Genomic DNA, 228,396 nt, shown 5'->3' on the forward strand with positions numbered 1-228,396 from the left:
GTCGAGGCCGAATGCGCGCGCGGCCGCGTCGCAGAGGCAACGCTCGATTCGGCGCGCCGCGCCTTGGCGACCGCACGGACGGTGGGCGCGATGGAATATGGATGGCTGTCAACGGCGGTCGAGGCGGCGCCGTCGACCTGCACCGGGCTCGACGCCCACGCGCTCGGCGACCTCGTCGATGCGCTTGCGGCCAATCCCGTGGGCCGCTCCATCGCTGGTCGTCGACAAGATGTGGCGCAATTGCGCGGCTTGCTCGCTTTGCGAAATGGCAAATCGGGCGAAGCGACAGCGTGGTTTCAACGCTCACTCGACCAGGAACCGCGGCCCGCAGTCGCGCTCAATCAGGCAGCCACGCTCGCTCAGGGCGGCGATCCTTGCGTCGCCGAGGAATATCTCGCGCATGCATCGTCGCTGTTCGACCGCCGGCCCCCGATGCGCCCCCACATGCGGGCGATACACGACTGGTGGTTATGGCGCACCGGCTACTGGACTTTCGAAGCGGCGCATCTGCGACGCCAACTGCAGAGTGATGGCGCGTATGCCTCCTGTCCGACACGCTGATCTGTCGCGCGCGCTAATCCTTCGCACTGGAGCCGCGATCCTCTTGGCGGCGGTAACCCTGGCCGTGTATTGGCCAGGCTTGAGCGGCGGTTTCCTGTTCGACGACTACCCGAACTTGGTCGACGACAACGACTGGCGGATGAGTTCGCTCGCGATGGGCCAAGTCTTGCGTGCACTCGGGGAAGGGATCGCAAGCGGTTTTGGACGCGGTCTCGCAATGTTGTCGTTCGGACTCAACTACCTTGCATCCGGCCTCGACCCGTGGCCGATGAAGCTCACCAACGTCCTGATGCACCTTGTGGCGGGCTTGCTGGCACTTGCGCTCACACGACGGCTGTTCTCGCGCTTGTCGCCGCGTGCGCCTGGCGGCCTGGGCGCGAGCGTTGTCGGCGCCGCTTGGCTTATCCACCCGTTGCAGGCATCGACAGTTCTTTACGTGGTGCAGCGGATGGAAGTCGGCGCGGGCGTCGGCGTCTTCGGTGCCCTGCTCTGCTACGTGATCGCGCGTGAGCGTCAGCTCGACGGTCGACGCGCATGGACATGGCTTTCCTCAGCGCTCGGCTTCACCGCCCTCGGGGTCGGCTTCAAGGAAACCGCCGCACTCACCCCCGCATTCGTGCTGCTTCTCGAGCTATTCGTCTTCGGCTTCGCGATGCCCGCCGAGCACCAGAAAACTCGCCTGCGAGCGGTCTATGTGGCCGGCGTGTGCGTCGCGATCGTCCTGTACGCGACCATCATCCTGCCGCGCTACCTGCAGGCCAGTGCGTACGCGGGCCGTCCATTCGATCTCGCCGAACGATTGCTGACGCAACCACGCGTTCTGATCACGTACCTCGGCCAGATCCTGCTGCCGCTCCCGTCGACGATGCCGTTCTATTACGACGGGCTGACGGTATCAACCGCTTGGCTGCGCCCACTTACCACCCTGTTTTCGACGCTGGCGATCTTCGCCCTGCTCGGGGCCTGCGGCTGGCTGCGCCAGCGCCGACCGTTGTTCGCGCTCGGCATTGCATGGTTCTTTATGGCACACGTCCTGACCAGCAACGTCGTGCCACTGGAGCTGGCGTTCGAGCATCGAAATTATGTTGCGCTGCTCGGTGTGCTCTGGGCAGTCGCCGACATGCTTTCGGAGGCCACGCGTCGCCTGTCGCAGGGTGCTCGTCGCACGCTCGCGGTCATTCCCATCGTCGCGCTGGCAGCGCTGTGCGTGATGCAGACGATGACCTGGGGCAATCCCGTGCGTCTGGACGTCGAGCTTGAAAGCCGTGCGCCGGCATCACCACGCGCCGCCTATGCACTCGCCAGCCGTTTTTACTGGCTTTCCGGCGGAGACGCGTCGTCGCCCGCATGGTCGATGGCGATCGCGGAGTTTCGTCACGCCGCGGCGCTGCCGGACAGCTCCATCCTCGGCGACCAGGCCGTCATTGTGGCGATGGCTCGAGCACACCGTCCCGTCACCCGCGCGGATTGGGACGCGCTGCGCCATAAGCTGACGTATCAGGTCACCCGTCCCGAGGATGTCGGCGCGCTCTATTCGCTCGTGCAATGCGGCGTCGACATGCAATGTGGGATCGATCGGAAGGAGCTCGGCACCACGCTCGATATCGCACTCCGTCGCAACCCTGACGACCCGGACCTGCGGATCATCATGTCCAATTACCTGCTCAACATCGCGCACGAGGCAGCAGAGGCGCTCGCGCAGGCCCGGATGGCAGTGCGGCTCGCGCCGAGCCAGCCGAGGTACCGGGTTGCGCTTGCGGAAATCCTGTTGGCATCCGACTTGCATAACACCCGGGAAATCCAAGCGCTCATTGCCGGACTGCGTGCCGAAAACCGGCATGGGGAGCTCGACCCTGCGCTCGCGGAAATCTCGAGACTCGAGACGCAACTGCAGTCGAGAGCCGAACCCGCCGCGCATCACGAATAGTTGGAAGGGCAAATGTCCAAGCAATCGGGATTCACGCTGATCGAGCTGATGATCGTCGTCGCGATCATCGCGATCCTGGCGGCCGTCGCGCTTCCGGCCTACCGGGACTATGTGACCCGCGCGCAAGTGGCCGAAGGCTACAGCTTGGCGACTGGGGCGAAAACTGCGATCGCGACGTACTACGCCTCATACGGCGCCTACCCCAACGACAATTCCGATGCGGGCATGGCGACCTCGGGCTCGATCAAGGGCAAATACGTGGCTTCGGTCGCCGTAGACGCGACCGGCAACATCACGATTACGTACGGTGGCGCCAGTAACTCCGTCATCAGTGGCCAGTCGATGATCATGGCGGCAGCGAACAACGGGGGCAGTCTTAACTGGACGTGCTCGGGCCTGCCGCGTAAATACCTGCCGTCCAACTGCTGACCGGCTGCGGGCTGCACCCGTTCGCGCTACGCTGCCCACTTCGAACGTGGCCAGCCGATGAAGAAAGCTCTCATCACAGGTGTTACCGGTCAGGACGGCGCCTATCTCGCCGAGCTTCTGCTGGCGAAAGGTTACGAGGTACACGGCATCAAGCGCCGGGCGTCCTCGTTCAATACCGCGCGCATCGACCACCTCTATCAGGATCCGCACGAGAGCGATCGTCGCTTCGCTCTGCACTACGGCGACTTGACGGACGCGACTAACCTCATTCGCATTCTGCAGCAGGTCCAACCGGACGAGGTCTACAACCTCGGAGCCCAAAGCCACGTTCAAGTGTCCTTCGACACACCCGAATACACCGCCAATGCGGATGGCTTGGGAACGCTGAGGCTCCTCGAAGCAATTCGCATCCTCGGCCTGGAATCGAAGACTCGCTTCTACCAGGCGTCGACCTCCGAGCTCTACGGGTTGGTCGCCGAAACGCCGCAGCGGGAAAGCACGCCGTTCCACCCGCGCTCGCCGTACGGCGTCGCCAAACTTTACGCGTTCTGGATCACCGTCAACTACCGTGAGGCGTACGGCATGTACGCCTGCAATGGCATCCTGTTCAACCATGAGTCCCCGCTGCGTGGCGAGACGTTTGTCACTCGCAAAATCACCCGCGGCTTGGCGCGAATTCGGCTTGGGCTCGACAGCTGCCTTTACCTCGGTAACTTGGACGCACGTCGCGATTGGGGCCATGCTCGCGACTATGTCGAGGCCCAGTGGCTAATGTTGCAGCAACCTTCTGCTGACGACTTCGTGATTGCAACCGGCGAACAGCACAGCGTCCGTGATTTCGTCGACGCGACTGCAGAAATGTTGGAACTCAAGCTCGAGTGGGCAGGCAAGGGCGCCGATGAACGCGCCATACTCGTCCACGCTCCCGAAAATTGCGGAGCACCAATCGGTCGCCAAGTCGTCGCGGTAGATCCGCGGTACTACCGGCCTACTGAGGTCGACACGCTACTCGGCGATGCCTCGAAAGCCCGCGACCAACTCGGCTGGAGGCCCCGCACACCATTCACCGAGCTAGTACGTGAAATGGCCATGGTGGACCTGGAGATCGCGCGTCGCGACGCCTTGATCGAGAAGGCGGGATATTCCGTTGTAGCGTCCCGAGAATGACTATCGACTTGGACGCGCCAATCTACGTAGCGGGGCATCACGGACTCGTAGGCAGCGCCCTTGTAAGGCGCTTGCGGGCGCTCGGCGCCCGGAGCCTCGTGCTTCGTGATCGGGGCGAGCTGGATCTCACCGATCAAGCCGCCGTCGACGCGTTCTTCGCTGTTGCACGGCCCTCGCTCGTTCTCCTTGCAGCGGCCCGCGTAGGCGGAATCCATGCCAATGCATCGCAACCTGCGAGTTTTGTCCGGGATAACCTGGCCATTCAGACGAACGTGATTCACTCCGCCTGGAAACATGGTGCCCACAAGCTCGTTTTCCTCGGCTCGTCCTGCATCTACTCCCGCGGCTCGCACCGCAACCTCTGCAAGAGGATAGTCTGCTGACAGGCCCCCTCGAACCAACGAACGAGGCCTATGCGATCGCGAAGATCGCCGGGCTGACAATGTGCCGGGCCTATCAACAGGAATACGGTTTCAACGCGATCGTAGCTATGCCGACCAATCTGTATGGCCCTGGCGACAACTACCACGCCGAAAACTCCCATGTGGTCGCCGCGCTAGTGCGTCGGATAGTCGAGGCGGAACGCGTGAACGCGGACGAGGTCGTTGTTTGGGGGACCGGGTCACCGCTGAGGGAGTTGTTGCACGTCGACGACCTTGCCGATGCGGTTCTATTTCTGGCCGACCGTTACAAGGGTACCGAGCTGATCAATGTTGGTTCCGGAGACGAGATTTCGATTGCAGATCTGGCTCGGCTGATTGCTGACCTCTCTGGATACAAAGGCGCGCTGCGCTTCGATACCACCCGCCCCGACGGCACGCCACGGAAGCGACTTGATACCCATCGCCTCGAAGCTCTCGGCTGGAAGCGGAAGATCACACTCGAGCAAGGTCTCAGAGAGACGATTGGGGCTTATCGCGCGAGCGTGCAGACAAGTCATGTGGACTGACCAACTTCGTTACGCGTATCGCGACTTTCGCGATCTCGTGCAGGGCCTGCGTGCGCACGAGAGAACCCGAGAGCTCATCGGTGCTGCACTCGCACGAAGCATTGCCGGTGATCAGCACATCGCTAGATTGTCGGACGCCGAGTTCCGCGTGTTCTCGCAGTTCGGTGACGACGGCATCATTCAATGGCTCGTCGCACAACTGCCCCAGCTGGAACGAACGTTCGTTGAGTTTGGCGTCGAGGACTACAGCGAATCGAACACGCGGTTCCTCCTGATCAATAACGGCTGGCATGGTCTAGTTATGGATCGGTCCACCCGGGACATGGCGCGTCTGCGCAGCCGCTCTTGGTTTTGGCGGTGCCGTCTAGACACGCGGGCTGCACTGATCACCCGGGACAATATTGACGCACTGATCGCGACGTGGCTTGGTCACCGCGCCTTAGGGCTTCTGCACATCGATATCGACGGAAATGATTATTGGGTGTGGCAGGCGATCGAATGCACGAAGCCAGGCATCGTCATCATGGAGTACAACGCGGTGTTTGGTCCGGAGCGGGCGGTAACCATCCCCTACGACGACGGATTTTCACGACTGGCTGCCCACCATTCCGGACAGTATTTTGGTACGTCGATCCGCGCACTTGAGAGTCTTGCGCTTCAAAAGGGATATACGCCGATTGGCACCAACAGCGCAGGAAACAACGTGTACTTCGTGCGCGACGACCTGATGGTCGACGCGATCACGCGTGTCCGCAGTGAGTTCTGCATGGACCCCTGCTTCCGCGACAGCCGTAATGCAAACGGTCGTCTGACGTACGCAACGCTCGCGGAAGCACAATCTTCGATTCGTGGACTGCCGGTGGTCAACGTAATTACCGGCTCTGTCGAGCCTTTCTGATTGGACACGGGGCGCAAGCCGTTTGTCTTGTTCGGGGCGCGAGGTCGAAACATCGCGCGAACAGGAGGATGGTCGCTAGTTGCCCGCGCTGCCGCGGCAGTCAACCTGTTGGCCGCCGTGCCGTTCGTGCTCGCAGCACTTGGACCCGCTCTGTTCGGAACGTGGGCCACCCTGGTCTCGTTCGTCGCACTGGCTGGTTTCCTTGATTTTGGTCTCGGAAACGGTGCCATGAACCTCGTCGCCTCCGCGCATGGTCGCAACTCGGCGGATGATGTAGCGGCGATTACAAGGGTGGCCACCCGCGCCGTTGCAGGCATTGCCGCGCTATTACTAGTTCCTGGGATGGCGCTGGTAGTACTCGCGCCGTGGTCTCATTGGCTCGGGGCACCGTCAATCGCTTCCTCTGACGTAAAACTTTCTGTTGCAGTCGTATTGGGGAGCGTCCTAGCGAGCGCGCCTCTCAACGTCGCCGGTCGCGTTCAGCTCGGACGCGGTCGCGGCGAGTCAACGTTCAAATGGCAGGCTTTTGGTCAGGCGTTGTCGCTAGTCCTCTTAGTCGTTCTGTCTAAGCTCCATGCCGGACTGCCCGCTCTCGTGAGCGCCAGCGTGTGTGGGCCGCTGCTCGGCTCGGCGATCAACACCCGTCGTCTTCAACGGGAAACCATCCTTCCACATCACTACGACGCCACTAGCGACGCTGCGCGGCGCCGAGCTATCTGGCATGAAGGCTTGGCGTTCTTCGCGCTGCAGCTATGCGCGGCATTGGCGTTCTCGATAGATCTTTCGCTCGTTTCGGCATACGCAGGCCCTGAGCGCGCTGGGACGTATGCGCTGGCTCAGCGATTGTTCTCGGTGATTCCGCTCGGTCTAGCCTTGATCCTCGCGCCTCTTTGGCCGACATATCGACAGGCGCTGGCGTCCGGGCACCGCGACTGGGTTGCGCGAACGCTCCGCAGATCGCTCGCAGCCGCTGCCGTCATATCGGGAGTCGCAGCCCTGACGCTGTTCGAGGGATTCGATCGCCTCGTCGCTGCGTGGGTGCACCGACCGATCGAGGCGGCGGCCAGTCTCGTTGCAGGCTTCGCCGCGTGGTGCGTTCTGGAATCTGTCGGAGCAACTTGGAGCGCCTTTCTCAACGCCGCCAGCGTACTGCGCTACCAGGTCGCAACGTCGGTTGCGTTCGCTACGTTGTGTTTCGCGGCGAAGGTTGCCCTTCTCTCGCGCGGCGAAGTCGCGTGGCTACCGTGGGCGACGGTGACAACCTATCTAGTCATCAACGTGCCAGCTGCCCTGATTTTCGGACGCCGCATCGTAGCTGCCGTATTTGCACGGACGTACTGATCGACGAGCCGCCGCTTCATCGACCAACCGAATCACCATTGCCTCGAAGTCGATGCTGGGCGCCCAGCCCGTCTCTGCGCGTAACCGGGCAGCGTCTCCGCAAAATGCCTGGGGGGGACGCTTCAACAGATGCGGCCTCTGGACGACCCGAGGCTCCCACGTAATGCCAAGTCGACGTGCCGCGATCGCGACGAAATCCCTCACGCTGTGCAAGTCCCCGGTCGCGATGACAAAGTCGTCGGGGGGAGCATTCAGTATCAACTGCATGGCACCCGTGTAATCGGGCGCATATCCCCAATCGACTTGTGCATCTAGGCTCCCGAGTACCAAGGTCTGCGCGAGTCCGTCGCGTATGTCGAGCAGCCCTTCAACGACTCGACGTGATAGGAAGTGACGCGCCCGGAACGAAGACTCGTGGTTGAAGAGTATTCCGCAGGACGCATGGACACCATGCGTGCGGCGGAAATAGCCGGCTAATGCCGTTCCGGCTGCCTTCGTAACGCCATAGATGCATTGGGGCCGCCACGGCGACGATTCAGTGCGTATTTCCGCCTCGCCATCACCGAAGATTCGCGACGAACTCGCATAGAAAACCCGGCTTTTAGGAGAGTTGTAACGGACCGCGTTTAGTACCTCTTCGAAGCGGTGAACATGCACCTCCCAGCTCAACGTCGAAATGCCGACGGGATCGATGTCCTGCTCAGCGCTGTGATGGTATGCAGCGAGGTAATAGATCTGGTCGGGGCGAAGCGACGACACGACCTCCGCTGGACTGGCCGTACAGGAGACATCGGTGCTGTCGTGCAGGTCTACGCCAGAGCGCGACACGCCAACTAGTGAGAACCCGCGCTCAGCGAGTTGCTGCCAGAGAATACGTCCGTCCTGCCCGCGGTGGCCGATGATCAGCGCACGCATTCAATCGCCTACGATCTCTATTTCGGGCATGGGAAAAATCAGCTTCCCGCCCGCGGCCAAATAGTCACGCTCGCGTTGCACGATCCCGGGCTTGAAATGCCACGGAAGCACGAGGAAATAGTCAGGGCGCATGGCGCGCGCCTCCGCCTCCGACACGATCGGGATAAGGGTGCCTGGCGTGTAAGCGCCGAATTTCTGAGAATTTACCTCGGCGACCGCCGGAATTACGTCCGGGCCGAACCCGCAGAACTGCAACAGCACATTGCCCTTGGTCGAGGCTCCGTACCCTAAGACGCGCTTGCCGTCGGCTACCAGCGCGTGAATCAACCGCTGGAGGTCGGCCCGATGCTTGAACACGCGCTCTTCGAATTGACGGTAAGGCTTAGGCGTATCCAGACCCCACGCCTGCTCCTGCTGCAGCATCCACTCGACTATGGTTCGGTCGACGGCGCGCGACGAGCCGATCCGGCAGGCCGTGACAGCGACACTTCCGCCGTTAACCGAATTCATCTGTACGTCGATTACACGGAGCCCGTTGCGCGCTAGCAGCTCATCGATTACGCGTAGCGAGTAATACTCGAGGTGCTCGTGGCAGACGGTGTCATAGGCGTTCGTGCGCAACATCGACGGCATGTAGCTCTGCTCGAAGTGCCAGATGCCATCGGGCGTGAGACAAGCGGCAATGTCCCGCACAAACGCGTTGGGATCTTCCAAATCGTAGAACATCGCGATCGACGTAATGATGCTCGCGCGATGTCCGCGAGAAGCATCCAGAAAGGATGAAGCGGAAAAGAAGTCGACGACGATTTCGACCGTGTCGGGATAAAACTCTCGGAACTTCTCCGCGGTCGGGTCCATGCCGACACGCTTCAGGCCATAGGTTTGGTACGAGCCCAGCAGCGTTCCATCGTTGCTGCCGATATCCAACACCCAATCACCTTCCGACGGCGCGTATCGCCGCTCAAGACCACGAACCTTCCCGGCTAGGTGGGCGACCATCGATGCATTGAGCCCAGATCGATAGCCGTAGTTCTCCCCGTACATCTCGGCGAGACTGTACGAATGCCGCAACTGCAGGAGCCCGCTGTCGGGGCACCACACGAGCTCCAGCGGGCCCCGCGTCACAGGCTGTGCCGTGCTTCGCGGGAATACGCCTGTCAAGGCTTGGGTGCCGAGATCGAGCACCGACACCAAGTGATTACTTCCGCTGATGCGGCAGCGCTCGATGGTGGTGAAACCAGAGCGCGCGTCGAGAGTGTCAGCCAAGGATTTTGCCCATCCTGTTGCGATAGAAGAACCGGCTCGCCTTCATATCGAGCAGGTGTATGTTGGCATCGCGATACGGCAATCTGCAGTAGATGAGTCCGACCAAGTTAGCGACCATGCCGGGGACGCAGGCGACGAGCAGTGCTTTGGCACGGTCGACGGACGAGTGCGCGCGTGGTTTGATCCAACGACGATACTCTTCAATATCGTAAGTGCCCTTTGCGCGGTAGAACAGAAGGCTCTTGATGCTCCGCCACGGGCGCTCGCGGTAGACACTTCGGCGTATTGCTGGTGCCACTGCATCCAATGAAGCGACGAGCTCGGTCCAGCGAATCATGCGGATCTCGAACTCCTTAGGACGCCACTGCGTGTTGCCGAAACGCACTGCGACCAAGGGCCTGTGCAGCGCGATCGCTCCGTGCGGCAGCGGTGCCTGGAAGATGACGCCGACATGGATGAAATATGAGCCGAAATAACGGGCCCGGTCACGCTCCAGCCATAGCGCCCGACGGATCACCACCGCCCCGATGTACCCCAGGTAGCCCGACACCTCAACAAAAAGACGATCGAGTTCGTCCGGGCCATAAAGCCGGTCGGCATCGAACCTCAAACGATCGGCATCGATCGTTTCAACAAGACGAAGGTCTCGCATTTCGGCATTGACGATAACGAGGTCGCGGCCCGTACTTATGGCAGCGAGCACCGCGTCAATGGCACCGGGCAGGACCACGTCATCGTCCGACATCAGCCAGCAGTACTCGCCCGATGCCTCACAGGCCGCCGCGTCGTAGTCCCGGTCGATTCCGCCGTTCGTCGCCCGAGGCAGATATCGCAGCCGAGGCACCTCGGCGCAGAGTGCGCTCATCACCTGCGGCGTAGCATCGGTGGACGCGCCGTCTAGCACCAAGATCTCCACGTCCGGTCGCATTTGGCTCGCGATGCTCCGGATGGTGTCGCCGATCATGTCGGCGCGGTTGCGCGTCGCGATACACACGGAGAGGCGAATGCCATTCATGGAGAAAGGTCCATCGAACCGTGCGGGATGCAGGGAACCAGCAGACTGTAACCTGAGCGCGTGCGGGATACTGCCGCCTCTACATCTGCCCCGAGGCTCACGTTGCGGCTCCTCTTTGTCAGCAAACGCGCTCCGCAAGGCCGGGATTTAGCGGCACGGCCCTACGGCCGATTCCACCATCTGCCCCGCGAACTCGCCAAGCGTGGACATGACGTCCGCATCGTCCTTTGCGGTCATCGCCGCGAGCCCCCGGCCGACCAATCCGTGGACGGCATGCACGTCCGCACCGTCGACGCTCGGTCGCTCGGGCCCGTCGGGCTTGCGCGCGCGCTAACCCACGAAGCGCGGGCAGTAAGGCCGGACTGGGTGATCGGCTGCTCGGATGCTTGGTACGGTGTGCTCGCACGCCGCATGGCACGCGCCGGCGAAGCGCGGCTCGCAATCGACGCGTACGACAATTACGAGGCGTACATGCCTTGGAACGTGCCGCTGCATCTGGTCTGGCGCAAATCGCTTGCTGCGGCCGATCTGGTAACGGCAGCGGGGCCGCAACTCGCCGATCTGCTGGGCCGGTCACGGCCCGGCAAGCGGGTCGAAATCCTGCCTATGGCCGCCGACCCGGAATTTCGCCCCGCGTCGCGAGCGACTTGCAGAATGGGGTTGGGCCTGCCGATGGACCGTCCATTGATTGGATACGTCGGCAGCTGGACGCGCAGCCGCGGCTCTTACCTGATCCTCGACGCGCTCGACGAGGTGCGGCGCCGACGTGGAGACGTACGCTTGGCCGTAAGCGGCCGGCCGCCCGCGTACGTCGCTTCACACGAAGGAGTGACGGCAACGGGCTATCTCGCCGACGCTCAGCTGCCGGCCCTCTTCGCTGCACTCGACGTCGCGTGCGTGGTTACAGCCAATACGCGCTTTGGGCGTTATAGCTACCCGGCGAAGCTCTGCGAGGCCATGGCGTGCGGCGTTCCTGTTGCGGCGACGTCGACCCACGCGGTGAGCTGGATGCTGGGCGACGCGCCACAGCACCTGTCGCCTGTTGGCGACGCGACTGGGCTCGCGGACCGGATCTGCTCGCTGCTGGACCGTCCCGTTGTCAGGTATCCACCACCGCCAAATTGGCACGAAGTCGCAGTCTTATTCGAGGCATTTTTGAGCGGCGCGTGAGGATCCGATGGCGCCGTGCGCCCAAGCAGCCATTTCAGTATCGAATCGTGCCCAGCCGTAAACCTGCGCTGCAAGCCGGCAATCGTCACGGACACGCTGATCGGTTCGTCGAGACAGCCAGTCGCTGGCGACATCCACGAACGCGCCGTAATCGCTCGCATCGACCAAGTCGCCCGTGATCCCGGGGCGTATCGCATCGGGCACGCCGCCGACAGCGAAGGCGACCGTCGGCGTACCGCGCGCCGCCGCTTCGACGGCGACCATGCCGAAGCCTTCTACGTCACCCGGCATATCGAGCACGGGAAACACATGGAGGTCGGCTGCCTCCAAGGCGTCAGCGACGTCCTCGTCGGGCCTCGCGCCGAGCCAAGTGATCGCGTCCTGCATGCCGGCAGCCTTCGCTGCCATTGCGATAGGCGCAAACCCTTGTCCACCGCGCTGAAGTAACGCGCTGCTGGGCTCGTCGCCGATGACGAGCAGGCGCAACGATGGCCACCGTCGCACCAACCTTGGCAGAGCATGTCGGACCCAGGATTCCAGCCCCTTGCGCGCGGTGAGGCGCCCTACAGACACGAGCAGAGGGGCATCAGCCGCAATGTCGAGTCGGGCACGGAATGCCAACGCCCGCTCCGGTCGTGGCGGAGGAAGCTCGGTGCCCGGATGAATCACGGTAATCCGTTGCACGAGTACCCCAGCCGTGATCGCCAGCGCGCGCGTGTGCCCGCTGTTGACGATGACGCGATCGCAACGACGGATAGCAGGCAACCAGATGGCGCGATAAATCGCGCTTGGCGCCACGATATCGAGACCATGCAGGTAGACCGCTGTTGCCGCGCCCGATATCCGACCCGCCATGAGAACAGCGGGCGCCATCAAACCGCTCCCGCCGACGATCAGCTCAGGGCGCGCGTGACGCGCATACCACGCGCCTTTTAGCGCTGCCGCTACAACGGTCGCCGCCGGGTGCCCGACTGGAAACTCGGCGACGACCGCCTCCCCTGCGAAACGCCTGCAACCTCGGGGACCCGCGAGCGATGCCGACCCAAGCTTCGATAACGCGAGCAAGACGTGCTCATTCAGCCGCTCCATGCCGCCCACGAGCGGCGGGAAGTTCCTTGTTACCAGGAGACTTCGCACGTGTCAGCCGTCTCGACGATATGTGAGCGACGTGATCTGCTCGGACACGAGACCAATCAGGAATACGATTACCGAGGCGCTCAACAGCAACGCGCTCATGTTGGTGAAACGGTGCTCGGTAGCGAACGTATACGCGTAATACGTGGCACCAAGCCCGCCAAAGCCCAAAGCCACCGGCGCGAATAGTTTCAGCGGCGAATAGAGCGTTGCGATCTTGAAGATGATCAGCAGAAAGCGGATGCCATCGCGCAGCGGTCGAATGTGACTGCGCCCGATGCGTTGCGCCACGGGGACCGGCACGTACGCGACCGGATAACCGCTTCGAAAGAACGCCATCGTGGACGTCGTCGGATACGAGAACCCGTTCGGAAGCAGGTGCAGGAATTCGCGGAATCGGGAAGCGCGAACGACGCGAAAGCCGGACGTCAGGTCGGCGACGACGTGGCCTGTCATCCAGCTCGCGAGGCGGTTGTAGAACGCGTTCGCGGCGCCACGACTTCGATTCGCCTGCCCACTCGAGTCGCGCGCGCCGACCACCATGTCGTAGCCCTCATCGAGCTTTCGAAGCAGCGCATCGATGTGCGCCGGGTCGTGCTGCCCGTCCGCGTCCATGAAGACGATGATGTCGCCCGTGGCCGCACGTGCGCCTCGCTTGATCGCGGCACCGTTGCCCATCGAATACGGCGCGGATACCACGCGCGCACCGTGCTCATGAGCGACGACCGCCGTAGCGTCCGTCGAGCCGTCGTTCGACACGATGACCTCGGCGTCCGGAAACGCGGCGCGCAACGCCGACAGGGTCCTGGCAAGCCCAGCCTCCTCGTTCTTGGCGGGCAGTACGATCGAGAAAGACATCAGCATCCTGTTGTCGGTGACTGCGGCGAGCCGAGCGGTATCGGCCCGGTGCTGACATCGCTAGGCGCGATGCAGGCGGCGGATCAGTGTCGGCATCATCGGCTGTAAGACGCGTCTGATGACCGCGGGACACAAGCTTATGCAGGCGGCCCCCACGCCGCGCAATTCACTCAGGTCGAGCATAGCTTGCAGTGCTTCGGCTTCGATGGACTCCGAAGCCAGACCCGCCTGCCGCAGCAACGCGTCGAGTTCCGAAGGTCCAAGCGGATTGCAGTCGTAATGGGTGCCCTTGATTGCACGGAGATAGGGCGTTCGCAAGCGCTCAGGCCACCAGCTCAAAAACGGCACCCCGAAATGCGGCTCGACGAGTGCCCATCGACTGGGTACAGCGAGATAGCCCACGCCCCCGGGCTTGAGCACGCGAGCGAGTTCGCGCAGATGTACGAGTTGTTGGGCGCGACCGCCAACATGCTCGACGACATGGTTGCTCAGGACGACGTCAAAACTGGCGTCCGGAAACGGCAGCTCGACTCCCTGCACTTGGAGAAACATGTAGTCGCCCTGCACCTGGCGTTGGTCGATGACGTCTACCGCGACGACGTCGTACGCCCGCTTCCTCGCGAAATGCGCTGCGATACCGCCGCCGCCGCATCCGACTTCGAGCAGCCGCACCGGTGGGCCGCCGTCTTCCAAGCCGAGCAGTCGCTCGATTTTCCGCGCCTTCACAGATCGGGACGCGAGGTCGAGGATGGCGTGGGGACGGCGCTTGTCCTCCACTACTGGTCTGGATGCTCCGCTGTCCAAGTTCCCCGACCTGCCCGTTGCTGAAGCCGTCCGGACGATAGTCGAAAATGGCGGCGCCATCCGCAATGCGTGGCCCGGATTTTGCGTTAGAGTCCCTGCAGGGGCTGCAAAAAGGGTCAACATGAATACCGTCGCTACCGCCAACCTGGTGGGGATCACGGGCATTGCCCGTCGCCTGGTGCTCGACGGAGCGCTGGATGAGAGCGTGGCGCGCGAAGCCATGGCTGCCGCCACGGCCGAGAAGAAGCCGCTCGCCGTCTACCTGTCCGACCGCCGACTGGTATCGGCCGCGAGCATGGCCGCTGCCAATTCGGTCGAGTTCGGCGTACCGCTGCTGGATGCCAACGCGTTCGATCCAGGGCAGTCGGCGGTCAAGCTGGTCAACGACGAACTCCTGCGAAAGCATGGCGTGCTTCCGCTGTTCAAGCGCGGCAACCGGCTGTTCGTTGGCATCACCGATCCCACGAATTCGCACGCCCTGGACGAGATCAAGTTCCAGACCAACCTCGCCGTCGAAGCGATCCTGGTCGACGCGGACACCATTGCGCGCTGCCTCGAACGCTGGTCCGAAAACAACGACAACCTCGGCGACGGCGGCGGCGATGACGAAGGTCTCGAGAACCTAGAGGTCGGCAAGGACGACGAGCTGACCGGTGGCGATTCCGGTGTCGACGCCAAGGGCGATGACACGCCGGTCGTGCGCTTCGTCAACAAGGTGCTGGTGGACGCGATCCGCCGCGGCGCCTCGGATATTCACTTCGAGCCCTACGAGACGGACTTCCGCGTACGCCTGCGCATCGACGGCATTCTCAAGCAGGTCGCGAAAGCGCCCCAGAAGCTGAGCACCCGCATCGCAGCGCGCCTGAAGGTCATGGCGCAGCTGGACATCGCCGAAAAGCGCGTGCCCCAGGACGGTCGCATCAAGCTCAACCTGTCCAAGACCAAGCAGATCGACTTCCGCGCCAGCACCCTTCCAACGCTGTTCGGCGAGAAAGTGGTGCTGCGTATCCTCGACGGCAGCGCGGCCAAGCTCGGCATCGACAAGCTCGGCTACGAGGACGATCAGAAGGAACTGTTCCTCAACGCCATTGCCAAGCCTTACGGGATGGTGCTGGTCACCGGTCCGACCGGCTCGGGTAAGACGGTGTCGCTCTACACGGCGCTCAACATCCTCAACGACGACACCCGCAACATCTCGACGGTTGAGGATCCGGTCGAAATCCGCGTCCCGGGCATCAACCAGGTCCAGCAGAACCAGAAGCGCGGCATGACCTTTGCCGCCGCCCTGCGCAGCTTCCTGCGACAGGACCCGGACGTGATCATGGTCGGCGAAATCCGTGACCTCGAGACCGCCGAGATCGCCGTCAAGGCGGCGCAGACTGGCCACATGGTCCTGTCGACGCTGCACACGAACGACGCCCCGCAGACCGTCTCGCGCCTGATGAACATGGGTATCGCGCCGTACAACATCATCTCGTCCGTCTCGCTGGTCATCGCCCAGCGCCTCGCCCGCCGCCTGCACGACTGCAAGCGACCGGTGCAGCTTCCCGAGCACGCGCTGATCGCCGAGGGCTTCACGGCCGAGGAAATCGCGACGGGGTTCACGGTGTACGAAGCCGTCGGTTGCCCGGATTGCACCGAGGGGTACAAGGGGCGCACGGGTATCTACCAGGTCATGCCGATGACCGAGGAGATCCAGGCGATCATCCTCGAAGGCGGCAACGCCATGCAGATCGCCGAGGCGGCGCAACGCTCGGGAATCCGGGACCTGCGCCAGTCCGCCCTGATGAAACTGCGCAAGGGCGTCACGAGCCTCGCCGAAATCAACCGCGTCACCAAGGACTAAGCCATGGCCGCGAGCCGATCGACAGTCAAAACCACCGCCCGCCCCGGGGACAGCCTGCAGACCTTCACCTGGGTCGGCAAGGACAAGCGCGGCGTCGTCATGAAGGGCGAGCAGTCGGCCAAGAACATCAACCTGGTCAAGGCCGAACTGCGCCGCCAGGGGATTACGCCGCAGACGGTCAAGCCGAAGGCCAAGCCGCTGTTCGGTGCTGCCGGTAGCGCGATCAAACCACGCGATATCGCCATTTTCAGTCGGCAGATCGCAACGATGATGAAGTCAGGCGTGCCGATCGTGGGTGCGCTGGAGATCATCGGCAACGGCAACAAGAACCCGCGCATGCGCACGCTGGTCGAGACGGTCCGCAATGACATCCAGGGCGGCATGTCGTTTACCGAGGCGTTGACGCGCCATCCTGTCCAGTTCGACGAGCTTTATCGCAATCTCGTGCGTGCCGGTGAAGCTGCCGGCGTGCTCGAGACCGTGCTCGACACGATCGCGACGTACAAAGAAAACCTAGAAGCACTCAAGGGCAAGATCAAGAAGGCGTTGTTCTATCCGGCGATGGTCGTGGCCGTGGCCCTGATCGTCAGCTCGATCCTGCTGGTCTTCGTGGTGCCGCAGTTCCAGGAAGTGTTTAAGGGCTTCGGCGCGGACCTTCCAGCATTCACCATGATGATCATCCACCTCAGCGACTTCATGGTCTCCTGGTGGTGGCTGATGCTGCTTTTCCTTATCGGTGCGGGCGCTGCGTTCATTGCTGCGAAAAAGCGCTCAGTCGCATTTCAGCACTTCCTTGACCGTGTGATTCTGAAGGTGCCGGTAATCGGCCAGATCATGCACAACTCGGCGATCGCACGGTTCTCGCGAACGCTAGGCGTGACGTTCAAGGCGGGCGTACCGCTCGTCGAGGCACTCGACACCGTCGCCGGCGCGACCGGCAACGCGGTGTATACCGATGCCGTCTATCGCATCCGTGACGACGTCGCAGTCGGTTATCCGGTGAACATGGCGATGAAGCAGGTGAACCTGTTCCCGCACATGGTCATCCAGATGACGGCAATCGGTGAAGAAGCCGGTGCCCTCGACACGATGCTTTTCAAGGTCGCGGAGTTCTACGAGCAGGAGGTCAACAATGCGGTCGACGCGCTGTCCAGCCTGCTCGAACCGCTGATCATGGTCTTCCTCGGCGTCATCGTCGGCGGCATGGTCGTCGCGATGTACCTGCCGATCTTCAAGCTGGCCTCGGTCGTCTGACGCTGGATGGCGTTCCTCGACCAGAACCCGCAGATCGGTTATCCGCTTGCAGCAGGCTTCGGCCTGCTGGTGGGCAGCTTCCTCAACGTGGTGATCCTCCGGCTGCCGACGCGGCTGGAGTGGTCGTGGAAGCGTGACTCGCGCGAGGTGCTCGGGCTCGACGAGGTCTATGACCCGCCGCCGCCCGGCATCGTCGTCGAACGCTCGCACTGCCCGAATTGCAAACACGCGCTGAGCTGGTACGAGAACATCCCGCTCTTCAGCTGGCTCGCGCTGCGTGGCCGCTGCCGTCACTGCAAGGCGCCGATCTCCGTGCAGTATCCGGCGGTCGAACTGCTGACGATGCTGTTGTTCCTCGCTTGCGTCGCCCGATTCGGCTTCGGCTGGCAGGGCTTCGGCGCGATGCTGTTCACAGGCTTTCTGATTTCGATGTCGGGCATAGACCTGCGCACGCAGCTGCTGCCAGATTCGCTGACGCTGCCGTTGATGTGGCTGGGTTTGATAGCGGCGTCCGACAATCTCTATATGCCCGCGAAGCCGGCGCTGGTCGGCGCCGCGGTCGGGTACGCGAGCCTGTGGTCAGTGTGGTGGCTGTTCAAGCAGCTCACCGGCAAGGAAGGCATGGGGCATGGCGACTTCAAGCTGCTCGCCGCTATCGGCGCATGGACCGGCCTGCGCGGAATCCTGCCGACCATCCTGATCTCATCGCTGGTCGGCGCGATCATCGGTTCGATCTGGCTGGCCGCGAAAGGCCGCGACCGCGCGACGCCGATCCCATTCGGCCCTTACCTCGCGATCGCGGGCTGGATCGTGTTTTTCTGGGGCGGAACGCTGATCGACAGCTACATGCGGTTCGCCCACCTGCAATAACCGGCGCCGCGGCTAGCCCGTGGCCGACAACCGCCGATAGAGCGTGTGCAACGCATCCACCAACGGATGCAGTGCACCGCGATCGCCTGTATTGACGATGACGTCGTCCGCGATGGCAAGGCGCCGTTCGCGGGTCGCTTGCGCGTTGATCATCCGATCTGCCAGATCGCTATCGATTCCATCGCGTGCAACGAGGCGTTCGCGCTGCACGTCGACCGGCACGTCGACGACGAGGATTCGGGCGAGATACGGATAGGCATCGCGACCGCCGCCTTCGGCAAGTAACGGAATGGCAGCCATGACGTAGGGCGATGTCGCTTCATGGCACCGGGACTCGATCGTCTGCCGCACCAGCGGGTGGACTATGGCTTCCAGCGCCGCGCGCTCGGCGGGCGCGTCGAATACATGCCGTCGCAGTGCCGCGCGATCGAGCTGGCCGTCGCGCTGCAGTACATCCGAGCCGAAATGCGCGACGACCGCCGCGAGCCCCGGCGTTCCCCGCGCGACGACTTCCCGTGCGATCACGTCCGCGTCGACCACGGTGACGCCGCGTGCTTCGAACTGGCGCGCGACTTCCGATTTTCCCGACGCGATGCCGCCGGTCAGACCGATGACGTAGGGCTGCATGGAGACCTCCGCCGCCAGCCTAGCCGAGCGGACCGTCGAAGAAGAGCCCGCGGATCCCGGCGACGCCTTGCGCACCGTGTTCGCGTGCCTGGTCGACATGCGCGGGGCCGAGGCCGCCGATCGCATACAGCGGCAGCGAGACGGACTCGCGCAGTGCCGCGAAGCCCGACCAGCCGATCGGCGCGCGGTCCGGATGCGAGGGCGTCGGCGCGACGTGGCCGAGCACGGCGAAGTCGCAACCGAGCCGCTGTGCGGCTGCGAGTTCCTCGGCCGTGTGGCACGAGGCAGCGACAGACACGTGAGGGGGCAGTGGGCGTTCGTCGAATGCGGCGAGTTGTGCGGCACGTAGATGCACGCCGATGCCGAGTTCGCGTGCGAGATCGACGTCCCCATTGACCAGCACGTCGGCGCCGGCCGCACGACAACGCGTCATCGCATCGACCACCGCAGTTCGCCACGTCGCAGACGCAGCACCAGGCGACCTCAGCTGCACGCGACGAATCCCGCCATCCAAGGCGCGCTGCAAGCTGGAGAGCCAGACGTCGATATTGTCGGCCACCATTGCTGGCGTCACCGCATACAACGCCGGCTGCAGCAGCGCAGCCAACACCGGTCGGTCAGCAGGCGGCATGTCGTAACGCGACAGTTTGTCGAGCGGCACCCACGCCAGGGCCTGGCCTTCGAGGCCGCGCGCGGCGCCCGTCCATGCATCGACGATTCGGACGTCGAGCACCAGCGCCTTGTCCGGGTATTGCTGCGGTACGCGGATCAGCGGCGCGCCGACGCGCACATCGATGCCGAGTTCTTCGTGCAACTCACGAACGAGTGCCTGCTCGGGCGTCTCGCCGGGCTCGCGCTTGCCGCCGGGAAATTCCCACAGGCCGGCAAGGTCACGGCCCTCGGTACGGCGCGCGAGCAGCACGCGGCCGCGTACGTCGCGGATGACACCCGCGACGACATGGATCGATCGCTTCGCGTCAGCCATGAGCCGGAAGCGACGCCGGCGCGACGATCAGGCCGCGCCGGTGCTGGCTAAGTCGCGAGCGACGTCCGGTCAGGCGAGCTGCCCGTGGCAGTGCTTGTACTTCTTGCCGCTGCCGCAGGGGCACGCATCGTTGCGACCGATCGCCGCGGCAGCGGTACCGGCGCCTGCGGCGAGCACGTCGGCGGCCTCGTTCTCCGTGCCGTAGCCGCCGACGTCCGCATGCTGGAACTGCATCTGGCGCGACTGCGCTTCAAGCTGCGCGCGTGCGGCCGCCTCTTCCTGCGCGATCTCTTCCTCGGTGCGGATGCGCACGCGGGCGAGCATCGTCACGACTTCGGTCTTGACCTTCTCGAGCATCTCGGAGAACAGCTCGAACGCTTCGCGCTTGTACTCCTGCTTCGGCTGCTTCTGCGCATAGCCGCGCAGATGGATGCCCTGGCGCAGGTAGTCCATGCGCGCGAGGTGCTCCTTCCAGTTCTGGTCGAGCACGTTGAGCATGATGTGCTTCTCGAGCATGCGCGCGGTTTCGCTGCCCAGCGACTGCTCGCGATCGACGAAGTGCTTCGTCACCACCTCATCGACATGGCGCAGCACGCCTTGCGCGTCGAGTTCGGGTTCCGACTTCACCAGGCCGTCGAGATCGAGCTGCACGCCGAAGTCCTCGGAGATCGTCGCTCCCAGACCCTTGAGGTCCCACTGCTCGTCGATCGAGTTCGGCGGCACGAAACGCTCGACGATCTCGGCGACCACGTCGCCACGGATCGCCGCGATGTTCTCGCCGACGTCCTCGGCTTCGAGCAGTTCGTCGCGCTGGCCGTAGATGACCTTGCGCTGGTCGTTGTTGACGTCGTCGAACTCGAGCAGGTTCTTGCGGATGTCGAAGTTGTGCGCTTCGACCTTTCGCTGCGCGCGTTCGCGATCTGCTTGGTCACCAGCGGTGACTCGATGATGTCGTCTTCCTTCAGGCCCATGCGCGCCATGACGCGCTGCACCCAGTCGGCCGCGAAGATGCGCATCAGGTTGTCTTCGAGCGACAGGTAGAAGCGCGACGAACCCGGGTCGCCCTGGCGTCCGGAACGGCCGCGTAGCTGGTTGTCGATGCGGCGCGACTCGTGGCGTTCGGTGCCGACGATGTGCAGGCCGCCGGCCGCCTTGACCGCCTCGTGGCGCGCAAGCCATTCGGACTTCAGGCGCTGCTTGGTGACTTCGTCGAGTTCCTGGCCGTTCGCTTCGAGCTGCGCGAGTTCGGATTCAAGCGAACCACCGAGCACGATGTCGGTACCGCGGCCGGCCATGTTCGTGGCGATAGTAATCGCGGCCGGACGACCCGCCTGCGCGACGATCTGCGCTTCGCGCTCGTGCTGCTTGGCGTTGAGCACTTCATGCGGAATGCCGAGTTCGCGCAGCTGGTCGCTGAGCATCTCCGACACTTCGATCGACGTGGTGCCGACCAGCACCGGCTGCTTCTTCTCGTACGCCGCCTTGATCTCGTTGACCACCGCGCGGTACTTGCCAGCGCGGTTGAGGAACACCGCATCCGGATAATCCTTGCGGATCATGTCGCGGTTGGTCGGGATCACCACGACTTCAAGGCCGTAGATGGTCTGGAATTCGTAGGCTTCGGTATCGGCCGTACCGGTCATGCCGGCGAGCTTGCCGTACATGCGGAACAGGTTCTGGAAGGTGATGGATGCGAGCGTCTGGTTCTCGCGCTGCACCGGTACGCCTTCCTTCGCTTCGACGGCCTGATGCAAGCCATCGGACCAGCGACGGCCCGGCAGCGTGCGGCCGGTGAACTCGTCGACGATGACGACCTCACCATCGCGCACGATGTAATCGACGTCGCGCTGGTAGATGGCATGCGCGCGCATCGCGGCGTTGAGGTGGTGCACGACGCTGAGGTGACGCGGGTCGTACAGCTCTTCGTCCTCGCCGAGGATGCCGGCGCCGCGAAGCAGCTGCTCGGCGTGTTCCTGGCCGGCTTCGGACAGGTGCACCTGCTTGCCCTTCTCGTCGACCCAGAAGTCGCCCTCGCCCTCTTCCGTCGCCTGCTTCACAAGCTGCGGAACGAGGCGGTTGACCTTGATATACAGCTCCGGCGATTCGTCGGCCGGGCCGGAGATGATGAGCGGCGTGCGCGCCTCGTCGATCAGGATCGAGTCGACCTCGTCGACGATCGCGAAGTTGAGGCCGCGCTGCACGCGATCGTCCTTCGACAGCGCCATGTTGTCGCGCAGGTAGTCGAAGCCGATCTCGTTGTTGGTCGCGTAGGTGATGTCGGCGGCGTACGCGGCGTGCTTGTCCGAATGCGGCATGCCCGGATACACGACGCTCGTCGTCAGGCCGAGCCAGCCGTAGAGCTTGCCCATGGTCGCGGCGTCGCGTCGGGCCAGGTAGTCGTTGACGGTGACGACGTGGACGCCCTTGCCTTCCAGCGCGTTGAGATACACCGGCAGCGTCGCCGTCAGCGTCTTGCCTTCGCCGGTGCGCATCTCGGCGATCTTGCCCAGGTGCAGCACCATGCCGCCGATGAGCTGCACGTCGAAGTGGCGCATGCCCATGACGCGCACGGACGCCTCGCGGCAGACCGCGAACGCTTCGGGCAGGAGCTTTTCGATGGATTCGCCGTTGCGGATGCGCTCCTGGAACTCCGGCGTCTTCGCCTTCAGCTCCTCGTCGCTGAGCTTCTGCATCTGCGGTTCGAGGGCGTTGATCTTGTCGACGGAGCGCTGCAACTGGCGAAGGAGGCGTTCGTTGCGGCTGCCGAAGACACGGGTGAGCAGGCTGTTGAGCATGACGGACCGGTTGGAAAAGGGGCTGGGCGACGCGCTGATAGGTCGTCGCCAATAAAAAAGGGCGCTGGGCGCCCTTTTACGGCATCGCGGATTGTAGCTGGAGGCGGTCCGCGGCGTTTACAAGCCGGCCGACTGCCAGTCAGCCGCGGCGCATGTCCTGCTGCAGGAACGGGCGCGGATCGACCACGCGACCGTCGCGCCAGACTTCAAGATGGACGTGCGCGCCGGTCGAGCGACCGGTCGAACCGGCCTTGGCGATCTCGTCGCCCGCGCGGACGAGCTCGCCGGTGCGGCGCTCGAGCTGCGAGTTGTGGGCGTAGCGCGTGACGTAGCCGTTGCCGTGGTCGATCTCGACGACGTTGCCGTAGCCCGAGCGTTCGCCGACGAAGCTGACCACGCCGTCCGCGACCGCGAGCACCGCGTCGCCGGTATTCGCCGAGAAATCGATGCCCTTGTGGAATTCGCCGCCACCGACGATGGGATCGGCGCGCTCGCCGAAGCCCGAGGTGATGTAGCTGTCGCGAACCGGTGCGTGCGACGGCACCGCGGCCAGCGAGAGCTTGCGGTCGGTCAGCAAGCTGTCGAGCACGGTGAGCTGATCGCCCGAGCTGCGCAGCTGGCGCGACAGCAGTTCCAGGCTCTGGCCGAGTTCGGCGCGCGGCATGTCGCTGACCGGGCCGGCGCCGCCGACGCCGACCGGGCGGTCGAAGTCGAACTCGCCGTCCTTCAGGCCGCCCATGCGGGTCAGGCGTTCGCCCAGGGCGTTCAGGCGGTTGGCCTGCGCCTGAAGCTCGCCGACGCGTGCGGCGAGCGCGTTGAGGTCGTGCTGGGCCTGGCCCGGCGCGAGCCGCGCCTGTGCGGCCTGCAATTCGTGGCGGGAGATCGCCGAGCCGGCAACGCCGCCGGCGACCAGCAGCGCAAGGCCGCCGACCATGAACATCGAGAGTGCGAGGGCGGGACGTCGCGCCGCATGCTCGCCGAGGAACGCGAGCGCATCGCTGATGAGATCGCGGGGATTTAGGATGGCCGAAACGCTCATAGGTCCGATGTCAGATTCCAAGCCCAGGTTGCGCAAGACCGCCACCGGCCCCGCCCGCGCACCGCTCGATGCAGTGCTGGACGGTCCGGGCGGCGACCCCGTGCGCCGAGCCCTGTGGCTCGACGACCTGGACGGTCGATTACGCCCATGCCTGCCGCAGGGGCTGGCCGCGCATGCGCGGCTCGCGAATTTCGATCGCGGCAGGCTCGTGTTTGTCGTCGATGCTCCGGTCTGGCAGGCCAAGCTGCGGCTTGCGATCCCGGAACTCCTTCATGCGGCCCGGTCCATCGGGCTTGCTGCGAGCGACGTAGTGATCAGGACATCGCCGGGGACGTCCACTGACCGCCAGACGGTCAGGGCACCTCGTCCCATGTCGGCCGCGACGCAGCAGGCGCTGCAGGCGGCGCTGGCATCGCTGAGGGACGTCGAATAGTCCCGTACGCGTGATGCCCCTCCCCGTACGGCGCGGTATGCCGACGGCGAGGTGGCGGCATGCTACCCGCGCCTTTTCACTCGGGTGTTAACGACCCGGTAAGCGAGGCGATGGATTCGTTAAGAGCGGGTTATTCGTCACCGCGAGTTCACCGGCGTGACGACGAACGGTCGTCAGCGACAGGTGCAAACCGGCCGTCGCGCGGCGGAAATGCCGCAGCGCACGATGCAAGTGATTGATTTTGAACGGCCGGGGCCGCTCGCTCAGGCGAGGCCGAGTGCCGGGATGCCGGGTGCGCCGAAAACCACAGGCGTCCGCGCCGAGCCGGTGAAGGTCACTTCTTCCCATGCGCCCTGCTCGGCAAGCAGCGCGCGCACTAGCTTGTTGTTGAGCGCGTGGCCGGACTTGTAACCCTCGTACGCGCCGATGATCGCGTGGCCCGCGAGGTACAGGTCGCCGACCGCATCGAGGATCTTGTGACGCACGAATTCGTCGGCGTAGCGCAGGCCGTCGTCGTTGAGCACGCGGAACTCGTCGAGAACGATGGCGTTGTCCATCGAGCCGCCGAGGCCGAGGTTGCGCTCGCGCATGTACTCGAGGTCGCGCATGAAGCCGAACGTGCGGGCGCGACTGACTTCGCGGATGTAGGCGTCGGTCGAGAAGTCGACCACCGCGCGTGAGTTGGACGCCGGGATCGCCGGATGGTCGAACTGCACGGTGAAGCCGATGCGGAAACCGTCGTGCGGCGAGAACCGCGCGAACTTGTCGCCGTCGCGCACTTCGACCTCGCGCGTCACGCGGATGAAGCGCTTCGGCGCCTCCTGCTCGGCGATGCCCGCCGACTGCAGCAGGAACACGAATGGTCCCGCCGAGCCGTCCATGATCGGTACTTCGGCCGCGGACAGCTCGATGTAGCAGTTGTCGATGCCGAGACCGGCGAGCGCGGACAGCAGGTGCTCGACCGTCTGGATCTTGCCGGCGCCGCAGCTCAGGCCCGTGCAGAGAATGGTTTCGGTGACGAGATCGGCGCGTCCGGGAATCTCGACCACGGGATCAAGATCGGTACGACGGAACACGATGCCGGTTTCCACAGGCGCCGGCCGCAGCGTCATGAACACCTTTTCGCCGCTATGCAGACCGACGCCGGTCGCGCGGATGGTGTTCTTGAGGGTTCGCTGACGGAGCATTGGGTGCGGTCGGGCCTGGTACGTGCCGGTCGGAAAAGTTAACACGGGGTCCGCTGAACCTGAACGGAAAAGCCGGTACGGGCTGTTTCACCGACGGTGACATAGCGGCACGGGACGTTAAGACCAGGTCATCCCGAGCCCTGCTCGGCGCCCGTGCCGACGGCCGGTACGGTGCCGCGACGCAAAACGGTGGGACGCCCTCGCGGGCATCCCACCTCAATCAACGACCGACGGACGGCGGTCGAGGCATGTGACGTCGCGAGGGCGCGACGCGTACTGCCGCCGATGCGCAAACACCGGCGATGACGACTCCGCACCGGCGCGATGCGCCGGCAACGGTTTCACGCGCGCGGCTGATATCGCCGCGCGATGCGTCAGTCGGCCTGGCGACGCAGGAACGCCGGGATGTCGAGGTAGCTGTCGCCACCGAAATCCGCGACGGCCGGCTGCGATGCGGCCGGTGCCGACGGTGCCGCATCGGCACGGGTGCGCAGGCTGCTGCTGAAGCTCGGCATGTTCGGCACGTTCGGCGAGTACGCATTCGCGACCTCGTCGATCGGCAGGCCCGTGGTGCCGTCACGCTTGGTGGCAACGACCTGCATCTGCGGACGACGCTGGCTCTCGAAGCCGCGGTCGCTCGCACGCGCAGCAGCGCGGTTGAGGCCCGTGGCGACGACGGTGACGCGCACTTCGTCCTGCATGTCCGGATCGAGCACGGTGCCGATGACGACGGTCGCGTCTTCCGATGCGAACGCTTCGACCGTGCGACCAACTTCGTCGAACTCGGCCATCGTGAAGTCCGGGCCGGCGGTGATGTTGACGAGGATGCCGTTCGCGCCCGACAGGTTGACGTCGTCGAGCAGCGGGTTCTGGATCGCGGCTTCGGCAGCGGCCTGCGCGCGATCATCGCCGCGTGCAGCGCCCGTGCCCATCATCGCGAGACCCATCTCGCTCATGACGGTGCGCACGTCGGCGAAGTCGACGTTGATCAGGCCCGGACGAACGATCAGGTCGGCGATGCCCTGCACGGCGCCGAGCAGCACGTCGTTCGCAGCGCGGAACGCCTGGATCATCGTCGCGTTGCGACCGAGCACGGTGATCAGCTTCTCGTTCGGGATCGTGATCAGCGAATCGCAGTGCTGCGACAGCTCGTCGATGCCCTTGAGCGCGACCTGCATGCGGCGGCGGCCTTCGAACGGGAACGGTTTGGTGACGACGGCGACGGTCAGGATGCCCATCTCCTTCGCGAGCTGCGCAACGACCGGCGCAGCGCCGGTGCCGGTGCCGCCGCCCATGCCGGCGGTGATGAACACCATGTCGGCGCCCTGCAGCGCATCCATGATGCGATCGCGATCTTCCAGCGCGGCCTGGCGGCCGACTTCCGGATTCGCGCCTGCACCCAGGCCCTTGGTGACGTTGCCGCCGAGCTGCAGCTGCAGCTTCGCGCCGCAGTTCTTGATCGCCTGCGAATCGGTGTTGGCGGTGATGAACTCCACGCCATCCACGCTGCTGTTGACCATGTGAGCCACGGCGTTACCACCGCCGCCGCCCACGCCTACGACCTTGATGACGGCGTTGGGAGCCATCTTCTCGACCAGTTCGAAATGCGCCATGTCCGTTGTCCTCGTTGGTGCGTGCATTCGTTCGTGCCGATGCGCGCTTTATTTGATGTGTATTGTTGCTGATGTATTGAACGCTGTGTGTTGTCGCTACGAAAATTCCTGCAACTTTTTTTCGTGTCTTCGCCCGCTTCGAATGACGACGCGCTCTGCCCTCAGAACTCGCCGCGATACCAGTTCTTCAAACGACTGAGAAAACCGCCCGCGCGTCCGGCCGGAAGCATCGGTCGACGCGGGTTTTCGATCTGGCTGCCCATGAGCAGAAGGCCGACGCCGGTGGCATGCACCGGATTGCCGACCACTTCGCCGAGGCCCGTGACGTGCTGCGGAATGCCGACGCGCACGGGCATCTGCAGCATCTCTTCCGCGAGTTCGACCACGCCTTCCATCTTCGACGCGCCACCCGTCAGCACCATGCCGGCGCGGACGTGCTGCTCGAAGCCCGAGCGGCGCAGTTCGGCCTGCACCATCTCGAAGATTTCCTCGTAACGCGCCTGCACCGCCTGCGCGAGCGACGCGCGCGGCATGCGACGCGGGGGGCGGTCGCCCACGCTCGGCACTTGGATGGATTCCTCGGCCGTCGCCATCTGCGCGAGCGCACAGGCGTAACGCACCTTGATCTGCTCGGCTTCCGGCGTCGGCGTGCGCAGCATGTGCGCGATGTCTTCGGTGACCTTGTCGCCCGCGATCGGCAGCGATGCCGAATGCGCGATCGCGCCCTGCACGAACACCGCGATGTCGGTGGTGCCCGCGCCGAGATCGACCAGCACCACGCCGAGCTCGCGTTCGTCCGGCGTCAGCACCGCCTGCGAAGACGCCAGCACCGACAGGATCAGGTCGTCGACCGCCAGCCCGCACTTCTGCACGCACTTGGAAATGTTGGCGGCCGCGGACTGCGCGCAAATCACGAGATGTGCGTGGACTTCGAGGCGCACGCCGGTCATGCCGACCGGGTTGCGGATGCCTTCCTGCGAATCGTCCAGCACGTAGTCGCGCGGGATCGCGTGCAGGATCTTCTGGTCCGCGGGGATCGCGACGGCCTTCGCCGCATCGAGCACGCGATCGAGGTCGGCGTAGGTGACTTCGCCGTCGCGGATCGGTGCGATGCCCTGCGAGTTTCGGCACTGCACGTGGCTGCCGGAAATCGACGCGTAGACCGAGCGGATCTCGCAGCCGGCCATGAGCTCGGCTTCCTCGATCGCCCGCTGGATGGACTGCACCGTGGAGTCGATGTCGACCACCACGCCGCGACGCATGCCGCGCGATTCGTGCGAGCCCAGCCCGATCACTTCGATCGGCTGGCCCGGCAGGTATTCGCCGACCAGCGCGGTCACCTTGGAGGTGCCGATGTCGAGGCCGACGATCAGCGATTTGTCGCCCTTGCGATTCATGTGGTCACGTCAGGAAAGAAAAGTCGATGCGGCGCCAGCGCGGCGATGGCCGCCTTCAATGGCGTCGCGAGGTCGGCGCCGGAACGGCTGCCCGCGGACGGCTTTGCAGCGGACGGCGCGGCAGTGCCCGCCCAGACCAGTGCAAAACCATTGGTGTAGCGAAGATCCGCGCGTTCGATGTGGCGCTCGGGGTTGACGAGCAGCTGCGGCATCAAGCGCACGAAGCGACCGATGCGCGCGCGTGCCTCATTGCGGCCGACCATCACCTGCGTCGGGATGCCGCCATGCGCGCGGTCGAGCAGCACGATCGACCAGCTGCCACGCGGATCGAGCACCACCGTGTCGACCTGCATGCCGATCGGCGCGAACAGCGTGCGCGCCTGCTGGTACAGCTCGACCACGTCGCGCGTGCGCGCATCGGGGCCGTTGAAATTCGGAAGGCCGGCCGGCACAGCGGCGCCGCGTGCATCGAACAGCGCACCGCGATCGGACAGCAGGCGATCGTTGCCCCAGCGTGCGAACGGGCGATGCTCGGTGATCGACACTTCCAATACGTCCGGCCAGCGCTTGCGCACCTGCGCCTGGTCGACCCACGGAAGACGTGCGATCGCGGCCTGCGCCTGCTGCAGGTCAACCGCGAAATAGCCGCGCTTGGCGTAGGGCAGCAGCGCGCGCCGCACGAGCTGCGGGTCGACGTGTTCGAACGGTCCCGTCGCGCGCAGGTGGGTGAGTGGCCAGCGGTCGGACCCGATCCATCCGCGCAGCACGGCGACCACCGGCAGCGCGACGAGCGCTACCGCGATCAACCAGCCTGCGAGACGGAGCATCGGGTTCACGCCGCGGCACCTCCGCGCGCGAGGCTCGACTCGAGCACGCGCCAGCACAGGTCGGCGAATTCGATGCCGACCTGGCGCGCGGCCTTCGGCACCAGCGAATGACTGGTCATGCCGGGCGCGGTGTTCACTTCGAGCAGGAAGAACCTGCCGGTGCCGCGATCGCGCATCACGTCGACGCGACCCCAGCCTTCGCAGCCCGCGGCCTTGAACGCGGCGACCGCGATGCGTCGGATTTCCAACTCCGCATCACCGTCGAGACCGGGACACAGGTACTGCGTGTCCTCGGCGATGTACTTGGCGTTGTAGTCGTACCACTCGCCCTTCGGCACGATGCGGATCGACGGCAGCGCGATAAAGTCGTCACCGTTCGCGATGACCGTGACGGTGAGTTCGTCACCCACGACGAGCTGCTCCATCAGCATCTCGCCCGGGTAATGCGCGGCGAGCGCGACGGCATCGTCGAGGCCGGCGTCGTCATGTACGCGCGACACGCCGACGCTGGAACCTTCGCAGGACGGCTTCACGATCACCGGCAGGCCGAGGTCGCGCGCCGCGGCATGCACGTCGTCACCCTTGGCCAGGCGCACGTAACGCGGCGTCGGCAGGCCGACGCTCAGCCACACCTGCTTGGTGCGGATCTTGTCCATCGACAACGCGGAGCCGAGCACGTCGGAACCGGTGTACGGCATGCGTAGCGCTTCGAGCAGGCCTTGCAGCACGCCGTCTTCGCCGCCGCCCTTGTTGCCGTGGAGGATATTGAACACGCGATCGACGCGGCCGTCGCGGATCGCGTCGACCAGCGCATCGATGCCATCGACGCCGAACGCATCGACGCCCTTGGACTGCAGCGCTTCGAGCACGTTGCGGCCGGAATCGAGCGAAACCTCGCGCTCGGAACTGGTGCCGCCCATGAGCACGGCGACGCGACCGAAGGCGGCCGGATCGGTGACGCGCGACGGGACGATGGTGATGCTCACGACTCGGCTCCTTCAAAACCGTGCGCGGCGATGTGCTGCGCCGCATGGCCGATGTCGCCCGCGCCCATCATCAGCAGCAGGTCATCGGCACGGAGGACGTCGGGCAGCACGCGCGCGAGATCGGCCGCGCGTGCAACGACGACGGGTTCGGTGCGGCCGCGCGCTCGGATGGCGCGGGCCAGGGATTTCGCATCGGCTCCGGCGATCGGCGCTTCGCCGGCGGCGTAGACATCCGTCAGCACGAGCACGTCGACTTCGGACAGCACGGCGGCGAAGTCGTCGAACAGGTCGCGCGTGCGGCTGTAGCGGTGCGGCTGGAACGCGACGACCAGGCGCTTGTCGGCCCAGCCACCGCGCGCGGCCTTGAACACCGCGTCGAGTTCCTTCGGGTGATGGCCGTAGTCGTCGACCAGCGTGACCGTGCCGCCGTCGACCGGCACCTGCGCGAGCAGGTTGAAGCGACGGCCGATGCCGGCGAAGTTCTCGAGCGCGCGGCAGATCGCCGGCTGCTCGACGCCGAGTTGCCAACCCACCGCCGCCGCGGCGAGCGCGTTCTGCACGTTGTGGCGGCCCGGCAGCGCGAGCGTGGTTTCGCAACGCGAGCCATCGGGCATGCACAGGGTGAAGCGCATGCGCGCGCCCTGCTGCACGACGTTCTCGGCGCGCACGTCGGCGAGCTCCGAGAAGCCATACGTCAACACATGGCGCGTCGCGTTCTTCGCGAGCTTCGCGACTTCGTCGTCGTCGATGCACAGCACTGCAAGGCCGTAGAACGGCAGGCGATGCAGGAATTCGTCGAACGCGGCCTGCACCTTGGCAAAGTCGCCGCCGTAGTTCTCGAGGTGGTCCGCATCGATGTTGGTGACGACCGCGATCTGAGGATTCAGGCGCAGGAAGCTGCCGTCCGACTCATCGGCTTCGGCAACGAGCCAATCGCCGCCACCGAGCTTCGCGTTCGCGCCGGCCGCGAGCAGCTGGCCGCCGATGACGAACGTGGGATCGATGCCGCCCTCGCCCAGCACGCTGGCGGTGAGCGACGTCGTGGTGGTCTTGCCGTGCGTGCCCGCGATCGCAATGCCGCGCTTGAAGCGCATCAGCTCGGCGAGCATTTCCGCGCGCGGAACGATGGGGATGCGCTGTTCGCGCGCCGCCATCAGCTCCGGGTTGTCGGCCTTGATCGCGCTCGACACCACGAGGCACTCGACACCGTCGACGTTCTTCGCATCATGGCCGCGATGGACCGTGATACCGAGGCGGGAGAGGCGACGCGTCACCGCGTTGTCGGCATTGTCCGAGCCCGACACCTCGTAGCCGAGCGTGCACATGACTTCGGCGATGCCGCTCATGCCGACGCCGCCGATGCCGACGAAGTGCACGCGTGCGCCACCGTCGGCCGCATTGTCGAGCAGGCGGTGGCGATGGGTTGCGATCATGCGGCGCGGTCCATGACGATCTGTTCCATGACGAAGTCGGCCACGCGCGATGCGGCATCCGGCCTGGCGAGCGCACGTGCGGCGTCGGCCATCGGTCGGAGCGCTGCACGCGTGTCGAACGATTCGAGGGTGTCGGCAAGTGCCGACGCGAGGCGGTCGTTCTGCGGCAGCAGGCGCGCGGCGCCGCGGTCGACGAGGAACTGCGCGTTCTTGGTCTGGTGGTCGTCGACCGCCTGCGGGAACGGCACCAGCACGCTGGCGACTCCGACCGCGCAGACTTCCGCAAGCGTCAGCGCGCCGGCGCGGCAGACCACGAGGTCGGCCCATGCGTATGCGGCCGCCATGTCGGCGATGAAGGTCTCGACGGATGCATCGACGCCGGCGGCGTGATAGGCGGCAGTTGCCGCGTCGAGCATCTTCTCGCCGCACTGGTGGCGCACCTGCCAGCGCGAACGATCACGCAGCGACGCGATCGCCGTCGGCACGGCGCGGTTGAGCGCAGCCGCGCCTTGGCTGCCGCCGAGCACGAGCAGGCGCAGCGGGCCTTCGCGACCATCGAAGCGAACCGACGGCGGCGCGACATTCGCGATCTCGTTGCGCACCGGATTGCCGACGACTTGCTCGTTCGCGAACGTGTCCGGGAAACCGGTGAGCACGCGACGCGCCATCTTCGACAGCACGCGATTGGTCATGCCGGGCGCGCGATTCTGCTCGTGCACGTAGAGCGGAACGCCGGCTAGCCTTGCAGCGAGTCCACCCGGCCCTGCGGCGAAACCGCCGAAGCTGATCACCGCTTTCGGGCGACGACGTGCGAGCACCGCACGCGCGGCAGACACCGCCGACATCAGCTTGAACGGTGCACCGAGCAACGTCGCGACACCTTTGCCGCGCACGCCGCGGATCGCAATCGTGTCGACGTCGATGCCGTGCTGCGGCACCAGTCGCGTTTCCATGCCGCCTTCGCTGCCGAGCCAACCGACAGCGACGCCACGACGTCGCAGCTCGTGCGCCACCGCGAGGCCCGGGAAGATGTGCCCGCCCGTGCCGCCGGCGAGGATCATCACGCCGACCTCTGCGTTCGCATTGGCGCGCGCATCCGTCATGCGCTGTGACGCCCGAAGAAGGGTTCGATGCGCGGACGCAGGCGGCTGGTGCCGCGCGGATCGGCGCGACCGACCGGCGCCGCGGCAGGCGCTGCAGCCGACGGACGCGCAACCGGCGTTTCGATCTTGCTCGCGACCGGCGTGGTGCCCACCGCATCGCGGCGCAATGCAACCTGGCGGCGCGCGCGCTCGAGTTCGTACGAGATGCGCAGCAGCAGGCCCATCGCCGCCATCGTCATCGCGATCGACGAGCCGCCGTACGAGATCAGCGGCAGCGTGAGGCCCTTGGTCGGCAGCAGGCCGAGGTTGACGCCGATCGACACCGTGCTCTGGATGCCGATCCACAACGCGATGCCAAATGCGCAGTAGCCCGCGAAATGACGACGCATCTCGATGCACTGCAGGCCCACCCACAAGGCGCGCGCGACCAGCGCCGAGTACAGCGCGATCACGCCGCAGACGCCGACGAAGCCGAGCTCCTCGGCGATCACCGCCATGATGAAGTCGGTATGCGCTTCGGGCAGGTAGGAGAGCTTGTGCACCGACGCACCGAGGCCCGCACCGAACCATTCACCGCGGCCCACGGCCATGAGCGCGTTCGCCAGCTGGTAGCCGTCACCGAACGGATCGGCGAACGGGTCGGTGAACGAGGTCAGGCGACGCACGCGATACGGCTCGAGCAGGATCATCGCGCCCGCCATCGGCACCAGCGCCAGCACCGGGCCGACCAGGCGCGGCAGGTTTGCACCGCCGAGCACCAGCATGCCGGCGGTCATCGCGAGGATGAGGGCGGACGAGCCGAAGTCCTTCTGCACCGCCAGCAGCACGCCGGCGAATGCGAGCGCGACACCGATGACCTTGATGATCGCCTTCCAGCTGGCGCTGACTTCCTCGCTGAAACGCTTGAGGTAGGCCGCGAGCCAGACGACCATCATCAACTTCACCGCCTCGACCGGCTGGAAGTTGGTGATGCCGAGATTGATCCAGCGCTTGGCGCCCTTCACCGTCACGCCAAGTCCCGGTACGGCGACCATCAGCAACAGCACGAGTCCGACGATCGGCAGCCACTGTGCGTAGCGCTCGATCGTCTTGAGTTCCATGCGCATGACCCACGCCGCCGCGATCGAACCCGCGGTGACGAACACCAGGTGCTTGGTCAGGTAGTAGGTCGGGCTCGTTGCCTGCGCAACGGAACTCGAACCCACCATCACGATGCCCAGGCACAGCAGCGCGCCGATCAGGCCGAGCAGCCAGGGATCGAAGCGTCCGGTGATCGCGTCGAGACGCGTGGCCTGGCGGGACATGTCCATCAGCGCACCTTCAACGTCGCGAGGCCGATCAGGACGAGCACCACCGAGATGATCCAGAAGCGCACGATGACGCGCGGCTCGGGCCAGCCCTTGAGCTCGAAGTGGTGGTGGATCGGCGCCATCTTGAAGACGCGCTTGCCGGTGAGCTTGAAGCTGCCGACCTGGATCATCACCGACAGCGTTTCGATGACGAAGATGCCGCCCATGATCACCAGCACGAGTTCCTGGCGGACGATCACCGCGATCGTGCCGAGCACCGCGCCGAGCGCGAGCGCACCGATGTCGCCCATGAACACCATGGCCGGATACGTGTTGAACCACAGGAATCCGAGCCCCGCACCCGCGATCGCCGCGCAGATGACGATGAGTTCACCGGCGCCGGGAATCTGCGGGATCTGGAGGTAGTTCGAGAACACCGCATTGCCCGACGCATACGCGAATACGCCGAGCGCGCAGGCGACCAGCACAGTCGGCATGATCGCGAGGCCGTCGAGACCGTCGGTGAGGTTGACTGCGTTCGAGAAGCCGACGATCCACAGGTAGGCGATGAACACGAACGACACGCTCACCAGCGGCAGTGCGACCTGCTTGAACAGCGGGATGTAGAACGTCGTCGCCGCGGGCGCGTCGGCCGTGTAGTACAGGAACAGGCCGGCAGCGAGGCCGGCAACCGACTGAAGGAAGTACTTGGTGCGCGACTTCATGCCGTTCGGGTCGCGACGCACGATCTTGATCCAGTCGTCCCACCAGCCGATGGCGCCGAAGGCAACCATCACCGCGAGCACCAGCCACACGTAGCGGTTGCGCAGGTCGCCCCAGAGCAGCACCGATGCGAGCACGGTGAGCAGGATCAGCGCACCGCCCATGGTCGGCGTGCCGGCCTTGGAGAAATGCGACTGCGGGCCATCGGTGCGGATCGGCTGGCCGCCGGCCTTGAGCTGGCCGAGCCGACGGATCACGCCCGGCCCGACCCACAGCGAGAGGAACAGCGACGTCAGCGCGCTGAGGATGCCGCGGAACGTGAGGTAGCCGAACAGGCCGAAGTGGCTCTGCAGCTGTTCCAGCCAGCGGGTGAGTTCAAGCAGCATGGGATTGTCCGTTGAGGAGCGCAGCGACGATGCGATCCATCGCACTGCCGCGGGATCCCTTGACGAGGACGCGCACATCGGCGGACAGGTCCGCGCGCAGTGCCTCGGCAAGCGATTCGTGTGTATCGAAATGACGCGCGTTCGCGCCGAACGAGTCGGCCGCCGCTGCGCTCAGTGCGCCGAGCGTGTACAGCCGCGCGATGCCGGCTTCGCGAGCACGCGTGCCGGCCTGCGCATGCAGCGCGACCGCGTCGTCGCCGAGTTCGCGCATGTCGCCGAGCACCAGCCACGACGCGCCCGGCATCGAAGCGAGGGTGTCGATCGCGGCCGCGAGCGAACCCGGATTCGCGTTGTAGCTGTCGTCGATCAGCGTCGCACCGCTGCGCAGGCGATGCGTGACCAGGCGACCGGCGACCGGGCGCGCGGCGGAAAGGCCCTGCGCGATCGTCGATAGCGGAACACCTGTGCCGATCGCGAGCGATGCCGCGGCTAGTGCGTTGCGTACGTTGTGACGACCCGGCATCGCGAGGTCGACCGCGGCTTCGCCATCGGACGTCACGATCGTGAAAGTGGAACCGGCTTCCGTCGTGCGCACGTCGCGCGCGGTGACGTCGGCGCTGGTGTCAAGACCGAAGCGGATGTGGCGACGACCCGCCGCACGCTCGGCAAACAGCGGCGCGAAGCTGTCGTCCGCATTGATCACCGCGACGCCATCGGCCGGCAGCGCGTCGTAGATCGCGGCCTTGGTGTCGGCGACGCCGAGCAGCGAACCCATGCGTTCGAGGTGCGCGGGCGCGATGTTGTTGACGATGGAAACGTCGGGCCGCGCAATCGCGGTGAGATACGCGATGTCGCCCGGCTGGCCCGCACCCATTTCGTACACGGCGAACTCGGCGTCTTCCGGCGCTTCGATCACCGCGAGCGGCAGGCCGATCTCGTTGTTGCGATTGCCCGGGTTGCCGTAGGTACGACCGGCGAGCTCGAGGATGGCGAGCGTGAGCGTCTTGACGCTGGTCTTGCCGTTGCTGCCGGTGATCGCGACCACGTTCGTCGAACGCGACGCCTGCAAGCCGCGCGCGATGTCCGCGAGCGCGAGCTGCGTATCGCCAACGACAACCTGCGGCATGTCGCCGACGACGCGCGATACCAGCGCGGCACCGATGCCCGCTTCCGCCGCGACGGCAACATGGTCGTGGCCGTCGAAACGTGCGCCCTTGAGCGCGACGAACAGGCTGGACGCGCACACGGACGGCTCGACGCTGGTCAGGCCGCGCGTGTCGGTGAGCAGGCGGTCGACCACGATGTCCTCGCCGACCACGCGGCCGGCGGTCATCGCGGCGATGTCGGACAGACGCAACGGCCTCATGCGCGGATCTCCAGCGCTTCACGCGCGACGCGCGTGTCGTCGAACGGATGCTTCACGCCGGCGATCTCCTGGTAGGGCTCGTGACCCTTGCCGGCGATCAGCACGACGTCGTGTTCGTCGGCGCCCTGCACCGCATGACGAATCGCTGCGCGACGATCGCGCATCACGGTCGCGCGTGCGCGGTCGGCGAAGCCTTCGAGGATGTTGGCGACGATCGCATCGCCGTCTTCGCCGCGCGGGTTGTCGTCGGTGACGATCGCGATATCCGCGAGCCTCTCGGCGATCGCACCCATCTGTGGGCGCTTGCCGGTATCGCGCTCGCCGCCGCAGCCGAACACGCAGACCAGTCGGCCCGCCGTGTGCGCGCGCAGCGTCGACAGCGCCTGTTCGAGCGCATCGGGCGTGTGCGCGTAATCGATGACGACCAGCGGCTGGCCGGCATCACCGAGGCGATTCATTCGGCCGTGGATCGGCTGCAGCCGCGAGAGCGTGTCGGCGACGTCGCGCACGTCGGCGCCGAGTGCGTGCAGCACGCCGGCGACGGTCAGAAGATTGTCGACATTGAAACGGCCGAGCAGCGGCGAACGCACCGCGGCGCGCGCGCCATCGTTTACCAGGTCGAATGCGATGCCACCAGCGTCGAGCGTGATCGCATCGGCCTGCAGTGATGCATTCGCCGCGGCGCGCGAACTCACACCGATGCCGCGCACATGCGACGGCAGCGCGTCGAACAGTTGCGCGCCGTACTCATCGTCGAGATTGACCACCGCGGCCTTGAGGCCCGGCCAGCCGAACAGGCGCGCCTTGGCGGCGCCGTACGCGGCCATAGTGCCGTGATAGTCGAGGTGGTCGCGGGTGAGATTGGTGAACGCGGCGACATCGAAACGCATGCCGTCGACGCGGCCCTGGTCGAGCGCGTGCGAACTCACTTCCATCGCCAGCGCTTCGGCGCCATCGGCGCGCATGTCACCGATCGCCGAATGCAGCTTGAGCACCAGCGGCGTGGTGAAACCGGTCGGTACGACGTGGCCGTACAGGCCGACGCCGAGCGTGCCCACGGTACCCGCGGTCGTGCCGCGCAACGTCCACGCCTGCGCGATGAGCTGCACCGTCGACGTCTTGCCGTTGGTGCCGGTGACACCTACGACGGTCATCGATTCGGTGGCGCGGCCGTGGAAACGGTGCGCCATTTCGCCGAGGCGCGAACGCAGGCCGGGTACGGCGAGCGCGTCGGCCGGTGCCGGATGTTCTTCGGGCGCTGGCGGCTCGAACAGCACCGCGGACGCACCGCGCGCTTTCGCCGCGTCGACGAAGCCGAGGCCATGCGCGCCGAAACCGCCGATCGCGACGAACGCATCGCCCACGTTGATTTCGCGGCTGTCCTGCACGAGCCCGGAAACGACGAGGTCGACGGGGATGCCGTCGACGTCGGGAAGCAGCTCGGCCAGTCGCATCGTGTGCGTCATGGCGTCACCGGTGCCGTGTCCAGCGGCGTATCGACGTCATCGTCCGATGCATCCGGCGCGACAGCGGCGACCTGCTTCGGAGCCACACCGTTCGCCGGCGCGTTCTTGTTCTGCGCGGCGAGCCAGGTGTCGATGTCGTCCGGCGGCACGTCCATCAGACGCAACGAGCCCTCCATCACCGACTTGAACACCGGTGCGGACACGAGACCGCCGAAGTAGCCCTTGCCCGGATCGGGATCGTTGACGACGACAACGGTCGCGAAACGCGGGTTGTCGACCGGCACGATGCCCGCGAAGTACGCGACGTAGCGCTGCGAATAGCCGCCGCGACCGTTGAACTTGCGCGCCGTACCGGTCTTGCCGGCGACGTGATAACCGAGGATCGCGGCCTGCGTCGCGGTGCCGCCCTTCTCGGTCACGGTCTGCATCATCTTGATGACTTCGTGCGCGATCTTCGGGTCGAGCACCTGCTTGGTCTGGCCGCGCTCGCCCTTGACGAAGGTCGGCACGGTCATGACGCCGTTGTTCGCGATCGCCGCGTACGCCACCGCGATCTGCAGCGGCGTTGCGGACAGACCATAGCCGTACGAGATCGTCGCCTTCGACGTACCGCTCCAGCGCGCGGGCGACGGCAGCACACCCGCCGACTCGCCGGGGAAACCGCTGCCCGGCTTGCTGCCGTAACCGAACTTGCGGACGAAGTCGTAGAAGTAGTGGTCGTCGAGCTTGGCGGAGATCTTCGTCGCGCCGATGTTCGAGCTCTTGGTGATGACGCCGGTGACCGTCTGCAAGCCGTAGTTCTGGTGGTCGCGGATCGTGTACCGGCCGAGCTTGAGCCAGCCCGGCGACAGGTCGATCGGCGTCGTCGGCGTGACCACGCCCGCGGTCAGCGCCGCGGCGATCGTGATCGGCTTCATCGTGGAGCCGGGTTCGAGCACGTCGGTGACGGCGCGATTGCGATGCGCATCGGGATCGGTGCTGCCGACCGCGTTCGGGTTGAACGCCGGCAGGTTGGCCATCGCCAACACTTCGCCCGTGGCGATGTCGACCACGACGATCGAACCGCTCGCCGCGCCGTGTTCGAGCAACGCGTTGTGCAGCTCGCGATACGCGAGGAACTGCATGCGGCGGTCGATCGTGAGCGTGAGGTCGCGACCGGGTTCCGCCGCGCGCACCAGGTCGACGTTTTCGATGATGCGACCGTGGCCATCGCGCAGCACGCGCTTGGCGCCCGGCTTGCCGCGCAGCCATTCGTCGAACGCGAGCTCGAGGCCTTCCTGCCCTTCGTCGTCGACGTTGGTGAAGCCGAGCACATGCGCCATCGCTTCACCCTGCGGGTAGAAACGGCGGTATTCGCGCTGGCTCGCCACGCCCGGAATGCCGAGCGCGAGGATCTTCTGCGCTTCGTCCGGATTGATGCGGCGCTTGAGGTAGAGAAATTCCTTGCCCGCCTTCTGGCTGAGCTTGCGCTGTAGCACGTCGACCGGCACGTCGAGCGCGTCGGCGAGTTGCGGCAGGCGATCGGGATTCTTCAGCAGTTCCTGCGGGTTGCCCCACACCGATTCGACCGGCGTCGACACCGCGAGCGGCTCGCCGTTGCGGTCGGTGATCATGCCGCGCGAGGTCGGGATCGGAATCTCGCGCAACGAACGTGCTTCGCCCTGCGCAACGTAGAAGTCGCGATCGAGCACCTGGATGTAGAACGCACGCGCGACCAGCGCGAACGAGCACAGGCCCATCGCCGCGACCAGGCACAGCAGGCGCATGCGGACGTCCATGCGTGCGCGGCCACCGCGCGCGGTCGATGCACCGCCGACCAGCACGCGCAGGCGACGCATCAGCTCGCCGCCCTTCGTGCGCTGGTTGCGATCGCGACGGGAATCGCCCGCGGTTCTCATGGGCGAATCACCACGATGTCATTGCCTTCCGGAAACTTCATGCCCAACCGGTCGCGCGCGACCTGGTCGATGCGGTTGGATTCGGCCCACGTCGCCTGCTCGAGCTGCAGCCGGCCGAATTCGATGTTGAGATCGTCGCGCGCGCGCTCGAGCTTCGACGCCTGCACGAACAGCTGGCGATGACGCTGGCGCGTTTCGACGATGGCCAGCGCCGTCACGACATTCGCGACGATCAACATGGCGAGGAGGACGCGCAGGATCACGCGGCCTCCTGAATTTTTTCTGCCACGCGTAACACCGCGCTGCGCGACCGCGGATTCATCGCAATTTCCGCATCGTCCGCCTTCATCGCGCCGCTGATGTCGCGCAGCGTCGGCGTGAACTCGACTTCGACCGGCATGCGGCGATTGCCCGCCGGTGCTTTCGCGTGACGCGCGATGAACTGCTTGACGATGCGGTCTTCCAGCGAATGAAAGCTGATCACCGCGAGACGACCGCCGGGCTTCAGGCGCGCCATCGCGGCGTCGAGCCCGTCTTCGAGATCGCCGAGCTCGCGATTGATGTGGATGCGGATCGCCTGGAACGAGCGCGTGGCCGGATGGATCTTCTGGTCGCCACGCGGGACGACCGACGCGATGAGATCGGCGAGTTGTGCGGTGCGCTCGATCGGCGTTTCGGTGCGGCGCGCGACGATCGCACGTGCGATGCGGCGGCTCTGGCGTTCTTCGCCGAAGGTCCACAGCACGTCGGCGATCTCGCGATCGGTCGCGCTGTTGATCCACTCGGCGGCGCTGACGCCGGCGTCGGGATCCATGCGCATGTCGAGCGGGCCGTCCTTGCCGAACGAGAAGCCGCGCTCGGCGACGTCCAGCTGTGGCGAGGACACGCCGAGGTCGAACAGGATGCCGTCGAGGCCGTTCGCCGCCGCGTCCCAATGCGCGAGGTCGATAAAGCTGCCGCGGTGGATGGACACGCGCGGATCGCCACCGAACTCTCGTTCGGCGACGGCGATCGCGTCGGGATCCTTGTCCATCACGAGCAGGCGACCCTCGGGTCCCAGCCGCTCCAGTACGCCGCGGGCATGCCCGCCACGACCGAACGTGCCGTCCAGATACGTTCCATCCCCAACGACACGCAGACCATCCAGGACCTGCGCGTACATCACCGGGAGGTGGCCTGTGAGCGCGGCGCGCTCCATGCCACCGGCCGTCACAGCGTCAGATCGAGCAGCCCGTCGCTCAGATCGTCGTCAGAGATGGTCTGGCGGATCTGCGCGTGGTGGGCCTGCTCGCTCCACAACTCGAATTTGTCGCCCATCCCCAGCAGCACCGCGCGCTTCTCGATGCCGACCGCGGCGCGGTGGCTCGCGGGCACGCTGATGCGGCCGTTGGTGTCGGGCTCGACGAAGGTCGCGGCACCGACCAGCTTCAGCTGGAAGATGCGGCTGGTGCGCTTGGTCTTCGGCAGCGCATTGACCTGGTCGCGCACGCGCTCCCAGACCGGCTGCGGATAGAGGTAAAGCGACCCGGACTCGAACGGGTTGTACGTGAACACCAGACGGCCGCCGCACTCACGCGCAATGACATCGCGGTACGCGGTGGGAACCGCGAGCCGACCCTTGTCATCGATGGTGATGGCGCTTTCGCCCTGGAACACGGACCTGCCCCTTCCGGTCGCCCGTCTTCACGCGGGCTTGATGGTGACGGGGAAACCACGAAATACCCGGTTTTCCCACGTGGAGCCACCTTATGCCCCGTCCAGAGGGTTGTCAACAATCCGGAGCAGTCATTTTTATAAGTGAAGTCAACAACTTGCGGCGCACTTGAGAGACTTGTTCAAGCTTTATCCACAAGCTGCTGTTTTGTCTCAAATGTTGAGACAACAATCACTTGGACGCGGATCGTCACCGAATGTCCACAGGCTCTACAGCCGGCTTCACGGAGCTGACCGCCCGTCGGCGGGACGCGCTACGGCTGCTTCGCTCAAGTGGTTGATCGCAAAGGAAAGTGGCGGAGCCGGCCGGTAAGCCGGGTTCTGTCGTGGACAGTCATTCCTCTAGGCGACGGGTCACCGCGCCGCTCAAGCAACCTACCCGGAGACACCGCGGGCCGCGGCATCGTCTCCCTATTTGGTCTTGCTCCCGGTGGGGTTTGCCGTGCCGGTCCGTTGCCGGACTCGCGGTGCGCTCTTACCGCACCGTTTCACCCTTGCCTGATCCCTCGCGGGCCATCGGCGGTCTCTCTCTGTTGCACTTTCCGTCGGCTCGCGCCGCCCAGGCGTTACCTGGCACCGTGCCCTGTGGAGCCCGGACTTTCCTCGGCATTCTTGCGAATGACGCGACTGTCTGGCCGACTCCGCCGCGCGCAGTGTAGCGGCGCGGGCATGGTCCGGCCTGAATCCGTCGCTCAGCCCTAGCCGCCGTATAGCGCTTTTCGCGGCGCGCCGGTGAGCTCGGCGGCGATCTTGGCGGCCGGCCTGCGACGGCTTGAGGTGCGCGCACAGCGTGGCGTAGACGCGACGGCCTTCGACGAGCACGGCATCCGCGTCCTCCGGCGCGCCTTCGACGATCAGCACGAACTCGCCCTTGCGCTGGTTGGGATCGGCCGCCACCGCCGCATGCAGCGCCGGCAGGTCGCCGTCGAGCACCGTCTCGAACAGCTTGGTGAGTTCGCGACCGAGAACGGCCCGACGCGGGCCGAAAACCTCGGCGAAGTCGGCCAGCGCTTCCTCGATGCGATGCGAGGCTTCGTAGAAGATCAGCGTGCGTGGCTCGGCGATGAGCGACGTCAGCCTTTCGCGGCGTGCGCCGGATTTCGCCGGCAGAAACCCTTCGAACGCGAACCGGTCCGACGCGATGCCGGCCACGCTCAGCGCCGCGATCGCCGCGCAGGCGCCGGGAACCGGGGACACGCGGATGCCGGCCTCGCGCGCACCGCGGACCAGGCGGAAGCCCGGATCGCTCACCAGCGGCGTGCCCGCATCGCTGACCAGCGCCAGCGACTGCCCGTCGCGCAGGCGGCCGACCAGCTGCGCGACCTGCGCGTCCTCGTTGTGCTGATGCAGCGCGACCAGCGCCTTCTCGATGCCGAAATGGGCCAGCAACTGGCGCGTATGGCGCGTGTCCTCGGCGCAGATGGCGTCGACCGAGCGGAGCACCTCCTGGGCGCGGGCACCGAAGTCGCCGAGGTTGCCGATCGGGGTGGCGACGACGTGGAGCGTGCCGGAAGTCTGCATCGTGGTCCTGCACGGGGGCGCGGGTAGAATCGTAACCCGGTCCACGCCGATGCCCGCGCGATGCTCAACGCCGCTCCCGTTTCATTCCGTTCGATCACCCGCATCGCCACGCTCATGCTGGCGACCGTGCTCGTCTTCGGCTGCGCGCAGTCGCCCACACGGCCGACCACGCCCGTCGCCGCCGAGAATTCGGCGACGCGCGACACGATCCGCCAGGCCGGCGAACTCGCGGCCGCGCTATCGACGCAGACCGGCACGCAACGCCACGACGCCGAAGCGCAGATCGATCGCCTGATCGGCCAGCTCGACGACGCGACGCTGCAGCGCGAAGCGCAGCGACTCGGCGCGGACGATCCGCTGTACAGCTATGTCGGTCGCGCGCTGCTGCGTCGCGGTCTGCCGCTGCCGCATGCGTTCGCACGCGCCGGCTGGAATTTCGACAACCGCCCGCCTGCCGATCGCGACGGCTATCGCCCGCCGGTCAAGCTCGCGGTGCTGCTGCCGTTGTCGGGCCCGCTCTCGGTTGCAGCGCGCCCGGTGCGTGATGGGTTCCTCGCCGGCTACTACGGTGAAACGCGCCGTCGTCCGGAAGTTCGTTTCTACGACACCGCCGGCACGCCCGCCGGTGCGATGTCGGCCTACGACCGCGCCAGCACCGACGGCAACGATTTCGTCGTCGGCCCGCTCGGTCGCGACGAAGTCGGCGCGCTGTTCGGCCGCAGCGAACTCGCGGTGCCGATGCTCGCGCTCAATCGCGGCACGCAGGCACCGCCGCAGGGCCAGTCGAGCTTCTCGCTGTCGCCGGAAGACGAAGGCCTCGCCGCCGCCGACTTCCTGATGCGTCGCAACGCGCACAACGTGCTGGTGATCGCGTCGAACGACGAGACGCAACGCCGCGCCGTCGCCGCGCTGCGCGATCGCCTCGCGGCACGCGGCGGCAGCGTTGTCGCCGTCGCCGACGACAGCGCGACCGACTTCGCGCCGGTTGCAGTAGGCAAGCAGATCGACGCGGTATTCCTCGCGACGAAGGGCAACATCGCGCGTGCGATCGTGCCGCGCCTGTCCGCTGCAGGTCTGGCCGACAAGCCGCGCACGGCGACGTCGCAGATCCTCTCCGGCACCGGCAAGGCCGACGACGACCGCGTGCTCGACGGCATCGCATTCCCCAGCGAATCCTGGGTGACGCACGGCGTCCGCGGCCTCGCCACCGCCGAAGCGACGGGCGCACGCCTGCCGAGCGCGAAGGGCCCCGCCGGCAAGCTGTTCGCATTCGGTTTCGACGCGTGGCTGCTCACCGCGTATCTCGATTCGCTCGGCCATCAGGCGGACGCATCCGTCGAAGGCGCGACCGGCGTACTGCGCCTCGATGGCTTCGGCAACGTGCAGCGCACGCCCGCGTGGTCGACCTTCGCCAACGGCGACCCCGCACCGCTCGCCGACGCCGCACGCTGACGTGCCACTTGCTTCCACGCGCTCGCGCGGCGCGCGCGTGGAAGTGGCAGCGCGCGAGCACCTGATCCGCGCGGGCCTGACGCCGGTTGCTGCGAACGCGAACTACCGCTTCGGCGAACTCGACCTGGTGATGCGCGAGGGCGCGACGCTGGTCTTCGTCGAAGTCCGCTATCGCGCCGACGACCGATTCGGCGGCGGCGCGCAATCGATCACCCACGCAAAGCGGCGCAAGCTGGTGCAGGCCGCGAGCGCGTTCCTCGCCGCGCATCCGCGCTGGTCCGATGCGTCGTGCCGTTTCGACGTCATCGATGCGAGTGGCGACGTCGAACGCCCGGCGCTCACTTGGCTGCGCGACGCGTTCCGCGCGGACGACGCCTGATGCCGAGCATCGTTGGCCATTTCGCGGTGCCGGTCGCACTTCGGATCGCGCGAGCGATGCCACCGCGCTTGCTCGCCGCAGGCCTCATCGCATCGATGCTCCCGGATGCGGACACCGTGGGCATGCTGTTCGGTGTCGAACGCGGCACGCTGTTCGCGCATCGCGGCATCACGCATTCGTTCGCGTTCGCGCTCGTCGTTGCGTTGATCGCGATATCGTCTGCAAGCGTGCTGCAGACAACCGCACGACGCGCCGGCGCACTCGTCTTCGCCTGCGCGATTTCGCATCCGCTGCTCGACCTTTGCACCAACGGCGGACCCGGCGTAATGATCGGGTGGCCGCTGTCGACCGCGCGCGTGTTCGCGCCGTGGCGGCCGATCGAGGTTTCGCCGATTGGTGCGGCGTTCTTCAGCGCGCGCGGGCTGGACGTCGTGATGTCGGAGCTGGCCTGGGTCGTCGCGCCGGCGTTGCTGCTCGCATTCGTAGCGAGAGCCTTTCGGCGACGCGCGTAAGTACGCCTCCGGCATCGCTGCACGCGCGACTCGCCGCGCCACTCGGCAACCGCTGGCGTATCGGCGCGGACCGCATCCTCAACCGTGGCAAAGCACTGCCACGCACCGCATAAAGCGCAAGTTCCAGCGCCATCGTGCATCGTTCGCCCATGGCCCTGGACGCCCTCCTCCACTCGATCCGCGCATGCCGCCTGTGCGAAGCGCACCTGCCGCTGGGTCCGCGCCCGGTGCTGCGTGCATCGGCGACGTCACGCCTGCTGATCGTCGGCCAGGCACCCGGCACGCGCGTGCACGCCAGCGGCGTGCCGTGGGACGACGTCAGCGGCCGACGCCTGCGCGATTGGCTGCAGGTCGACACCGACACCTTCTACGACGAAGCGCGCGTCGCGATCGTGCCGATGGGCTTCTGCTATCCCGGACGCGCAGGCAGCGGCGATGCGCCACCGCGTCCGGAATGCCGCGCGACATGGCATGGGCAACTTTTGCCGCTATTGCCCAACGTCGGCCTGACGCTACTGATCGGCCAGTACGCGCAGGCCTATTTCCTCGGTGAGCGCCGCAAGGCCACGCTCACCGACACCGTGCGCGCGTGGCGCGAGTACGAGCCCAATGTCATTCCGCTGCCGCATCCCAGCCCACGCAACGTGGCGTGGTTCAAGGCGAATCCGTGGTTCGAGGCCGAGATCCTACCCACACTTCGTGAGCGTGTGAGGTTGCTGCTGGACGGTGCACGCCAGCGGCACGGCACCGGCTAAGGTAAGTCGCCCAATCGAGACTTCCATGCGCCGTTTGGCAGCTCTAGTCATCGCGACACTCTTTACGATCGCGCCGCTCAGCGCCGCCGAGCGTGCGCCCATTCGGGTGATGTTCGTCGGCAACAGCCTGACGTACGTAAACAACCTTCCGGGCGTGGTTGCCGGATTCGCGCGCTCACAGCCGAACGGACCTGCAATCGAGACCGTCACGTACGTCGCGCCCGGCGGCACGCTGCACGAGCGCTGGGAGGACGGCATCGCTGCGACGGCGTTGCGCGAGCACCACGTGGACGTTCTCGTGCTTCAGGAGCGCGGCGCGATTCTGGGCTGCATGCAGTCCGACGTCGACCGCGTGTCCAGCGACTGCCGTGACGCGCTCGTTGCGCATCGTGCGTTCGCGACACTCGCTCGCGAACTCGGCACGCGCGCGGTGCTGCTCGAAACCTGGGCGCCCGATGCCGGCGGCCAACCGGCGCAGCACGAAGGCGTCTTGCGCATCGCCGGTCGGATCGGGGCGACCGTCGTGCATGCCGGTGACGCGTTGCAGGCACAAGCACGGGCGACGTCTCGTGCCGCGACGTTTCCGGACGGTGTACATCCATCGCTTGGCGCGACACTCGTCATGGCGGCGCAGCTCTATCGGGTTATTGCGGGGACGCCGCCCGTGGCTGTGACGTTTCGCATCGATGCGCCGCTGTTGCCGGTCACCACTGCGATCGATCCGCGCGTGCCGCTCGAGACACAACTGCCGGTAAAGCCCGCCAGCGTCTACGTAGTCGCGCCCGAAGCCCTCGCACCCGTGCTCGAGCGTGCAGCGCGCTATCGCTGATCAGGTGTCACGAAATGATCGAAGCCGGTGCGTGTCGGCGACCACGGATCGCCCGCGTCACCGATCGCGATGACGCCGCGGCCGCTATCAACGGTGCCGATCCGCGTTACGGAGACGCTCGCATCGCCTGCGATCGACTCGATGTCCATCCTGGCAGAGGCCGGCGCGGTGAAGCACAGCTCGTAGTCATCGCCGCCGCTCGCCTGCAACCGGCGCAGGTCGTCCCCGCCGAACGCCGCACGCAATTGTCCGGATGCCGGCAAAGCATCGACATCGATATGCACGGATACCCCGCTCGCCTTCGCGATGTGCCCGACATCCGCAAGCAGCCCGTCCGATACATCAATGCACGAGGTCGCGACACCAACGAGCCGTCGACCGAGCACGATACGTGGCATTGGCCGATCGAGCCGGCGCTGCAGCACGCTCGCAATATCCGAATCGACAGCAGCCGGCGCGGCGACAGGCCCGATGCCGCGCGACGCAAGCCCACCCGACGCATCACCAAGCGTCCCGCTCACCCAAACATCGTCGCCAATGCGCGCACCATCGCGACGCAATGCGAGACCGGGCTCGACGAACCCATGCACCGTCACGCAGATCGACAACGGCCCGCGCGTGGTGTCGCCACCGACAAGCGCGACGCGATGCAACGACGCGAGCTCACCAAATCCGTCGAGAAACGCATCGAGCCAAGCATCGTCCGCTTCGGGCAACGAGAGCGACAACGTGCACCACGCCGGTTCCGCACCCATCGCCGCAAGGTCGGACAGATTCACCGCCAGCGCCTTCCAGCCGATGTGGGCCGGTGCGGTATCGAGCGGGAAATGCACGCCGGCGTTCAACGTGTCCATCGCGACGACGAGCTGTCCATCGCGCGGCACGCTCAGCAGCGCCGCGTCGTCACCGATGCCCAGCACCACGTCGTCGCGCGCGATCACGCGGCGACGGATGCGGTCGATCAGGTCGAATTCGCCGGGCGCGGTCATGCAGCGTGCACGGCGGTGTCGTCGGTCAGCGCGGGCGGCGCGCGGCCTGCACTTCCGGCGCACGCCAGTCGGCGGCCGCGTGGTCGAGCACGCCGTTGATGTAGGTGTGGCCGTGCTCGGCACCGAAACGCTTGGCGGTTTCGATCGCTTCGTTGATGACGACGCGGTACGGCACGTCCGGGCGCATGCGCAACTCGTACGCGGCGATGCGCAGTACTGCGCGCTCCACCGGATCGACCTGGTCGACATCGCGATCGAGGAACGGTTGCAGCGCTTCGTCCAGCGTCACGTGGTTGGCGTCGACGCCGCGCACGATGTCTTCGAAGTATTCGAGGTCGGCGATCTCGCGCGCCTGTTCGTGCGCGAACTGGGCGATGACTTCGCGCACCGGCGCGCCCGACAGCTGCCACGCGTAAACCGCCTGCAGCGCGCGGCGACGCGCACGCGAACGCAATACGGGATCGATGCCGTCGCGGCGGGGACTCTTGTTCATTCGTTCGCTCCGGGCAGCTGCGTCAGCAGGTGCGCCATTTCGATGGCGACCAGCGCCGCTTCCTCACCCTTGTTGCCATGGCTGCCGCCCGCGCGCGCTTCCGCGTCTTCGAAGCGGTCGACCGCCAGCACGCCGTTCGCGACCGGCACGCGGTGCTCGAGCGCGACGCGCATCAGTCCGTCGGAGCAGCCGTCGGCCACCTGTTCGTAATGCCGTGTATCGCCGCGCACCACGCAACCGAGCGCGACGATCGCCGCGTGCGAGCGCGCCTGCGCCAAGCGCGCCGCGGCCAGCGGAATCTCCCACGCGCCCGGCACGCGGATCACGTCCACCGCCGCGTCGTCGACACCATGGTCGGCGAACGTCTTGCGCGCACCAGCCACCAGCGTGTCGGTGATGCGCGGGTTCCAGCGGCTGGCGATGATGGCGTAGCGCGCGCCGGCGGGGCTGCGCAGGTCGCCTTCGAGATGCGGCATGGGCCGGGGGTTCCGGAGAGGGTCGGCAATTCTAACGGGTGGGGCCGGTCCGGCCGGTGAGACGTGGCCTCAGCGGGCCACGTCCACGTACTCGACGACTTCCAGGCCGAAGCCCGCGAGGCCGATCTGCTTGCGCGGCGTACCGATCACGCGCAGCCGCCCGAGGCCGAGGTCGGCCAGGATCTGCGCGCCGGCGCCGTTGCGTCGCCACTCGGCGAGACCGCCGCGATCGCCCTCCTCCGCCGGCTGTTCGCGGATGCGCGCCAGCAGCGCGTCAGCACCCGCGGGCTCGGACAGCAGCACCAGCGCGCCGCGACCTTCCGCCGCGATCCGCGCCAGCACGTCGCCCACCGCCGGGCCGAAATCGGCGCGACGCCAGTGCAGCGCGTCGGCCAGCGGATTGAGCATGTGCACGCGCACGAGCGTCGGCGTGGCCGGATCGACGTCGCCGCGCACCAGCGCGTAGTGCAGCGCATGGCTGACGCGGTCGCGGTAGACGGCAAGGTTGAACGGGCCGTGCTCGGTTTCGATCGCACGCGTTTCGACGCGCTCGACCGTGTGTTCGTTCTCGAGGCGATAGCGGATCAGCGCTTCGATCGAGCCCATCTTCAGGCCGTGCTCGCGCGCGAAGACTTCGAGCTCGGGGCGACGCGCCATCGAGCCGTCCGGGTTGAGGATCTCGACCAGCACGCCGGCCGGCTCCAGACCCGCGAGCAACGCGAGATCGCTCGCCGCTTCGGTGTGACCCGCGCGGCTGAGCACTCCGCCGGGCTGCGCCATCAAGGGAAAGATGTGGCCGGGCTGGCTGAGGTCATGCGGCGCGGCATCGGGACGCACCGCGGTGCGCACGGTATGCGCGCGGTCGTACGCGGAAATGCCGGTCGTCACGCCTTCCGCGGCTTCGATGCTGACGGTGAAGTTGGTGTGGTGCGGCGAGGTGTTGTCGCGCACCATCGGCGGCAGGCCGAGCTGGCGGCAACGCTCGCGCGTCAGCGACATGCACACCAGCCCGCGCGCATGCGTGACCATGAAGTTGATGTCCTGCGGCCGCACGAGTTCGGCGGCCATGATCAGGTCGCCTTCGTTCTCGCGATCCTCGTCGTCGACGATGACGACCATGCGGCCGGCGCGGATCTCTTCCAGCAATTCGGGAATCGTGGCGAAGCTCATGCGCGCTCTCCGGTGAGCAGACGTTCGACGTAACGCGCGACGAGATCGATCTCGAGGTTCACCGCATCGCCCACGTTCGTCGCCGAAAACGCGGTGTGCGAAACGGTATGCGGCACGAGCGCGACGTCAAAACCTTCGGCGTCGACCTCGTTGACCGTCAGGCTCACGCCGTCGACGCAGATTGAGCCCTTCTTCGCGATGTAGCGCAGCAGCGCGGGCGGCGCGGAGAACCGCCAGCGTTGCGCGCGCGCATCGTCGTGCACGGACACCACCGCACCGACGCCATCGACGTGGCCGCTGACGAGATGACCGCCGAGGCGATCGTTCGGCCGCATCGCGCGTTCGAGATTGACCGCCGCGCCAACCGCGAGCCGGCCGAGCGTGGTGAGCGCTAGCGTTTCGGTCGACGCATCGGCCTCGAACGACGACTCATCGAACGCGACGACGGTGAGGCAGACGCCGTTCACCGCGATGCTCTCCCCGAGGCGCATGTCGTCGAACGGCAGCGTACCGGTGGCGATGCGCAGGCGGACGTCGCCACCGCGCGGCTCGACGGCGGCGATCGCGCCGACGCCTTCGATGATGCCGGTGAACATCAGCACGTCTCCTGCACGGACACGGCGACGATGTAATCGTGATAGCTGGGCATGAAACGTTTCTCGCGAATGCAGTGGCGAAAAACGACCCAAGGCATGAGGCGCACGCACGCGAGGCCGGAGCCTGCATGCGAACGCCGTCTTCTTTCATCCGGACTGTAACCGTCGGCTCCGGCATTCGACCGGATCTGCTGACCCTCCGCATCACGGAGGCGCTCGCGGGCTCGCGCTGTCGCGCCTACCGCCGGTGGGGAATCGCACCCCGCCCTGAAGACGTCATGGAAACCGGCGAACCGGCGCGCGAAGTTTATCACCCGGCCTTCGGACGCCCGGCGGACGCAGCGTTGCGTGGGCGGTCAGGCCGGCTTGCGGCGCAGGTGCAGGAACAGCGGCCAGGTGATGCGTCGCACCGCTGCAGGGTCGCCCCATGCATCGCGCAGTACGTCGCGATGACGCACGACGGGATCGCCACCCGTACGTTCGCGATGACGCGCCACGGCCGAGAAGCTGTTCATGTAGCCGATGAGCCGATCGAAGTTCCAGTCGACCGCAAGCTGCAGCGGCGGCACGTCGAGAGGCTCGAACGGCCAGTCGTAATCGCGGTAGTGACGCAGCACGAGCTCGCGCTCCGGCGGCCAGTCGCGTTCGATATCGGCGCGGAACGCCGCGACCGCCGACTCCATGCCGACCGGCACATCGAAGTCGTCATAGCCCCATGCGGCGAGCACGCCGCCGGGTCGCAGCACGCGATTGCACTCGGCGAAGAACGCGGGCACATCGAACCAGTGCATCGCCTGCGCGACAGCGACCAGATCGACGGAGTTGTCGAACATCCACGTGTGTTCGCCGGGCTCGACCGTCAGCGTGACGTTGTCGACCGCCGGGTCGTTCGCCCAGTGCTGCGCGAGTTGCTGCGCGCTCGGATCGGTGGCATGCACGTGCGCGAAGCGCGCCGCGAGGTCGCGCGTCGCCTGCCCGCTGCCGCAACCGGGTTCCCAGACATGCGCATGCGACGGAACGTGCGCCGCGATCGCGTCGAACAGTGCAGCCGGATATTCGGGACGCGCGGCGGCATAGGCCTGCGCGACACCGGAGAAATGGTCCTTGATGCTCATCGCGCGGGCCGCATCAGCAGGCGCAGGTCGTCACCGGTATGACGCGAGTCGACGATGCGCATCGCGAGGCGCTCGCTCATCTGCTGGATGTCGAGGCCGTCGAACAGCGGCCGCGCACCGGCGCCGAGCAGCACCGGCGCCACGTAGAGCAGCAGCTCGTCGACCAGGCCCGATGCGATGAAACCGCCCGCGAGCGTCGCGCCGGCTTCGAGTTGCACTTCGTTGATGCCGCGCTCGCCCAGCAACTGCAGCACCGCGTCGAGATCGAAGCGGCCGTCATGCACCGGTGCGGCCGCCATCTGCGCATCGCACTCTTTCGGTACACGCGCATCGGGCGCGTGGATGTAGAGCGTCGGCGCGCCTCCTTCGCGCACGCGGCCGCGACGGATTGTCGCAAGGCCTGGGTCGAGTACCACGCGCAAAGGCGGCACGAACGGCGTGTCGTCGCCAAGGCGAACGGTGAGTTGCGGATCGTCGGCGAGCACGGTGCCGGCGCCCGTCATCAATGCCGACGCACGCGCGCGCCAGCGCTGCACGTCCATGCGCGAGGCTTCGCCACTGATCCATTTCGAATCGCCACTTGCGAGCGCGGTGCGGCCGTCGAGGCTAGTGGCGAGCTTGATGCGCAGCCAAGGACGCCCGCGCTCGACGCGCGACAGGAAGCCGCGATTGAGTTCGCGCGCCTGCGCTTCCATCAGTCCGGCTTCCACTTCGATACCCGCTGCGCGCAATTTCTCGAACCCGGCACCGTCGACCTTCGGGAACGGATCGCGCATCGCGGCAACCACGCGCACGACGCCGGCTTCGATCAGGCTGTCCGCACATGGCGACGTGCGACCGGTATGCGCGCACGGCTCCAGCGTGACGTACGCAGTCGCGCCGCGTGCACGCTCGCCGGCTTCGAGCAGCGCGAATACTTCCGCATGTGGTCCACCGGCGCGTTCGTGGAACCCTTCGCCGACGACTTCGCCGTCGCGCACCAGCACGCTGCCGACCATCGGGTTCGGTCGCGTCGTGTACGCGCCGCGTTCGGCAAGGCGCAGTGCGCGCGCCATCATTGCGTGGTCGAGGGCGGAGAACGCGGCGTCGGTCATGCGTTGGCCTCGCTGTCGAGGCGATGCGAGGCCTGCGGGCACGTCGCATTCGCCGAAAAGTTGTAGGAGTCGATGGAACGTGGCGCGACATGCGCGCCGAACATCATGCGCGGCGCGCGCGGACTCAACGGCGCCGACCCTTTTCCGGTTTCGGCTCGTCGTCCGCGAGCAGGGGCAATTGACCTTCCGCCGGCGCGACGTCGCGTTCGAGACGGTCGAGTTCCTCGCGGAAATCGGCGACATCTTCGAATGCGCGATACACCGACGCGAAACGCACATAGGCAACGTGGTCGAGCTTGCGCAACTCGCCCATCACGAATTCGCCGATGCGACGCGACGGTACTTCGCGTTCCGTCGTCATGCGCAATTGATGCACCACGGAACGCACCGCCGCCTCGATCTGCTCTTCGGCGACCTGGCGCTTCTGAAGCGCGCGATCGAAGCCGGTACGCAGCTTGCGCGCGTCGAATGCTTCACGCCGACCATCGCTCTTCACGATCGCCGGCAGCTTCAGCTCGATCGTCTCGAGCGTGGAAAACCGTTCGCCGCAGGCTTCGCAGACGCGACGACGACGGATCGTCGCGCCGTCCTCGGACACGCGCGAATCGATCACGCGCGTGTCCTGGTGCTGGCAGAACGGGCAGTGCATCAGCGGGCGTGATGCGCGCCCTGCACCGCAGGGCCGCCGCGCGTGTAGTCGACCACCACCACGGTGACGCCGGTCGATGGCGTGCCGTCATAACGCGCCGGCGTGAAGTGGCTGCGCATCACGGTGCGTGCCGCCGCCATGTCGAAGTGCGAATCGGTGGTGCACAGCGGTTCCGCACGCTGCGGCTGGCCATCGGCACCAACCAGCGCGGCCACTACGACGGTGACGTTCTTCGGCGCCAGGCCATCGGGCATCACGAGCTTGCCCCAGCGGTCGACCATCGGACGCTCGCGCTTCGTGGCGGCAGCAGGCGGCGCGGGCCATGCATCGCCGAACACCTGGCCGAGCGTTGCGCCGGCATGACGCTCCTGATCGCCGGCATGACAGGCGACCGGACGATCGCGCTGCGCGGGATCGGTGTAGTCGCGCTGCGAGGAGATGTCCTCGCCGGTCACATCCACGGGCGCGACGGCGTCCTGCGCAACGGCGAGCGCGGGTGCCAGTACGGCGGCGAGCAACAGGATGCGGATCATGCCTTCGCTCCATACACCGGGAAGTTCGCGCACTGCGACTGCACCGCATCCGCAACGCGTTCGATCACTGCTTCATCCTTCGGATTGTCGAGGACATCGGCGATCCAGTTGGCGAGCGCGATGCATTCGGCTTCACGATAACCACGCGTGGTCACCGCCGGCGTGCCGAGGCGCAGGCCCGAGGTCACGAACGGCGAGCGCGGGTCGTTCGGAACCGAGTTCTTGTTGACGGTGATGTGCGCGCGGCCGAGCGCGGCTTCCGCGTCCTTGCCGCTGACGTCGCGGCCGATCATGTCGACCAGCATCAGGTGGTTCTGCGTGCCGCCGGAAACGATCTTGTAGCCGCGCTTGACCAGCGTGTCGGCCATCGCCTGCGCGTTCTTGACGACCTGCTGCTGGTAGGCCTTGAAGTCGTCGGCCAGCGCTTCCTTGAACGCGACCGCCTTGGCCGCGATCACGTGCATGAGCGGCCCGCCCTGGATGCCGGGGAACACGATGCTCTGCAGCTTCTTGGTGAGTTCTTCGGTCGCGTTCTTCGCGACGATGATGCCGCCGCGCGGTCCGCGCAGCGTCTTGTGCGTGGTCGACGTCACCACATGCGCATGCGGCAGCGGCGACGGGTAGACGCCCGCGGCGACGAGGCCGGCGATGTGCGCCATGTCGACGAAGAACAGCGCGCCGACCGAATCGGCGATCTCGCGCATGCGCGCCCAGTCGACGATCTGCGAGTACGCGCTGAAACCGGCGACAAGCATCTTCGGCTTGTGTTCCTGCGCGAGACGCTCGACTTCGGCGTAGTCGATGAAACCGTTCTCGTCGACGCCGTACTGCACCGCGTTGTAGATCTTGCCGGACAGGTTCACCTTGGCGCCGTGCGTGAGGTGGCCGCCGTGCGCGAGGCTCATGCCGAGGATGGTGTCGCCCGGATTGAGCAGCGCGAAGTAGACCGCCTGGTTGGCCTGCGAGCCCGAATGCGGCTGCACGTTGGCGTAGTCGGCGTCGAACAGCTGCTTGCAGCGGTCGATCGCGAGCTGCTCGGCGACGTCCACGTATTCGCAGCCGCCGTAGTAGCGCTTGCCCGGGTAGCCCTCGGCGTACTTGTTGGTGAGCACCGAGCCCTGCGCTTCGAGAACGCGCGGGCTGGCGTAGTTCTCCGACGCGATCAGTTCGACGTGGTCTTCCTGCCGCCGGGCCTCGTCCATGATCGCCTGGGCCAGTTCGGGGTCGAATCCTTCGATACGGGCGTCGCGAGCGAACATCAGGTGGCTCCGGAGGGGCATGGGGGAGACGTGAATTCTAGCCCGGCGGCGTCCCTCCCCGGGCCCGCGAAGGCCCGCCCGGCCTTATAATTTCGGGCTATTCCGAATCCCACGGCTCCTGCCCTGCGCAGGCGGCCGTCGCCTGCCCCACGCCGCGCCCGGCGCGCCGTGCTTCACCGGAGCCCCCATGCAATACATCTACACGATGAACGGTGTCAGCAAGACCGTTCCTCCGAAGCGCCAGATCATCAAGGACATCTCGCTGTCGTTCTTCCCGGGCGCCAAGATCGGCCTGCTCGGCCTGAACGGCGCCGGCAAGTCGACCGTGCTCAAGATCATGGCTGGCGTCGACACCGATTTCGTCGGCGAAGCGCGCCCGCAGCCGGGCATCAAGGTCGGCTACCTCGCGCAGGAGCCCGAGCTCAACGCCGAGCACACCGTGCGCCAGTCCGTGGAGGAAGGCCTGGGCGACATCATCAACGCGCAGGCCGCGCTGGAAGCCGTGTACGCGGCCTATGCCGAGGAAGGCGCGGATTTCGACGCGCTGGCCAAGGAGCAGGAGCGCCTTGAAGCGATCCTCGCCGCGGGTGATGCGCACACGCTCGAGAACCAGCTCGAAGTCGCCGCTGACGCGCTGCGCCTGCCGCCGTGGGATGCGATCGTCGGCAAGCTGTCGGGTGGTGAGAAGCGCCGCGTCGCGCTGTGCCGCCTGCTGCTGCAGAAGCCGGACATGCTGCTTCTCGACGAACCGACCAACCACCTCGACGCCGAATCGGTCGAATGGCTGGAGCAGTTCCTCGCGCGCTACACCGGCACCGTGGTGGCGGTGACGCATGACCGCTACTTCCTCGACAACGCGGCCGAGTGGATCCTCGAACTCGACCGCGGCCGCGGCATCCCGTGGAAGGGCAACTACACCGACTGGCTCGTGCAGAAGGACGAGCGCCTCAAGCAGGAAGAGAACCAGGAAAAGTCGCGCCAGAAGGCCATCCAGAAGGAACTGGAATGGGCGCGTCAGAACGCGAAGGGCGGCCGCTCGAAGGGCAAGGCGCGCCTTGCACGCATCGAGGAGCTGCAGTCGGTCGACTACCAGCGTCGCCAGGAAACGAACGAGATCTTCATTCCGCCCGGCGAGCGCCTGGGCAACAAGGTCATCGAGTTCAAGAACGTCTCGAAGAAGTTCGGCGACCGCCTGCTGATCGACGACCTCTCGTTCTCGGTACCGCCGGGCGCGATCGTCGGCATCATCGGTCCGAACGGCGCGGGTAAGTCCACGCTGTTCAAGATGATCATCGGCAAGGAACAGCCGGATTCCGGCACGATCGAAACCGGCCAGACGGTGAAGCTCGCGTACGTGGACCAGAGCCGCGAAGCGCTGGAAGGCAACCACAACGTCTTCCAGGAAGTGTCGGGCGGCCTCGACATCCTCAACATCAACGGCATCGAGATCCAGTCGCGCGCGTACATCGGGCGCTTCAACTTCAAGGGCCAGGACCAGCAGAAGATCGTCAGCGCGCTGTCGGGCGGTGAACGCGGTCGACTGCACATGGCGAAGACGCTGCTGCAGGGCGGCAACGTGCTGCTGCTCGACGAACCGTCCAACGATCTCGACATCGAAACGCTGCGCGCGCTCGAAGACGCGCTGCTCGAGTTCCCGGGCAACACGTTCGTGATCTCGCATGACCGCTGGTTCCTCGACCGCATCGCGACGCACATCTTGGCGTTCGAAGGCAATTCGCACGTCGAGTTCTTCCAGGGCAACTACCGCGAGTACGAGGAAGACAAGAAGCGTCGCCTCGGCGCTGAAGGCGCACAGCCGCATCGCCTGCGGTTCAAGGCGCTGAAGTAATGCAGGTGCTGATCCTGGTCGTCGCCTTCATCGCGCTGCTGGCGTTCTCGCCCGTAGCAGCGGCGAAGCTGGCGGCTTGGATCGCTGCGACGACGACGGCGACGCGATTCTCGACCGCCGCCGTCGCGCAGGAAGCGCCCGGCTGGGGCGCTTCTTTGCGGGCAGTCGCATGGTCATCGCTGCTGCCCGTCATCGTGCTGTTCGCGTTCTCGGGTTTCGCACTGAGCACGGGCGGCGTGCACCTCGCGACCGCGGCGACGCTCGCGTTCGCAGGCGTGTTGTTCGCCGCGTATGTACTCGGCTTCCAGCTTGCGCTCGGGCTCGACATGAAGGCGAGCGCGATCGTCGCACTTGTTGCATCAGTGGTATCCGTCGCGGTTGTCCTCGTACTGCACTGAAACGGAGATCGGCATGGGCTTCATGCAGGCATTGCGCAATCGCTGGCGGCAGGCGAACACGCTGGTGTGCGTGGGCCTGGATCCGGAGCCTTCGAAGTTTCCCGCGCGATTCGCGAACGATGCCGACGCCGTGTTCGCGTTCTGCCGCGACATCGCCGATGCCACCGCCGACTACGCCTGCGCGTTCAAACCGCAAATAGCGCACTTCGCGGCGTTGAGTGCCGAAGGTGCCTTGGAGCGATTGATCGCGCACCTCAAGTCCGCGCATCCCGATGTGCCGGTCATCCTCGACAGCAAGCGTGGCGACATCGGCAGCACCGCGCAGCATTACGCCACCGAAGCGTTCGACCGTTACGGCGCGGATGCGGTGACGGTGAATCCGTATCTCGGCCGTGACGCGCTGCAACCGTTCCTCGACCGCGCCGATCGCGGCGTCATCATTCTCTGTCGCACGTCGAACCCGGGTGCTGGCGAGTTGCAGGACATGCTTGTCGCAGGACGACCGCTGTACCAGCACGTCGCCGAGAAGGCTGCGCTCGAGTGGAACACCAACGGCAACGTTTCACTCGTGGTCGGCGCGACGTGGCCGGAGCAGTTGGCCGAAGTGCGTGCGCTGGTAAAGGACGTGCCGCTGCTCGTGCCCGGCGTGGGGGCGCAGGGTGGCGATGCCGCGGCCGTCGTCTCGAATGCAAAGACGCCCGACGGCACCGGCCTGATGATCAGCTCATCGCGCGCGGTGCTCTACGCGTCGAATGGCGACGATTACATCGCTGCGGCCGCCGACGCTGCGTGCGCGCTTCGTGACCTGATCAACGCGAGCCGCTGACGTGGACGGCGCGATCGTCGTCGCGTCATTCACTGCAGACGATCGCGACGACTGGCAGCGCCTCGCCGAGGGCTACAAGGCGTTCTACGCGACGCCGACCACGCCCGCCGAATACGACGCTGCATGGGCGCGTCTGCTCGACCACAACGCGGTGCACGGCCTCGGCGCGAAGCTCGATGGCCGGCTCGTCGGCATCGTCCATTACCTGTTCCACCCGACGGTCTGGGCTGACCGCACCTGCTACCTGCAGGACCTGTTTACCGACGAGGCGGCGCGCGGTCGCGGCGTCGCGCGCACGCTGATCGAAGCCGTCGCACACGAAGCACGCCGTCGCGACGCGACCCGCCTCTACTGGCTGACGCAGGCGCACAACGCCACCGCACGCGCGCTGTACGACCGCGTCGCGGTGCACCGCGGCTTCATCCGCTACGACTACCCGTTGGCCTGATTCAGCTTCGCGGCGCCCGCGTGAGGCGGCCGCACGGTCGCGGCTGCTAGCGTGCTTCGAAACGCCGGAGCCTCGCCATGTCCCATCGCATCGCACGCTGGATGTCGCCGCTGCTTCTCGCCGTCGCGCTGCCGGCGTTCGCGCAGGAGGCGACATCGAAGCCGTCGCCGGAGTGGTGGGTGGACGTCAACGTCGCCTCGCATCATTTCGAGAGTGCGGACGATTACCTCGGCCCGGGCCAGCACTTCAACCAGAACAACTACGGTGCCGGCGTCGAGGTGCAGTGGCAGCCGCGGCACGGCGCGTCGGTCGGCTACTACCGAAACTCGGTGTACGAGGACTCGTGGTACGCGCTGTATCACTACACGCCGCTGTCGCTGGGCCAGCACGTGCGGCTGGGCGCGATGGTTGGTTTGGTCAGCGGCTATCCGGATTACAACGACGGCAACCCCGCACCCGGTGGCGGACTCGTCGCGAAGGTCGAATACCGTCGCGTTGGCATGAACCTGATCTACCTACCGCGCATTCCCGGCTCGACGCCGAACACGCTCGGCCTGCAGCTGAAGTTCAAGCTGAGCCCGTGATCAGCTAACTCTGCGCCACCACGCGCGCAGCGAGGCAACGACGAAACGCGACGCGATCACCATCGCCACGACCACACGCAGTGGCGCGCTGCGATGCGGCGCTTCGAAGCGCGAGAAATAGCGCCACAGACCACGATGCTTGTGCCATTCGACGAAGAACGGCCGCGAACGGCTCGACACCCCACGCACATGCACGACGCGCACGCCGTTAGCGATCGCGACCGTGCCGCCCGCATCGCGAACGCGCCGGCACAGGTCGAGGTCTTCCGCGTGCAGTCGATAGCCTTCATCGAAGCCGTTCACCGCGTCGAACAATGCCCGCGGCATCAGCATCAGTGCACCGGAGATCGCGTCCACGCGCTGGATCGATTCGCCGGTCGATGGAATCGAGAGGTCCGTGCCCTCCCCCGCCAGCATGCGCGCAAAGTCGGGATCGCGCCGTCGTGCAGCGGCATCGGGAATACCGTCATCGTCGACGAGTTCGCAGCCGACGAGTGCGGGCGCGATGCCGGTCGCAATCGTACGCAGTCGTGCGAGCGTGTCGCGCTCGACCAGGCAATCGGGATTCACGAACGCAATCCACGCTGCGTCGGCATCGCGCGCGCCCTGGTTGCATGCGACGGCGAAGCCGGGATTGTCGGGATTGGCGACGAACTTCAGGCGCGGCTCGCCCGCGGCGATGCGTTGCACGATCGCGAGCGTGCCGTCGTCGGAGGCGTTGTCGATCACGCGGATCGCGGCGACCCCGTCGGCGTCGCGCAAACGGTGCAGGCAAAGCTCGATCGTCTCCGCGCTTCGATACGTGACAACGACGACCGCAATGTCGTCGCTCATGGCGCGACTCCGAACAGGTCGGCCTGCGCGTCGCCGCTGATGCGTTGCGCGAGCACCTCGGCAATGCGTTCGCGCTGCGTGCGCAGTGGATCACTCATCAGGAATTCCGCGAGTCGCGCGTTCCAGTGCGGCCATCGTGCGGCGACGCGATCGAGGTCGCCGTCTGCCGGATGCCCTTCGTCGAGACGACCTACGTAGCCCTGCGTGCACAGCAGGTCGCTGCCGCCGAACGCCTGCAGACGCAGGCAGAGGTCGATGAGTGCGGCGTACCACGATGCATAACTCGTCGCATCGACTCCGCCGGCCTTTCGGCATGCGCTGCCGCGAATGAGCACAGCATGCCCGACCGCGGCGGGAAGCGGCACAGGGTCGAGTGCGGCTTCGGCGAGCACATCGGCAAGCCGCACGGTGTCGTCCGGCAAGAGCGCGACGTCGCCCAGGCGTGGCCATGCGGCCGTCTCACCCGCGTTACTCCAAGGCGTAACAGTCGATGCATGCGGCGCGTCGTGCAGGCAGCGCGTCATGCGCGTGAGCCACCCCGGCGCAGGACGCGCATCGTCAGCGAGCACGACGACATCGGCATCGCCGCAGCTGCGCAGCACGTCGGCGAGGTGCGCGGCTTCGCCCAGCGAACGCGGGCGACGGCTGTAGTCGGCGCTCATGCGCGTGGTCGCGAGCCATGCATCGACGACCGCACGCACGCGCGGCCCGCCGCGTGCATCGTCGGCGAGCCAGACGCGCGTGCCCGCGGGCGTGGTGGTTTCGAGTGCGGCGAGGCAGCCGTCGAGCACAGCGTCATCGGTGCCCACCGGGATCACCACGATGGGCAGGGCGTCGCCATGCGCCGCCGCGGCGATGTCGGTCACCGTGTCAGCGAACCTCGATGCCGCCGCGCACCTTCTGCTTGCGGTGCAGCGGCTCCATCGCGCGGAAGCGACGCGTGTAGTCGTCGGTGAGGTCGCGCACTTCCTGCGGGTTGCGCACGACGGTGGGCGTCAGCAGCACGATGACTTCGTTGCGATCGGTGCGCGAGTTCTGTCGACCGAACAGGCCGCCGACCACGGGAATGCGGCTCAGGCCCGGGAAGCCGGACGAACCGCGCTGCACACCGTCGCTGATCAGGCCGGCGAGCATCACGGTGTCGCCGCTCTGCACCGCGGTTTCGGTCTTCACCTTGCGCGTGTCGATGCGAACGTTGCCGTTGCGATCGGCGACGGTGCCGGGCGAACTCACTTCCTGCACGATGTCGAGGAACACCATGCCGTCGCGCGTGATGCGCGGGCGTACTTTCAGGATGATGCCGGTGTCGAGGTACTGCACCTGGCTGTAGGTCACGCCGCCGGTGCCGGTGCCCGGATCGACCGTCACCGACGAAATCGGAATGCGGCTGCCGACGTTGAGCGTGGCTTCGGCGTTGTTGCGCACGAACACCGACGGCGTCTGCAGCAGCTGCAGGTCGGTGACCTGGTCGAGCGCGTTGATGACGGCCGCGGCGTTCTTGCCGAGGAAGGTCCACGCAAGGCCGGGATTGGTGACGTCGGCCGGACGGATGCTGCCGCGCAGGTCGCCCCAGATGTTGCGGCCCGCCGCATTCGGCAGGCCCGCGCCGCCCGACGACACCGGATCGCTCACCGCCTGCTCGAAGAACCAGTTGACGCCGTACTGCAGTGCGCCGCTGAGCTGCACCTCGACCACCTGCGCTTCGATCTGCACCTGCATCGGCATGACGTCGAGACGTTCGATGACGTCGCGCATCGACGCCCACGCCTGCGGCGTGCTGCGCACCAGCAGCGAATTGGTTTCGTCGACCGCCGATACGCCGACATGCTGGCCGTCGACATCGAACGCGACGGACCCGTTGCCGTTGCGACGCGGATCCAGCGATAGCGACGACGACATGCCGCCGCTGTCGCTGCCGGTGCCGCCCGTGCTGCCCATACCGTTGTCGCTCGACGGCGTGGAGCCGATGCTCGCGCTGGAGCCATTTCCGTTATCGCGCAGCTCGGTGGAATCCAGACCCGGCATCAGCGACGGCTGCGCGCCGGTGTCGCCACCACTGCGGTTACCACCGCCGCCGAACACTTCCGACAGGCGATCGGCGAGATCCTTCGCCTTGATGTACTTGAGTTCGTACGAATACAGGCGCGGCTCGCTGCCGGCGCCGTCGATGCGCTCCAGCCACTGCTGGATGTCGTCGAGGTACGCGGCCTGCGGCGTGATCGCCAGCACCGCGTTCGCGCCTTCCAGCGGCATGAAACGGAACATGCCGGCGACCGGCGACTTGCTGGTCTCGCCGAACACCTTTTCCAGGTCGGCGACGACGCGCGACGCGCGGCCCGACTGCAACGGAAACACGCCGACCGACATGCCGGCCAGCCAGTCGACGTCGAATGTCTCGATGGTGCGCAGGTAGTTCTCGAGCTCGGCGCGCGTGCCGGCAACCGTAATGACGTTGCGCGCGTTGTCGACGTTGACGATCGCATTCGGTCGCGCGTACGGCTTGAGGATCTTCTCCATCTCCGTGGCCGACACGAACTTCAGCGGCACGGTGCGCGCTTCGAAACCGCGCGCGGTCGATGCGGGGCCGGTGCGCGGCGCGACGGTGCCGGCCAATGCCTGGTCGGCCGGAACGATGTTGTAGCGGCCGCCGCTGTAGACCATGCGCGCGTTGTTCCAGCCCAGCACCATCTCAAGCAGGTTCAGCGCTTCGGCGGGGCTGACGGGCTTGGGCGTCGCCAGCGTCACCGTGCCCTGCACGCCCGGCGCGATCACGTAGTTCTGGCCGAGCATGTCGCCGAGGATGGCTTTCACCACCGCCTGCACCGACTCGCCTTCGAAGTTGAACGTCGCCGCGCCGCTGCTGCCGCCCAGGCGCGACGGCGGCGCGCTGGCCACGCGGTTGTTGATCACCGTTCCGGTGCCGCGTCGGATCTGCGCGCGCGGGCCTTCGTCGCGCGACTCCAGCGGCGCGGTGGTCACGCCGTTCGCGTTGGTCACCACGGTGTCGCCCGCGGGTGCCGACGAGGTGCCGGCGACAGGGCCGTCGAGCCGGCCATCGCGACGGACAACGGGTGGCGTGACCGTGGTGCAGCCGGCCAGGATCGACGCGATCGCGAATGCGGTCGTCGAATGGCGCAGCGCCGGACGGAGGACGGAGGTAGCAGGCAGGAAGGTCATCGCGGGACTCAGCGGGTCGTCGGCGGCGGCACGGCCGTCGCGGGCGGGTTGGCGTTCTGGGCGCGCCGGCGCATTTCCTCGCGGCGGGCTTCGATGCGTTGGCGGATCTGCTCGATCTGCGCCGGATCGGGCGCGGGCGAGGCATCGGTCGGTGGCGGCGCAGGCGTGGATGGCGCTGGCGAATTCATCATCGTCGTGTTGACGGGCGCGGATGACGTCGAGGCAGTGGGCGCGCTACCGCCTTTGCCGTCGTAGACGCGCAACGTGAGTTCCTTCTGGCCCTCGGGGCCTTCGAACACGGCGCTGCGCGGCTTGAGCGAGATGAGGCGCCAGTTCGGCCGCGAATCCGCGGCGTCGCCGATCTTTACGCGCCAGGACTCGCTGCCATCGGGCTTCTGCACGATGGCGATGCTGGCCTGCGGCGAGATCAGCACGCTGGTCAGCACCAGGTCGAAATCGGTGGGCGCATCGGCCTGACCGTTTTCGGTAACGAGCGAGAACGGATGCGGACGGCGATCGGTCGCAAACAGCGGTCGCGCGGCGATCTCGCCGTACTGGCCGATCGGGCCGAGGCCGGGCGATGCATCGTTCGCAGGCAGCGTCGGAATGCGGCTGCCCTCGATCGCGCCGCCCTTGCCTTCCGGCAGATGCCCGCCCATGCCGGCGAGCGCCAGCACCCAGGCGAGCACGGCCCAGCCGGCGAACGCGCCGAGCAGCAACGTGCGCGGGGCGACGTGGTCAAGGCGCACCGGGACCTCCCGATGGCGGCGTGGCGTTGGACGAATCCGCAGGCGAGCCCTGCGGCGCAGTCGGCACCGGCAACGGCGCGGGCGGCGGCAACGACGGGCCGGTGATCATCGACCGCGGCGGCGGCGCGACGTCGGCAGGATTCGGCGGCGGGCTGCTCGGCATCACCGACGGCCCGGTCGACGGCGCAACGACCGGCCCGGCCGACATCGGCGCGGGTGGCGGCGTCGACACCGGCATCGCGACCGGCGCAACAGCCATGCCCTCGACCATCGAACCCGCGGGCCGCAGGTAACCGACCAGGTCGAAGCTCACGTCGAGCCCGCCATCGCGATTGTTCGCATCCATCCCGCCGAAGAAGCGCTGCGCGAGGATGTTGAGGTTCTCGACGAACAGTCGCGGCGTGCCGGCTTCCAGCGCATGCAGCACCGCCGCGAGTTCCGGCGTGCCGCAACGCAGGCGCACCTGCACGGCGACGCGCGTGTACGCCTCGCCCGATTCGTTCTGCAGCGGCGAGCGGTTGCTGATCTGGCAGCTGCGATTGCCTGGGCTCGCCTGCGACACCACGGTTTCGAGCCGCTGCACGAGTCCGGCGACCGCGAGTTCCGGGGTCGCTTCCGGCAGGAAACCCGGTCGCGTCGCGAGTCGCTGCTGCGCTTCCTGCAGTCGACGCTGCACGGCGGGCGCCTGCGCGAGTTCGGCGCGAAGTCGCGCGTCGCGCTCCTGCAACTGCTCGATGCGTGCGCTGACTTCGCGCATCGGCACCGTCCACCACGGATGGATCAGCACGCCGTACGCGATCAGCAGCACCGCGACCAGTAGGCCGAGTGCGAGCCAGCGTTCGCGATCGGTCACGACCGGCGTCATCGCGACGCCTCCGTCGTCTTCGCATCGCTGCGACCGAGTTCGGCGGTCAACGTGAAGCGATCGCGGTTGGTCGCGGGATCGGGCTGCAGCGCGCCGGCGAGCGCGGGCGAATGCCACAGCGGCGCGCCTTCGAGGCGGTTCACCAGCGACGGCGCGGCGTTGCTGAGCCCGATCAGCGTCAGGCGGTCACCTTCCATGGCGAGCTTCTCGAGATACGTTCCGTCGGGCAGTCGCTGGCTGACGTCGTTCATGACCTCGACCGCGGTCGGCTGTTCGGCGCGACGCTTGTCGAGGAAGGCTTGGCCGGCGATGAGTTCGACCAGCGCCTCGCGTTGCTGCGCGGCCATGCGTGCGGGGCCGCTGCGTGCACGCACGGCCTGTTCGAGCTGGTCGGCAGCCTGGCGACGGTTGTCGAGCACCGTGACCAGCATGAAAGCGATCGCAATGATGCCGACGCCGGCAAGCACGCGGTTCCACACCTGCCACGGATCGCGCTGGCGACGACGCGCCGCGGTATCCAGCAGGTTGACGCCGCGCGGGGTGCCGTCGATGTCGAGCACGTCGACGCCGGCAAGGCGCCCGGCCAGTGGGCCGAGTGCGGCCAGCATCGGCTCTGCGCGCAGGCGCGGCGCGGCGACGAGTTCGATGTCGAGCTGGCCATCGGGACGACGACCGACGAGGCGCGCGTCGTACAGCACGTCCTCGGCGGCGAACGGGGTCTGGCGATCGAGTTCGAAACGCACGACGTCGCGCAGGCGATCCGCCGCGGCAGCGGGCAGCGCGAGGCGTCGCACCAGGGCGGCCGTAGCGGGCAGCACGAGCCAGCGCGGCAGGTCGACGGCGCCGGAGCTGAGCACGGTGGCGAGCGGGTCGTCGCCGGGTGCATCGATGAGTGCGGGAAGCCGGCCGAGGTCGCGCAGCTCGCCTTCGCGTTGCAGCTGCAGGCGCACTTCGCCGTCGGCGAGCGGCATCAGCAGCAGACGGCCACGATCGACGCCCAGCGCGCGGCGGACGCGCGCAGGCAGCCACGCGGCGAGCGCATGGCCCCACCATGCGAGCAATCCACGCAGGCTGGTGGCCTGCGGGCCGAGACGGGCGATGAAACGCCCGAGGCCGCGCATCGGGCCCTCGAGAATCGAGGTCATGGTGACGGAATCCCCTCCTCCCAACGCAACGGTGTGTAGGCCATCCCCGGAATGGCGCTGCCCCCGGTGCGTACTACCGCGCCCAGCGTGGCGATGCGTCCGCCACGAAGCCGGGCCCGGCTCTCGATACTATACGTTCCGCTTCCGAACGCCTGCAGGCTTTCGCCGCCCGGAATCGCCGGAAGCGGTTGGCCCGTCGACGGGTCCCAGGCGTCGCGCTGCTGGACGATCGCCTTGCCGTCCATGCCCATCGCGGTGAGGACCGGCGCCGCCGCGAACGCGGGCTCGGGTCGACCACGGCCACTGAACACCGTCACGTACGGCGCGAGCCTGCGGAAGTCGTCGCCGGTGAAGCCCAGCACCTGAAGCAGTTCGGCGGTGCTTTCGAAGTCGGCATCCTTCGCGCCGTAGTCGCGCCCCGCCGACGCGTAGTCCGGATCCTCCGCGCCGCCCGACGGCTGCGTGAGCTGGTCGGCGTCGCGCCAGTCGATCACGGCGCTCGCAAGTTTCTCGGCGCGCTGGCGGTCGATGCCGACCGCGGTGAACAGCCCGACCAGCAACGGCGGATCGGCGTGGTTGAGATCGACCTTCGCGTCCTCGTCGACGATGCGGATCTCGACGTCGGCGCCTTCGAACGCCCATTTGTAGGCGCGACCGTCGGGCCGCCATTGCTGGCGCGGATCGGTCTGCGACACGCGAGTCAGCGCGTACTCCAGCCCGGCGCGCGCGATCTCGTTCCCTTGCACGCCGTCGACCAGCGCGCGGCCCTGCATGCCTTCGGTGCGCGCGGTGAGCGAGAACGCGCCGACCAGCGCGATCAGCAGCACCATCAGCCACAACACGAGAAGCAGCGCGGCGCCGCGCGTCCGCCGCATCATCGGGTGATCCCGGTGGCGTATGCGGCGGCGAGGCGCGGCGCGACGTCGAGCACGGGCCACGGTTTGCCGTCTTCGCCGGTGACGCGGATTTCGACCAGCAGCGGGAGCTGTTCCGTCGTCGTCCAGTCGTCCTGCCATTCGGCGGGCTTACCGTCTTCGCCGACGCCGCGATAGTGGAATTCGACGCTGCGCAGCTTGTCGGCCAACACTTCGGGATCGCGGTCGACATGCGGCATCGCATCGCCGGGCTGCACGACCGCAAGACCGAGCGTGAGGCGCACGCCTTCGCCGGACGGCATGCGTTCGATGCGCAGGTCATGCACGCTCGGGCCGCCGCGACCGATGTAGTCGGGCAGGTCGGAGACGAAGCGCATGCGTTCGCGATCACCGGCGAAGCGCATCGGCTGGCCGGTGGCCGAATCGATCTGGAACGGCACGGCGCGCGCGCTCGCAATACGGCGACGCAGGAAGCCCTGCACCGCGCGGATGTGTTCGCTGCTCGCGGCAATGGCTTCGCCGCGTCGCGCCGCACCGGTCGCGCCGGTGATGGTCGCGAACGCGAGCGTGAGGCCCAGCGCGAGCAGCACCGTCGCGATCAGGATTTCGACCAGCGTGAATCCGCGCGCGTGCTTCACGTCTGCGGCGCTCCGGAGAGATTCGCAGGCACCAGACGCAGCGAATGCAGTTCGTAACGCTCGCGCGGCCCGCCGTCGCCCCATTGCATGGTCAAGTCGAGTGCGAGAAGCACCGGCGCGTTCGGGTCGACCGGCTGCGCCGTCGGCGCATTCGTCTGATAGCGATGCACGTGCAATTGCCAGTGATAGCGCCCGTCCTCCAGTTCGCCATCGCGCTCCCCTTCGTGCAGCGGGCCGTCGGTGTCGACCTGATCAAGGATGGATTGCGCGAGCAGCGCGGCGCGTCCCGCATCGGCCGACCATCGCACTTGACGGCTCGAATTGGTCAGGGTGCCCAGCAGCAACGTGAGCGCGATCGCGAGGATGCCGAACGCAACAACGACTTCGATCAGCGTGTAGCCGCGCTGGCGCTGCATCAGCGCGCGTCCGCCTGCGCGAGCTTCACTTCACCGGTGAGCCATGCGACGTCGATGTTCCATGCCGCCGCGTCGCGCGCGACCTGCACGCGTCCGCCGGTGGACGCGCCGTCGGCGAAGAACGTGATCGCACCTTCGTCGGGCGACGGCTGCGTCTGTCGCGCACCGATAAACGAGACTTTCAGCGTCGAAGGAATCTCGCCGTGTCGTCCGTCTGGTGCCTGCCAGGCATGCGTGCGCGGCTGGATCACGAAGCGCTGCGTCTGCCCGGTCGCGATGGCACGCGTGCGGGTGAAGCGCAGCTGCGCGGCGATGTCCTTCGCCGCGGAACGCAATTGCATGCCCTTGAAGCCGCCGGTCATCGCGGCCGCGGCGAGCACGCTCATCACGCCGATCAGCACGATGACGATGATGATTTCGATCAGCGAAACGCCGCGCGCACGACGGGCGGCGGGTCCTGCCGTCCGACGTGGCGCGGTGCGGATCATTCGCTGCGCAGGTCGGCGTCGTAACTCGTGCCGCCGGGCTTGCCGTCCTTGCCGAGGATGATCAGGTCGAACGCGTGGCCTTCATCGCCCGGCGCCTTGTAGCTGATCGGGTTGCCCCACGGATCCTTCAGTTCGCCCTCTTTCGCGTACGGGCCGAGCCAGCCCGTCGCGCCTTGAGGCGCGGCCGCGAGGTCGGACAGCGACGTCGGGTACTTGCCGACGTCTTCCTTGTACTGGTCGATCTTCTGCGCGAGCGTCTGCACTTCGGACTTCGCGAGATTGGCCTTGGCACGATCGGCGCCGCCGAGGATGCGGCTGCCGACGAAAGTCAGTACCACGCCGATCAGCACGATGACGATGATGATCTCGATGAGGCTCATGCCGCGCTGGGCGCGCGGGGCGGGCGATCGGGTCAGGGAACGGCGATTGCGCATGGCGGACGGTTTCGGGGGAAAGGGCGACTGTTTACCAAATTCGTGACGTGAAGCGGGAAATTTGGCCGGGCTGTTCAGGATTTTTCGTGCGGAGACGCTGAATGGATGGACCTTTGGGATGCGGTTCGGTTCCCGCGGGTTTTTCAATTCGGGGGCGGATGGAGTGGCTCGGCCGCGTGCTTCAAGTGCCGATCGGCAAATGCATAGCGCAGGATCGCGGCTCGCGTTCGCTACGTTCGCGATCTATGCCGCGATGCCACATCGCTGTCGCATTGACCCCGCGCTACGAACTCCTCGAACTCCGGCCCGCCGCAGCGCGGCGGGGGTAAGGAAGGCCGGCGCGGCAGTGCCGCGACCGCTGTCGAACTCGCATCGCGCGACTACTTTCTCGAACTCCGGCCCGCCGCAGCACGGCGGGCGTTCGCAATGCCACGCGGCAATGCCGCGTAAGCGGCATCGCTCACCCAATCTGCCCCGTAAGGTCGTACATGGGGACGAGGATGCCGAGGATCACCGTGCCGATCACGAACGCGAGCACCATCGTCACGATCGGCACCAACGCGGCAAGCATGCGGTCCAGCGCGAGGCCCGTTTCATGTTCGAAGGTTTCCGCAGTGCGCAGCAGCATCGTGTCGAGCGCGCCGGATTCCTCGCCGACCTGGATCATCTGCAGCGCGAGGCGCGGGAAGCGCTTGCCGCGGCCGAGCGCGGTCGACAGCGCGACGCCGTTCTTCACTTCATCCGCCGCTTTCTCGACGTCCTCGGCGAGCACGCGGTTGCCGAGCACGTTGCGGCCGATGCCGAGCGCGGTGATCAGGGGCACACCGTTGCGCACCAGCGTGCCGAGCGTGCGCGCGAGGCGCGCGACTTCGATGCGTGCGATGAGCAAGCCGGCGAACTTGCGTCGCAGCACCCAACCGTCGAACGCGATGCGGAACGCGGGATCGCGACGCTTGCGTTCGATCCACCACAGCAGCGCGGCCGGCGCGGCAACGATCACGATCCAGAAATCGCGAACGAAATTGCCGATGCCGAGGATGATCTTGGTGAACAGCGGCAACTGCGCGCCGAGGCTTTCGTACATCTGTGCGAACTGCGGCACCACGTAGCCGAGCAGGAACAGCAGGCTCAGCGTCACCATCACCATCAGGATCGCCGGGTAGATCATCGCGTTGATCACGCGACCCTGCAGCGCGCGTGCACGTTCGAGGTAGTCGGCGAGGCGCGCGAGCGTGTCGGACATGTTGCCGCCCGCTTCGCCCGCGCGAACCATGTTGATGTACAGGCGCGAGAACGCGCCGTGCTGGCGATCCAGCGCCGTCGACAACGCGGCACCGCCACGCACGGCTTCCCGAATGTCGGCGATGGTGCGACGCGCGGCTTCGTCGTCAGGGAGTTCGAGCAGGATCGACAACGCACGATCGAGCGGTTGTCCCGCACCGAGCAGCGTCGACAACTGCTGCGTGAACTGCACGAGCCGCGAGCCGGCGAACGGCTTGGCCTTGAACAGGCCGTGCCAGAACGCGGGACCGCCGCCTTCGCTCGCCGGTTTCGCTTCGACGGGAAGATGACCCTGCCCCTGCAGGCGCTGCACGACTTCGTCGACGCTCGCGGCCTCCATCTGGCCGTCGAGCATTTCGCCGCGCGGGTTCAGCGCCTTGTAGCGGAACAGCGCCATGCGCCGATCAGGCCTCTTCCGTCACGCGCAGCACTTCCTCGATGGTCGTCTCGCCGGCGAGTGCCTTGGCGATGCCGTCCTCGTACATGGTGCGCATGCCGGCGGCGCGTGCGATCTGCTCGACCTCGCCCATGCCTGCATGGCGCATCACCGCGCGACGCAGCTCGTCGTTCATGACGAGGAATTCCATGATCGTCGTGCGGCCGGCATAACCGGTCGGCGCGATAGCCGACGAACGCGGGCGGTAGAGATAGATGTCGCCCTGCGGCTGCAGCCGACGCAGGCCGAACTTCTCGATCTCCTCCGGCGACGCGCGATAACGCTCGGCGTGCGTCGGTTCGAGTCGACGCACGAGGCGCTGCGCGAGGATGCCGTTGATCGTCGACGTGAGCAGGTAGTCCTCGACGCCCATGTCGAGCAGTCGCGTAATGCCGCCCGCGGCGTTGTTCGTATGCAGCGTCGACAGCACGAGGTGACCGGTGAGCGCCGACTGGATCGCGATGCGCGCGGTCTCGAGGTCGCGCATTTCGCCGATCATGATGATGTCCGGATCCTGTCGGACGATCGATCGCAGCGCGTGCGCGAAGTCCAGCCCGATCTGCGGCTTGGCCTGGATCTGGTTGATGCCTTCGATCTGGTATTCGACCGGGTCTTCGACCGTGATGATCTTGACGTCGGGCGTGTTGAGCTTGCTCAGCGCGGTGTACAGCGTGGTCGTCTTGCCCGAACCGGTCGGACCGGTGACGAGCAGGATGCCGTGCGGCTGGTCGAGCACGCGCTGGAATTCGGACAGGAAGTTGTCGGTGAAACCGAGCTTCTCGAAGCTCAGCACGATCGATTCGCGATCGAGCAGTCGCATCACCACGCTTTCGCCGTGCGCGGTCGGCACGGTGCTGACGCGCAGGTCGAGCTCGCGGCCCTGCACGCGCATCTGGATGCGGCCGTCCTGCGGCAGGCGGCGCTCGGCGATGTTGAGCCGCGCCATGATCTTGATGCGACTGATCACCGCGGCGGTGAGGTTCGACGGCGGGCTTTCGCCTTCGTGTAGCACGCCGTCGACGCGGTAGCGCACCTTCAGCTGATTCTCGAACGGCTCGATGTGGATGTCCGACGCACGCAGTTCGACCGCGCGCTGGATCACGAGGTTCACGAGCCGGATGACCGGCGCTTCGGACGCCAGGTCGCGCAGGTGTTCGACGTCGTCGAGTTCGCCGCCCTCGCCTTCCGCGGTGTCGACGATCGCGCCCATCGCGCTGCGGCCCTGGCCGTGCCAGCGCTCGATCAGCGCATCGATTTCCGAACGAAAGCCGACGACGGGACTCAGCGGTCGCGCCAGCGCGAGGCGCAGCGCGTCGAGCTGGTAGACGTCCTGCGGATCGGCCATCAACACGTCGATGGCGGCATCGCCTTCGCGGATCGGGCAGAGATGGAATTGCCGCATGAACTTCGGCGACAGCGCGATGTTCTCGGGCGGCAGGTCGGGCAGGTCTTTCGTCGCGACGATCGGCAGGCCGAGCACGGTCGCGACGGCTTCCGCGTGGTCGCGCTCGGAAACGAGTCCGAGACGTCCGAGCAGGGCCAGCAGCGAGCCGCCGGTTTCGGCTTCGAGACGACGTGCGCGCGCGAGGTCGGCGTCCTTCAGACGGCCGCGCTCGATCAGCAACGCGACGACGCGCGCTTCGACGGGATCTCCGCCGATGGGTTCCTCGATGGGATCGACGACCGCGTTCACCCGCACCTCCCTGACGACCGCCGGACTGTAGCAGCCGAGGCCATGCTCAGCCGCGACCGGCGCCGTTCACGCGCGTGAAGTCCATGGTCCAGTTGGTTTCCCATTCGCGCCCGCCGTCGGCCGAGAACGCCTGTTCCCAGCGCGGATGCTCGGGGTCGACGGCAGTCCAGATGAAGCGGATGCGGATGGGCCGGCCATCGAGTTCGGCGTCCGCGAAGAACGTGCCGACGCCGCCCTCGAAACCGCCGACGACGGGGACGTCGAGGTCACCCGGGGCACGGCCATCGAGCCACCAGATCGACCAGGTGCCGCGTTCACGATCGAACGAACGCACTGCGATAGCGCGGTAAGCGCCGTCCGGCATGTCGAGCAGGTTGTCCTCGACGTTGCCGAAGCCGCCGAGCACCGGGCGCGTCGACATCGTGCCCGGGAATTCGACCCAGTCGGTGCAGCCCTGCAGGCGCGCGGCGAGGCGGCGATGGACGACGGTCCAGTCGCCGAACGCGAAGTCGAAATCGGTGGGTGGTGCAGCGTTGACGTCCATGTCGATCTCCGTTTCGATCAGCGCGCGCCGACCCATGCACGCGCGTTGCGGAACATCCGCAGCCACGGCGAATCGGCGGGCCAATCGCGCGGCGCCCAACTCAGGTTCGCGCTGCGCAACGTGCGTTCGGGATGCGGCATCAGCAGGGTGACGCGGCCATCGCGACTGGTGAAACCGGCGATCGCGTCGTGCGAGCCGTTCGGATTGAGCGGGTACTGCGCCGCCTGCTCGCCGTCACCGTCGACATAGCGTGCGGAGACAGCAATCGCCATGCGCGCGGCCGGGTCGTCGAAATGCACGCGACCTTCGCCGTGTGAGACGGCGACCGGAATGCGCGAGCCTTCCATGCCCCTGAGGAAGATCGACGGCGATTCGTTGATCTGCAGCAGCGCGAGTCGCGCTTCGAACTGCTCGCTGCGGTTGCGCAGCAGGCGCGGGAAATACTCCGCGCCGGGAATCGCCGGCGCCATCGACGCCATCATCTGGCAGCCGTTGCAGACGCCGAGGGCGAACGTGTCCTCGCGCAGGAAGAATGCGGTAAACGCATCGCGTACCGGCGCGCGTTCGAGTGCGCTGGTCGCCCAGCCGCGGCCCGCGCCGAGAACGTCGCCGTAGCTGAAGCCGCCGCAGGCCGCCATGCCGGTGAACTGCGCGAGGTCGACGCGCCCGGCGATCAGATCGCTCATGTGCACGTCGACCGCGGTGAAGCCCGCCTTGTCGAACGCCCACGCCATTTCGATCTGCCCGTTGACGCCCTGCTCGCGCAGGATCGCCACCTTCGGACGCGATGCGATGTTGACGTACGGCGCGGCGACGTCGTCTGACGGATCGAACGTCAGCTTCGGCACCAGGCCCTTCGCGTCGAAGTCGCGCGCGATCTCGCGTTCTTCTTCGGCGCAGTCCGGGTTGTCGCGTAGGCGCTGCATGGCGTGCGACACCGACCACCACGCATCGAACAGTTCCTGCCAGCTCCACTCGGCCAGCGTTTCGCCGTCGCGACGCACGCGGATCTGCGGCGACGTGGTCGGCTTGGCCACGCGCTGCGCGCAGTCGATGAGCCCGTGCTGCGCGACGAGATCGGCGAACTCCGCGCGATCCTCCACCGCCACCTGCACGATCGCGCCGAGTTCTTCGTTGAACAGGCAGCGGAACGCGTCGTCGCCCCAGGCGTCGAGCGAAATATCGAGGCCAGTGCGCGAGCAGAACGCCATTTCGGCGAACGCGGCGAACGCGCCGCCGTCGGAACGGTCGTGGTACGCGCGGATCAGATTCGCCTGACGCGCAGCGCGGATGAGTTCGAAGAACTCGACGATGCGCTGCGGATCATCGACGTCGGGCACGCCGAAGTCGTCGTGCTCGGACGCGCCGGCGAACGCGGGAAACGCGGCATCGCCGCCGGCCTGCGGATGGCATTGCGCCAGCACCGAACCGCCGAGGCGCTGCTTGCCCGCGCCGAGACCGATCAACCACAGATCGCTGTCGACCTCGCGGTCGAGCAGCGGCGTCGATTGCAGGCGTACGTCGGTGACGGGTGCGAACGCGGTGATCACCAGCGACACCGGCGACACCGACTTCTGCTGCGCGCCGTCGGCGTGCCACTGCGCCTGCATCGATAGCGAATCCTTGCCGACCGGAATCGCGAGTTCGAGCGCCGGGCACAGCTCCATCGCGATCGCCTTCACCGCGTCGAACAGCAGCGCGTCCTCGCCCGGATGACCGCATGCGGCCATCCAGTTCGCGGAGAGCTTGATGCGGTCCAGCGATTCGACCGGTGCGGCGCAGAGATTCGTGATCGCTTCGCCGACCGCCATGCGCGCAGCCGCCGCGGAATCGAGCAGTGCGAGCGGCGTGCGTTCGCCGATCGCCATGGCTTCGCCGGCATGCGTATCGAAGCCGCTGAACGTGATCGCGCAATCGGCGACCGGCAACTGCCACGGGCCGACCATCTGGTCGCGCGCGGTGAGTCCGCCAACACTGCGATCGCCGATCGTGATGAGGAAACTCTTCGACGCGACAGTCGGATGCGCGAGCACGCGCAGGCCGGCGTCGCGCAGGTCGAGCCCCGCCCATTTCAATGACGGCCACTTCGGCGCCGGCGGATGCACGGCGTCGCGATGCATCTTCGGCGGCTTGCCGAACAGCACGTCCATCGGGATGTCGATGGCCCAACCGGTTTCGCCGTTCGCGACGCGTTCGCGCGTGGCGCCGTGACCGACCACGAGTCGTTCTTCCGACGTCGCATAACCGACCACCGCGAACGGGCAACGCTCGCGTTCGCAGATCGCGGCGAATTCATCGACGCGCTCCGGCGGCAGGCCGAGCACGTAACGTTCCTGCGATTCGTTGCACCACAGCTGCATCGGCGACAGCGATGGATCGTCACTGGGCACGCGATCCAGATCGATGACGCCGCCGAGGTCGCTGTCGTGCAGCAGCTCCGGAATCGCGTTCGACAGCCCGCCCGCACCGACGTCGTGCACCGTCGCGATCGGGTTGTTGTCGCCTTGTCCGACGCAGCGGTCGATCACTTCCTGGCAGCGACGTTCCATCTCGGGGTTGTCGCGCTGCACGCTGGCGAAATCCAGCGACTCCTGGCTTTCGCCGGACGCGACGGAACTCGCCGCGCCGCCGCCGAGGCCGATCAGCATCGCGGGGCCGCCGAGCACGACGATGGCATCGCCGTCGCGCAGGCCGTGCTTCTGCACCTGGATGCGATCCATCGCGCCGAGGCCGCCGGCGAGCATGATCGGCTTGTCGTAGGCGCGCGCAATGTCGCCTTCCGGCAGCTCGAAACTACGGAAATAACCGAGCAGGTTCGGCCGGCCGAATTCGTTGTTGAACGCGGCGGCACCGATCGGGCCGTCGAGCATGATCTCGAGCGCCGGCGCCATGCGCGGGTTCAGCGCGCGCGGCGCTTCCCACGGCTGCGGCAGCGTCGGGATGCGCAGGTGCGATACCGAGAAACCGGCGAGGCCGGCCTTCGGCTTGCCGCCGCGGCCGGTCGCGCCTTCGTCGCGGATCTCGCCGCCTGCACCCGTCGATGCGCCGGGGAACGGTGCGATCGCGGTCGGATGGTTATGCGTCTCGACCTTGATGCAGAACGCGGATTCGACTTCGCCTTCGCTGCGATACGTGAAGTCGGGACCGGAAGGACGGAAGCGTTTCGCGCGATAACCGGCGACCACCGCGGCGTTGTCGCTGTACGCGCTCAGCGTGTGCTGCGGCGTCGTGGCGTGCGTGTGGCGGATCATGCCGAACAGCGACTTCGGGCGGTCGACCCCGTCGATGGTCCACGTCGCGTTGAAGATCTTGTGCCGGCAGTGCTCGGAGTTGGCCTGCGCGAACATCATCAGCTCGACGTCCGCGGGCGCGCGGCCGAGCGCGGCGTAACGCTCGCGCAGGTAGGCGATCTCGTCGTCGGCCAGTGCGAGGCCGAGTCGTGTGTTCGCGTTTTCCAGATCGTCGAGCGGGATGCGTTCGAGATCGCCACGTGACGGTGCTTCGAACAGCGCGACGGCGTCTTCGCGCGCATCGAGCAGCGATTGCGTCATCGGGTCGTGCAGCACCTTGGCGAGCGCGCCTTGCGTGGCGGCGTCGGTCGGCCAGCCGGCGACGTCGATGCGCATGCCGCGCTCGACGCGCTGCACCGGCAGTCCGGCGCCCTGCAGCAACTCGGTGGCCTTGCTCGACCACGGCGAACGGGTGCCGAGGCGCGGCGTCACGAAGCGCGAGACGGCGCAGGCGTCGCGGTCGGCGAACCCGTCGCCGGCCTCGAGGATCTGGCCGAGCTTGGCGACATCCGGTTGCGCGCCGGGCTCCGGCAGCACCCAGTAGGTATGCCGGGCGCCGAGCAGGCGGATCTCAGGGTGGAGGCTGCGGAGACGGGCTTGGAGCCGCTCCAGGCGGAACGGCGACAGGGCGGGGGCGCCCTCGAGGACGATCATGTCCGACGGACCGTGCGACGGCAGGGCCCGCCATTGTACCCGCCTGCGGCGGGCGCCCGGTTCAGCCGGCCGGCTTGGCCGGCTCCATCTTGTCGAGGATCTCGCGCAGCTTGTCCGGTGGGACGTAGCCGCCGAGTTGCGTGCCGTCGGCGGCGATCACCATGGGAGTACCGGTCAGGCCGGCGCGCTGGCCGATGTCGTATTCCATGTCGACCGGGCTTTTGCAGCTGCGCTGCGGCACGGGGCGATCGTTCTTGGCGTCGGTCAGCGCCTTCTTGCGGTCGGCCGAGCACCAGACCGACACCATCTGGCGGTAGTCGTCGCTGCCGATGCCCGCGCGCGGGAACGCGACGTACTCGACCGCGATGCCCTGGCGGTTGTAGTCGGCGATCTCGCTGTGGAACTTGCGGCAGAAGCCGCAGCTGATGTCGGTGAACACGGTGACGCGGTGCTTCGGGTTCGGCGGCGAAAACACGATGCGGTCGCTCGCCGGGATCTGCTGAAGCAGCTTCTGGCGCAGGTGGCCAAGCGAGGCCTCGGTCAGGTTGTCCTGTTTGGCGGTGTCGTACAGCGCGCCGCCGGAACCGGGAACGAACATGTAGCGGCCGTCGTCACTCACGTAGGCGACCTGCCCGCCGACCACGACCTCGCGGAAGCCCGGCATCGGCGCGCTGCCCACGTGCTCGACCACCGCACGCGGCTCGAGCTTGTGGATGGCCTCGATAGCGCGTGCGTCTGGCGTACCGGCAGCCGGCTTGGCCTCGACGGTCGAGCCGGCGGTGCGCGCGAGCGGCGTGGCGGCCTTGGCGGCGCTGTCCGACGGAACCTTCGCGCAGGCGGCGAGGCTGGCAACGCCGAGCGCGGCGAGGAGGATCGAGGAACGGAGAGGACGCATCGGAACCCGGGAATGCTGCAGGGAGCCCGGATTGTTGCATGCGGGTGGGGAGCGGCCGTGAGAGCAGGTTTCTGGGTTCAGTGGGTGGTGGGTGTGGGACTGCGTGCTCGTGGCGGCAGCGTGGCGGGCGTGAAAAAGGACGCGCGGGACCGTACGCCATTGCTACCGGCTTTCTTTCGCGACCCGCCTTCAGCGATCGTCCAGCCCGCCGCGGCGCGGCGGGCGTTGGGCGCGCCACGCGGCAGTGCCGCCATCGCTATCGACTTTCTTGTCGCGACTCGACCTGGGCGATCGCCCTGCCCGCCGCAGCGCGGCGGGCGTTCGGCGTGCCACGCGGCGATGCCGTCCTCGCTATCGATTTTCTTGTCGCGACTCGACTTGGGCGATCGTCCGGCCCGCCGCAGCGCGGCGGGCGTTCCGGCAGGCCACGCGGCAGTGCCGCGTAAGCGGCCTGCCGTCACCCTCTCGGGTGATGCATTCGATGCAGTTGCTTGAGCTTCTCCCGCGCCACCAGCGTGTATATCTGCGTGGTCGAGAGCGAGCTGTGGCCGAGCAGCATCTGCAAGGCGCGCAGGTCGGCGCCGTGGTTGAGCAGGTGCGTTGCGAAGCTGTGGCGCAGGCCGTGCGGCGAGATACGCGCGGGGTCGATGCCGGCGACCGCTGCCATGCGTTTCACCGTCGACCAGAAACGCTGGCGTGTGAGCGGCTCGCTGTTCGCGTCGAGAAACAGGAACGGCGACGTGCGGCCCTTGCCCAGCAGCGACGGGCGCGCGGTCGCGGCATAGCGTTCGAGCCAGTGCTGCGCTTCCTCGCCCATCGGCACGAGGCGCTCGCGGCTGCCCTTTCCCGTGACGCGCAATGCACCCTGCCGCAGATTCACCGACTGCGCGGGCAGACCGACCAGCTCGCTGACGCGCAGGCCGGTCGCGTACATGAGTTCGAGCATCGCCTTGTCGCGCAGGCCGACGGGCGTTTCGACATCGGGCGCGGCGAGCAACGCGGTGATCTGTGATTCGGTCAGCGCTTTCGGCAGCAGGCGCGGCAGCGTCGGCGTGCCGAGCAACGCGGTCGGGTCGTCGCTGCGCAGGCGCTGGCGGATGCACCACGCGAAGAAGCCACGCAACGCCGAGAGCAGTCGCGCATTGCTGCGCGGCGAGTAACCGTCGCGTGCGCGGCTGGCGAGGTAATCGGAAAGATCGGCGGGCATCGCGGCGGCGAGTGCACCATCGCGACCGCGCCATCGCGCGAAGCCGGCAAGGTCGCGCCGGTAGCTGTCGCGCGACGAGGTCGACAGGCCGGTTTCCGCCCAGATCGCATCGAGATGGCGATCGATCAGTTGCGCGTCCGACGCGCCGAGTTCCGGCAGCGCCCTCGCCGCCTGTCGCCGCGCAGCGACCGCGCCGGCGCGTCGCGTTCCCCGATCCGCATCCATACGCGGCAGCTTAGCCATTATCCTGATCGCATGGCATCGACTTCTTCCGCGCGCCCCTGGATCGGCTGGCGCCTGTTCGCGCTTTTCTACGACTTCTGGGCCGTGGCCGCGCTGTGGATGGTCACGTCGCTGCTGTTCAACGTCGGCTATTCGATCGTCATGCACAGCGAGCGTGCCTATGTGCGGCCGGTGTCATGGCCGGCATTGCTGTTGTGGATCGTGTGCTGGCTTATCGCCGGCGTGTACGCGGTGGTGAGCTGGTCGCGTGGCGGGCAGACGCTCGGTATGCGTGCGTGGCGACTGCGCGTGGTCGGAATCGATGGCGTCGTCGATCGAAGTGCGCTGATTCGACGCTACGTCGTGGGCACGGCGTCGCTGCTGCTCGGCGGTCTGGGCTTCTGGTGGGCGTGGTTCGATCGCGACCGGCTGACATGGCATGACCGGGCGAGTGGTTCGCGGGTGGAGCGAATTGCCAAACGTTGAGCGTGCGATGTCGTCAGAAGACTTGGCGGCGCGTCGCTCGACCGTTGGTTAGTTCATTGAAGTCGGTGCGCGCGTAACAAGTTCGGCGCGACCCGGTGAGGCGACTGCAATTATTTTCGCATCGTCACTACCGCGCGCGCCCGGCCCGCCGCAGCGCGGCGTGCGTTCGCGACGCCCGCGCGGCAATGCGTGTTCGTCTGTCGCAAGGACCGCGCGGCAGTGCCGCGCAAGCGGTCCTGACTACCCCGATCGCCGTCTGAACAGAACCGCCGACAGCACGATCATCAGCAGCGTCGGCGCCAGATACGCGACGCGGTAGTCCATCTGGAATGCGCGCGCGGCGCGGACGAAGACTTCCTGCACCAGCCAGAAGCCGAGCGAGAACACGATGCCGAGGAACAGCCGGCGTCCGAGACCACCACTGCGCAGCGTGCCGAACGCAAACGGCACCGCGGCGAGGCATAGCGCGAGCGCGTTGAGCGGATAGAACCAGCGGCCCCAGTAGTGCTCTTCGAACTCGTTGGCGTCGAGGCCGTTGCGCTCGCGGTATTCCATCGCGTCGCGCAGCTCGTTGGATGCGAGATAGCGCGGGCTGTCGAGGTCAGCCGTCAGTGCCGCGGTATCGAGGCGCGATGCCCACTGCTGCTCCGGAATCGTCTCGGTGCGCACGGACTTCGCGTCGAACAGCGTGCGTTCGACATTGCGCAGCAGCCAACTTCCGGGGCGATGCTCGGCGACGGCCGCATGCGAGATCGACTTCAGTCGGCCGTCGGTCTCGAATTCGTACAGGCGCACGTCGCGCAATTCGAGCCACTGCTTGCCGTTCTCACTGCGCTCCTGCCCGCCCTGCGCATTGAGGATGACTTCACCCTCGCGCGCCCACAGACCGGAGTAACGCGCCACCACCGTGTCGCGATTGGTCGCCGTCTGCTTGACGATGTTCGACATGCGATCGCCCCACGGGCCGAGCGTCTCGCCGTTCAACACCATCAGTAGCGTGAGCAGTGCGACCGCGCCGGCGACGCTGACACCGAGCCGGCGTCGCGACAGGCCGACCGCGCGCAGCGCCGTCAATTCGGACGACGATGCGAGCTGGCCCAGCGCCATCAGCGCGCCGATGACCGCGGCGGTCGGAAACAGCGTGTAGGCGCGACGCGGCGCGGTGTACGCGACATGCGCGACCGCCTTGCCGAAGCCGTAGTCGCCCTTGCCGATGTCGCCGACCTCGTTGACCAGCGCGAGCATGACGTCGAGGCCGAGCAGCACCATCCACGTGAGCAGCACGGTGCCGAGCACGGCGCGCGCGACGTAGACATCGTGGATCTTCGGGAACGGCTTCATCGCGTCGCTCCACGCAGGCGCGGCGCACGGATGCGACCGTCCAACGAATACATCCACGCACCCAGCGCGAGCAGCGGCAGCACCAGCCACCACTGGCCGAGCCCCACCGGGATCTTGCCGCGAGTGATCCAGTTGACGCTGGCCAGCGACAGCATCGTGGCGACGAGATAGATCAGGAAGCCGACCGAGATGCGGCCGAGGCGGCCCTCACGCGGCGAGCTGCGCGCGAGCGGCACGGCGAGCAGCGCGAACGCGATCGCGAGCAGCGGCGGCGCGATGCGCGAATGCAGCTCGGCCTTGGCGGCGGGGCGCGCATCGGCGATCAGTCGCGGCGTCGACAGCATGCGCGGGTCATCGGGGTCGTAGCGGCCCTTGGATGCCGGCATCTCGGCCTCGTTAGCGCGGTAGCGCATCAGACGGTAGTCGCGGTTCGGGCCTTGGCGCGGGCCTTCGACCTCGAAGCCGTTGTCGAGCACGAGGATGCGGTGGCCGTCGTTGTCGACCTCGAGATGGCCGGCGTTCGCGGTCGTCACGTCGAGGCGATCGTTCTTCTGGCGATAGATGAAGACGCGTTCGAATTTGGTGCCGTCGGTCGACATGCGGCTGACGAACACCACGCCGCCGCTGCCGATCGGGGTGAAGCGGCCGGGCTCGAGACCGGCTACCAGCAGGTTGCGCGTGGCCTCGTTGACCATCTGCTTGGAGGTGCGCTCGGCCCATGGGGCGAGCCACAACGAGCAGACGGCGATGATGATCGCGATGGGCGCGACCAGCCCGATCAGCGGGCGCAGCATGCGCTTCGGGCCGATGCCGACCGACGCCAGCACCGGCATCTCCGAGTCGCGATAAAGCCGGCCCAGCGCCAGCATCAGGCCCAGCATCAGCGCCAGCGGCAGGATGATCGGCAGCCAGTTGAGGAACAGCAGGCCCAGCTGCGGCAGCAGCATGTCCGCGGGGAAGCGGCCCTCGGCGATGTCGCGCAAGACGTCGGCGAAGACCGCGCCGAAGGCCACCATCAGCAGCACGAGGGTGGTCGCCAGCACGGCCTGGACGAATTCGGAGAGCAGGTAGCGATCGAATTTCAGCATTCGCGGGGGCTGTTTTAGACTCGTCGTTCGTTCAACGGCCCGTCGCGGCGCTTTTCCGGCGCGTTCGGGATCATGGGCCGGCATCGACTGCCGGCTGCGGCCCACAAGGGTCGGCGATTGTACGTAAATCCCCTTTCACACCCCCGGGAACCCTGGATGGCCCTCGAATTCGATCTCACCTCCGACGCCGTTGCGTCCGTTGCCGCGGACTGCATCGTCGTCGGCGTGTTCGCCGACAAGTCCCTGAGCGAGGCCGCCACGGCGATCGACCGCGCCAGCAACGGGCGCCTGTCGGCCCTGATCGAGCGCGGCGACGTCAGCGGCAAGGCGGGCAAGACCGCGCTGCTGCACGACCTGCCGGACGTGAAGACGCCGCGCGTGCTGGTCGTCGGCCTCGGCGATTCGACCAAGTTCGGCGTCCCGCAATACATCAAGGCGGTCGGCGACGCCGCGCGCGCACTGAAGGCAGGCCCGGTGGCGCATGCCGTCACCACGCTGCCGCAGGTGCCGGTGAAGGGTCGCGACACCGCCTGGGCGATCCGTCAGGCCGTGGCCTGCACCGACCACTGCGCCTACCGCTACACCGCGACGCTCGGCGAGAAGTCGCGCGCCAAGATCGAGCCCGGCCTGACCCGCCTCACCGTCGCCAGCGACGACGCGCAGGCGCTCGCGCAGGGTCGTGCCATCGCCGCGGGCGTGCAGTTCGCGCGCGAGCTCGGCAACCTGCCGCCGAACATCTGCAACCCGGCCTACCTCGCGCAGCAGGCGCAGGAGTTCGCGTCGCGCTTCGCCGAGTGTTCGTGCGAAGTCTTGGACCGCGAGCAGATGGAAGAGCTCGGCATGGGCTCGCTGCTGGCCGTCGCGCGCGGCTCGGCGAACCCGCCCAAGCTCATCGTCCTCAAGTACACCGGCGCCGGCGATGCGAAGCCCTACGTGCTGGTCGGCAAGGGCATCACCTTCGACACCGGCGGCATCAACCTCAAGGTGCAGGGCGGCGTCGAGGAAATGAAGTTCGACATGTGCGGCGCCGCGACGGTCATGGGCACGTTCGTGTCCGCGGTCGGGCTGAAGCTGCCGATCAACCTCACCGTGGTGGTGCCGGCGGTCGAGAACATGCCCGACGCCAATGCCTATCGCCCGTCCGACGTCCTGACCTCGATGTCGGGCAAGACCATCGAAGTCGGAAATACCGACGCCGAAGGCCGCCTGATCCTGTGCGACGCGCTGACCTACGCGCAGCGCTTCGAGCCGGCCGCGCTGGTCGACGTCGCCACGCTCACCGGCGCCTGCGTGATCGCGCTGGGCAAGTACGCCACCGGCCTGATGACCAAGGACGACGACCTGTCGGCCGAACTCGTCGACGCCGGCGAGGCGGTGTTCGACCGCGCCTGGCGCCTGCCGCTGTGGGACGAGTACCAGACGCAGCTCGAATCGACCTTCGCCGACGTCTACAACATCGGCGGCCGTTGGGCCGGTGCGATCACCGCGGGCTGCTTCCTCGCGCGCTTCACCGAAGGCCAGCGCTGGGCGCACCTCGACATCGCCGGCGTCGCCAACGACGAAGGCAAGCGCGGCATGGCGACGGGTCGCCCCGTCGGCCTGCTGTCGCAGTGGCTGATGGATCGCGCCGCGCAGGCGTGATCGGGATGGCACGCGCCGATTTCTACCTGATCACCACGCCGCGGTTCCGCTCGGAGCCGCTGCGCCTGGTCTGCGAGCTCGCCCGCAAGGCGTTCGACGCCGGCCTGCCGACGCTGGTGCTCGCGCGCTCGCAGGAGCAGGCGGAAGCGCTGGACGACCTGCTCTGGGACATGGGCGAAGAGGTCTACATCCCGCACCAGATCGCGGGCGCTGAAGAGGACGAGGAGGAAGCCGAAGTGCTGATCGCCTCGCCCGATACCGACGTCGCCCTGCGCCCGCTGGTGATCAACCTGCGCGACGCGGCGGTCGATGGCGCATTCGACCGCGTGCTGGAAGTCGTGCCCGCCGACGAGTCGTCCCGCGGGCCGCTGCGCGAGCGCTGGAAGCAGTACCAGTCGCGTGGGCTGGAGTTGAAGAAGCACGATATGTGAGGCGCGACGCGTAGCCGCGCGCTTCGCATTCCACCGCAGTTCGTTGGAGACACGACATGGAGTCACGTCTCGCCATCGCTCTGGTGGCGACACTGGTGGCCAGGTGCACGACGCACGGGCCGCCCGCCGAACCGCTTCTACCGTTGGAACCGCCACCGCCGCGCGGCCTGCAGGCCATCGCGCTGACCGCCGGCGAGTACGGCGTTCTGGTCGTCGACCGCGGCTGCGTGCGGGTGAAGAGCGGCCGGAAAACCCGCACCGTGCTGTGGTCGAAGAACACGCGCCTGGACTACGACGAGCACGGGTACTTCCTGCATCGCGAGGGCACCGAAAGGCGCTATCGCGTCGGAGGGCCCATCGAGTTCGGTGGCGGCGCATTGGGCATCGCCCCGGCCGGTACCGACCTGCAGGTCATCCGACGCTGCGGCCCGCCGTACCACCAGGGCTATCTGTCCGACTGACCCGACGACCGCAAGAGCCGGTCCGGTATCCTGCGCAGTCCGCGTGGCGTACTTCGCCGCACCCGCATTTTTCACAGCTCCGCACCGCGGAGCGCCGACTGTTTGCCGCCATGTCCCTCGCCCCCGGTTACGACCCCACCCAGTTCGAGACGCGCCTCTACCAACAGTGGGAGGCCAGCGGCGTGTTCAAGCCGCGCGGAACCGGCGAGCCCTACTCCATCCTGCTGCCGCCGCCGAACGTCACCGGCACGCTGCACATGGGCCACGCGTTCCAGCACACGCTGCAGGACGCGCTGATCCGCTACCACCGCATGCGCGGCTTCGACGTGCTGTGGCAGATGGGCACCGACCACGCCGGCATCGCGACCGAGATGGTCGTGTCGCGCAACCTCGCGCTGGAAGGCAAGGGCGAATCGCGCGACACGCTCGGCCGCGAGGGTTTCATCGCGAAGGTCTGGGAGTGGAAGCAGAAGTCCGGCGACACCATCGAGCGGCAGATGCGCCGGCTCGGTACGTCGGGCGACTGGACGCGCAGCGTCTTCACGATGGATCCGATGGCCGCCGACGCGGTGCGCGAAGCGTTCGTGCGCCTGCACGAGCAGGGCCTGATCTATCGCGGCCAGCGCCTGGTCAACTGGGACCCGGTGCTGAAGACCGCGATCTCCGATCTCGAAGTGGTGAACGAGGAAGAAGACGGCTCGCTGTGGTCGATCGCGTATCCGCTCGCCGATGGCGTCACCTACGAATACGTCGAGCGCGATGCCGATGGCGTCGAGGTGCTGCGCGAAATGCGCGACTACGTCGTCGTCGCGACCACGCGCCCGGAAACCATGCTCGGCGACACCGCCGCGATGGTGCATCCGGACGACGAACGCTACGCCGCACTGCACGGCAAGTTCGTCGAGCTTCCGCTGACCGGTCGCCGCATCCCGGTCATCACCGACGACTACGTCGATCGCGCGTTCGGAACCGGCGTCGTCAAGGTCACGCCGGCGCACGACTTCAACGATTACGCGGTCGGCCAGCGTCATGCATTGCCGCTGATCAACATCTTTACGCCGGACGCGAAGATCCTCGACGGCGTGCTTGCCGACGAAACCGGCGTGCCGCAGAACTATCGCGGGCTCGACCGTTTCGACGCACGGAAGGCCGTGCTCGCCGATCTCGAAGCGCAGGGCCTGCTCATCGAGACCAAGCCGCACAAGCTGCAGGTGCCGCGCGGCGATCGCACCGGCCAGGTGATCGAGCCGTACCTTACGGACCAGTGGTTCGTGAAGATGGACACGCTCGGCGCGCGCGGCTTGGAACTCGCCGAAAGCGGTGCAGTGAAGTTCGTCCCGCCGAACTGGATCAACACCTACCGCCATTGGATGGAGAACATCCAGGACTGGTGCATCTCGCGCCAGCTCTGGTGGGGCCATCGCATTCCCGCGTGGTACGACGCGCAAGGCCGTGTCTACGTGGGCCGCGACGAAGCCGAAGTGCGTGCGAAGCACGGCATCGACGCGACGATGCCGCTCACGCAGGACACCGACGTGCTGGAGACGTGGTTCTCCTCCGCGATGTGGCCGTTCAGCACGCAGGGCTGGCCGAACGGGGAGCTGATGGCCGAGCGCGGCTTCGACCGCTTCGTGCCGTCGAGCGTGCTCGTCACCGGCTTCGACATCATCTTCTTCTGGGTCGCCCGGATGATCATGATGACCGACCACTTCACCGGCGAAGTGCCGTTCAAGGACGTCTACATCACCGGCCTGGTGCGCGATGCGCAGGGCCAGAAGATGTCGAAGTCGAAGGGCAACGTGCTCGATCCGATCGACCTCGTCGACGGCATCTCGCTCGACGATCTCATCGCCAAGCGCACGACGGGGCTGATGAACCCGAAGGACGCGCCGAAGATCGAGAAGGCGACGCGCAAGGAATTTCCGAACGGCATTCCCGCGTTCGGCGCCGACGCGCTGCGCTTCACCATCTCCGCGCTGGCCACGCACGGCCGCGACATCAAGTTCGATCTCGGCCGCGCCGAGGGCTACAAGAACTTCTGCAACAAGCTGTGGAACGCGACGCGCTTTGTGCTGATGAACACCGAAGGCTTCAGCGCCTCGGGTGTGCCGCAGCCGACCACCGACGCCGAGCGCTGGATCCTCCCGCAGCTCGCGCGCGCATCGGCGGAAGCCGAACAGCATTTCGCCGACTACCGCTTCGACCTGCTCGCACAGTCGCTGTACGAATTCGCCTGGAACCAGTTCTGCGACTGGTTCGTCGAACTCGCGAAGCCGGCGCTCAATGGCGACGATGCGGACGCCGCGAACAGTACGCGTCACACGCTGCTGTTCGTGCTCGAGCGGCTGCTGTCGCTGCTGCATCCGCTGATTCCGTTCGTGACGGAAGAGCTTTGGCAAGCCGTCGCGCCGAAGCTCGGCATCGAAGAAACGACGATCATGCTTCGACCGTATCCACGCGCTGCCGAACTTCCGGACGCCGATGCGCAGGCCGAAGTCGCGGTCGAATGGCTGAAGGCGGTGATCTCGACCGTCCGCCGCATCCGCAGCGAACTCAACGTCGCACCGTCGAAGCAGGTCACCCTATTGCTTGCCGGTGGCGACGCGACCGACCGCGAACGCGCACGCCGTTTCGATTCGCAGTTGCGCTTCCTGTGCAAGCTGGAAACGATCGACGTTATCGACGATGCGAACGCCGCGCCGGCATCGGCGGCGGGCGTTGTCGGCGAACTCAAGCTGCTCGTGCCGCTCGAAGGCCTGGTCGACCTCGGCGCGGAACGTGCGCGTCTCGACAAAGAGATCAAGCGCGTCGAAGGCGAGCTCGCGAAGTCGCAGGGCAAGCTCGCGAGCGACACGTTCGTCAACAACGCACCCGCGGCAGTAGTCGAGCAGGAACGCAAGCGCGTGATCGACTGGGCGTCGCAGCGCGACGCGCTTGCTGCGCAGCGAGCGAAGCTGGGCTGAGCTAGACGCCCGCAGCGCCCGTCAGTTGGTGGGCGGTTGCGAGCGGTCGAGCGAGATCTGCTGGACGTCGCCGTGGAACGCGCGTTCCTGCATCGCGGCGGCGCTCATGACGGCCGCCTGGCATTTCTCGGGATCTTTCAGCCGGATCGCGCCACCGCTGATCGACACATACACCGGACGAGCAGAGCGTTTGCCACCGCTGGTATAGAACGCCGCCTCATGGGTATTGGCCACCACGGCGTTCGCGCCGAGCTTCTCCGCCTGATCTGAAAGGCGGCCGAACACGCTGGCGTAGTTCACGAGGCGCAACCGGTCGTCGTCGGGGCTGCCGTCGGGCCGACGCCCATCGGACGCGCGTACGTTGCCGAGGCGATCGTAGGCGCAGCTGGGATAGCCGGACAGCACGGGAACCGCCGCGGAGGCGATGCCGGGCATGATCAGGGCGGAAAGGAGGTACAGGCAGATGCGGCGCATGGCAGATCCGTTGCGGTGACCGAACACCGATCCTACTCCGGCGGCAGCAGTTCCATCGCCATCACGATCGCGTCCTCGCGACCATCGCGCGCCGGGTAATAGCGCGGTCGGCGCCCGATCTCGTTGAACCCTTCCTCGTCGTACAACTTGATCGCGCCGCGGTTCGACGGTCGCACCTCGAGGAAGATGCGCTGCGCGCCGCGCGAACGGCCGAGCTGCACGAGCGAACGCAGCAGGCGTCGGCCATGGCCCTGCCCCTGGAATTCCGGCGCGACGCAGATGTTGAGCACATGCGCTTCGCCAGCCGCGAGGCTCAGCAGGAAGTAGCCCGCGATCGAGCCGCCAACGTCGAGCACCCACGCGAGGTAATCCGCGCGCAGGCAGTCGCGGAAGATGCCGGCCGTCCACGGGAATTCATAGGCGCGACGCTCGACGTCGAACACCGCATCGACGTCCTGCTCGCGCATCGGCCGCAGCGACGCCGGACGACTGCTCGCGGACGGCTGCGCACTCATGCGCTACGCGCCGCCTTGCGAAGCGGACGCAGCGCCCGCCACAACGCGCGACGCGTGGCGACGTCGCGCGGCATGCCATGCGTCGCGACGAGCGATGCGACATCGACCCCGCGTGCCGCGCGCATCAGCCCCGCCGGCACATCAGTCGACGACGTCGCGGACCGAATAGACGCAGGCGCATCCATCGGACGCTGCAACACCTCGAGGCCCATCGCCTGCAGCCATTCGATCTGCTGCGCGCTCCAAGGCAGGCTCACGCCGCGACCTCGACGGTGCGACGCGTGCGTCGCCACAGCCAGTAGCCGGGCCCGGACAGCGCATACAACGCGAACACCGCGAACAGCACGATCGGCGGATCGATCGCCACGGCCACCAGCACCGCCACCACCACGATGATCGCGAGGAACGGCACGCGGTCGTTGCGCGGCCCGCCGCCCTTGAAGCTGAAATAGCGCATGCGGCTGACCATCAACAGCGCAGCGAACACAGTGACCCCGAGCGCCACGTAGCGCAGGTCGCGCGGGTCGAACTGCAATTCGGTGCAGCTCCAGACGAAGCTCGCGACCAGACCGGCCGCCGCCGGGCTGGCCAGCCCGATGAACCAGCGCTTGTCGACCTGCCCCACCTGTGCGTTGAAGCGCGCCAGTCGCAGCGCGGCGCAGGCGGCGTAGAGGAAGGCTCCGATCCAGCCGAGCTTGCCGGGGGTAGCGCCGTCCAGCCGCAGCGACGACAACGCCCAGTGATACATGACCAGCGACGGCGCGACGCCGAAGCTGACCAGGTCGGCCAGCGAGTCGTACTGGACCCCGAATTCGCTCTGGGTATTGGTCAGCCGGGCGACCCGGCCGTCCAGCCCGTCGAGGATCGCCGCCACGAAAATCGCGATGCAGGCGTCCGCGAAGCGGCCTTGGGCCGCCGAGATGACGGCGAAATAGCCGGCGAACATGCCGCCGGTCGTGAACAGGTTCGGCAGCAGATAGATGCCGCGGGCGCGCGGTCGGGCCGGCGCGGGCGGTGGCATGGATTCCATTTGTTCAGTGTATCGCTTGCCCCGTCGCCCCGGCGGTGCTGCAATCGGACCGGGATCCCCCTTTACCTACTGGAACGCCGACATGCGCCGGCTCTCGACTCTCGCCCGCCTCGCCCTCCCGCTCCTCTTCGTCGCCGCCCTGCCCGCCGTGGCCGGTCAGGTCTATACGTGGAAGGACGCCAAGGGCGTGACCCACTACGCCGACGCACCGCCGGCCGGGCAGAAGATGGCTGCCCGCACCTTCGGCGAGCACCCGGTTGCCCCGGCCGCGCCCAAGGCGGTCGCCAATTCCGACTGCAGCAACTCGCGCAGCAACCTCACGCTGCTGCAGGGCAACGGCAAGGTCGGCGTCGACGAGGACAAGGACGGCAAGGCCGACCGCGAACTCACCGCCGCCGAGCGCGCCGCGCGCCTGAAGGTGGCCGAAGGCCAGGTCGAGCTGTACTGCAACGCGCCGTCGACCAGCGTGGCGACCGCCAAGCAGGGCTGATCCGCGCGCGTCGCCCTGCGCGACGCGCGATGCCATCGACGCATCGGGCCGGCTGCCGCGCACCGCGTGGCAGAATGCCGCTCTTTCCGTGCGTGAAGTCCCGCCGATGCGCCTGTCGCAGTTCCATCTCCACACCACCAAGGAAACGCCCGCCGACGCGGACATCGTCAGCCAGCAGCTGATGCTGCGCGCGGGCATGATCCGCAAGCTGGCCGTCGGCCTGTACACGTGGAGCCCGCTGGGCCTGCGCGTGCTGCGCAAGGTCGAGCGCATCGTCCGCGACGAAATGACCAACGCCGGCGCGATCGAAATGCTGATGCCGTCGGTGCAGCCGCGCGAGCTGTGGGAAGAGACCGGGCGCTGGGAGAAATTCGGCGGCCAGCTCCTCAAGATCAAGGACCGCAAGGACGCCTGGTACTGCTACGGCCCGACGCACGAGGAAGTCATCACCGACTTCGCGCGCCAGGAGCTGTCGAGCTACAAGCAGTTGCCGGTCAACTTCTTCCAGATCCAGACCAAGTTCCGCGACGAGATCCGCCCGCGCTTCGGCGTGATGCGCGCGCGCGAGTTCCTGATGAAGGACGCCTACTCCTTCCATCTGACCGACGCGGACCTCGAACGCGAATACCGCAACATGTACGACACCTACGGGCGCATCTTCACGCGCCTGGGGCTGAAGTTCCGTGCCGTGGTCGCCGACACCGGTGCGATCGGTGGCGCGATGAGCCACGAGTTCCACGTGCTTGCCGACTCGGGCGAGGACGCGCTGGCTTTCTCGACCGGCTCGGAATACGCGGCGAACGTCGAGCGTGCCGAAGCCGCCGCGCCGGCTCCGCGCCCCGCCGCGACCGAAGGCATGCGCAAGATCGACACGCCGACGCAGAAGACCTGCGAGGACGTCGCCGCGCTGATGGGCATTCCGCTTATGCGCACGGTGAAGTCGATCGCCGCGATGGGCGTCGACCCCGAAAACAATCCGCGCTTCGTGCTCGCGCTGGTGCGCGGCGACCACGCGGTCAACGAGATCAAGCTGGCCAAGCTGCCGGGCATGACCGAATACCGCCTCGCGACCGAAGACGAAATCCGCGCGCACCTCAACGCATCGCCGGGCTTCCTCGGCCCGCTGTCACCGACGAAGGACATCTTCGTCGTCGCCGATCGCGAGGTCGCTGCGATGGCGGACTTCGTCGTCGGTGCGAACGAGGACGGCTTCCACATCGCCGGCGTGAACTGGGGCCGCGACCTGCCCGAGCCCGCGCTTGTCGCCGACATCCGCAACGTCGTCGAAGGCGACGCATCGCCGGACGGCGAGGGCACGCTCGGCATCGCGCGCGGCATCGAGGTCGGCCACGTGTTCCAGCTCGGCCGCAAGTACGCCGAGGCGATGAAGTGCACCGTGCTCGACGAAACCGGCAAGGCCGCGACGCCCGCGATGGGCTGCTACGGCATCGGCGTGTCGCGCATCGTCGCCGCGGCCATTGAGCAGAACCACGACGCCGCCGGCATCATCTGGCCGGACGCGATCGCGCCGTGGCAGGCGGTGGTCTGCGTCATCAACCCGAAGAACAGCGATGCGGTGAACGACGCCGCGCTCGAGCTGTATCGCGACCTGCAGAAGGCCGGCGTCGACGTCGCGCTGGACGATCGCGGCCTGCGCCCGGGCCAGATGTTCGCGGACATCGAACTGATCGGCATCCCGCACCGCATCGTGGTGTCCGAACGTGGCCTGCAGGCGGGGACGTACGAATACCGCCATCGTCGCGCCAGTGAGGCCGAACAGCTCGATCGCGACGCCGCGATCGCGCACGTCACCGGCGCCTGATTATCTGCGCGCATTTACGCGATTAATATCGATGGTTACGATGGGCCGTCCGCGATCGGGCGGCCCATTTTCTTTTCGGTAACTGGAGGCAGCAGCATGGCAGTCGATCTGAACAGCATGTCCGCGAGGGAACTGGAGGCCCTGATCAACCAGGCCAAGAAGCGCCGCAGCGTGCTGAGCAAGCGCAAGCCGATCGCGACGGTGCGCACCCGCCTCGAACAGATCGCCCGTGCGGAGGGTTATTCGATCAGCGAACTGTTCGGCACGCGCAGTGGCCCCGGCACTGCGTCCTCCACGGCCGAGCCGCGCGCCAAGGGCACGCGCAAGCCGTCGAAGATGGCCGGCACCAAGGTCGCGCCGAAGTACCGCAACCCGGACAACGCGAACGAGACCTGGAGCGGTCGCGGCAAGCAGCCGCGCTGGCTGCAGGCGCATACCAGCAAGGGCCGCGTGCTGGACGATTTCCTGATCCGCTGATCGCAGCGCGATCGCTTCCCGACGCCGGCCTCGTGCCGGCGTCGTCGTTTCCGGCTCATCGAATACTCACCACCGCGCCCGGAACCTGCGGGCCATGTCGATGATTTCGCGCATTCGCCGCTGGGCCCGCGCACTCAAACAGGACACGCTGGTCGTGTACTTCGCCGCACGCGATCCGCGCACGCCGTGGGCGGTGCGCCTGTTCGCGCTGGGCGTCGCGGCCTACGCGTTGAGCCCGATCGACCTGATTCCCGATTTCATCCCGGTGCTCGGTTATCTCGACGACCTGCTGATCGTCCCGCTCGGCATCGCGCTGGTCATGCGCTGGCTGCCGGCCGAGGTGAAAGCCGATGCGCATGCGCGCGCGGCGGAGATGGCGGCGCGGCGGACGAGTCGCGGCATGGCGATCGTCATTGCCGTGATCTGGGTCGTCGCGATCGCCTTGGTCGTGTTGTGGGGCTACGGCCTCTGGCACGCACGCCGCGCCTGAGTCAGAGATTGCGTCGCGGCGGGAGCAGCAGGTTGCCGAACAGCAGGCCGGCGACGAGCGCGGCGAGCGCATTCATTACCGCGAGTACCGCGCTCTGCCCGGCGCCGACATCCTGGCTCTGCATCAGGCTTAGAAGCCCGCGCATGCTCGTGCTGCCGGGAACCAGCGTGATGATGCCCGGCACGCGGATGATCGCGCCCGGACGGTGCCACCAGCGCGCGTAGGCATTGCCCATCGCGGTGATCGACAGCGCGGCGATGAACACGCCGGCCGGGCTGCCGACGGTCGAGCCGACGAAACGCGAGATCAGGTAACCCGCCGCGGCGGCGCCCATCACGCGCAGGTAATCGCGATAACTCGCGCGGAACAGCACCGCAAACGCGAACGACGCCACGGCGAGCGCGATCCATTCCATCCACGCCGGCTGCGGGCGCGATGCACGCGCGACCGGGTCGAGCCCGAACACCTCGAGCGCATACACCGCGACGAGCACGCCGATCGCGAGCTTGAGCACTGTCGTCAGCGCGCCCGCAAAACGCGCAGTGCCCGACACGAGTTGCTGGCCGGTGAGTTCGTTCACCGCATTGGTGAGCGCGAGCCCCGGCAACAACACGATCAGCGAGACGATGATCACCGTGTTCTGGTTCAGCGGTGCGATGAAGCTGCCGACCAGCACCGCGATCGTGCCCGCGAGCATGCCCGACAGCGCCTCGAAGCCCGCACGCACGCGCGGATGCGTCTCCGCGAGCAGGTCGAGCACGCCGATCAGCAGGCCGGTGAGTCCGGCGACACCGATGTCGAGCCACGGCAATCGCAGCAGCCCCGCGACTGCCGCCGCAGCGAGGCCGAACGCGACCACTTCCGCATAGCGCATCGTGCGCGTGGGCGGCATGTCGAGCGCACGCATCTGCACACGCGCATCGCCAACATCCAGCGTGCCCGCGAGCACTTCTTCCGCGATGCGATCCGTTTCGGACAGGCGATGCAGGTCGACGTCGCCCGGCGCGAGGCGCAGCACGCGGGTGATGTCGCGCAGGCCGGTCGCGCGGCCCGGATCGCCGAAGGTGAGGATCAGGCCCGTCGGGTTCGACCACGGTTCACAGTCGAGCCCCAGCCGCGACGCCACGGCGATCAGCGCGCCCTCGAGGCGCTCGGCGGTGGTGCCGTAGCGGTGCAGGCGCGACGCGAGCTCGACCATGAAGTCGATTCGCGCGACGTAGGCGGCTTCGCTGAGGGGCGCGGTCATGGGTGAAGGATCGCATGCCTTCCCCGCACGGCCGAGCCGGTATGCTCCGCCGCGAGCATGACCGAACCCACTACAAGCCCGCCTACCCTCGACGCCGGCGCCGATGACGGCGGCGTGCGCCTCGGCGGGCATTGGACACTGGAACACGCGGTGCAGATCGGCGACACGCTCGCCGACGCGCCCTGCCCGGTGCAGCAGGTCGACGCGCGCGGCATCGAGCGACTCGATTCGCTGGGCGTGCTGCAACTTCTGCGATGGTCCAGGCGCTGCGGCGTCGAATTCGATTCGTTCGCGTTCCGCGACGAACACCGCGCGCTGGTCGCGGCCATCGAGGACGTCGCCGACGAGCGCCCCAAACGCAAGAAGGAGTACGGCCTCGTCGCCGCGCTCGGGCGCCTGGGTTTCGCGATGCAGGACAACGCGAAGGAAGCGATGGCGCTGGTCGCGTTCCTTGGCGAAGTGCTGGTCAAGATGGTGCGCACGATCAAGGAGCCCTCGCGCTTCCGCCCGATCGCACTCGTGCACCACATGGAGCAGGTCGGCCTCGATGCGACGCCGCTAGTTGCGCTGCTCTCGTTCCTCGTCGGCGCGGTGGTCGCGTTCCTCGGCGCGAACGTGCTGCGCGACTTCGGCGCGGAGATCTACGTCGTCGAACTCGTCAACGTGTCGTTCCTGCGCGAGTTCGCCGTGCTGCTCACGTCGATCATCCTTGCCGGTCGCACCGCGAGCGCATTCACCGCGCAGATCGGCGCGATGAAGAGCCGCGAGGAAGTCGATGCGATCCGCACGCTGGGCATGGACCCGATCGACCTACTCGTCATTCCGCGCGTGCTGGCATTGTTGACGATGCTTCCGCTGCTCACGTTCGTCGCGATGATCGCCGGCCTGCTCGGCGGCCTTACCGTCGGCGCCTACGCACTCGACATCCCGCCGCAGCAGTACCTCGCGCGAATGCAGGACACGATCGAAGTGCGTCACATGTGGGTGGGCCTCGCGAAGGCGCCGCTGTTCGCGATGATCATCGCGCTGGTCGGCTGTCTTGAAGGCCTGCAGGTCGAAGGCACTGCGCAGTCGGTCGGCGAACGCACGACGTCCGCCGTGGTGCAGGCGATTTCGCTGGTGATCATCCTCGATGCCGTCGCCGCGCTGTGGTTCATGGTGATGGACATCTAATGGCGACGAATGACGCGACCGACGACGCGCGCGACGCGCCCGCCCCCATCGTCCGCGTGCGGGGCATGGTCAATCGCTTCGGCGACCAGGTGGTGCACGACGGGCTGGACCTCGACGTCATGCCGGGCGAGATCATCGGCGTGGTCGGCGGTTCGGGCACCGGCAAGTCGGTGCTGATGCGATCCATCCTCGGACTGCGCACGCCAGACGAAGGCGAAATCGAAGTGCTCGGCGTCGACGCACGCACCAGCGACCTCAAGGCGCGGCGCCACATCGAACGCAATACCGGCGTGCTGTTCCAGGACGGCGCGCTGTTCTCGTCGCTCACCGTCGGCGAGAACGTGGAAGTGCCGCTGAAGGAGTACCACCGCGACCTGCCCGATTCGCTGCGCCGCGAGATCGCGCTGCTGAAGGTGAAGCTCGCCGGCCTGCCCGCCGACGCGGTCGACAAGATTCCGTCGCAGCTGTCGGGCGGCATGCGCAAGCGCGCCGGGCTGTCGCGTGCGCTGGCGCTGGATCCGCCACTGCTCTTCCTCGACGAGCCCACTGCGGGCCTCGACCCGATCGGCGCCGCGGCGTTCGATCACCTGATCCGCACGCTACAGCAGGCTCTTGGGCTCACGGTGTTCCTCATCACACACGATCTGGACACGCTTTACGCTATCTGCGACCGGGTGGCCGTGCTCGCCGACCACAAGGTGATCGCGACCGCGCCGATCGAGGAGATCGAGCAGCTCGACCACCCCTGGGTACGCGAGTACTTCCACGGCCCCCGTGCGCGTGCCGCGCAGGCCGGGCGCGATCGCACCCGCAACGACTGACCGCATCACAGGACCGCGCCCATGGAAACAAAGGCCAATTACGTCCTCATCGGCGCCTTCACCATCATCGTGACGGCGGTGCTGCTGCTGTTCGCGCTGTGGGCCGCGAAGTACTCGTCCGAGAAGGACTGGCAGGAATATTCGGTGGTCTTCAACGAGCCGGTCACCGGCCTGTCCGAAGGCAGTTCCGTGCAGTACAACGGCATTTCGGTGGGCACCGTTGAAAGCCTGCGACTCGCGCCGGAAGATCCGCGACGCGTGCTCGCCACACTGAAGATCCAGTCCGACACGCCGATCAAGACCGACACGCGCGCCAAGATGTCGCAGAGCGGCATCACCGGGCCGCCCTTCATCCAGCTCACCGGTGGCAGCCCGCGCGCACCGTTGCTGGTGACTGTCGACCATCGCGACATTCCGGTGATCGTCACCGAATCGTCCGCGCTGCAGAACATCGCCGACACCGCGAACCGGCTCGTCGCGCGACTCGACCAGGTGCTGAGCGAGAAGAACGTCGCGCACGTGTCGAACACGCTCAACAACATCGACCAGCTGACCGGTTCGCTCGCGGCCGAGCGCGAAGACCTGCGCGCGATCATCGTCAATGCGAAGGCATCGAGCGCCGAACTCAATGCGACGCTGGTGCAGGCGCATGGCGTCGTCAACGACGTCGATCGCGACCTCGCGAACAAGTTGCCGGGCCTCGTCAACAAGCTCGACGGCACGCTCGACAAGTTGCAGTCGGCAGCGAATGGCGCGAACGGCATCGTCAACGAGAATCGCGCGGCCATCCACAGCTTCGCGAACGACGGGCTCGGCCAGGTCGGCCCGACGCTCACCGAGTTGCGTGCACTGGTGCGCGACCTGCGCCAGGTCACCGACCGCCTCGACAACGGCCCGACCAGTTACCTGCTCGGTCGCGATCGCCCGAAGGAATTCGAACCCAAATGAGTGCGCGCATGTCGACCCAGACGTCCTTTGCCCGCGTGATCGCGCTCGCCGCGGTGCTCGCGCTGCCCGCGTGTTCGATCCTCGGTGGCAAGAAGGAACCGCCGCAGCAATTCGCGCCGATGGCAACGGTCGCACCCGATGCATCGTGGCCGCGCGTGGATGCGCAGCTGACGATCGCACCGGTGCAGATCGCGCGTCCCTACGACAGCCTGCGCATCGCGGTACGCCCGACGCCGCAGGAACTGCAGGTCTACAAGGAAGGCGTGTGGGCGCAGCGTCCGTCCGAGATGCTCACCAATTCGCTGCTGCGCACGTTCGAGGAATCCGGAAAGCTGCGCGCGGCTGCGCGCTCCGGTGCTGGCGTCAACGGTGATTATCGTTTGCTGCTGGACGTGCGTCGCTTCGAAGCCGACTACGCCGGCGGCGCGCTGCCGCAGGCGACGATCGAAGTCAGCGCGAAGCTGCTGCGCCCGGATGCCGCCGACGTGCTGGCATCGCGCACGTTCATCGCTGTCGAGCCCGCGGCGAGCACCGCGGTGCCGCAGGTGGTCGATGCGTTCGATCGCGCGATGGTGAAGCTGGATCGCGACGTCGCCGGCTGGACGCTGATGTCGATGAGCGGGCGCCACTAAAGTCATTTCGAGCGACGTTCGACGGCGGAGCCGACGATGAGCTACGCGTACATCTGGGAGTTCCACGTTGCGCCCGGGCAGCATGCGGAATTCGAACGTCACTACGGTCCGCGCGGCACGTGGGTGCAGCTTTTCCGGAAAGCCGACGGCCATGTCGAGACGCTGCTTCTGCGGGACCGCACGTCGCCCGATCGCTACGTCACCGTCGACCGATGGCATGACGAGCAGGCGTTCGATGCGTTTCGCGCTGCATTCGGTGAGCAGTACGAACAGCTGGATCGCGAATGCGAACGGCTCGCGGTGAGCGAGCGATCGCTGGGTGCGTTTTCTGAGGTCGGTTGACGCGCTGATCGCCCGTCCGCCGCGACCGGCGTTGGTTCCGGAATGTCGGCGATGCAACGGAACGGATGCAGCACGTTCGGCGAATTCGCCTCGACATTCTTCACTCGACTAACGCACCGCCCGAATCTCGCGAAACGTCAGGTTGATCCGCGGCCCGACCGGGCGCGCGGTTCGCGGCAGTGCGTGGCGATAGTTCGCCTGCGTCGCGCCCTGCATCAGCAACAGGCTGCCGGACGGCAACTCGAGCGCGAGACTTTCGTCGCCGCGACGGGCCTTCAACACGAACCGTCGCGTCGCTCCGAGGCTGACCGACGCGATCACCGGCGCCGGGCCGAGTTCCGGTTCATCGTCCGAATGCCAGCCCATCGCGTCACTGCCGTCGCGGTACAGGTTGGCCAGCACGCTGTTGAAGTCGGTGCCGAGTTCGGAGCGCAGACGATCGCGAAGCGCAGCGAGCGGCGGCGTCCACAGGTGCGGCGCGCGCAGCAGGCCGGAATAGCGGTAAGTGGCGTCCGGGTCGCCGACCCAGCAGCTCAGGCGCGGCGCGGGATGCTCGCGCCCGAACAGGCGGACCGGGTGGTTCTCCCAGGCGACCCCGTCCTGCAGCGCGTCGAACAGTGCCGCCGACTCCACCGGCGCGAGCCAGTCCGGATTGAGGCGGACGTCGGCGTCCGGGAGCACAAGCGGTCGCAGCATCCGGCGACGCTAGCACGCAGCCCAAGGCGCTCCGATTGGCTCGCACGGCGCGAACCGCGACAATGACCGGTCTGCACGCGGAGAGCCCCATGAACGAGACCCCCGAGATCGAACGCGACGTGATGGAGTACGACGTCGTCACCGTCGGCGCGGGGCCGTCGGGCCTGGCGTTCGCGATCCGCCTGAAGCAGCTGAACCCGGAGATCTCGGTCTGCGTGATCGAGAAGGCATCGACCATCGGCGCGCACATCCTCTCGGGCGCGGTGATCGAGACCGGCCCGCTCGACGCGTTGCTGCCGAACTGGCGCGACAACCCGCCGCCGGTCTGCGTGCCGGCGACCGACGACGAGTTCTGGCTGCTGTCCAAGACGGGCGCGCGGAAGCTGCCGGTGCCGCCGGGCATGAACAACCACGGCAACGTCATCGTCAGCCTCAGCGCGATGTGCGCGTGGCTGGCGCCGCAGGCCGAGGCGCTGGGCGTCGAGATCTATCCCGGCTTCGCGGCGAGCGAAACGTTGCACGACGAGAGCGGCGCCGTGATCGGCGTGCGTATCGGTGACATGGGCGTGGCCAAGGACGGTTCGCACAAGTCGGGCTACACGCCGGGCATCGACATCCGCGCGAAGGTCACCGTGCTCGCCGAAGGTGCGCGCGGCCATCTGACCAAGCGACTCGTGCGTCAGTTCAAGCTCGACGAAGGCCACGACCCGCAGACGTATTCGATCGGCATCAAGGAACTCTGGCAGGTGCCGGAAGAGCGCGTCACGCCGGGCAAGATCGTGCACACGCTCGGCTGGCCGGCGGACAACGCGACCTACGGCGGCAGCTTCCTGTATCACCTCGACAAGGGCCGCATCGCGCTCGGCTATGTCAGCGGCCTCGATTACAAGGACCCGGAGTACAAGCCGTGGGAAGCCTTCCAGCAGTGGAAGAACCATCCTTCCGTTAAACCTCTGCTCGAAGGCGGCACCATCGTGTCGGCCGGCGCGCGCGCGATCGTGACGGGCGGCTGGCAGTCGCTGCCGACCTGCGAAATGCCCGGCGCGATCCTCATCGGCGACACCGCCGGCCTGCTCAACGTGCCGAAGATCAAGGGCACGCATCAGGCGATCCGGTCCGGCATGCTCGCCGCCGAACATCTCGCCTCGAGGCAGCTCGCGCCGCAGGGTTGGGACGCGAAGCTGCGTGCGTCGGACGCGATGTCCGAGCTGCGCGAAGTGCGCAACATCAAGCCCGCATTCAAGCGTGGCCTGTGGTTCGGCATGCTCAACGCCGCGTGGGAAACCGTCACGCGCGGCAAGTCGCCGTGGACGCTGCGCAACAAGCCCGACTGGTGCCAGATGGAAAAACTGGCCGAGTACGAATCACCCGATCGGGACTGGGGCGACCGCACCCTCGCACCGCGCGACCGCCTCGCAGGCGTCTACTTCGCCGCCACCGAACACGACGAAGACCAGCCCGTGCACCTCAAGGTGCTCGACACCTCGATCTGCGTCACGCGCTGCACCGTCGAATACGGAAACCCCTGCACGCGCTTCTGCCCGGCAGGCGTCTACGAGATCGTCGAGGACGCGTCGAGCGAAGGCGCAGGCCGTCGACTGCAGATCAACGCGGCGAATTGCGTGCACTGCAAAACCTGCGACATCAAGGACCCGTACGAGATCATCAACTGGGTCACCCCGGAAGGTGGCTCAGGGCCGAATTACCAGATGCTTTGACGTGATGACGAATCGGTCGATCAAGCGGGATGGTATGGGTAAGTCGACAGCGTTCGTCGCACTGACGGGCCTGCGCACATCATGACGACGCCACCGCTCTCGCGTCGCGCACGTAGCGCGCTGTTCAAGGCACTTCGCGCTGCGTTCCGCGCGGTGCCGATGAAAGAATCGACGCGCGACATGCTGCGCTCGCGATTCCTGCGCGAGTTTCCAACCGTTCGTCCGTTGCCTGCGCAAGGACAGGTGTCGTCGACCTACGAACGGCGGCCGCGCGTTCGCGCCGACGAACGTTGCATTGGCTACGTCGAATACAGCGAAGAACCACTGCCCGATCCGCTGCCAGCAACGCTCGTCGCGTTCTATCTGCCGCAGTTCCACACCATTCCCGAGAACGACGAATGGTGGGGAAAGGGCTTCACCGAATGGCGCAATGTCACGCGTGCGCTACCGCAGTTCGAAGGCCATCTACAGCCGCGCTTGCCCGGCGATCTCGGCTTTTACGACCTGCGCAATCCCCAGGTCATGCGTGACCAGGCCAAGCTGGCCAAGACGTACGGCCTATCCGCGTTCTGCTTCTACTTCTACTGGTTCGGCGGCAAGACACTGCTGGAAGAGCCGGTCCGCAACTGGCTCAACGACAAGTCCATCGACTTCCAGTACTGCCTCTGCTGGGCCAACGAAAACTGGACGCGCCGCTGGGATGGCCGCGATGACGACCTCCTCATCGCACAGAATCACTCGCCCGAAGACGACATCGCATTCATCGAATACGTCGCGGACTACCTCCGCGACCCGCGCTACCTGCGCGTGGACGGGAAGCCGATGCTGCTGCTGTATCGACCGATGCTGTTGCCCGATCCGAAAGCGACGGCAGAGCGCTGGCGTACGTGGTGCCGCCAGAACGGCGTCGGTGAAATCCACCTTGCGTACGTGCAGTCGTTCGAACGTCCGGATCCGCGAGATATCGGATTTGATGCGGCGGTGGAGTTTCCGCCGAACATGGAAAGTTCTTGCGACATTACATCGCAGCAGGCACTCATCAATCGCCAATACGCGGGCCAAGTTCTTGACTGGAGAACGCTTAGCCGGGTGCCGACCGCTACAGATGCGTACCCCAAACATCCTGGCGTTAACTGCGGCTGGGACAACGAACCAAGACGCCCGGGAACTGGGCGGACATTCATTCGCTTCGCGCTTGCTCAGTATCAGGACTGGGTCGAAGCTGCGATCGGTCGCGCTGCTCACCAAATAACGTTCATCAATGCGTGGAATGAGTGGGCCGAAGGCGCCATTCTTGAGCCGGACCTCGCTCGCGGGCATGCCACGCTTGCCGCTACCCGAAGCGCACTTCGGAAGTCGGCGCGCCTGCATGATTTCGGTGACTCGGACTCCCGACAGTGCGTGGTCATCCACGCATGGTATCCACAGGAACTTGAGGAGATCGCAGCGTGCCTTCGACGGTGCGACGTGCCGTGGCAGGTGGTCGTAACGACATCGCCGGACCGCGCAGACGCTGTTAGAGCGATCTGCGAAGCTGAGTTCGATGTATTCGAAATCGCCGTCATGGAGAACCGGGGGAGAGACATTCTCCCTTTCCTACGTGTGGCAAGTACGCTCCGCAGTCGAGGGTATGACTTGGTGCTAAAGCTTCACACGAAGCGCTCGCCTCAGCGCGCTGACGGTGCGGAATGGAGGCGAGCGCTACTCCGTGCGCTCATACCCGAAGTAGGAACAAAGCACCTCACCACAGCCCTACGGGACAATCCCTCTTTGGGAATAGCGGCACCAAGTTTCGCATTCCAGCCGCTGACGGACTGTTGGGGCGCCAACGAGCAGGCGGTACGGCAGTTGGGCTCGCTGCTCGGCATCGATGAAACGAACTTATCGCGTGGCTTCTTCATTGCCGGCAGCATGTTTTGGGTTCGCATGAAGGCACTCGACCTTCTGCTAGATGCCCCTCTCCTGACGAGCGACTTTGAGGCAGAATCGGGACAGTTGGATGGGACACTCGCTCACGCGATCGAACGCATCTTTGCAGCACTCGCGCAGCACCATGAGCTACAACTCGGCGAGATTCATTTGCCAGGGATACTCTGCAACGGAAGCTACGCGCGGGAATAGAGGTGGGCATTGCATGCGTGTCCATGCTCTTACAAAAGCTCAAATTGCCAAGCATCGTCGGCCCCGGTTTGACGCAACGCAGTTCCGATGTGGCCGGAGAAAGTAGTGAACCGTGACACGCCGTCAAGCACGTGAACTTCGGTCATTCCAGAACTTCCGATGCGATTTACCGCGTAAAGATCGAGTACGCCGTCACCGTTATAGTCACCGAGCTTGAAAACCCATTGACTAGTGACGCCAGTGGTGTGGAGCGCCGTAGCCGTCTGCAACAGGAAAGCCTGAAACATCGTGCCTCCGCTCAGTACGTGTACCTCGGTAGTTCCACTGGCACCGCGCTTGGAAATCAGCATGAGATCAAGTACCCCGTCGCGATTGAAGTCGGTGACCTGGAAGTCCCACGACGCGTCGGAGCCAGTTGAGCCCAACGCGGTGGCGACGTGGAGCAGAAAGCTTTGAAATTGGTGCGCGCCGTCCAATACGTGGATTTCTGTCGCTCCAGAGCTGCCGTTCTTCGCTATAGCGAAAACATCTAGGCGACCGTCGCCGTTCCAATCGCCAAGTCGAAAGACCCAAGAGTTATCGCGTCCTGTATTGCGCAGTGCGGATCCTGAGTGCAGCAAAAAACTCTGAAAGTTGTCGGCGCCGTTGAGTACATGAATTTCCGTGGTACCAGAAGCGCCTTCGCGCCCAAAGGCGTAGATGTCTTTAACTCCATCGCCGTTGTAGTCACCCAGCTGGAACTGCCAAGCGTAGTCCGCGCCTGTTAAACCGATCGCGGTCGCGATGTGGCTGGTAAATTGCGTATACGACGACGTACCGTCCAGAACGTGAGCTTCGGTCCATCCCGACGATCCCAGTTTACCGATGGCGACTAGTCGCGGGGGCTGGGCCGACGCAGTAGGAATCACAGTGGCTCGGAATGATGCGAGCATGGGCATGGTCTGGCTCAAGGTCTGTGCGTTGTCGGCCTGGCTTGTGCCGCACGGACGCCCGCCGCACGCGGTGATCCGGGGATTTGAGAACAAGCGATAGTCCTGCTGGAGTTTTTCTCCGTAGGCCATGATCGTGTAGAAGTTGCCGCCGTTCGCATCGCTCTTGTAGCCGAACGAATACGCGAACCGTCCGTATTCGTTGGCGTCGAGCACGCCGTTGTCGCCCTTGGCGGTTGCAACGTCATGTTGAGCGCCCATGTTGTGGCCCATCTCATGCGCTAGCGTTTCGTCGCGACAAACGTAGCCGCCGCTGGGGAACGACGAATTGGGATCGCGACCGTTGCTGTCGCTGACGATTGACATTGCCCACGCTTCATCGGCGCTCGTGATCGGCTTTTGACCGCCACCCAGGATCCAACCGACGCCGCAGCTTTTGTTGGTATCGTTGTCGAAGATGCGGACCAGCGACACCACGTCCGCGCCGTACTGGTCACGCGCGCTGCGCAATGGCTGCAGCGACGCAGGGACCGTCCGCCTGACGCATGCGCCAGTTCCCGAACAGTCGTAACCCGTCAGGTCGTACAACGCCTGATCGTTATCCGTGTTGTCGACGTAATCTACCTGCACGGTGTTAACGAGCCGGACGCGCCCATCGATGCCGCTGTTCTGGTAGCCCTGATTCGCGAAATCGACAATGTTGTTGAGACGCGTATTTGCCTGCGACTGCCCGCCGAGGCGGTTCGCGAAACCAGTCGTGTAGCCAAGCACGAGATCGACAGTGGTGGACGCCACCGAAGCTGCCGCAGCACTTGTCGGCGCGGCGGCAGGCGTGGGAGACGTTGCGTCGGCAGACGGTCGCGACGCTGCGGGCGGAACCGGGATTGCATCGGTACCCGTCGGATTCGCGGCTGGCAGCGACGCAAGCGCCGCTGGGTCCGTCTTCACCATCCACGACACGCCGTTCGCCTGCATGATGCGCAGCGGCGGGCCCACACCGTCCGGAATAGAACCGAAGACGGCCTTCTCGCCGAAGGTGATCAATGCTTCCGTGCCTGGCTTCGCACCCGCCGGCCGACCGACCCACGTCCAGTCCCCGTTCTGGTGTTCGATGTGGTGGTCGTAGCGCAGGCGGATCAGGTGCCCGTCCGGAGACGGGATCATCATGGTGCCGCCGATCGCGTCGAGGGCGTGCGCCTCGCTCAGGTGCACCTGCTTCCAGGTATAGGCCTGCATGCGGAAGTCGGCCGCGCCCGCGGTGTACGCGAGCAACTCGCCCCGATCAGGCAGCGACGCGTAGCGATCACCGTGCACGAGGCGCGCGCGGATCGCAGCAAGCCCGGTCGCGGCCATGCGCGATGGCTGCATGGCCGTCGCGCGCTTGGTCGGCGCGGATGCGCTACTCGAACTGGGGTGATCGGAGCCGACACACCCGGCCAGTGTGGCGGCCAGGGCGACGAGAGGCAGAAGCTTGCGCATGGCAGAGCCCTATAGGAGGGAGGCCGGCGGCCCTCCCCGAGCTCGCCCGACGTCCCTACCCTAAGTCCGCGGCAATGCGCCTACAAGGCGATTTCGTCAGCCGCTAAGCGGCGCGACAGCCACACCCGTCCGAATCGCCAAATCGTCCACAGAAACGCCGGGGGCGAGCTCCACGAGCTTGAGCCCGTCCGGCGTGACGTCCATCACCGCCAAGTCCGTGACGATGCGGTTGACCACCCCGACCCCTGTCAGCGGCAACGTGCATTCGGGCAGGATCTTGTGCTCGCCGTTCTTCGCGGTGTGCTCCATCAGCACGACCACGCGCTTGACGCCAGCGACCAGGTCCATCGCGCCGCCCATGCCCTTGACCATCTTGCCAGGCACCATCCAGTTCGCGAGGTCGCCCTTGTCGGTGACCTGCATCGCGCCGAGGATCGCGAGGTCAATATGACCGCCGCGAATCATCGCGAACGAGTCGTGGCTGCCAAAGAAGCTCGCGCCGGGCACCGTGGTGACGGTCTGCTTGCCGGCGTTGATGAGGTCGGCGTCGAGCTCGTCCTCGGTCGGAAACGGGCCGATGCCGAGCAGGCCGTTCTCGCTCTGCAGCCACACGTCCATTCCTTCCGGAATGTAGTTGGCCACCAGCGTCGGCAGGCCGATGCCGAGGTTCACGTAAGCGCCGTCGGTGAGTTCGCGTGCGGCGCGCTGCGCCATTTCGTCGCGGGTCCAGGGCATGTCGTAGTCCTCAGGCGGCGCGCACGGTGCGCTGTTCGATACGCTTCTCAGGCGAAGCGTTGACCACGATTCGATCGACGTAGATGCCGGGAAGATGCACGTGGTCCGGATCGATGTCGCCGATCTCGACGAGTTGCTCGACTTCGGCAACGCAGACCTTGCCGGCCATCGCGCACGCCGGATTGAAATTGCGCGCGGTCTTGCGGAATACGAGGTTGCCCGCCTTGTCGGCCTTCCACGCTTTCACCAGCGAGACGTCGGCGCGAAGCGCGGTCTCCATGACGTACATGTGGCCGTCGAACTCGCGCGTTTCCTTGCCCTCCGCCACGACCGTGCCGTAGCCGGTCCGCGTGAAGAACGCCGGGATGCCCGCACCGCCCGCACGCAGGCGCTCGGCGAGCGTGCCTTGCGGATTGAATTCGAGCTCGAGCTCGCCCGCGAGGAACTGGCGCTCGAACTCCTTGTTCTCGCCGACGTACGACGAAATCATCTTGCGGATCTGACGCGTCGACAGCAGTTGACCGAGGCCGAAGCCGTCGACACCCGCGTTGTTCGAGATCGCCGTCAGGCCCTTGACGCCGGAATCGCGCAACGCCGCAATCAGCGCCTCGGGAATCCCGCAGAGCCCGAAGCCGCCGACGGCGAGCGTCTGATTGTCGGCGACGAGATCGGCGAGCGCCGTCTTCGCGTCGGGGTAGACCTTGCTGCGCGCGGCCATGCGTGCACTCCGTGTTCGAGAGCTCTGGATTCTAGCGGTCGCGCCCCTGCATCGCACCGTACCTTCGGCCGATGCGAGCGTTCACGAGCGCCCGTAGACGTCCTCGAGCCGCACGATGTCGTCCTCGCCGAGGTAATGCCCGGACTGCACTTCGATCAGCTCGACGGGCTCGGTGCCCTTGTTGCGCAGGCGATGCACGCTGCCCTGCGGAATGAACGTGCTCTCATTTTCGCGCAGATCGAACACGCGCTCGTCGCAGGTGACTTCAGCAACGCCCGACACGACGATCCAGTGCTCGGCGCGATGCGCGTGCCTCTGCAGGCTCAGCGCGGCCCCCGGGTTCACCACGATGCGCTTGACCTGAAAACGTTCGCCGACGGACAGCGAGTCGTAACTTCCCCACGGCCGATACACCTTGCGATGTACGAGGTGTTCGGTGCGCCCGTCCGCCTTCATCCGGTCGACGAGCATCTTGACGTCCTGCACGCGGTCCTTGCGCGCGACGAGCGTCGCGTCGGGTGTGTCGACGATGACGAGGTCTTCGACACCGAGCGTCGCGATCATCCGTCGCTCCGCTGCGCGCACGAGGTTGCCGCGACTGTCGACCGAGATGACGTCACCGTCGTGGCGGTTGTTGTCGGCATCGCGTTCTGCCACAGACCACAGCGCCGACCACGAACCGATGTCGCTCCAGCCGCAGCTCACCGGGACGACGGCGGCGCGATCGGTCTTTTCCATGACCGCGTAGTCGATGGAATCGTTCGGGCTGGCCGCGAATGCGTCGGGGTCGATGCGGATGAAATCCAGATCGCGCGTGGCGCTGGAATACGCCTTGCGTGCGGCGTCCGCGATCGCCGGCGCGTGGCGCGCGAGTTCGTCGAGATACCACGACGCGCGGAACAAGAACATGCCGGAGTTCCACGAATAGCCGCCGTGCGCAACGTAGCCTTCCGCGGTCGCGCGGTCCGGCTTCTCGACGAAACGCTCGACCGCGAAACCGGCGTCGCCCAGTGACGTTCCACCGAGGATGTAGCCGTAGCCGGTCTCCGCGTAATCGGGACGAATGCCGAACGTGACAAGCCACCCATCCGATGCGAGGCCCATGGCGCGCTCGACGGCGTCGCGGAAGGCGGCCTCATCTTCGATCAGGTGATCCGCTGGGAGGACCAGCATCAATGCATCCGGATCGCGCGCCAGCAGGTGCAGCGCCGCGATCGCGATCGCAGGTGCCGTGTTGCGCGCCATGGGCTCGAGGAGAATGCCGCCGTTGCCGAGCCCGACCGCCTGCAGCTGCTCGCCGACCATGAAGCGGTGGTCGCCAGCGCAGACCGTGACGGGCGCTTCTGCGTCGGGCAGCCGGCTCGCACGCAGCACCGTCTCCTGATAGAGCGAGCGGTCGCCGACCAGAGCCAGAAACTGCTTGGGCTGGTTCTGTCGCGACAGCGGCCACAGCCGCGTGCCGCTGCCGCCACTGAGCACCACGGGATGCAGCATCGGATCATCCGGATTCGAGGTGTCCGAAGCATACCGCCCGGCCGCCGTCACCCGGGCCTAACGGCGAAAGCGGCCGCAGTCGGCTAAAATCGCCGGCCTTCAGCGCGTCAGCGCGCAGATCATGGAAATCCGCCCGATGAAGATCCTCGTCGCGTACAAGCGCGTGGTGGACTACAACGTCCGCATCCAGGTCAAGCCCGACGGCAGCGGTGTCGTCACCGAGGGCGTCAAGCTGTCGCCGAATCCGTTCGACGAGATCGCGCTCGAAGAGGCGCTGCGCCTGCGCGACAAGGGCATCGCGACCGAAGTGATAGTCGCGACGATCGCCCCTGCCGACGCCCAGCCGCACCTGCGCAACGGGCTGGCCATGGGTGCCAACCGCGCGATCCACGTGGTCGTGGACGCCGGAAGCGAAGTCGCGCCGCTCACGGCCGCGCGCACACTGCTCAAGCTCGTCGAACGCGAGCAGCCCGACCTCGTGATCCTCGGCAAGCAGGCGATCGACGACGACGCCAGCCAGACCGGCCAGATGCTGGCCACGCTGTGGGGCCGTCCGCAGGCGACGTTCGCGTCGAAGCTCGACGTCGCCGACGGCAAGGCGACGGTGACGCGCGAAGTCGACGCCGGCCTCGAAACGCTCGAAGTCGACCTACCCGCCGTGGTCACGACCGACCTACGCCTCAACGAGCCGCGCTTCATCAAGCTGCCCGACATCATGAAGGCCAAGAGCAAGCCGCTGGAGACGCTGCAGTTCGCCGACCTCGGCGTCGATGCCGGCGCCGCGCTCAAGACGACGTCGTACGCGGCGCCGGCCAAGCGCTCGAAGGGCATCATGGTCAAGGACGCCGCCGAGCTCGTCGCCACGCTCAAGCAGCGCGGCCTGCTGTAACGCACCGCCGGCGGACCGCGCATCGCGCGACCGCCTCGCACGAAGGTTCCTATGGGAACGTCGTTACCTGAGGAAATTCCGATGTCGAAGGTCCTGATCGTCGCCGAACACCTGGGCGGCCACCTCAATGCTTCCACCGCCAAGTGCGTCACTGCCGCGAAGGCGCTATCGCCCGAGTCGATCGACGTGCTCGTGCTCGCGGACGACGCGTCCGCAGTAGCGGGCGAAGCCGCGAAGCTCAACGGCGTGACGCGTGTGCTGACGGTGTCGAATGCAGCGAATGCGAGTCCGATCGCGCAGGTGCTGGCGCCGCAGGTCGCTAACGTCGCCGCCGGCTACACGCACGTGTTCGGCCCGAGCACCACGTTCGGCAAGGACCTGATGCCGTGCGTCGCCGCGCTGCTCAACGCGCCGCAGGTATCCGACGCGATGGCCGTCGAAGGCCCGCGCACGTTCAAGCGCCCCATCTATGCCGGCAACGCGATCGTGACCGTCGAAGCGCCGGAAGGCGTCATCGTCGTCGCGACGATTCGCACTGCATCGTTTGCGGAAACCACACGCGACGCAAATGCGCCGATCGAAGCGGTCACCGTCGACGCCGCGCTGCCGACGCATACGCGTTTCGTCGGTCTGGCGGCAGGCTCCAGCGATCGCCCCGACCTGCAGAGCGCCAAGCGCGTCGTGTCGGGCGGCCGTGGCGTTGGATCGGCCGAGAACTTCAAGATTATCTACGACCTGGCCGACAAGCTCGGCGCCGCCGTCGGTGCATCACGCGCGGCAGTCGACGCCGGCTACGTGCCGAACGAGATGCAGGTCGGCCAGACGGGCAAGATCATCGCCCCCGAGCTCTACATCGCTATCGGCATTTCCGGTGCTATCCAGCACCTGACCGGGATCAAGGATGCCGGGACGATTGTCGCGATCAATAAGGACCCCGACTCTGCGATTTTTGAGATCGCGGATATTGGGTTAGTGGGTGATATGTTCCCCGTCCTGCTGGAACTGCAATGCTCGCTCTAGGCAACTTTGCAGCCCGAGTTTCTAGCCATCCTGGTCGGGGCCGGCGCGGGCATCAGCTCTTTTTGTCTTGACGCCAGAAGAACAACCGAACATCGACATTCCGACTCGCTGGATTCCGTCGCGGGAGCGCTAATTGCGCCACGCGCCGTGATTACTGCGATGGCCGGACGCGCGGAATTCATCCAGTGGCTCAATGCGATGATTAGCGAGTGGCTCACGGCACCGGCAGTACAATTCGGCGCTTGACTCCTGCAATTGCACGCTTGAGCCAGCTAGAGCCTCGCACGGGATATTGGCAGCTGCGGAACGACGAGGTGCTCCCCCATCTTCCGATATCCACCAGCGGCAATAGCAGTAGCGCGAGGCGGGTGGCGGGTGGCGGGTGGCGCTAGATCATCAACCCTGCATTGATTAGGGCCATGTGCGGAGTTACGTCGCACGCGCGAGAATCCATACGCGGATGTCCGGGGGCGCAACCCGGAGAGCCGGCAACGCCACGGCTATCGAAGCCGTGAGCAGAGCGGCCCCAGCGCGCGAAGTAGATGGATCGATTAGGATTCGGTTATAGAGCCCGTCGAACGTAATCGACTCCAGGCGCATCGCGCGAACAATATTCAACCCGTGCCGCCTCGCGAGCTGTTGGAACCAATTCCCGTCGAGATAGTGCACGTGAGGCGAAGGAAAACCTTCCTGCCACATGCGATTAAAGGCGTTTGCGAAACCGAGTCGGCAGAGCACTTTTGAGATGCGATACAGGACGCCGGTCCGGTCGGGTGCGTTTATAACGAGCAACCCATCTTGCGCCAGATGCCGCTTACAAGCATCCAACGCCGCTGCAATATCCGGGATGTGCTCCAGAACATCGTTGAAGGAGATCACTTCGAAGCGCTCATCTTCACTCAGGACCTCGGGGAAAAAACCACGCCGGATCGACGCAGGGGCTATGGACCCAAGCTGCTTCACATTCGGGTCCGGCTCAATACCAGTCACATCAAAGCCGCGTTCGCGAGCCAGCTCAAGGAACCATCCGTGCGCGCAGCCGACGTCCAAAAGCTTTGCGCTCGCAGCAGCGCCAAAGCATTTCGACTCGTCGATCGCGTCCAGAACCCGTCTAAAGTTGGACTTGCGTAGTGACTCGAGGGCTGCATGTCTGGACGTCTCGTCCAAGTCACCTCCCTCCTTTTGGTCAAGAATGGCGGGTTCCAAGACGCTACCTTCGTACGAACAACGCGGACACGTCCGGTGCCAAGCGGAAAGACCCATGCATAATTGCGCGGAACACGCAGGACAGTTCGTTAACTCCATTTGGCCACACTCATCGCAACACCCGCCATAATGATCATGCCGCCGGCCAAGCTGTTCCAGCGCAACGGCTCACCTAGCCACCACGACGAGAAAAGAGGCACGAGTAGAAACGTTAAACCGTAGAACGGAAATGCCGTAGCTAGCGGAACCCGGGAAAGCACCGCCATCCACATGACAGTCGCTACGCCATAGATTGTTAACGCCGATATGAGCCGGATTGACACTAGCGTCCGCAGATCGTGCACGTCGACCGATACTGCGGCCAACTTGAAAAGGATCTGCCCGATAGACAGCAAGACCACCGTGCTGAGGAGCAGGAGCAGATTCTGTACCGTCATTCGCGGCGCCTCAATCATCACGCGAGCCCGGATAGTTGCCACTATCGGACGAGCGCAAACGCCGTTGCAATGGGTAACGCGGCGTATTGGAGATATCGTACGCAAAGAATCCGAGCAGCAACTGCAGCGCGACGAGGATGGACATCGTCGCAACCGTGATCGTGCCCAGATGCGCCGGTATGCCTGTCTCCGCAGACTTCCACCAGTTCCACGCTCCGTATGCACCGCCAAACAAAAGAAGGACGGTTCCCACGACGAGCTCCAAAGACGCGAGCGAGACGTCACGTAGGAAATAGGTGTATCCGAGCCGCTTCAAGCCGTTGCGGGTATGTTTAGCGGCGAATTCAAATATTACTTGACCGATTCGCAGGTTGCTTTGTTCGTCACCGTAGATCGCATCCATGGGAATATCTACAACGACGGCGCGAAACGTGCCAAGTCTAAAAAGGAAGTCGGTTTCGAAGAAGTAGCGCCGACTGACTTTATCGGCCGGAATCATGCCTGCGACACTCGCATGCACAGCAGTGTATCCGTTTGTGGGATCGAAAACGTCCCAGTAGCCGGTAGAAAGCTTTGTGAGAAATGACAGCACTGCATTGCCGACGAGCCGGGGCAGCGGCATTCGACCGATGTTCCGCAGATCATAGAAGCGATTGCCTTTAGTGTAGTCAGCTTCTCCTCTCGCGATCGGCGCAGTGAATATTGGGATTAGCGAGGGGTCCATCTGGCCGTCGCCATCAATCTTTACGATGATGTCGTGGCGGTCGTCGAGCGCCGCTGCATAACCAGTCAGCATTGCGCCACCGACCCCCTGATTCACATCGTGGCGTAGGACACACACCCTTGGGTCGTGGCAGTTCGCCGCAACGAACTGCCCTGTTCCGTCTGGGCAGCAGTCATCGACGACGTATATTCGCGCGCACTCTGGGCCCACAGCCGCAATGACGTCCAGCACATGAGCCTTTACGCGGTACGCCGGTATTACCACGGCAATTGACGGCTTCCCGGTCGCCCGTTCCATTACTCGAAGTCCTCTGACACCTACGGATGAATAACGCTGAGCGGCGTCAACTGTCGACGGTAGGATTCGCCGCTCAGACCTTACAACCTCGCTGCAGCGCGGACATCTCGGCGACCGACCGCTAAGGTCGATGCGACCACTGGTGGGCGTGACGTAGCGGCAGTGGCGGGAGGGGATGCGCTGAAGGTCTGCCGTAGCCGCGTAAGGCCTTCGCGACGCTCGTAGCCGTAGTCGCAATTCAAGGGCAACCGGGAGTGGAAAGCGCACGTCCGTCGGCAGTTACTGCCTTAACGCAGCTCAGCTGCACAGGGCCAAGCGCTGCTTCGTACACGCGTAGGCCGCCCGCCCCCGTGACCTGTAGCGAAACCGACGAATAGGGGCCGCCGTTCACGTCAACGAAAGTGTAGTGATCGTCGGCGATTCTGTCTAAATCTAGTGTCGCCACGTGCGGCGCGTCTCCGTCTCCATTCGATGTATGCAGTACCACTGCCAATTTGCCGCGGCCGCCTTGGCTAGTCATGTCAAACAAAATGCCGACGCGCTTTATCGCCGCTTGGTTTATTGGTTTGACTAAGGCCAGGTAAAGCGGCTGCGTAGTGCCGACGTACGCGCCGGGGCGCGCCGAGCTGGCATTCAGGACGTCCGCGATTGTCTGCGAGTGATACCGAGTCAGCAGCGCTTGGATTGATGTGAAGCCGCTAAGCGCCGCTATCAGCATCAGCCCGAAGTTGAGCGTCGCGGGTACGGCGAAATGGGCATCTCGCCTGCGGTCGGTGACCGCGTAGACGATCATCAAAGCGGGAATTAGAAAGTATCGACCCTGCACGCCAGCGATCTTGGCCGCAGCGTCCGGGGTCCACTGGATGAGCAGGGCCAAAAACGTGAGTACGACCGACGAGAGCGCGACTAAGACGAGCAACCCATCGGTCCAACGCATAGATGGTAGCCGAAGCGTCAAAAATGTCACGACCGCAAGTACTGTCCACATTACCGGATACAGCCACGCGGGTAGCGGGACGTCCAGCCAGCCCAGCACCCCTATGAACGACTGCGCATAGAACGACCGCAAGTCGGGATCGGAAATAGTATTCCACAGGATATCCAGCGTGAGCCGCGGTTGCACGATGTATCTCAGGAGGCGACCACCGTGCTCTATATTTGGGACGTCGGCACCCGACACCGTCGTCTTGATTGCAAGCAGAGTCCACGCGAAGACGAGACCCGCCGTGATCACAGCTCCTGCGAGCACCCTCTTATCACGCGTCACGCGGTAGACCGCGAATGGGAGTAACAGCAGCGGTAGCATGTTCGCGCGGCATGACGTCACGGCGATTACCGAAAGCAGCAACGCGGCACATGTGAAGGCGTAATGGCTTCCGTTTGTGCCGACGAGACGCATGTAGCAAGAAACCGCCAGGACCGATGTGGCAGTTGCCATTGGATCAAGCACCGCGGAAGCAGCGAGAAAAATGTACATCGGCAGCAGCAGCAATGCCAATGCACCTGGCGGTGGAGGGTAGAGTCGAAAGGCTAAGATAAGTAGCGCGACGCTGCACACGAGCGAGCACGCTCGCGCCAACATGTAGGACGTGTGGACTGTCCACCCCGCCCACTGCCCGACTTTGAGAGCAAGTGCTTCGGGGGCATAAAGGACAGGGAAGTAATAGCCGGTACCGGCTGGCGTCGCCCTGATGTCCTGTCCTGCCCAACTGACAGCCTCGGCCCGCTCAATATCGGTGCGTGAGATTTTGTTGCCCGGAAAGCTCTCGGCGTAACGCTCGATGCCTGCGTCGACGTATCCACCTGAGAGCGCCGTTCCACTTGCCGAGTCGAGAAGTACCTGGCCATTGCCGAACATCATGGCCCGGGTGACATGCGAGTACTCGTCAGGCGCGTGGAACGGTGGCGTTACCGCGGAAATGGCCAGCCCCAGCAACAATATTGCCAGACAGCAGTAAGGCCAGATTGCCACTACGGAACCGCGGCGCATCAAAACGTGCTTTAGGCTCATCCGTTACGAATCCGGAGCGGGTGCATTCACATGCACGAACAAATGTGGCCGGGCAACGTCTGCAGCGTCGAAGGCAGGGAGTACATGACGCCGGCGATGCCTTGCGCGCTCGGCAAACCTCCTGCCCGATACGCACCGCCATGCCGCCATGCCGCCGTGCCGCCGTGCATAGCGGTGCGCTCGGCGCAGTCACGGCCCCGCTAGACGAACGCGCCCGGCACGTTTACGGCGTCGCGCCGAGCGGCTCGGGATCTTCGGGAATCGCAGCGAGTTCCTCGGAGGAGATGACAATAACGTCCGCTGGCTTCAACCCCTGAGTATCAAGCCAGCCGGCTTGTACGATCCAACGGCGTTTACCGTCTTTGACGAAAAACCAGCCGTCTTGCTTCGTCCCGTCAATAGGAGCACGGCGAACTACCTTGCCCTCGTAACGACTTGCCACGGAATCCGCGCGCTGCGTCGGATGGACGCTCGTAGCGGCGCTTGGCGCCGGTGCGGGTTGGTCCCGACCGCAAGCAGCCAGCGCCGCTGTCAAGGTCAGCGCGGAAACAAGCTGAAGGTTCTTGCTCATGTCTGTTCTCGCCAGTAGTGATGATTTTTAAATCGGCTTAGTTGCCGCACGAAACTGATGCGCAAACGGACGTTGGGTGGCCGACCCCGGCGGCGTTCGCATGAAATCGGCGACCTCGGCCAAGCTCGCGGTCCAGTCACCAATCTCGCACACGTCGTCGCGTGCCGTCTCACGGATACGCCGCAGCGCCTCGTGATTGGTGAGCGCGTACACAAGTGTCGCCGCGAGGCAAGACGATGTCGGGGGCGACAGCAGACAGTTCTCGCCATCTCGCAGTAACCAAGTGTTCGCTTCATTGTAGTTCGTGACTACCGTCGTCCCGCAGGCCATCAGCTCAAAGGGCAAATACGACGGGTGTCGGGTCATCATCATGACGAACCCGACATGGCAGCTGCGGTAAAGGTCGGCCGTCTGCGCATAGGGCAAGAGCCCGACGCATTGGACCACTCCGTCAAGGCCATACTCACTAGGGTTCCAGCCCACTCCGGCACAGACGATCTCGACTCGATCGCCAAGTTGCACCTTGACTTGTCGTAACGCAGCAGCTGCGAGTTCGAAGCCGTTACGTGGCGTGCCGGGCCGCGCGTAATAGAAAAGCCGCCTGACATCGGCCGATTCACTTCTGCCGGAGGAATCCGGAAAAAATACCGCTCGGTCAACGGTCGGTTTGAGAACCACAGCGCTGCCGCCGTATTCGTCCTCATACATCCGCTTAAGCGTCACAGTATTGCAAATGCCCAAAAATCCGAACCGGTAAGTCAACTCCGCCTGCGCATACGTACTACCGGCGGGGTAAAAGGCCGGCTCAAAGTCCTGAATCATGTAGAACTTTAAACCGGTATTGCAAACCCTGAGGAGTACGTAGGCGGTCGTCCATAGCGTGGCGATCGAGTAGTCTGCGAACGGAATAGCCTGGATAGCGTCTGCAGAGTCAAGAATCTGCACATCCGAAGCAGCCAATGCAGGAAACGCCGATGCGATCTTTGCGCGCATTGCCTGCTCGTCAGCGCCACCGCATATGAGAAAACGCTGCCGCATCCCTTGATCCCGCGCAAGACTGTCCGCGAGGCGGAGAATAGTCATCACTCCGCCATAAAAAGGGTTATCGAATGGAGGAAGATACCAATTGCATACTCGGGCAGCAGGATCCGCGGACACAGCGGCGAAATTCTGCTGCGGACGCATTAAGTCATCGAAATCGCAGTCGATGATGTTCGCGAGCTGGAGAGCATCTTGTGTATATCCGGACCAAATGTTCGGCACCGGTTGAGCCTCGACTGCCTTCGGCCACCGTCGCCATTTGGATGCGATTTTACCAATCATGAATTCAAACTCATCGGATTGATGCCAGAGTAGGCCGGACTAAAATACGGGTCGGTCCAGTACTTCTGCGCGTCTTCGCTACGCTGATGAATCGGTCGCTGACGCATATAGGCGACAGCAAACGGGTTGACCATTCCGCGCATCCCTGAGCCTTCGACCGACTTTAGGCATGCTTGCCGAACGTACTCGTCGAGCTGTGACGCCTCGAAAGCGCCGCACGCGAAGGCTTGGGCGAACGTCGACATTCGAAACGCAACTGCATGAGCAGAGACACATCGGACGTTGCGATACCACGACGGACCACCGAACGACCCGTATTCATGAACGTAAGCGCCTGCGAAAAGTGGCGCCGACTCGCCTGATGGCGCAGCGACGCGACCTGCTTCGATGACGCGGTCGCTGTCGTCCAGCGCAATGGCGCCGTTCCATGCGATGTCTGGGTGATTTGCAACCCACCCAGCAAGCTCGTCAACTATCCCACCGGAAAGCCCTAGGAGGCGTCCGCTGAGAAGGATGACAGCGTCGGCGTCGCGCGTTAGAGAGGCGCACACACCCTGCCAATCGATCTGTTCTTGACGAAGAAGCTGCAGACGACCGGGCAAACCGTCCGCAAGAGCCGCAAGCGCGACACCCCGCTCTCCCTCGTGTAGCACCGTGATTTTCGAAATCGAGTCAAGCTTGGAGGCACGCACGAGTTCGACCACATAGGCGGCCTCATCTTGCGTCCCGTCCTGGACGATCAGTACATCGACCGAAGCCGGTCGAACCGGCCAGGTCACGTGAAACAAACCTGCATCCGTACGGCGGACAGTCGCCGGCAAGTTGCGTCGCATGAAATGGTTCTTCTGCGTCCTCAGTTGGCCCAATATTGCATAGGGCTTGGACTGCAATCCGGTCGACGTCGACGACGGAAGGATGCGCCAGTGGTAGTGGATGGACGGCACCCGCACTACGCGTCTCGCACGCTCGGTAACTTTGAAGAAGATATCCCAATCCTGCGCCCCGTCGGTATCTGGATCCCAGCCGCCGACTTCGCGAACCAAGGTCGTTCGCAGGAGATTGAAATGCGTCAGGTAGTTGACGGAATGGAGCATTTCCGGACTCCATTCCGGCTTGAAGAGCGGGTTAAGCCGCGTGCTGCCGGACTCGTCGATGCAATCCTTGTCTGAGTACAGAAAGTCGATGTCCGATGTGCCCTGCAATGCTTGCACCATGTCGAACAGTGCCCACGGAGCAAGCGTGTCGTCATGATCTAGAAGCGCGATGAACTCGCCTTCAGCGACCGCAAGTGCTTCGTTCGAGTTGCGGGATATTCCGCCGTTTCTCTCAAGACGAAGTAGACGAAACCGCGGGTCAGTGCAGCGACGCGCCAGCCATGCCCAGCCCTCCGTGTCGTCCTGATCCGCCCACGCGATGCACGCCTGCCAATTCGGATACGTCTGCGCCTCGATGCTCTGAAGCGTCTGCTCGAGCAGCGCCTGAGGCAAACGGTAAACGGGCACAATAATGCTAATCAGCGGTGTGTAGCCCATCGACTCCGAAAGCCGCCTTTGGCTTTCTAGCGCTTCCTTTTTCGGTTCGACGGCAGTGATGTAAGCGGCGTACTCGGGTGATGCCGCGCCGCGGACGAGACTGCCGTCAAGCGGCGGGATCGGGATCGGAGCGAGATCACTGGTAAGGCCCGGACGGCGCATACGCGCAACAAGCCATCGGACTACGACAGTGGCCAGTTGACCCCGCCACGTACCGTCGGGGGCCACGCGCCTGCGCAGGCGTCGCACAGCACGACCGATTCGAACATCCTGGTCATTCAGTGCCTCCCTCGCGCCATGAAGGTCGCGGGTCAAGCCAGCGATTACCTCATCACGGTCAACGCAGTCCGCTTGGAGACGCTGTTCCCGACCACGTACTTCATCAAGCAGCTGCGCACCTGCACCCAGCTTCTCGAGTAGCTCTCGATTGTGCAGCTCCACCGTACGAGAAAGCTCGCGGCAGCTTTCCAGTTCGATTTTTAGGTCACTTTCCTGACGAGACGCAGCTCGCAGCCGGTCGTCGGCGTCACTCTGAATGCTCGTCAATCGCTCAAGCAATGCCGACGTGTCGCGCTGATGCTGCGAGGCCGACTGCTCAGCGTCCACTACTGCCTGCGCGAGCCGGGCTTCGACGGTGTCCAACTGGCGCCTCAACTCCTCGCGTACTTGCGCGTGCGTAAGTACAGCGGCATCTGCTACTGCTCGCTCGTCTTCGGCATGCCGCTGGGCCTCTGCTAGCGCAGAGATGGACGCTTCCAGCTGCCGTATATGATCGCGCAGTTCCTCGATATGCGCTTCGGCAGCTGCGGCTCGTATGCCGAGACGCTCGGCCTCCTCGCGCCACCAGGCAATGTCCTGCATGCTCTGGACGCCGCGACCCAGTGCAGAGAAGAGTCGACTAACAACGCTAGCCCCATGGTCATCTAGCTCACAGAGTTCCCGCAGAGTTGCTGGAACGTCATTGCCAACCAGCAACACGCCGAGCCCATGACTGTGCGTGAATGAGAAGGACGGATAGTCCCTTGAGACTTCTTGCCAGTAGCGCCACACGCCAAAGTCCCGATGCCGCTCTTCCAAATCGTGGAAGAGCACTACGCCCCGGGAGGACAATTTCGGCCGCCACGACTCAAAGTCGTGCTTGACCGCGTCGTATGTGTGTAAACCATCAATGTGCAGAAGGTCGACAGTACCGTCGTCAAATCGATCGAGCGCCTCGTCGAACGTCATACGCAGGAGCTTTGAGAAGTCAGCGTAAGTCGATTCGTGATAGGGCTGTAACGCGTCGTATACCGAGTCGTCGTAACCCGCCGCATGTTCGTCGCCTTGCCACGTGTCAACGGCGTAGCAGCGGGTACGCAAGCCAAGCTCGCTTACCGCTTGGCAGAACGCAAGATATGACGCCCCGTGGTGCGTACCCAACTCCACAAAGAGGGACGGCCGCAATTCCTCCATCACCCACGCCCCGAACGGGATGTGCCCCAGCCAAGCACTAGGTGGCAGCCGTTGGGGCCTGATGGCGAGCGAGCGATTGAGCTTGATCATATGTCCCGTGGAACTCTTGGATCACGGCGCGCAGAGTCGATAAAGTCGGCGATGTCACTTCCCGACAATTTGGGAACGTACTCTTCAATAAGATCAAGCGGCCAATTCCACCAAGCCAGCTGTAAAAGCGCGTCGACGTGCTGTGGCGCGAACCTTGTGCGAATTAGGCGACCCGGGGTTTCCCCCGACGACCGCGTACGGCGATACGTCACTAGTCACGACGGCGCGTGCGCCGATAACGGCCCCGTGGCCGATCTGCACGCCGGAGAGAATGGTCGCGCCGTGTCCAAGCCAGACGTCATGGCCGATACATGTGGGGCCCTTCGTCGACGGGTGTCCATCCACATGAGCGAGCTCATGTGCGAACGCAATGCGCATCGGAAAAGTCGTGACCCAATCAACCCGGTGTTCCCCTCCGCCAAAAATCGTTACATCTTCGGCAATGGAACAAAAAGAGCCAATCTCGACGCGCTCATGTGGAAGCCACATTCTGATTGCAGGGTTACCGTAGGTGAACCGACCCACCGAGACACGTGAGTCCGCAGGACGAAATTCCGGTATCGCGCTCATCGCGCGCCCCTGTCGGGCAAAGTACGAAGACTTACCGAGTGAAAAGGGATTCCGACGAGGCCATAACGTAACTTCCTCGATGCGACACGGATGAGCACCGCATCGTGCAGCCAATGATGCTGCACGTTGTCCCAAGGGTCCCCTTCGGCGATCGACACGGTCATCGAATACTCACCATCCGGCAGCAAGGGGAGCGTAAAGGTAAAGGCGGCCTCAAGCGCGTCGCCAGCAGCTACCGGGTACGGCTGCGGCACGTACGTAAACGTATGTTCTCCAAACAACGATTGGCCGAGCCGATCTTTGACGAAGAATCCAATGATCGCGCTTGTCAACGGCTGCAGTGCGGTCGCACTGATCACCAATCGAACCGATTCGCCGCCGTGGAAGACACCTGATGCATCCCCTTCGCATGATAAGAGCTCGACCCTGTCAATGCGCGCTGCGTTCGACGTCCATCCCGTTGAATTATGGATGTTCGAAAAAAGCGTGAGTTCGGTTTCCGGCTCTCGGACAACAGGCTGCGATGGCACCATTGCAGCTCCAACGGCGGCCGGCTGCAGCGTTTGCAGCCGGATGTTCTCGCCGTAAATTTCCTGCGCACAATGCTCGAGATATGCATTGCAGACATCCTCGGCATTTCCACTCTCGCGAATGATGCCTTGATGGAGCCACACGGCCGACCTGCAAAAGTTAATCACCGATCCCGTGTCGTGACTCACGAACAGCAACGTTCCGCGCTCACGGAACTTGCGCAGAAAGCGCATGCACTTTTGCACAAATACCGCGTCGCCGACGGCCAAGGCTTCGTCAATGATAAGAATGTCGGCATCGACGTGGGCGATAACGGCGAACGCCAGCCTAACGTACATACCACTCGAGTAGACCTTGACCGGCTGCTCGATAAATTCGCTTCCGATGTCAGCAAACGCGACGATGTCGTCATACGCCGACTCGATTTGCTCCCGCGTCAATCCAAGAATCGACGCGCTCATGTAAATATTTTCCCTCCCCGTAAATTCCGGGTTAAAACCAGCCCCTAACTCAAGAAGAGCAGCTACACGTCCGTTGATAGAAACGCTGCCGGACGTGGGGGAAAGTGTGCCGCAAATGATTTGCAACAATGTCGACTTGCCAGAACCATTACGGCCAATAATGGCCAATGCGTCTCCGCGCCTCACTTCGAAACCGACGTTACGAAGCGCCCAGAACTCGTCGAAATAACGCTTCGGCGCCTTGCTCATTAGGCGTCTGAGCCGAGGCATGACCGATTGCTTCAAACGGTCTTGTGGCTGGCGATACACCTGAAATGCTTTCGAAACATCATCGATTTGAATTGCGACTTCGCGTTCGCCGCTGCTCACAATATCAGAGCACATCGGCGAATCCTCGGCGCATTTTCTGAAACGCTGCGTAAGCAAAGCAAAGCAATACGAAGCTAATGGCAAGATATACGACCCACGGCATTGGGTCGGGCACTCGTCCATCGAGCAGCAGCGCACGCGCGTCTTCGATGGCGATCGTGAGAGGACTGCAGCGCATCCAAACTTGAAACTGCGCTGGGAGCGCTGACACTGGATACACCACCGGCGAGAGAAAGAATAAAACCGTAGTGAACATAACGGTCAACTGAGCGATATCGCGCAAATAAACACCCAGCGCGGCGAGAATGTAGCTCAATGCAGCTGTCGTCAGTGCCAGAGGCAGTAGACAAACCGGGAAAAGCAGGGCTGTCCACGGCAATTTATGGCCTATCAGGACCTGAACGGCAAGCAGCACAATGACACTTACAAAACCGTGAAAAAGGGAAGACAACAGCGCCACCCAGGGCAGCGTTTCCAATGGAAAGACAACCCGCTTTACGTAACTCACGTTCGATAAAATCAGTGTTGGAGCTCGATTTATGCACTCGGCGAAGAAGGCATGTACAAGCAAACCGACAAATAGAATCAGGGCAAAACTGCCGCGATTCTCACTGACGTCAACGCCCCACCTCGCCTTAAAAACCACTGAGAAGACGAACGAATAGACCACCAACATAAGCAGGGGATTGAGAAACGACCAAGCGACGCCCGCGAACGATCCGCGATACCGCGCGATGATCTCGCGCTTTGCAAGTTGCCAAATTAGCTTGCGGTTCGCGATGGTTGCCGAAACCAGTGACCGCGGCGACAGATCCGGCGCTCTATTCGGATTCATCGGTACACGGCCCTGTCCACGTCAGGTTGAACCAGCAAGCAACAACTTCCATGCACTTCAACCCGTCATCGCCCGGCGGACGTCGTCAACTAGATCTTGGCGGTCTTCAACGCCTACGCTCAACCGCACAAGATTATCGAACAACCCCAGCTGCGCCCTCCGCTCGGGCGGTACGGACGCATGCGTCATGATCGCCGGGTGGTTCACGAGGCTCTCAACGCCGCCGAGTGATTCAGCAAGCGCAAACAACTCCGTGCGCTCGCAAAAGCGCTTCGCCGCATCCAGCCCACCCCTCACGAAAATCGTGACCATGCCACCGAAGCCATCCATCTGGCGCTTCGCAAGCTCGTGTTGCGGGTGCGACGCGAGGCCCGGATAGATCACGCGTTCAATTGCGGGGTGCGCCTGCAACCACTCCGCCAGCGCCATCGCATTCTCGCAATGCGCCTTCATACGCAGATGCAGCGTCTTGAGGCCGCGCAGTGCGAGGAAGCTGTCGAATGGGCCCTGCACGCCACCGATGGCGTTCTGCAGGAATGCCATCTGCTCGGCGATCTCGGTGTCGTCGCCAACCACCGCCATGCCGCCGACGATATCGGAGTGGCCATTGAGATATTTGGTCGCCGAGTGCATGACGATGTGCGCGCCCAGCGAGAGTGGGCGCTGCAGCATCGGCGAGCAGAAGGTGTTGTCGACGACGACGATCAGGCCGCGCTTGCGCGCGATCGCGGCGATTGCTTCGATGTCGACGAGCTTGAGCAGCGGGTTCGTCGGCGTCTCGATCCAGACCATGCGCGTTTCAGGGCGGATGGCGGCTTCGAACACGGCCGGATCCGTCAGGTCGACCCAGCTGAAATCGAGGCCGGCGCTGCGGCGGCGAACGCGTTCGAACAGGCGATACGTGCCGCCGTAGACGTCGTCCATCGCGATGACGTGACTGCCGGCGTCGAGCAGCTCGAGAATCGTCGACGTCGCGGCGAGTCCGGAGGCGAACGCGAAGCCGCGCGTGCCGCCTTCGAGCGCAGCGACGCAGCGCTCGTAGGCGAAGCGTGTCGGATTATGGCTGCGGGAGTATTCGAAGCCCTGGTGCTCGCCGGGGCTGCTCTGCACGTAGGTGGACGTCGCGTAGATCGGCGTCATCACGGCACCGGTACTCGGGTCCGGCGACTGGCCCGCGTGAATGGCGAGCGTGCCCAATCCGGGCGTGGGTCGGTCGTTCTGCATGCGGTCGCGAGGTCCTTACGGCGACCGACGATTCTACCATCGGCCGGTTGGCCGACCCCAATTCACATAGGGTCGGCTTCCTTCACATTTCGACTGGCGACAACGACAGCCTTCGCCCCCGAAGAACCCTCGCGCCTCTGGGCTCGTCACTGCACGCGGCGGCGCAGATAGTTCAGCAGGTCGATACGAGTAATCAGGCCAAGGAAACGCGGGCCGTCCGAAATGATTGCGACATGCCCGCGATCGAACACCGGCAGCAGCGCTTCGATCGGCGAGCGCACGTCGATCTTGTCGAGCTTGCTGACCATCGCGGTCGATACCGGATCGCGGAAGCGTTGCTCGTCGCCGTACACATGCAGCAGCACGTCGGATTCATCGACGATGCCGACGAGCTCGTCGCCGTCCATCACCGGCAGCTGCGAGACGTCGTAGAGCTTCATGCGCTGGTACGCGGTGACGAGCAGATCGTTCGCACCGACGACGACGGTGTCGCGCTGCGAATACGGGCGCAGGATGAGGTCGCGCAGGTCGCCGGCCTGCTCACGCTGGATGAAGCCGTTGTCGAGCATCCAGTAATCGTTGTACATCTTCGACAGGTACTTGTTGCCCGTGTCGCAGACGAACACCAGCACCTTCTTCGGCGTGGTCTGTTCGCGGCAGTACTTGAGCGCGGCCGCGAGCAGCGTGCCGGTCGACGAACCGCCGAGAATTCCCTCTTTTTCCAGCAGTTCGCGCGCGGTGAGGAAGCTCTCGCGGTCGGAAATCGCATACGCCTTCTTGACGCGGGTGAAGTCGGAAATCGGCGGAAGGAAATCCTCGCCGATGCCCTCGACCATCCAGCTGCCCGACTTCTCCGACAGCGTTCCGCGGTTGATGTATTCCTCGAGGATCGAGCCGACCGGATCGGCGAGCACCAGCTCGGTATGCGGCGACTTCTCGGCGAAGCAGCGCGAAAGGCCGGTCATCGTGCCCGAGCTTCCGCAACCGAACACGATCGCGTCAACGCCGCCGACGTCCGCCATCTGCGCGAGGATTTCCGGACCGGTGCCGAACTCGTGCGCGGACGGGTTGTCCGGGTTGCCGAACTGGTTGATGAAGTACGCGCCCGGCGTTTCCGCCGCGATGCGCGCGGCCATGTCCTGGTAGTAGTCGGGGTGGCCCTTGGCGACGTCGCTGCGCGTCAGCACAACCTGCGCGCCCATCGCCTTGAGGTTGAAGATCTTCTCGCGGCTCATCTTGTCGGGCACGACGAGCACGAGCTTGTAGCCCTTCTGCTGCGCGACCAGCGCGAGGCCGATGCCGGTGTTCCCGGCGGTGCCTTCGACGAGCGTGTCGCCCGGCTTGATGTCGCCGCGCTTCTCGGCGGCGTCGATCATCGCGAGGCCGATGCGGTCCTTGATCGACCCGCCCGGGTTCTGGCTCTCGAGCTTGAGGTAGAGCTCGCAGACGCCGACGTCGAGGCGCCGGGCCTTGATGACCGGCGTCGCGCCGATCAACTCGAGAACGGACTGATGTACAGGCATGGCGGATCCGTGCTGCCGGGAATCGCGCCATTCTACCGGCCGCGCGTCAGCGGCCCGGCGGCCGTCGCCAACGTGCGCTGGCGACGGCGCGGCGAACCGGTCAGTGAAGCAGCGTGTCGGCCAGTCGGACCAGACGGTCCTTGGCGTGGAGCTTTTCGCGCTTCATCCGCGTGAGTTCGAGGTCATCGACGGGACTGATGCCGAGTTCGGCATTCATGACCCGACGGTCGAGATCCTGATGGCGCTGATAGAGCTGTTTGAACTCGGGATGGGCGTTGATGAGCCCGTCGAGCTCGTTCGCGGACCGTTCTTCGAACATGCAAACCTCCTCGGCACATGCATCCGGCGGCATCGACCGCCGGAGACGGTGATGGCCAGGCCGCATGCCCGCTTGGAGTTGCCGGCGGTGCGCGACCCGGCGTTGCGACGGAGCGGAAATGGCTCCGACGAATCGACCGTACTCCCGCATTCCGGGTCCGGCAAGCAGCACTGGGACGAGGCCGACAGCCGGTCGTCACGTGCCTGAAGACGATGCGAAAACGCCGTTAAACCCGCTAAAAACGCGCTATTTCTGCGTGAGGACCACTTCGACGCGACGGTTCTTCGCGCGTCCCGCCGCACTGCCGTTATCCGCGACCGGCTGGGCCGCGCCATGGCCCGCGACATCGATGCGGACGCTGCCTGCACCGCCCGCGGCGAGAGCCTGCCGGACCGCGGCGGCGCGGCGCTGCGACAGCTGTTCGTTCGCCGCGGCGTCGCCCTGGTTGTCGGTGTAGCCGTCGATACGGACGGCGGCAGCGCGCGAGACGTCGATGTAGTGCGCGAGCGCCTTCAGGCTGGCCGAAGCGGCCGCGGTCAGCGTCGCCTGCCCGGATGCGAAGGCATCGCCGGCCAGCGTGAAGACTTCGCCGCGCGGGTCGCGCTTCATCGGCGGGAGCTTGGCGTCGGCGACCAGCTCGGCCTCCTCGCGGGCGAGCTTCAGCTCCTTTTCGCGAGCGGCGGACAGCTTGGCCACCTGGGCGGTGGTCGCGCCCTGCAGTGCGGTTTCGGCGTCGACGCGGGCCTGCTCCTGCTCCGCGGCCTGCTGACGCAGGCGCTCGGTTTCCTCGGCCTGCATCTGGGCTTCCATGCGCAGGCGGTCGGCCTCGGCGCGGGCGGCGGCGGCCTCGCGGCGGGTGGCTTCGAGCTGCAGCTCGGAATAGGTGCGCTCGAGGCGGTCGTTGTCGCGCTGCAAGGCTTGGGCGTAGGCGGCCAGTTCGGCGGCGCGGACGCGGCGTTCGGCCAGCGCCTCGGCGGCCGGGCGCTGCTTGGTCTTGACGGTCGCCAGCGCGTCGATCGCCTGCTGCGCCTGCGAGCGTTCGAGCGGCGCGGCGTCGGCGAGACGGGGATCAGCGGCCAGCGCCTGCAGGCGGCCGGCGTAGTTGCCGGTGGCGTCGGCCGGGGCCATCGGAAGCGGAGCCGCGGTATCGGCGCCGACCTGCAGCTTGGCCTGCAGCTCGGCCACTTCGGCCTGGCGTTGCGCGCGGGCGGCTGCGACCACCGCGGCGCGGCTGCGTGCAGACGCGAGGTCGGCATCCGCGGCGGCCATCAGCGCGAGGCGACGCGCATCGTCGTCCTTGCCGGCGGACATCGCGGCCTGCGCCTGCGACAGCTCGCGCTGCGCGGTGGCCAGGTCGGCGCCTGCGTACTGGTCCGCATCGGCCTGTGCCGCCCGCGACACCGCCTGCTGGGCCGCCGTCAGCTCGCCGGTCGGGGGCGGCAATGTCGCGCAACCTCCGAGTGTCACGGTGAGAACGGCAGCAAGAAGCGCGTTGCGCGGATATGCGAAGCTTGGACGCATTGGGGACCCGGACCGTGGCGTGGGGAACGCGCGGTCATTGTGGCCATGCCGGCTGTATCGGCGCAAACCTGCATAGCCATACAAAGGAGATTGCATGGACATCGGCTACTTCCTGAAGCTGATGACGGAGAAGAACGCGTCGGACATGTTTCTGACGACGGGGGCTCCGGTCTACATCAAGGTGGAAGGCAAGCTTCAGCCGCTGGGCAATACGGGCCTGCCTTCGGGCATGGTCAAGAAAATCGCCTATTCGCTGATGGACGAAGGCCAGGTTCCGGAGTTCGAGACGAACCTCGAACTCAACATGGCATATGCGATTCCCGACTCGGGGCGCTTCCGCGTCAACGTGTTCAAGCAGCGCGGCGAAGTCGGCATGGTGATCCGCGCGATCAAGAACGTGATCCCGTCGATCGAGGAGCTGCAGCTCCCGCAGGTGCTGAAGGAAATCATCACCTCGCCGCGCGGACTGGTGCTCATCGTCGGCAGCACGGGCTCGGGCAAGTCGACCACGCTCGCGTCGATGATCGACCACCGCAACAGCAACATGGCCGGCCACATCCTCACCATCGAGGATCCGATCGAGTTCCTGCACAAGCACAAGAAGTCGATCGTCAACCAGCGCGAAGTCGGGCTCGATACGCACACCTTCCACAACGCGCTGAAGAACGCGATGCGCGAAGCGCCGGACGTGATCCTGATCGGCGAGATCCTCGATGCGACGACCATGGAAGCGGCGATTTCCTTCGCCGAAACCGGCCACCTGTGCCTGGCGACGCTGCACTCGAACAATGCCGACCAGACGCTCGAGCGCATCCTCAACTTCTTCCCGGAACCCGCGCACAAGAACGTGCTGATGAACCTCGCGCTGAATCTCAAGGCGGTGGTGAGCCAGCGCCTCGTCGTCGGTGTCGAAGGCCGTCGCCTGCCGGCGACCGAAGTGCTGATCAATACGCCGCACGTGCGCGACCTCATGCGTCGCGGCCAGGTGCACGAGATCAAGCAGGCGATGGAAGAGTCGCTGGAAGACGGCATGGAGACGTTCGACCAGTGCCTGTTCCGGCTTTACAAGGAAGGCCGCGTCGACATGGAAAGCGCGCTGCGCGCCGCCGATTCGCGCGACGGGCTCGCGCTCAAGTTCCGCCTCTCCGAAGGCGCGGGCGCGGAGCACGATCCCTACGCGGACATGTACAACCCTGCGCTCTGACGTGTTCGCGGTGCAATACGAAAACGGCGGCCTTAGGGGCCGCCGTTTTTATTTCATCGATGACATCGCGCGTTACGCGCGCTGCGATTCCGGACAGTCGGGCTGCTTCTCCGGGCGCGCATTGTCGAAAGCGGGCAACGCGAGGCAGGCCTTCTCGATGCGCGCGATCGTCGGCCAGCGGTCGATGTCGACGCCGAAACGTCGCGCGTTGTAGAGCTGCGGCACGAGGCAGCAATCGGCGAGCGTCGGGATGTCGCCTTCGCAGAATTCGCCGGTCGCCGGATGATCGATCAGCGATGCTTCCATCGCCTCGAGTCCCATCACGATCCAGTGCTTGACCCATTCGTCGCGCTCGGCCTGCGGCACGTTCCATTCGCGCTCGAAGTACTGCAGCACGCGCAGGTTGTTGAGCGGATGCACGTCGCAGGCGACGAGCTGCGCCAGCGCGCGCGCACGGGCGCGGTCGCGCGCGAGCGCGGGAAGCAGCGGCGGTTCCGGCCAGGTCTCGTCGAGGTATTCGAGGATCGCCATCGACTGCCGGTACAGCCGGTTGCCATGCTGCAGCACCGGCACGAGTTCCTGCGGATTGGTCTCGCGATACCCGTCGGCATGCTGCTCGCCGCCGTCGCGCAGCAGGTGCACGGGCACGATCTCGTACGCCAGCTGCTTGAGCGCCAGCCCGATGCGCACGCGATACGCGGCGCTCGAGCGCCAGTACGAATAAAGCCGCAGCGGTTCGCTCACGACACGTCTCCGCGAAGACAGAGGGCCACCTTAACCGGCCGGCGCGAAGGCGGCGTGCCGGCCGTCCGCACTGCCTCAGCGGGTATGCGGCTCGATGCGCTGTTCGATCGCGCCGAACACACTTGCGCCGTCGCGGCCGATCATCTCGATGCGCACGGTGTCGCCGAACGACATGAATGGCGTCGACGGCTTGCCCTGCTCCAGTGTCTCGACCACGCGGCGCTCGGCGAAGCAGGACGCACCGAGCGACGTGTCCTCGTTCGCCACCGTGCCCGAACCGACGATCGTGCCAGCCGACAGCGGACGCGTCTTCGCGGCATGCGCGACGAGCTGTGCGAAGTCGAACTGCATGTCGACGCCGGCCTCGGGCGCGCCGAACCATGCACCGTTGATGTGCGTCACCATCGCCAGATGCACCTTGTTGCCCTGCCACGCGTCGCCGAGCTCATCCGGCGTGACGAACACCGGGCTCAACGCCGAACGCGGCTTGCTCTGCAGGAAGCCGAAACCCTTGGCGAGCTCGTCCGGAATCAGGTTGCGAAGCGAGACGTCGTTGACGAGGCCGATCAGCTGGATGTGCGACGCGGCTTCGTCGGGCGTCGCCGCCATCGGCACGTCGTCGGTGATGACAACCACTTCGGCTTCCAGATCGATGCCGTAGCTCTCGCTCGGCACGCGCACCGCATCGCGCGGACCGTAGAAGCCGGCGCTGGTCGCCTGGTACATCAGCGGATCGACGTAGAAGCTTTCCGGCACCTCGGCGCCACGCGCACGACGCACGCGCTCGACGTGCGGCAAATACGCCGAGCCATCGACGAATTCGTACGCACGCGGCAGCGGCGCGGCGAGCTGGGCCATGTCGACGTCAAACGCGCCGTCGGCGGTGCCGGCGTTGAGCGACTCGTACAGCGCGTTGAGGCGCGGCGCGGTGTTCGACCAGTCCTCGAGCGCGCGCTGCATCGTCGGCGCGATGCCGTCGGCGCGCACCGCGCGCGCTAGATCACGCGAAACGACGATCAGCGTGCCGTCGCGGCCGCCTTCCTTGAGGGATCCCAACTTCATCGCATGCTCCAGAGACGGGCGCCCGCGGCGCGATGGTTTCAATTGTAACGGTCGCCCCGGAGCGCGGACGCCGGATCAGTCGTCGCCCTGGAACGCGTGCGCGCGGTAGGTGAGCACGAGCGTGTCGCGATGGCCCGATGTGTCGTCGCCATCGTCGGGCTGGATCGGCGTGGACTCGTGGATCACGCGTGTGTCGTCGAGCAGCAAGGCCGACCACGGCTCCTCGAGCGTGAAGCGCTCGCCCGCGGGACCGTTCGCATCGAACACGCGCGTCTCGCCGCCCTTGATGTGATGTCGCCCAACCATGATGACTGCGACGAAATCGACGCCGTCGCGATGCGCGCCTTCCGGCGTGGGCCGGCCGAGCCCGCCGGCGGTGTCGATGCGGAACTGGTGCGCTTCGACGAACCAGCGCGGCTCGTTGCGGATCGATGCGAACAGCGTGCCGAGCCCGTGCAGCAGTCCGGCGAAACCGGAGGCATTGGCGACGTCATCGCCGATCGGCTCGAACCAGCGACGCATGCCGCCGTGCAGCGCGTTGTAGTCGAGCGGTTGCCAGTGCGCGCGATGCGGCGCCTGCGCGATCGAATCGCCGTCGACGACGAAGCACGAGTGCCGGCGATAGCGATAACGACCGCCGTCGCGCAAATAGGTGTCGGGCGGCAGCGAATTCCAGGACGTATCGATCGTGCGCAATGCTTCGATGCGCGAACCGGCGAGCGTCGCGATCGAATCGGCGTCGACCACCGCGTACCCACGCTCGCGCAATCGCTCACCGGCGACATCCAGCGGCACGACGGGCGGTGGAAAGCGGGCAACCATGGCGGCTCCTGACCCCGAAAACGCGAAGACCCGCACGCGGCGGGTCTTCGGTTGGCTTGTTCAGCCGTGTTTGGCAGCCCCGGATGGATTCGAACCACCGAATGCCTGAGTCAGAGTCAGGTGCCTTACCGCTTGGCGACGGGGCTATGGAGCAAATTCTAACGCGGTGGATGCTGACGGCAAGCCCGTCAGCATCCTGCGAAACGCGATTAGCGCTTCGAGAACTGCGTGGCGCGACGTGCCTTGTGCAGGCCGACCTTCTTACGCTCGACCTCACGGGCATCGCGCGTCATGAAGCCGGCGCGGCGCAGGTCGGTCTTGAGCGCTTCGTCGTATTCGACCAGCGCGCGCGAGATGCCGAGGCGGATCGCACCGGCCTGGCCGGTGATGCCACCGCCGGCGACGGTCACGACGACGTCGAACTTGTCGGTCGAGTTGGTCAGTTCGAGCGGCTGGCGCACGATCATGCGCGCCGTCTCGCGACCGAAGAACTCGTCGAGCGGACGCTGGTTGACGGTGATCTTTCCGTCGCCCTTGCGCAGGTACACGCGGGCGGTGGAGGACTTGCGGCGGCCGGTGCCGTAATTCTGCTGGGTTGCCATGTTCGTCGGACCTTAGATATCGAGCGGCTGCGGCTGCTGCGCGGCGTGCGGGTGCTCGGCACCCTTGTAGACCTTGAGCTTGCGGTACATCGCGCGGCCCAGCGGTCCCTTGGGGAGCATGCCCTTCACGGCGATCTCGATCACGCGCTCAGGATGACGTTCCATCGCCTGGGCGAGGGATTCGGTCTTGAGGTTGCCGACGTAGCCGGTGAAGCGGTGGTACTTCTTGTCCTGCAGCTTGTTGCCGGTCACCGCGATCTTGTCGGCATTGACGACGACGAGGTAGTCGCCGGTGTCGACGTGCGGAGTGAAGACGGGCTTGTGCTTGCCGCGAAGACGGCGGGCGAGTTCCGAGGCCAGACGGCCCAGGGTCTTGCCGGAAGCGTCGACGAGATACCAGTCGCGCTGGACGGTCTCGGACTTGGCGATAAAGGTTTTCATGACAAAACTCTTGAGTAGGTGCCTGGTCGGGCTGATTGGGAACCCCGGAGGGCCTCCGAACTTCGCCGCGCGTTGTGGGGGACCGGAGTCCCGCGAACAAAGAAGCGGAATTCTAGCCGGCTTGGCCCGCCCTGTGCAAGCCGCGTCAAGACGGCGCTGGGAGCGGCCGATGTGCCGTGCCCTCCCGAACCTCCCTCGGCCGGCCCGTGCGGCGCTAGCTAACGGACGCATGCAGCCCGACCTGGTCCGTGCGCCAGCCGCCGCGGTTTTTCTCCGTCCCAACAGTCGTCACCTACCGCCGCAGTAGACTTTGAACATGCACACACGACGCCTTTCGCCGCTCGATCGCTGGATCGACACCGCGCAGCGCGCGCTCGAAACCGTCGCTGGCGATCCGCCCGCGATGCGCGCGAACCCTGCCGATACCCAGGGCGACCTTGTGCTCGACGACGCAGAACGCCGGCACGCCGCCGGGCTCATGCGCATCAACCATGTCGGCGAGGTCTGCGCGCAGGCGTTGTACGTCGGGCAAGCGTCGGTCGCCCGCGATGCGCGCACGCGCGAGCACCTGCTGCACGCCGCTCAGGAGGAGACCGACCACCTCGCCTGGTGCGCAGAGCGCCTGCGCGAACTCGACAGCCGGCCCAGCCTGCTCAACCCGCTGTGGTACGCCGGTTCGTACGCGATCGGTCTCGCCGCCGGACTGCGCGGCGACGGCTGGAACCTCGGCTTCGTCGTCGAAACCGAGCGCCAGGTCGAAGCGCATATCGACGAACACCTCGCGTCGCTCCCCGCCGCCGACGCACGCAGCCGCGCAATCCTTGAAGTGATGAAGGACGACGAGGTGCGCCATGCCGACAACGCAGAAGCCGCCGGCGCGCGCGTGCTGCCGATGCCGATTCCGCAGCTGATGGCCGCGGCGTCGAACGTCATGAAGACGGTCGCCTACCGCATCTGAAGTCCCGACATCGCTGCAACGAAAGGCCGGCGAGATGCCGGCCTTTTCTTTACGTCGCGAACCGGTCAATCGACCAGGTTGCGGCCGTGGTACAGCTCCTCGATCTCGCGCTTCAGTCGCGCCTCGATCTTCAGGCGATCCTTGAACGAGAGGTTCTTCGACTTCTCTTCGAACAGATACGTGTCGAGGTCGAAGTCCTTCAGGTGCATCTTCGAGTGGAAGATATTTTCCTGATAGACGTTGACGTCGATCATCTCGTACCGGTTGCGGATGTTCTTCGCCAGGTAGTCCTGGATCGAATTGATCTTGTGGTCGATGTAGTGCTTCTTGCCCTTGATGTCACGGGTGAAGCCGCGCACGCGGTAGTCGAGCACGACGATGTCGGACTCGAAACTCTCGATCAGGTAGTTCAGCGCCTTCAGCGGCGAGATCACGCCGCAGGTGGCGACGTCGATGTCGGCGCGGAACGTCGCGATGCCGTTGTCCGGATGCGTTTCGGGATACGTGTGCACCGTGATGTGCGACTTGTCCATGTGCGCGACGACGGCGTCGGAGATCAGCTCCTTGCCGGCATCCTTCTTGTCGATCACCGGCTCCTCGGAAATGAGGATGGTGACGGACGCGCCCTGCGGGTCGTAGTCCTGTCGCGCGATGTTGAGGATGTTGGCGCCGATGATCTCGGCGACGTCCGTCAGGATCTGCGTCAGGCGGTCGGCGTTGTAGGCCTCGTCGATGTACTGGATGTAGCGCTGGCGCTCATCTTCGGACGCGGCGTAGGAGATGTCGTAGATGTTGAACGACAGCGCCTTGGTCAGGTTGTTGAAACCCTGGAGCCGCAGACGCGGCAGTGGCTTGACCACGTGGGTGGATCCCGATGACTGATCGAAGGCGCGGGATTATGGGGCAAGCGGGGTGATGGGGGAACGAACGGCCGGGAACGACACGGCATCGGGCGTGGAACGGGTTACAAAACCGAACAGTGACGGGATTGGCCCTTTGCGCTTAATCGTCTATATAGTCGGTTAATTCCCATAGAGCCCGGCCCATGTCCCCCGACCTGGCAACCCCGCACGCGCCGCGCCGCGCCCAGAGCCCGTTGATGCCAGATAACGCGGCGATCGACCGGTTCCTCGCCCACTGCCACCGCCGTCGCTACCCGTCCCGAACGGACGTGTTCCGGCCCGGCGATTCGGCCACGACGCTTTATTTCGTGATCTCCGGCTCGGTGAGCATCATCAACGAGGAAGAGGACGGTCGCGAGCTGGTGCTCGGTTACTTCGGCCCCGGCCAGTTCGTCGGCGAAATGGGCCTGTTCATCGAGAGCGACCGTCGCGAGGTGACCCTGCGCACCCGCACCGCGACCGAGCTCGCCGAGATCGGCCACGAGCGCTTCTACGACCTGCTGATGACCCGGCTGTCGACCGACGCGCCCAAGCTGCTCTATTCGATCGGCGCGCAGATCTCCCGCCGCCTGCTCGACACCTCGCGCAAGGCCGGCCGCCTGGCCTTCCTCGACGTCACCGACCGCATCGTGCGCACGCTGCACGACCTCGCGAAGGAACCGGAGGCGATGAGCCATCCGCAGGGCACCCAGATCCGGGTGTCGCGCCAGGAGCTGTCGCGCCTGGTCGGTTGCTCGCGCGAGATGGCAGGTCGCGTCCTCAAGAAGCTCCAGGCCGACGGCCTGCTCCACGCGCGCGGCAAGACGGTCGTCCTCTACGGCACGCGCTGACCGATGAGCCGGATGGAGGAGACGCCCGACGGCATCCGCGTGCGTGACGCGCGGACTGGCGACGCGAGCGACGTCGCCCATCTCCTCGAAGTCCTCGGTTATCCCTGCACCCGCGACGACGCCTCCGAGCGCATCGCGGTCGTGCTGTCCGACGCGCGCCAACGGCTGCTGCTGGCCGAGATCGGCGGCCATGCCTGCGGGCTGGTCGGCATGGAACTGCGCTATTCCCTCGCCCGCGGCGCCGAGCAGGCGCGCATCACCGCGCTGGTGGTGCTGCCCGAATGCGAGCGGCAGGGCGTCGGTCGCCGGCTGCTGCGCGAGGTGGAAGCGATCGCACGCCAGGCCGGTGCCGCACGCATCGAAGTCACCGCGGCGGGCAGCCGCGACAGTGCGCACTCGTTCTACCGCGGCTGCGGCTATACCGATGCGTCGCTGCATTTCGCCAAGCTGCTCGGCGACTGAGCCGCGTCGTCGAATCGTCGCGCGGCGTCGCGCACGCAATCAGGAGAGCTCATGCACACCGGAAGCTGTCACTGCGGCGCGATCGCCTATCGAGTCGACGGCGCGATCGAACGCGTCATCGAATGCAACTGCTCCTACTGCAGCCGCAAGGGCCTGCTGCTGACGTTCGTGCCGCGCGACGCGCTCCACATCGAACGCGGCGAAGACGCGTCGACCGAATACCGCTTCAACAAGCACGCCATCGAACACCGCTTCTGCGCGACCTGCGGCTGCCAGGCCTTCGGATTCGGCACCAGCCCCGACGGCAATGCGACGGCGGCGATCAACGTGCGCTGCCTCGACGACGTCGACCTGACCACGATCGAGCGCGTGCCGTTCGACGGCCGCTCGCGCTGACGCGACTCAGGCGTCGGCGCGCACCGGGTCGCCGGCCCGGCCTGGGCATCCCCAGTTGAGCATCGGCGTGCCCGCCGGCAGGCGTTCGTGGAAGAACGCGATGCCCTTCTCTTTAGGATTGACCACGACCGGATGCTTCGCGGCCTGCAGCAGCGGCAGGTCGGCCGTGCTGTCGGAGTAGGCGGCCTCGACGTCGCCGGTGAATCCCGCGTCGCGCAGCATCGTCATCTTCATCGCGTGGTGGCAGTGGCGCGATGCGCGGATGCCGCCGAACACGCGCTCGACCTCGGTACCGATCACCGGCACGTCGTCATGCGCGACGAACGCGAGGATCGCGCGTGCAAGTCGCGGCGGTGCGCCCGTGGCGACCACCACTTGATCGCCCGCGAGACGATGGCGATGGAATACCTCGAGCGCGACCGGCAACAGCCGCGCGCGAATGCCGTCGACGTTCTGCGCGACATAGCGATCAATCAGCGCGTCGAACGATTCACGCTCGAACACGGTACCGGCCCAGACGAACGCACCGATGCCGTGACGACGTGTCGGCAGGAACGCAATCATCGGACCGGCGACCGGCGCGATCAGTAGCGCGAGCAGCATGCGCCACGCACTGCGGCGAATCAGCCACGCGAACAGATGGCTGCCCGAATCGCCGTCGTACAGCGTGTGGTCGAAATCGAAGACCACCAGAGGCGCGGACTCTGCTGCTGGCGGATAGCGTGGACCGTCCAGCGTCATGCGAACAGCCGCTGCAGTGCCGCGCCCGGATCCTTCTCGCGCATGAAGCTTTCGCCGACGAGGAAGGTTTCGATGCCCGCGCCACGCATCTTCGCGACGTCCGCCGGCGTCGCAATGCCGCTTTCGGTCACGAGGATGCGATCCGTTGGCACGGCCTGCTTGAGGTCGAGGGTGGTATCGAGCGACACCTCGAACGTGCGCAGGTTGCGGTTGTTGACGCCGATCAGCGGCGAGTCGGTCTGCAGCGCGCGCTCGAGCTCGTCGATGTCGTGCACTTCGACCAGCACGTCCATGCCGAGCTCGCCCGCCAGGTTCGCCATCTCCACTAGCGGGCCGTCTTCGAGTCCCGCGACGATCAGCAGGATGGCGTCGGCGCCGATCATGCGCGCCTCGTAGACCTGGTACGGGTCGATGGTGAAATCCTTGCGGATGATCGGCAGCGAACACGCGCGATGCGCGAGCCCAAGGTAGAGGTTGCTGCCCTGGAAGAAGTCGACGTCGGTGAGCACGGACAGGCAGGCCGCACCGCCAGCTTCGTAACTGCGTGCGATCTCGGACGGATCGAAGTCCGCGCGGATGACGCCCTTCGACGGGCTTGCTTTCTTGACCTCCGCGATCACAGCCGGCAGCCCGGCGGCATGCTTCGCGCGGATCGCATCGACGAAGCCGCGTGGCGGCGGCATGTCCTGCGCGCGCGCCTTGAGATCGGCCAGCGAGCGAACGCGGCTGCGCTGTTCGATCTCCTCGACCTTGCGCGCGAGGATGGTGTTGAGGATGTCGCTCATCAATTCTTTCTCAGGCCATAAGCGCGCTCGACCTTCGCGACGCGCACTTCGAAATGGTCGTACCAATGGGCGCGACCGAACTCGCGTGTCGCCCTGTGTTCGGCATGATCGCGCCATGCGGCGATCGACGCCTCGTCGCTCCAATACGACAGGGTGATACCGAAACCGTCGCCGTCGCGCACCGATTCCACGCCGAGGAAGCCCGGCTGCGTGGCGGCCAGCGCGATCATGCGGTCGGCAGCGTCCGCGTAGTCCTGCATGCCGACATCGTTGCGCTGGGACGTGAACGTCACGATCCAGTACGGCGGCGCGGGCGTCTTCGCGAATCCGGTGCTCATGCGGAAAGCTCTTTCGTCGCCTTGACGAACGCATGCAATTTGTCGCGTGCCGCGCCCGACGCGATGGTGCGCCGCGCGAGCACGATGCCTTCGGCGATGGATTCCGCAATGCCCGCAACGTAAAGCGCCGCGCCGGCGTTGAGTGCGACGATCTCGCGTGGCAGGCCGGGCGTGTCGTCGAGCGCAAGCATCAGCATGGCGCGCGATTCCGCGGCGTCCGCGACTTTCAGGTTGCGACTCGCCGCCATCGAGATGCCGAAGTCCTCGGGATGCACTTCGTATTCGCGCACCACGCCGTCGCGTAGTTCACCGACCAGCGTGGCCGCGCCGAGCGAGAGTTCGTCCATGCCGTCACGACCCCACACGACCATCGCGCGCTCGGCACCGAGTTCCTGCAGCACGCGCACCTGGATACCCACGAGATCCGGATGGAACACGCCCATCAGGATGTTCGGCGCGTTGGCTGGATTCGTCAGGGGGCCGAGGATGTTGAACAGCGTGCGAACGCCCATCTCGCGACGCACGGGCGCGACGACTTTCATCGCCGGGTGATGCAGCGGAGCGAACATGAAGCCGATGCCCGTGCGCTCGATGCAATATGCGACCTGTTCTGGCTGCAGTTCGATGTGCGCACCCAGTGATTCGAGCACGTCGGCGCTGCCGGAGCTCGAGGACACGCTGCGCCCACCATGCTTGGCGACCTTCGCGCCGGCCGCGGCAACGACGAACATGCTCGCCGTCGAAATGTTGAACGTGCTCGCGCCGTCGCCTCCGGTGCCGACGATGTCGATCATGTGCGTGCGATCGGCGACGTCGACCGGCGTCGCGAACTCGCGCATCACCTGGGCGGCGCCGGCGATCTCGCCGACGGTTTCCTTCTTGACGCGCAGGCCCGTGAGGATGGCCGCGGTCATGGTCGGGCTGACTTCGCCGCGCATGATCATGCGCATCAGGTCGACCATCTCGTCGTGGAAGATCTCGCGGTGCTCGATCGTGCGCTGCAGCGCCTGCTGCGGTGTCAGCGGCATGTCAGCGCTCCAGGAAGTTCTTCAGCAGCGCGTGGCCGTGCTGGGTGAGGATGGATTCGGGATGGAACTGCACGCCTTCGACCGGATGCTCGCGATGGCGCAGGCCCATGATCTCGTCGAAGCCGCCGTCCGCGTCTTCCGTCCATGCCGTCATTTCCAGCGATGCAGGCAGCGTGTCGCGCGCGACGACCAGCGAGTGATAGCGCGTCGCTTCGTATGCATCCGGCAGACCCGCGAACACGCCCTGCCCTTCATGGCGGATGCGCGAGGTCTTGCCGTGCATGATCGTCTTCGCACGCACCACGTCGCCTCCGTAGGCCTGCCCGATCGCTTGGTGGCCGAGGCAGACCCCGAGCAGCGGAACGCGCGGGCCGAGCTCGCGGATCACGTCGACGCAGACGCCTGCTTCGTTCGGCGTGCACGGCCCCGGCGAGATCACGATGCGCTCCGGCGCAAGCGCATCGATCTGCGCGACGTTGAGCTCGTCGTTGCGCACCACCTTCACCTCCCGCCCCGAGCGACTGCAGGTACTGCACGAGGTTCCAGGTAAAGCTGTCGTAGTTGTCGATCATCAACAGCATGGGGTCAATCCGCCAGCAGGAAGACCGCGTAGATGCGGTCGGTGTAGGTGACGTAGCCGGTTTGGAGCGAGGTCGCCCCCGGCGCCGGAGATGCGGGCGATGGAATACGCGACCCCGTCACCTCGACGCGATCGAGCGACTGGCTGGTCGAATTCCATTCGTACAGCGACGGCCAGTTGCCTTCATGGATGCCGTATTCGAACTGCGGCGCAACATCCGACACGCTGTAGACGCCACCGAGCCGTGCACCGTACGACTTTGCGATCGTGCTCGCCTTTTCGCGCGTGGCTTCGATCGCGCGCATGCGCAGGGCTTCCCGCAGCTTCGGCTCGTCCGACAGCTCGGTGCGTATGTCGGAAACCGAAAGCTCGTCGGATGTCTGCAGGCCCGACAGGAAGTTCTCGAGCGCGCTCTTGTCATTGAAGCGCGCGTTCAAGGAGCGGCGTACGCGTGTGCCGGCGAACACGGACGTACGCAATTTGTCGTCGTAGCGCTGCTCGGGATTGATGGAAAGCGACGTCGCCACGATCTCGCGTTCGGCGACGTCTGCCTTGCGAAGTCGCGCGACCGTCGCGGTCAGCGCGTCTTCGACGCGTTTGCGTGCCGCCCCGGCATCCATGTCGAGCGCCGTCAAGTTCACGCTGATTCGGTAGCGATCCGGAATCGCCCGCGCCTGCGCATCCCCATAAACCAGGATGTGGCGCGTTGGCGGCAGCGCATTGACCTGCGCTTGCGCGACCGTGGCGGCGAACAGCAGGGCGAGCGTGGCGAACATGCGGCGCATCGATCTCTCCTTGAATGACGGGACGACTGCGGTCGAACGCGGACGGGCAGGCACGGCGAAGCCGACTGCGGTGAGGCGGTCGGTCATGACATGGCGGTTCGGGGTTGGATCAGGACGTGGAGCGGACGGCACGCGCGGGTTCCTCGGACGGCGACGGGGCAGGACGGACGATGGCGCGGGGCCACCATCGCCAGCCGGCGTCGGCATGCGGGAACTGAACAGGCGCGGTGCGGTGCATGGGCCTACTGTAGCGGCTCAAGCCCCACGGTGCGACCACGGTCCGGGCCGCATCGGGCGCGCTGACTGCATCCGCAACGGCCCACGGTGCTTAAATCACCATCCGTTCCGTCGCCTTCCTCCATGACCGACCCGACCTTCAAACCGTACACGCGCCCTGCCGGCGGCTGGGATTCGCTGCGGCGCTCGTGGCAGGCGCTGCGCGACGAAGGCATCGTCACCGGCGGCACGCGCGCGCTGCTGCGCACCAACCAGGACCACGGCTTCGACTGCCCCGGCTGCGCATGGCCGGATCGCAACCCGAATTCGACGTTCGAGTTCTGCGAGAACGGGGTCAAGGCGGTCGCGGCGGAGGCGACCTCGCATCGCGTGACGCGCGAATTCTTCGCGCAGCACACCGTCACCGACCTCGCCGCAGAGACTGATCACTGGCTCGAAGCACAGGGTCGGCTGACGGAACCGATGCGTTACGACACCGCGACAGATCACTACGTACCGATCGGCTGGGACGATGCATTCGCGCTGGTGGCGCGCCATCTCAACGCGCTGTCGAGCCCCGACGAAGCGCTGTTCTACACGTCCGGCCGCACATCGAACGAGGCCGCCTTCCTCTACCAGTTGTTCGTGCGCGAGCTCGGCACAAACAACCTGCCCGACTGCTCCAACCTCTGCCACGAGGCGTCGGGCGTCGCGATGACCGAGCAGATCGGCAGCGGCAAAGGCTCGGTGACGCTCGACGATTTCGAGCACGCCGATGCGATCTTCATCTTCGGCCAGAACCCCGGTACAAACCATCCGCGCATGCTCGGCGAGTTGCGTGCGGCGGCGAAGCGCGGATGTCGCATCGTCGTGTTCAATCCGCTGCGCGAGCGCGGGCTGGAACGCTTCGCGCATCCGAAGAGCCCGACCGAGATGCTCACCGGCGGCAGCACGAAGATCGCGACGGATTACTACACGCCGCGCGTCGGTGGCGACCTCGCCGCGCTGACCGGCATCGCGAAGGCGCTGGTCGAACATGGCACGCTCGATACCGCATTCATCGATGCATACACGATCGGCTTTGACGCATTCGCTGCGCATCTCGCCGCGCAGGACTGGGCGACAATCGAAGTGCAGTCGGGTCTTACGCGCGCTCAGCTCGAAGAAGCCGCGGCCATCTACGACTCAAGCCGCGCGAGCATCGTGTGCTGGGGCATGGGAATCACCCAGCACCGCCGCAGCGTGGCGACGATCCAGATGCTGATGGCGCTGCTGCTGCTCAAGGGCAACATCGGTCGGCCCGGCGCAGGCCCCTGCCCGGTGCGCGGGCATTCCAACGTGCAGGGCGATCGCACGATGGGCATCTATGAAAAGCCGTCGACGGCATTCCTCGACGCGATCGCTGTGGAGTTCGGTTTCGAGCCGCCACGCGCGCATGGACACGACGTCGTGACGGGTATCGAAGCGATGCTCGACGGCCGCGCGAAGGTGCTGTTCGCGATGGGCGGCAACTTCGCCGCGGCGACGCCGGATACAGCGCGCACCGCAGAAGCGCTGCGCAATTGCGCGCTCACCGTGCACGTGTCGACCAAGCTCAATCGCTCGCATCTGGTGCACGGCCGTGACGCGCTGATGCTGCCGTGCCTGGGCCGCAGCGAGATCGACGAACAGGCGGGCGGGCGTCAGGCCGTGAGCGTGGAGGATTCGATGAGCATGGTGCACCTGTCGTCGGGCATGAAAGCTCCGGCGTCGGAACATCTGCTGTCGGAGCCGGCGATCGTTGCGCGGCTTGCGGTAGCGACGTTGCCGTCGACGCGCGTGCCGTGGATGGAGCTGGTCTCGCACTACGACCGCATCCGCGAACGCATCTCACGCGTGGTGCCGGGCTTTGAAGACTTCAACGAACGCGTGCGCCATCCCGGCGGCTTCCACCTGCACCATCCGGCACGCGATCGCGTTTTTCCGACAGCGACGGGCCGCGCCGGTTTCTTCGTGCATGCGTTGCAGGACGACGCGACGGTCGCGCCGTTCAAGCTGATGACGGTGCGTTCGCATGATCAATACAACACGACGATCTACGGCCTCGACGACCGCTATCGCGGCGTGCTCGGGCTGCGTCGCGTCTGCTTCATCAATGCGGCAGACATCGCACGCCACGGCTTGCGCGCAGGCCAGCTGGTCGACATCACCTCGGTGTGGGACGACGGTGAGCGCACCGTGCGCGGCTTCACGCTGGTCGAGTACGACATCCCGGATGGCTGCCTCGCCAGTTACTTCCCCGAGACCAACCCGCTGGTACCGCTGGGCAGCGTGGCCGAACGCGCCGGCACGCCCACGTCGAAGTCGATCGACGTGCGACTGACGCCGAGCGCATCGGACGCCGTGGCGTCGTGAGCGACACCGACGGGCTGCAACGAATCGCCGCGCTGCGTGTCGATGGCGATGCGCGCCGCGAGTTCGACGACAGCGTCATCGTCGAGACACCGATCGCGTTCGCGTACAACGGCATCGCGCATGCGGTGATGCTGGCGACACCGACGGACCTCGACGATTTCGCACTCGGTTTTTCGTTGAGCGAAGGGATTGTCGACGAGGCATCGCAGCTGCGACTGGTCGAGATTCGCCGCAACGCGCAGGGCACCGCGCTCGAACTCGCAGTGCCACAGCACTGTTTCGATCGGCTCGCGTCGCGCAATCGGCAATTCGCCGGTGCGAGTGGATGCGGACTGTGCGGACTGGAATCGCTGGAACAGACGCTGCGCCCGGCGCCGATCGTCACTGACGAATCCCGCGTGCGCACCGACGACATCGTCGATGGCATGCGCCGGCTGCACGATGCGCAGCCGCTGAACCGCGAGAGCGGCGGCGTGCATGCGGCAGCGTGGGTGACGCCGGATTCAATCTGTGTGCGCGAGGACGTTGGCCGTCACAACGCGCTCGACAAACTCGTCGGCGCACTAGCCCGTAAGAAGCGCGACGACGGTTTCCTCGCACTGAGTTCGCGCGCGTCGTACGAGCTGGTGCACAAGGCCGCGTGCGCGAGCATCGGCATCGTCGCGGTGATCTCCGCGCCGACGACATTGGCGATCGAACTCGCCGAGCGCAGCAACATCACGCTGATCGCCTTCGCACGCGGCGCGCAGATGAACGTTTACTCGCACAGCTGGCGCATCGACGGCTGACGGTTACTCCGCGAGCGGTAGCACTACGCGCACGCCCAGCCCCGGGCCACGATCGACCAGCCGCACATGCCCGCCGTGGCGCAGCACGATCGCGCGAACGAGGCTCAGGCCCAGCCCAATACCCGGCGAACCGCGGTGGGTTTCCAAGCGCTGGAAGCGATCGAACACGCGCTCGCGCTCGGTATCCGGCACGCCCGGGCCGTCGTCGTCGACCGACAGCAGCGCAGCGCCGTCCTCGTGCGCAAGGCTGATGCGCACGCAGGACGGCTGCGGCGCGTACTTCAGTGCGTTGTCGAGCAGGTTGACGATGACCTGGAACAACTGGTCGCGATCGCCACGCACCAGGCACGACGACGCGCGCGATTCGAGTTCGAGCCCGCGCTCCATCGCGCTCGGGGTGTAGAGCTCGGCGGCGTCGGCAACGAGTTCGGCGAGGTCGAGAACAGGCTCGTCCGCCACTGCCGGCTGTGCTTCGATGCGCGCCAAGCGCAGCAGTGCGCCGAACGCCTGCAACAACTGGTCGGTCTCGACGATCGCGGCATCGAGTGCGCGACTGCGTGCCTCCTCGTCCCGATGGCGCGCTTCTTCCAGACGATTGCGCAGGCGCGTCAATGGTGTACGCAGGTCGTGGGCGATGTGGTCCGTGGCGTGGCGCACGCCGCCGAGCAGATCCTCGATGCGGTCGAGCATCGCGTTGAAGCGTCGCGACAGGCGATCGAAGGCGTCGTCGCTGCCGTCGACGGGCGCACGCAGTCCGAGCTGACCTTCACCGACGCGTGCGGCCGTGTCGTCCAGATCACGCAGGCGGCGCGACACCCAGCGCGACGTCAGCGCACCCGTTAGTGCGCCGAGCGTGAGTGCGACCAACGCGGCGGCGAGCGCGGTGCGGAGCATCAGTGCGAGGAAGCGATCCTGCGAGCGCGTGCGCTGGCCGGTGACCAGCGTCCAGCCGTCGTTGAAGCGATGCACGCGGGCGATCACGCGCACGCGGCCGCTGTCGTCGTTCTGTGCGAACTCGACCCAGCCACGCGGGTCACGTGGGCCCGGCACGCGCGCGAGCGGCCCGTCGATGCGACGTCCTGCGCGATCGAACAGGCCGTAGACCGCTGCATCGTCGTCGGAGTCGACGCGGTTGCGCACTTCCTCGATGAAGTCCTTGCGACCATCGTCGCGCGCGATTTCGAGCAGGCCCGCTTCGTCGGCCCGCACTACGTCGCGGGTGTCGCCGTCGAGCAGCGTCGACACCGTGAAACGCACGCCGACGCCGAGCACCACGAATGCCACAAAGAACGACAGCGTGACCGCGATCGCGAGCCGGGCACTGGTCGATCGCAGCAGCAGGATCACGCGTCAGGTGCCCAGCCGATAACCCGCGCCGCGCACGGTATGCAGCAGCGGCTTTGAAAACCCGGCGTCGATCTTCTGGCGCAGTCGGCTGATGTGCACGTCGATGACGTTGGTCTGCGGATCGAAGTGATAGTCCCACACCGCTTCCAGCAGCATGGTGCGGGTGACGACGCGCTCGGCCTGCTTCATCAGGTATTCGAGCAACCGGAATTCGCGTGGCTGCAGCTCGATGCGCTTGTCGCCACGGCGCGCTTCGCGGCTCAGCAGGTCCAGTTCGAGATCGGCGACGCGCAGCTTGGTCGGCTCGCTGCCGCCGGCACCACCGCGTCGTGCGATCGAATCGAGGCGTGCGCTGAGTTCGGAATACGCGAACGGCTTGACGAGGTAATCGTCGGCGCCTGCACGCAGGCCTTCGACACGGTTGTCGACATCGCCCAGTGCGGTGAGCAGCAGCACGGGCACTTTGCTTCCGGCGCCGCGAATGGTCTTGAGCACGGTCAGGCCGTCGACGCCGGGCAGCATGCGATCGAGCACCAGCGCGTCGTAGGGCTCGGTCGTGGCCATGAACAGGCCGTCGCGACCGTTGTCCGCCTGGTCGACGGCATGGCCGTCCTCGCGAAGGCCTTTCGCGATGAACGCGGCGGTGTGCAGGTCGTCTTCGACGAGAAGAATGCGCATGTGCGGTACGACGTGGCGTCGGTGAAAAAAGATACCCCGCCGGCGGGGACCGGCGGGGTATCGCGGGCCCGGGGGTTACGGGCCCGGGGGACGTCGTGCTCAGCCCTTCTTCGGCTCGTCCTTCTTGGCGGCCGGCTTCTTCGCGTCCTTGGACGCGGTGGTCGACTTCGCCGGTGCCGCCTTGGCCGGAGCAGCCTTGGCGGTGGTGGCCTTCGGAGCAGCGGCGGCGGTCTTGGCCGGGGCGGCAGCGGCAGCCTTCGGCGCTTCGGCCTTGGCTGGCGCGGTGGTGCCGGCGAACGCGGAACCGGCGAACGCGATGGCGGCGACAGCGATCAGAGCGGTGCGGAAGTTCATGGCGGTATTCCTCTCGAGTGATGGTGCGGAGTGCCGGCGGTGCGGTGCCGCCTTGATGACCACAGTGCGCCGCGCCCCTTGGCGCAGCGATGGCCGCGTCATGAAAGTTCGGTAATGAAGCGGCCAAAGAAAAAGCCCCGCGCTTGGCGGGGCTTTTTCACGACATCGCGGGGCGATCAGCCCTTGTTCGCGGTCTCGGTCTTCTTCGCGGCGTGGTGCTTGGCGTGATGCTTGGCGTGGTGCTTCGAATGGTGCGTGGCCGACTTCATCGGGGCGGCAGGCGCAGCCGGCGTGGCCGGGGTGGCGTCCTGGGCGAACGCGGCACCGGCAACGGCGGTGAGGGCGACGGCGAGCAGAGCGGTGCGCAGCTTCATGGTGAGCTCCTGGAACAGGGGATGGGTTCGACCGGGCGGACAAATCCGTCCGCGAACCCACGGTGCCTCGCCGCACTTGCGCGGGAGGTGGCCCGCCCATGAATTTTTTTTAATGCGTCAAAGGCCCTTGGCGGCCTGCGCGACGGCGCGGAACAGCGCGCGTCCCTTGCTCATCGTCTCTTCCCACTCGGCGGCGGGGTCGGAGTCGTACACGATGCCGGCGCCCGCCTGCACGTACAGGCGGCCGTCTTGGATGACGGCGGTGCGGATCGCGATCGCGGTGTCGGCATCACCATGCCAGCCGATGTAGCCGATGCTGCCGGCGTACACGTTGCGCTTGATCGGTTCGAGTTCGCGGATCACTTCCAGCGCGCGGATCTTCGGCGCGCCGCTGACGGTGCCCGCGGGGAACGTCGCGCGCAGCACGTCGGCATAGCTCAGCCCTTCCTTCAGGCGCCCCGTCACTTCGCTGACGATGTGCATGACGTGGCTGTAGCGCTCGATCACGAACTGCTCGCCGACTTCGACCGTGCCCGCTTCGCTGACGCGGCCGACATCATTGCGGCCGAGGTCGATCAGCATCAGGTGTTCGGCGCGTTCCTTGGGATCAGCGAGAAGCTCGACTTCGAGCGCGGCATCCTCCTCGGGCGTGGCACCGCGACGCCGCGTGCCGGCGATCGGTCGCACGGTGACTTCGCCGTCTTCCAGCCGCACCAGGATTTCCGGCGAACTGCCGACCACCTGCATGTCGCCGACGTCGAGGAAGTACATGTACGGCGACGGGTTGAGCGCACGCAGCGCGCGGTAGACGTCGACCGGCCGCGCGGTGAACGGCACCGACAGACGCTGGCTCAGCACGACCTGGAAGATGTCGCCGGCGCGGATGTAGTCCTTCGACTTCTCGACCGCGGCGATGAAGCCATCGCGGGTGAAGCCCGATATGAAATCGGTTTCATCCAGCGCAGCGGCATGCAGCGTTTCCGGATAACCCGGCCCGCCCTGGCGCAGCCGATGCGTGAGTTCGTCGAGGCGGCGATTCGCGCGCGCGAACGCATGCGGCTGCGACGGATCGGCGTGCACGATCAGGTACAGCCGGCCCTTGAGGTTGTCGAACACCGCGACTTCCTCGCTGAGCATCAGCAGGATGTCGGGCGTGCCGAGTTCGTCGCGCTTGCCGCGTCCGCCGGCGGCGAGTCGTGGCTCGATGTAGTCGATGCATTCGAAACCGAACCAGCCGACCAGGCCGCCGGTGAAGCCCGGCAGGCCTTCGAGGCGCGGTACCGAATGCGCGGTGCGCAGGCGCTCGACTTCCGCGAACGGATCCTCGACCTCGCGCGATTCGACGAGCTCGCCGTCCTCGGTGACGAACAACGTGTGCCCCGCGAACGCATACACGCGTCGCGCCGGCAGGCCGATGATCGAATAGCGACCGAAACGCTCACCGCCTTCGACAGACTCGAACAGGTACGTATGCGGGCCGTCGGCGAGCTTGAGATACACCGACAGAGGCGTGTCGAGATCCGACAGCACTTCGCGGACGACGGGAATGCGGTTGTGGCCGGCGTCGGCCTGCTGCTGGAACGACTCGAACGATGTCACGCGGTATCTCCTCGGAAGAACGACGGGTGCGATGGACGACGGCGGCTCAGGGCCACCATCGCCAACCCGTGGCGAGGCGATGCGATTGCGTGTGCGGAGTCATGGGGCCGGACTATAGCGGCTTGCGCGTCACGGGCGAAACGGCGGTGCATTCATGCATGAGCGCGCCCGGTGTCATCGACCTGTCACCGCACATCCGGAATAGAGGAGGCCATCGCAGGGACGACTGGCGAGGCAGGATGCCTCCTTGATTCCCCGGCCGGTGTCTTCGGACACCGGCTTTTCTTTTTCAGCGACGGCGTGCGTCGTCCACCGCGGACTTCATGCGCGCGATCACGTCGGCGTAGTCCGGCGCGTTGAAGATCGCCGAGCCGGCGACGAACGTATCCGCACCGGCCGCAGCGATCTCGCCGATGTTGTCGGCCTTGACGCCGCCGTCGATCTCCAAGCGCACATCGCGGCCGCTCGCATCGATCATCGATCGCACACGACGCAGCTTGTCGAGCGCGGACGGAATGAACGCCTGCCCGCCGAAACCCGGGTTCACCGACATCAGCAGCACCATGTCGATGTCCGAGAGCACGTAATCGAGCACGTCGACCGGCGTCGCGGGATTCAGCACGATGCCGGCCTGGCATCCGACCGACCTGATCAGCTGCACGGTGCGATGCACGTGCCGGCTCGCTTCGGGATGGAAGGTGATCATCGACGCACCGGCTTTCGCGAAATCCGGAACGATGCGGTCGACCGGTTCCACCATCAGGTGCACGTCGATGGGCGCGGTGACGCCGTGCTTGCGCAGCGCCTCGCAGATCATCGGGCCGATGGTGAGGTTGGGCACGTAATGGTTGTCCATCACGTCGAAGTGCACCCAGTCCGCGCCCGCCTTCAGCACGTTGTCGACTTCCTCACCGAGCTTGGCGAAGTTCGCGGACAGGATGGACGGTGCGATGACGGTCGATTGCATGGCGATCTCTGGTTCAGCGACGCGGCTTGCGCAGCGCCTGGATGCGGTCGTACGCGCCGTTGATGTCCCGCGCCTTGATCTCGGCGCGACGACGCAACTCGGGTGCGGCGGTCGCGAACTTGTCGGGGTGGTACTGCGACATCATCCGGCGGTAGGCCTGGTCGATGTCGGCATCGCTGGCGTCGTCCGCCACGTTGAGAATGCGATACGGGTCGTCGCGCAGGCGGAACCAGTCCGCATCGAAGGCATGCCCGATCAGCAGGCCGAGCAGCGCGCCCAGCGGCGGCTCGGCGCGCAGCAGCGCGGCACCCGCGAAGAAGCCCAGCAATTTGCCGTACCACCGGGTCGTGCGCACGCGGCGGGCCCTGCCTGCGGGGTCGGAGATCGGGCCGGCAGTGTACCTGCAGCACGACGGCCGCCGGCGTACACTGCCCGGCCCGCCGCCTCCGGCGGCCGTGTTCGACAGGCCCATGCGACCTTCGCTGCTGACGTCCGAACTGCCCGGGCTCCACCTGCGTCACCGCGGCAAGGTCCGCGACGTGTTCGACGTGCCGGCCGATCGCCTGCCGCCCGAAGTCGCACACGATGGCGACCACCTGCTCATCGTCGCCACCGATCGCCTGAGCGCGTTCGACGTGGTTCTGCCCGACCCGATTCCCGGCAAGGGCGAGATGCTCTGCCAGATCAGCAATTTCTGGTTCGGCAAGACCGCGCACATCGTGCCGAACCATCTCACCGGTATCGACGTCGCCAGCGTGCTGCCCGACGGCGTCGACGCGGCGTTGTACGCCAAGCGCGCGGTGGTCACGCGTCGCCTCAAGCCCGTTCCGATCGAATGCATCGCGCGCGGCTACCTGATCGGCAGCGGCTGGAAGGATTACCAGCGCACCGGTCGCGTCTCCGGAATCGCGCTGCCCGACGGCCTGCGTCAGGCCGAGAAGCTGCCCGAACCGATCTTTACGCCGTCGACCAAGGCCGCGGTCGGCGATCACGACGAGAACATCGATTTCGACGCCGCGGTGCGCCTGTGCGGCGCCGAACTCGCCGAAGCGGTGCGCGACGCGACGCTGCGCCTGTACGCCTACGCCGCCGACTACGCCGCGCAGCGCGGCATCCTGCTCGCCGACACCAAGTTCGAATTCGGCACCGACGCCGACGGCCGCCTCTACGTCATGGACGAAATGCTGACGCCGGATTCGTCGCGCTACTGGCCGGCCGATTCGTACCAGGTCGGCACCAGCCCACCAAGCTACGACAAGCAGTTCGTGCGCGACTACCTGGAAGCGATCGGCTGGGACAAGACACCGCCCGGCCCGGTGCTGCCGCCGGAAGTCATCGAGAAGACGCGTGCGAAGTACGCCGAAGCGCTCGATCGCCTCGCGGGCATTTCGGTCGACTGAGGCATCGGACGGCCTACCGGCCGTCCCACCGTTGCAACGCCGGGTGCGCACACGCTGCGGCATGATGGTCGCCTTCGCCGGAGAGCGACCATGAACGCCGACGTCCGCCCCATCGACCGCTGGTTCGCGAGCTACAGCGACGACCACCGCAACCACACCAACCAGCACATCCACGTGTGGTGCGTGCCTGCGATCCTGTGGAGTGTGATCGCGCTGCTGTGGTGCATCCCGTCGCCGACCACGATGTTCAACGACGGCATATTCGCCGGCGCGGCGATGCTGCTCGCGGCGCTGTTCTACTACCGCCACTCGCGCAGCCTCGGGCTCGGCATGGCGATCGCGTTCGTCGTGCTCGGGCTGGTGACGCGCGTGCTGTTCGCGGTGCTCGGCGCGAAGGGCCTGCTGACGCTCGCGATCGCGGTGTTCGTCGTCGCATGGATCGGGCAGTTCGTCGGCCACAAGATCGAAGGTCGCAAGCCGAGCTTCTTCACCGACCTCACCTACCTGCTGATCGGCCCGGCCTGGGTGATGGCCAAGCTGTTCCGTCGCATGGGCATCGGTTACTGATGACGCGCAATCCCGGCCTCGGCGGCCGCGATCTCGTACTGGTACTGCTGATCTGCCTTGCATGGGCGGGCAACTTCCTGACGTCCGCACTCGCGCTGCGCGAGATCCCGCCGTTCCTGTTCACCGCGTTGCGCTTCGCGATCCTCGGCGGCGCGCTGCTGCCTTTCATGAAGCGTCCGGCGCCCGGTCAGTGGCCGCGATTGTTCGCGGTCGCGATCTGCCTCGGCGTGCTGCACTTCGGGCTGAGCTTCACCTCGCTCAAGCTCGCGGGTGACCTGTCGTCGCCGGCGATCGTCATGCAGAGCTACGTGCCGATGACGGCGCTGCTGGGCTGGTTCGTGCTCGGCGAGCGCTTCGGATGGCGTACCGGCCTCGCGATCGCGGTGAGCTTCGGCGGCGTGCTGGTGCTGGGTTTCGATCCCATCGTGCTCGACCATCCGGCATCGCTGATTTCGATGCTGATCTCGGCGGTATTCCTCGCGCTGGCAACGGTGCTGATGAAGCGCCTGAAGGGCCTCGACGTCTTCAGCCAGCAGGGCTGGATCGCGTTGATCAGCATGCTGCCGCTGCTCGCGGTCAGCCATTTCACCGAGCCCGGTGCGATCGCGAAACTTCCGCAGGTGTCGTGGGTCGGTTGGGTCGGCGCGGCGTATGCGGCGTTCCTGTCATCGCTGCTCGGCCACGGTCTGTACTACGTGCTTGTGAAGCGACATCCGATCGCGCAGGTGACGCCGTGGCTGCTGATCTCGCCCGTGCTGGCGGTGATCCTCGGCGTGCTGTTCTGGGGCGACCGCCCGGGACCGCGGCTGCTGGTCGGTGGCGCCATGGTGCTGGGCGGCGTGCTGATCATCGCGCTGCGTGCGCTGGCGAAATCGCGCGATGTCGTGCGCGAACCGGCCGAAATCTGATCAGCCCGAGCGTGGAAACATCGACGCCTTGGGCGTGAACGCGCGCGGCGCATAGCCGAACGCCTCGCGTGCGGGCGTGGCATCGAATACGAGGTCGCGACGCATGCGTTCGATCGCGGCGTCACCGAAACCGGTCGCAATCCCGCGCGACTGCGCCATGCGCACCGCCAATTCGAACACCGGCAGCGGCAGCTCGAGCAGGTGCGCCGGCGGTTCGAGCACCCGCAGTACGCGACGCACCATGTCGCGATACATCAGTGTTTCGCCGCCGGGCAGATCGAAGGCGCGATCGTGCGCGGCGGTCGCGCCGATGCAATCCACTGCTGCGGCCGCGAGGTCGACGACATGCACCGGCTGGCGCAGGCCCGTCGCGCGACGCGGCAGCGGGAACCAGCGCATGCGATGCGCGATGCGCGCGATGCGGCTCAACGTGGCGTCGCGTGCGGCGCCGTAGACCAGTGTCGGGCACAGGATCGTGGTTGCGGCACCGCGTTCGCGCGCAGCCGTCATCAAACGATCTTCGGCGAGATGAAGACGCTGCGCGACGTCGCGTTCCTCGGGATCGACCGAATGCTGCTTCACCGTCACGCTGGTCGAACCGAATGCGACCACCCGGGCAGTCTTCGGGGGATTGCGTGCATACCAGTGCGAGAACGCATCGAGCGGTCCGCAACTCACGATCGCGTCGACTTCCACCGGCAGCAGCGGCATCGAGTCGAACGCGCCCTGAAGCCAGGTCAGTCCCGGCTCGTCGCGCTGTGCATTGCGCGACAACGCAGTGGCGCGCCAGCCGGCATTGCGCAGGCGATCGATCAGCGGCTCACCGATCTGCCCGGTTCCGCCGAACACCAGTGCATGACGCATCAGGTCGCGTTCCGTGCGAGTGCAGGCCGCAGCCACGCATAACCGAGCACCGCCGAAAGCACGGATGCCGCGAGCACACCGAGCACCGCTTCCTCGTAACGATGCGCGTCGTCGTACGCGAGCGAGGCGATGAACAGGCTCATGGTGAAGCCGATGCCGCAGAGCAGGCCGAGCCCCAGCGTCGAGCGCGTATCCATGCCTTCGGGCAGGCGCACAAGGCCGAGCGCACGCAGACCGAGCGCCGCACCGGCGATGCCGATCGGCTTGCCGAGCACCAGTCCCAGCGCGATGCCGAGTGGTAGCGCATCGAACATGTCACCGGCTGCCATTCCGCGCACCGCGAGCCCGGCATTCGCAAACGCGAACAGCGGCAGGATGGCGTAGGCGACCCATGGATGCAGCGCGTGTTCGAGCGTCTCGAGCGCCGAATGCTCGATCTCGTCGTCGATGTCGTTGCGCTTGTCGACGTGGGGAATCATCAATCCCGTTGCGACGCCGGCCAGCGTCGCGTGCACGCCGGATTTCAGCACGCACAGCCACAGCACCGCGCCGAGCACGAGGTACGGCGTCAGCGCGGTGACGTGCATGCGGTTGAGCACGAACATCGCGATCAATGCGACGGCTGCAAGCCCGAGCGCGAAGAACGACATCCCGTGCGAATAGAAGATCGCGATGATGAGGATGGCGATCAGGTCGTCGACCACCGCGATGGTCGACAGCAGTAGCTTCATGCCGACCGGCACGCGCGGGCCGAGCAGCGCGAGTACGCCGAGCGCGAACGCGATGTCGGTGGCGGTGGGCACCGCCCAGCCGCGCAGCGCGCCGGCATCGCCGCGATTGAGCGCGACGAAGATCAGCGCGGGCACGACGACGCCGGCAGTCGCGCACACCAGCGGAAGCACCAGCTGGCTGCGTTCGGCCAGTTGCCCGCTGGTGGCCTCGCGCTTGATCTCCAGCGCGACCAGCAGGAAGAAGATGGCCATCAGGCCGTCGTTGATCCACAGCAGCAGCGGCTTGGCGAGTTCCGCATCACCGATGCGCACGGCGAACGGCATGTCGCGGAATGCTTCGTATGCGCCCGACAGTGGTGAATTCGCGCAGATCATCGCGACCACTGCGGCCGCGATCAGCACGATGCCGCCGGCCGCCTCGAGCCGGAAGAAGTCGGCCAGTGCACGCACGGCGCGCGGCCCGATGGCCGAATGACTGCGGATTCCATCCATGCGGCCGAGTATATCGGCCGCGTCCTGCGACTCAGCGGTGCAGGCGGACGATCTCGAAGGCGATCCAGGCGAGCATCGCGACGAACAGCACGATGCCTTCGTTGCGCGAGACGCGCATGTCGCCGCGCAGCACCGGCAGCATCAACGCACCGAACACGAACGCGGCAGGCAACTCGTAGCGCACGAACGATGCCGGGATCGCCAAGCCATGCGCGAGCAGCGCCATGCCACCGAGCACAAGCAGGATGTTGACCAGGCTCGAGCCGATCACGTGGCCCGCGACGAGGTCGCCCTGCCCGCGGCGTGCCGCACCGATCGCACCCGCGGCTTCGGGAAGCGCGGTCGCGATGGCGACCGGCAGCAGGCCGGTGAGCAGCGGCGTCAGGCCCATGGCCTCGCCGACCACCGGTGCGTGCTGCACGATGAGCCGCGCGCCGTAGCCGAGGAAGACCGTCGCCAGCGCGATGCGCACGAGGTTCTGCGCGAGCATGTCGCTGGTGCGCGTGAAGCCTTCGATCTCTGCGCGCACTTCCGACGATTCGTCCGCGCTACGCGTGACCTTGAACGCGATGATCGCGACGAAGGCGACGACGAGGATGGCGCCGTCGAGCATCGACAGCTGGCCATCGAGCGACATCACCAAGACGAGCGCAGTCGCCGCGAGCAACGCGATCAGCAGATGCGACAGCGAACGCCAGCGCACCAGCACCGGTGCGGCGATCGCGGCGAGCGCGAGCGTCAGGCCGACATTGACGACGTTGCTGCCGACGGCATTGCCCAGCGCGAGTTCGCCGTCGCCCTTCGCGACCGCATAGAAGTTGACGACCAGCTCGGGGATCGACGTCGCCAACGCGACCAGCACCAGACCGACCGCGAACGGCGGCCAGCCGAAGCGTCGCGCAAGTCCTGCTGCGCCTCTAACGATCGAATCGCCGCCCAGTGCGAGCAGCACGAGGGCGAGCAGGAACCACAGCGCGGAAGCGGTGACGTCGGGCATGGTCGATCCTCAGGAACAGCCTTCAATGTAGTCGACCTGCGGCGCAACACCCGCATGCCATGCGGTGACCTTGCCCGCGGCATCGGTTTCGAACACCACCGCGCCGCCGTTGCCCGACACCTTCAGGTATTTACCGCCGTCGACGTACTTGTGCGGCGTTTCGCTGATGCGACCTGCGTACAGGCGACGGATGTCGTCGATGCCCATGCCACGGCGTCCGCCACCCGGCGCAACCGCGCGATCGTTGCTGACGTCGTAGCGCGCGAACTTGCCGCCGTCGAACATGAAACGAAGTCCCGCGGCGCCGAGCTCGCCCACCGGATTGAGATAGCCGCACTCGCCGGCTTTCACCGTACCGCCGAGTTCGCGGTTGAACGCCTTCTTCGCCTGCTCGACCGTCATGCCGAACTTCATGTCGCCGTAGCCGTCGAAATGCGCCGGGCTGTTGGCGCTGGACGGCGCGGGATCGTTCGCCGGCGTGTGCAGGCCGCCGGGCGCACTCGGGTTCGGTTCGCCGACCGCGATGCCCTGCGCGCCGGGTGGCGGTGTCGATGCGGTGGGGCCTGTCGATGCGTCAGCGGTGGCCGGCGTGTCGGTCGATGCGGGCGTCGCCGCCGTCGCTGCGTCTGCAGAAGTTGGTGCGGTACCCGATGCCGCAGGCGCCGACGCTGCGGCATCCGCGGTCGCAGGCGTGGCATCGCTGGCGGGTCGGCCGGAGCAGGCGCACAGCCCGGCTACGAGGATCAGCGATGCAACGTGCTTCATGAGGCGCTCCACGGTCGGTTCGCGGCAGCCTAGCCGGCGGCCGTGAACCCGTCGCGAAACGTCAGCCTGCGAAGTTCTTCTTGAGCCCAGCCCAGCAGGCCTGGTAATCGCGCTGGCGATGCGCGGCGTCGATCGCCTGCTGCGTCGGGCGGATCACGAAACGCGCCTCGAACATGAAGGCCATCGTGTCCTTGATGACGTCGGGCTTCGACAGGTCCGCGTTCGATGCTTTGTCGAACGTCGTCGCATCGGGGCCATGGCCGGTCATGCAGTTGTGCAGCGAGCAACCACCGGGCGAGAAACCTTCGGCCTTTGCGTCGTACGCGCCGTGGATCAGCCCCATAAATTCACTCGCGATGTTGCGGTGGAACCACGGCGGGCGGAACGTGTCCTGCGCGACGAGCCAGCGCGGCGGGAAGATCACGAAATCCATGTTGCCGACGCCGGGCGTGTCGCTCGGGCTGGTGAGCACCAGGAAGATCGACGGATCGGGATGGTCGAACGAGATCGACCCGATCGCGTTGAAGCGGCGAAGGTCGTAGACGTACGGCGCGTGGTTGCCGTGCCAGCCGACCACGTCGATCGGCGAATGGCCGATGTCCGCGCGCCACAAATGCCCCTGGAATTTCGCGACGAGTTCGAAGTCGCCTTCGACGTCTTCGTATGCTGCATTCGGCGCAAGGAAATCGCGTGGATTGGCGAGGCCGTTGGAACCGATGGGGCCGAGGTCCGGCAGGCGCAGGAACGCACCGAAGTTCTCGCAGATGTAGCCGCGCGATGCACCGTCGGGCAGCTTCACCGCGAAGCGGATGCCGCGCGGAATCACCGCGATCTGCTGCGGCTCGACGTCAAGCACGCCGAGCTCGGTTTCGATATGCAGGCGACCCTGCTGCGGAACGATCAGCAACTCGCCATCGGCGTCATAGAACCAGCGGCCCTGCATGTCGCGATTGGCGGCGTACAGATGCACGCCGATGCCCGACTGCGACGCGGCGCAGCCGTTGCCGGCCATGGTGAACAGACCATCGAGGAAATCGACGGACGCATCGTCGCCCGGCAGCGGCATCGGGCTCCACCGCATCTGGTCGGGGCTGACCGGGCCGGTGTCGAAATCATTGTGGAACGTGGTCGACGCCGGGCCTTCGTAGCGCGCAAACGGTCCATGCATCGCCGCGGGCCGAATGCGATACAGCCAGCTGCGACGGTTCGCATGGCGCGGTGCGGTGAACGCGGTGCCCGACACCTGCTCGGCGTACAGGCCGTGCGCGACGCGCTGCGGCGAATTGCGGCCTTCCGGCAGCGTGCCGGGGCGCGCTTCGGTGGCGAACTCGTTGCCGAAGCCGGACTGGTAGCCGGTGCTTTCGATCGTCATCGAAGGGTTCCTGTCGCGGATGCGAAAGGCCCCTGCGAACAGGGGCCGGTGGATCGGTGCGTCAGAGCACGCCGCGCTTCATCTGGTCGCGTTCGATCGACTCGAACAGCGCCTGGAAGTTGCCTTCGCCGAAGCCTTCGTTGCCCTTGCGCTGGATGATCTCGAAGAAGATCGGGCCGAACGCATTCTGGGTGAAGATCTGCAGCAGCTTGCGTTCCTTCGTCTCGAGGTCGGCGTCGATCAGGATGGCATTGCGACGCAGGCGCTCGACGTCCTCGCCATGGTTCGGCACGCGCTGGTCGATCACGTCGAAGTAGGTATCCGGCGTGTCGAGGAAGGCGACGCCCGCTTCGCGCATCGCTTCGATCGACTCGTAGATGTCGTCGGTGAACAGCGCTATGTGCTGGATGCCCTCGCCCTTGTAGGCGCGCAGGTATTCGTTGATCTGGCTGCGCTCGTCGTTCGACTCGTTGAGCGGAATGCGCACGATGCCGTCCGGCGCGGTCATCGCCTTCGACAGCAGGCCGGTCTTCGCGCCCTTGATGTCGAAGTAGCGGATCTCGCGGAAGTTGAACAGGCGCTCGTAGTAGTCCGACCACTTCTGCATGTTCCCGAGGAACAGGTTGTGCGTGAGGTGGTCGATGAAGGTCAGGCCGAAACCACGCGGGTTCTGGTCGGCGCCGGGGATCGCCTCGTAGTCTTCGTAGACGTTCGCGCCGTCGTCGACGAGATAGAGCATGCAGTCGCCGATGCCCTTGATCTTCAGCGCGCCGACCGCGCCGTCGCCGTCGATTTCCTCGCCGCCGTTCGCGGTGACATGGCGCAGCACTTCGGTAGTCGGCTTGGTGAAGCGGATCGCGAAGCCGCAGGCCGACGGGCCGTGCTCGGCGGCGAACTTCGACGCGAAGGAATCGGGTTCTTCGTTGAGCAGAAAGTTGACGCCGCCCTGGCGGAACAGCGTGATCGCACGACTCTTGTGCTTGGCGACCGGGCTGAAGCCGAGCCGACGCAGGTAGTCGCGCATGGCGTCGCCCTCGCCCTGGGGCGCGGCGAATTCGACGAATTCGAAGCCGTTGATCCCCATCGGGTTCTCGAACGTGGTGACCTGCATGCCGAGATTCGGTTGCGCGCTCATGGGGGAGTCCTCGAAGGTGGAAGTCGCGCCGGGCTTGCGGCGCAGGGTCGAAGCTTTATAGTTTCAGATGAAACTACTTGCAAGGCGCGACGCAGCATGAGCCTGAACCGTGACGCCGCCACCCTCGATCTCGAGCATTTCCTGCCCTATCGGCTGTCGGTGCTGAGCAACCGCGTCAGCGGCGCGATCGCGCAGATGTACTCCGAGCGCTTCGATCTCGGCGTCACCGAATGGCGCGTGATGGCCGTGCTCGGCCGCTACCCGGAGCTGTCGGCCGGTGAGGTCGCGCAGCGCACGGCGATGGACAAGGTGGCGGTGAGCCGCGCCGTCGCCGGGCTGGTGGAAGCCGGACGCGTGGAGCGCGAGACGCACGACGACGACCGGCGTCGATCGGTGCTGCGCCTGAGTGATGCGGGGCGCGACATCCACGACCAGGTCGCGCCGCTCGCGATCGCGTTCGAAAAGCGCCTGCTCGAGGGCATGGCCGCGGACGAACGCGACGTGCTGTTCCGCCTGCTCGATCGCCTGGACGAACTCGAGCTGCGCGCGGAAGCCGATCTCGGCACGCGCTGACATCGCCGTCGACCGTGCAAAGAAAAAGGCGGCCCGTAGGCCGCCTTTTTCGTGTCGCAGGATCGAGTTACTTGATGCCGTGCATCAGGCGCTGCACCAGCGGCGCGATGAGGAACAACAGCACGCCCGAACCGGCGAGCAGCCAGAAGCCGGTCGTGTACGCGGTCAGCGCGGACGCGGTGGTCATGCCGCCTTCGCCGCTGGCCTCGCCTGCGAAGATGCCGGCCAGGTTGTTGCCGATCGCGATCGACAGGAACCAGCAGCCCATCGCGAAGCCAGCCGAACGCGCCGGTGCGAGCTTGGTCGTCATCGACAGGCCGATCGGCGACAGGCAGAGCTCGCCGATCGACTGGATCACGTACACCGCGAACAGCGTCCAGAAAGGGATCTTCAGGCTCTGCGGATCGACCAGCTTGGTCAGCGCGAACATCAGCAGCAGGAACGCGAGGCCGTTGAAGATCAGGCCCAGGCCGAACTTGCGCGGGATCGACGGATTTGCGCGGCCCATCGCCACCCACATCCACGCCATCAGCGGCGCCAGGGTGATGATCGCAACGGAATTGACCGACTGGAACCACGCCACCGGGAACGTCCAGTCGCCGAACTGGCGGTTGACGATCTTGTCGGCGAGGAAGTTGAACGAGCTGCCGGCCTGTTCGAAGAACGCCCAGAACAGCACGTTGAACACGAAGATGATCAGCATCGCGATCACCTTGTCGCGCGCGACCTTGCCTTCGCGGATGCCTTCGACCAGCAGCATGATCGCCGGCACGATGATCAGCGCCATCAGGATGTACTGCAGCGCGTGAGCGCTGATGGTCAGCAGGAAGTAGAACGCCGGCACGCCGATGACGAGGCCGCCGACAGCGACCATCGCGAGGCGACCCAGGCCTTCCTTGCCCACCGGCGGCAGGCCGATGCCCTTGAGCTGGTTGCGACCCATCCAGAACCACAGCAGCGACAGGATCATGCCGACGCCGGCGGCGATGAACACGATCTTGTACGACGGCATCGCGTCGGTGCCGAAGATCTTCTGCGCGAGGAACTGGGTGATAACCGGCGAGATCATCGCGCCCAGGTTGATGCCCATGTAGAAGATGGTGAAGCCCGAGTCGCGACGCTGGTCCTCGGCGCGATAGAGCTTGCCGACCATCGTCGAAATGATCGGCTTGAACAGGCCGTTGCCGACGATGACGGTGGCGAGGCCGAGCTTGAAGATCTGCTCGTTCGGCACTGCGATCATGAAGAGGCCGAGCGCCATGATCGCCGCGCCCAGCAGGATCGAGCGCTGGTAGCCGACCAGCTTGTCGGCGATCCAGCCGCCGAAGATCGCACCCGCATACACGAGTGCGAGGTACGCGCCGTACAGCTCACTGGCCGGCTTCTCGCCGGTGGCGTTGCCGCCATGGAACTGGGCGACGATGTACAGCACCAGCGCCCAGCGGATGCCGTAGAACGCGAAGCGTTCGAAGAACTCCGACATGAAGAGCATCCACAACGGCTTCGGATGCCCCATGACCTGGTTGAACTCGGGCGGCGTGATGTTCGGGCCGCCCGGCGCATGCAGCGGCGGGCCCATCGGTTCTGCGGCGTCGGGTACTTGCGCACTCATTCGGTGATTCCTGCTTCGTAAAAGAGACGCCCACGGAAATTCGCGGGCGCGAGCAACCGGCCGAGAATGTCCGAACGGCGCGCAAGGCGTCAAACCGGACATGTTGCTGCAATGCAGCAGCGTTAATGGGCTGAACAGGGCTTCACGACCGGTGCGGTCGGCGCGAAGTCTTCTGCCTCACGGGTGAGCGCCGCGCATCCATCCCGCGTCGCAGCGAGGCGACGCGACGTGCTTAAGGCGATGGCGCGAGGTCGACGCCGATCCGCGTGCGCACTTCGAACAGTTCCGGGAAGAACGAGAGTTCGAGTGCCTGCTTGAGGAAGCCCACGCCGGACGACCCGCCCGTGCCGCGCTTGAAGCCGATGATGCGCATCACCGTGCGCATGTGGCGGAAGCGCCAGAGCTGGAACTGCGTCTCGAGGTCGACCAGGTCTTCGCACAACTGGTACGCGACCCAGTGCGTGGTCGAGTCCTCGTAGATCGCTTCGAGCACGGGCAGCAGTTCGGGATCGGACACGTGCGTGACAGTCCAGTCGCGCTCGAGCAGGCGCGGCGGCACCGGATGGCCATGTCGGGCGAGGTAGCGCAGCGCTTCGTCGTACAGGCTGGGCGCGCGCAGCAACTCGTCGAGCATCGCGTGCGCGTCGGTGTCATGCGCGAACACCTCGAGCATCCGCGCGTTCTTGTTGCCGAGCAGGAACTCGATGGCGCGGTACTGCAGGGACTGGAAGCCCGACGACGGCCCGAGGATGTCGCGGAACTTCATGTAGTCGGCCGGCGTGAGCGTCTCCAGCACCGTCCACATCTCGGTGAGCTGGCGCAGGATCGCCTTGCAGCGCGCAAACACCTTCTGGCAGGCGCCGACGTCGTCCGCGCGCAGGAAGCCGACCGCCGCGCGCAGCTCGTGGATCATCAGCTTCATCCACAGCTCGCTGACCTGGTGCTGGCAGATGAAGAGCAGTTCGTCGTGCTGCGGCGGGTCCGACAGCGGCTCCTGCGCGGACAGCAGGCGATCCAGGCGCAGGTAGCCGCCGTAGGTCAGTCGACCGGCAAGGTCGGTGTGGACGCCGCTTTCCAGCGGACGCTCGTTGTTCTCGATGCTCATCGGTCGGGGCCCCGTGCGGGCCGGCAGCGTAGCGCAGGCGACCGCCGTCACGCTTTGGCAACGTATTCGCGCCACAATTCCGGCCGCTTCGCGGGCATGCCTGCGGGGCCGGGGCCGCGCCGGTGCGCGGGATGCGGGAGGCGTCGCCTTCCGGGCACATGGGGAAAGAACATGGATCGGTCATTTCGACGTCTGGCGGCGCTCGGCTTCGCCCTCGGCGTGCTCATCGTCGCGCCCGCCCAGGCGCAGGTCGTCATCAGCCAGGTGTACGGCGGTGGCGGCAACTCGGGCGCGCAGTACAAGAGCGACTTCATCGAACTGCACAACACCGGCACGTCCGCGGTCGACGTGTCGACGTGGTCGGTGCAGTACGCCTCCAGCACCGGCACCAGCTGGCAGAAGACGAACCTGTCCGGTTCCATCCCGGCGGGCGCGTACTACCTGGTCAAGGAAGCCGACGGCGCCGGCACGCAGCCTGCGCTGCCGAGTCCCGATGCCACCGGCACCATCGCGATGTCCGGCACCGCCGGCAAGATCGCGCTGGTCTCCAACAATTCCGCGTTGCCCGCCGGTTGCCCGGTCGGTGCGCTCGACGTGGTCGCGTTCGGCACCGGCAGCACCTGCGCCGAAGGCAGCGGCCCGACCGGAACGCTGAGCAACACTACCGCCGCGATCCGGAGCGATGACTGCGTCGACGGCAACAACAATGCGGGCGACTTCAGCGTCGCCGCGCCGAACCCGCGCAACCGTTCGAGCGCAGCGCACCTCTGCGGCGCCACGCAGACCCTCGCCAGCATCGACGACGTGTCGGTCAACGAAGGCAATGCGGGCACGGCGTCGCTGGTGTTCACCGTCAAGCTCACCCAGCCCGCCGGCGCGAGCGGCGTGACGTTCCACTGGTCGACCGTCGACGGCGGCGCGACCGCGGGCAGCGATTTCGTCGGCGTGACCGACGCGACCGCGACGATTCCCGCCGGCGCCGACCGCACGCAGATCACCGTCACCGTCAGCGGCGACGACGCAATCGAAAACGACGAGACGTTGCATGTCGTGGTGTCGAACCTCGTCGGCGTGGAAGCCGGCGACGTTGACGGCCTCGGTACGATCGTCAATGACGATTTCCAGATCATCCCGATCTCGCAGATCCAGGGATCGGGCGCGCGTTCGCCGCTGGCGGGTCAGGTTGTCGCGACGCGCGGCATCGTCACCGGGCGCACGTCGAAGGGCTTCTTCCTGCAGAGCCGCGACGTCGATGCCGACGCCGATGCATCGACGTCGGAAGGCATCTTCGTGTTCACCAGCAGCGCGCCGCCGGCGTCCGCGCAGGTGGGCCGCTGGGTGGTCGCGCGCGGCACGATCTCCGAGTTCGTTCCGTCCACCGATCCGGGCCAGCAGCCGCTGACCGAAATGGGCGGCGCGATCGTCGTCGCTCCGGTCGACGACGCGACCTATCCGCTGCCCGCACCGGTCGAACTCACCGCGACGTTCCCCGACCCGAACGGCGGCCTCGAACAGCTCGAGCGCGTCGAATCGATGCGCGTGATCGTGCATGACTTCGTTGCCACCGCCCCCACCGACGGCTTCGTCAACGAAGCGCAGGCCACGAGCGCGAGCAACGGCCTGTTCTACGGCACCGTTGCCGGCGTGCCGCGTCCGTTCCGCGAGCCCGGCATCCAGGCCCCGGACGCGCCGCCCGCTGGCACGATTCCGCCGATCCCGCAGTGGGATTTCAATCCGGAAGTGATGTCGGTCGACAGCGATGCGCTGGGTGGCGCGATGCTGGACGTCGCCGCCGGCGCGCACATCGCCGACCTCGCCGGCCCGCTGAACTACAGCTTCCGTCGCTGGCAGATCCTGCCGGATTCGATCGGCACGCTGACGCCGGGTCCGGCGCCGCGCGCCGCGAAGGAAGCGCCGGCCGATGCGTTCTCGGTCGCCGGCTACAACATGGAGCGCTTCTTCGACGACATCGACGACCCGGGCAAGAGCGACGTGCGCCTCAGCGCCGCTGCGCTCGAGCGTCGCCTGTCGAAGGCCTCGATCGGCATCCGCGAATCGCTGCGCACGCCGGACATCCTCGGCGTGGTCGAGATGGAAAACCTGTCGGTGCTGCAGCGCATCGCCGATCGCGTCAACAACGATGCCGTCGCCGCGGGCCAGCCGGATCCGAACTACGTGCCGTATCTGATCGAAGGCAATGACGTCGGCGGTATCGACGTCGGCTTCCTGATCAAGACGGCCGAAGTCGCGGGCGGCACGCCGCGCGTGGAAGTCGTCGACGTGCAGCAGATCGGCAAGGACACGACGTTCACTGCGCCGAACGGTTCGACCAGCCTGCTCAACGATCGTCCGCCGCTCGCGCTGAAGGCCGTGGTGCATTACGCCGACGGCCGCGCCTTCCCGATCAACGTCGTGATCGCGCACCAGCGTTCGCTCAGCGGTGCGGAAACGGCCGACGACGAAGGCGACCGCATCCGCAGCAAGCGCCAGCGCCAGGCCGAGTTCCTCGCGGCCTACCTCAACGCGCGCCAGCACGAAGCACCGGACACGCGCATGGTGGTGCTCGGCGACTTCAACGCGTTCGAGTTCAACGACGGCTTCACCGATTCGATGGGCACCACCATCGGCAAGCCGGCGCCGGACGCCGAAACCGCGGTCTATGGCGACGGCAACGATCTCGTCGATCCGGACTTCGTCAACCTGACCACGGTCGAGCCGCAGGACCAGCGCTATTCGTTCTCGTTCGACGGCAACGCGCAGAGCCTGGACCACGTGCTCGTCAACGAAGACCTGGTGATTGCAACGCGCGATCTGCAGGTCGACCACGCGCGCATCAATGCGGACTTCCCGGAAACCAACCGCGACGATGCGGCCTCGCCGTCGCGCCTGTCCGACCACGACCCGGTCGTCGCCTACTTCGTGCCGCGTCGTCGCGCGGATCTCGTAGTGAGCGCACACGCCGCCGCCGTGGTGCCTGGCCAGCCGCTGCGCTTCGACGTCCGCCTGCACGACAACGGTCCGGAGCAGGCCGACTTCCCGGAAATCGGTTTCGAGCTCGACGCCGAGCTGCCGGACCTCGCGGTCGCCGCGCCGGCGGGCTGGACCTGCGCGCCGAACGTGGTCGCCTCGGGCCATACCTCGGTCGACTGCCGCGCCGACGCGCTCGCCGCCAACGCCGATGCGGACTTCGCGCTCACCGCGCAGCCGACGCCGGCGCTGCGTGGTCGTCCGCTGCTGCTGGTCGCCTCGGCCGATGCGCGCTCGTTCGATCCGGACACGTCGAACAACGCCGCGTCCGCGCAGCTGTCGATCACGCAGAAGGCGGACCTCGCTGCGACGCTGGCCGGCCTGCCGGTCGCGCTCGGTGGCCGCCCGACGCTGTACGCGGTGAGCGTGGTCAACCTCGGCCCGGATACCGCGATCGCGCCGACGCTGACCGTCACCGGCAACGTGCCCGCCGCCTCGGCGAAGATGACCCCGGCCGCCGGCTGGACCTGCAACGTGGTGGACGCCGACGCCGGCTTCCGCGCCACGTGCTCGGCCGGCACGCAGGTCCCGCGCTCGATGCGTGGCTTCAGCCTGCGGCTGGTGGCGCCGACCCGTGCCGACCAGACGCAGATCGTACTGCGCGCGCAGGTCACCGCGGCCAGCCTGGATCCGGTGGCTAGCAACGACACGTCGACCGCGACGGTGAAGGTGGTCGGCTCGCCGCACTGATCCGCCACTGCAGCGGTTTTGCCGAAAGGCGCGGCCCCGGTCGCGCCTTTCGCGCATCTGCGTGACGCAGCGCGCCATGCCGCTTAACGACCCCGCCGGTAGAATCAGGCGCTTTCCGACGCACCGGACCCCACGGATGACGCTCGCCGCGAGTTTCGAAATCGAATACCTGCAGTACATCGGCCCCGACGGCTCGACCGTCGCCGAACTTCCCGAGGCGTTCCGCGATGCCTCGCAGCTGGTCCCGCTGTTCAAGCAGATGCTGTTCGTGCGCACCTTCGACACCAAGGCGATCGCGCTGCAACGCACCGGCAAGCTCGGCACGTATGCAGCGTGCCTCGGTCACGAGGCCACGCACGTCGGCATCGGCGCGGCGATGCGTCCCGAGGACGTGTTCGCACCCAGCTACCGCGAATACGGCGCGCAGTTCATGCGCGGAGTGAAGCCGCGCGACGTCCTCATGTACTGGGGCGGCGACGAACGCGGCAACGACTTCGAAGGCCCGAAGAACGACTACCCGTGGTGCGTGCCGATTTCGACGCAGTGCCTGATGGCGTCCGGCGCCGCGCTCGCGTTCAAGCTGCGCAACGAACCGCGCGTCGCGGTCGCCTGCTGCGGCGACGGCGGCTCGTCCAAGACCGACTTCTACGCCGGCCTCAATGCATCCGGCGCGTTCACCTCGCCGCTCGTGCTCTGCGTCATCAACAACGGCTGGGCGATCAGCGTGCCGCGCGGCGCGCAGACCGGCGCCAAGACGCTCGCGCAGAAGGGCCTCGCCGGCGGGCTGTACTGCCTGCAGGTCGACGGCAACGATCTCATCGCCGTGCTCGAAGCCATGCGCCGCGCCACCGAGCGCGCACGTAGCGGACAGGGCGGCAGCGTCATCGAGTTCATGACCTACCGCCTGCACGACCACACCACCGCCGACGACGCGCGTCGCTACCGCGGCGAGCAGGAAGTGAAGGACGCCTGGACACGCGAACCCTTCATCCGCCTGCGCAATTACCTCGTCGCGCAGAAGCTGTGGGACGACGCGCAGGAAAAAGCGTGGATCGAGGAATGCGGCAAGCTCATCGACGTTGAAATCAACGCCTATCTGGAATGCCCGGTGCAACCGGTTGAAGCGATGTTCGACTACCTCTATGCCGACATGCCCGAGGACCTTCGCGCGCAACGCGAATACGCGCTGAGCCTGGAGGGCCGCCGATGAACGCACAGGTCGACAAGTCGAATAGCGCGCCGCAAGCGGCCGCGCGCACCGAAAACGCGATCACCCTGATCGAAGCGATCACGCAGGCGCTCGCCTACGAGATGCGCAACGATCCGTCGGTACTGGTGCTCGGCGAAGACGTCGGCGTCAACGGCGGCGTGTTCCGCGCGACCGCCGGGCTGCATGCGCAGTTCGGCTCGCAGCGCGTGATCGATACGCCGCTCGATGAAACGACGATCGCGGGTCTTACCGTCGGCCTCGCGTCGCAGGGCATGAAGCCCGTCGCCGAAGCGCAGTTCGACGGCTTCATGTATCCGATGGTCGACTTCATCGTCTGCCACGCAGCGCGCATGCGCTATCGCACGCGCGGTCGCCTGACCTGCCCGATGGTGCTTCGCGTGCCGTGGGGCGGTGGCATTCGCGCGCCGGAGCATCACTCCGAAGCGAACGAAGCGATCTTCACCAACGTGCCGGGCCTGCGCGTGGTGATGCCGTCGTCGCCGCAGCGCGCGTACGGCATGTTGCTGTCGGCGATCCGCGACCCGGACCCGGTGATCTTCTTCGAACCCAAGCGCATCTACCGCCAGTACAAGGAAGTGGTCGCCGACGACGGCGAAGCGCTGCCGCTCGACGTCTGCTACGTGCTGCGCGACGGCACCGACCTGACGCTGGTGACGTGGGGCGCGCAGGTCAAGGAAACGCTCGAAGCCGCAGAGAAACTCGCGGGCGAAGGCATCAACTGCGAAGTGATCGACGTCGCCACCTTGCGCCCGCTGGACTTCGCGACCATCGCCGAATCGGTCGCCAAGACCGGGCGTTGCGTGATCGTGCACGAAGCGCCCAAGACCGCGGGTTTCGGCGCGGAAATCGCGGCGCGCCTTGCGGAAGAGTCGATGTTCGACCTGCTCGCGCCGGTCGAGCGCGTCACCGGCTACGACACGCACATCCCGCTGTTCCGGCTGGAGATGAAGTACCTGCCGAGCGTGGATCGCATCGTCACCGCCGCCAAGCGCGCGATGGCCGCCGGCTGATGCCGACGCCCAAGGGCGAAGCGATCGATCTGCAGGCCAAGCTCGCCGCATTCGGCGAGCACTGGTCGCCACGCGTCGTTGCGGAAATGAACGACGTGCAGTTCAAGGTCGTGAAACTCGAGGGCGAATTCGTCTGGCATGCGCACGACACGACGGACGAAACATTCATCGTGATCGACGGCGAGATGCAGGTCGGCTATCGCGACCATGACGTGACGCTGCGCGCGGGCGAGATGATCGTCATCCCGCGCGGCGTCGAACACATCACCCGCGCCGCGCGCGAATGCCATGCGCTCATCATCGAGCCGCGTGGCGTCGTGAACACCGGCGACGCGGACAGCGACCTGACGGCGCAGAACGACGTCTGGGTCTGAACCTACTTACGGAACGAGCAACGCCATGAGCAACCAGAAGACCTTCCTGCTCCCCGACCTCGGCGAAGGCCTGCCGGACGCGACCATCGTCGAGTGGTACGTCAAGGAAGGCGACGTGATCCGCCTCGACGACAACCTCGTGTCGATGGAGACGGCGAAGGCGGTCGTCGACGTGCCCTCGCCCGTCTCCGGCAAGGTCGTGAAGCTTTCGGGCGGCGCGGGGGATGTCGTCGTCACCGGCACGATGCTGGCGGTGTTCGAAATCGATCCGTCGATGCCGCAGCGCGCCGAAGGCCAGGACACCGGCCATCACCACGGCGGCGGCCATGCCGCGACGCAGACGCACGGCGGCGCCGGCACCGAAACCGCGGAGCCGGGCCCGGGCCACAAGGTCATCGCGTCCGACGAAGGCGGCGTGCTGCGCGACGACGCCAAGCCGGCGGCGAAGGGCGAGGCCGGCAGCGAGCGCGCGGACGCGGGCACGGTAGTCGGTGCGATGCAGAGTTCGGATGCTGTGCGCAGCGAATCGGCGGTCGCCGTCGGCGGCGTCAAGGCGATGCCGGCGGTGCGTGCGCTCGCGCGCAAGATGGGTGTCGATCTCTCCCGCGTTCGTGCGAGCGGCGCCGAAGGCGTCGTCACCATGGACGACGTGAAGCGCGCGGCGGCCGATGGTTCGGCGCGTGCAGGCCAGGGCGGTGCTGCACCTCGTGCAGCCGATCGCGCGGCCGCGACGTCGCCGCAGCAGGCGCAGGCGCCACAGCAACAGGCGCAGCGCAGCACGATGTCGCAGTCGGGCAAGCCGATGCGCACGCAGCCGCCGGGCGTCGCCGCGACCGGTCAGCCGGAACAGCTCAAGGGCGTGCGCCGCAACATGGCGCGCGTCATGGCCGATGCGCACAGCAAGGTCGTGCCGACGACGCTGGTCGACGACGCCGACCTGCACGCGTGGATCGGCAAGCAGGACATCACCGCGCGCCTCGTGCGCTCGATCGTCGCCGCGTGCAAGGAAGTGCCGGCGCTCAATGCATGGTTCGACGGCGAGAGCCTGACGCGCACGCTGCATCCGCACGTCGACATCGGCATCGCGGTCGATACCGACGACGGCCTGTTCGTTCCCGCGCTGCGCAATGCCGACATGCTCGACGGCGGCGGCATCCGCACCGCGATCCAGCGACTGCGCGCACAGGTCGGCGATCGTTCGATTCCGCCGAGCGAGCTGTCGGGCTACACGATCTCGCTGTCGAACTTCGGCATGTTCGCCGGCCGCTACGCGACGCCGGTCGTCGTGCCGCCGTGCGTGGCGATCGTCGGCGCGGGCAAGCTCTGCCACGACGTGGTCGCGGTGATGGGCGGTATCGAAGTCCACCGCCGCATGCCGATCTCGCTGACGTTCGACCACCGCGCCTGCACCGGCGGCGAAGCGGCGCGCTTCCTCAAGGCGCTGCTGGACGATCTGTCCGCACCGCAGTAATCGCTATCGATAACGCGATCGACGGGCGCCTTCGGGCGCCCGTTTTCGTTGGAGAAGTCGCAGCGCCACGTCCGCGCATCGAGCGCTTGCCACGGGTCGTATCGCCACGCGTTGGGACGACGAGCGACACGCAGGATCGGCATCGACGCGCTTACGCTCCGCATTCCCCCAACGGAGCGCCCGCCATGGCCCATCGCAGCCGACTCGCCGGTTTCATCATCGACTGCAACACGCCCGATCTCGATGCCGCCGCGAAGTTCTGGAGCGCGGCGCTTGGTTGCGCGATCGATCCCGAAGAAGCCGGCGACGCCACGTCCGAATACGTCAACTTCAACGACACGCCCGGCGGCCTGCACATCGAGGTGCAGAAGGTCGATCACCCGTCGCGCGTGCACCTGGACATCGAGTCCGACGACATCGATGCCGAAGCCGCGCGCCTCGAATCGCTGGGCGCGAAGAAGGTCGCGTTCGTGAAGCGCTGGTGGGTGATGGAGTCCCCGACGGGGCAACGGTTCTGCGTGGTGAAGATGCGCGAAGCGGACGGACGGAGCGCACCGAACGAGTGGCCGTAGCTCCTATCAGCTCGACTGGAAGCGCGGCCCGGCGGTCCCTATGATTCGCCCCGGGGACAAATCGGGGATCCGCGCCATGCCGTTTTTCGGTCTCGGCCTGCACGTGCTTATTGCGCTGTACTTCGCCACGCATGCCGTGCGCACCGGCCAGGACCGCTACTGGCTGATGGTGCTGTTCGCGTTTCCGGGGCTCGGCAGTCTCATCTACGCGCTAACGATCTGGCTTCCGCAGGCGCGACACGCTCCCGAAGTACGTGCGGCCTCGAAGGGTGTGCAGCGCATCCTCGATCCCGACCGCGAACTGCGTTTCGCGCAGGAGGATTTCGACAACTCACCCACGACCGCCCACCGGGTGCGGCTCGGCGATGCACTGCTGGCGAAAGGCCGTGCGGATGAAGCCGCCACGCATTTCGAACGCGCGGCCGTCGGCGTGCACGCGGATGACCCGGATATCCGCGTCAAGATGGCCGAGGCATGGCTGGCATGCGGCCGTGCGCGGGAAGCGCGCGAACAACTCGATGACGTGATCCTTCGTCATCCGGAATACCGTTCGCCGCGAGGCCATCTTGCGTACGCCCGCGCGGTAGCGGCCGAAGGCAATCGTGGCAAGGCGCGCGACGAGTTCGATGCCCTCACCGGTTACAGCGGCGACTTGGACGTACACGCGGAATACGCCGCCACGCTGGTTGGCTGGGGCGAGCAAGGCCACGCACGCGAGGTATGCGAAAAGGCACTGCATCGCATCAAGCGCATGCCCGCCTACCAGCGACGCATGTACCGCGACGCGACGTCGCGAATGAAAAAGCTGCTCGCGGAAACCCGCTGACTGCGACGCGAATCGCGTCAGTACGCGAACTCGCTGAACACCGGATCCACGCTTCCATTCCACTCGCCGCGGAACAGCTCGAGCTTGCGTTCGGCCGCGGTGACGCCGGATTCGACGATCTCGATCAGCGGTGCGAGGAACATCGATTCATCGGCACCTTCTGAATTCGCGCGCGCCCGGCGACGCAGGCCGGCGGCGGAGATCTTCACCGCTTCGCGTGCGAGATCGAGCACCGTGCCACCACGGAACGGCAGCTTCAACGCGTCGCGTGTCACGCCGTCGCGCAATGCATGACGCTCTTCGAGCGAGAAATCCTTGACGAGGTCCCACGCGGCGTCGAGCGCGGCATCGTCGTACAGCAGGCCGACCCAGAACGCCGGCAGCGCGCAGATGCGGCTCCACGGGCCGGAATCGGCGCCGCGCATCTCCAGGTACTTCTTCAGCCGCACTTCCGGGAATGCGGTGGTCGAGTGGTCGGCCCAGTCCTTCATCGTCGGGCGATAGCCCGGGCGCACCGGCAGCTTTCCGTCCATGTAATCGCGGAACGACTGACCGCTCGCATCGACATAGGTGCCGTCGCGGTAGACGAAATACATCGGCACGTCGAGCAGGTAGTCGACATAGCGCTCGTAGCCGAAGCCGTCCTCGAACACGAAATCGAGCAGGCCAGTGCGGTCGGCGTCAGTATCGGTCCAGATGTGCGAGCGATACGACAGGAAGCCGTTCGGCTTGCCTTCGGTGAACGGTGAATCCGCGAACAGCGCGGTCGCGATCGGCTGCAACGCGAGCGAGACGCGAAACTTCTTCACCATGTCGGCTTCGCTGCCGACGTCGAGGTTGACCTGCACGGTGCAGGTGCGCGTCATCATGTCGAGGCCGAGCGATCCGACCTTCGGCATGTAGTCGCGCATGATCTTGTAGCGGCCCTTCGGCATCCACGGCATCTCGTCACGACGCCACTTGGGCTGAAAGCCCATGCCGAGGAAACCCAGGCCCATCGGCTCGGCGACCTCGCGCACTTCGCGCAGGTGCGTGCCCGTTTCGCGACAGGTGTCGTGCAGCGTTTCGAGTTCGGCGCCTGAAAGTTCGAGCTGACCGGCGGGTTCCAGCGATACCGACGCGCCATCGCGCATCAGTGCGATCACACGACCGTTCTCTTCGACCGGCGCCCAGCCGAACCGCGTCAAACCCTTGAGCAACGCTTCGATGCCGCGATCGCCGTCGAATGTGGGTGCGCGCAGGTCGTCGGTGCGGAAGCCGAACTTCTCGTGCTCGGTGCCGATGCGCCAGGCCTCGGGCGGGCGCACGCCGGACGCGAGGAAATCCACGAGCTGCGCGCGGGATTCGATCTCGAGATCGGCAACCTGGCTGGGACCGGACACATGCACCTCGACGCGTCCCGCGGCGCGGGAGGGCGGCCAGTCTAGCCGCGGGCGGTGACGGACGACGTCGCGCCGGCAGGGCGTCTGCGTTGCGCGCATGGAGCGGCGGTCGGGCCGCCTAGAATGGCCGCGATGCCCTGCCCGCCCATTCTTCGTCCACGCCGACCGTGGGCCGTGCTGCTCGCGCTGCTGGCCACGGGCGGCGTGCATGCGGCGACGCTGGAACGCGGCAACGGCCCCGAGCCGTCGACGCTGGACGCGCACAAATGCCAAGAGGTCGCCTGCGGCAACGTGCTACGCGACCTCTACGAAGGGCTGGTCACCGAAGACGCCGCCGGCCGGCTGGTGCCAGGCATGGCGCAGCGCTGGTCGGTATCGCCCGACGGCCGGACGTGGACCTTCGTACTGCGCGACGGCCTGCGCTGGAGCAACGGCGAGCCGCTCGATGCGGGCCAGATCGTCGCGAGCTTCCGACGAGCGTTCGCGCCGATGACCGCGGCGCCGTTCGGCGAGCTGTTCGACGCGCTGCACAACGCGAAGGCGGTACAGGCGGGCGATGTCGCACCGACGGCACTGGGCGTCGATTCGCCGGATGCCCGCACCGTCATCTTCCATCTCGACCGCAGCGTGCCGCTGCCCGCACTGCTGACGCTTCCGATCGCGTTCCCGGTGTATCTGCCGGCTGTCGAACGACTCGGTGCGCAGCACACGCGGCCCGGTGCGCTCGTCAGCAACGGGGCTTACGTGCTGACGTCTTGGACGCCGCAGGCCAACCTCGTCATCGAGCGCAATGCTCGGTTCCACGACGCCGCGAATGTCGCGATCGATCGCGTGCGTTTCCAAGTCACCGAAGATGCTGCCGCCGAGCTGCAACGCTTCGCGGCCGGCGACCTGCACATCACCGAAGTTGTGCCGCCGCAGCCGATGGCGTCGCTGCAGAAACGCTTCGGCACGCAGCTGCGCCTGTCGCCGTATCTCGGCGCGTTCTGGCTGGGCATCAATACGACGGTCGCGCCGTTCAAGGATGGCGGCTGCGTACGCGTGAACACGTCGCGCGGCGTCGACGCATCGCGCGGTCTATCGCCGTTGCGCGATGGCTGCCTCGATCGCGGCCACGCATTGCGTCGCGCACTGTCGCTGGCGGTCGATCGCGACCTGCTGGTGCGCCACGTCACCGGCTTCGGCGAGCGCGCGGCGTATGGCGTGGTGCCGCCGGGCATCGCCGGTTACACGCCTGCCGCAACGACATGGTCCACGTGGACGCAGGCCGAGCGCGAGCGGCAGGCGCGCCTGCTGTATCGCGCCGCCGGCTACAGCAACGCGCACCCGCTGGAAATCGAGTTGCGCTACAACACGTCGACGCCGCATCGCCGTCTCGCCCTCGCCGTCGCCGCGATGTGGCGACAGGTGCTCGGCGCGCACGTGCGTCTGCGCAACGAGGAGTGGAAAGTCTTCGTGGGCAATCGCAAGCAGCACGTGATCACGCAGGTATTCCGCGGCGGCTGGATCGCCGACGTGCCCGACGCCCGCAACTTCCTTGCGGCATTCGGCAGCAACGGTCCGCTCAACTGGACCGGCTACATGGATGCCGGCGTGGTCGATCGGCTCGCGCATGCCGACACCGCGCGCAGCGAAGTCGCACGCAATGCATGGCTGCACGCTGCCGAGACGCGCGTGCTACAGGCCGACGCCGTGATTCCGCTGTACTTCTACACGTCGAAGCACCTCGTCGATTCGCACGTGCGCGGTTTCGAAGCGAACGCGCTCGACCACCACGCATCGCGCTGGATGCGACTTCAGGAGTGATGCCGATGCGACCGCGCCATCCGGAATTCCATCGCAGCCATCGTGCCGGTTGGCTGCGCGCGTCCGTGCTCGGCGCCAACGATGGCATCGTCTCGATCTCGGGGCTCGTGGTCGGCGTTGCCGCGAGTGGTGCATCGCCGGCCACGGTGCTCGCGAGCGGGATTGCCGGCATCGTGGCTGGCGCGATGTCGATGGCCGCTGGCGAATACGTGTCGGTGCAATCGCAGGCTGACACGGAGGCCGCGGACCTCGCGAAGGAACGACGCGAGCTCGCGGAGGAGCCCGAGAGCGAGCTGCGCGAACTGGCGATGATCTGGGAGCGGCGCGGCCTCGATGCGGAGCTCGCGAAGCAGGTCGCCGAACAGTTGACCGAGCACGATGCGCTCGCCAGCCATGCGCGCGACGAACTTGGCATCACTGACACCTTGCGTGCGCGTCCGTTGCAGGCAGCGTTCGCGTCCGGCGCAGCCTTCATCAGCGGCGCGGTGCTGCCGATCCTCGCCACCGTGCTCGCGCCTGCCGCGCGCATGGAGACGATCACCATCGCAGTGACACTGCTCGCGTTGACGGTCTCCGGCGCACTTGCGGCATGGGCCGGCGGCGCATCGATGGTGCGCGGGGCGTTGCGCGTGGTCGGTTGGGGCACGGTCGCGATGGCGGCGGCTTCTCTGATCGGCCGGCTGGCCGGCACGGCGGTATGACGCGACGCGTGGACGGCGAGTCGATCATCCCGTGATGCGACGGCTCTCTGCCGCCGTCGTCGAAGCACTGCTCACGCTGTGGCTTCTCGCGACACTGTGCTTCGTGCTGCTGCACGCGGCACCCGGCGGGCCGTTCGACACCGAGAAATCCGCACCGCCGGAAGTGCAGGCCGCACTCGCAGCGCAATACCGGCTCGATCGTCCCGCCATCGCGCAGTACGGCGCTTGGCTGGGCGATGTCGTGCGTGGCGATCTCGGTCCCTCGTTCCAGTATCCCGACTACCGCGTCTCGCAACTCGTCGCGCAGGCGTTGCCGGTATCGGCGCTCAACGGTGGGCTCGCATTGCTGCTCGCGTTGGTGGTCGGTATTCCGCTTGGAACGTTGGCGGCAACGCGCGCGGGTGGTGTCGTCGATCGCACGGTGATGGCGATTGCCGGTTTAGGGCTCGCGGTGCCGAAGTTCGTCGTCGCACCGATGCTGGTGCTGCTGTTCGCGGTGACGCTGCACTGGCTGCCCGCGGGCGGCTGGGGTGATGCGCGCAACATCGTGTTGCCGGTGATCGCGCTCGCGTTGCCGAACGTCGCCTACTGCGCGCGACTGATGCGTGCATCGCTGCTGGAAACGCTGTCGGCCGACTACCTGCGCGCGGCGCGTTCGCGCGGGCTTTCACCGTCGCGCGTGCTGCTCATGCATGCGATGTCGCCCGCGCTGTTGCCGGTCGTCGCGTGGCTGTCGCCGGCACTGATCAACATCGTCACCGGCTCGGCGGTGGTCGAACAGGTGTTCGGCATTCCGGGCATGGGCCGCTATTTCGTGCAGGGCGCGCTCAACCGCGACTACACGCTGGTGCTCGGCGTGGTGCTGGTGGTCGGTGCGTCGATCGTGCTGATCAATGCGGTGGTCGATGCGCTGCGCGCGTGGATCGATCCACGGCTCGCCAGCGACCGCTGACGCCGATCAGGCGGCGTCGAACTGCAGCCAGTTCGCGACCACCGCGCGCGCTTCGTCGACGCCGAGCTTGGATTCGCCCGAATAGACCTGCGCGCCGACGGTATCGCCGAAGCGGCTCGTGAGTTCGCGCTTCACCGCCTGCAGCGACTGCATCTGCTGTCCGCGACCGAGCTTGTCGGCCTTGGTCAGCAGCGCATGCGCCGGCAGGCCGCGGTTGACCGCGTAGCCGAGCATCTGCAGGTCGTAGTCCTTGAGCGGATGGCGGATGTCCATGATCACCATCAGGCCCTTCAGCGCTTCGCGCGTCGTGAAGTAGCGGTCGATGAAGGCCTGCCAGTACGCCTGCAGGTCCTTGGGCACCTTCGCGTAGCCGTAACCCGGCAGGTCGACCAGGTAGCGGTTCGACGGCGGCTGGTCGCGCTTGGGCTCGAAGTCGAAGAAGACCAGCTGCTGGGTGCGGCCGGGGGTCTTGGACACACGCGCCAGGCTGCCCTGCTGGCAGAGCGCATTGAGCGCGGTGGACTTGCCGGCGTTCGAGCGGCCGGCGAAGGCGACCTCGTAGCCGCCGTCGGGCGGAAGCTGGGCCATGTTGTGCGCCGACAGCATGTAGCGGGCGCGCTGGAAGGGGTTCGACATGCGGCAAGGATCGCACGCCGGCCCCGTCGGGCTGCTTCCGGCGGTGACGGGCGACCCGGACCGCAGCCGCGCGCGTTGACCCGCTACCCGGCCGGCGCCGATAATTCCGCGGTTCCGGCGCCTGTTCTCGGCGCCATCCTCGCGTTACTCCGGAGCTTCCTCGCATGCGCCATGCCCGCGTCTACGGCCTTGTCGGCCTCGCCGCTCTCGCGGTTGCCGCCGCTGCCGTCGCCCAGACCACGGTGACCCCGGTTCCGGACAAGGCGCCCGTGCAGGTCGCGCCGCTGGCCGGCGCCGAAGAGCACGCCACGTGGGGCGATCCCAAGCGCGGCCAGCAGAAGGCCGGCGCCTGCGCCGCCTGTCATGGCCTGGACGGTAATCCGTCGGTTGCGACCTATCCGCGCCTTGCCGGCATGCCCGAGCGCTATGTCGCCCAGCAGCTCGGCCTGTTCAAGAGCCAGCAGCGCACCACCGGCATGGCCTCGGTGATGTACCCGATCGCCGCCGTGCTCAACGCGCAGGACATGCGCGACCTCGGCGCGTGGTTCCAGACCCAGAAGGCGGGTTCGGGCATCGCCGACGACACCGCGATCGCGGCCGGCCCCAACGCCGGCAAGAAGTACTACGAAGTCGGCGAGACGCTGTTCCGCGGCGGCGACAAGGCGCGCGGCATCCCTGCGTGCATGGCCTGCCACGGTGGCGCCGGCCAGGGCAATCCGGGCCCGGCTTACCCGGCGCTCGCCGGCCAGCAGGCCGAGTACGCCAAGCGTCGCCTCGAGGAATACCGCACGGGCACCGGCGCGCCGCCGACCTACAAGAACTTCCACATCATGGCGACGATCGCCGGCAAGCTGACCGACGACGAGATCGGTTCGCTCGCCAGCTACATCCAGGGCCTGCACAACCGCGGCAACGATGCCGGTGCGCAGTCGGGCGCCGCCGCGCCGGTCGCGATGAACGCCTCGCCGGCCGCTCCGGCCGCTCCGGCGGCTTCGGCTCCGGCAGCGCCTGCCGCCACGCCTGTCGCGCCGACCAGCGTTCCGGCGCAGACCACCGCGCCGGTGCAGCCGGCTTCGAAGGCCGCCACGCCGGCCGCGACGCCGAAGCAGGGCTGAACTTCGCGCCGGCCCGACGGTCCGATGTGACCGGCTGACCGTACCCTCGACGCCGGCCGTGCATTGCGCGGCCGGCGTTTTCGTATCCGCACTCCAGGGCTTCCGATGAATCTGCTGCTCCGCGTCGCCACCACCCTGCTGCTCGCCCTTCCGCTGGCCACCATCGCCGCACCGAAAGCGCCGGTGCAGGGCGAGGACTACGAGGTCATCGACGGCGGCGCGCCGTACCACCCCATCAAAGGCCAGGTTGAGGTCGCCGAGGTCTTCGGCTACCCGTGCCCGCATTGCGCGCATTTCGAGCCGGCGGTCGAGTCGTGGGTGCACACGCTGCCGAAGCAGGCGCACTTCGTCGCCGTGCCGGCCGACTTTCGCGGCGACTGGATTCCGTTCGCGCGCGCCTATTTCGCCGCGCAGATCCTCGGCGTCGCGGAGCGCTCGCATGCGGACATGTACAACGCGCTGCATGTCGAACAGACCGTGCCGCTGAGCGACGCGTCGCCGGACGAGATCGCCACCTTCTACCAGCGCTACGGCATCGCGCCGGCGCGCTTCCTCGCCACCTACAACTCGCGTCCGGTCGACGCCGCGATGGCGCAGGCGCATGACTTCATCGTGCGCAGCCAGGTCGACGGCACGCCGACGCTGATCGTCGCCGGCCGCTACCGGGTCACCACCAACTCCCGCGACGGCCAGCTCGCGACCGCGCGCTGGCTGGTCGATCGCGAGATCGCTGCGTCCGCGCGTCGATAACCCTTTCCGATCCGGAGCCTGCGCATGATCCGTCCTTCCGTTGTTGTCCTCGCCCTCGTCGGCATGTTCGCGTTGACCGGTTGCGAGAAGGTGCCGCCGAAGGCTGCGAAGCCCGCGGCCGCGCCGAGCGCGCAGCAGGCTGCAGCACCCGGCTTGCCCACCGACCTCGTGGAAGGCCGCGACTTCGTCACGATCAAGGACAGTGCGCCGTTCGAGGCGACGCCCGGAAAGATCGAGGTCGTCGAAGTGTTCGGCTACACCTGCCCGCACTGCGCGCACTTCGAGCCGATGCTCGATGCCTGGCGCGCGAAGCAGCAGGACGACGTCAAGTTCGTCGCGATCCCGGCGCCGTTCGGTAACTGGTGGATGCCGTACGCGAAGGCCTACTACGCGGCGCAGGAACTCGACCTTGCCGACAAGGCGCATGTCGCGATGTTCAATGCGATCCATGAAGAGAAGAGCCTGCCGGGCGCGCCGAACATCGCGACCGATGCGCAGATCGCGCAGTTCTATGCACGCTTCGGTGCGGACCCCGCCGATTTCGCACGTCGCATGGAAAGCGCGCCGGTCGCGCTGCGTCTGCGTACTGCGGAAGCCTTCATCGATCGCACGGGCGTTGATGGCACGCCGGGCCTCGTCGTCGACGGCAAATATCGTGTGACCGGACAATCCGCGGAAGACACGCTCCGCATCGTGGATGCTCTCGTCGCGCGCGAACGCGCCGCGCACTGACGTCGTCGCCGCGTAATCAATCGCCGCGGAGCCCGCGGCTATGCTGTTCCCCTCGACCGGCGCGCCACGGCCGCCGCTTCCGCAAGGAGATCGTCCCGATGCTCATTCGTTCCCTTCCGCGCCTGGCGATGCTGCGCTACCCGCTGGTGCTCGCTGTCGCGCTGATGGCCACCGCCTGCGGCAAGGGCGGCGATGCGACGCAGGCCACGCCGTCGACCCCGGCGGACTCGGCCGCAACCAGCGCCACCGCATCGAACACCACGACGACACCCACCACGGCTACGCCCGCGCCGACGCGCCAGCCCGGCCCGATCGTGCCGCCGCAGGGTCCGCCGCCTGTGCTCGGCACCGATTACGAAGAGATCGCCGGCGGCCAGCCCTGGCAGCCCGAGCCGGGCAAGATCGAGGTGGTCGAAGTGTTCGGCTACGTCTGCCCGGCCTGCGCGCGCTTCGCGCCGACCGTCGAGCCGTGGCACATGAAACTGCCGGCCGACGTCAACTTCCATTACGTGCCGGCGCCGTTCGGCCCGGAATGGGATCCGTACGCGAAGGCGTACTACGTGTCGGAGCAGCTCGGCCTGGTCGAGAAGACGCACATGGCGCTGATCGACGCGATCCACGTCAAGGACAGCATGCCGGGCGAAGGCGATCCGCCGGACGAGCAGAAGATCGCGAACTTCTATGCGCAGTACGGCGCGAACCCGAAGCAGTTCCTCGACATGATGCACAGCTTCGCGGTGTCGACGAAGGTCAACCAGGGTCGTCAGTGGATGACCAAGGCCGGTGTCTCCGGTACACCCACCATCGTCATCGATGGCAAGTACCGCATCACCGGCGGCAAGAGCTACGACGACGTGCTGCGCATCGCCGACCACCTGATCGCGATGGAACGCGCCGCGATGTCGGGCGGTGGCGCCGCCGCGGCACCTGCTGCACCCGCCGCGCCCGCCACCGGCGGCTGACGGACAGGACGTGGGCGATCGTCGGATCAAGTTGCTGAGTGCGAACATCCAGGCCGGATCGAGCACGCGCGGTTATCACGACTACGTCGCCCGCAGCTGGTCGCATGTGTTGCCGATGGGCGACAAGCGCGCCGCGCTCGACACCATCGCGCAGCTTGCTGCAGGCCACGACATCGTCGGCCTGCAGGAAAGTGACCCGGGCAGCCTGCGCTCGGGTTTCACCAACCAGACGCACTACCTCGCGCAACGCGCCGGCTTCGCTTACTGGAGCCACCAGCCGAACCGTCGCGTCGGCGGCGTGGCGTCCAGCGCGAATGGCTTGCTGAGCAAGCTGGAGCCAACCGAAGTCGTCGTGCATTCGCTGCCCGGACGCGTAAAAGGCCGCGGCGTGATGCTCGCTCGTTTCGGTCGTTGCGATACGCCGCTCACGATCGCCGTCGCGCATCTTTCGCTCGGCGCATCGTCGCGGATCGCGCAGCTTGGCTTCATCGCCGAGCTGCTTGCCGACGATCCGCACGCCGTGCTTATGGGCGACTTCAACTGCACGGTCGAACAGCCGGAAATGGACGTGCTGTTCAAGCGCACGCGGCTGCAACCATCGCCGCAGGAAATCCCGACGTTCCCGAGCTGGGCGCCGGCGCGCGCGATCGATCACATCCTGGTCGGCAACGGCCTGCGCCAGCACGAACGGCGCGCAATGCCGGCCGCGTTTTCTGATCACCTCGCGCTGTCCGTCGAACTCGACGTGCCGGAGCGCTGCCTGCAGTGATGCAGGCGAACCCGCGGCGTCCATCGTGATGTCGCAACACGAGCCGCTGATGACCGACCTTCCGAACTGCCCCGCCTGCGGCTCCGCGCTGACCTACGTCGACGGCGCGATGCACATCTGTCCCGAATGCGGGCACGAGTGGACGCTGTCTGCGGAGGCATCGGACGAAGCGCGCGTGCACCGCGACGCGGTCGGCAACGTGCTCGCCGACGGCGACTCGGTCACGGTGATCAAGGACCTGAAGGTCAAAGGCGCGAGCAGCGCGCTGAAGGCCGGCACCAAGGTGCGCAACATCCGTCTGGTCGACGAAGACCACGACATCGATTGCAAGATCGACGGCTTCGGCCCGATGAAGCTGAAGTCGGAGTTCGTCCGAAAGGCGTAACGCGACGTCAGTCGTCGTCGCGACGCATCGCGATATCGACACGCTTGCGCAATTCGTCGTCGGCGAACACGTCGCGCAACAGCTTCAACGCATGCTCCAGCCGCGGGCTGTCGGCCAGGCGCATGCGTTCGATCCAGCGCCGCGATGGCGTGTAGTCGCCGAGGTCGATGCCGGTGGCGACGTGAATCTCTTCCAGCTTGCGCAGCCCTTCGCTCAGGCGCTCACGCTCGCGACGCAGCACCGGATCGCCGTCCGCGGCTTCTTCGCGCACACGCTGTTGACGTTCGAACTCGCGCCGGTGATGCGACGCGAGTGCGGCGAGTTCGTCGGCATCGAACTTCGCGCGTGCGCGCATGAACGAGGCGAGGAACGGACGCGGCATCGGTTCGGGTTCGCGCGTGGCCGGCACCACGCGGCGATGGATGACGCCACCCGCGCGCAGTTCCCACAACCCCCAGCCAACCGGCAACTCGCCTTCCTTCACGACGCCCGGCGCCGCGAACACGCACCAGCGATCGCAGTAGCGCGCGATGCGGTCGGCCTTGGTCGGGTTCTTCAGTTCGGCGAGCCAGTCGCCGCGTGCGCACTTGAATTCGAAGCCGGTGAGTTCGAACCCACGCGACGCATGCAGCGACATCACCACCGCATCGGCGCGCGAACCGTGCACGGTGCCGGTCGCCTCGCGAACTTCAAACACAGTGACGAACTCGTCCGCCGGATGCGCGAGCTTGAGGGCGACGCAGAGGTCGTGGGCGGTGATCTTCGCGTCGCTCATCGGCGAGGCTTCGGCGGGAGCGGCGGACACGCGTATCTCGACCTTCGGAGTGTCGAGCCAGTGTCGTCGTCGCGCGTCTCAACCCGCGCGACGGTAACGATCAGGCGATCGTCGCCACCGGTGCGTCGGCGGGTGCGAGCGGCAGCAGGAAGCGCGTGGCGTGCGACGCCAGCGTCGCGCACTGTTTTCCCAAGGCAGCAATGTCGTCGGCCGGCACGACCGCCGTGCGTATCACGCGAAAAAAAACGGCCGGTGGGCGAGCCACCGGCCGTCGATCCCGCGGGAAAACGGTCCCGTTCGATCAGAACTTGTAGACCAGGTCGAGGTACCAGAAGCGCCACGGCAGGTCGTACGTACCGGCGTCGTAGCCGTTCAGCGAGCACGTCACGCAGATCGGCGCGCTCTTGTTGAACAGGTTGTTGATGCCGAACGTCAGCTTCAGGCCGTCCGCACCGAACGCGTGATTCCACGCGGCCTGCACGTCGTGGTACGTCGTCGCGCCGAGGTGGTTGAAGCCCGCCGCGCTGGGACAACCCGATGCCGGCGTCTTCGCCGCATTGGCGCAAGCTTCCTCGACGTCACTGATGTAGCGCACCGCCCAGTTGACGTCCCAGTCGCCCATCTTCCAGCCGAACTGGGTATTGGCCTGCCACGACGGAATCGCGCTGTCGCTGACCTCGATGCCCACTTCCTGCTGCGTCTTGTTGCCGTCCTTGTCGACCGCGCTGAAGCCGATCGTGTGAGTGGCCTGCAGCGAGACGCTCGGCTGGCCCCAGCTCATCTCGTGGCCGACCCAGTTGGCCTTCAGGTCGATGCCGCTGGTGGTGATGGTGCCGAGGTTGTCGAGGAAGTCGGTCGGCGGGTTGAGGTTGCCGCCCGCGCCGCGGGTGAAGCCGGAGCACGGCGTGCCGCTGATCGAGCCGTTGTAGCAGCCGTTGAGCAGGGCCTGGATGTCCGGCGCCTGGATCGCGTCGGTGACCTTGTAGTGGAAGTAGCTCGACTCGAGGTCGAAGCGCGACGACCACGAGCTCGCGAACGCCGGCGACCACACGAAGCCGACGTTGTAGTTCTTCGACTTCTCAGGCTGCAGGTCCGGATTACCGCCGGTGAAGGTGGTGATCTGCGTGTTCGCCTGCTCGAAGGTCGGCGAGACGCCGGCCGCCGCACACGCGGCGCGGTACTGCGCTTCGCCGCCCGGGTTGCCGGTCGGGCCGCAGGGGTCGACCAGCGTCGCGCCGAACTGCGTCAGGCCGTAGAGCTCACCCAGGTTCGGTGCGCGGAAGCCGGTCGAGTACGTGCCACGCACGACGAGGTCCTGGATCGGCTGCCACTTGAAGCCGACCTTGCCGGTGGTCGCGCCGCCGAAGGTCGAGTAGTCGGAATAGCGCAGTGCGAAGTCGGTGCTGAACACGTCCGCCCACGGCACCTGCAACTCGCCGTAGATCTCGTTGACGGTGTACGACGCCGACACCGGTGCCGCGAACGAGTCCTGCGACTCGCCGCTCTGGCGCAGCGGATCGGGGTTGAACTCGCCGTCGTACTTGCGGTGCTCGGCGCCAACCGCGAAGCCCGCGTGGCGCTCGCCCATCTGCCACAGGTCACCGGTGATGTTCGCCGTGAACAGGTCGAGCACCTGCTTGGACGAGTCGCGCTGGTCGGTGGTGATGTAGTTGAGCATCGCCTGCGTCATCGGACGCGTCTGGCCACCGAACAGGTCGAGCGGCACGCAGCCCGGCACGGCCGCACAGACGTTCACGTCGCCGAGCGCGAGCTTGAGCTTGGCGACGTTGAAGCCGTTGAGGAACTGCTGCTCGGCCTTGTTCTCCGAGTGCGCGTAGTCGAAGTTCCAGTTGAAGTTGTGCTCACCGGCCTGGAACGCACCGTCGAAGCCGAGACCCACATACCAGGTGTCGACGTCCTGACGGAAGATGCGCGGCCCGAGTTCCAGCGGACGCTTGGTCACCCAGCCGAAGTTCGTCGCCGAATCGAGCGTAATGCCCGTCGGGTTGTACGGATTGTTCGCGGCGATCGAAATGCCATCCGCGATGCCGCCGGTGCCGGCGAACGGACCGACGAAGATCGGCTCCGGTGCGGCCTGGTTGGTCGATACGCGATTGTTGTAGAGCGCCTTGGCGTGGAACGACAGCGAATCGTTGATGTCATAACGCGCGCTGCCGAACAGCGACTTGCGCTTGGACGGCGTCAGCAACAGGTTGTACGGCGCGAAGTTGAAGCGATCGGCGCTGCTGAAGTCGTGATACGTGCCCGGGGCGGTCGTCGGGTTGCCGCCGTTGTAGTTGGGCAGCGCGCCGTTGTTGAGCGTCACGTCAAACCAGTCGTTGCCGTGCACGTCGCAGAAGCCGTACGGCCCGGTGGGATTGCCGTCGGCGTCAACGCCCGTTGCCGCAATGCGAGGATCGCAGAACGTGTAGCGCCCCTGCGGTACGGCCGAGCTGCCGGCACCAAGGCCTGCACCGGGTACCGGCATGGACGACTGGTCCCACGCGCTCGAACTGATGCCCTTCTGTTCGACGAACGCCGCACTCAGCACGCCGCTGAAGTTGTCGCTGCTGCCGCCGACGGTGATGTCGGCTTCGGTGTCGTCGCCGCCGTGGCCGTAGCTGCCCTGCTTGACGTGCAGCTGCACGCCGTCGAACTTCTTGCGGGTGATGATGTTGACCACGCCCGCGATCGCATCCGAGCCGTAGATCGCCGACGCCCCGTCTTCCAGCACTTCGATGCGCTCGACGATGGCGAGCGGGATGGTGTTGAGGTCGGCCGAGCCGCTGACGCCGGAGGCGGAGGACTCGTTGACCCAGCGGATGCCGTCGACCAGCACCAGCACGCGCTGGCTGCCGAGGTTGCGAAGGTCGACCTGCGCCGAACCGGCGCCGATGCCGCCACCGCTGGCCGGGTAACCGAAGTTGCCCGAGGAATTGAACTTGGCGTTCAGCGCCTTGCCGCTGGCGGTGAGCGTCTGCAGGAAGTCACCGATCGAGGTCGCGCCGCTCTGGTCGATCTGCTGGCGGGTAATCACCGCGACCGGCTGGCTGGTGACCTTTTCCGTCTGGCGGATGCGCGAACCGGTGATCGTTACCGTATCGAGCTGCTGGGGCGACTGGGACGTCGCCGGGGGCGCCGCGGTCTGGGCGGCAGCGAAGCCGGGCAGCGCGACGAGGATGGACAGCTGGATGGCTTTCGCCAGGGAAGTACGCCGCAACGCTTTCATCGATCTCTCTCTCCGTAAGAAATGCCAAGCAGGGCTACGTCGCTTCGTTCCTGCGACGTCACGTGCTTGTAAAGGTTTCGTGAACCTGCGACAAGCGCCAAACTTCAGCATTGCCCTGTTCGGCCGATAAGCGGCGCGTTTCGCGAGCGGCCGTGCAGACCGGCGCCGGCTGTGGCCGTAGCGACTGGCGATACGCGTTTACGGAGTTCGGTTCGTGTCTATTGGTGCGTCTATGCGGCCAGAAAGCTTGGGGATGCCGGGCTCGACGCATGCGCTTCGCGGACCGGCCATCCGCGACCTCGCTCATCGATCCGCGCGACGTGAAGCCGATGCGCACGGCCGATTCAGAATGCATCGCTATAGTCGGGCGATGCGATATTTCCGCCTGCTGCCGACGTCATCGATCCTCGCCTGCGTGCTCGCCACGACCATGCCGGCCTGCGCGCAAATGCCGCCGCCTGACGCGAAAGCCGCGGGCGCAGCGACGCCGATCGCGCCCGTTTCGCCTTTACTGCCCGCGCCACGAATCGACCCGCAGCTCGGTCGCGTTCGCGAAGCGCTTGCCGCCGCGGAAGCCGGCACGTTCGACGCCGCTGCGTATGCGGATCTCGTGCGTCATCCGCTGTACGGATGGATCGAATACGCGACGCTGCGACGCGACCTGAGCTCTCTCGACCGCGCGCGCGCCGACAGTTTCCTCAGCCGCTACGGCGGCCAGGCGGTCGGCGAAACCTTTCGTTCCGTTTGGCTCGCCGAGGCGACGCGTCGTCAGGACTGGGCGGCCGTTGATGCCGCGTGGAAACCGACGATCAAGGATGTCGGCCTGCGCTGCAGCGGATTGCAGGCGCAGGCCGCGCTCGGTCGCACCACGCCGGAATGGACACAGCAGGCGCAGACGATCTGGCGCGAAGCCGCCGAGTCGCTGCCGTCGCAATGCGATCCGGTGTTCACCGCGCTCGATGCGCGTGGCGGCCTGACGCCCGCACTGCGTTGGGAACGTCTCGAAAAGGCCGCGGAAGCATGGCAGCCCGCGGTCATGCGCACCGCGGCGCGTGGCTTGCCCGCGGACGAAGCCGCACTCGGCAACGACTACGCGTCCTTCGTCGAAGCGCTCAACAATCGCGCGTTGCAATGGCCGAAGACCGATCGCAGCCGTCGCATCGCGTCGTACGGGCTTGCGCGTTACGCCAAGTCGGTGCCGCAGGATGCGCAGGCGCAGCTCGACAAGTTCGGCCCGACGCTGGGCTTCACCGACGTCGAGCGCGGCCGCGTGCTGTACCAGGCCGCGCTGTGGACCGCGTCGTCGTTCGAGCCCGGCGCCGCGCAGAAGCTCGCCGCGGTACCGGCGTCCGCATATGACGACCGCCTGCGCGAATGGCGCGCGCGTGAAGCGATGTCGCGTTCGGATTGGCCGGCCGCGCTCGCGGCGATCCGTTCGATGCCGTCGCCGCAGCGCGACGATTCGCGTTGGCAGTACTTCGAGGCGCGGCTGTCGGAGATGCAGGGCGATCGTGCGAACGCGCAGCGCCTGTATCGCGCAGCCGCGTCGAAGCCCGAATTCCACGGCTTCCTCGCCGCCGATCGACTCGGCCAGTCGTACACGCTGTGCCCGTGGATTCCGGGCGATTCGCCGTCGGTCCGTGCAGCGGTCGGTGCCGATCCGGCGCTGCAACGCGCGCTGGACTTGTGGGACATCGATCGCCCCGGCTGGGCGACCGCCGAATGGAATGACGCGCTGACGCGCTTCGATGCGTCGCGTCGTATCACCGCGGTCGAGCTCGCGCAGCAGCATGGCTGGTATGACCGCGCGGTGTTCTCGCTCGGCAAGCCGGACGCGGAAGAGCTGCGCCTGTACACGCTGCGCTTCCCGATCCACCACGAGGCAACGATCCGTCGCGAGGCGCAGAAGAACGGCCTGGATCCGGCGTGGGTCGCCGCCGAGATCCGCGCCGAGAGCGTGTTCAATCCGAAGGCGCGATCGGGCGCGAACGCGATTGGCCTGATGCAGCTGATTCCGTCGACGGGCGCGGCCACCGCATCGCGCGTCGGCATGCCGTGGTCCGGCGAATCGAGCCTGTACGACCCGGATACCTCGATCATTCTCGGCAGCGCCTACCTGCGCCAGTTGCTCGACGGCTACGGCGAAGGCAAGCCGTACTACACGCTCGCCGGCTACAACGCTGGGCCCGCGCCGCTGGCGCGCTGGAAGTCGCAGCACCCGGGCATGGATCCGGACTTCTGGATCGAGACGATTACCTACAAGGAAACGCGTGATTACGTCGCGCGCGTGCTCGCCTTCAGCGTGCTCTACGACTGGCGCATGACCGGCGACGCGCTGCGCGTCAGCGACCGCATGCGGGGCAATTTCGGTGGCCAGCGCACGTCGTTCTCTTGCCCGCTGGCGACCACGCCGGCCGCGCCGCAGGCATTGCCGCCGAAATCGCGTCGCGGCTGAGGCATCCTTAGGCGTTCCCCACGCACGGAGACCGCCATGGGACTGCTGGACACATTGCTGGGCCGCGCCGGCGAAAAGGACGTCGCGGATCTGCAGGAAGAATTCGGTCCGCTGCTCGCCAGCGGTGAAGTGCTGCAGCGCGCTTTCGCCTTCGTCCGCGACCTGATCGTGTTCACCGATCGACGCATGATCATCGTCGACAAGGAAGGCGTGACCGGCAAGAAGACGCGCTACCTCAGCATTCCGTATCGCGCGATCGTCATGTATTCGGTCGAGACCGCCGGGCACTTCGACCTCGAGAGCGACCTGTCGATCTGGGTGTCGGGGCAAGCCGAACCGATCAAGCGCGCACTCGATCGCGGCACCGGCGCGCGCGACATCGTCGCCATCCTCGCGCAGGCCACGCGCTGAGCATGAAGGTCTACCTCGTCGGCGGCGCCGTGCGCGATCCGTTGCTGGGCGCGACGCCCGGTGATCGCGACTTCGTCGTCGTCGGCGCCACGCCGCAACAGATGCTGGACGCCGGCTACAAGCCGGTCGGCCGCGACTTCCCGGTGTTCCTGCATCCGCAGACCGGCGAGGAGTACGCACTCGCGCGCACCGAACGCAAATCGGGACGCGGCTATCGCGGCTTCGTCGTCGATGCCGATCCTTCGGTGACGCTGGAAGAAGACCTGCAGCGTCGCGACTTCACCATCAATGCGATCGCGCGTGAGATTCGCGACGACGGCAGCGAGGGTGACATCGTCGATCCGATCGGTGGCGTCGCCGATCTCGAACGACGCATGTTGCGTCATGTCGGCGAGGCGTTCGTCGAGGATCCATTGCGCGTATTGCGTGCAGCGCGCTTCATGGCGCGGCTTGCGCCACTCCGCTTTACCGTCGCGCCGGAAACCATGGCGCTGATGCGCGAGATGGCGGCATCCGGCGAGCTTGCCGACCTCACGCCCGAGCGTGTCTGGCAGGAGTTGCGGCGCTCGGTGGCGAGCGCGAAGCCGTCGGCGTTCCTGCGCACACTGCACGATGCTGGCGCGCTCGCCGTGATCCTCCCCGAAGTCGAAGCGCTCTACGGCGTGCCGCAACGCGCCGAATACCACCCGGAAGTCGACACCGGCGTGCACGTCGAAATGGTCTGCGACATGGCCGCGACGCTCGCGCCCAGCGACGACGTCATCGGTTTCGCCGCATTGACGCACGACCTTGGCAAGGCACTGACGCCCGACGATGTGCTGCCCAAACACATCGGCCACGAACAGGCCGGCGTCGCACCACTGCGCGCACTGTGCGATCGCCTGAAAGTGCCGACCGCGCACCGCCAACTCGCAACACTCGTCTGTCGCGAACATCTCAACGTGCACCGCTTCGACGATCTGCGCGCGAGCACCGTGCACGACCTGCTGCAACGCTGCGACGGCTTCCGCAACCCGCAGCGCATCGAACAGCTCGGCATCGCCTGCGAAGCCGACAAGCGCGGGCGGCTCGGGCTCGAGAACGAACCCTACCCGCCGCGTGCCGCGCTGCTGCATGCGCTCGACGCGGCACGCGCCGTGCGCGCGGACACGCTTGCGGGGCAAGGGCTCGAAGGTCCCGCGCTGGGCGAAGCGCTGCGTCGCGAGCGCATCCGGGCGATCTCACAGGCAACCGGCAAGAAGCCCTGAAGTAGCCGCGCGCGGCCCAGGCGCGGCGCGCACGGAGGCCGGCGTCACGGACAGCGGACCGGCTGCCTCCTATCGTCGGCACGGTTGATGCAGGGAAATGGACGCCCATCCACGCCGGCTCTGGCCCGTGGCTGCATTCCGTCTTCCTCTCGGGGCGTCATCCACGCGGTCCATGAAGGTTTCGATCGACAGCGCATCAGCTGCGTCCCTGCCGGCGCTGGGCCAAGACGGTCCGGCGTTACTGCGTGCGGCGGACATGCAGGCTGTGGCGGAAATCGTTCGTGCGCGCGCCGGCGCAACTGCGACGCTCGTATGGCGACTGGATGTGTCCGCTGACGTCGAAAGCGTTCCACCGCGTCCGTCGCTGACGCACGACGTCACGGCCATCGAAGCGATCCGGCCCGGGGAAACCGCGAACCTTTCATCGGGCGGCACGGTTCTGAAACTGGCAGGCGGCGACGCAGCGCCCTGGGCGGCGCTCATCGTCGATGCCGCCACCGTGTCCGCGGACTTGATGCCATGGGCGACTGCAGCCGAGCCTCTGATACTCAACATCCTCGACAAAGCACACCTGCAGGCCTCCGTGACGCGGCTGGAACAGGCCGAGCGCCTGCAGCGCGCGTTGTACGAAATCACCGACATGGCGAGTTCCGACCTCGACATGCCGACGATGCTTGCCGGGCTGCATCGCATCGTCGGCCGGCTGATGTACGCCGAGAATTTCTTCATCGCGCTGTACGACGCCGACAGCGACACCATCCGCTTCATCTATTTCGCGGACGTCGCCGATGACGACTGGCAGGACCCGAACGCGATCGAGCCGATGTCGCAGGTCGAAGGCAGCCTGACCTGGCATGTCATTCGCGGTGCGCAGCCGTTGATGGGCCCGACGTCGAAGCTCTATCGCGACGTGTCCGGCCCGCTCGCGGTAATCGGCCCGGGCGCGGAGGACTGGCTCGGCGTGCCGATCATCAGTGGCGGTCAGGTGCGCGCCGCACTGGTGGTGCAGAGCTACGAAACCTCCGGGCTTTATTCCGCGGTGGAACGCGAACTGCTGGCGTATGTCGGCACGCACATCGTGACCGCGATCGACCGCAAGCACGCATTCGAGCGCCTGGAACACCAGACCGCCGAGCTCGAGCAGCAGATCACGGTGCGTCGGGCGATCGAAAAACGCCTTCAGCACGAAGTGCTGCATGACCCGCTGACCGGGCTGCCGAATCGCGCCTACCTGCGTGACCACCTCGCCCGCGCGATGGCGACACAGCTTCGCGATCCATCGCAGCGCTTCGCGGTGCTGTTCCTCGATCTCGACCGCTTCAAGATCATCAACGACAGCGTCGGCCATTCGGTGGGCGATGAGCTGCTGAAGATCGTTGCGCAGCGGTTCTCCGATTGCCTGCGCCCGCCCGACGTTGTCGCTCGCCTGGGCGGTGACGAGTTCGCCGTGATCATGCACGGCATCGATGGAAACGAAGCACCGGTGCGTCTCGCGCAACGTTTGATCGAGGCGCTGCGCGAGCCGGTGCGGGTCGCCGACAAGGAGCTCTTCAGCGGCGTGAGCGTCGGCATTGCCGTCAGCAGCGACGCGTACACATCACCGGAAGAACTGCTGCGCGACGCCGACATCGCGATGTATCGCGTCAAGGAAAAGGCGCGCGGCGGGTTCGAGCTGTTCGACGAACAGTTGCATCACGAAGCGCTCGAACTGCTCGCGCTGGAAGGCGATCTGAGGCTGGCGATCGCCCGACGCGAATGCGAGCCGTATTTCCAGCCCGTGGTTCGCCTGTCCGACGGTGCGGTGATGGGTTTCGAAGCGCTGATGCGCTGGCGTCACCCGCAGCGCGGCGTTCTCGCGCCCGGTGCGTTCATGCGCGTCGCGGAAGCCTGCGGCATGCTCGAAGCGCTGGACTGGCAACTCTATGAAACGGTGTGCCGCGCGATACCGTCGCTGCTGCAGCCCGGGCAGTACGTGAACATCAACGTCTCGCCGCGACATTTCCTTGCGGATGATCTCGACACGCGCCTGCTCGCGCTACTGGACGCGCATGGCGTGCACGCATCGCAGCTGCGCATCGAGATCACCGAAGGCGCGCTGATCGCGAATCCCGATCGCGTCGGCGCCTGCCTCGACCGCCTGCGCGCGGCGGGCATCTACACCGCGCTCGACGATTTCGGCACCGGCTATTCGTCGATGAGCTACCTGCACCGGTTCCGCTTCCACACGATCAAGCTCGACCGCTCGTTCATCACCGAGCTGCAGCCAGGCGAACCGTCGGTCGCGTCCGCCGTGGTACGTGCGGTCATCGACCTGTCGCATGCGCTGGGTCTCGACGTCGTCGCGGAAGGCATCGAAACCGCGGCGCAGCACGAGGCGCTCGAAGCGATCGGCTGCACGTTCGGCCAGGGCTATCTGTTCGGTCGGCCGGCACCCGTGGCGACGTTCGACGACGCGCACAATCGCGCGCAACTCATCGACACGCACTGAGCGCGGCTAGCGCCCGTACGTCGGTCGGTGCGCCTTCACCGCCATTACCACGCCGAGGCCGGCGAGCAACGACACCGCGGACGTGCCGCCGTAGCTCAGCAACGGCATCGGCACGCCGACCACGGGCAGCAGGCCGGCGATCATGCCGCCGTTGACGATCACGTACACGCAGAACGCCATGGCGAGCGCGCCGGCGATCAGGCGCGAGTAACCGTCGCGTGCTTCGACCGCGATCCACAGGCAGCGCGCGATCACGAACATGTAGAGCGCGATCACGGTGATGACGCCAACCCAACCGAACTCCTCGCTCAGCACCGCGAACACGAAGTCGGTGGTGTGCTCGGGCAGGTAGTTGAGGTGCGACTGCGAGCCGTGCATCCAGCCCTTGCCGGTGAAACCGCCGGCGCCGATCGCGATCTTCGACTGGATGATGTTCCAGCCGGAACCGAGCGGATCGGATTCGGGATTGAGGAAGGTGAGGATGCGGTCCTTCTGGTACGGACGCAGCAGGAAGAACCACGCCACGGGCGCAGCGCTGGCGACGCCCGCACCCGCAGCGACGAACCACCACCACGACAGACCCGCGAGATACAGAACGAACGCACCGCTCAGCGCGACGAGCATCGCGGTGCCGAAGTCGGGCTGCTTGAGGATGAGCAGCGTCGGCACCGCAATGATCGTCGCGGCGACCATCGTTACCTTGAAACTCGGCGGCAACGGCCGACGGTTGAGATACCAGGCGACCATCATCGGCAGGCTCAGCTTGAGCACTTCCGACGGCTGGAAATAGAAGATGCCGAGGTTGATCCACAGGTTGCCGTGCTTGCCGCGGCCGATGATCAACACGATCAGCAGCGGCACGATGGAAGCGCCGTAGAGATACGGCGTCCAGTTGCGCAGCTGGTGTACCGGGATGCGCGAGATCGCCCACATCGCGGTGAGGCCGAGGCCGTAATGCGCGCCGCGCGCCATCACCATGCGCATCGAGCCATCGCCCGCGCTGTAGATCACCGCGAGGCCGATCACCATGAGCGCGAGCAATGCGCCGAGCAGCGGCAGGTCCAGCGTGCGCGTGAAGCGCTGCACCATGTCGTACAGCCAGCGCAGCAGGATCATCGCGCGCCACCCTGCAGCGTCTTCAGCACCGCGAGCGCGCGCCGCGCCGCCGCTTCACCGCGTGCATTCGCGACAGGCGGGGCGGTGGTCGCCGGCGGCGGCGAGGTGGGGACATCGTCTTCCTCTTCCGGCTCGCCCGTGGGCAACTCCGGCTTCGCGTCCGGCTTACTCGCGGGCTTGGGCGGAGGCGCGGACGTCGGGACGGTCGTCGGCGGTACGTAGTCGAGCGGCGCGCCACCCTGCGGCGACCGCTGCACGCCTTCGGCCGGCTCCGGCATCTTGCCGGTCAGCCACGCGTCGAACACCTTGCGCGCGATCGGCGCGGCCGACGACGCACCGAAGCCGCCATGCTCCACCGACACCGCGATCGCGATGCGCGGGTTATCCGCGGGCGCATAGGCGACGAACAGGGCCTGGTGTCGCAGGTTGAACGGCAGCGCATGCGGGTCGACATTGCGTCCGCCCTGTCGACCGACCTTCTGCGCCGTGCCCGTCTTGCCCGCCATCTGGTACGTAAGCCCGCGCGCGATTCCGGCCGCGGTGCCGCCGCCATGCACCGTCGCGATCATGCCTTCCTGCACCGCGCGCAGGTGGGCTTCGTTCTGCGTGATGCGCGGGCCGGGCGGATGCGGCGTCGGCGTCCACGGGCCGTTGTAGCGGTCACGCGTGGCCATCACCAGGTGCAGCGGATGCAGCGCGCCGCCATTGGCGATCGCCGAAACACCGCGCGCGAGCTGCAGCACCGTCGCCACCCAGTAGCCCTGCCCGATGCCCGAGATCACGGTTTCGCCCGCGTACCACGGCTCCTTGCTGCGCTTGGCCTTCCATTCCGGTGAGGGAACGATGCCGACGTTTTCGCCGAGCAGGTCGATACCGCTCTTCTGGCCGAAGCCGAAGCTGCGCATGTAGGCATCGAACTTCTGGATGCCCATGTCGAACGCGAGCTTGTAGTAGTAGAAGTTGACCGAATGTGCGATCGACTTGCGAAGATCGGTCCAGCCCGCACCGCCCTCGGCGTCGCGATAACCACGCCTCTGACCGGGGATGTGGAACTCGCCGGTCGAGTACACCGCCGTCTCCGGCGTGCGCAGCCCGCTGTCGAGGCCGGCAAGGCCGAACAGGGGCTTGATGGTGGAGCCCGGCGGTCCGCCGCCGAGCACCGGTCGATTGAACAACGGGCGCGATGGATTCGTCGTCAGCGCCTTGTAGTTGTTGTGCGTGATGCCGTTGACGAAAAGATTCGCGTCGTACGACGGCAGCGACACCATTGCGAGGACGTCGCCGGTCTGCGGATCGACCGCCACCGCTGCGCCATCCATGTCGCCGAACGAGGTGACCATCGCCTGCTGCAGGTCGATGTCGATCGAAAGACGAAGATCCGTGCCCGGTTGCGCCGGCACGCGTCCAACGGTGCGCAACGGACGGCCTTCGACGTTCGTCTCGACCTTCTCGTACCCGATCTTGCCGCGCAGCTGTTCTTCGTACGCGCGCTCCAGGCCGGTCTTGCCGATGTGCGTGAGTGCATCGAAGCCCGGGCCGAGATTCTTCGCGTCGGCTTCGTCGACGCGGCCGACGTAACCGATCACGTGCGCGGTGAGTTCGCCGTACGGATAACGACGATTGAGATACGAGACGAGCTCGACGCCCGGATAGCGCCAGCGATCGACGGCGAAGCGCGCGGCTTCCTCATCGCTCAAACGCATCTTCAGCGTGATCGGCTTGAACCCGCGCGAGCCGCGACGCGTGTTGTCGAAGCGTTCGATGTCTTCCGGCGCGAGTTGGATGATCTTCGCGATGCCCGGCAGCCACTTCGCCATGTCACCGGCTTCGCTCGGCGTGACGTCCAGGCGCCACGCGGGCACGTTGTCGGCGAGGATGCGGCCCTTTCGGTCGTAGATCAGCCCGCGGCCCGGCACGACCGGCTGCAACTTGATGCGGTTGGCTTCAGACCGGGTGACGAAGTCGTCGTGCTGCAGCACCTGCAAGCGGAAGTACCAACCGCCAAGACCGAGCAACGCGACCAGGATGCAGGCAAGCGCAAGAAACGCGCGACCGCGGAACTGCGCAGCTTCCGCACCCGCATTCTTCATGCGGCGTCGGTTCCGCTGCGCCATCGCGATGCGCGCTTTCTTCATCGACGTCGCCAGGCGCCCAGGCGCACGGCATCGAGTATCAGGAACACCGGCGGCCACAGGAACATGGAAACGACCGGCGCGAACCAGTACGCGCTGGGCAGTGCCGGCTCACCGAGTGCGGCGTGCAGGCCAGCGCTGACGATGCGGTCGTTGAGCAGCAACGCGCCCAGCGTGAGCGCCTGCTGCGACAGCGGGAAGAACCGCAGCCGCGCGCGGAAGCGCTGCACGATAAAAGCGAGGATGACCAGTCGCAATGCCTGCTCGCCGAGCAGCCCGCCGTACACGACATCGGCGATGAGCCCGACGATGAAGGCGAAGCCGAGCCCGACGCGATCGGGGTCTTCGATCAGCCAGTACGCCAGCACGAGCGCGATCCAGAACGGACGCAGCGGTGCGATGTCGATCGGCAACGGGAACAGGCCGAGCAGCAGCGCGACGATCAGGCTGACGTAGAGGATCCAGCGGGGATACGCGCGCATCAGCGGGCCCCCGGCGTGGGCGGGGGTGCGGCCGTGTTCGGCGCGGTCGTCGATGCGGGTGCGTTGTTCGTCGCTGGCGTGCGCTGCGTGCCGGTGGCGGGTGTTGCGGTCGTCGACGGCTTTGCCGGCGTCCGCGTCGGAATACCCGCGCCGGTGACGCCCGGCTCGCCGGAGATGCCGACCGTCGAGCCCGGTTCGCCCGTGGTCGCCTGCGGCGGCATCGGAGGCGGGGTCAGGCTGACGGTGTTCGAACGCAGCAGCAGCACTTCGCGGCCGCGGTCGAGTTGCGCGGCCGGGCGCACGTCGCCTTCGAGGAAGGCGCGGCTTTCGTCGGGACGCAACGCGGTGATGCGGCCGACCGGGAAACCCGGCGGGAAGCGTCCGCCGAGGCCCGACGTCACGATGGTGTCGCCAACCTTGATATCGCTCGACAGCGGAATGTTCGCGAGCGACAACAGATCGCTGCGACCGGTGCCGTACGCGACCAGCCGCACGCCGTTGCGCGCGACCGCGACCGGCACCGCATGGTCGGGATCGGTGATGAGCAGCACGTCGGAATGGATGGCACCGACATGCGTGACCTGCCCGAGCAGGCCGTACGCGTCGATCACGCTCTGGCCTTCGCGCACGGCGTCGCGCGAACCCGCGTCGAGGATGACGCGCTGGTGCGTGGGATCGAGGTCGACGTCGAGAATCGGCGCGAGCTGCACGTCCAGTCCGCCACGCTGTGCGGCGTCGAGCAATGCTCGCAGGCGCGTGTTGTCGGCGATGACGGTGCTGAGGCGCGCGACGCGGGCCTGCGAGATCAGCAGCTCGCGACGGAGCTGGTCGTTGCGATGCGCGAGTTGCGCGACGGTGGCGACGTTGTCGACCGTGCTGTCGGCGACGCGACCCGGAAGGCCCGCCACTGCACGCACCGGTTCGGCGACGACGCCGACCTGCTCGCGCATGCGATGCATCCAGCCGCCGCGATGATCGAGCACCGCCAGTGTGAGCCCGGCCGCGAGATACGCGAGCAGGCGCAGCGTTCCAGCGGCATCCCCGAGTCGGGCGGGAGCGGACGGTGGGGGCACGTGCGGCGGGGCCGGATCGTTAGGTGGAGTTCGCGATCCCAGCGGACGCGGCACACGCCGCATCCGCGCTGCGGGACGCCGGCATCGATCGCGATCGCCGCGTCCCGTTCGAGCCCACGTCAGTCGGGCGCGAAGAACTCGTTGCCGTGCATGTCGACCAGTTCGAGCGCACGGCCACCGCCACGCGCCACGCAGGTCAGCGGATCGTCCGCCACCTGCACGTGCAGGCCGGTTTCCTCGCTGATCAGACGGTCGACGTCACGCAGCAGCGCACCACCACCGGTAAGCACGATGCCGCGCTCGGCGACGTCGGCGCAGAGTTCGGGCGGGGTCTGCTCGAGCGCAAGACGGATCGCGGCGACGATGCCACCGAGCGGCTCGCGCAGTGCTTCGAGCACTTCGTTGCTGCTGATGGTGATCATCTTCGGCACGCCCTCGGCGAGGTTGCGGCCGGAGACTTCCATCGTGCGCGCTTCCTGCTGCGGGTACGCGCAGCCGATGGTCAACTTGATGCGCTCGGCCGTGGCTTCACCGATCAGCGTGCCGTAGTGACGCCGCACGTAGTTGATGATCGCTTCGTCGAAGCGGTCGCCGCCGATGCGCACCGACTGCGCGTACACCACGCCATTGAGCGCGATGACCGCGACTTCCGTGGTGCCACCGCCGATGTCGACCACCATCGAGCCGCGCGCCTCGGTCACCGGCATGCCGGCGCCGATCGCCGCGGCCATCGGTTCCTCGATCAGGTAGACGTCGCGCGCGCCGGCCTCTTCGGCCGACTCCTTGATCGCGCGGCGCTCGACCTGGGTGCTGCCTGCGGGCACGCAAACCAGCACGCGCGGGCTCGGGCGCAGGAAGCGCGACTTGTGCACCTTGCGGATGAAGTACTTGAGCATCTCTTCCGTGTAGGTGAAATCGGCGATGACGCCGTCCTTCATCGGGCGGATGGTGGTGATGTGGCCCGGCGTGCGGCCGAGCATCTGCTTGGCCTCGGCGCCCACGGCCGCGACCGATCGGCTGCCGCCGACCATGCGGTCCTGGCGGACGGCCACGACCGACGGCTCGTTCAGGACGATGCCCTGGCCGCGCACATAGATGAGGGTATTGGCCGTGCCCAGGTCGATGGACAGGTCGTTGGAGAAAATGCCGCGAAACTTCTTCAACATCGGGGGAATGGCCCGCAAATAGGGTGACGCGAGGGGGCTGCGCCGTGCAGGCGCGAGAGGTGCGCCAGCCTAGCAACGCCACCCCCCGGGGGCAAGGAATCACCAGCTCTTCACGGCGTTTTCTGCCGCACCGGGTCACACAGCGGCGGTGGTCCCGATTCAGTCGCCAGAACGCGCCGCTACGGCTGGCCGCCGCGGTGCCGCAGCCGCTACCCTACGCGCCGCGCCGCGCTGGGCGCGGTGACTCTCCTGGGGACGTATTCGATGTCAGCCTTGATCTGCGGCTCGCTGGCCTACGACACCATCATGGTGTTTCCGGACCAGTTCAAGAACCACATCCTGCCGGACAAGGTGCACATCCTGAATGTGTCGTTCCTGGTCCCGCGCATGCGCCGCGAGTACGGCGGCTGCGCCGGCAACATCGCGTACAACCTCAAGCTCATCGGGGGCGATCCGATCCCGATGGCGACGGTCGGCCAGGACTTCGCGCCGTATCGCGCGCATTTCCAGAAGTGCGGCATCCGCCTCGACCAGATCCGCGAGATCGAGGACATGTTCACGCCGCAGGCGTTCATCACGACCGACCTCGACAACAACCAGATCACCGCCTTCCATCCGGGCGCGATGAGCCGCTCGCACGACAACCACGTGCGCGACGTCGAAGGCGTCACCTTCGGCATCGTGGCGCCGGACGGCTACGAGGGCATGCTGCAGAACGCGCAGGAATTCCACGACTGCGGGATCCCCTTCATCTTCGATCCCGGCCAGGCGATGCCGCTGTTCAACGGCGACGAGTTCCGCCGCTTCATCGAGCTGGCGGATTACGTGGTCGTCAACGACTACGAATCGAACCTGCTGCAGGAACGTACCGGCTGGAGCGAGGCGACCATCGCGTCCAAGGTGCGCGCGTACATCACCACGCGCGGCCCGCGCGGCTCGCAGATCCACACGCAGACCGAATGCCATGAGATCGCACCAGCGCGCGAGCGTGCGGTGGTCGACCCGACCGGCTGCGGCGACGCGTTCCGCGCCGGCCTCATCCTCGGCCTGATGCGCGGCATGGACCTGCCCACCTGCGGCCGGATGGGCTCGCTGATGGGCGCGCTGAAGGTCGGCCATCCCGGTACGCAGAATCAGCACTTCACCTACGACGAATTCGCCGACGAGTTCCGTGGCCAGTTCGGGTACGCGCTGTGAGCCGGGCTATGACGATGAAGCGTTCGATCGCACTTTTCGCTATCGCACTCGTGGGCGTCAGCTCGAGCGCGAGCGCACGCGAAGTCACCGGCGAATGCATGGCCAGCGTCAACGGCGTCGGCTACTACTCCGACCTGTTCCAGTACGACCTGGGCGACAAGGAAGATCCGACGTTCGGCGACATCTCGGACTCGTCGCTGGAGAACGACTTCGCTGCCTATCTGCGCCGCACCTATGGCGCGACAGGCAAGGAAACCGTGACCTGCCACGTGGCCAGCGACGGCGAGCGCAAGGAAAGCAGCAGCTTCACCTTCAACGGCACGACGGTGCGCACGGTGCAGACCGGGTACGTGCCGCAGGGACGCTGAGCGCGGCGCTCGAATCGCGATGTTGCGCGATGGGTCGACCGAATCCCGATCAGCCAACGCAACACCGAGCTCGTTAATCGGCACAGCGCTGCGGCGCCATCCAGGCACCAACAAAACGCCGTGCCCGGAGCGATCCGGGCACGGCGATTTACATCACGGCTCGTAACAGCACGCGCCGGACGGAAGCGCACCGAACCTGCAATGCGCGTGCACGCGGCAGCCGCTGGCCGGATTGCTGAAGCTCAGCGCCTGCACTGAGCCCGCGACCAGCGCACCGGCCACCACCATCATCACCATCGCGGTCTTCATCTTCGCTTTCATCGTTCGTTCCTTATCGATGCGACGGCATAGCGCGCGTCCGTGCGGCGTACGACCGTCAAGAGGTGATCCACCTCGTCCCTGGTGTTGAGTTCGCCCGCGTGCGCGTACGCCACACGGCCGTCGCGATCAACGACGACCAGCAGCGGAATGACGTGCACGCGGAACAGCGAGCCGATCCTTGGCGTGGATGGCACGATCGGAAAATCGAAATGTTGTTCGTCGACGTAAGCCGCGCGTTCCGATGCGGGCGCACGACTGATGCCGATCAGTTCGACCGCGCGATGCTCGCGCTGCAGCATCGCGTCGAGTTGTCGCAGCGTCGGTGCAGTAGCGCGACAGTGCGGACACCAGGGTTCGAAGAAATACAGCACCTGAAGGCCATCGCGCGGCTGGCCGAGTGTGTGACCAGCACCGGCGGCGTCATGCACCGCGAGGTTCGGCATCCAGTCGCCGACGTTCGGCCGCGCGGATTCATCAATGAACGCGACGAACTGCGATCGCAGCGTGCGGTTCTGCACCGCGAGCGTCGCGACGAGCGCGCAAGCGACCAGCAGTACCACGGTGAGAAGAGCGTCCTTGCGCATGTCGCTTCCTGGCGAACGTCACTGCCCGGAGCAGTGACCTGCCAGAACAACGCCTCAACTACGCGCGGGTTGACGCATCGCGTGCACGGCCGACGAACGGCGCGTCAACCGCGACTGCTCGCATGCAATTCGAAGCGACCGTAATGCGTGCAACGCCACACCAGATCGACATCACCAGCCCGGCATCTTCGACGTATCGAGTCCGCCGACTTCGAACACCGCCGTCTGCGCGGGCGCACCCTTCAGCGGCACGGTGATCTCGATCGTCTTCGCCTTGCCGACCGTGCGCCACAACGCGCGCTGGTCCTTGATGAACATCGCGATCGCTTCCTTCGTATTCGGACGACTGCCCGCCATCGTCTTCGCGACGCCGTCGACTTTCATCTTCAGCGCGCAACCCGAATAGCAATTGAAGTCGCCGTTATCGAGTACGAGATAACTGCTGCGTCCCCACGACGGATGGTCGCGGAAGATCAGACGCACGTGCGTGCTGCCGGCGCCGGTGTCGATCGTGTTCTTCGAATAGATCGACGCGTTGAGCTGCTTGCCCTTGCCGACCGGCGAGGTCTGGTACGACCACAGGCCAGCAAGCCGCGCCGATTCGTTCTGTTCGTCCGCCTTCGATTTCGCATCCGCGCATTGCGTTGCGAACTTCTTGACGACGTCGCTCTGCGGGTAACGAAACTCGAGCACGTCGCAGGTGGCGTGCGCCAGCGTCCAATTCGATGCGGCGATCTGGCCTTCGAGCTGCTTGGCCATGTCGGCCGCTGCAGCAGCGTCCTGCTGCGCCTTGGCGTTGGCCGCAGCATTCGGATCGGGCGCCTGCCCGCACGCGGCGAGCATCAGCACCAGCACGGACGGAAGGGCGCGCATGCGACGCATCGTTCGGTCTCCTCGACGTTGGGCGTCGACGATACCAGCCGGGCGCGGACGCAGCGTCAGTGCTTGGCGCGCAGGCCCGTGAGCAGGCGACGGAACCACGTGCCGCTCTGCACTTCAGCCGAACCGGGACACTGCACGAGATAGGGACGGCCCGTCATCGAACTCTTCGACGCGGCGAGCTCGATGAACGCCTCGGTGCTGGCGATCGCATCGCGACGCACGAGGTAGTCGTACTTGTCCTGCAGATGCGCGCGCGCCTTGTGCGCGTCGTACCAGCTGCCGTTGCGGTTGAAGCGGCACCCGGAATGATCGAGCGCGTCGAACAGCTGCGCGATCTCATGCTGCACGGCCGGTGGCGGCGCGGCGAACGCGGTGGAGGCGATGGCGGACAACACGACCGACAGGGCGATGCGACGCATGGTGTCTCCTCCCGGCAGCGCCGGCATCGCGACTGTAGGCGGGCGTCGCTGAACCCCGGATACGCGAAAGCCGTCGACCTTGCGATCGACGGCTTCCGGTGGCTTACGCAGCGACGCTTACTGCGACGTCTTGCCGCCCTTGGCGTCCGCAATCACCTGCTCGACGCTGCCCGAGGTGATCGGGTGGTAGCCGGCCTTCGCCTTCGCGTAGATCTGCTCGGCCAGCTGCAGGCCCTGCGGCGTTTTCACCAGCTCGCCGTAGGTCGGCATGATCAGCTTGCGACGTCCAACGCGACCGAGGAACTCGGCGATCGCATCATTGGCCTGCGTGTAACCGCTGCGCACCGCGAGCGGATACCAGCGCTGCGCGATCTCGCCGTTCGGCGTGCCGGTGAAATGGAATACCGAGTCGAGTGCGGCGAGCTGCTCGGGTTTCATTACCGGCGGCAGGCCTTCGATGAAGTGCACGTACTCGAACGTCGTCCAGTTCGCCGTCGCCTTCGCATCAGGCAGCGTGCCCGCGTCCAGGTAGGCCTTGCGCACCGCGTCGACCGCGTCGAAGCGCGGGCTCGTCACCTGCGGCGCGGTGGCCGGGATGCCGGGCTCGTGCAGCCATGCGTCGAACTCGGCCTGTGTGACCTTGCCCGGATACTTGTCGAGCAGGTTGGCCTTCGCGTAGTCGGCGAACTGTTCCGTGGTGATCGACTGGAACGAGAAGTGGTCGAAGTAGCCGCGCAGGAACGCGTCGAAGTCCTGTCGACCGAAACGCGTTTCCAGGAACTCGGCGAACCACGCGCCCTTGGTGTAGACGGTGCCGGTGAGGTTGTCGTCCGGATCCTTCAGCACGCCGGCCTTCACCGCGAGCGGCTGCAGGTCGAGGTTCTGGTTGGTGAACTCTTCCTTCAGCTCGTTGCGCGCGACGATCTTCTCCATGTCGGCGCGTTCCTTGCCGTAGAGCTGTTCGACGATGCGCATCTCGACGTAGGTGGTGAAACCTTCGTTGAGCCATGCATCGCGCGAACGCGCGAACGTGACGAGGTTGCCCGACCAGCTGTGCGACAGCTCGTGCGCGATCAGCGAGACCAGCGACTTGTCGCCGGTGATCGCGGTCGGCGTGGCGAACGTCAGGCGCGGATTCTCCATGCCGCCGTACGGGAACGACGGCGGCAGCACGAGAATGTCGTAACGGCCCCAGCGGTACGGGCCGTACAGCTTCTCGGCCGTCGCCATCATCTTCTCGGTATCGGAGAACTCGTTGGCGGCCTTCGGCGCCATCGTCGGTTCGGCCCACACGCCCGAACGCGGGCCGGTCGGCTTGAACACGAGGTCGCCCGCGGCGATCGCCAGCAGGTACGACGGAATCGCCTGCGGCATCTCGAACGAGTAGTCGCCGTCGCGCACGGCCTTCGGGTCGTTGTTGGCGCTCATCAGCACCATCACGTCCTTGGGCGAGGTCACGTGCGCGGTGTAGGTGAAGCGCACCATCGTCGTGTCCTGCAGCGGCACCCACGAACGCGCGTGGATCTGCTGCGACTGGCTGAACATGAAGGGCAGCTTCTTGCCCTCGGTCATCTCCGGCGTGAGCCACTGCAGGCCCGACGCGTTCGGTGAGGTGTGGTACGTGATGCGGATGCGCTTGTTGCGCTCCGGCGCGGCGATGGTGAGCGCGCTGCCGAGGATCTTGTCGGCCGGCGCCTGCACGAAGGTCAGGTCGCGCCAGTTGCCGTCCGCGCGTTCGCCCACGACCTTCTCGATCGTGATGTCGCGCGTGTCGAGAACGAGCTTGCCCCACTTCGGGTCGAGCCAGTCCAGCGTGTAGGTCGCGCTGCCCGACAGTTCCTTCTTGTCGAAGTCGACATTGAGCTCGAGCGCGAGGTCCTTGGTCTTGACCTTGTCCGGCTCGGCATAGGAATGCTCGTCCGGTCGCGTGGCTTCGGTGTTGGTCGCGGCCGGCGCGGTGGTCGCCGGCTTGGCGGACGCGGTGTTCGCGTTGTCGCGGCGGCAGCCGGCGGCGAACAGGAGACCGGTCAGCGCGACGCCGAGCACGGTGAAAGTAAGCAGGGGGATTGGTCGCATCGTGGGGTCCCGTCGGAGAACCGGCCGAGTGTACTGCGGGTCGTGTCACCGGATGCCCGACTTCCGGCACGGGTGATCGCGACCGCGTTCACGCATCCTCGCGCGCCGCTTTCCCCTCCGACCGATGCGCATGCACCTGCCATCGGTCATGCCGACGCGAGCTAAACCCCGGTGCACCGCGCCGCATCTGCTGCATGACGCCTAACCCGAGTCCCCGATGACGCTTCGCACCGCCCTCGCCTTCGCCGCGCTGTTCCTCGCCGCGCCCGCCTTCGCCCAGGACGCCACGCGCGTTCCGCATGTCGACGGCGGCATCGTCATCGACGGCGTGCTCGACGACGCGGGCTGGTCGCAGGCGGTGCCGATCGACCTGCCGTACGAGATCTCGCCCGCCGACAACACGCCAGCGCCGGTGAAGACCACGATGCGCATGGCGACCACGCGCGACGCGCTGTACCTGTCGTTCCATGCGCTGGAGCCGAACACGAAGGACATCCGCGCGCACCTGACCGATCGCGACGGCGCCTTCAACGACGACTTCGTCGGCGTGATGCTCGATACTTTCGACGACCACCGTCGCAACTACGAGTTCTTCGTCAACCCGCTCGGCATCCAGATGGATCTGATCCGCGAGGAAGCCACGGGCAACGAGGACGACTCCTGGGACGGGCTGTGGACCAGCGCCGGGCGCATTACGCCGGACGGTTACGACGTCGAGATCCGCATTCCGTTCTCGACGCTGCGCTTCCGCGACAACCCGGGCCCGCGCACCTGGGGCGTGATCGCGTTCCGCAACTATCCGCGCAACATCCGCCACCAGCTCGCGAACGTGATCGTGCCGCGCGGCGGTAACTGCCTGCTCTGCCACACCGCGAAGCTCGTCGGCATGGAGGACGCGCAACAGGGCCGCAGCCTCGAGATCGTGCCGACGCTCACCGTTACCGATTCGCAGCAGCGCGACAGTCGCGACGGCCCGTGGCATGGCGACGGCGTGCAGATCGAGCCGGGCGTCGACGTGTCCTGGGCGCCGTCGCCCAACCTCACGTTGAACGCGACGATCAATCCGGACTTCTCGCAGGTCGAGTCCGACCAGGCGCAGCTCGACCTCACCAGCAACTTCGCGCTTTACGTGCCGGAAAAGCGCCCGTTCTTCATGGAGGGCGCGGACTACTTCAACACGCCGTTCCAGGTGCTCTACACGCGACAGATCGCCGACCCCGACTTCGGCCTGCGCACCACCGGTCGCACGGGTAGCGGCGCGTTCGGTGCTTTCGTCGCGCGCGATTCGATCACGCAGTTGCTCGTGCCCGGCGTGCTCGGCTCGAGCTTCGAAGTGCTGGACGAACCCACCAACGTATTCGTCGGTCGTTATCGTCACGACCTCAACGCCAGCACCAGCCTCGGCGTGATCGCCACCGCGCGACAAGGCGATGACTACCGCAACGACGTGATGGGCGTCGACGGTCGCTGGCAGTCGGGCAAGAACACGGTGATCGCGCAGCTGCTGCGTAGTGCGTCGGACTACCCCATCTCGCTGGGCTTCGACGACACCACGCCGAAGGGCAACGCGTTCCGCGCCGAGTACATGTACGACAGCCGCAACTGGTCGCTCGATACCTGGCACGAGCAGGTCGACCCCGGCTTCCGCGCGGACCTCGGCTTCATCGGGCAGGTCGGTTACGACAAGTCGCTGCTGGGCGGCGCGTACAACTGGCACTTCGACAACGCGAAGATCACCAAGGTCCAGCTGTATTCGGACTTCGACATCACGCATCGTTTCGACGGCCAGCTGCTGGAGCGCGAACTCGAGGCGCAGCTGTCGGTCAACGGCCCGTGGCAGAGCAATTTCGGCATCCACGGCCTGACGCGTACGCGCTTCTGGAACGACCACATGTTCGACGAGTCGTACGTGCGCCTGTTCGCGAGCATGACGCCGCGCTCGGGCCTTCAGGTCGGCGCGACGTTCCGCCAGGGCCCGCAGCTCGATCTCGCGGCATCGCGACGCGGCCAGGGCCGCTATGTCGACGTCTACGGCAACTTCGCGTTCGGCCGCGGGCTCAGCATCAATACCGACGTCTTCCAGCAGAGCCTGCGTCGCGACGGCGGCACCGCCTTCGAAGCCACAGTATTCGACCTGCGCTTCGGCTGGCAGTTCGATCCGCGTCAGCGCCTGCGCATTGCGGTGCAGGGCAGCAACGTCGACAAGGATCCGGCGCTGTACGTTGATCCGGTCGAGCGCCATTCGCGCGATGTCGGCGCGCAGCTGATCTATTCGTACAAGGTCAATCCGCGCACGGCGATCTACGGCGGCGGCACCATCGGCGGATTCATGGACGACGAGAATCGCGACATGTTCGCGAGCACGCGCGGCGTGTTCGTCAAGCTGAGTTACGGCTGGCAGCCGTAACGTCGAACGATGCGCATGACGAAAGAGCCGCCCATCGAGGCGGCTCTTTCGTTTAACAGGTTGGTGTTTCGACTACGCGTCCGCGCAGCGATTACGAGCGACGGTCAGGCCTTGTAGCCCGTGTGGATCGCGACGATCCCGGCCGACATGTTGCGGTAGTTGGTCCGCACGAAACCCGCGCCGTCCATCATCGACTGCAGCTCGCGCTGCGCCGGATGCTTGCGGATGCTTTCGGCGAGATAGCGATAGCTGCCTTCGTCACCGGCGATCATCGCGCCGAGCTTGGGCAGCACGTTGAACGAGTGGAAGTCGTAGATCGGGCGGAACCACTCGGCCGTGACCTGCGAGAACTCCAGCACACGCGCCTGACCACCGGGACGCAGCACGCGATGCATCTCGCGCAGGCCGGCTTCCTTGTCGGTGACGTTGCGGAGGCCGAACGCGATCGTGACCAGATCGAAGCTGCCGTCCGGGAACGGCAGTGCCTGCGCATTGCACTGCACCCAGTCGAGACCGCGCACGAGGCCGCGATCGGTCAACCGATCACGGCCGACGCGCAGCATGTCGCCATTGATGTCACCGACCACCACCTCGCCGGTTTCGCCGACGCGATCCTTCAGCAGCACCGCGATGTCGCCGGTACCGCCCGCCAGGTCGAGCACACGATCGCCGCGCTTGGCCTGCGCGGTCGCGACGAAGTAGCGCTTCCACAGGCGATGGATGCCCAGCGACATCAGGTCGTTCATCACGTCGTACTTCGACGCGACCGACGAGAACACCTCGCCGACGAGCTTCTGCTTCTCGCCGACGGGAACGTCGCGGTAGCCGAAATGGGTGGTGCCGGGGCGCGGGTCTTCGCTCATGCCGCGATTATCGCACCCCGGCCGTCGTCCTCAGGTACCGACCGCGAAGTCGTTCTCGCATTCGGCGCAGCCCAGCGTCTCCAGGGCGATCGACATGGCCAGCGTGTAGCTCTGCGCCTCGTAACCGTTCACGACCGCCACGCGCGGCCCGGCGCCGGAGGGAATCACCGGCTCGGGCCGGTCGAAGCTGTCCGTGTGGACCTCGATGTACGGCACGTCGAGGTGACCCAGCGTCCGATGCAGCGGGCCGTTCGCGGCCGCGAGGCCGGGATCGAGCAGGATGATGTCGGCCTGCCCGCGGTCGATGCGCGACAGGCGCTCGACCAACTGCTCTTCGGTATCGCAGCGGTACTGCAGCAGCGCCTGCCCCGCGCACTGCGCTCGTTCGGTGAGGCCAGCCTCCACGGCCTCGATGGGTAGTCGGCCCTCCGCGTTGTCGGGCCCCTGGATCATCACGATTGCCATCTTGTCTCTCGCTCGTTGTCTGGGTCGGCACGCGGTCGCGTCAATGCACCACCTGCATGGCCGACCCTAGGCATCGCGATGTGCACATGACATCGAAGCGACGCGGGAATCGCAGTGATTCAGCGCGTTATTCATGATTTCGACAGCGACGGCATGAAGGATTCAGTCCTGACATGCGCGTTCGTTAGCGGTGTGTCGACGTTGATGTCCTATTTCGGCGCGCGAATCACGCAACCGACGACGCGTCATGGCGTGAGCGCGCAGCCGGATGTCGTCGTTGTCGCAGGACTTCGACCATTCCCGTCGTCCGCAAACGACACAAGACCGCACGGGATCACGCGTAACGGGCCAGCCGACCTCATCCACCCGACACGCCCGATGACGCTTCGATGACACCGTCGCTACACCCGCCTTTGCATGGTCGGGGGACGGAGGGTTTCGATGTCGGTACATCACGTCAATGGCGTCGAGGCGCTATCGCTCAGCAAGGCCGCGGACGATCTGATCGAGGAATGCCGCATGGTCCTGCCCGGCGTGCAGGCTCTGTTCGGTTTCCAGCTGGTCGCGGTCTTCAGCGAGCGCTTCGACACCGCGCTCAGCCACGGCGAGAAGATGCTGCACCTGGGCTCGATCGGCCTGGTGGTGGTTGCGATCGCATTGATCATGACGCCCGCCGCCTACCACCGGCTCACCGCGCCCGATCGCATCAGCGCGCACTTCCTGCGCCTATCGACGCGCCTGCTCATGGCCGGCATGCCGCTGCTCATGCTGGCGCTGGTGCTCGATGCCTACCTCGTCGGCCGCCTGATCGACGGCCCGCATACCGGCACCGCCATCGCCAGCGCGCTGCTCTGCGTGTTCGTGGCGCTATGGATCGTGCTGCCTCTGGTCAGCCGACTGCTGAAGCTGGATCCGTCCGTGTCGAAGTGACCGCGCGTCAGAGGATGTAGCGCGACAGGTCCGGATCCTTCACCAGTTCGCCCAGGTGCGCATCGACGTAGGCACGGTCGATGGTGATCGCATCGCCGCCTCGATCCGGCGCTTCATAGCTCAGCGTATCGAGCAGGCGCTCGAGCACGGTGTGCAGCCGACGCGCGCCGATGTTCTCCTGGCGCTCGTTCACCAGCGCGGCGAGCTCGGCGAGGCGGTCGACCGCGTCCGGCGCGAACACGAGATCCACACCTTCGGTGCGCATCAGCTCGACGTACTGATACGTGAGCGACGCGCGCGGTTCGGTGAGGATCTTGACGAAGTCGTCCTTGCTCAGCGACGACAGCTCGACGCGGATCGGGAAACGGCCCTGCAACTCGGGGATGAGATCGCTCGGCTTGGCGAGGTGGAACGCGCCGGACGCGATGAACAGGATGTGGTCGGTCTTGACCGAGCCGTACTTGGTGCTCACCGTGGAGCCTTCGACCAGCGGCAGCAGGTCGCGCTGCACGCCTTCGCGCGAGACGTCGCCGCCGGTCGCGCCGCTTTCGCCGCGCTTGGCGATCTTGTCGATCTCGTCGATGAAGACGATGCCGTGCTGCTCGCAGGCTTCGATCGCCGCGTCGCGCACGTCGTCCTCGTCGACCAGCCGCGCGGCTTCTTCCTCGATCAGCTGCGTGCGCGCGGACGAGATGCTCATGCTGCGGCGATGCGTCTTCGCACCGGCCACCTGCGAGAACATCTGCCGCAGCTGCTGGCCCATTTCCTCCATGCCCGGCGGCGCCATGATGTCGACGCCGACGTTCACCGCGGTCTCGATTTCGATCTCGCGCTCGTCCAGCGAACCGGTGCGCAACTGCTTGCGCAGCTTGGCGCGCGTGGCGTCGTACTTCTTCTGCTCCTCGGCGTCGTCGTCGTGCGCCTGGGTGTCCTCGAAACCGAACACGGGACCCTTCTCTCGGCGCGGCAGCAGCGCGTCGAGAATGCGGTCTTCCGCGCGCTCCTCGGCCTGCGTGCGCACGCGTGTCTTCGCCTGTTCGCGATACATCTTCACCGACGTGTCGGCGAGGTCGCGCACGATCTGCTCCACGTCCTTGCCGACGTAGCCGACCTCGGTGAAACGCGTGGCTTCCACCTTGACGAACGGCGCGTTCGCCAGCGTGGCGAGGCGTCGCGCGATCTCGGTCTTGCCGACGCCAGTTGGCCCGATCATCAGGATGTTCTTGGGCATCACTTCGTTGCGCAGCTCGGGTTCGAGCTGCATGCGCCGCCAGCGATTGCGCAACGCAATGGCAACCGCGCGCTTGGCGTCGTGCTGGCCGACGATGTGGCGGTCGAGTTCCTGCACGATCTCGCGCGGGGTCATGGTGGCGCTGGTGGTGTCGGGCTTCACGGGCATGGGGTTCGCAATGAGGTGGCGGTCGACGATCGGCGCGGTGCGCTCAGATCTCTTCGACGACGATGTTGCGGTTGGTGTAGATGCAGACGTCGCCGGCGATGTTCAACGCCTCGGTGACGATCTCGCGGGCTTCGAGCGCGGTGTGCGCCTGCAGCGCGCGCGCGGCGGACAACGCATACGGCCCGCCGGAACCGATGGCGACGATGCCGTCTTCCGGCTCGATCACATCGCCAGTGCCGGACACGATCAGCGACGTTTCCTTGTCGGCGACGCACAGCAGCGCTTCCAGCTTTCCGAGGCGGCGCTCGGTGCGCCAGTCCTTGGCCATCTCGACCGCGGCGCGCGTCAGCTGGCCGTGCTTTTCAAGCTTGGATTCGAAGAGCTCGAATAACGTGAACGCATCCGCGGCGGCACCGGCGAAACCGGCGAGCACCTGGCCGTCGCGACCGAGCCGGCGCACCTTGCGCGCGTTCGCCTTCATCACGGTATTGCCGAGCGTGACCTGGCCGTCGCCGCCGACGGCGACATGGCCATTGCGACGCACCGACAGGATGGTCGTCGCGTGGAAGACGTTGGGATTCTGACTGGGGTCCATGCGGGCTCCGGAGCGGACCGCATGCGCGGTCGGTTACCGGCGGCGCCGGCGTTCACCGGAGATGAGGGTCGCCCCCGCGGTGTTCAAGCGCCGTCGTCGGGCACGTCCGCCTTGCGCCGGCGCGCGCGCGGGTGCGCGGCGTCGTAGACCTTGGCCAGATGCTGGTAATCCAGGTGCGTATAGATCTGCGTGGTCGACAGGTCGGCGTGGCCGAGCAATTCCTGCACGCCGCGCAGGTCGCCGGACGATTCGAGGATGTGGCTGGCGAACGAGTGCCGCAGCATGTGCGGGTGCACCTGCTTGAACAGGCCCTGACGCTCGGCGAGCTGGCGCACGCGCAGTTGCACCGCACGCGTGGTGATCGGTGAACCGGCGCGACCGGGAAACACGGCGTCGTCGGACTTCGCGCCAGTCGACGCACGCCATTCACCGAGCGCGGCGCGTGCATGCGAACCGATCGGTACGGTGCGTTCGCGCTTGCCTTTGCCGTGCACGGTGACGAGGCTGTCGTCGAGGTCGATCTGCGCCCAGCGCAGGCCGCAGAGCTCGGACACGCGCAGGCCGGATGAATAGAACAGCTCGAGCAACGCGCGATCGCGCAGCCCCAGCGGTGCGTCGACGGGCGTTTCGACCAGCATCTTCGCTTCGTCCGGATCGAGCACGCGCGGCAATTTGCGCGCCGCCTTGGGTGCGCGCAGGCCGGCAACAGGATTCGCGGCAATGCGGCCGTGGCGCAGCATCCAGCCGAAATAGCTGCGACATGCGGACAGTCGACGCTGCAGCGTCTTCGGCGCACAACCGCGGCGATGCTCGTCGGCGATGAAGGCGCGCAGGTGTTCGCCGTCGAGCTGTTCGATGGCGACCGCGTGCGATGCCGACCACGCGGCCAGCGAACTCAGGTCGCGGCGGTAGGCATCGAGCGTGTGCGCGGAGACCTGGCGCTCGCCCGCGAGATGCGCGAGGAACGCATCGACGGACGCCGGCGTCGCGGCGTCCGCGGTGGCGAAGTCAGTCGACATACCTCGACAGCGCCGCGCCGAGCGACTCGCCCATCATGCGCAGGAACAGCGTGCCCATGCCGGGATAGAAGCGGTTGGGATCGCGACTGGCGACCGCGATCATCGCGAAGCCCTGCGCAGAGAACAGCGCGGTGGACTGCGCATCGTCGACGCGGTCGCCGTACAGCACGTCCTGCTTCGCGGGTTGCAGGCGGCCGCAGAGCGGCTCGTCACCTGCGAGGAAATCCGCGAACGGCTTGAAGCGCATGTCGCCGGGGCCGATCACGTCCAGCCAGTCGCCGGCCTCGACGCCTTCGATGGGCTTGAGCAGCACGATGCGCACAAGGTCGCCATTGAAATCCTCGGCGAGCGACGCGGCCATCGCGCGCAGCGTGTCGGCCGCGTTGGTCTGCCGCATCAGGCCCAGCGTGAGCTGGTGGATGCGCACCGACAGGCGTTCGTTTTCCTGCGCGTTCGCGAACAGTTCCTGCAGTCGACGCGTGAGCTCGCGGTTCTTCTCGCGCAGCACTTCGAGCTGGTAGCTCGCCAGCGACGCGGCCGGGCCGGACTCGCGCGGCACCACCAGCGACGCGGCGAGGTCGGGGAACTGCCGCAGGAACTCGGGATGCCGCCGCAGCCACGTCGCGACTTCATGCGCGCCGAGTTTTTCGGTGGTGTCAGTCATTCGAGCCAATCTCCTTCGAAAACAAATGCGGCCGGACCGGTCATCGCGACGGATGCCGCGTCGTCCGGCCACTCGATGCGCAGCGTGCCGCCGGGCAGCGCGACGTCGACCGCGCGATCCACCCAGCCGCGCCGCATCGCGATCACCGCTGCCGCGCACGCACCACTGCCGCAGGCCAGTGTTTCGCCGACGCCGCGCTCGAACACGCGTAGGCGCAGATGCGTGCGATGGACGACCTGCGCGAAGCCGACGTTCACCGAATCGGGAAACGCGGCATTGGCCTGCAGCGCGGGGCCGAGCGTTTCGACCGGTGCGCTGTCGACATCGTCGACGCGGATCACCGCGTGCGGGTTGCCCATCGACGCCGCGGAAAAACGGATGGCGTGACCGTCGACATCGACGCCGTATTCGCCCGCCACATCGAAGCCGGCAAGCGGGACATCGGCCGGATCGAAGCGAGGGCGTCCCATGTCCAGCCGCACGCGATCGGCGTCGACGAACTCGACGGCATGCCGCCCAGCGGGACTGGTGACGTCGAAACGATCCGCGAGCGGCTCGCCACGCGCGATCGCATCGCGACGCAGCCACGCGGCGACGCAGCGTGCGCCATTACCGCACTGGCCCGCGCGGCTGCCGTCGGCGTTGAAGATGCCGTAGCGCGCGACGACGCCCGGCGCGTCGGCCGGCTCGATGGTCAGGATCTGGTCGCAGCCGACGCCGGTGTGGCGGTCGGCGATGGCGCGGCACAGCGCCGGCGAGGGCGCAGCGCGGCCGTCGCGCAGGTCGAGCACGACGAAGTCGTTGCCCGCGCCGTGCATCTTGGAAAACCGCATGGCGTTATCGCTGCGGCGTCGGGCTCGGCGGCGGCGGCGCGTCGCCCGCGTCGGTGCCATTGCCCTGCGGCGGCGTCGCGTGCTGCGTGTCGTTGAGCGTTTCCGGGGTCGGCGGCGTGGCCGGCGGCGACTCCGCGGGCGGCGCCTGTTCCGGCGGCGGCGCGGTCGGCAACACGAGCGGGCCCTTGTTGCCGCAGGCGGCGAGACCGAGGGACAGGAGGGCGACGACGAGGATTCGAGGCTTCATGCCGCGAGTGTAGCGCGAGGCCGCGACGTGCCCGTGCTCAGGCCGACGCGGGCATCGCCATCGCGCCGTCGCCGCCGCCTCGAAGCGCGCGGCGCACGGCGAACGCGATCGGCAGGCCGAACAGCAGCGTGTGCGAGGCGAGGTCCAGCGCCGTCGACAGCGGCTTGAAGGTGACCGGTCGCGGGTAGGCCGACAGCGGCAGCACCACGAGCCGCATGACGAAAAACACGACCGCGCCGAACACGATGCCCGCCACCACCGGATGCGCGACCAGCGCCGGCAGGCGACGCGCGGCAGCGAGGAACACGAACGCCCAGATCAGCGCGAGCGCGAAGTGCGAGACCAGGCCGATCGCGGCGGTCGTCATGCCGCCGTCGTAGGCCGCGTTGCCGAGCCAGCCGCTCGCGATGGTCTGGAAAACGCGCACCGGCCCGACGCCGTTGGCGCCGGCGAACGAGAGCGCGAACAGCAGGTCGAGCAGGCCGGCGATCAGTCCGCCGATGACGACTGGACGCATGGACGACGTGGACATCGGGCACTCCGCAGGCGGTGGCGACGGTGCCGACACCCTGCCATCGCATCGCGCACTGCGGCGACCGTGCGTCGGCCGCCGCGTTGCGTGTCGCGTTACTTCGTCGCCGGCTCCGCCACGCCAAGCCGATCGAGCGCGAACGCGTACATCTCGGCGAACTCGCGATAGCGGCGGAAGCGTCCGGACTTGCCGCCGTGGCCGGCGTCCATGTTGGTGCGGAACAGCACCGGCTCGTGCGAGGTGTTGAGGTCACGCAGCCGCGCAACGTACTTCGCCGGCTCCCAGTACTGCACCTGCGAATCCCACAATCCCGTGCCTACGAACATCGCCGGGTACGACTGCCTGGTCAGGTTGTCGTACGGCGAGTACGTGACCATGTAGTCGTAGAAGTCCTTCTTCTCCGGGTTGCCCCACTCGTCGTATTCGTTGGTGGTGAGCGGGATCGTGGGATCGAGCATCGTCGTCACCACGTCCACGAACGGCACCTGCGACAGGATGAGACGGTACCTGTCGGGCGCCATGTTCGAGATCGCGCCCATCAGCAGGCCGCCGGCGCTGCCGCCGTACGCGGCGACGCGATCCTTCGCGGCGTAACCGTCCTTCACCAGCGCGTCGGTGACGTCGATGAAGTCGGTGAAGGTGTTCTTCTTGTTGAACAGCTTGCCCGCGTCGTACCAGCGACGCCCCATCTCCTCGCCACCGCGGATGTGCGCGATCGCATACACCATGCCGCGGTCGAGCAGGCTGACGACCGGCATGTTGAAGCCGGGGTCCATGGACATGCCGTAGCTGCCGTAGCCGTACTGCAGCAGCGCAGCGATGCCATCCTTCTTGAAGCCCTTGCGATAGACGATGGACACCGGAATCTTCGTGCCGTCGCGCGCGGTGGCCCACAGGCGTTCGGTCGTGTACTTGGACGGGTCGTAGCCGATCACCGCCTGCTGCTTGAGCAGGTTGCGCTCGCCGCTGCGCGTGTTCACTTCATAGGTCGTCGCCGGCGTGGTCAGCGACGTGTAGGTGTAGCGCAGCCAGTCGGTCTCGGGTTCGGCGTTGGTCGCGAGGCCCATGCTGTATGCCGGTTCGTCGGCCTTGACGTAGTCCTGCGAACCGTCGGACTTGAGCACGCGCAGGCGCTCGAGGCCATCGGAACGCTCGGCGATGACGGTGAAGTCGCGGAACATCTCGAACTCTTCGATGAAGACATCGTCGCTGGCCGCTATCCACTGCTTCCATTCCTTGCGCGAGCGCGCCTCGGTCGGCGCGGTCATCAGCTTGAAGTTCTTCGCGCCGCCTTCGTTGGTGCGGATCACCCAGCGACCGGCGTAATGGTCGGCCGTGTATTCGACGTCGCGCTCGCGTGGTGCGAAAACGGCGAACTCGCGCGGATCGTCTGCAGGCGCGAAGCGCATCTCGTCGGACACCGTGCTGCTCACCGAGATGCAGATGAAGCGGTCGTCGCGCGTGCGATCGATGCCTATGTAGAAGCTGTCGTCCTCTTCCTCATAGACGACCGGGTCCTGCGCGACCGGCGCGCCGAGCACATGCTTCTTGACGCGCTTGGTCAGCAGCGTTTCCGGATCGTTCTCGATGTAGAAGACGGTGCGGTTGTCGTCGGCCCAGACGATGTCGGTGGACGCGTTGCGGATCTCGTCGGGATACACCTCGCCGGTGTCCAGGTTCTTGAAGCGGATGACGTACTGGCGGCGGCCGACCGCGTCGTCTGCGTAGGCGAGCATGCGCCCGTCCTGGCTGACGGCGTAGTCGCCGACGCTGTAGTACTCGTGGCCGTGCGCGAGTGTGTTGACGTCGAGCAGCACCTGCTCGGTCGCGAAGTCGCCGGCGTCGTTGGCCTGCTGGATCGATGCGGCGCTTATGCCCTGTGCATCGCGGCGACGCGCATGCACCGGGTAATCCTTGCCGGTCTCGAAACGCGAGTAGTACCACCAACCCTTGTCGCGATACGGCACCGAGCTGTCGTCCTGCTTGATGCGGCCGACGATCTCGCCGTACAGGCGATCCTCGACCGGCTTGAGCCGATGCATGTACGCATCGACGTAGGCGTTCTCGGCCTTGAGGTAGGCGAGCATCTCCGGGTTCTTGCGCTTGTCGTCGCGCAGCCAGTAGTACTCGTCGCTGCGCTCGGCACCGAACGGCGCCTTCACCGTATGCGGCTTCTTGGCGACGTCGGGCGGTGCGGGCAGGTCGGCGGCGTGAATGGTCGTGGTCATGAGCGCGAAGGCCAGGAACGTCAGGAAGGCGCGCATTGTGCGTGTCCTCGTGGAAAGAAAAAGCCAAGGCCGCCCGGAGGCGGCCCTGGAATCGGTCGATTACGTGGCGACGCTCACCGGCTGCCGAGCGTGGTCCAGAGGAACGTGAAGGCCAGCGCGCTCATGTGCGCGGCCTGCGCGTTGTTCGCCGAGCCCCCGTGGCCGCCTTCGATGTTCTCGTAGTAGCGCACGTTCTTGCCGGCATCGAGCATCTTCGCGGCCATCTTGCGTGCATGGCCCGGATGCACGCGATCGTCGCGCGTGGAGGTCATGAAGATGGTCGGCGGATACGTCTTCGCCGGGTCGAACAGGTGGTACGGCGAGAAGTGCTGGATGAAGTCCCAGTCGGACGTGTCGGGGTCACCGTACTCGGCCATCCACGATGCACCGGCCAGCATGTGGCTGTAGCGCTTCATGTCGAGCAGCGGCACCTGCACGACGACCGCACCGAACAGCTCCGGGTACTGCGTGAGCATGTTGCCCATCAGCAGGCCGCCGTTGCTGCCGCCCTGGATGCCGAGGTGCTTCGGGGACGTGACCTTGCGTGCGATCAGGTCCTGCGCGACCGCCGCGAAATCCTCGTAGGCCTTGTGACGGTTCGCCTTGAGCGCGGCCTGATGCCAGCGCGGGCCGTACTCGCCGCCGCCGCGGATGTTAGCGACGACGTACACGCCGCCCTTCTCCAGCCAGCCCTTGCCGACGCCGCCGGAATACGCAGGAGTCAGCGAGATCTCGAAGCCGCCGTAGCCGTAGAGCAGCGTCGGCGCGGTGCCGTCGAGCGTCATGCCCTTCGGATGCACGATGAAATACGGGACTTTCGTGCCGTCCTTGCTCGTCGCGAAATGCTGTTCGATGACGTCCTTCGACGCGTCGAAGAACGTCGGCATCGTCTTCAGCACTTCGGGCTTCTCGCCGAGCGTCGCGAGCGACAGCGTGGTCGGCGTGAGGTAGTCCGTCGCCGTCAGCCAGACTGCATCGCTGTCGTCGGGATCGACGGCGGTGACCTCGAGCGTCCCAAATGTGGGAGCGCCGACGAATGCACTGCGCGCCCACCCGTTCGCACTCGGCGTCAGCACGCTCAGGCGGTTCTTGACGTCCTCCAGCACGTTGAGCACGACGTGATGGCGCGTCCACGTCGCGCTCGCGAGCGAGCTGTGCTCGTCGGGTTCGAACAGCACGTCGAAGTCGCGCTTGCCGGCCATGAAATCGTCGAACTTCGTCGCGATCAGGCTGCCGGATTTGTAGGTCTTGCCGCCGGCCGTGTACGCATCGCGCAGTTCGAGCACCAGCCATTCGCGATGCACGGACTTCTGCGCGGAATTCGGCGCATCGATCTTGACCAGGCTGCCGTCCTTGCGGCGCAGGTACAGCTCGTCGTTATAGAAGGCGATGGTGCGGCTGACGAAGTCGCGTTCGAAACCCGGCGTGCTGTCGTGCTGCGCCGCGATGTACATGTCGGCATCCGTGCCTTCGTACACGACCTTCGCCGACGCCAGCGGCGTGCCGCGCGTCCATTCCTTGACGATGCGCGGATAGCCTGACGGCGTCATCGTGCCCGCGCCGAAATCGCTGTAGACGTAGGCGCGGTCGATGTCGATCCAGTCCATGCCGCCCTTGGCTTCGGGGCGGTAGAAACCGTCGGTGACGAACGATTTCGTCGTGAGGTCGAACTCGCGCGTGACGTCCGCATCCGAGCCGCCGTTCGACAGCGCGAGCAGGCAGTGGCGGTAGTCGGGCTTCAGGCAGTTCGCGCCGTGGAAGACCCACTTCGCGTTCTCGGCCTTGTTGAGCGCATCGACGTCGAGCACCGTTTCCCATTGCGGGTTCGGCTTGCGGTATTCGTCGAGCGTGGTGCGGCGCCAGATGCCGCGCTCGTGCTGCGCATCCTTCCAGAAGTTGTAGTAGTAGGCGCCGAGTTTCTCGACCGCCGGGATCTTCGCTTCCGAGTCGAGGATCGCGCGGATCTCGCCTTCGAGCTGCTTGAACTCCGGCGTGGTGGCGAGTTCGGCTTCGGTCTTGGCGTTGTGCTCGCGCACCCAGGCGAGCGGGCGGTCGCCGGTGACGTCTTCGAGCCAGAGATAGGGGTCGGGGGTTTGCACGGCGGCCTCCTGCGCGCTCGCGGCGCTCGCGGTGGCCAGTACGGCAGTGAGGACAATGCCAGTCGTACGTCGTGTCATCGCGTCGCGGGTTTTCGGGAAAGCCCGGACGCTAGCACAGCCGCAGGACGCCGCTCCGCGGCAGGGATCACGCCGCGCGGCGGGTCTCGGCACGACGTACCGGACGCACACGACGTCGGGCCTGCGGCTGCGTGCGACCCGATGCGGCGCCGATGGCCACCGCTTCCGATTCCATCGCACGGCGCGGCAACGCGAAACCGTGCAGGCCCCACCATGCGACCGCTGGCATGCCGACCAGCCACATCGGCAGCCAGCCGAACGTGGACATGCCGCGCGCGGCGGGCAGCAACGTCACCAGCACCGCGCCAATGGCGAGCACGGTGCACAGGACTTCGTCGAGGACGGACATCGGGGTGCGGGCTTCGGTCGTCATGGCGGCAGCGGCAGTGGACGGGTCTGCACCATCGACGCCGCGGGTCTCATGGGCTGCGATGCCCGGATCGGGGCGACGGACGGTGCGGTCGCGAACCCCGAAAAGCAGATCGCCACGCGGGCGAACCTGCGTGGCGATCGGTGTGTGCTGCATTGCGCGCCGGATGGCGCGTCGTCGTCAGCGCCCGTACTTGCCCAGCGACAGTTCGAGATGCGTGATCGCCTGCTGGCGCAGCGCGGCGGGCTCGATGATCTCGGCGTCGGCGCCGTAGTGCATGACGTCCATCAGCAGCTCGCGCTCGGTGCTGTAGGGCACCTTCAGCTCGAAGCGGCCGTCGGGCAGGAAGCGGCCCTGCTGCTGCGAATGCCAGTGCTCGTCGGCGACCCAGCGCGCGGCCTTGGGCGAGAACACGATGGTGGCCCAGCCCTTGGGCGCGCCGCTGAAGATGCCGTAGCTGGACGACAGCTGGCGATCGAGTTCCTCGTCCGGCACATCACGCGCCGCGTCGTCGGAGACACGCGCGCTCTGAATGCGGTCGACGGCGAAGCTGCGCAGCGCTTCGCGCTCGTGGTCCCAGGCGTCGAGGTACCAGTTCTCGCGGTAGTGCGTGAGGCGCTGTGGCGACACGGTGCGGCGCGTCTTCTCGTCGGTCGAACGCGCGCGGTAGTCGAACACCAGCTGGCGGCGATCGAGCACGGCGGTGGCGACGTTGCGGAAGCTGGCTTCGTCGAGGCGACGGCGGCGATGCGGGATGACGCGCACGCGCTCGACCGGCACGCGGCGTCCACCCGCATGCTCGCCGAGCAGCTTCTCGATGCGCTGCTGCAGCGGCGCCAGCGCATTCGACAGCACGCCGCCGCCCGAGCGCACCAGCAACTGCTGGGCAGCAAGCAGCGAATAGAGTTCTTCCGACGACAGCCACAGCCCGGGCAGCTCGAAGCGCGTGCCGTCGCTGTGGTCGTAGCGGAAACCCGCCTCGCCGTTGCCGACGACGGGCGCCATCAGGTAGTCGCGCAGGTAGGCGAGGTCGCGGTAGACCGTCGCGCGCGAGCACTGCAGCTCTTCCTGCAGGCGCTGCACCGTGACCGGATAGCGCGAGGCGCTCAGGATGCGGTGCAGGGCGTGGATGCGTTCGATGCGTTCCATTCGGGCTCGAGGTCGTGGGGGCCGGGGCCGATGCCGATGCCAAGCATGGCACTGCCCTCGCACCAGCGGCTAGGGCCGGTCGGGGCGCAGTCTCGACGCGGCGGTCGTCGCGGGATGTGAAACGGGATATGAAACGGGGAGCGGCGGCGCGGTGGCTCTCGGGCACAATGACGCGATGCGAGGCCCATCAGAACCGGTGATCGACACGTCCCCGACGCCCGGCGACGAGGTCCGCACCACCACCTGCTACATGTGCGCCTGCCGCTGCGGAATCAAGGTCTGGCTGCAGCACGGTCGGATCCGGTACATCCAGGGCAACCCCGAGCACCCGGTCAACAAGGGCGTGCTCTGCGCCAAGGGCTCGGCCGGGATCATGCAGCACTACTCCCCGGCCCGCCTGTCGCGGCCGCTCAAGCGGGTCGGCGAGCGCGGCGCGGGCGAGTTCGAGGAGATCAGCTGGGACGAGGCGCTGGATCTGGCAACGTCGTGGCTCAGGCCCATCCGCGAGCGCAACCCGGACGAGCTCGCCTTCTTCACCGGCCGCGACCAGAGCCAGGCGCTGACCGGCTGGTGGGCGCAGCAGTTCGGCACGATCAACTACGCGGCGCACGGCGGCTTCTGCTCGGTGAACATGGCCGCGGGCGGGCTGTACACGCTGGGCGGCAGTTTCTGGGAATTCGGCGAGCCCGACTGGGAGCGCACGCGCTACCTGATGCTGTGGGGCGTCGCCGAAGACCACGACTCCAACCCGATCAAGCTCGGCCTCGGCACGCTCAAGGCGCGAGGCGCCAAGATCGTTTCGGTCAATCCGGTGCGAACCGGCTATGGCGCCATCGCGGACGAATGGATCGGCATCCGCCCCGGCACCGACGGCCTGTTCGCGTTCGCGTTGATCCACGAGCTGCTGCGCAACGACCGCATCGATCTCGACTATCTCGTGCGCTACACGAACGCGCACTGGCTGGTGATCCGCGATGAAGGCGCGGCCGACGACGGCCTGTTCGCTCGCGACGCGGAAGGTCGCCCGCTGTGCTTCGACCGCGCGAGCGGCGCCTGCGTCGACGCGAACTCGATCGACGTGCTGCCTGCCGTGGTTGGCGAATACACGCTGGCCGACGGCCGCATCGCCGTGCCCTCTTTCCAGCTGCTGGCCGAACGCTACATGGATCCGCAGTACGCGCCGGATGCGGTCAGCGAACGTTGCGGCGTGCCCGCCGACACCATCCGCCGCATCGCACGCGAACTCGCCGAGAACGCGTTCGACCACGAACTGCGCCTGCCCATCGCATGGACGGATGCCTGGGGCCGCGAGCACGCCGAGATGGTCGGCCGCCCGGTGTCGATGCACGCCATGCGCGGCATCAGCGCGCACAGCAACGGCTTCCACACCTGCCGCGCGCTGCACGTGCTGCAGCTGCTGCTCGGCGCGATCGACACGCCCGGCTCGTTCCGCTACCAGCCGCCGTTTCCGAAGCCGATTCCACCGCCGAATCGCCCCGGCCGCACGCGGCAGGCGAACGGCGTGCTCGACGCTGCGCCGCTGGGTTTCGTGCACGGGCCGGAAGACCTCGTCGTCGACGAAAACGGCGAGCCGCGCCGCATCGACCACGCGTTCTCGTGGAGCTATCCGCTGGCCGCTCACGGGATGATGCACACCGTCATCCGCAACGCGTGGGCCGGCAATCCATACAAGATCGACACGCTCATGATGTTCATGGCGAACATGAGCTGGAACTCGTCGATGAACACCGCCGAGACCATCGGCTGGCTCACCGACAAGGACGAATCGGGCGAGTACCGCATCCCGCGCATCATCTATTGCGACGCGTACTCCTCCGAGATGGTGGCGTACGCGGACCTGGTGTTCCCCGATCCGACGTACCTCGAACGGTTCGATTCGATCAGCCTGCTCGACCGGCCCATCTCCGATGCCGACGGTGCCGCGGACGCGATCCGTCATCCGATCTTCGACCCCGCTACGCAGCCGGATGCGGAAGGCCGCCCGCGCGATATCCGGGGGTTCCAGAGCGTGCTGATCGACCTCGGTGCGCGGCTCGGCCTGCCCGGGCTCATCAACGAGGACCGCACGCCGAAGTACCGCGACTACGCCGACTACATCGTGCGCCACGAACGCGCGCCGGGCGTCGGCCTGCTCGCCGGCTGGCGTGGTGCGGACGGTTCGCTGGAAGCCAAAGGCGCGCCGAATCCGTCGCAGCTCGATGCCTACATCGCCAACAACGGTTTCTGGCGCAGCGAGATCCCCGAGCACGCGCGCTATTTCAAGATGGCCAATCGCGGCTATCTCGAATGGGCGCAGACGATGGGCTTCCTCGGCAGCACGCAGCCGATCGTGCTGCAGCTTTATTCGGAAACGCTGCAGAAGTTCCGACTTGCCGCACAGGGCCACGGCGCGCACGTGCCGCCAGCGCAGCATCGCGAACGCGTCGCCACGTATTTCGATCCGCTGCCGATCTGGTACGAGCCGTTCGAACAGGCGCAGCAGGGCGACGCGGGGGATCGCGAGTTTCCGCTGTCGGCGATCACCCAGCGCCCGATGTTCATGTACCACGCGTGGCATTCGCAGAACGCGTGGCTGCGGCAGATCGCGACGCGCAACTATCTCTACCTGCATCCGGACACCGCGCACCGCCACGGCATTCGCGACGAGGACTGGATCGACGTGACCTCGCACCACGGCACCATTACCGTGCAGGCGCGCACCGCATCCAACGTGCAGCCCGACACGGTGTGGACGTGGAACGCGATCGGCAAGCGCCGCGGTGCGTGGAAGTTACCGAAGGACGCGCCGGAAGCCACCAAGGGCTTCCTGATGAACCATCTGATTTCCGACATCACGCCGCGCGGCGATTACGCGAACGCCGACCCGGTGACGGGTCAGGCGGCATGGTTCGACCTGCGCGTGCGCATCACGCCGAGCGCGGCGATCGACGGTTCCTCGCATCCGCAGTTCGCGCCGATCGCGGGCACGCCGGCCGACGATGCGCCGCTGCGCTACGGCGCCGATTTCCGCCGCGAACGCGACACCCGCGAGGCGTCATGAAAACGCGAACCCTCATCGGCTACGCGCTGGTCGCGCTTGGCTTCCTGCTGATCATCCTGCTCGGCTACGGCGTGATCCAGCCGTTCGGCGACATCTCGAAGGCGGACGATATCGGCGGCCTGTTTCGCGTGGTCGCGCCGAGTTTTCTGATTCCGCTCGCGATCTTCCTGGTCGGCATCGCGCTCGCACGCGGAGGACGTCGCCGGTGACGATGCTGCCGCCACCGACTCCGAAGAAGCTCGGGCTGGTCATCGACCTCGACACCTGCGTCGGCTGCCATGCCTGCGCGGTGAGCTGCAAGGAATGGAACGCAGGCGGTTTCGCCGCGCCGCTGCCCGACGAAAAGCCCTACGGCGAAAAACCGACCGGCGTGTGGTTCAACCGTGTACACAGCTACGAGCTGGCGGCGGTGCTGGTCGATGACAACGTGCCTGCTGCACCGCGCGAATCCGATACGTCGATGCGCGACGCCGGCCATCTTGGCGATTTCGATCGCGGCGTCGGTATTGACGCAGCCCGCGCACAGCCGGCGCAAGCCGACAGCCCTGATGCCACGTCGCGTCCCGGCCGCAGTTCGATGTCGATCGTCGCGGAAGCTTCGCAGCCGGCGATGACGCTGCACTTCCCGCGCTCATGCCTGCACTGCGAGGAGCCGGCCTGCGTCACCGTCTGCCCGACCGGTGCGAGCTACAAGCGCGCAGAAGACGGCATCGTGCTGGTCGACGAGGACAAGTGCATCGGCTGCAAGCTGTGCTCGTGGGCCTGCCCGTATGGCGCGCGCGAGTACAGCGCCGTCGAAGGCGTGATGAAGAAATGCACGCTGTGCATCGACCGCATCTACAACGAGAACCTGCCCGAGGCCGAGCGCCAGCCGGCCTGCGTACAGGCCTGCCCGACGCGCGCACGCCACTTCGGTGATCTCGCCGATCCCGACTCCGCCGTGTCCAAGCTGGTCGCCGCACGCGGCGGCGTCGACCTGATGGCCGAGCTCGGCTACAAGCCGACCAACAAGTACCTGCCGCCGCGCCCGCGACGTGCCGCCGCCGCACCCGTCGTCGAGCAGGTCGACACGCAGGCGCTGCCGCCGGTGCTGCGCTGGCTCGATCGCGTGCTGTCGCGCTGAGGTCCTGATGCACCCCGCTCTTTCGGTCATCTTTTTCACCGCGCTCTCGGGCCTCGGTTACGGCCTGCTCGCGTGGAGCGGCTTCGCAGCATTGATCGGCACATCGCCGCGTGCATTGCTCGCTGCACTCGTGCTCGGGATGCTGGCGTCGATCATCGGCCTGCTGTGCTCGGTCGGACACCTGGGCAAGCCGCTGCGTGCGTGGCGCGCGTTCTCGCAATGGCGCACGTCGTGGCTGTCGCGCGAGGGCGTGGTGTCGCTGGCGACGTTCGCGCCCGCGCTGGTGCTGATCGCGGCGTTGCTGCCGCGGTTCGTCGCAACGGGCTTCACAGGCGCGCCAGAGTTGGTTGGCATCGCACTCATCGTCGCGGCCGTGCTGCTCGTAGTCGGGGCGCTCGCCACGGTGTACTGCACGTCGATGATCTATGCGTCGCTCAAGCCGATTCCCGCGTGGACGCACCGCACGGTGCCCGCGGTCTACCTGTTGTTCGCACTGGTGACGGGCGGCATCGCTTTCCTGACCCTGCGCGCGATCTTCGGTTCGCCGCCGTCGCGCATGACGCTGCTGATGGCGGTGGTCGGAACCGGTGTGCTCGCGCTGCTGAAGCGCCGCTACTGGACCGCGATCGATACGACGCCACTGCCAATGACGCGCGGCGATGCGGTCGGCCTGCCGCAGCGCACGGTCACCGTGTTCGAGCGCCCGCACACCGAAGGCAACTTCGTGACGCGTGAAATGGTGTTCGTGCTCGCGCGCAAGCATGCGTCGACGTTGCGTGCGATCGCGATGATCGCCTTCGCCACGCTGCCGGCGCTCGCACTTGCGGCAGCGTGGGTGCTGCCGTCAGCCGCCGCGCCACTGTTGATCGTGGCAACGGCGTCGGTGCTGATCGGCGCGTTCGTCGAACGCTGGCTGTTCTTCGCGGAAGCCCGGCACTTGGTGTCGCTGTACTACTGACGCGGCGCAACCGCGACGGAGAATCACCATGTCCGACGAAGACCGCATCCGCGCCCTCATCCAACAGTGGCATGACGCGACCGCCGCGGGCGACGTCGACGCCGTGCTCGCCCTGATGAGCGAAGACGCGGAGTTCATCGCGCCGGGCCGCGCGCCGATGAAGGGACGCGCCGGATTCGAGACCGGCCTGCGTTCGCTGCTGAAAACGCATCGCATCGAATCGAGTGCGGATATCGAAGAAGTGCAGGTCACCGGCGACGCCGCGTTCGCGGTGTCGCGCCTCTCCGTAACCATCATCCCGACCGATGCCGCCGGCGAAGCGAGTTCGCGCTCCGGCTATGCGCTGTCGATCTTCGCGCGGCAGGCGAATGGCGACTGGCTGCTGGTACGCGACGCGAACCTGCTCGGCGCACCGAGCGACGAGTAACGCGCGTCGCGACGCGACGTCAGGACACGAACGGGCCGGTATCCGGCTCCGACGATCCCGCAATCAGCTCCGCGGCGCCATGCGCGAGCAGTTCCTGCGCGACGAGCTGGCCTAACGCGTCCGGCGTGTCGATGCCGCCATCGGCCGACGCACGCACATGGCGACCGTCAAGCGCGGAACCGACCAGACCTTCGAGATGCATGTGCGTGCCGTCGAGCGTGGCGAACGCGGCGACCGGCACGTGGCAGCTGCCGTGCAACGCGCGGTTCATGGCGCGCTCGGCATCGACGCAGGCACGCGTCGTCGCACAGTTCAGCGCATCGAACAGCGCAATCGTTGCGACGTCGTCGCTGCGGCATTCGACGGCAATCGCACCCTGTGCGGGTGCGGGCAGCCAATCCGGTGCGGCCAAACGCGCGCGGATGCGGTCGTCGAAACCGAGGCGTTGCAGGCCGGCACAAGCGAGCACGATCGCGTCGTAGTCGCCGGCGTCGAGCTTGGCGAGGCGCGTGTTGACGTTACCGCGTAAGTCGCGCAGCACGAGGTCGGGCCGGCGCGCGCGCAGCTGCGCCTGTCGACGCAGCGACGACGTGCCGACCACGGCGCCGTCCGGCAATGCGTCGATGCCGTCGAAATGGTTGCTGACGAAAGCGTCGGCGTAGTCCGCGCGGGTCAGGATCGCCGGCAGCGTGAAGCCGGGCTCCAGATCCATCGGCACGTCCTTGAGCGAATGCACCGCGCAGTCGGCTTCGCCGCGCAGCATCGCGAGCTCGAGTTCCTTGAGGAACAGGCCCTTGCCGCCGATCGCGGCCAGCGAACGGTCCAGCACCTCGTCGCCGCGCGTGCTCATGGGCACGAGTTCGACGCTGAGGCCGGGATGCGCGGCGCGCAGGCGATCGGCGACGTGTTCGGTCTGCCACAGCGCCAGCGGGCTCTTTCGGGTGGCGATGCGGAGCACGCCGGAAGTCGGGGTCGAAGTCACCGCGGCATTGTCGCGGATCGGGCGGCTTCGCCCAACCGCGCCGTTCACGCGGTCAGCGCGGCCGGCTGGTGATGAGCGCGATCATCGCGCCGACCAGGCCCACGAGCAGCGCACCCGCGACACCAGTGGCCGCGCAGCGCACCCATCACCGCACCGCAGCTGGCGCCGACCAGCGCGGCGATGGCCACGATGATCAGGCGCGAGACGATGCGGTCGTGCGCGACGCCGTGGCTGTCGGCCGCCTGTTGCAGACGATGCATCGCCAGCAGTCGCTCGGCCGCGGCTTCCGCCTCGGCCGGGTCGCGTTGCGGCGATTGCGGGGCGTCGCCCACGTCAGAGATGAGCGAGTCGCTCGCGCAGCGAGGCCACGCAGCGTCGGCTCACTTCCAGCGGCTGGCGGCCGTGGCGCAGAACCGCCTGGACGTGGCCGTCGGGGCTGCGCTTGAGTTCGACCAGTTCGTGCCGCGCGACCAGGCAGTTGCGATGGATACGCACGAAGCGATCGCCGAATTCGAGTTCCAGCGACCGCAGTGATTCCTCGATGAGATCCTCGCCGCGTGCGTGATGCACGACGACGTACTTCTCCTCGGCCTGCAGGTAGTGGATGTCGTCGATCGGGATCAACCGCAGCGAGCCGCGCAGACGCGCGCACAGGTGCGTGCGCTTGCGCGTGCTGCCATCGCCGTTCGTGCGCACCGACGTAAGCCTGCGTACGCGATCGAGCGCGGCGGCGAGTCGCTCAGGCCGCACGGGCTTGACCAGATAGTCGAGCGCTTCGGCTTCGAACGCCGACACCGCATGCGCGTCGTAGGCGGTGCAGAAGATGACGGCCGGGCGCGGTTCGCTCGCGGCGAGATGCCGCGCGGTTTCCAGCCCGTCCATGCCCGGCATCGATACGTCGAGCAGGACCAGGTCCGGATGATGTTCGGCGCATGCCTGCAGCGCCTGCGTGCCGTCTGCCGCAGTCGCGACCACGTATACGCCGGGCTGCTCTTCGAGCAGCGCGCGCAGGCGGTCGCGAGCCAACGGCTCGTCTTCGGCAACAACTACATTCAGCGTATCCACGTACCCCTCCGTCGATACCCCCCGGCACCGATATTAGCCTTACCGCGGGTCCGTGGAAGCGTTGCGTCAACCAGTTTCTGAACCGGTCGCAAGAATCCGGTCGAACCAGCCACGCAACGCGTCGATTTCCTCGAGGCAGACCTGGTGCGCCATCGGGTAGGCGTGGAACTCGGCCTGGAAGCCGAGCGCGCGCAGTCGCCGTGCCGCATCCTCACCTGCAGCGTATGGCACAACCGGGTCCTGACGTCCATGGGCGACGAACACGGGCTGGCTGCGCGCGGCCACCGGCGTGTTGTCCAGCCGGGACAATGCGTCCGCGCCAAGCGGCAGGTACGTGGACAGCGCGACCAGCCCCGCGAGTGGTTCAGTGCGACGCAGGCCCGCGGCGAGCGTCACCGCGCCGCCCTGCGAGAAACCCGCGAGGATGATCCGCGACGCCGGCACGCCGCGTTCGATCTCGTTCGCGATCAGCGCATCGACGCGCGCGACGGATTCATCGACACCTTTCGCATCCGCGCGACCGGTGAGATCGAAGCTCACGATGTCGTACCACGAGCGCATGCGCATGCCACCGTTGATGGTGACGGGCTGCAAGGGCGCGTGCGGAAACACGAAGCGGATCGCGGGCCATTGCGGGCGCACGAGCTCGGGCACCAGCGGTGCGAAGTCGTTGCCGTCCGCGCCGAGGCCGTGCAGCCAGATCACCGACCACTGCGGCGACTCGCCGGTTTCCTTTTCGATGCGTTCGGGCAGGTCCACGGCGCGTCTCCGGTGCGGGGACGCGGACTATAGCCGCCTCACGCGGCCATGCGTGCGCACGAGTCCGCACAGCGGCGGCAGGCGTCGGCGCAGCGACGCATGACCTCGTCGTCGCCCGCCATCGCTTCGCACGATTCCGCACAGCGGCGGCAGATCTCCATGCAGGCGCGACAGGTGTGCACGTGCACGTCGGCGCCGCGCAGCATCGCGTCCGCGCTGGTGCGGCAGATGTCGGCGCAGGTCGCCATCAGCACGATGTGGTCGGCCGCGACATGTTCGCCGCCGCGCTGCAGGCAATGACGCATCGTCTCGACGCAGATCGCGTGGCAGTCGGTGCAGTTGGCGATGCATTCGTCCATCGACGGATCGCGCGCGCTCGTCGCGTTGGCCATGTCGGTGCTCCACGGAACGGGTCGCCCAGTTTCACGTCGGCGGCGTCGACCATGCGTCGATGCGGCCGTGGCGATTTCATGCCCCGTGCGCGAGCGGCCGCCTAGGCTGCGGCGGCCTGCCCTGCCCGGTCGCCCGATGTCCCCCAACTTCCTCTTCGCCACCGGCATCGAGAACAGCTATCCGACGATCCGCGGTGGCACGCACCGGGTCGACCAGATGGCGCTCTGCGGCCACTACGACAAGTGGAAGCTCGACTTCGACCTGGTGCAGGACCTCGGCGTGCCGGTGCTGCGTTACGGCCCGCCGATCCACACCACGTGGCTGGGCGACGGCCGTTACGACTGGACCTTCGCCGACCAGACGTTTCCCGACCTGCGACGTCGCAACATCGCGCCGATCACCGACCTCTGCCACTTCGGCGTGCCCGACTGGGTCGGCAACTTCCAGAACCCGGATTTCCCGCAGCTGTTCGCGCGCTATGCGCACGACTTCGCGCGACGCTATCCGTGGGTGCAGCTCTATACGCCGGTCAACGAGATGTTCATCTGCGCGGCGTTCTCCGCGCTGTACGGCTGGTGGAACGAGGAACTCGCGAACGACCGCGCGTTCGTCACCGCGCTGAAGAACATCGTCAAGGCGAACGTGCTGGCGATGGGCGCGATCCTGGAAGTGCGGCCGGACGCGATCTTCATCCAGAGCGAGTCGTCGGAATATTTCCACGCGGAGAATCCATCGGCGATCGGGCCGGCGGAATTCATGAACGCGCGACGCTTTCTTTCGCTCGATCTCAACTACGGCCGTCGGGTGAACTCGGAGATGTACGAGTACCTGATGGACAACGGGATGACGCGCGACGAGTACCACTTCTTCATGGG

At 66.3% G+C, this 228,396-nt stretch carries 215 protein-coding genes, 1 tRNA gene, 1 other RNA gene, 5 pseudogenes and 1 riboswitch (2 of these 223 running past the window's edge); of the genes and pseudogenes, 82 read left to right on the forward strand and 140 right to left on the reverse strand.

Annotated features, from left to right (window positions below):
- The 8 genes from ACVWZN_RS10015 to ACVWZN_RS10050 form a co-directional block, all read left to right on the forward strand.
- A protein-coding gene (locus ACVWZN_RS10015; RefSeq protein WP_456953693.1) for a tetratricopeptide repeat protein crosses the window boundary here: on the forward strand, positions 1-561 show its 3' end. Its footprint begins 1,368 nt before the window's first position; only the last 561 of its 1,929 coding nucleotides appear in the window; the start codon falls outside the window, past its left edge; it ends in the stop codon at positions 559-561.
- A gap of 115 nt (positions 562-676) precedes the next feature.
- On the forward strand, positions 677-2,488 hold the full coding sequence (locus ACVWZN_RS10020; protein WP_456953694.1) for a hypothetical protein: 1,812 nt from the start codon (positions 677-679) through the stop codon (positions 2,486-2,488).
- 12 nt (positions 2,489-2,500) lie between these two features.
- Positions 2,501-2,917, forward strand: a complete 417-nt coding sequence (locus tag ACVWZN_RS10025) for a pilin (RefSeq protein WP_456953695.1) — start codon at positions 2,501-2,503, stop codon at positions 2,915-2,917.
- A 57-nt stretch (positions 2,918-2,974) separates the two neighbouring features.
- Complete coding sequence (gmd, locus tag ACVWZN_RS10030) at positions 2,975-4,084, forward strand: GDP-mannose 4,6-dehydratase (protein ID WP_456953696.1); 1,110 nt, start codon at positions 2,975-2,977, stop codon at positions 4,082-4,084.
- Positions 4,081-4,467, forward strand: coding sequence for an NAD-dependent epimerase/dehydratase family protein (locus ACVWZN_RS10035; protein WP_456953697.1), 387 nt, complete (start codon positions 4,081-4,083; stop codon positions 4,465-4,467). The genes gmd and ACVWZN_RS10035 overlap by 4 nt, the downstream gene beginning before the upstream one ends.
- Positions 4,464-5,033, forward strand: a complete 570-nt coding sequence (locus tag ACVWZN_RS10040) for an NAD-dependent epimerase/dehydratase family protein (protein ID WP_456954743.1) — start codon at positions 4,464-4,466, stop codon at positions 5,031-5,033. Before ACVWZN_RS10035 ends, ACVWZN_RS10040 begins: the two co-directional genes overlap by 4 nt.
- Positions 5,023-5,931, forward strand: a complete 909-nt coding sequence (locus ACVWZN_RS10045; RefSeq protein ID WP_456953698.1) for a hypothetical protein — start codon at positions 5,023-5,025, stop codon at positions 5,929-5,931. The genes ACVWZN_RS10040 and ACVWZN_RS10045 overlap by 11 nt, the downstream gene beginning before the upstream one ends.
- A 27-nt stretch (positions 5,932-5,958) precedes the next feature.
- Positions 5,959-7,272 (forward strand): lipopolysaccharide biosynthesis protein, encoded by a 1,314-nt coding sequence (locus ACVWZN_RS10050; protein ID WP_456954744.1) that lies wholly within the window; start codon positions 5,959-5,961, stop codon positions 7,270-7,272.
- Here the strand turns inward: ACVWZN_RS10050 and ACVWZN_RS10055 are convergent.
- The 3 genes from ACVWZN_RS10055 to ACVWZN_RS10065 are packed head-to-tail and all read right to left on the reverse strand — an operon-like array spanning position 7,198 to position 10,468.
- Complete coding sequence (locus ACVWZN_RS10055) at positions 7,198-8,187, reverse strand: GDP-mannose 4,6-dehydratase (RefSeq protein ID WP_456953699.1); 990 nt, start codon at positions 8,185-8,187, stop codon at positions 7,198-7,200. The two genes, ACVWZN_RS10050 and ACVWZN_RS10055, sit on opposite strands and share 75 nt — an antisense overlap.
- Positions 8,188-9,453: a class I SAM-dependent methyltransferase gene (locus tag ACVWZN_RS10060; RefSeq protein WP_456953700.1), complete on the reverse strand. Its 1,266-nt coding sequence runs from the start codon at positions 9,451-9,453 to the stop codon at positions 8,188-8,190.
- Positions 9,446-10,468 (reverse strand): glycosyltransferase family 2 protein, encoded by a 1,023-nt coding sequence (locus ACVWZN_RS10065; protein ID WP_456953701.1) that lies wholly within the window; start codon positions 10,466-10,468, stop codon positions 9,446-9,448. Before ACVWZN_RS10065 ends, ACVWZN_RS10060 begins: the two co-directional genes overlap by 8 nt.
- Before the next feature lie 102 nt (positions 10,469-10,570).
- Between ACVWZN_RS10065 and ACVWZN_RS10070 the strand changes: the two genes are divergently transcribed.
- Positions 10,571-11,638: a glycosyltransferase family 4 protein gene (locus tag ACVWZN_RS10070; protein WP_456953702.1), complete on the forward strand. Its 1,068-nt coding sequence runs from the start codon at positions 10,571-10,573 to the stop codon at positions 11,636-11,638.
- Here the strand turns inward: ACVWZN_RS10070 and ACVWZN_RS10075 are convergent.
- The 3 genes from ACVWZN_RS10075 to ACVWZN_RS10085 are packed head-to-tail and all read right to left on the reverse strand — an operon-like array spanning position 11,609 to position 14,407.
- Positions 11,609-12,775 carry a glycosyltransferase family 4 protein gene (locus tag ACVWZN_RS10075; RefSeq protein WP_456953703.1) on the reverse strand — a complete coding sequence of 389 codons (1,167 nt, stop codon included), beginning with the start codon at positions 12,773-12,775 and terminating at the stop codon, positions 11,609-11,611. The genes ACVWZN_RS10070 and ACVWZN_RS10075 overlap by 30 nt on opposite strands.
- 3 nt (positions 12,776-12,778) lie before the next feature.
- Positions 12,779-13,636, reverse strand: a complete 858-nt coding sequence (locus ACVWZN_RS10080; RefSeq protein ID WP_456953704.1) for a glycosyltransferase family 2 protein — start codon at positions 13,634-13,636, stop codon at positions 12,779-12,781.
- A gap of 54 nt (positions 13,637-13,690) precedes the next feature.
- Positions 13,691-14,407, reverse strand: a complete 717-nt coding sequence (locus ACVWZN_RS10085) for a methyltransferase domain-containing protein (protein WP_456953705.1) — start codon at positions 14,405-14,407, stop codon at positions 13,691-13,693.
- A gap of 148 nt (positions 14,408-14,555) precedes the next feature.
- Between ACVWZN_RS10085 and pilB the strand changes: the two genes are divergently transcribed.
- From pilB to ACVWZN_RS10100, 3 genes are read left to right on the forward strand one after another with little or no spacing between them, the layout of a single operon-like run.
- On the forward strand, positions 14,556-16,280 hold the full coding sequence (gene pilB, locus ACVWZN_RS10090) for a type IV-A pilus assembly ATPase PilB (RefSeq protein ID WP_456954745.1): 1,725 nt from the start codon (positions 14,556-14,558) through the stop codon (positions 16,278-16,280).
- A gap of 3 nt (positions 16,281-16,283) precedes the next feature.
- Positions 16,284-17,534 (forward strand): type II secretion system F family protein, encoded by a 1,251-nt coding sequence (locus tag ACVWZN_RS10095; protein ID WP_456953706.1) that lies wholly within the window; start codon positions 16,284-16,286, stop codon positions 17,532-17,534.
- A gap of 6 nt (positions 17,535-17,540) precedes the next feature.
- Positions 17,541-18,404, forward strand: a complete 864-nt coding sequence (locus ACVWZN_RS10100; protein ID WP_456953707.1) for a prepilin peptidase — start codon at positions 17,541-17,543, stop codon at positions 18,402-18,404.
- 12 nt (positions 18,405-18,416) lie between these two features.
- Here the strand turns inward: ACVWZN_RS10100 and coaE are convergent, their stop codons facing one another.
- From coaE to ACVWZN_RS10120, 4 genes and pseudogenes are all read right to left on the reverse strand, one after another.
- Positions 18,417-19,031 (reverse strand): dephospho-CoA kinase, encoded by a 615-nt coding sequence (coaE, locus tag ACVWZN_RS10105; RefSeq protein WP_456953708.1) that lies wholly within the window; start codon positions 19,029-19,031, stop codon positions 18,417-18,419.
- Between the two features lie 19 nt (positions 19,032-19,050).
- A complete protein-coding gene (locus ACVWZN_RS10110) occupies positions 19,051-20,016 on the reverse strand; it encodes a Nudix family hydrolase (protein WP_456953709.1) in 966 nt (321 codons plus the stop codon).
- Positions 20,017-20,085: 69 nt separating this feature from the next.
- Positions 20,086-22,811: pseudogene (gene secA, locus ACVWZN_RS10115) on the reverse strand (preprotein translocase subunit SecA).
- A 139-nt stretch (positions 22,812-22,950) separates the two neighbouring features.
- Positions 22,951-23,751 carry a M23 family metallopeptidase gene (locus ACVWZN_RS10120; RefSeq protein ID WP_456954746.1) on the reverse strand — a complete coding sequence of 267 codons (801 nt, stop codon included), beginning with the start codon at positions 23,749-23,751 and terminating at the stop codon, positions 22,951-22,953.
- A 106-nt stretch (positions 23,752-23,857) separates the two neighbouring features.
- Here ACVWZN_RS10120 and ACVWZN_RS10125 point away from each other — a divergent pair, with 106 nt between their 5' ends.
- Positions 23,858-24,283, forward strand: a complete 426-nt coding sequence (locus tag ACVWZN_RS10125) for a DUF721 domain-containing protein (RefSeq protein WP_027081883.1) — start codon at positions 23,858-23,860, stop codon at positions 24,281-24,283.
- A 263-nt stretch (positions 24,284-24,546) separates the two neighbouring features.
- Here the strand turns inward: ACVWZN_RS10125 and lpxC are convergent, their stop codons facing one another.
- The 17 genes and pseudogenes from lpxC to rsmI form a co-directional block, all read right to left on the reverse strand.
- Positions 24,547-25,470, reverse strand: a complete 924-nt coding sequence (lpxC, locus tag ACVWZN_RS10130) for a UDP-3-O-acyl-N-acetylglucosamine deacetylase (protein ID WP_456953710.1) — start codon at positions 25,468-25,470, stop codon at positions 24,547-24,549.
- 374 nt (positions 25,471-25,844) lie between these two features.
- Positions 25,845-27,083, reverse strand: coding sequence for a cell division protein FtsZ (ftsZ, locus tag ACVWZN_RS10135; protein WP_027081881.1), 1,239 nt, complete (start codon positions 27,081-27,083; stop codon positions 25,845-25,847).
- Between the two features lie 161 nt (positions 27,084-27,244).
- Positions 27,245-28,480, reverse strand: a complete 1,236-nt coding sequence (gene ftsA, locus ACVWZN_RS10140; protein ID WP_027081880.1) for a cell division protein FtsA — start codon at positions 28,478-28,480, stop codon at positions 27,245-27,247.
- Positions 28,477-29,316 (reverse strand): cell division protein FtsQ/DivIB, encoded by an 840-nt coding sequence (locus ACVWZN_RS10145; RefSeq protein ID WP_456953711.1) that lies wholly within the window; start codon positions 29,314-29,316, stop codon positions 28,477-28,479. The genes ftsA and ACVWZN_RS10145 overlap by 4 nt, the downstream gene beginning before the upstream one ends.
- A complete protein-coding gene (locus ACVWZN_RS10150; protein ID WP_456953712.1) occupies positions 29,313-30,293 on the reverse strand; it encodes a D-alanine--D-alanine ligase in 981 nt (326 codons plus the stop codon). Before ACVWZN_RS10150 ends, ACVWZN_RS10145 begins: the two co-directional genes overlap by 4 nt.
- Positions 30,290-31,726 carry a UDP-N-acetylmuramate--L-alanine ligase gene (gene murC / locus ACVWZN_RS10155; protein ID WP_456953713.1) on the reverse strand — a complete coding sequence of 479 codons (1,437 nt, stop codon included), beginning with the start codon at positions 31,724-31,726 and terminating at the stop codon, positions 30,290-30,292. The genes ACVWZN_RS10150 and murC overlap by 4 nt, the downstream gene beginning before the upstream one ends.
- Positions 31,723-32,829, reverse strand: coding sequence for an undecaprenyldiphospho-muramoylpentapeptide beta-N-acetylglucosaminyltransferase (gene murG / locus ACVWZN_RS10160; protein ID WP_456953714.1), 1,107 nt, complete (start codon positions 32,827-32,829; stop codon positions 31,723-31,725). Before murG ends, murC begins: the two co-directional genes overlap by 4 nt.
- On the reverse strand, positions 32,826-34,142 hold the full coding sequence (ftsW, locus tag ACVWZN_RS10165) for a putative lipid II flippase FtsW (protein WP_456954747.1): 1,317 nt from the start codon (positions 34,140-34,142) through the stop codon (positions 32,826-32,828). The genes murG and ftsW overlap by 4 nt, the downstream gene beginning before the upstream one ends.
- On the reverse strand, positions 34,139-35,227 hold the full coding sequence (mraY, locus tag ACVWZN_RS10170) for a phospho-N-acetylmuramoyl-pentapeptide-transferase (protein ID WP_027081877.1): 1,089 nt from the start codon (positions 35,225-35,227) through the stop codon (positions 34,139-34,141). Before mraY ends, ftsW begins: the two co-directional genes overlap by 4 nt.
- Positions 35,217-36,593, reverse strand: coding sequence for a UDP-N-acetylmuramoyl-tripeptide--D-alanyl-D-alanine ligase (locus tag ACVWZN_RS10175; RefSeq protein WP_456953715.1), 1,377 nt, complete (start codon positions 36,591-36,593; stop codon positions 35,217-35,219). Before ACVWZN_RS10175 ends, mraY begins: the two co-directional genes overlap by 11 nt.
- On the reverse strand, positions 36,590-38,059 hold the full coding sequence (locus tag ACVWZN_RS10180) for a UDP-N-acetylmuramoyl-L-alanyl-D-glutamate--2,6-diaminopimelate ligase (RefSeq protein ID WP_456953716.1): 1,470 nt from the start codon (positions 38,057-38,059) through the stop codon (positions 36,590-36,592). Before ACVWZN_RS10180 ends, ACVWZN_RS10175 begins: the two co-directional genes overlap by 4 nt.
- Complete coding sequence (locus ACVWZN_RS10185; protein WP_456954748.1) at positions 38,056-39,897, reverse strand: peptidoglycan D,D-transpeptidase FtsI family protein; 1,842 nt, start codon at positions 39,895-39,897, stop codon at positions 38,056-38,058. The genes ACVWZN_RS10180 and ACVWZN_RS10185 overlap by 4 nt, the downstream gene beginning before the upstream one ends.
- 56 nt (positions 39,898-39,953) lie before the next feature.
- Positions 39,954-40,217, reverse strand: coding sequence for a cell division protein FtsL (gene ftsL / locus ACVWZN_RS10190; RefSeq protein ID WP_027081874.1), 264 nt, complete (start codon positions 40,215-40,217; stop codon positions 39,954-39,956).
- Positions 40,217-41,155 (reverse strand): 16S rRNA (cytosine(1402)-N(4))-methyltransferase RsmH, encoded by a 939-nt coding sequence (rsmH, locus tag ACVWZN_RS10195; RefSeq protein WP_456953717.1) that lies wholly within the window; start codon positions 41,153-41,155, stop codon positions 40,217-40,219. Before rsmH ends, ftsL begins: the two co-directional genes overlap by 1 nt.
- Positions 41,156-41,166: 11 nt before the next feature.
- Positions 41,167-41,613 carry a division/cell wall cluster transcriptional repressor MraZ gene (gene mraZ / locus ACVWZN_RS10200; RefSeq protein ID WP_027081872.1) on the reverse strand — a complete coding sequence of 149 codons (447 nt, stop codon included), beginning with the start codon at positions 41,611-41,613 and terminating at the stop codon, positions 41,167-41,169.
- Between the two features lie 351 nt (positions 41,614-41,964).
- Positions 41,965-42,313: RNase P RNA component class A (gene rnpB / locus ACVWZN_RS10205), an RNA gene on the reverse strand.
- A gap of 55 nt (positions 42,314-42,368) precedes the next feature.
- A pseudogene (gene rsmI, locus ACVWZN_RS10210) lies at positions 42,369-43,191 on the reverse strand (16S rRNA (cytidine(1402)-2'-O)-methyltransferase).
- Positions 43,192-43,251: 60 nt separating this feature from the next.
- Between rsmI and ACVWZN_RS10215 the strand changes: the two are divergent.
- The 5 genes from ACVWZN_RS10215 to ACVWZN_RS10235 all read left to right on the forward strand — a co-directional run bounded on the left by ACVWZN_RS10215 (position 43,252) and on the right by ACVWZN_RS10235 (position 47,118).
- Entirely contained in the window at positions 43,252-44,643 is a 1,392-nt protein-coding gene (locus tag ACVWZN_RS10215; RefSeq protein ID WP_456953718.1) for a penicillin-binding protein activator, read from the forward strand.
- 1 nt (position 44,644) lies between these two features.
- Positions 44,645-45,022, forward strand: a complete 378-nt coding sequence (locus ACVWZN_RS10220) for a YraN family protein (RefSeq protein WP_456953719.1) — start codon at positions 44,645-44,647, stop codon at positions 45,020-45,022.
- A complete protein-coding gene (locus tag ACVWZN_RS10225) occupies positions 45,022-45,534 on the forward strand; it encodes a metal-dependent hydrolase (protein ID WP_456953720.1) in 513 nt (170 codons plus the stop codon). The genes ACVWZN_RS10220 and ACVWZN_RS10225 overlap by 1 nt, the downstream gene beginning before the upstream one ends.
- A 149-nt stretch (positions 45,535-45,683) precedes the next feature.
- Positions 45,684-46,289, forward strand: a complete 606-nt coding sequence (locus tag ACVWZN_RS10230; protein WP_456953721.1) for a uracil-DNA glycosylase family protein — start codon at positions 45,684-45,686, stop codon at positions 46,287-46,289.
- Positions 46,290-46,314: 25 nt separating this feature from the next.
- Positions 46,315-47,118 carry a hypothetical protein gene (locus ACVWZN_RS10235; protein WP_456953722.1) on the forward strand — a complete coding sequence of 268 codons (804 nt, stop codon included), beginning with the start codon at positions 46,315-46,317 and terminating at the stop codon, positions 47,116-47,118.
- Here ACVWZN_RS10235 and thiL read toward each other — a convergent pair.
- The 10 genes from thiL to glyA form a co-directional block, all read right to left on the reverse strand.
- On the reverse strand, positions 47,109-48,107 hold the full coding sequence (gene thiL, locus ACVWZN_RS10240) for a thiamine-phosphate kinase (RefSeq protein WP_456953723.1): 999 nt from the start codon (positions 48,105-48,107) through the stop codon (positions 47,109-47,111). The genes ACVWZN_RS10235 and thiL overlap by 10 nt on opposite strands.
- Before the next feature lie 25 nt (positions 48,108-48,132).
- Positions 48,133-48,600: a transcription antitermination factor NusB gene (gene nusB / locus ACVWZN_RS10245; protein ID WP_027081865.1), complete on the reverse strand. Its 468-nt coding sequence runs from the start codon at positions 48,598-48,600 to the stop codon at positions 48,133-48,135.
- A complete protein-coding gene (gene ribH / locus ACVWZN_RS10250) occupies positions 48,597-49,076 on the reverse strand; it encodes a 6,7-dimethyl-8-ribityllumazine synthase (protein ID WP_456953724.1) in 480 nt (159 codons plus the stop codon). The genes nusB and ribH overlap by 4 nt, the downstream gene beginning before the upstream one ends.
- Positions 49,077-49,145: 69 nt before the next feature.
- On the reverse strand, positions 49,146-50,246 hold the full coding sequence (gene ribB, locus ACVWZN_RS10255) for a 3,4-dihydroxy-2-butanone-4-phosphate synthase (RefSeq protein WP_456953725.1): 1,101 nt from the start codon (positions 50,244-50,246) through the stop codon (positions 49,146-49,148).
- Complete coding sequence (locus tag ACVWZN_RS10260; RefSeq protein ID WP_456953726.1) at positions 50,243-50,842, reverse strand: riboflavin synthase; 600 nt, start codon at positions 50,840-50,842, stop codon at positions 50,243-50,245. The genes ribB and ACVWZN_RS10260 overlap by 4 nt, the downstream gene beginning before the upstream one ends.
- Before the next feature lie 135 nt (positions 50,843-50,977).
- A riboswitch (FMN riboswitch) is annotated at positions 50,978-51,121 on the reverse strand.
- Positions 51,122-51,198: 77 nt separating this feature from the next.
- Positions 51,199-51,957 carry a methyltransferase domain-containing protein gene (locus ACVWZN_RS10265; protein ID WP_456953727.1) on the reverse strand — a complete coding sequence of 253 codons (759 nt, stop codon included), beginning with the start codon at positions 51,955-51,957 and terminating at the stop codon, positions 51,199-51,201.
- The gene (gene ribD / locus ACVWZN_RS10270; protein ID WP_456953728.1) at positions 51,954-53,051 is read right to left on the reverse strand and encodes a bifunctional diaminohydroxyphosphoribosylaminopyrimidine deaminase/5-amino-6-(5-phosphoribosylamino)uracil reductase RibD; all 1,098 of its coding nucleotides are present in this window, start codon (positions 53,049-53,051) and stop codon (positions 51,954-51,956) included. Before ribD ends, ACVWZN_RS10265 begins: the two co-directional genes overlap by 4 nt.
- Before the next feature lie 124 nt (positions 53,052-53,175).
- Positions 53,176-53,700 (reverse strand): transcriptional regulator NrdR, encoded by a 525-nt coding sequence (gene nrdR, locus ACVWZN_RS10275; RefSeq protein WP_027081859.1) that lies wholly within the window; start codon positions 53,698-53,700, stop codon positions 53,176-53,178.
- A complete protein-coding gene (locus tag ACVWZN_RS10280) occupies positions 53,700-54,233 on the reverse strand; it encodes a hypothetical protein (protein ID WP_456953729.1) in 534 nt (177 codons plus the stop codon). Before ACVWZN_RS10280 ends, nrdR begins: the two co-directional genes overlap by 1 nt.
- Positions 54,230-55,492 carry a serine hydroxymethyltransferase gene (gene glyA, locus ACVWZN_RS10285; RefSeq protein ID WP_456953730.1) on the reverse strand — a complete coding sequence of 421 codons (1,263 nt, stop codon included), beginning with the start codon at positions 55,490-55,492 and terminating at the stop codon, positions 54,230-54,232. The genes ACVWZN_RS10280 and glyA overlap by 4 nt, the downstream gene beginning before the upstream one ends.
- A 187-nt stretch (positions 55,493-55,679) precedes the next feature.
- On the opposite strand from glyA, the gene ettA reads away from it, so the two are divergent.
- The 5 genes from ettA (at position 55,680) to ACVWZN_RS10310 (ending at position 59,597) form a co-directional block, all read left to right on the forward strand.
- Entirely contained in the window at positions 55,680-57,341 is a 1,662-nt protein-coding gene (gene ettA, locus ACVWZN_RS10290) for an energy-dependent translational throttle protein EttA (RefSeq protein ID WP_027081856.1), read from the forward strand.
- The gene (locus ACVWZN_RS10295) at positions 57,341-57,739 is read left to right on the forward strand and encodes a hypothetical protein (RefSeq protein WP_456953731.1); all 399 of its coding nucleotides are present in this window, start codon (positions 57,341-57,343) and stop codon (positions 57,737-57,739) included. The genes ettA and ACVWZN_RS10295 overlap by 1 nt, the downstream gene beginning before the upstream one ends.
- Positions 57,740-57,752: 13 nt before the next feature.
- Positions 57,753-58,565: an orotidine-5'-phosphate decarboxylase gene (gene pyrF / locus ACVWZN_RS10300; protein ID WP_456953732.1), complete on the forward strand. Its 813-nt coding sequence runs from the start codon at positions 57,753-57,755 to the stop codon at positions 58,563-58,565.
- A 1-nt stretch (position 58,566) separates the two neighbouring features.
- The gene (locus tag ACVWZN_RS10305) at positions 58,567-59,013 is read left to right on the forward strand and encodes an N-acetyltransferase family protein (RefSeq protein WP_456953733.1); all 447 of its coding nucleotides are present in this window, start codon (positions 58,567-58,569) and stop codon (positions 59,011-59,013) included.
- Between the two features lie 77 nt (positions 59,014-59,090).
- Positions 59,091-59,597 carry a hypothetical protein gene (locus ACVWZN_RS10310; RefSeq protein ID WP_456953734.1) on the forward strand — a complete coding sequence of 169 codons (507 nt, stop codon included), beginning with the start codon at positions 59,091-59,093 and terminating at the stop codon, positions 59,595-59,597.
- Here ACVWZN_RS10310 and ACVWZN_RS10315 read toward each other — a convergent pair whose 3' ends face one another.
- The 17 genes and pseudogenes from ACVWZN_RS10315 to xerD all read right to left on the reverse strand — a co-directional run bounded on the left by ACVWZN_RS10315 (position 59,598) and on the right by xerD (position 79,461).
- Positions 59,598-60,431 (reverse strand): glycosyltransferase family 2 protein, encoded by an 834-nt coding sequence (locus ACVWZN_RS10315; protein WP_456953735.1) that lies wholly within the window; start codon positions 60,429-60,431, stop codon positions 59,598-59,600.
- Positions 60,428-61,297 carry a glycosyltransferase family 2 protein gene (locus ACVWZN_RS10320; protein ID WP_456953736.1) on the reverse strand — a complete coding sequence of 290 codons (870 nt, stop codon included), beginning with the start codon at positions 61,295-61,297 and terminating at the stop codon, positions 60,428-60,430. Before ACVWZN_RS10320 ends, ACVWZN_RS10315 begins: the two co-directional genes overlap by 4 nt.
- A 4-nt stretch (positions 61,298-61,301) precedes the next feature.
- A complete protein-coding gene (gene gspD, locus ACVWZN_RS10325) occupies positions 61,302-63,608 on the reverse strand; it encodes a type II secretion system secretin GspD (protein WP_456953737.1) in 2,307 nt (768 codons plus the stop codon).
- An 8-nt stretch (positions 63,609-63,616) separates the two neighbouring features.
- Entirely contained in the window at positions 63,617-64,357 is a 741-nt protein-coding gene (locus tag ACVWZN_RS10330; RefSeq protein WP_456953738.1) for a type II secretion system protein XpsN, read from the reverse strand.
- 217 nt (positions 64,358-64,574) lie between these two features.
- Positions 64,575-65,222, reverse strand: a pseudogene (gspM, locus tag ACVWZN_RS10335) (type II secretion system protein GspM); the annotation flags it as partial.
- Positions 65,219-66,367, reverse strand: a complete 1,149-nt coding sequence (locus tag ACVWZN_RS10340) for a PilN domain-containing protein (protein ID WP_456953739.1) — start codon at positions 66,365-66,367, stop codon at positions 65,219-65,221. The gene ACVWZN_RS10340 and the pseudogene gspM, both read right to left, overlap by 4 nt.
- Positions 66,364-67,242, reverse strand: a complete 879-nt coding sequence (locus ACVWZN_RS10345) for a general secretion pathway protein GspK (protein WP_456954749.1) — start codon at positions 67,240-67,242, stop codon at positions 66,364-66,366. The genes ACVWZN_RS10340 and ACVWZN_RS10345 overlap by 4 nt, the downstream gene beginning before the upstream one ends.
- Positions 67,242-67,880, reverse strand: a complete 639-nt coding sequence (locus ACVWZN_RS10350; RefSeq protein WP_456953740.1) for a prepilin-type N-terminal cleavage/methylation domain-containing protein — start codon at positions 67,878-67,880, stop codon at positions 67,242-67,244. The genes ACVWZN_RS10345 and ACVWZN_RS10350 overlap by 1 nt, the downstream gene beginning before the upstream one ends.
- Positions 67,877-68,296 carry a type II secretion system protein XpsI gene (gene xpsI, locus ACVWZN_RS10355; RefSeq protein ID WP_456953741.1) on the reverse strand — a complete coding sequence of 140 codons (420 nt, stop codon included), beginning with the start codon at positions 68,294-68,296 and terminating at the stop codon, positions 67,877-67,879. The genes ACVWZN_RS10350 and xpsI overlap by 4 nt, the downstream gene beginning before the upstream one ends.
- The gene (xpsH, locus tag ACVWZN_RS10360) at positions 68,296-68,784 is read right to left on the reverse strand and encodes a type II secretion system protein XpsH (RefSeq protein WP_456953742.1); all 489 of its coding nucleotides are present in this window, start codon (positions 68,782-68,784) and stop codon (positions 68,296-68,298) included. Before xpsH ends, xpsI begins: the two co-directional genes overlap by 1 nt.
- Positions 68,781-69,218: a type II secretion system major pseudopilin GspG gene (gene gspG / locus ACVWZN_RS10365; RefSeq protein ID WP_456953743.1), complete on the reverse strand. Its 438-nt coding sequence runs from the start codon at positions 69,216-69,218 to the stop codon at positions 68,781-68,783. Before gspG ends, xpsH begins: the two co-directional genes overlap by 4 nt.
- A 460-nt stretch (positions 69,219-69,678) precedes the next feature.
- Positions 69,679-70,896, reverse strand: a complete 1,218-nt coding sequence (gene xpsF, locus ACVWZN_RS10370) for a type II secretion system protein XpsF (protein ID WP_456953744.1) — start codon at positions 70,894-70,896, stop codon at positions 69,679-69,681.
- 7 nt (positions 70,897-70,903) lie between these two features.
- Positions 70,904-72,628 carry a type II secretion system ATPase GspE gene (gene gspE, locus ACVWZN_RS10375; RefSeq protein WP_456953745.1) on the reverse strand — a complete coding sequence of 575 codons (1,725 nt, stop codon included), beginning with the start codon at positions 72,626-72,628 and terminating at the stop codon, positions 70,904-70,906.
- A gap of 46 nt (positions 72,629-72,674) precedes the next feature.
- Entirely contained in the window at positions 72,675-73,172 is a 498-nt protein-coding gene (locus ACVWZN_RS10380; RefSeq protein WP_456953746.1) for a hypothetical protein, read from the reverse strand.
- A 17-nt stretch (positions 73,173-73,189) separates the two neighbouring features.
- Complete coding sequence (gene purL, locus ACVWZN_RS10385) at positions 73,190-77,116, reverse strand: phosphoribosylformylglycinamidine synthase (RefSeq protein ID WP_456953747.1); 3,927 nt, start codon at positions 77,114-77,116, stop codon at positions 73,190-73,192.
- Between the two features lie 61 nt (positions 77,117-77,177).
- Positions 77,178-78,011, reverse strand: coding sequence for a thioredoxin fold domain-containing protein (locus tag ACVWZN_RS10390; protein WP_456953748.1), 834 nt, complete (start codon positions 78,009-78,011; stop codon positions 77,178-77,180).
- A gap of 457 nt (positions 78,012-78,468) precedes the next feature.
- Positions 78,469-79,461, reverse strand: a complete 993-nt coding sequence (gene xerD / locus ACVWZN_RS10395) for a site-specific tyrosine recombinase XerD (RefSeq protein ID WP_456953749.1) — start codon at positions 79,459-79,461, stop codon at positions 78,469-78,471.
- Between the two features lie 12 nt (positions 79,462-79,473).
- On the opposite strand from xerD, the gene ACVWZN_RS10400 reads away from it, so the two are divergent.
- Positions 79,474-79,926, forward strand: a complete 453-nt coding sequence (locus ACVWZN_RS10400; protein WP_456953750.1) for an RDD family protein — start codon at positions 79,474-79,476, stop codon at positions 79,924-79,926.
- 240 nt (positions 79,927-80,166) lie between these two features.
- On the opposite strand, the gene lptG is transcribed toward ACVWZN_RS10400, so the two are convergent.
- Together lptG and lptF are read right to left on the reverse strand one after the other, a co-directional pair.
- The gene (gene lptG, locus ACVWZN_RS10405; protein WP_456953751.1) at positions 80,167-81,267 is read right to left on the reverse strand and encodes an LPS export ABC transporter permease LptG; all 1,101 of its coding nucleotides are present in this window, start codon (positions 81,265-81,267) and stop codon (positions 80,167-80,169) included.
- Positions 81,264-82,355, reverse strand: coding sequence for an LPS export ABC transporter permease LptF (gene lptF / locus ACVWZN_RS10410; RefSeq protein ID WP_456953752.1), 1,092 nt, complete (start codon positions 82,353-82,355; stop codon positions 81,264-81,266). Before lptF ends, lptG begins: the two co-directional genes overlap by 4 nt.
- A gap of 156 nt (positions 82,356-82,511) precedes the next feature.
- Between lptF and ACVWZN_RS10415 the strand changes: the two genes are divergently transcribed.
- The 4 genes from ACVWZN_RS10415 (at position 82,512) to ACVWZN_RS10430 (ending at position 87,851) form a co-directional block, all read left to right on the forward strand.
- Complete coding sequence (locus ACVWZN_RS10415; RefSeq protein WP_456953753.1) at positions 82,512-83,996, forward strand: leucyl aminopeptidase; 1,485 nt, start codon at positions 82,512-82,514, stop codon at positions 83,994-83,996.
- A gap of 5 nt (positions 83,997-84,001) precedes the next feature.
- A complete protein-coding gene (locus tag ACVWZN_RS10420) occupies positions 84,002-84,427 on the forward strand; it encodes a DNA polymerase III subunit chi (protein WP_456953754.1) in 426 nt (141 codons plus the stop codon).
- A gap of 56 nt (positions 84,428-84,483) precedes the next feature.
- A complete protein-coding gene (locus tag ACVWZN_RS10425) occupies positions 84,484-84,888 on the forward strand; it encodes a hypothetical protein (protein WP_456953755.1) in 405 nt (134 codons plus the stop codon).
- 110 nt (positions 84,889-84,998) lie between these two features.
- Complete coding sequence (locus ACVWZN_RS10430; RefSeq protein ID WP_456953756.1) at positions 84,999-87,851, forward strand: valine--tRNA ligase; 2,853 nt, start codon at positions 84,999-85,001, stop codon at positions 87,849-87,851.
- A 21-nt stretch (positions 87,852-87,872) separates the two neighbouring features.
- On the opposite strand, the gene ACVWZN_RS10435 is transcribed toward ACVWZN_RS10430, so the two are convergent.
- Genes ACVWZN_RS10435 through pssA form a run of 4 tightly spaced genes read right to left on the reverse strand, consistent with a single transcriptional unit; the run spans position 87,873 to position 89,870 of the window.
- Positions 87,873-88,325: a hypothetical protein gene (locus ACVWZN_RS10435; protein WP_456953757.1), complete on the reverse strand. Its 453-nt coding sequence runs from the start codon at positions 88,323-88,325 to the stop codon at positions 87,873-87,875.
- Between the two features lie 32 nt (positions 88,326-88,357).
- Positions 88,358-88,840, reverse strand: coding sequence for a ribosomal protein S18-alanine N-acetyltransferase (gene rimI, locus ACVWZN_RS10440; protein ID WP_027081831.1), 483 nt, complete (start codon positions 88,838-88,840; stop codon positions 88,358-88,360).
- A complete protein-coding gene (locus tag ACVWZN_RS10445) occupies positions 88,837-89,097 on the reverse strand; it encodes a hypothetical protein (RefSeq protein ID WP_456953758.1) in 261 nt (86 codons plus the stop codon). Before ACVWZN_RS10445 ends, rimI begins: the two co-directional genes overlap by 4 nt.
- The gene (gene pssA / locus ACVWZN_RS10450) at positions 89,094-89,870 is read right to left on the reverse strand and encodes a CDP-diacylglycerol--serine O-phosphatidyltransferase (RefSeq protein WP_456953759.1); all 777 of its coding nucleotides are present in this window, start codon (positions 89,868-89,870) and stop codon (positions 89,094-89,096) included. Before pssA ends, ACVWZN_RS10445 begins: the two co-directional genes overlap by 4 nt.
- A gap of 82 nt (positions 89,871-89,952) precedes the next feature.
- Between pssA and ACVWZN_RS10455 the strand changes: the two genes are divergently transcribed.
- The 4 genes from ACVWZN_RS10455 to ACVWZN_RS10470 all read left to right on the forward strand — a co-directional run bounded on the left by ACVWZN_RS10455 (position 89,953) and on the right by ACVWZN_RS10470 (position 93,149).
- Positions 89,953-90,360, forward strand: a complete 408-nt coding sequence (locus ACVWZN_RS10455; protein ID WP_051234677.1) for a DUF4124 domain-containing protein — start codon at positions 89,953-89,955, stop codon at positions 90,358-90,360.
- Between the two features lie 106 nt (positions 90,361-90,466).
- Positions 90,467-92,182 carry a proline--tRNA ligase gene (locus tag ACVWZN_RS10460; RefSeq protein WP_456954750.1) on the forward strand — a complete coding sequence of 572 codons (1,716 nt, stop codon included), beginning with the start codon at positions 90,467-90,469 and terminating at the stop codon, positions 92,180-92,182.
- Between the two features lie 96 nt (positions 92,183-92,278).
- Positions 92,279-92,659, forward strand: a complete 381-nt coding sequence (locus ACVWZN_RS10465; RefSeq protein WP_456953760.1) for an H-NS histone family protein — start codon at positions 92,279-92,281, stop codon at positions 92,657-92,659.
- Positions 92,660-92,753: 94 nt separating this feature from the next.
- A complete protein-coding gene (locus ACVWZN_RS10470) occupies positions 92,754-93,149 on the forward strand; it encodes a YkvA family protein (RefSeq protein ID WP_456953761.1) in 396 nt (131 codons plus the stop codon).
- Between the two features lies 1 nt (position 93,150).
- On the opposite strand, the gene ACVWZN_RS10475 is transcribed toward ACVWZN_RS10470, so the two are convergent.
- Entirely contained in the window at positions 93,151-94,395 is a 1,245-nt protein-coding gene (locus ACVWZN_RS10475) for a threonine/serine ThrE exporter family protein (RefSeq protein WP_456953762.1), read from the reverse strand.
- Between the two features lie 57 nt (positions 94,396-94,452).
- Here ACVWZN_RS10475 and ACVWZN_RS10480 point away from each other — a divergent pair, with 57 nt between their 5' ends.
- Genes ACVWZN_RS10480 through ACVWZN_RS10500 form a run of 5 tightly spaced genes read left to right on the forward strand, consistent with a single transcriptional unit; the run spans position 94,453 to position 98,311 of the window.
- Entirely contained in the window at positions 94,453-95,568 is a 1,116-nt protein-coding gene (locus tag ACVWZN_RS10480) for an ABC transporter permease (protein ID WP_027081825.1), read from the forward strand.
- Positions 95,568-96,389 carry an ABC transporter ATP-binding protein gene (locus ACVWZN_RS10485; protein ID WP_456953763.1) on the forward strand — a complete coding sequence of 274 codons (822 nt, stop codon included), beginning with the start codon at positions 95,568-95,570 and terminating at the stop codon, positions 96,387-96,389. The genes ACVWZN_RS10480 and ACVWZN_RS10485 overlap by 1 nt, the downstream gene beginning before the upstream one ends.
- Positions 96,390-96,410: 21 nt before the next feature.
- The gene (locus ACVWZN_RS10490) at positions 96,411-97,337 is read left to right on the forward strand and encodes an MlaD family protein (RefSeq protein ID WP_027081823.1); all 927 of its coding nucleotides are present in this window, start codon (positions 96,411-96,413) and stop codon (positions 97,335-97,337) included.
- Positions 97,338-97,345: 8 nt separating this feature from the next.
- The gene (locus tag ACVWZN_RS10495) at positions 97,346-97,969 is read left to right on the forward strand and encodes an ABC-type transport auxiliary lipoprotein family protein (protein ID WP_456953764.1); all 624 of its coding nucleotides are present in this window, start codon (positions 97,346-97,348) and stop codon (positions 97,967-97,969) included.
- A gap of 36 nt (positions 97,970-98,005) precedes the next feature.
- On the forward strand, positions 98,006-98,311 hold the full coding sequence (locus ACVWZN_RS10500) for an antibiotic biosynthesis monooxygenase family protein (protein ID WP_456953765.1): 306 nt from the start codon (positions 98,006-98,008) through the stop codon (positions 98,309-98,311).
- A 108-nt stretch (positions 98,312-98,419) separates the two neighbouring features.
- Here the strand turns inward: ACVWZN_RS10500 and ACVWZN_RS10505 are convergent, their stop codons facing one another.
- A complete protein-coding gene (locus ACVWZN_RS10505; RefSeq protein WP_456953766.1) occupies positions 98,420-99,007 on the reverse strand; it encodes an alpha-ketoglutarate-dependent dioxygenase AlkB family protein in 588 nt (195 codons plus the stop codon).
- Positions 99,008-99,096: 89 nt separating this feature from the next.
- Here ACVWZN_RS10505 and ACVWZN_RS10510 point away from each other — a divergent pair, with 89 nt between their 5' ends.
- Entirely contained in the window at positions 99,097-100,725 is a 1,629-nt protein-coding gene (locus ACVWZN_RS10510; RefSeq protein WP_456953767.1) for a 4Fe-4S dicluster domain-containing protein, read from the forward strand.
- Between the two features lie 81 nt (positions 100,726-100,806).
- The gene (locus ACVWZN_RS10515) at positions 100,807-102,846 is read left to right on the forward strand and encodes a glycoside hydrolase family 99-like domain-containing protein (protein WP_456953768.1); all 2,040 of its coding nucleotides are present in this window, start codon (positions 100,807-100,809) and stop codon (positions 102,844-102,846) included.
- A gap of 29 nt (positions 102,847-102,875) precedes the next feature.
- Here ACVWZN_RS10515 and ACVWZN_RS10520 read toward each other — a convergent pair whose 3' ends face one another.
- From ACVWZN_RS10520 to ACVWZN_RS10535, 4 genes are all read right to left on the reverse strand, one after another.
- Entirely contained in the window at positions 102,876-105,254 is a 2,379-nt protein-coding gene (locus tag ACVWZN_RS10520) for a reprolysin-like metallopeptidase (protein ID WP_456953769.1), read from the reverse strand.
- A 96-nt stretch (positions 105,255-105,350) separates the two neighbouring features.
- On the reverse strand, positions 105,351-105,989 hold the full coding sequence (locus ACVWZN_RS10525) for a CoA transferase subunit B (RefSeq protein WP_456953770.1): 639 nt from the start codon (positions 105,987-105,989) through the stop codon (positions 105,351-105,353).
- A gap of 10 nt (positions 105,990-105,999) precedes the next feature.
- A complete protein-coding gene (locus tag ACVWZN_RS10530; protein WP_456953771.1) occupies positions 106,000-106,707 on the reverse strand; it encodes a CoA transferase subunit A in 708 nt (235 codons plus the stop codon).
- Between the two features lie 81 nt (positions 106,708-106,788).
- Entirely contained in the window at positions 106,789-108,201 is a 1,413-nt protein-coding gene (locus tag ACVWZN_RS10535; protein ID WP_456953772.1) for a mannose-1-phosphate guanylyltransferase/mannose-6-phosphate isomerase, read from the reverse strand.
- A gap of 136 nt (positions 108,202-108,337) precedes the next feature.
- On the opposite strand from ACVWZN_RS10535, the gene ACVWZN_RS10540 reads away from it, so the two are divergent.
- Both ACVWZN_RS10540 and ACVWZN_RS10545 read left to right on the forward strand, forming a co-directional pair.
- A complete protein-coding gene (locus ACVWZN_RS10540) occupies positions 108,338-109,090 on the forward strand; it encodes an electron transfer flavoprotein subunit beta/FixA family protein (protein ID WP_456953773.1) in 753 nt (250 codons plus the stop codon).
- 81 nt (positions 109,091-109,171) lie between these two features.
- Positions 109,172-110,110 (forward strand): electron transfer flavoprotein subunit alpha/FixB family protein, encoded by a 939-nt coding sequence (locus ACVWZN_RS10545; protein ID WP_456953774.1) that lies wholly within the window; start codon positions 109,172-109,174, stop codon positions 110,108-110,110.
- A 429-nt stretch (positions 110,111-110,539) separates the two neighbouring features.
- Here ACVWZN_RS10545 and ACVWZN_RS10550 read toward each other — a convergent pair whose 3' ends face one another.
- From ACVWZN_RS10550 to ACVWZN_RS10615, 14 genes are all read right to left on the reverse strand, one after another.
- Positions 110,540-111,277 carry a class I SAM-dependent methyltransferase gene (locus ACVWZN_RS10550; protein ID WP_456953775.1) on the reverse strand — a complete coding sequence of 246 codons (738 nt, stop codon included), beginning with the start codon at positions 111,275-111,277 and terminating at the stop codon, positions 110,540-110,542.
- A gap of 128 nt (positions 111,278-111,405) precedes the next feature.
- Entirely contained in the window at positions 111,406-111,753 is a 348-nt protein-coding gene (locus ACVWZN_RS10555) for an EamA family transporter (protein WP_456953776.1), read from the reverse strand.
- 10 nt (positions 111,754-111,763) lie between these two features.
- Positions 111,764-112,774 (reverse strand): glycosyltransferase family 2 protein, encoded by a 1,011-nt coding sequence (locus ACVWZN_RS10560; protein ID WP_456953777.1) that lies wholly within the window; start codon positions 112,772-112,774, stop codon positions 111,764-111,766.
- A gap of 238 nt (positions 112,775-113,012) precedes the next feature.
- Complete coding sequence (locus ACVWZN_RS10565; protein ID WP_456953778.1) at positions 113,013-114,785, reverse strand: DUF2142 domain-containing protein; 1,773 nt, start codon at positions 114,783-114,785, stop codon at positions 113,013-113,015.
- A gap of 223 nt (positions 114,786-115,008) precedes the next feature.
- Positions 115,009-115,356: a hypothetical protein gene (locus ACVWZN_RS10570; RefSeq protein WP_456953779.1), complete on the reverse strand. Its 348-nt coding sequence runs from the start codon at positions 115,354-115,356 to the stop codon at positions 115,009-115,011.
- Between the two features lie 27 nt (positions 115,357-115,383).
- Positions 115,384-116,679, reverse strand: coding sequence for a glycosyltransferase family 4 protein (locus ACVWZN_RS10575; protein WP_456953780.1), 1,296 nt, complete (start codon positions 116,677-116,679; stop codon positions 115,384-115,386).
- Complete coding sequence (locus ACVWZN_RS10580; protein ID WP_456953781.1) at positions 116,676-119,753, reverse strand: class I SAM-dependent methyltransferase; 3,078 nt, start codon at positions 119,751-119,753, stop codon at positions 116,676-116,678. The genes ACVWZN_RS10575 and ACVWZN_RS10580 overlap by 4 nt, the downstream gene beginning before the upstream one ends.
- Before the next feature lie 93 nt (positions 119,754-119,846).
- Complete coding sequence (locus tag ACVWZN_RS10585) at positions 119,847-120,323, reverse strand: CatB-related O-acetyltransferase (RefSeq protein WP_456953782.1); 477 nt, start codon at positions 120,321-120,323, stop codon at positions 119,847-119,849.
- Positions 120,320-121,699 (reverse strand): ABC transporter ATP-binding protein, encoded by a 1,380-nt coding sequence (locus ACVWZN_RS10590; RefSeq protein ID WP_456953783.1) that lies wholly within the window; start codon positions 121,697-121,699, stop codon positions 120,320-120,322. Before ACVWZN_RS10590 ends, ACVWZN_RS10585 begins: the two co-directional genes overlap by 4 nt.
- The gene (locus ACVWZN_RS10595; protein WP_456953784.1) at positions 121,689-122,519 is read right to left on the reverse strand and encodes an ABC transporter permease; all 831 of its coding nucleotides are present in this window, start codon (positions 122,517-122,519) and stop codon (positions 121,689-121,691) included. Before ACVWZN_RS10595 ends, ACVWZN_RS10590 begins: the two co-directional genes overlap by 11 nt.
- A gap of 57 nt (positions 122,520-122,576) precedes the next feature.
- Complete coding sequence (locus tag ACVWZN_RS10600) at positions 122,577-123,743, reverse strand: cystathionine gamma-synthase (protein ID WP_456953785.1); 1,167 nt, start codon at positions 123,741-123,743, stop codon at positions 122,577-122,579.
- 146 nt (positions 123,744-123,889) lie between these two features.
- The gene (locus ACVWZN_RS10605; RefSeq protein WP_456953786.1) at positions 123,890-125,266 is read right to left on the reverse strand and encodes a pyridoxal-phosphate dependent enzyme; all 1,377 of its coding nucleotides are present in this window, start codon (positions 125,264-125,266) and stop codon (positions 123,890-123,892) included.
- Positions 125,267-125,366: 100 nt separating this feature from the next.
- A complete protein-coding gene (locus tag ACVWZN_RS10610; RefSeq protein ID WP_027081798.1) occupies positions 125,367-125,585 on the reverse strand; it encodes a YdcH family protein in 219 nt (72 codons plus the stop codon).
- 246 nt (positions 125,586-125,831) lie between these two features.
- Positions 125,832-127,052, reverse strand: coding sequence for an OmpA family protein (locus ACVWZN_RS10615; protein WP_456953787.1), 1,221 nt, complete (start codon positions 127,050-127,052; stop codon positions 125,832-125,834).
- A 148-nt stretch (positions 127,053-127,200) separates the two neighbouring features.
- On the opposite strand from ACVWZN_RS10615, the gene ACVWZN_RS10620 reads away from it, so the two are divergent.
- Positions 127,201-128,310: a PilT/PilU family type 4a pilus ATPase gene (locus ACVWZN_RS10620; RefSeq protein ID WP_027081797.1), complete on the forward strand. Its 1,110-nt coding sequence runs from the start codon at positions 127,201-127,203 to the stop codon at positions 128,308-128,310.
- Positions 128,311-128,382: 72 nt separating this feature from the next.
- On the opposite strand, the gene maiA is transcribed toward ACVWZN_RS10620, so the two are convergent.
- The 6 genes from maiA to rplM all read right to left on the reverse strand — a co-directional run bounded on the left by maiA (position 128,383) and on the right by rplM (position 131,981).
- A complete protein-coding gene (gene maiA, locus ACVWZN_RS10625) occupies positions 128,383-129,054 on the reverse strand; it encodes a maleylacetoacetate isomerase (protein WP_456953788.1) in 672 nt (223 codons plus the stop codon).
- Positions 129,055-129,129: 75 nt separating this feature from the next.
- The gene (locus ACVWZN_RS10630) at positions 129,130-130,116 is read right to left on the reverse strand and encodes a fumarylacetoacetate hydrolase family protein (RefSeq protein ID WP_456953789.1); all 987 of its coding nucleotides are present in this window, start codon (positions 130,114-130,116) and stop codon (positions 129,130-129,132) included.
- A 75-nt stretch (positions 130,117-130,191) separates the two neighbouring features.
- Positions 130,192-130,938 carry a 2OG-Fe dioxygenase family protein gene (locus tag ACVWZN_RS10635; RefSeq protein ID WP_456953790.1) on the reverse strand — a complete coding sequence of 249 codons (747 nt, stop codon included), beginning with the start codon at positions 130,936-130,938 and terminating at the stop codon, positions 130,192-130,194.
- Between the two features lie 71 nt (positions 130,939-131,009).
- A tRNA-Gln gene (locus ACVWZN_RS10640) sits at positions 131,010-131,084 on the reverse strand.
- A gap of 63 nt (positions 131,085-131,147) precedes the next feature.
- Positions 131,148-131,540: a 30S ribosomal protein S9 gene (gene rpsI, locus ACVWZN_RS10645; protein ID WP_027081793.1), complete on the reverse strand. Its 393-nt coding sequence runs from the start codon at positions 131,538-131,540 to the stop codon at positions 131,148-131,150.
- Positions 131,541-131,552: 12 nt separating this feature from the next.
- Positions 131,553-131,981, reverse strand: a complete 429-nt coding sequence (gene rplM / locus ACVWZN_RS10650; RefSeq protein WP_027081792.1) for a 50S ribosomal protein L13 — start codon at positions 131,979-131,981, stop codon at positions 131,553-131,555.
- 316 nt (positions 131,982-132,297) lie between these two features.
- On the opposite strand from rplM, the gene coq7 reads away from it, so the two are divergent.
- Positions 132,298-132,939: a 2-polyprenyl-3-methyl-6-methoxy-1,4-benzoquinone monooxygenase gene (gene coq7 / locus ACVWZN_RS10655; RefSeq protein WP_456953791.1), complete on the forward strand. Its 642-nt coding sequence runs from the start codon at positions 132,298-132,300 to the stop codon at positions 132,937-132,939.
- Positions 132,940-133,004: 65 nt separating this feature from the next.
- Here the strand turns inward: coq7 and speD are convergent, their stop codons facing one another.
- Positions 133,005-133,799 (reverse strand): adenosylmethionine decarboxylase, encoded by a 795-nt coding sequence (gene speD, locus ACVWZN_RS10660; RefSeq protein WP_027081790.1) that lies wholly within the window; start codon positions 133,797-133,799, stop codon positions 133,005-133,007.
- Positions 133,800-133,984: 185 nt separating this feature from the next.
- Between speD and crp the strand changes: the two genes are divergently transcribed.
- Genes crp through ACVWZN_RS10675 form a run of 3 tightly spaced genes read left to right on the forward strand, consistent with a single transcriptional unit; the run spans position 133,985 to position 135,529 of the window.
- Complete coding sequence (gene crp / locus ACVWZN_RS10665) at positions 133,985-134,671, forward strand: cAMP-activated global transcriptional regulator CRP (RefSeq protein WP_027081789.1); 687 nt, start codon at positions 133,985-133,987, stop codon at positions 134,669-134,671.
- 3 nt (positions 134,672-134,674) lie between these two features.
- Positions 134,675-135,133, forward strand: coding sequence for a GNAT family N-acetyltransferase (locus tag ACVWZN_RS10670; protein WP_456953792.1), 459 nt, complete (start codon positions 134,675-134,677; stop codon positions 135,131-135,133).
- A gap of 51 nt (positions 135,134-135,184) precedes the next feature.
- Positions 135,185-135,529, forward strand: coding sequence for a GFA family protein (locus ACVWZN_RS10675; protein ID WP_456953793.1), 345 nt, complete (start codon positions 135,185-135,187; stop codon positions 135,527-135,529).
- Positions 135,530-135,535: 6 nt separating this feature from the next.
- Here the strand turns inward: ACVWZN_RS10675 and ACVWZN_RS10680 are convergent, their stop codons facing one another.
- The 6 genes and pseudogenes from ACVWZN_RS10680 to ACVWZN_RS10705 form a co-directional block, all read right to left on the reverse strand.
- Positions 135,536-136,270 carry a haloacid dehalogenase-like hydrolase gene (locus tag ACVWZN_RS10680; RefSeq protein ID WP_456953794.1) on the reverse strand — a complete coding sequence of 245 codons (735 nt, stop codon included), beginning with the start codon at positions 136,268-136,270 and terminating at the stop codon, positions 135,536-135,538.
- Positions 136,267-137,055, reverse strand: coding sequence for an indole-3-glycerol phosphate synthase TrpC (gene trpC, locus ACVWZN_RS10685; RefSeq protein ID WP_456953795.1), 789 nt, complete (start codon positions 137,053-137,055; stop codon positions 136,267-136,269). Before trpC ends, ACVWZN_RS10680 begins: the two co-directional genes overlap by 4 nt.
- Positions 137,055-137,393, reverse strand: coding sequence for an antibiotic biosynthesis monooxygenase family protein (locus ACVWZN_RS10690; RefSeq protein WP_456953796.1), 339 nt, complete (start codon positions 137,391-137,393; stop codon positions 137,055-137,057). The genes trpC and ACVWZN_RS10690 overlap by 1 nt, the downstream gene beginning before the upstream one ends.
- The gene (gene trpD / locus ACVWZN_RS10695) at positions 137,390-138,421 is read right to left on the reverse strand and encodes an anthranilate phosphoribosyltransferase (RefSeq protein WP_456953797.1); all 1,032 of its coding nucleotides are present in this window, start codon (positions 138,419-138,421) and stop codon (positions 137,390-137,392) included. The genes ACVWZN_RS10690 and trpD overlap by 4 nt, the downstream gene beginning before the upstream one ends.
- Position 138,422: 1 nt before the next feature.
- Positions 138,423-139,002, reverse strand: a pseudogene (locus tag ACVWZN_RS10700) (anthranilate synthase component II).
- A 4-nt stretch (positions 139,003-139,006) separates the two neighbouring features.
- The gene (locus tag ACVWZN_RS10705) at positions 139,007-139,786 is read right to left on the reverse strand and encodes an SIMPL domain-containing protein (RefSeq protein WP_456953798.1); all 780 of its coding nucleotides are present in this window, start codon (positions 139,784-139,786) and stop codon (positions 139,007-139,009) included.
- 360 nt (positions 139,787-140,146) lie between these two features.
- Here ACVWZN_RS10705 and ACVWZN_RS10710 point away from each other — a divergent pair, with 360 nt between their 5' ends.
- Positions 140,147-142,396, forward strand: coding sequence for an FdhF/YdeP family oxidoreductase (locus tag ACVWZN_RS10710; protein ID WP_456953799.1), 2,250 nt, complete (start codon positions 140,147-140,149; stop codon positions 142,394-142,396).
- On the forward strand, positions 142,393-143,184 hold the full coding sequence (fdhD, locus tag ACVWZN_RS10715; protein ID WP_456953800.1) for a formate dehydrogenase accessory sulfurtransferase FdhD: 792 nt from the start codon (positions 142,393-142,395) through the stop codon (positions 143,182-143,184). Before ACVWZN_RS10710 ends, fdhD begins: the two co-directional genes overlap by 4 nt.
- A gap of 3 nt (positions 143,185-143,187) precedes the next feature.
- On the opposite strand, the gene ACVWZN_RS10720 is transcribed toward fdhD, so the two are convergent.
- The 7 genes from ACVWZN_RS10720 to ACVWZN_RS10750 all read right to left on the reverse strand — a co-directional run bounded on the left by ACVWZN_RS10720 (position 143,188) and on the right by ACVWZN_RS10750 (position 148,858).
- On the reverse strand, positions 143,188-144,531 hold the full coding sequence (locus ACVWZN_RS10720) for an ATP-binding protein (RefSeq protein ID WP_456953801.1): 1,344 nt from the start codon (positions 144,529-144,531) through the stop codon (positions 143,188-143,190).
- A gap of 3 nt (positions 144,532-144,534) precedes the next feature.
- Entirely contained in the window at positions 144,535-145,209 is a 675-nt protein-coding gene (locus ACVWZN_RS10725) for a response regulator transcription factor (RefSeq protein ID WP_456953802.1), read from the reverse strand.
- 99 nt (positions 145,210-145,308) lie between these two features.
- Complete coding sequence (locus ACVWZN_RS10730) at positions 145,309-145,563, reverse strand: hypothetical protein (protein ID WP_051234659.1); 255 nt, start codon at positions 145,561-145,563, stop codon at positions 145,309-145,311.
- A gap of 176 nt (positions 145,564-145,739) precedes the next feature.
- A complete protein-coding gene (locus ACVWZN_RS10735) occupies positions 145,740-145,937 on the reverse strand; it encodes a hypothetical protein (RefSeq protein WP_456953803.1) in 198 nt (65 codons plus the stop codon).
- A gap of 117 nt (positions 145,938-146,054) precedes the next feature.
- Entirely contained in the window at positions 146,055-147,536 is a 1,482-nt protein-coding gene (gene trpE, locus ACVWZN_RS10740) for an anthranilate synthase component I (RefSeq protein WP_456953804.1), read from the reverse strand.
- A 289-nt stretch (positions 147,537-147,825) separates the two neighbouring features.
- On the reverse strand, positions 147,826-148,503 hold the full coding sequence (gene rpe / locus ACVWZN_RS10745) for a ribulose-phosphate 3-epimerase (protein ID WP_456953805.1): 678 nt from the start codon (positions 148,501-148,503) through the stop codon (positions 147,826-147,828).
- A gap of 13 nt (positions 148,504-148,516) precedes the next feature.
- Complete coding sequence (locus ACVWZN_RS10750; RefSeq protein WP_456953806.1) at positions 148,517-148,858, reverse strand: J domain-containing protein; 342 nt, start codon at positions 148,856-148,858, stop codon at positions 148,517-148,519.
- Between the two features lie 115 nt (positions 148,859-148,973).
- Here ACVWZN_RS10750 and ACVWZN_RS10755 point away from each other — a divergent pair, with 115 nt between their 5' ends.
- The 3 genes from ACVWZN_RS10755 to ACVWZN_RS10765 all read left to right on the forward strand — a co-directional run bounded on the left by ACVWZN_RS10755 (position 148,974) and on the right by ACVWZN_RS10765 (position 151,378).
- Positions 148,974-149,903: a phosphoribosylaminoimidazolesuccinocarboxamide synthase gene (locus tag ACVWZN_RS10755; protein ID WP_456953807.1), complete on the forward strand. Its 930-nt coding sequence runs from the start codon at positions 148,974-148,976 to the stop codon at positions 149,901-149,903.
- A 90-nt stretch (positions 149,904-149,993) separates the two neighbouring features.
- Complete coding sequence (locus tag ACVWZN_RS10760; protein ID WP_456953808.1) at positions 149,994-150,470, forward strand: Mpo1 family 2-hydroxy fatty acid dioxygenase; 477 nt, start codon at positions 149,994-149,996, stop codon at positions 150,468-150,470.
- Complete coding sequence (locus ACVWZN_RS10765; RefSeq protein ID WP_456953809.1) at positions 150,470-151,378, forward strand: DMT family transporter; 909 nt, start codon at positions 150,470-150,472, stop codon at positions 151,376-151,378. The genes ACVWZN_RS10760 and ACVWZN_RS10765 overlap by 1 nt, the downstream gene beginning before the upstream one ends.
- Here the strand turns inward: ACVWZN_RS10765 and ACVWZN_RS10770 are convergent, their stop codons facing one another.
- The 6 genes from ACVWZN_RS10770 to hppD all read right to left on the reverse strand — a co-directional run bounded on the left by ACVWZN_RS10770 (position 151,379) and on the right by hppD (position 157,734).
- Entirely contained in the window at positions 151,379-152,242 is an 864-nt protein-coding gene (locus tag ACVWZN_RS10770; RefSeq protein ID WP_456953810.1) for an NAD-dependent epimerase/dehydratase family protein, read from the reverse strand. It abuts the gene before it with no gap.
- Positions 152,242-153,465, reverse strand: coding sequence for a Na+/H+ antiporter NhaA (nhaA, locus tag ACVWZN_RS10775; protein WP_456953811.1), 1,224 nt, complete (start codon positions 153,463-153,465; stop codon positions 152,242-152,244). Before nhaA ends, ACVWZN_RS10770 begins: the two co-directional genes overlap by 1 nt.
- A 31-nt stretch (positions 153,466-153,496) precedes the next feature.
- Positions 153,497-154,462, reverse strand: coding sequence for a sodium:calcium antiporter (locus ACVWZN_RS10780; RefSeq protein ID WP_456953812.1), 966 nt, complete (start codon positions 154,460-154,462; stop codon positions 153,497-153,499).
- A 9-nt stretch (positions 154,463-154,471) separates the two neighbouring features.
- Entirely contained in the window at positions 154,472-155,227 is a 756-nt protein-coding gene (locus ACVWZN_RS10785; RefSeq protein ID WP_456953813.1) for a lectin, read from the reverse strand.
- A 61-nt stretch (positions 155,228-155,288) separates the two neighbouring features.
- A complete protein-coding gene (gene hmgA / locus ACVWZN_RS10790; RefSeq protein WP_456953814.1) occupies positions 155,289-156,599 on the reverse strand; it encodes a homogentisate 1,2-dioxygenase in 1,311 nt (436 codons plus the stop codon).
- Between the two features lie 61 nt (positions 156,600-156,660).
- Positions 156,661-157,734: a 4-hydroxyphenylpyruvate dioxygenase gene (hppD, locus tag ACVWZN_RS10795; RefSeq protein ID WP_456953815.1), complete on the reverse strand. Its 1,074-nt coding sequence runs from the start codon at positions 157,732-157,734 to the stop codon at positions 156,661-156,663.
- A gap of 96 nt (positions 157,735-157,830) precedes the next feature.
- On the opposite strand from hppD, the gene ACVWZN_RS10800 reads away from it, so the two are divergent.
- A complete protein-coding gene (locus tag ACVWZN_RS10800; protein ID WP_456953816.1) occupies positions 157,831-158,307 on the forward strand; it encodes a MarR family winged helix-turn-helix transcriptional regulator in 477 nt (158 codons plus the stop codon).
- Positions 158,308-158,374: 67 nt separating this feature from the next.
- Here the strand turns inward: ACVWZN_RS10800 and ACVWZN_RS10805 are convergent, their stop codons facing one another.
- On the reverse strand, positions 158,375-159,886 hold the full coding sequence (locus ACVWZN_RS10805) for a peptide MFS transporter (protein WP_456954751.1): 1,512 nt from the start codon (positions 159,884-159,886) through the stop codon (positions 158,375-158,377).
- 265 nt (positions 159,887-160,151) lie between these two features.
- Positions 160,152-161,024 carry a tryptophan 2,3-dioxygenase gene (locus ACVWZN_RS10810; protein WP_456953817.1) on the reverse strand — a complete coding sequence of 291 codons (873 nt, stop codon included), beginning with the start codon at positions 161,022-161,024 and terminating at the stop codon, positions 160,152-160,154.
- A 171-nt stretch (positions 161,025-161,195) separates the two neighbouring features.
- Here ACVWZN_RS10810 and ACVWZN_RS10815 point away from each other — a divergent pair, with 171 nt between their 5' ends.
- The 7 genes from ACVWZN_RS10815 to ACVWZN_RS10845 all read left to right on the forward strand — a co-directional run bounded on the left by ACVWZN_RS10815 (position 161,196) and on the right by ACVWZN_RS10845 (position 170,225).
- Complete coding sequence (locus tag ACVWZN_RS10815; RefSeq protein WP_456953818.1) at positions 161,196-164,741, forward strand: lamin tail domain-containing protein; 3,546 nt, start codon at positions 161,196-161,198, stop codon at positions 164,739-164,741.
- 136 nt (positions 164,742-164,877) lie between these two features.
- The gene (pdhA, locus tag ACVWZN_RS10820) at positions 164,878-165,951 is read left to right on the forward strand and encodes a pyruvate dehydrogenase (acetyl-transferring) E1 component subunit alpha (RefSeq protein WP_456953819.1); all 1,074 of its coding nucleotides are present in this window, start codon (positions 164,878-164,880) and stop codon (positions 165,949-165,951) included.
- Positions 165,948-166,982: an alpha-ketoacid dehydrogenase subunit beta gene (locus ACVWZN_RS10825; protein ID WP_456953820.1), complete on the forward strand. Its 1,035-nt coding sequence runs from the start codon at positions 165,948-165,950 to the stop codon at positions 166,980-166,982. The genes pdhA and ACVWZN_RS10825 overlap by 4 nt, the downstream gene beginning before the upstream one ends.
- Positions 166,982-167,356 (forward strand): cupin domain-containing protein, encoded by a 375-nt coding sequence (locus tag ACVWZN_RS10830; RefSeq protein ID WP_456953821.1) that lies wholly within the window; start codon positions 166,982-166,984, stop codon positions 167,354-167,356. Before ACVWZN_RS10825 ends, ACVWZN_RS10830 begins: the two co-directional genes overlap by 1 nt.
- A gap of 25 nt (positions 167,357-167,381) precedes the next feature.
- Positions 167,382-168,827 (forward strand): dihydrolipoamide acetyltransferase family protein, encoded by a 1,446-nt coding sequence (locus ACVWZN_RS10835; protein WP_456953822.1) that lies wholly within the window; start codon positions 167,382-167,384, stop codon positions 168,825-168,827.
- A 185-nt stretch (positions 168,828-169,012) separates the two neighbouring features.
- Positions 169,013-169,399: a VOC family protein gene (locus tag ACVWZN_RS10840; protein WP_456953823.1), complete on the forward strand. Its 387-nt coding sequence runs from the start codon at positions 169,013-169,015 to the stop codon at positions 169,397-169,399.
- 76 nt (positions 169,400-169,475) lie between these two features.
- Entirely contained in the window at positions 169,476-170,225 is a 750-nt protein-coding gene (locus ACVWZN_RS10845) for a tetratricopeptide repeat protein (RefSeq protein ID WP_456953824.1), read from the forward strand.
- Between the two features lie 17 nt (positions 170,226-170,242).
- Here the strand turns inward: ACVWZN_RS10845 and ACVWZN_RS10850 are convergent, their stop codons facing one another.
- Complete coding sequence (locus ACVWZN_RS10850) at positions 170,243-171,607, reverse strand: glutamate--cysteine ligase (protein ID WP_456953825.1); 1,365 nt, start codon at positions 171,605-171,607, stop codon at positions 170,243-170,245.
- 174 nt (positions 171,608-171,781) lie between these two features.
- On the opposite strand from ACVWZN_RS10850, the gene ACVWZN_RS10855 reads away from it, so the two are divergent.
- Genes ACVWZN_RS10855 through ACVWZN_RS10865 form a run of 3 tightly spaced genes read left to right on the forward strand, consistent with a single transcriptional unit; the run spans position 171,782 to position 175,066 of the window.
- Positions 171,782-173,413, forward strand: coding sequence for a peptide ABC transporter substrate-binding protein (locus tag ACVWZN_RS10855; RefSeq protein WP_456953826.1), 1,632 nt, complete (start codon positions 171,782-171,784; stop codon positions 173,411-173,413).
- Between the two features lie 5 nt (positions 173,414-173,418).
- Positions 173,419-174,114: a VIT1/CCC1 transporter family protein gene (locus ACVWZN_RS10860; protein WP_456953827.1), complete on the forward strand. Its 696-nt coding sequence runs from the start codon at positions 173,419-173,421 to the stop codon at positions 174,112-174,114.
- Between the two features lie 34 nt (positions 174,115-174,148).
- Positions 174,149-175,066, forward strand: a complete 918-nt coding sequence (locus ACVWZN_RS10865) for an ABC transporter permease subunit (RefSeq protein ID WP_456953828.1) — start codon at positions 174,149-174,151, stop codon at positions 175,064-175,066.
- 6 nt (positions 175,067-175,072) lie between these two features.
- On the opposite strand, the gene yihA is transcribed toward ACVWZN_RS10865, so the two are convergent.
- Positions 175,073-175,702 carry a ribosome biogenesis GTP-binding protein YihA/YsxC gene (gene yihA / locus ACVWZN_RS10870; RefSeq protein WP_456953829.1) on the reverse strand — a complete coding sequence of 210 codons (630 nt, stop codon included), beginning with the start codon at positions 175,700-175,702 and terminating at the stop codon, positions 175,073-175,075.
- Positions 175,703-175,866: 164 nt separating this feature from the next.
- On the opposite strand from yihA, the pseudogene ACVWZN_RS10875 reads away from it, so the two are divergent.
- The 6 genes and pseudogenes from ACVWZN_RS10875 to ACVWZN_RS10900 all read left to right on the forward strand — a co-directional run.
- Positions 175,867-176,649: pseudogene (locus tag ACVWZN_RS10875) on the forward strand (c-type cytochrome); the annotation flags it as partial.
- Positions 176,650-176,922: 273 nt separating this feature from the next.
- The gene (locus tag ACVWZN_RS10880) at positions 176,923-177,567 is read left to right on the forward strand and encodes a thiol:disulfide interchange protein DsbA/DsbL (RefSeq protein ID WP_456953830.1); all 645 of its coding nucleotides are present in this window, start codon (positions 176,923-176,925) and stop codon (positions 177,565-177,567) included.
- A 24-nt stretch (positions 177,568-177,591) separates the two neighbouring features.
- Positions 177,592-178,299 carry a thiol:disulfide interchange protein DsbA/DsbL gene (locus ACVWZN_RS10885; RefSeq protein ID WP_456953831.1) on the forward strand — a complete coding sequence of 236 codons (708 nt, stop codon included), beginning with the start codon at positions 177,592-177,594 and terminating at the stop codon, positions 178,297-178,299.
- A gap of 98 nt (positions 178,300-178,397) precedes the next feature.
- The gene (locus ACVWZN_RS10890; RefSeq protein ID WP_456953832.1) at positions 178,398-179,261 is read left to right on the forward strand and encodes a thiol:disulfide interchange protein DsbA/DsbL; all 864 of its coding nucleotides are present in this window, start codon (positions 178,398-178,400) and stop codon (positions 179,259-179,261) included.
- 31 nt (positions 179,262-179,292) lie between these two features.
- Positions 179,293-180,030, forward strand: coding sequence for an endonuclease/exonuclease/phosphatase family protein (locus ACVWZN_RS10895; RefSeq protein WP_456954752.1), 738 nt, complete (start codon positions 179,293-179,295; stop codon positions 180,028-180,030).
- Positions 180,031-180,079: 49 nt separating this feature from the next.
- Positions 180,080-180,415: a zinc ribbon domain-containing protein YjdM gene (locus ACVWZN_RS10900; protein WP_456953833.1), complete on the forward strand. Its 336-nt coding sequence runs from the start codon at positions 180,080-180,082 to the stop codon at positions 180,413-180,415.
- 7 nt (positions 180,416-180,422) lie between these two features.
- On the opposite strand, the gene ACVWZN_RS10905 is transcribed toward ACVWZN_RS10900, so the two are convergent.
- Both ACVWZN_RS10905 and ACVWZN_RS10910 read right to left on the reverse strand, forming a co-directional pair.
- Positions 180,423-181,220 (reverse strand): hypothetical protein, encoded by a 798-nt coding sequence (locus ACVWZN_RS10905; RefSeq protein ID WP_456953834.1) that lies wholly within the window; start codon positions 181,218-181,220, stop codon positions 180,423-180,425.
- Between the two features lie 271 nt (positions 181,221-181,491).
- Positions 181,492-184,419 carry a TonB-dependent receptor gene (locus tag ACVWZN_RS10910; RefSeq protein WP_456953835.1) on the reverse strand — a complete coding sequence of 976 codons (2,928 nt, stop codon included), beginning with the start codon at positions 184,417-184,419 and terminating at the stop codon, positions 181,492-181,494.
- 448 nt (positions 184,420-184,867) lie between these two features.
- On the opposite strand from ACVWZN_RS10910, the gene ACVWZN_RS10915 reads away from it, so the two are divergent.
- The 4 genes from ACVWZN_RS10915 to ACVWZN_RS10930 all read left to right on the forward strand — a co-directional run bounded on the left by ACVWZN_RS10915 (position 184,868) and on the right by ACVWZN_RS10930 (position 191,020).
- Positions 184,868-186,874 (forward strand): transglycosylase SLT domain-containing protein, encoded by a 2,007-nt coding sequence (locus ACVWZN_RS10915; protein WP_456954753.1) that lies wholly within the window; start codon positions 184,868-184,870, stop codon positions 186,872-186,874.
- 36 nt (positions 186,875-186,910) lie between these two features.
- On the forward strand, positions 186,911-187,285 hold the full coding sequence (locus ACVWZN_RS10920) for a PH domain-containing protein (RefSeq protein WP_027081751.1): 375 nt from the start codon (positions 186,911-186,913) through the stop codon (positions 187,283-187,285).
- Between the two features lie 2 nt (positions 187,286-187,287).
- Positions 187,288-188,532, forward strand: coding sequence for a multifunctional CCA addition/repair protein (locus tag ACVWZN_RS10925; RefSeq protein WP_456953836.1), 1,245 nt, complete (start codon positions 187,288-187,290; stop codon positions 188,530-188,532).
- A gap of 172 nt (positions 188,533-188,704) precedes the next feature.
- Positions 188,705-191,020, forward strand: a complete 2,316-nt coding sequence (locus ACVWZN_RS10930; RefSeq protein ID WP_456953837.1) for a putative bifunctional diguanylate cyclase/phosphodiesterase — start codon at positions 188,705-188,707, stop codon at positions 191,018-191,020.
- Positions 191,021-191,026: 6 nt separating this feature from the next.
- On the opposite strand, the gene rodA is transcribed toward ACVWZN_RS10930, so the two are convergent.
- The 5 genes from rodA to ACVWZN_RS10955 all read right to left on the reverse strand — a co-directional run bounded on the left by rodA (position 191,027) and on the right by ACVWZN_RS10955 (position 196,989).
- Positions 191,027-192,136 carry a rod shape-determining protein RodA gene (gene rodA, locus ACVWZN_RS10935; RefSeq protein ID WP_036140977.1) on the reverse strand — a complete coding sequence of 370 codons (1,110 nt, stop codon included), beginning with the start codon at positions 192,134-192,136 and terminating at the stop codon, positions 191,027-191,029.
- A complete protein-coding gene (gene mrdA, locus ACVWZN_RS10940; RefSeq protein ID WP_456954754.1) occupies positions 192,133-194,250 on the reverse strand; it encodes a penicillin-binding protein 2 in 2,118 nt (705 codons plus the stop codon). The genes rodA and mrdA overlap by 4 nt, the downstream gene beginning before the upstream one ends.
- 17 nt (positions 194,251-194,267) lie before the next feature.
- On the reverse strand, positions 194,268-194,750 hold the full coding sequence (gene mreD, locus ACVWZN_RS10945; RefSeq protein ID WP_456953838.1) for a rod shape-determining protein MreD: 483 nt from the start codon (positions 194,748-194,750) through the stop codon (positions 194,268-194,270).
- A complete protein-coding gene (gene mreC / locus ACVWZN_RS10950; protein WP_456953839.1) occupies positions 194,750-195,823 on the reverse strand; it encodes a rod shape-determining protein MreC in 1,074 nt (357 codons plus the stop codon). The genes mreD and mreC overlap by 1 nt, the downstream gene beginning before the upstream one ends.
- Positions 195,824-195,942: 119 nt before the next feature.
- The gene (locus ACVWZN_RS10955; protein WP_027081747.1) at positions 195,943-196,989 is read right to left on the reverse strand and encodes a rod shape-determining protein; all 1,047 of its coding nucleotides are present in this window, start codon (positions 196,987-196,989) and stop codon (positions 195,943-195,945) included.
- A gap of 264 nt (positions 196,990-197,253) precedes the next feature.
- Between ACVWZN_RS10955 and ACVWZN_RS10960 the strand changes: the two genes are divergently transcribed.
- Positions 197,254-198,186 carry a carbohydrate kinase family protein gene (locus ACVWZN_RS10960; protein WP_027081746.1) on the forward strand — a complete coding sequence of 311 codons (933 nt, stop codon included), beginning with the start codon at positions 197,254-197,256 and terminating at the stop codon, positions 198,184-198,186.
- A 14-nt stretch (positions 198,187-198,200) separates the two neighbouring features.
- Positions 198,201-198,554 (forward strand): hypothetical protein, encoded by a 354-nt coding sequence (locus tag ACVWZN_RS10965; protein WP_027081745.1) that lies wholly within the window; start codon positions 198,201-198,203, stop codon positions 198,552-198,554.
- A gap of 153 nt (positions 198,555-198,707) precedes the next feature.
- Here the strand turns inward: ACVWZN_RS10965 and ACVWZN_RS10970 are convergent, their stop codons facing one another.
- The 5 genes from ACVWZN_RS10970 to ACVWZN_RS10990 all read right to left on the reverse strand — a co-directional run bounded on the left by ACVWZN_RS10970 (position 198,708) and on the right by ACVWZN_RS10990 (position 202,836).
- A complete protein-coding gene (locus ACVWZN_RS10970) occupies positions 198,708-198,875 on the reverse strand; it encodes a hypothetical protein (protein WP_155914082.1) in 168 nt (55 codons plus the stop codon).
- Positions 198,872-199,459, reverse strand: coding sequence for a TlpA family protein disulfide reductase (locus ACVWZN_RS10975; protein WP_456953840.1), 588 nt, complete (start codon positions 199,457-199,459; stop codon positions 198,872-198,874). Before ACVWZN_RS10975 ends, ACVWZN_RS10970 begins: the two co-directional genes overlap by 4 nt.
- A 171-nt stretch (positions 199,460-199,630) precedes the next feature.
- On the reverse strand, positions 199,631-200,341 hold the full coding sequence (locus ACVWZN_RS10980) for a hypothetical protein (RefSeq protein WP_456953841.1): 711 nt from the start codon (positions 200,339-200,341) through the stop codon (positions 199,631-199,633).
- A gap of 56 nt (positions 200,342-200,397) precedes the next feature.
- Positions 200,398-200,760: a DUF5329 domain-containing protein gene (locus ACVWZN_RS10985; RefSeq protein ID WP_456953842.1), complete on the reverse strand. Its 363-nt coding sequence runs from the start codon at positions 200,758-200,760 to the stop codon at positions 200,398-200,400.
- Positions 200,761-200,877: 117 nt separating this feature from the next.
- Positions 200,878-202,836 carry a M1 family metallopeptidase gene (locus tag ACVWZN_RS10990; protein ID WP_456953843.1) on the reverse strand — a complete coding sequence of 653 codons (1,959 nt, stop codon included), beginning with the start codon at positions 202,834-202,836 and terminating at the stop codon, positions 200,878-200,880.
- Between the two features lie 217 nt (positions 202,837-203,053).
- Between ACVWZN_RS10990 and ACVWZN_RS10995 the strand changes: the two genes are divergently transcribed.
- Positions 203,054-205,243, forward strand: coding sequence for a DUF5916 domain-containing protein (locus ACVWZN_RS10995; protein ID WP_456953844.1), 2,190 nt, complete (start codon positions 203,054-203,056; stop codon positions 205,241-205,243).
- Positions 205,244-205,347: 104 nt separating this feature from the next.
- Here ACVWZN_RS10995 and ubiE read toward each other — a convergent pair whose 3' ends face one another.
- A complete protein-coding gene (gene ubiE, locus ACVWZN_RS11000; protein ID WP_027081739.1) occupies positions 205,348-206,106 on the reverse strand; it encodes a bifunctional demethylmenaquinone methyltransferase/2-methoxy-6-polyprenyl-1,4-benzoquinol methylase UbiE in 759 nt (252 codons plus the stop codon).
- A 30-nt stretch (positions 206,107-206,136) separates the two neighbouring features.
- Entirely contained in the window at positions 206,137-206,571 is a 435-nt protein-coding gene (locus ACVWZN_RS11005; protein WP_456953845.1) for a type II 3-dehydroquinate dehydratase, read from the reverse strand.
- Between the two features lie 441 nt (positions 206,572-207,012).
- Between ACVWZN_RS11005 and ACVWZN_RS11010 the strand changes: the two genes are divergently transcribed.
- Complete coding sequence (locus ACVWZN_RS11010) at positions 207,013-207,501, forward strand: DUF6328 family protein (protein ID WP_456953846.1); 489 nt, start codon at positions 207,013-207,015, stop codon at positions 207,499-207,501.
- A 7-nt stretch (positions 207,502-207,508) separates the two neighbouring features.
- Here ACVWZN_RS11010 and hslU read toward each other — a convergent pair whose 3' ends face one another.
- From hslU to ACVWZN_RS11065, 11 genes are all read right to left on the reverse strand, one after another.
- The gene (hslU, locus tag ACVWZN_RS11015) at positions 207,509-208,867 is read right to left on the reverse strand and encodes an ATP-dependent protease ATPase subunit HslU (RefSeq protein WP_456954755.1); all 1,359 of its coding nucleotides are present in this window, start codon (positions 208,865-208,867) and stop codon (positions 207,509-207,511) included.
- A 76-nt stretch (positions 208,868-208,943) separates the two neighbouring features.
- Entirely contained in the window at positions 208,944-209,495 is a 552-nt protein-coding gene (gene hslV / locus ACVWZN_RS11020; RefSeq protein WP_456953847.1) for an ATP-dependent protease subunit HslV, read from the reverse strand.
- Positions 209,496-209,578: 83 nt separating this feature from the next.
- Positions 209,579-210,514 (reverse strand): tyrosine recombinase XerC, encoded by a 936-nt coding sequence (gene xerC, locus ACVWZN_RS11025; RefSeq protein ID WP_456953848.1) that lies wholly within the window; start codon positions 210,512-210,514, stop codon positions 209,579-209,581.
- The gene (locus ACVWZN_RS11030) at positions 210,504-211,178 is read right to left on the reverse strand and encodes a DUF484 family protein (protein WP_027081734.1); all 675 of its coding nucleotides are present in this window, start codon (positions 211,176-211,178) and stop codon (positions 210,504-210,506) included. Before ACVWZN_RS11030 ends, xerC begins: the two co-directional genes overlap by 11 nt.
- A complete protein-coding gene (gene dapF / locus ACVWZN_RS11035; RefSeq protein WP_456953849.1) occupies positions 211,175-212,011 on the reverse strand; it encodes a diaminopimelate epimerase in 837 nt (278 codons plus the stop codon). Before dapF ends, ACVWZN_RS11030 begins: the two co-directional genes overlap by 4 nt.
- A 4-nt stretch (positions 212,012-212,015) precedes the next feature.
- On the reverse strand, positions 212,016-212,258 hold the full coding sequence (lptM, locus tag ACVWZN_RS11040; RefSeq protein WP_456953850.1) for an LPS translocon maturation chaperone LptM: 243 nt from the start codon (positions 212,256-212,258) through the stop codon (positions 212,016-212,018).
- A gap of 37 nt (positions 212,259-212,295) precedes the next feature.
- On the reverse strand, positions 212,296-212,790 hold the full coding sequence (locus tag ACVWZN_RS11045; protein WP_456953851.1) for a hypothetical protein: 495 nt from the start codon (positions 212,788-212,790) through the stop codon (positions 212,296-212,298).
- 95 nt (positions 212,791-212,885) lie between these two features.
- On the reverse strand, positions 212,886-215,054 hold the full coding sequence (locus tag ACVWZN_RS11050) for a S9 family peptidase (RefSeq protein WP_456953852.1): 2,169 nt from the start codon (positions 215,052-215,054) through the stop codon (positions 212,886-212,888).
- 77 nt (positions 215,055-215,131) lie between these two features.
- Positions 215,132-217,234, reverse strand: a complete 2,103-nt coding sequence (locus ACVWZN_RS11055) for a prolyl oligopeptidase family serine peptidase (protein ID WP_456953853.1) — start codon at positions 217,232-217,234, stop codon at positions 215,132-215,134.
- A gap of 67 nt (positions 217,235-217,301) precedes the next feature.
- A complete protein-coding gene (locus tag ACVWZN_RS11060) occupies positions 217,302-217,607 on the reverse strand; it encodes a hypothetical protein (RefSeq protein ID WP_456953854.1) in 306 nt (101 codons plus the stop codon).
- 177 nt (positions 217,608-217,784) lie between these two features.
- Positions 217,785-218,753 (reverse strand): helix-turn-helix transcriptional regulator, encoded by a 969-nt coding sequence (locus tag ACVWZN_RS11065; RefSeq protein WP_456953855.1) that lies wholly within the window; start codon positions 218,751-218,753, stop codon positions 217,785-217,787.
- A gap of 175 nt (positions 218,754-218,928) precedes the next feature.
- On the opposite strand from ACVWZN_RS11065, the gene ACVWZN_RS11070 reads away from it, so the two are divergent.
- The 5 genes from ACVWZN_RS11070 to ACVWZN_RS11090 are packed head-to-tail and all read left to right on the forward strand — an operon-like array spanning position 218,929 to position 224,322.
- Positions 218,929-221,814: a molybdopterin oxidoreductase family protein gene (locus tag ACVWZN_RS11070; RefSeq protein ID WP_456953856.1), complete on the forward strand. Its 2,886-nt coding sequence runs from the start codon at positions 218,929-218,931 to the stop codon at positions 221,812-221,814.
- Positions 221,811-222,023 (forward strand): hypothetical protein, encoded by a 213-nt coding sequence (locus tag ACVWZN_RS11075; protein ID WP_456953857.1) that lies wholly within the window; start codon positions 221,811-221,813, stop codon positions 222,021-222,023. The genes ACVWZN_RS11070 and ACVWZN_RS11075 overlap by 4 nt, the downstream gene beginning before the upstream one ends.
- Before the next feature lie 2 nt (positions 222,024-222,025).
- Positions 222,026-222,937 carry a 4Fe-4S dicluster domain-containing protein gene (locus ACVWZN_RS11080; protein WP_456954756.1) on the forward strand — a complete coding sequence of 304 codons (912 nt, stop codon included), beginning with the start codon at positions 222,026-222,028 and terminating at the stop codon, positions 222,935-222,937.
- A gap of 7 nt (positions 222,938-222,944) precedes the next feature.
- Positions 222,945-223,895, forward strand: coding sequence for a dimethyl sulfoxide reductase anchor subunit family protein (locus ACVWZN_RS11085; RefSeq protein ID WP_456953858.1), 951 nt, complete (start codon positions 222,945-222,947; stop codon positions 223,893-223,895).
- A 28-nt stretch (positions 223,896-223,923) separates the two neighbouring features.
- The gene (locus tag ACVWZN_RS11090; RefSeq protein ID WP_456953859.1) at positions 223,924-224,322 is read left to right on the forward strand and encodes a YybH family protein; all 399 of its coding nucleotides are present in this window, start codon (positions 223,924-223,926) and stop codon (positions 224,320-224,322) included.
- A 19-nt stretch (positions 224,323-224,341) separates the two neighbouring features.
- Here the strand turns inward: ACVWZN_RS11090 and hemC are convergent, their stop codons facing one another.
- The 5 genes from hemC to ACVWZN_RS11115 all read right to left on the reverse strand — a co-directional run bounded on the left by hemC (position 224,342) and on the right by ACVWZN_RS11115 (position 227,520).
- Complete coding sequence (gene hemC, locus ACVWZN_RS11095; RefSeq protein ID WP_456954757.1) at positions 224,342-225,280, reverse strand: hydroxymethylbilane synthase; 939 nt, start codon at positions 225,278-225,280, stop codon at positions 224,342-224,344.
- 68 nt (positions 225,281-225,348) lie between these two features.
- Positions 225,349-225,636, reverse strand: a complete 288-nt coding sequence (locus ACVWZN_RS11100) for a hypothetical protein (RefSeq protein ID WP_456953860.1) — start codon at positions 225,634-225,636, stop codon at positions 225,349-225,351.
- A 1-nt stretch (position 225,637) separates the two neighbouring features.
- The gene (locus ACVWZN_RS11105) at positions 225,638-226,360 is read right to left on the reverse strand and encodes a LytR/AlgR family response regulator transcription factor (protein ID WP_027081723.1); all 723 of its coding nucleotides are present in this window, start codon (positions 226,358-226,360) and stop codon (positions 225,638-225,640) included.
- A 75-nt stretch (positions 226,361-226,435) separates the two neighbouring features.
- Positions 226,436-227,122 carry an alpha/beta hydrolase gene (locus ACVWZN_RS11110; protein WP_456954758.1) on the reverse strand — a complete coding sequence of 229 codons (687 nt, stop codon included), beginning with the start codon at positions 227,120-227,122 and terminating at the stop codon, positions 226,436-226,438.
- Positions 227,123-227,166: 44 nt separating this feature from the next.
- Positions 227,167-227,520 carry a four-helix bundle copper-binding protein gene (locus ACVWZN_RS11115; protein WP_456953861.1) on the reverse strand — a complete coding sequence of 118 codons (354 nt, stop codon included), beginning with the start codon at positions 227,518-227,520 and terminating at the stop codon, positions 227,167-227,169.
- A 136-nt stretch (positions 227,521-227,656) separates the two neighbouring features.
- On the opposite strand from ACVWZN_RS11115, the gene ACVWZN_RS11120 reads away from it, so the two are divergent.
- Positions 227,657-228,396, forward strand: partial view of a family 1 glycosylhydrolase gene (locus tag ACVWZN_RS11120; RefSeq protein ID WP_456953862.1) — the 5' portion only. Its footprint extends 577 nt past the window's final position; 740 of the gene's 1,317 nt are visible here — the first part of the coding sequence; the start codon lies at positions 227,657-227,659; its stop codon lies beyond the right edge, outside the window.

The organism is Lysobacter sp. HA35, from assembly GCF_054061195.1.

Coding starts and splice junctions, on each gene's coding strand:
- ACVWZN_RS10280 (WP_456953729.1), bottom strand. CDS start 54,233: ATGATCCGCATCCTGTTGCTCGCCGCCGTACTGGCACCCGCGCTCGCC.
- ribD (WP_456953728.1), bottom strand. CDS start 53,051: ATGACCGACGCCGCGTTCTCCGCCCTCGACCACGCAATGATGGCGCGC.
- hmgA (WP_456953814.1), bottom strand. CDS start 156,599: ATGACGATCGAAAGCACCGGCTACCAGTCCGGCTTCGGCAACGAGTTC.
- ACVWZN_RS10990 (WP_456953843.1), bottom strand. CDS start 202,836: ATGCGACCAATCCCCCTGCTTACTTTCACCGTGCTCGGCGTCGCGCTG.
- trpD (WP_456953797.1), bottom strand. CDS start 138,421: ATGCCGCTGACACCGCAGCAGGCGCTGCAGCGCACGATCGAGCACCGC.
- ACVWZN_RS10025 (WP_456953695.1), top strand. CDS start 2,501: ATGTCCAAGCAATCGGGATTCACGCTGATCGAGCTGATGATCGTCGTC.
- ACVWZN_RS10470 (WP_456953761.1), top strand. CDS start 92,754: ATGTCGATGATTTCGCGCATTCGCCGCTGGGCCCGCGCACTCAAACAG.
- pilB (WP_456954745.1), top strand. CDS start 14,556: ATGAATACCGTCGCTACCGCCAACCTGGTGGGGATCACGGGCATTGCC.
- ACVWZN_RS10620 (WP_027081797.1), top strand. CDS start 127,201: ATGGACATCGGCTACTTCCTGAAGCTGATGACGGAGAAGAACGCGTCG.
- ACVWZN_RS10930 (WP_456953837.1), top strand. CDS start 188,705: ATGAAGGTTTCGATCGACAGCGCATCAGCTGCGTCCCTGCCGGCGCTG.
- rplM (WP_027081792.1), bottom strand. CDS start 131,981: ATGAAAACCTTTATCGCCAAGTCCGAGACCGTCCAGCGCGACTGGTAT.
- ACVWZN_RS10880 (WP_456953830.1), top strand. CDS start 176,923: ATGAATCTGCTGCTCCGCGTCGCCACCACCCTGCTGCTCGCCCTTCCG.
- ACVWZN_RS10670 (WP_456953792.1), top strand. CDS start 134,675: ATGAGCCGGATGGAGGAGACGCCCGACGGCATCCGCGTGCGTGACGCG.
- glyA (WP_456953730.1), bottom strand. CDS start 55,492: ATGTTCGCTCGCGACGCCCGTATCGAAGGATTCGACCCCGAACTGGCC.
- ACVWZN_RS10890 (WP_456953832.1), top strand. CDS start 178,398: ATGCTCATTCGTTCCCTTCCGCGCCTGGCGATGCTGCGCTACCCGCTG.
- ACVWZN_RS10710 (WP_456953799.1), top strand. CDS start 140,147: ATGACCGACCCGACCTTCAAACCGTACACGCGCCCTGCCGGCGGCTGG.
- dapF (WP_456953849.1), bottom strand. CDS start 212,011: ATGCGGTTTTCCAAGATGCACGGCGCGGGCAACGACTTCGTCGTGCTC.
- ACVWZN_RS11070 (WP_456953856.1), top strand. CDS start 218,929: ATGCGAGGCCCATCAGAACCGGTGATCGACACGTCCCCGACGCCCGGC.
- ACVWZN_RS11045 (WP_456953851.1), bottom strand. CDS start 212,790: ATGTCCACGTCGTCCATGCGTCCAGTCGTCATCGGCGGACTGATCGCC.
- ACVWZN_RS10535 (WP_456953772.1), bottom strand. CDS start 108,201: ATGCTGCATCCCGTGGTGCTCAGTGGCGGCAGCGGCACGCGGCTGTGG.
- ACVWZN_RS10725 (WP_456953802.1), bottom strand. CDS start 145,209: ATGCGCATTCTTCTCGTCGAAGACGACCTGCACACCGCCGCGTTCATC.
- ACVWZN_RS10540 (WP_456953773.1), top strand. CDS start 108,338: ATGAAGATCCTCGTCGCGTACAAGCGCGTGGTGGACTACAACGTCCGC.
- ACVWZN_RS11115 (WP_456953861.1), bottom strand. CDS start 227,520: ATGGCCAACGCGACGAGCGCGCGCGATCCGTCGATGGACGAATGCATC.
- ftsZ (WP_027081881.1), bottom strand. CDS start 27,083: ATGGCGCATTTCGAACTGGTCGAGAAGATGGCTCCCAACGCCGTCATC.
- ACVWZN_RS10430 (WP_456953756.1), top strand. CDS start 84,999: ATGTCCCTCGCCCCCGGTTACGACCCCACCCAGTTCGAGACGCGCCTC.
- ACVWZN_RS10835 (WP_456953822.1), top strand. CDS start 167,382: ATGAGCAACCAGAAGACCTTCCTGCTCCCCGACCTCGGCGAAGGCCTG.
- pdhA (WP_456953819.1), top strand. CDS start 164,878: ATGACGCTCGCCGCGAGTTTCGAAATCGAATACCTGCAGTACATCGGC.
- trpC (WP_456953795.1), bottom strand. CDS start 137,055: ATGAGCGACATCCTCAACACCATCCTCGCGCGCAAGGTCGAGGAGATC.
- ACVWZN_RS10580 (WP_456953781.1), bottom strand. CDS start 119,753: ATGATCAAGCTCAATCGCTCGCTCGCCATCAGGCCCCAACGGCTGCCA.
- thiL (WP_456953723.1), bottom strand. CDS start 48,107: ATGACCGCGCCCGGCGAATTCGACCTGATCGACCGCATCCGTCGCCGC.
- ACVWZN_RS10865 (WP_456953828.1), top strand. CDS start 174,149: ATGCGACGGCTCTCTGCCGCCGTCGTCGAAGCACTGCTCACGCTGTGG.
- ACVWZN_RS10435 (WP_456953757.1), bottom strand. CDS start 88,325: ATGCGCCGCATCTGCCTGTACCTCCTTTCCGCCCTGATCATGCCCGGC.
- ACVWZN_RS10120 (WP_456954746.1), bottom strand. CDS start 23,751: ATGTTCATGGTCGGCGGCCTTGCGCTGCTGGTCGCCGGCGGCGTTGCC.
- ACVWZN_RS10390 (WP_456953748.1), bottom strand. CDS start 78,011: ATGCGTCCTCTCCGTTCCTCGATCCTCCTCGCCGCGCTCGGCGTTGCC.
- ACVWZN_RS10175 (WP_456953715.1), bottom strand. CDS start 36,593: ATGAGGCCGTTGCGTCTGTCCGACATCGCCGCGATGACCGCCGGCCGC.
- ACVWZN_RS10510 (WP_456953767.1), top strand. CDS start 99,097: ATGAACGAGACCCCCGAGATCGAACGCGACGTGATGGAGTACGACGTC.
- ACVWZN_RS10555 (WP_456953776.1), bottom strand. CDS start 111,753: ATGACGGTACAGAATCTGCTCCTGCTCCTCAGCACGGTGGTCTTGCTG.
- ACVWZN_RS10995 (WP_456953844.1), top strand. CDS start 203,054: ATGACGCTTCGCACCGCCCTCGCCTTCGCCGCGCTGTTCCTCGCCGCG.
- ACVWZN_RS10845 (WP_456953824.1), top strand. CDS start 169,476: ATGCCGTTTTTCGGTCTCGGCCTGCACGTGCTTATTGCGCTGTACTTC.
- ACVWZN_RS10230 (WP_456953721.1), top strand. CDS start 45,684: ATGGCCCTGGACGCCCTCCTCCACTCGATCCGCGCATGCCGCCTGTGC.
- ACVWZN_RS10780 (WP_456953812.1), bottom strand. CDS start 154,462: ATGCCCGACGTCACCGCTTCCGCGCTGTGGTTCCTGCTCGCCCTCGTG.
- ACVWZN_RS10975 (WP_456953840.1), bottom strand. CDS start 199,459: ATGCGCAAGGACGCTCTTCTCACCGTGGTACTGCTGGTCGCTTGCGCG.
- gspD (WP_456953737.1), bottom strand. CDS start 63,608: ATGACCTTCCTGCCTGCTACCTCCGTCCTCCGTCCGGCGCTGCGCCAT.
- hslV (WP_456953847.1), bottom strand. CDS start 209,495: ATGGACCCCAGTCAGAATCCCAACGTCTTCCACGCGACGACCATCCTG.
- ACVWZN_RS10100 (WP_456953707.1), top strand. CDS start 17,541: ATGGCGTTCCTCGACCAGAACCCGCAGATCGGTTATCCGCTTGCAGCA.
- mreD (WP_456953838.1), bottom strand. CDS start 194,750: ATGCGCGCGTATCCCCGCTGGATCCTCTACGTCAGCCTGATCGTCGCG.
- ACVWZN_RS10570 (WP_456953779.1), bottom strand. CDS start 115,356: ATGAGCAAGAACCTTCAGCTTGTTTCCGCGCTGACCTTGACAGCGGCG.
- ACVWZN_RS10885 (WP_456953831.1), top strand. CDS start 177,592: ATGATCCGTCCTTCCGTTGTTGTCCTCGCCCTCGTCGGCATGTTCGCG.
- ACVWZN_RS10420 (WP_456953754.1), top strand. CDS start 84,002: ATGGCACGCGCCGATTTCTACCTGATCACCACGCCGCGGTTCCGCTCG.
- ACVWZN_RS10080 (WP_456953704.1), bottom strand. CDS start 13,636: ATGCTGATGTCTTTCTCGATCGTACTGCCCGCCAAGAACGAGGAGGCT.
- pyrF (WP_456953732.1), top strand. CDS start 57,753: ATGGGCTTCATGCAGGCATTGCGCAATCGCTGGCGGCAGGCGAACACG.
- lptF (WP_456953752.1), bottom strand. CDS start 82,355: ATGCTGAAATTCGATCGCTACCTGCTCTCCGAATTCGTCCAGGCCGTG.
- ACVWZN_RS10465 (WP_456953760.1), top strand. CDS start 92,279: ATGGCAGTCGATCTGAACAGCATGTCCGCGAGGGAACTGGAGGCCCTG.
- ACVWZN_RS10565 (WP_456953778.1), bottom strand. CDS start 114,785: ATGAGCCTAAAGCACGTTTTGATGCGCCGCGGTTCCGTAGTGGCAATC.
- ACVWZN_RS11055 (WP_456953853.1), bottom strand. CDS start 217,234: ATGACACGACGTACGACTGGCATTGTCCTCACTGCCGTACTGGCCACC.
- ACVWZN_RS10125 (WP_027081883.1), top strand. CDS start 23,858: ATGTCAGATTCCAAGCCCAGGTTGCGCAAGACCGCCACCGGCCCCGCC.
- ACVWZN_RS10860 (WP_456953827.1), top strand. CDS start 173,419: ATGCGACCGCGCCATCCGGAATTCCATCGCAGCCATCGTGCCGGTTGG.
- crp (WP_027081789.1), top strand. CDS start 133,985: ATGTCCCCCGACCTGGCAACCCCGCACGCGCCGCGCCGCGCCCAGAGC.
- ACVWZN_RS10575 (WP_456953780.1), bottom strand. CDS start 116,679: ATGATTGGTAAAATCGCATCCAAATGGCGACGGTGGCCGAAGGCAGTC.
- ACVWZN_RS10055 (WP_456953699.1), bottom strand. CDS start 8,187: ATGCGTGCGCTGATCATCGGCCACCGCGGGCAGGACGGACGTATTCTC.
- coq7 (WP_456953791.1), top strand. CDS start 132,298: ATGCACACACGACGCCTTTCGCCGCTCGATCGCTGGATCGACACCGCG.
- ACVWZN_RS10815 (WP_456953818.1), top strand. CDS start 161,196: ATGGATCGGTCATTTCGACGTCTGGCGGCGCTCGGCTTCGCCCTCGGC.
- ACVWZN_RS10955 (WP_027081747.1), bottom strand. CDS start 196,989: ATGTTGAAGAAGTTTCGCGGCATTTTCTCCAACGACCTGTCCATCGAC.
- ACVWZN_RS11030 (WP_027081734.1), bottom strand. CDS start 211,178: ATGACTGACACCACCGAAAAACTCGGCGCGCATGAAGTCGCGACGTGG.
- ACVWZN_RS10480 (WP_027081825.1), top strand. CDS start 94,453: ATGACCGAACCCACTACAAGCCCGCCTACCCTCGACGCCGGCGCCGAT.
- ACVWZN_RS10260 (WP_456953726.1), bottom strand. CDS start 50,842: ATGTTCACCGGCATCATCGAAGGCGTCGGCGCGATCGCCGCCGTCGAG.
- ACVWZN_RS10925 (WP_456953836.1), top strand. CDS start 187,288: ATGAAGGTCTACCTCGTCGGCGGCGCCGTGCGCGATCCGTTGCTGGGC.
- xerD (WP_456953749.1), bottom strand. CDS start 79,461: ATGGCTAAGCTGCCGCGTATGGATGCGGATCGGGGAACGCGACGCGCC.
- ACVWZN_RS10635 (WP_456953790.1), bottom strand. CDS start 130,938: ATGGTTGCCCGCTTTCCACCGCCCGTCGTGCCGCTGGATGTCGCCGGT.
- ACVWZN_RS10560 (WP_456953777.1), bottom strand. CDS start 112,774: ATGGAACGGGCGACCGGGAAGCCGTCAATTGCCGTGGTAATACCGGCG.
- ACVWZN_RS11080 (WP_456954756.1), top strand. CDS start 222,026: ATGCTGCCGCCACCGACTCCGAAGAAGCTCGGGCTGGTCATCGACCTC.
- ACVWZN_RS10225 (WP_456953720.1), top strand. CDS start 45,022: ATGCCGAGCATCGTTGGCCATTTCGCGGTGCCGGTCGCACTTCGGATC.
- ftsA (WP_027081880.1), bottom strand. CDS start 28,480: ATGAATCGCAAGGGCGACAAATCGCTGATCGTCGGCCTCGACATCGGC.
- xerC (WP_456953848.1), bottom strand. CDS start 210,514: ATGTCGACTGACTTCGCCACCGCGGACGCCGCGACGCCGGCGTCCGTC.
- ACVWZN_RS10840 (WP_456953823.1), top strand. CDS start 169,013: ATGGCCCATCGCAGCCGACTCGCCGGTTTCATCATCGACTGCAACACG.
- ACVWZN_RS10520 (WP_456953769.1), bottom strand. CDS start 105,254: ATGCGCAAGCTTCTGCCTCTCGTCGCCCTGGCCGCCACACTGGCCGGG.
- ACVWZN_RS10770 (WP_456953810.1), bottom strand. CDS start 152,242: ATGCGTCATGCACTGGTGTTCGGCGGAACCGGGCAGATCGGTGAGCCG.
- rodA (WP_036140977.1), bottom strand. CDS start 192,136: ATGATCCTGCTGCGCTGGCTGTACGACATGGTGCAGCGCTTCACGCGC.
- ACVWZN_RS10215 (WP_456953718.1), top strand. CDS start 43,252: ATGCTCAACGCCGCTCCCGTTTCATTCCGTTCGATCACCCGCATCGCC.
- ACVWZN_RS10455 (WP_051234677.1), top strand. CDS start 89,953: ATGCGCCGGCTCTCGACTCTCGCCCGCCTCGCCCTCCCGCTCCTCTTC.
- ettA (WP_027081856.1), top strand. CDS start 55,680: ATGCAATACATCTACACGATGAACGGTGTCAGCAAGACCGTTCCTCCG.
- ACVWZN_RS11065 (WP_456953855.1), bottom strand. CDS start 218,753: ATGGAACGCATCGAACGCATCCACGCCCTGCACCGCATCCTGAGCGCC.
- ACVWZN_RS10035 (WP_456953697.1), top strand. CDS start 4,081: ATGACTATCGACTTGGACGCGCCAATCTACGTAGCGGGGCATCACGGA.
- ACVWZN_RS11010 (WP_456953846.1), top strand. CDS start 207,013: ATGTCGGTACATCACGTCAATGGCGTCGAGGCGCTATCGCTCAGCAAG.
- ACVWZN_RS11050 (WP_456953852.1), bottom strand. CDS start 215,054: ATGCGCGCCTTCCTGACGTTCCTGGCCTTCGCGCTCATGACCACGACC.
- ribB (WP_456953725.1), bottom strand. CDS start 50,246: ATGAGCTTCGCCACGATTCCCGAATTGCTGGAAGAGATCCGCGCCGGC.
- ACVWZN_RS10425 (WP_456953755.1), top strand. CDS start 84,484: ATGGAGTCACGTCTCGCCATCGCTCTGGTGGCGACACTGGTGGCCAGG.
- xpsI (WP_456953741.1), bottom strand. CDS start 68,296: ATGCAGCGCCAGCGCGGCTACACGCTGATCGAAGTCGTTGTTGCGTTC.
- gmd (WP_456953696.1), top strand. CDS start 2,975: ATGAAGAAAGCTCTCATCACAGGTGTTACCGGTCAGGACGGCGCCTAT.
- ACVWZN_RS10485 (WP_456953763.1), top strand. CDS start 95,568: ATGGCGACGAATGACGCGACCGACGACGCGCGCGACGCGCCCGCCCCC.
- ACVWZN_RS10830 (WP_456953821.1), top strand. CDS start 166,982: ATGCCGACGCCCAAGGGCGAAGCGATCGATCTGCAGGCCAAGCTCGCC.
- hslU (WP_456954755.1), bottom strand. CDS start 208,867: ATGACCCCGCGCGAGATCGTGCAGGAACTCGACCGCCACATCGTCGGC.
- ACVWZN_RS10590 (WP_456953783.1), bottom strand. CDS start 121,699: ATGTGCTCTGATATTGTGAGCAGCGGCGAACGCGAAGTCGCAATTCAA.
- ACVWZN_RS10730 (WP_051234659.1), bottom strand. CDS start 145,563: ATGAACTTCCGCACCGCTCTGATCGCTGTCGCCGCCATCGCGTTCGCC.
- ACVWZN_RS11060 (WP_456953854.1), bottom strand. CDS start 217,607: ATGACGACCGAAGCCCGCACCCCGATGTCCGTCCTCGACGAAGTCCTG.
- mrdA (WP_456954754.1), bottom strand. CDS start 194,250: ATGGCGCAGCGGAACCGACGCCGCATGAAGAATGCGGGTGCGGAAGCT.
- rimI (WP_027081831.1), bottom strand. CDS start 88,840: ATGAGTGCGCAGCCGTCCGCGAGCAGTCGTCCGGCGTCGCTGCGGCCG.
- nhaA (WP_456953811.1), bottom strand. CDS start 153,465: ATGGATGGAATCCGCAGTCATTCGGCCATCGGGCCGCGCGCCGTGCGT.
- lptM (WP_456953850.1), bottom strand. CDS start 212,258: ATGAAGCCTCGAATCCTCGTCGTCGCCCTCCTGTCCCTCGGTCTCGCC.
- rsmH (WP_456953717.1), bottom strand. CDS start 41,155: ATGGAGCGCGCCGCGCTCACAGGCCACCTCCCGGTGATGTACGCGCAG.
- ACVWZN_RS10315 (WP_456953735.1), bottom strand. CDS start 60,431: ATGAGCGACGACATTGCGGTCGTCGTTGTCACGTATCGAAGCGCGGAG.
- ACVWZN_RS10735 (WP_456953803.1), bottom strand. CDS start 145,937: ATGAAGCTGCGCACCGCTCTGCTCGCCGTCGCCCTCACCGCCGTTGCC.
- ACVWZN_RS10765 (WP_456953809.1), top strand. CDS start 150,470: ATGACGCGCAATCCCGGCCTCGGCGGCCGCGATCTCGTACTGGTACTG.
- ACVWZN_RS10680 (WP_456953794.1), bottom strand. CDS start 136,270: ATGACGCTGGACGGTCCACGCTATCCGCCAGCAGCAGAGTCCGCGCCT.
- ACVWZN_RS10460 (WP_456954750.1), top strand. CDS start 90,467: ATGCGCCTGTCGCAGTTCCATCTCCACACCACCAAGGAAACGCCCGCC.
- nrdR (WP_027081859.1), bottom strand. CDS start 53,700: ATGCACTGCCCGTTCTGCCAGCACCAGGACACGCGCGTGATCGATTCG.
- ACVWZN_RS10805 (WP_456954751.1), bottom strand. CDS start 159,886: ATGGGCCCGCCGCTGCATGCGCCGGGCGGCCCGAACATCACGCCGCCC.
- hppD (WP_456953815.1), bottom strand. CDS start 157,734: ATGAGCGCGCAACCGAATCTCGGCATGCAGGTCACCACGTTCGAGAAC.
- ACVWZN_RS10690 (WP_456953796.1), bottom strand. CDS start 137,393: ATGAGCACCGGATTCGCGAAGACGCCCGCGCCGCCGTACTGGATCGTG.
- ACVWZN_RS10920 (WP_027081751.1), top strand. CDS start 186,911: ATGGGACTGCTGGACACATTGCTGGGCCGCGCCGGCGAAAAGGACGTC.
- ACVWZN_RS10630 (WP_456953789.1), bottom strand. CDS start 130,116: ATGAAGTTGGGATCCCTCAAGGAAGGCGGCCGCGACGGCACGCTGATC.
- ACVWZN_RS10915 (WP_456954753.1), top strand. CDS start 184,868: ATGCCGCCGCCTGACGCGAAAGCCGCGGGCGCAGCGACGCCGATCGCG.
- nusB (WP_027081865.1), bottom strand. CDS start 48,600: ATGAACAAGAGTCCCCGCCGCGACGGCATCGATCCCGTATTGCGTTCG.
- ACVWZN_RS10900 (WP_456953833.1), top strand. CDS start 180,080: ATGACCGACCTTCCGAACTGCCCCGCCTGCGGCTCCGCGCTGACCTAC.
- ACVWZN_RS10825 (WP_456953820.1), top strand. CDS start 165,948: ATGAACGCACAGGTCGACAAGTCGAATAGCGCGCCGCAAGCGGCCGCG.
- yihA (WP_456953829.1), bottom strand. CDS start 175,702: ATGTCGAACCCCTTCCAGCGCGCCCGCTACATGCTGTCGGCGCACAAC.
- xpsF (WP_456953744.1), bottom strand. CDS start 70,896: ATGGCGCTGTTCCGCTACAAGGCGCTGAACCCGCGCGGCGAAATGCTC.
- ACVWZN_RS10980 (WP_456953841.1), bottom strand. CDS start 200,341: ATGCGTCGCATGCGCGCCCTTCCGTCCGTGCTGGTGCTGATGCTCGCC.
- rpe (WP_456953805.1), bottom strand. CDS start 148,503: ATGCAATCGACCGTCATCGCACCGTCCATCCTGTCCGCGAACTTCGCC.
- ACVWZN_RS10235 (WP_456953722.1), top strand. CDS start 46,315: ATGCGCCGTTTGGCAGCTCTAGTCATCGCGACACTCTTTACGATCGCG.
- coaE (WP_456953708.1), bottom strand. CDS start 19,031: ATGCAGCCCTACGTCATCGGTCTGACCGGCGGCATCGCGTCGGGAAAA.
- ACVWZN_RS10785 (WP_456953813.1), bottom strand. CDS start 155,227: ATGAAGCACGTTGCATCGCTGATCCTCGTAGCCGGGCTGTGCGCCTGC.
- ACVWZN_RS10045 (WP_456953698.1), top strand. CDS start 5,023: ATGTGGACTGACCAACTTCGTTACGCGTATCGCGACTTTCGCGATCTC.
- ACVWZN_RS10495 (WP_456953764.1), top strand. CDS start 97,346: ATGTCGACCCAGACGTCCTTTGCCCGCGTGATCGCGCTCGCCGCGGTG.
- lptG (WP_456953751.1), bottom strand. CDS start 81,267: ATGAAGCCGTTCCCGAAGATCCACGATGTCTACGTCGCGCGCGCCGTG.
- ACVWZN_RS10180 (WP_456953716.1), bottom strand. CDS start 38,059: ATGACGCACACGATGCGACTGGCCGAGCTGCTTCCCGACGTCGACGGC.
- ACVWZN_RS10970 (WP_155914082.1), bottom strand. CDS start 198,875: ATGAAAGCGAAGATGAAGACCGCGATGGTGATGATGGTGGTGGCCGGT.
- ACVWZN_RS10600 (WP_456953785.1), bottom strand. CDS start 123,743: ATGCAGAACGACCGACCCACGCCCGGATTGGGCACGCTCGCCATTCAC.
- ACVWZN_RS10475 (WP_456953762.1), bottom strand. CDS start 94,395: ATGACCGCGCCCCTCAGCGAAGCCGCCTACGTCGCGCGAATCGACTTC.
- ACVWZN_RS11005 (WP_456953845.1), bottom strand. CDS start 206,571: ATGGCAATCGTGATGATCCAGGGGCCCGACAACGCGGAGGGCCGACTA.
- ACVWZN_RS10065 (WP_456953701.1), bottom strand. CDS start 10,468: ATGAATGGCATTCGCCTCTCCGTGTGTATCGCGACGCGCAACCGCGCC.
- ACVWZN_RS10095 (WP_456953706.1), top strand. CDS start 16,284: ATGGCCGCGAGCCGATCGACAGTCAAAACCACCGCCCGCCCCGGGGAC.
- rpsI (WP_027081793.1), bottom strand. CDS start 131,540: ATGGCAACCCAGCAGAATTACGGCACCGGCCGCCGCAAGTCCTCCACC.
- ACVWZN_RS10800 (WP_456953816.1), top strand. CDS start 157,831: ATGAGCCTGAACCGTGACGCCGCCACCCTCGATCTCGAGCATTTCCTG.
- ACVWZN_RS11075 (WP_456953857.1), top strand. CDS start 221,811: ATGAAAACGCGAACCCTCATCGGCTACGCGCTGGTCGCGCTTGGCTTC.
- ACVWZN_RS10960 (WP_027081746.1), top strand. CDS start 197,254: ATGTCAGCCTTGATCTGCGGCTCGCTGGCCTACGACACCATCATGGTG.
- ACVWZN_RS10400 (WP_456953750.1), top strand. CDS start 79,474: ATGGCATCGACTTCTTCCGCGCGCCCCTGGATCGGCTGGCGCCTGTTC.
- ACVWZN_RS10295 (WP_456953731.1), top strand. CDS start 57,341: ATGCAGGTGCTGATCCTGGTCGTCGCCTTCATCGCGCTGCTGGCGTTC.
- ACVWZN_RS10110 (WP_456953709.1), bottom strand. CDS start 20,016: ATGGCTGACGCGAAGCGATCGATCCATGTCGTCGCGGGTGTCATCCGC.
- murC (WP_456953713.1), bottom strand. CDS start 31,726: ATGATCGCAACCCATCGCCACCGCCTGCTCGACAATGCGGCCGACGGT.
- ACVWZN_RS10310 (WP_456953734.1), top strand. CDS start 59,091: ATGTCCCATCGCATCGCACGCTGGATGTCGCCGCTGCTTCTCGCCGTC.
- ACVWZN_RS11090 (WP_456953859.1), top strand. CDS start 223,924: ATGTCCGACGAAGACCGCATCCGCGCCCTCATCCAACAGTGGCATGAC.
- ACVWZN_RS10675 (WP_456953793.1), top strand. CDS start 135,185: ATGCACACCGGAAGCTGTCACTGCGGCGCGATCGCCTATCGAGTCGAC.
- ACVWZN_RS10490 (WP_027081823.1), top strand. CDS start 96,411: ATGGAAACAAAGGCCAATTACGTCCTCATCGGCGCCTTCACCATCATC.
- ubiE (WP_027081739.1), bottom strand. CDS start 206,106: ATGAGCGAAGACCCGCGCCCCGGCACCACCCATTTCGGCTACCGCGAC.
- ACVWZN_RS10380 (WP_456953746.1), bottom strand. CDS start 73,172: ATGGACGTCAACGCTGCACCACCCACCGATTTCGACTTCGCGTTCGGC.
- ACVWZN_RS10595 (WP_456953784.1), bottom strand. CDS start 122,519: ATGAATCCGAATAGAGCGCCGGATCTGTCGCCGCGGTCACTGGTTTCG.
- ribH (WP_456953724.1), bottom strand. CDS start 49,076: ATGCCGCATCTCGAAGGCGACCTGCGCAGCCCCGCCGGCGCGCGCTAC.
- pssA (WP_456953759.1), bottom strand. CDS start 89,870: ATGGAATCCATGCCACCGCCCGCGCCGGCCCGACCGCGCGCCCGCGGC.
- ACVWZN_RS10185 (WP_456954748.1), bottom strand. CDS start 39,897: ATGCGTCGCCTGCGCGTGCTGGTCGGCGGTGCATCGACCGCGCGCGGT.
- ACVWZN_RS11085 (WP_456953858.1), top strand. CDS start 222,945: ATGCACCCCGCTCTTTCGGTCATCTTTTTCACCGCGCTCTCGGGCCTC.
- ACVWZN_RS10500 (WP_456953765.1), top strand. CDS start 98,006: ATGAGCTACGCGTACATCTGGGAGTTCCACGTTGCGCCCGGGCAGCAT.
- ACVWZN_RS10415 (WP_456953753.1), top strand. CDS start 82,512: ATGGCCCTCGAATTCGATCTCACCTCCGACGCCGTTGCGTCCGTTGCC.
- ACVWZN_RS10705 (WP_456953798.1), bottom strand. CDS start 139,786: ATGCGCCGCATGTTCGCCACGCTCGCCCTGCTGTTCGCCGCCACGGTC.
- ACVWZN_RS10610 (WP_027081798.1), bottom strand. CDS start 125,585: ATGTTCGAAGAACGGTCCGCGAACGAGCTCGACGGGCTCATCAACGCC.
- ACVWZN_RS10545 (WP_456953774.1), top strand. CDS start 109,172: ATGTCGAAGGTCCTGATCGTCGCCGAACACCTGGGCGGCCACCTCAAT.
- ACVWZN_RS10605 (WP_456953786.1), bottom strand. CDS start 125,266: ATGCCTGTACATCAGTCCGTTCTCGAGTTGATCGGCGCGACGCCGGTC.
- xpsH (WP_456953742.1), bottom strand. CDS start 68,784: ATGATCCGCACCGCGCCACGTCGGACGGCAGGACCCGCCGCCCGTCGT.
- ACVWZN_RS10515 (WP_456953768.1), top strand. CDS start 100,807: ATGACGACGCCACCGCTCTCGCGTCGCGCACGTAGCGCGCTGTTCAAG.
- ACVWZN_RS10530 (WP_456953771.1), bottom strand. CDS start 106,707: ATGGCCGCGCGCAGCAAGGTCTACCCCGACGCGAAGACGGCGCTCGCC.
- ACVWZN_RS10910 (WP_456953835.1), bottom strand. CDS start 184,419: ATGAAAGCGTTGCGGCGTACTTCCCTGGCGAAAGCCATCCAGCTGTCC.
- ACVWZN_RS10810 (WP_456953817.1), bottom strand. CDS start 161,024: ATGAGCATCGAGAACAACGAGCGTCCGCTGGAAAGCGGCGTCCACACC.
- murG (WP_456953714.1), bottom strand. CDS start 32,829: ATGACGGATGCGCGCGCCAATGCGAACGCAGAGGTCGGCGTGATGATC.
- ACVWZN_RS10985 (WP_456953842.1), bottom strand. CDS start 200,760: ATGCGTCGCATCGCCCTGTCGGTCGTGTTGTCCGCCATCGCCTCCACC.
- lpxC (WP_456953710.1), bottom strand. CDS start 25,470: ATGCTCCGTCAGCGAACCCTCAAGAACACCATCCGCGCGACCGGCGTC.
- mraY (WP_027081877.1), bottom strand. CDS start 35,227: ATGCTGCTTGAACTCACCCGCTGGCTGGAACAGCTGCAGAGCCACTTC.
- ACVWZN_RS10755 (WP_456953807.1), top strand. CDS start 148,974: ATGCGACCTTCGCTGCTGACGTCCGAACTGCCCGGGCTCCACCTGCGT.
- gspG (WP_456953743.1), bottom strand. CDS start 69,218: ATGCGCAATCGCCGTTCCCTGACCCGATCGCCCGCCCCGCGCGCCCAG.
- ACVWZN_RS10525 (WP_456953770.1), bottom strand. CDS start 105,989: ATGCCCTGGACCCGCGACGAAATGGCGCAGCGCGCCGCACGCGAACTC.
- ACVWZN_RS10345 (WP_456954749.1), bottom strand. CDS start 67,242: ATGCGGCGGACGCGCGGCGCCGCGCTGCTTCTCGTGTTGTGGCTGATG.
- ACVWZN_RS10760 (WP_456953808.1), top strand. CDS start 149,994: ATGAACGCCGACGTCCGCCCCATCGACCGCTGGTTCGCGAGCTACAGC.
- ACVWZN_RS10340 (WP_456953739.1), bottom strand. CDS start 66,367: ATGACCTCGATTCTCGAGGGCCCGATGCGCGGCCTCGGGCGTTTCATC.
- ACVWZN_RS10585 (WP_456953782.1), bottom strand. CDS start 120,323: ATGAGCGCGATACCGGAATTTCGTCCTGCGGACTCACGTGTCTCGGTG.
- ACVWZN_RS10265 (WP_456953727.1), bottom strand. CDS start 51,957: ATGAGCATCAAGGACCATTTCTCCGGTGTCGCGCAGGCCTATGCCGCC.
- ACVWZN_RS10505 (WP_456953766.1), bottom strand. CDS start 99,007: ATGCTGCGACCGCTTGTGCTCCCGGACGCCGACGTCCGCCTCAATCCG.
- purL (WP_456953747.1), bottom strand. CDS start 77,116: ATGATCGTCCTCGAGGGCGCCCCCGCCCTGTCGCCGTTCCGCCTGGAG.
- ACVWZN_RS10965 (WP_027081745.1), top strand. CDS start 198,201: ATGAAGCGTTCGATCGCACTTTTCGCTATCGCACTCGTGGGCGTCAGC.